This is a genomic window from Neisseria weixii (assembly GCF_002327085.1).
GTDB classification, from domain to species: Bacteria; Pseudomonadota; Gammaproteobacteria; order Burkholderiales; family Neisseriaceae; genus Neisseria; species Neisseria weixii.
The window spans coordinates 57,672-288,357 of sequence record NZ_CP023429.1 but is presented as its reverse complement, the minus strand read 5'-3'; the positions used below and the strand labels follow the sequence as shown (position 1 = coordinate 288,357).

The 230,686-nt window shown below is 48.9% G+C and carries 209 protein-coding genes, 6 tRNA genes and 43 pseudogenes (2 of these 258 only partly in view); 95 read left to right on the top strand and 163 right to left on the bottom strand.

The features are described from left to right. The 4 genes and pseudogenes from CGZ65_RS01535 to CGZ65_RS01520 form a co-directional block, all read right to left on the bottom strand. A protein-coding gene (locus CGZ65_RS01535; RefSeq protein ID WP_096294562.1) for an ABC transporter ATP-binding protein crosses the window boundary here: on the bottom strand, nucleotides 1-108 show its beginning. The gene continues 543 nt to the left of window position 1, outside the view; the window shows 108 of its 651 coding nt (coding positions 1-108); the start codon lies at nucleotides 106-108; its stop codon lies off the left edge, out of view. Then, nucleotides 105-902 carry an ABC transporter permease gene (locus CGZ65_RS01530; protein WP_096294561.1) on the bottom strand — a complete coding sequence of 266 codons (798 nt, stop codon included), beginning with the start codon at nucleotides 900-902 and terminating at the stop codon, nucleotides 105-107. The genes CGZ65_RS01535 and CGZ65_RS01530 overlap by 4 nt, the downstream gene beginning before the upstream one ends. After that, nucleotides 902-2,065 carry a capsule biosynthesis protein gene (locus CGZ65_RS01525; protein ID WP_096294560.1) on the bottom strand — a complete coding sequence of 388 codons (1,164 nt, stop codon included), beginning with the start codon at nucleotides 2,063-2,065 and terminating at the stop codon, nucleotides 902-904. The genes CGZ65_RS01530 and CGZ65_RS01525 overlap by 1 nt, the downstream gene beginning before the upstream one ends. Before the next feature lie 16 nt (nucleotides 2,066-2,081). Next, nucleotides 2,082-3,253: pseudogene (locus CGZ65_RS01520) on the bottom strand (polysaccharide biosynthesis/export family protein). A gap of 117 nt (nucleotides 3,254-3,370) precedes the next feature. On the opposite strand from CGZ65_RS01520, the gene tagD reads away from it, so the two are divergent. The 16 genes and pseudogenes from tagD (at nucleotide 3,371) to CGZ65_RS13605 (ending at nucleotide 21,276) form a co-directional block, all read left to right on the top strand. Continuing rightward, nucleotides 3,371-3,778, top strand: coding sequence for a glycerol-3-phosphate cytidylyltransferase (tagD, locus tag CGZ65_RS01515; RefSeq protein WP_096296059.1), 408 nt, complete (start codon nucleotides 3,371-3,373; stop codon nucleotides 3,776-3,778). Nucleotides 3,779-3,999: 221 nt separating this feature from the next. After that, nucleotides 4,000-5,049: a capZB protein gene (locus CGZ65_RS01510; RefSeq protein WP_198345317.1), complete on the top strand. Its 1,050-nt coding sequence runs from the start codon at nucleotides 4,000-4,002 to the stop codon at nucleotides 5,047-5,049. Nucleotides 5,050-5,056: 7 nt separating this feature from the next. Continuing rightward, nucleotides 5,057-6,655, top strand: coding sequence for a CDP-glycerol glycerophosphotransferase family protein (locus tag CGZ65_RS14520; RefSeq protein ID WP_198345316.1), 1,599 nt, complete (start codon nucleotides 5,057-5,059; stop codon nucleotides 6,653-6,655). Then, nucleotides 6,655-7,746: a CDP-glycerol glycerophosphotransferase family protein gene (locus tag CGZ65_RS14515; protein WP_198345315.1), complete on the top strand. Its 1,092-nt coding sequence runs from the start codon at nucleotides 6,655-6,657 to the stop codon at nucleotides 7,744-7,746. The genes CGZ65_RS14520 and CGZ65_RS14515 overlap by 1 nt, the downstream gene beginning before the upstream one ends. Beyond that, on the top strand, nucleotides 7,746-8,033 hold the full coding sequence (locus CGZ65_RS13100) for a glycosyltransferase (protein ID WP_198345314.1): 288 nt from the start codon (nucleotides 7,746-7,748) through the stop codon (nucleotides 8,031-8,033). Before CGZ65_RS14515 ends, CGZ65_RS13100 begins: the two co-directional genes overlap by 1 nt. 11 nt (nucleotides 8,034-8,044) lie before the next feature. Further along, a pseudogene (locus CGZ65_RS01500) lies at nucleotides 8,045-9,084 on the top strand (glycosyltransferase family 2 protein). Between the two features lie 77 nt (nucleotides 9,085-9,161). Beyond that, nucleotides 9,162-9,899 carry a hypothetical protein gene (locus CGZ65_RS01495; RefSeq protein WP_096294559.1) on the top strand — a complete coding sequence of 246 codons (738 nt, stop codon included), beginning with the start codon at nucleotides 9,162-9,164 and terminating at the stop codon, nucleotides 9,897-9,899. Between the two features lie 41 nt (nucleotides 9,900-9,940). Next, nucleotides 9,941-12,007 (top strand): tetratricopeptide repeat protein, encoded by a 2,067-nt coding sequence (locus CGZ65_RS01490; RefSeq protein ID WP_096294558.1) that lies wholly within the window; start codon nucleotides 9,941-9,943, stop codon nucleotides 12,005-12,007. Nucleotides 12,008-12,054: 47 nt separating this feature from the next. Beyond that, nucleotides 12,055-13,071 carry a UDP-glucose 4-epimerase GalE gene (gene galE / locus CGZ65_RS01485; RefSeq protein ID WP_096294557.1) on the top strand — a complete coding sequence of 339 codons (1,017 nt, stop codon included), beginning with the start codon at nucleotides 12,055-12,057 and terminating at the stop codon, nucleotides 13,069-13,071. 114 nt (nucleotides 13,072-13,185) lie between these two features. Beyond that, nucleotides 13,186-14,245, top strand: a pseudogene (gene rffG, locus CGZ65_RS01480) (dTDP-glucose 4,6-dehydratase). 214 nt (nucleotides 14,246-14,459) lie between these two features. Beyond that, nucleotides 14,460-15,334: pseudogene (gene rfbA / locus CGZ65_RS01475) on the top strand (glucose-1-phosphate thymidylyltransferase RfbA). Nucleotides 15,335-15,594: 260 nt separating this feature from the next. Next, nucleotides 15,595-16,134 carry a dTDP-4-dehydrorhamnose 3,5-epimerase gene (gene rfbC / locus CGZ65_RS01470; protein WP_096294556.1) on the top strand — a complete coding sequence of 180 codons (540 nt, stop codon included), beginning with the start codon at nucleotides 15,595-15,597 and terminating at the stop codon, nucleotides 16,132-16,134. Nucleotides 16,135-16,259: 125 nt separating this feature from the next. After that, nucleotides 16,260-18,307: pseudogene (locus CGZ65_RS01465) on the top strand (capsular polysaccharide biosynthesis protein). Between the two features lie 170 nt (nucleotides 18,308-18,477). Further along, nucleotides 18,478-19,718 (top strand): annotated as a pseudogene (locus tag CGZ65_RS01460) (capsule biosynthesis protein). A gap of 143 nt (nucleotides 19,719-19,861) precedes the next feature. Then, nucleotides 19,862-20,938 carry an SEL1-like repeat protein gene (locus CGZ65_RS01455; protein ID WP_232507478.1) on the top strand — a complete coding sequence of 359 codons (1,077 nt, stop codon included), beginning with the start codon at nucleotides 19,862-19,864 and terminating at the stop codon, nucleotides 20,936-20,938. Further along, nucleotides 20,863-21,276 carry a tetratricopeptide repeat protein gene (locus CGZ65_RS13605; RefSeq protein WP_232507477.1) on the top strand — a complete coding sequence of 138 codons (414 nt, stop codon included), beginning with the start codon at nucleotides 20,863-20,865 and terminating at the stop codon, nucleotides 21,274-21,276. The genes CGZ65_RS01455 and CGZ65_RS13605 overlap by 76 nt, the downstream gene beginning before the upstream one ends. 57 nt (nucleotides 21,277-21,333) lie before the next feature. Here the strand turns inward: CGZ65_RS13605 and CGZ65_RS01450 are convergent, their stop codons facing one another. Next, nucleotides 21,334-22,038 carry a fumarylacetoacetate hydrolase family protein gene (locus CGZ65_RS01450; protein ID WP_096294554.1) on the bottom strand — a complete coding sequence of 235 codons (705 nt, stop codon included), beginning with the start codon at nucleotides 22,036-22,038 and terminating at the stop codon, nucleotides 21,334-21,336. 205 nt (nucleotides 22,039-22,243) lie between these two features. Between CGZ65_RS01450 and CGZ65_RS01445 the strand changes: the two are divergent. Then, nucleotides 22,244-23,246, top strand: a pseudogene (locus CGZ65_RS01445) (quinone-dependent dihydroorotate dehydrogenase). A 178-nt stretch (nucleotides 23,247-23,424) separates the two neighbouring features. Here the strand turns inward: CGZ65_RS01445 and CGZ65_RS01440 are convergent. Next, nucleotides 23,425-23,971: pseudogene (locus CGZ65_RS01440) on the bottom strand (carboxymuconolactone decarboxylase family protein). 184 nt (nucleotides 23,972-24,155) lie between these two features. On the opposite strand from CGZ65_RS01440, the pseudogene CGZ65_RS15010 reads away from it, so the two are divergent. The 7 genes and pseudogenes from CGZ65_RS15010 to CGZ65_RS01415 form a co-directional block, all read left to right on the top strand. Continuing rightward, nucleotides 24,156-24,757: pseudogene (locus tag CGZ65_RS15010) on the top strand (5'-3' exonuclease); the annotation flags it as partial. A gap of 12 nt (nucleotides 24,758-24,769) precedes the next feature. After that, nucleotides 24,770-25,162: a 5'-3' exonuclease gene (locus CGZ65_RS15005; RefSeq protein WP_415906970.1), complete on the top strand. Its 393-nt coding sequence runs from the start codon at nucleotides 24,770-24,772 to the stop codon at nucleotides 25,160-25,162. A gap of 17 nt (nucleotides 25,163-25,179) precedes the next feature. Then, a pseudogene (polA, locus tag CGZ65_RS01435) lies at nucleotides 25,180-27,107 on the top strand (DNA polymerase I). Between the two features lie 71 nt (nucleotides 27,108-27,178). Beyond that, nucleotides 27,179-27,724, top strand: a complete 546-nt coding sequence (locus tag CGZ65_RS01430) for a hypothetical protein (protein ID WP_123804044.1) — start codon at nucleotides 27,179-27,181, stop codon at nucleotides 27,722-27,724. Continuing rightward, the gene (locus CGZ65_RS01425) at nucleotides 27,714-28,112 is read left to right on the top strand and encodes a hypothetical protein (protein WP_096294552.1); all 399 of its coding nucleotides are present in this window, start codon (nucleotides 27,714-27,716) and stop codon (nucleotides 28,110-28,112) included. The genes CGZ65_RS01430 and CGZ65_RS01425 overlap by 11 nt, the downstream gene beginning before the upstream one ends. A gap of 18 nt (nucleotides 28,113-28,130) precedes the next feature. Further along, on the top strand, nucleotides 28,131-28,460 hold the full coding sequence (locus tag CGZ65_RS01420) for an STAS-like domain-containing protein (protein WP_096294551.1): 330 nt from the start codon (nucleotides 28,131-28,133) through the stop codon (nucleotides 28,458-28,460). A 186-nt stretch (nucleotides 28,461-28,646) separates the two neighbouring features. Continuing rightward, nucleotides 28,647-28,883, top strand: coding sequence for a cytochrome-c oxidase (locus CGZ65_RS01415; RefSeq protein WP_095502508.1), 237 nt, complete (start codon nucleotides 28,647-28,649; stop codon nucleotides 28,881-28,883). Nucleotides 28,884-29,040: 157 nt separating this feature from the next. Here CGZ65_RS01415 and CGZ65_RS01410 read toward each other — a convergent pair whose 3' ends face one another. Both CGZ65_RS01410 and CGZ65_RS01405 read right to left on the bottom strand, forming a co-directional pair. Beyond that, complete coding sequence (locus CGZ65_RS01410) at nucleotides 29,041-30,045, bottom strand: IS5 family transposase (RefSeq protein ID WP_096294550.1); 1,005 nt, start codon at nucleotides 30,043-30,045, stop codon at nucleotides 29,041-29,043. A 157-nt stretch (nucleotides 30,046-30,202) separates the two neighbouring features. Next, nucleotides 30,203-30,592 carry an MliC family protein gene (locus CGZ65_RS01405; protein ID WP_096294549.1) on the bottom strand — a complete coding sequence of 130 codons (390 nt, stop codon included), beginning with the start codon at nucleotides 30,590-30,592 and terminating at the stop codon, nucleotides 30,203-30,205. A gap of 313 nt (nucleotides 30,593-30,905) precedes the next feature. On the opposite strand from CGZ65_RS01405, the gene CGZ65_RS01400 reads away from it, so the two are divergent. Next, on the top strand, nucleotides 30,906-31,859 hold the full coding sequence (locus CGZ65_RS01400; RefSeq protein WP_096294548.1) for a bile acid:sodium symporter family protein: 954 nt from the start codon (nucleotides 30,906-30,908) through the stop codon (nucleotides 31,857-31,859). Between the two features lie 77 nt (nucleotides 31,860-31,936). Here CGZ65_RS01400 and CGZ65_RS01395 read toward each other — a convergent pair. The 3 genes and pseudogenes from CGZ65_RS01395 to trpB form a co-directional block, all read right to left on the bottom strand. Continuing rightward, nucleotides 31,937-33,207: pseudogene (locus CGZ65_RS01395) on the bottom strand (O-acetylhomoserine aminocarboxypropyltransferase/cysteine synthase family protein). 282 nt (nucleotides 33,208-33,489) lie between these two features. Then, nucleotides 33,490-34,218: a dienelactone hydrolase family protein gene (locus CGZ65_RS01390; protein ID WP_096294547.1), complete on the bottom strand. Its 729-nt coding sequence runs from the start codon at nucleotides 34,216-34,218 to the stop codon at nucleotides 33,490-33,492. A gap of 93 nt (nucleotides 34,219-34,311) precedes the next feature. Then, the gene (trpB, locus tag CGZ65_RS01385) at nucleotides 34,312-35,517 is read right to left on the bottom strand and encodes a tryptophan synthase subunit beta (protein WP_096294546.1); all 1,206 of its coding nucleotides are present in this window, start codon (nucleotides 35,515-35,517) and stop codon (nucleotides 34,312-34,314) included. A 235-nt stretch (nucleotides 35,518-35,752) separates the two neighbouring features. On the opposite strand from trpB, the pseudogene aldA reads away from it, so the two are divergent. Further along, nucleotides 35,753-36,951: pseudogene (aldA, locus tag CGZ65_RS01380) on the top strand (aldehyde dehydrogenase). A gap of 289 nt (nucleotides 36,952-37,240) precedes the next feature. Here the strand turns inward: aldA and CGZ65_RS01375 are convergent. Further along, on the bottom strand, nucleotides 37,241-40,183 hold the full coding sequence (locus tag CGZ65_RS01375; protein WP_096294545.1) for an Rne/Rng family ribonuclease: 2,943 nt from the start codon (nucleotides 40,181-40,183) through the stop codon (nucleotides 37,241-37,243). Nucleotides 40,184-40,822: 639 nt separating this feature from the next. Between CGZ65_RS01375 and CGZ65_RS01370 the strand changes: the two genes are divergently transcribed. The 12 genes and pseudogenes from CGZ65_RS01370 to CGZ65_RS01315 all read left to right on the top strand — a co-directional run bounded on the left by CGZ65_RS01370 (nucleotide 40,823) and on the right by CGZ65_RS01315 (nucleotide 49,517). Then, entirely contained in the window at nucleotides 40,823-41,812 is a 990-nt protein-coding gene (locus tag CGZ65_RS01370; protein ID WP_096296058.1) for an RluA family pseudouridine synthase, read from the top strand. A gap of 526 nt (nucleotides 41,813-42,338) precedes the next feature. Beyond that, on the top strand, nucleotides 42,339-42,992 hold the full coding sequence (locus CGZ65_RS01365) for an HAD-IA family hydrolase (RefSeq protein WP_198345362.1): 654 nt from the start codon (nucleotides 42,339-42,341) through the stop codon (nucleotides 42,990-42,992). 441 nt (nucleotides 42,993-43,433) lie between these two features. Continuing rightward, the gene (locus CGZ65_RS01360; RefSeq protein ID WP_096294543.1) at nucleotides 43,434-44,237 is read left to right on the top strand and encodes an ABC transporter ATP-binding protein; all 804 of its coding nucleotides are present in this window, start codon (nucleotides 43,434-43,436) and stop codon (nucleotides 44,235-44,237) included. A gap of 62 nt (nucleotides 44,238-44,299) precedes the next feature. Continuing rightward, on the top strand, nucleotides 44,300-44,821 hold the full coding sequence (locus tag CGZ65_RS01355; protein ID WP_096294542.1) for an RDD family protein: 522 nt from the start codon (nucleotides 44,300-44,302) through the stop codon (nucleotides 44,819-44,821). 66 nt (nucleotides 44,822-44,887) lie between these two features. Next, nucleotides 44,888-45,664, top strand: coding sequence for a lipid asymmetry maintenance ABC transporter permease subunit MlaE (gene mlaE, locus CGZ65_RS01350; RefSeq protein WP_096294541.1), 777 nt, complete (start codon nucleotides 44,888-44,890; stop codon nucleotides 45,662-45,664). A 5-nt stretch (nucleotides 45,665-45,669) separates the two neighbouring features. Further along, nucleotides 45,670-46,178: pseudogene (mlaD, locus tag CGZ65_RS01345) on the top strand (outer membrane lipid asymmetry maintenance protein MlaD). Nucleotides 46,179-46,214: 36 nt separating this feature from the next. Continuing rightward, on the top strand, nucleotides 46,215-46,802 hold the full coding sequence (locus CGZ65_RS01340) for an MlaC/ttg2D family ABC transporter substrate-binding protein (protein WP_096294540.1): 588 nt from the start codon (nucleotides 46,215-46,217) through the stop codon (nucleotides 46,800-46,802). Nucleotides 46,803-46,863: 61 nt separating this feature from the next. Next, nucleotides 46,864-47,142 carry an STAS domain-containing protein gene (locus CGZ65_RS01335; protein WP_096294539.1) on the top strand — a complete coding sequence of 93 codons (279 nt, stop codon included), beginning with the start codon at nucleotides 46,864-46,866 and terminating at the stop codon, nucleotides 47,140-47,142. Beyond that, a pseudogene (locus tag CGZ65_RS01330) lies at nucleotides 47,139-47,974 on the top strand (MlaA family lipoprotein). The gene CGZ65_RS01335 and the pseudogene CGZ65_RS01330 overlap by 4 nt, the downstream one beginning before the upstream one ends. Nucleotides 47,975-48,215: 241 nt before the next feature. Next, on the top strand, nucleotides 48,216-48,578 hold the full coding sequence (locus CGZ65_RS01325) for a VacJ (RefSeq protein WP_096294538.1): 363 nt from the start codon (nucleotides 48,216-48,218) through the stop codon (nucleotides 48,576-48,578). A gap of 67 nt (nucleotides 48,579-48,645) precedes the next feature. Then, complete coding sequence (locus CGZ65_RS01320; protein ID WP_096294537.1) at nucleotides 48,646-49,032, top strand: acyl-CoA thioesterase; 387 nt, start codon at nucleotides 48,646-48,648, stop codon at nucleotides 49,030-49,032. Continuing rightward, nucleotides 49,029-49,517 (top strand): peroxiredoxin family protein, encoded by a 489-nt coding sequence (locus CGZ65_RS01315; RefSeq protein ID WP_096294536.1) that lies wholly within the window; start codon nucleotides 49,029-49,031, stop codon nucleotides 49,515-49,517. Before CGZ65_RS01320 ends, CGZ65_RS01315 begins: the two co-directional genes overlap by 4 nt. 208 nt (nucleotides 49,518-49,725) lie before the next feature. Here CGZ65_RS01315 and sodA read toward each other — a convergent pair whose 3' ends face one another. Further along, on the bottom strand, nucleotides 49,726-50,346 hold the full coding sequence (gene sodA, locus CGZ65_RS01310; protein ID WP_096294535.1) for a superoxide dismutase [Mn]: 621 nt from the start codon (nucleotides 50,344-50,346) through the stop codon (nucleotides 49,726-49,728). Nucleotides 50,347-50,592: 246 nt separating this feature from the next. Between sodA and obgE the strand changes: the two are divergent. From obgE to CGZ65_RS01260, 11 genes and pseudogenes are all read left to right on the top strand, one after another. After that, nucleotides 50,593-51,745, top strand: a pseudogene (gene obgE, locus CGZ65_RS01305) (GTPase ObgE). 5 nt (nucleotides 51,746-51,750) lie between these two features. Continuing rightward, on the top strand, nucleotides 51,751-52,263 hold the full coding sequence (locus CGZ65_RS13600; RefSeq protein ID WP_232507476.1) for an AAA family ATPase: 513 nt from the start codon (nucleotides 51,751-51,753) through the stop codon (nucleotides 52,261-52,263). Nucleotides 52,264-52,418: 155 nt separating this feature from the next. Next, nucleotides 52,419-52,874 (top strand): AAA family ATPase, encoded by a 456-nt coding sequence (locus tag CGZ65_RS13595; RefSeq protein ID WP_232507475.1) that lies wholly within the window; start codon nucleotides 52,419-52,421, stop codon nucleotides 52,872-52,874. A 10-nt stretch (nucleotides 52,875-52,884) separates the two neighbouring features. Then, entirely contained in the window at nucleotides 52,885-53,103 is a 219-nt protein-coding gene (locus tag CGZ65_RS13590) for a hypothetical protein (RefSeq protein ID WP_232507474.1), read from the top strand. A gap of 290 nt (nucleotides 53,104-53,393) precedes the next feature. After that, nucleotides 53,394-54,796: pseudogene (gene cysS / locus CGZ65_RS01290) on the top strand (cysteine--tRNA ligase). Nucleotides 54,797-55,302: 506 nt separating this feature from the next. Next, nucleotides 55,303-56,304, top strand: a complete 1,002-nt coding sequence (locus tag CGZ65_RS01285; protein ID WP_096294534.1) for a tripartite tricarboxylate transporter substrate binding protein — start codon at nucleotides 55,303-55,305, stop codon at nucleotides 56,302-56,304. 192 nt (nucleotides 56,305-56,496) lie between these two features. After that, entirely contained in the window at nucleotides 56,497-56,934 is a 438-nt protein-coding gene (locus CGZ65_RS01280; protein WP_096294533.1) for a tripartite tricarboxylate transporter TctB family protein, read from the top strand. Between the two features lie 9 nt (nucleotides 56,935-56,943). After that, nucleotides 56,944-58,438, top strand: a pseudogene (locus CGZ65_RS14505) (tripartite tricarboxylate transporter permease). A gap of 156 nt (nucleotides 58,439-58,594) precedes the next feature. Then, on the top strand, nucleotides 58,595-59,647 hold the full coding sequence (locus CGZ65_RS01270; RefSeq protein WP_232507473.1) for an AbrB family transcriptional regulator: 1,053 nt from the start codon (nucleotides 58,595-58,597) through the stop codon (nucleotides 59,645-59,647). A gap of 141 nt (nucleotides 59,648-59,788) precedes the next feature. Then, the gene (locus CGZ65_RS01265; protein ID WP_096294532.1) at nucleotides 59,789-60,166 is read left to right on the top strand and encodes a heme-binding protein; all 378 of its coding nucleotides are present in this window, start codon (nucleotides 59,789-59,791) and stop codon (nucleotides 60,164-60,166) included. Nucleotides 60,167-60,221: 55 nt separating this feature from the next. Further along, entirely contained in the window at nucleotides 60,222-60,749 is a 528-nt protein-coding gene (locus CGZ65_RS01260; protein WP_096294531.1) for a superoxide dismutase family protein, read from the top strand. Between the two features lie 63 nt (nucleotides 60,750-60,812). On the opposite strand, the gene CGZ65_RS01255 is transcribed toward CGZ65_RS01260, so the two are convergent. Beyond that, a complete protein-coding gene (locus CGZ65_RS01255; RefSeq protein WP_096294530.1) occupies nucleotides 60,813-61,325 on the bottom strand; it encodes an acyltransferase in 513 nt (170 codons plus the stop codon). Between the two features lie 43 nt (nucleotides 61,326-61,368). Then, complete coding sequence (locus CGZ65_RS12615) at nucleotides 61,369-61,509, bottom strand: hypothetical protein (RefSeq protein ID WP_157742679.1); 141 nt, start codon at nucleotides 61,507-61,509, stop codon at nucleotides 61,369-61,371. A gap of 40 nt (nucleotides 61,510-61,549) precedes the next feature. Between CGZ65_RS12615 and rpmE the strand changes: the two genes are divergently transcribed. The 4 genes from rpmE to CGZ65_RS14495 all read left to right on the top strand — a co-directional run bounded on the left by rpmE (nucleotide 61,550) and on the right by CGZ65_RS14495 (nucleotide 66,335). Further along, nucleotides 61,550-61,765: a 50S ribosomal protein L31 gene (gene rpmE, locus CGZ65_RS01250; RefSeq protein WP_096294529.1), complete on the top strand. Its 216-nt coding sequence runs from the start codon at nucleotides 61,550-61,552 to the stop codon at nucleotides 61,763-61,765. Nucleotides 61,766-61,962: 197 nt separating this feature from the next. Beyond that, on the top strand, nucleotides 61,963-63,618 hold the full coding sequence (locus CGZ65_RS01245; RefSeq protein ID WP_096294528.1) for a hypothetical protein: 1,656 nt from the start codon (nucleotides 61,963-61,965) through the stop codon (nucleotides 63,616-63,618). A gap of 326 nt (nucleotides 63,619-63,944) precedes the next feature. Then, nucleotides 63,945-65,831 (top strand): tRNA uridine-5-carboxymethylaminomethyl(34) synthesis enzyme MnmG, encoded by a 1,887-nt coding sequence (mnmG, locus tag CGZ65_RS01240; RefSeq protein ID WP_096294527.1) that lies wholly within the window; start codon nucleotides 63,945-63,947, stop codon nucleotides 65,829-65,831. 372 nt (nucleotides 65,832-66,203) lie between these two features. Continuing rightward, the gene (locus CGZ65_RS14495; RefSeq protein WP_255408361.1) at nucleotides 66,204-66,335 is read left to right on the top strand and encodes a hypothetical protein; all 132 of its coding nucleotides are present in this window, start codon (nucleotides 66,204-66,206) and stop codon (nucleotides 66,333-66,335) included. 64 nt (nucleotides 66,336-66,399) lie between these two features. Here CGZ65_RS14495 and CGZ65_RS13585 read toward each other — a convergent pair whose 3' ends face one another. The 3 genes from CGZ65_RS13585 to CGZ65_RS01230 form a co-directional block, all read right to left on the bottom strand. After that, nucleotides 66,400-66,885, bottom strand: coding sequence for a hypothetical protein (locus CGZ65_RS13585; RefSeq protein WP_232507472.1), 486 nt, complete (start codon nucleotides 66,883-66,885; stop codon nucleotides 66,400-66,402). After that, entirely contained in the window at nucleotides 66,864-68,195 is a 1,332-nt protein-coding gene (locus tag CGZ65_RS01235) for a Na/Pi cotransporter family protein (RefSeq protein ID WP_232507471.1), read from the bottom strand. Before CGZ65_RS01235 ends, CGZ65_RS13585 begins: the two co-directional genes overlap by 22 nt. 141 nt (nucleotides 68,196-68,336) lie before the next feature. After that, nucleotides 68,337-68,876 (bottom strand): DUF924 family protein, encoded by a 540-nt coding sequence (locus tag CGZ65_RS01230; protein WP_096294526.1) that lies wholly within the window; start codon nucleotides 68,874-68,876, stop codon nucleotides 68,337-68,339. Nucleotides 68,877-69,013: 137 nt separating this feature from the next. Between CGZ65_RS01230 and CGZ65_RS01225 the strand changes: the two genes are divergently transcribed. The 4 genes from CGZ65_RS01225 (at nucleotide 69,014) to CGZ65_RS01210 (ending at nucleotide 71,311) form a co-directional block, all read left to right on the top strand. Then, the gene (locus tag CGZ65_RS01225) at nucleotides 69,014-69,451 is read left to right on the top strand and encodes a hypothetical protein (protein WP_096294525.1); all 438 of its coding nucleotides are present in this window, start codon (nucleotides 69,014-69,016) and stop codon (nucleotides 69,449-69,451) included. An 11-nt stretch (nucleotides 69,452-69,462) separates the two neighbouring features. Then, nucleotides 69,463-69,639, top strand: a complete 177-nt coding sequence (locus CGZ65_RS01220; protein WP_157742678.1) for a hypothetical protein — start codon at nucleotides 69,463-69,465, stop codon at nucleotides 69,637-69,639. A 164-nt stretch (nucleotides 69,640-69,803) separates the two neighbouring features. Continuing rightward, nucleotides 69,804-70,427 (top strand): 16S rRNA (guanine(527)-N(7))-methyltransferase RsmG, encoded by a 624-nt coding sequence (gene rsmG / locus CGZ65_RS01215; protein WP_096296056.1) that lies wholly within the window; start codon nucleotides 69,804-69,806, stop codon nucleotides 70,425-70,427. A 113-nt stretch (nucleotides 70,428-70,540) separates the two neighbouring features. Continuing rightward, nucleotides 70,541-71,311, top strand: coding sequence for a ParA family protein (locus CGZ65_RS01210; protein WP_096294523.1), 771 nt, complete (start codon nucleotides 70,541-70,543; stop codon nucleotides 71,309-71,311). 613 nt (nucleotides 71,312-71,924) lie between these two features. On the opposite strand, the gene rnhB is transcribed toward CGZ65_RS01210, so the two are convergent. From rnhB to hrpA, 12 genes and pseudogenes are all read right to left on the bottom strand, one after another. Continuing rightward, nucleotides 71,925-72,515, bottom strand: coding sequence for a ribonuclease HII (gene rnhB / locus CGZ65_RS01205; protein ID WP_096294522.1), 591 nt, complete (start codon nucleotides 72,513-72,515; stop codon nucleotides 71,925-71,927). 95 nt (nucleotides 72,516-72,610) lie between these two features. Beyond that, on the bottom strand, nucleotides 72,611-73,405 hold the full coding sequence (locus CGZ65_RS13090; RefSeq protein WP_198345312.1) for an MFS transporter: 795 nt from the start codon (nucleotides 73,403-73,405) through the stop codon (nucleotides 72,611-72,613). A gap of 14 nt (nucleotides 73,406-73,419) precedes the next feature. Continuing rightward, nucleotides 73,420-73,947, bottom strand: coding sequence for an MFS transporter (locus CGZ65_RS13085; RefSeq protein ID WP_198345311.1), 528 nt, complete (start codon nucleotides 73,945-73,947; stop codon nucleotides 73,420-73,422). Beyond that, nucleotides 73,920-74,225, bottom strand: a complete 306-nt coding sequence (locus CGZ65_RS13080; protein WP_198345310.1) for a hypothetical protein — start codon at nucleotides 74,223-74,225, stop codon at nucleotides 73,920-73,922. The genes CGZ65_RS13085 and CGZ65_RS13080 overlap by 28 nt, the downstream gene beginning before the upstream one ends. Before the next feature lie 16 nt (nucleotides 74,226-74,241). Further along, complete coding sequence (locus CGZ65_RS01195) at nucleotides 74,242-74,598, bottom strand: MGMT family protein (protein WP_096294521.1); 357 nt, start codon at nucleotides 74,596-74,598, stop codon at nucleotides 74,242-74,244. Between the two features lie 117 nt (nucleotides 74,599-74,715). Then, entirely contained in the window at nucleotides 74,716-74,919 is a 204-nt protein-coding gene (locus CGZ65_RS12605; protein WP_157742677.1) for a hypothetical protein, read from the bottom strand. A 26-nt stretch (nucleotides 74,920-74,945) separates the two neighbouring features. After that, nucleotides 74,946-76,055: a hypothetical protein gene (locus tag CGZ65_RS01190; protein ID WP_096294520.1), complete on the bottom strand. Its 1,110-nt coding sequence runs from the start codon at nucleotides 76,053-76,055 to the stop codon at nucleotides 74,946-74,948. Nucleotides 76,056-76,072: 17 nt separating this feature from the next. Then, nucleotides 76,073-76,327 carry a hypothetical protein gene (locus CGZ65_RS01185; RefSeq protein ID WP_157742676.1) on the bottom strand — a complete coding sequence of 85 codons (255 nt, stop codon included), beginning with the start codon at nucleotides 76,325-76,327 and terminating at the stop codon, nucleotides 76,073-76,075. A gap of 138 nt (nucleotides 76,328-76,465) precedes the next feature. After that, entirely contained in the window at nucleotides 76,466-77,224 is a 759-nt protein-coding gene (locus CGZ65_RS01180) for a hypothetical protein (protein ID WP_096294518.1), read from the bottom strand. A gap of 10 nt (nucleotides 77,225-77,234) precedes the next feature. Beyond that, a pseudogene (locus CGZ65_RS01175) lies at nucleotides 77,235-80,036 on the bottom strand (DUF3418 domain-containing protein); the annotation flags it as partial. A 222-nt stretch (nucleotides 80,037-80,258) separates the two neighbouring features. Then, nucleotides 80,259-81,449: a hypothetical protein gene (locus CGZ65_RS01170; RefSeq protein WP_096294517.1), complete on the bottom strand. Its 1,191-nt coding sequence runs from the start codon at nucleotides 81,447-81,449 to the stop codon at nucleotides 80,259-80,261. Between the two features lie 42 nt (nucleotides 81,450-81,491). Further along, entirely contained in the window at nucleotides 81,492-82,898 is a 1,407-nt protein-coding gene (hrpA, locus tag CGZ65_RS01165) for an ATP-dependent RNA helicase HrpA (RefSeq protein WP_096294516.1), read from the bottom strand. A 225-nt stretch (nucleotides 82,899-83,123) separates the two neighbouring features. Here hrpA and CGZ65_RS01160 point away from each other — a divergent pair. Then, a tRNA-Met gene (locus CGZ65_RS01160) sits at nucleotides 83,124-83,200 on the top strand. 220 nt (nucleotides 83,201-83,420) lie between these two features. Here CGZ65_RS01160 and CGZ65_RS01155 read toward each other — a convergent pair. The 5 genes and pseudogenes from CGZ65_RS01155 to nadD all read right to left on the bottom strand — a co-directional run bounded on the left by CGZ65_RS01155 (nucleotide 83,421) and on the right by nadD (nucleotide 87,525). Then, nucleotides 83,421-84,467, bottom strand: a pseudogene (locus CGZ65_RS01155) (porin). Nucleotides 84,468-85,026: 559 nt separating this feature from the next. Beyond that, entirely contained in the window at nucleotides 85,027-85,536 is a 510-nt protein-coding gene (locus CGZ65_RS01150; RefSeq protein ID WP_096294515.1) for a c-type cytochrome, read from the bottom strand. 163 nt (nucleotides 85,537-85,699) lie between these two features. Beyond that, complete coding sequence (rlmH, locus tag CGZ65_RS01145) at nucleotides 85,700-86,170, bottom strand: 23S rRNA (pseudouridine(1915)-N(3))-methyltransferase RlmH (protein ID WP_096294514.1); 471 nt, start codon at nucleotides 86,168-86,170, stop codon at nucleotides 85,700-85,702. Between the two features lie 231 nt (nucleotides 86,171-86,401). Next, nucleotides 86,402-86,788 (bottom strand): ribosome silencing factor, encoded by a 387-nt coding sequence (rsfS, locus tag CGZ65_RS01140; RefSeq protein WP_096294513.1) that lies wholly within the window; start codon nucleotides 86,786-86,788, stop codon nucleotides 86,402-86,404. Nucleotides 86,789-86,916: 128 nt separating this feature from the next. Then, nucleotides 86,917-87,525: a nicotinate-nucleotide adenylyltransferase gene (gene nadD / locus CGZ65_RS01135; RefSeq protein WP_096294512.1), complete on the bottom strand. Its 609-nt coding sequence runs from the start codon at nucleotides 87,523-87,525 to the stop codon at nucleotides 86,917-86,919. Nucleotides 87,526-87,717: 192 nt separating this feature from the next. On the opposite strand from nadD, the gene CGZ65_RS01130 reads away from it, so the two are divergent. Continuing rightward, nucleotides 87,718-88,599: an NUDIX hydrolase gene (locus CGZ65_RS01130; protein ID WP_096294511.1), complete on the top strand. Its 882-nt coding sequence runs from the start codon at nucleotides 87,718-87,720 to the stop codon at nucleotides 88,597-88,599. Between the two features lie 986 nt (nucleotides 88,600-89,585). On the opposite strand, the gene rplQ is transcribed toward CGZ65_RS01130, so the two are convergent. From rplQ to def, 62 genes and pseudogenes are all read right to left on the bottom strand, one after another. After that, nucleotides 89,586-89,960 carry a 50S ribosomal protein L17 gene (gene rplQ / locus CGZ65_RS01120; protein WP_096294510.1) on the bottom strand — a complete coding sequence of 125 codons (375 nt, stop codon included), beginning with the start codon at nucleotides 89,958-89,960 and terminating at the stop codon, nucleotides 89,586-89,588. Between the two features lie 24 nt (nucleotides 89,961-89,984). Beyond that, nucleotides 89,985-90,971 carry a DNA-directed RNA polymerase subunit alpha gene (locus CGZ65_RS01115; protein ID WP_096294509.1) on the bottom strand — a complete coding sequence of 329 codons (987 nt, stop codon included), beginning with the start codon at nucleotides 90,969-90,971 and terminating at the stop codon, nucleotides 89,985-89,987. A gap of 25 nt (nucleotides 90,972-90,996) precedes the next feature. Beyond that, entirely contained in the window at nucleotides 90,997-91,617 is a 621-nt protein-coding gene (rpsD, locus tag CGZ65_RS01110; protein WP_096294508.1) for a 30S ribosomal protein S4, read from the bottom strand. Nucleotides 91,618-91,636: 19 nt separating this feature from the next. Further along, nucleotides 91,637-92,032, bottom strand: coding sequence for a 30S ribosomal protein S11 (gene rpsK, locus CGZ65_RS01105; protein ID WP_002216249.1), 396 nt, complete (start codon nucleotides 92,030-92,032; stop codon nucleotides 91,637-91,639). 29 nt (nucleotides 92,033-92,061) lie between these two features. Beyond that, nucleotides 92,062-92,424: a 30S ribosomal protein S13 gene (rpsM, locus tag CGZ65_RS01100; protein WP_096294507.1), complete on the bottom strand. Its 363-nt coding sequence runs from the start codon at nucleotides 92,422-92,424 to the stop codon at nucleotides 92,062-92,064. A 66-nt stretch (nucleotides 92,425-92,490) separates the two neighbouring features. After that, on the bottom strand, nucleotides 92,491-92,604 hold the full coding sequence (gene rpmJ / locus CGZ65_RS01095; protein WP_003697674.1) for a 50S ribosomal protein L36: 114 nt from the start codon (nucleotides 92,602-92,604) through the stop codon (nucleotides 92,491-92,493). Nucleotides 92,605-92,623: 19 nt separating this feature from the next. After that, nucleotides 92,624-92,842: a translation initiation factor IF-1 gene (gene infA / locus CGZ65_RS01090; protein ID WP_003684714.1), complete on the bottom strand. Its 219-nt coding sequence runs from the start codon at nucleotides 92,840-92,842 to the stop codon at nucleotides 92,624-92,626. A gap of 4 nt (nucleotides 92,843-92,846) precedes the next feature. Continuing rightward, the gene (gene secY / locus CGZ65_RS01085) at nucleotides 92,847-94,157 is read right to left on the bottom strand and encodes a preprotein translocase subunit SecY (protein ID WP_096294506.1); all 1,311 of its coding nucleotides are present in this window, start codon (nucleotides 94,155-94,157) and stop codon (nucleotides 92,847-92,849) included. Nucleotides 94,158-94,170: 13 nt separating this feature from the next. Next, nucleotides 94,171-94,605 (bottom strand): 50S ribosomal protein L15, encoded by a 435-nt coding sequence (gene rplO / locus CGZ65_RS01080; protein WP_096294505.1) that lies wholly within the window; start codon nucleotides 94,603-94,605, stop codon nucleotides 94,171-94,173. A 1-nt stretch (nucleotide 94,606) separates the two neighbouring features. Next, nucleotides 94,607-94,792 (bottom strand): 50S ribosomal protein L30, encoded by a 186-nt coding sequence (rpmD, locus tag CGZ65_RS01075; protein ID WP_003684808.1) that lies wholly within the window; start codon nucleotides 94,790-94,792, stop codon nucleotides 94,607-94,609. Continuing rightward, entirely contained in the window at nucleotides 94,785-95,303 is a 519-nt protein-coding gene (gene rpsE / locus CGZ65_RS01070; protein WP_095502538.1) for a 30S ribosomal protein S5, read from the bottom strand. The genes rpmD and rpsE overlap by 8 nt, the downstream gene beginning before the upstream one ends. An 18-nt stretch (nucleotides 95,304-95,321) precedes the next feature. Beyond that, nucleotides 95,322-95,675 (bottom strand): 50S ribosomal protein L18, encoded by a 354-nt coding sequence (gene rplR / locus CGZ65_RS01065; RefSeq protein ID WP_095502537.1) that lies wholly within the window; start codon nucleotides 95,673-95,675, stop codon nucleotides 95,322-95,324. Nucleotides 95,676-95,688: 13 nt separating this feature from the next. Then, nucleotides 95,689-96,222: a 50S ribosomal protein L6 gene (gene rplF / locus CGZ65_RS01060; RefSeq protein WP_096294504.1), complete on the bottom strand. Its 534-nt coding sequence runs from the start codon at nucleotides 96,220-96,222 to the stop codon at nucleotides 95,689-95,691. 16 nt (nucleotides 96,223-96,238) lie between these two features. Then, the gene (gene rpsH / locus CGZ65_RS01055; RefSeq protein WP_096294503.1) at nucleotides 96,239-96,631 is read right to left on the bottom strand and encodes a 30S ribosomal protein S8; all 393 of its coding nucleotides are present in this window, start codon (nucleotides 96,629-96,631) and stop codon (nucleotides 96,239-96,241) included. Nucleotides 96,632-96,645: 14 nt separating this feature from the next. Continuing rightward, nucleotides 96,646-96,951, bottom strand: a complete 306-nt coding sequence (rpsN, locus tag CGZ65_RS01050) for a 30S ribosomal protein S14 (protein ID WP_096294502.1) — start codon at nucleotides 96,949-96,951, stop codon at nucleotides 96,646-96,648. 2 nt (nucleotides 96,952-96,953) lie between these two features. After that, nucleotides 96,954-97,493: a 50S ribosomal protein L5 gene (gene rplE, locus CGZ65_RS01045; protein ID WP_096294501.1), complete on the bottom strand. Its 540-nt coding sequence runs from the start codon at nucleotides 97,491-97,493 to the stop codon at nucleotides 96,954-96,956. A gap of 9 nt (nucleotides 97,494-97,502) precedes the next feature. Then, nucleotides 97,503-97,826 carry a 50S ribosomal protein L24 gene (gene rplX / locus CGZ65_RS01040; RefSeq protein WP_095502533.1) on the bottom strand — a complete coding sequence of 108 codons (324 nt, stop codon included), beginning with the start codon at nucleotides 97,824-97,826 and terminating at the stop codon, nucleotides 97,503-97,505. Nucleotides 97,827-97,838: 12 nt separating this feature from the next. Beyond that, nucleotides 97,839-98,207 carry a 50S ribosomal protein L14 gene (gene rplN, locus CGZ65_RS01035; RefSeq protein ID WP_002215434.1) on the bottom strand — a complete coding sequence of 123 codons (369 nt, stop codon included), beginning with the start codon at nucleotides 98,205-98,207 and terminating at the stop codon, nucleotides 97,839-97,841. A gap of 225 nt (nucleotides 98,208-98,432) precedes the next feature. Next, nucleotides 98,433-98,696 carry a 30S ribosomal protein S17 gene (gene rpsQ, locus CGZ65_RS01030; protein ID WP_095502532.1) on the bottom strand — a complete coding sequence of 88 codons (264 nt, stop codon included), beginning with the start codon at nucleotides 98,694-98,696 and terminating at the stop codon, nucleotides 98,433-98,435. Continuing rightward, nucleotides 98,696-98,887: a 50S ribosomal protein L29 gene (gene rpmC, locus CGZ65_RS01025; RefSeq protein WP_019272314.1), complete on the bottom strand. Its 192-nt coding sequence runs from the start codon at nucleotides 98,885-98,887 to the stop codon at nucleotides 98,696-98,698. The genes rpsQ and rpmC overlap by 1 nt, the downstream gene beginning before the upstream one ends. Continuing rightward, nucleotides 98,887-99,303 (bottom strand): 50S ribosomal protein L16, encoded by a 417-nt coding sequence (gene rplP / locus CGZ65_RS01020; protein ID WP_096294500.1) that lies wholly within the window; start codon nucleotides 99,301-99,303, stop codon nucleotides 98,887-98,889. The genes rpmC and rplP overlap by 1 nt, the downstream gene beginning before the upstream one ends. Further along, the gene (gene rpsC, locus CGZ65_RS01015) at nucleotides 99,287-99,982 is read right to left on the bottom strand and encodes a 30S ribosomal protein S3 (RefSeq protein ID WP_096294499.1); all 696 of its coding nucleotides are present in this window, start codon (nucleotides 99,980-99,982) and stop codon (nucleotides 99,287-99,289) included. Before rpsC ends, rplP begins: the two co-directional genes overlap by 17 nt. A gap of 10 nt (nucleotides 99,983-99,992) precedes the next feature. After that, nucleotides 99,993-100,322 (bottom strand): 50S ribosomal protein L22, encoded by a 330-nt coding sequence (gene rplV / locus CGZ65_RS01010; RefSeq protein WP_096294498.1) that lies wholly within the window; start codon nucleotides 100,320-100,322, stop codon nucleotides 99,993-99,995. 8 nt (nucleotides 100,323-100,330) lie between these two features. Then, the gene (gene rpsS, locus CGZ65_RS01005; RefSeq protein ID WP_002215422.1) at nucleotides 100,331-100,609 is read right to left on the bottom strand and encodes a 30S ribosomal protein S19; all 279 of its coding nucleotides are present in this window, start codon (nucleotides 100,607-100,609) and stop codon (nucleotides 100,331-100,333) included. Nucleotides 100,610-100,614: 5 nt separating this feature from the next. Next, entirely contained in the window at nucleotides 100,615-101,448 is an 834-nt protein-coding gene (rplB, locus tag CGZ65_RS01000) for a 50S ribosomal protein L2 (protein WP_096294497.1), read from the bottom strand. 12 nt (nucleotides 101,449-101,460) lie between these two features. After that, nucleotides 101,461-101,769, bottom strand: coding sequence for a 50S ribosomal protein L23 (gene rplW / locus CGZ65_RS00995; RefSeq protein ID WP_198345309.1), 309 nt, complete (start codon nucleotides 101,767-101,769; stop codon nucleotides 101,461-101,463). Next, nucleotides 101,766-102,386: a 50S ribosomal protein L4 gene (gene rplD / locus CGZ65_RS00990; protein ID WP_096294495.1), complete on the bottom strand. Its 621-nt coding sequence runs from the start codon at nucleotides 102,384-102,386 to the stop codon at nucleotides 101,766-101,768. Before rplD ends, rplW begins: the two co-directional genes overlap by 4 nt. Further along, nucleotides 102,386-103,030 carry a 50S ribosomal protein L3 gene (gene rplC / locus CGZ65_RS00985; RefSeq protein WP_096294494.1) on the bottom strand — a complete coding sequence of 215 codons (645 nt, stop codon included), beginning with the start codon at nucleotides 103,028-103,030 and terminating at the stop codon, nucleotides 102,386-102,388. The genes rplD and rplC overlap by 1 nt, the downstream gene beginning before the upstream one ends. Nucleotides 103,031-103,285: 255 nt before the next feature. Further along, nucleotides 103,286-103,597, bottom strand: coding sequence for a 30S ribosomal protein S10 (rpsJ, locus tag CGZ65_RS00980; RefSeq protein ID WP_002642322.1), 312 nt, complete (start codon nucleotides 103,595-103,597; stop codon nucleotides 103,286-103,288). 16 nt (nucleotides 103,598-103,613) lie between these two features. Next, a complete protein-coding gene (gene tuf / locus CGZ65_RS00975; protein ID WP_096294484.1) occupies nucleotides 103,614-104,798 on the bottom strand; it encodes an elongation factor Tu in 1,185 nt (394 codons plus the stop codon). Between the two features lie 99 nt (nucleotides 104,799-104,897). Beyond that, the gene (gene fusA / locus CGZ65_RS00970) at nucleotides 104,898-107,003 is read right to left on the bottom strand and encodes an elongation factor G (protein WP_096294493.1); all 2,106 of its coding nucleotides are present in this window, start codon (nucleotides 107,001-107,003) and stop codon (nucleotides 104,898-104,900) included. An 18-nt stretch (nucleotides 107,004-107,021) separates the two neighbouring features. Next, nucleotides 107,022-107,492, bottom strand: coding sequence for a 30S ribosomal protein S7 (gene rpsG / locus CGZ65_RS00965; RefSeq protein ID WP_049249334.1), 471 nt, complete (start codon nucleotides 107,490-107,492; stop codon nucleotides 107,022-107,024). 116 nt (nucleotides 107,493-107,608) lie between these two features. Beyond that, a complete protein-coding gene (gene rpsL, locus CGZ65_RS00960; protein WP_002218431.1) occupies nucleotides 107,609-107,980 on the bottom strand; it encodes a 30S ribosomal protein S12 in 372 nt (123 codons plus the stop codon). A gap of 81 nt (nucleotides 107,981-108,061) precedes the next feature. Next, a pseudogene (locus CGZ65_RS00955) lies at nucleotides 108,062-109,591 on the bottom strand (surface lipoprotein assembly modifier). Nucleotides 109,592-109,667: 76 nt separating this feature from the next. Next, on the bottom strand, nucleotides 109,668-110,498 hold the full coding sequence (locus CGZ65_RS00950) for a factor H binding protein domain-containing protein (RefSeq protein WP_096294492.1): 831 nt from the start codon (nucleotides 110,496-110,498) through the stop codon (nucleotides 109,668-109,670). Nucleotides 110,499-111,155: 657 nt separating this feature from the next. Next, nucleotides 111,156-115,331: a DNA-directed RNA polymerase subunit beta' gene (gene rpoC / locus CGZ65_RS00945; protein WP_096294491.1), complete on the bottom strand. Its 4,176-nt coding sequence runs from the start codon at nucleotides 115,329-115,331 to the stop codon at nucleotides 111,156-111,158. A gap of 169 nt (nucleotides 115,332-115,500) precedes the next feature. Continuing rightward, on the bottom strand, nucleotides 115,501-119,679 hold the full coding sequence (gene rpoB, locus CGZ65_RS00940) for a DNA-directed RNA polymerase subunit beta (protein WP_096294490.1): 4,179 nt from the start codon (nucleotides 119,677-119,679) through the stop codon (nucleotides 115,501-115,503). Between the two features lie 202 nt (nucleotides 119,680-119,881). Next, on the bottom strand, nucleotides 119,882-120,253 hold the full coding sequence (gene rplL / locus CGZ65_RS00935) for a 50S ribosomal protein L7/L12 (protein ID WP_003769706.1): 372 nt from the start codon (nucleotides 120,251-120,253) through the stop codon (nucleotides 119,882-119,884). Nucleotides 120,254-120,310: 57 nt separating this feature from the next. Continuing rightward, nucleotides 120,311-120,811, bottom strand: a complete 501-nt coding sequence (gene rplJ / locus CGZ65_RS00930; RefSeq protein ID WP_096294489.1) for a 50S ribosomal protein L10 — start codon at nucleotides 120,809-120,811, stop codon at nucleotides 120,311-120,313. 223 nt (nucleotides 120,812-121,034) lie between these two features. Next, on the bottom strand, nucleotides 121,035-121,730 hold the full coding sequence (gene rplA, locus CGZ65_RS00920) for a 50S ribosomal protein L1 (protein ID WP_096294488.1): 696 nt from the start codon (nucleotides 121,728-121,730) through the stop codon (nucleotides 121,035-121,037). Further along, nucleotides 121,730-122,161, bottom strand: a complete 432-nt coding sequence (rplK, locus tag CGZ65_RS00915; protein ID WP_096294487.1) for a 50S ribosomal protein L11 — start codon at nucleotides 122,159-122,161, stop codon at nucleotides 121,730-121,732. Before rplK ends, rplA begins: the two co-directional genes overlap by 1 nt. A 107-nt stretch (nucleotides 122,162-122,268) precedes the next feature. Beyond that, a complete protein-coding gene (gene nusG / locus CGZ65_RS00910; RefSeq protein WP_096294486.1) occupies nucleotides 122,269-122,802 on the bottom strand; it encodes a transcription termination/antitermination protein NusG in 534 nt (177 codons plus the stop codon). A gap of 2 nt (nucleotides 122,803-122,804) precedes the next feature. After that, the gene (secE, locus tag CGZ65_RS00905; protein ID WP_096294485.1) at nucleotides 122,805-123,077 is read right to left on the bottom strand and encodes a preprotein translocase subunit SecE; all 273 of its coding nucleotides are present in this window, start codon (nucleotides 123,075-123,077) and stop codon (nucleotides 122,805-122,807) included. Nucleotides 123,078-123,224: 147 nt separating this feature from the next. Next, nucleotides 123,225-123,299: transfer RNA gene (locus CGZ65_RS00900), tRNA-Trp, on the bottom strand. 8 nt (nucleotides 123,300-123,307) lie between these two features. Continuing rightward, the gene (gene tuf, locus CGZ65_RS00895; protein WP_096294484.1) at nucleotides 123,308-124,492 is read right to left on the bottom strand and encodes an elongation factor Tu; all 1,185 of its coding nucleotides are present in this window, start codon (nucleotides 124,490-124,492) and stop codon (nucleotides 123,308-123,310) included. Nucleotides 124,493-124,554: 62 nt separating this feature from the next. Further along, nucleotides 124,555-124,629, bottom strand: a tRNA-Thr gene (locus CGZ65_RS00890). A 12-nt stretch (nucleotides 124,630-124,641) separates the two neighbouring features. Continuing rightward, nucleotides 124,642-124,715 (bottom strand) — tRNA-Gly (locus CGZ65_RS00885). A gap of 32 nt (nucleotides 124,716-124,747) precedes the next feature. Beyond that, a tRNA-Tyr gene (locus CGZ65_RS00880) sits at nucleotides 124,748-124,830 on the bottom strand. Nucleotides 124,831-124,929: 99 nt separating this feature from the next. Next, on the bottom strand, nucleotides 124,930-125,181 hold the full coding sequence (locus CGZ65_RS00875) for a YfhL family 4Fe-4S dicluster ferredoxin (protein ID WP_096294483.1): 252 nt from the start codon (nucleotides 125,179-125,181) through the stop codon (nucleotides 124,930-124,932). 119 nt (nucleotides 125,182-125,300) lie between these two features. Then, on the bottom strand, nucleotides 125,301-125,876 hold the full coding sequence (gene rsmD, locus CGZ65_RS00870; protein ID WP_096296055.1) for a 16S rRNA (guanine(966)-N(2))-methyltransferase RsmD: 576 nt from the start codon (nucleotides 125,874-125,876) through the stop codon (nucleotides 125,301-125,303). A 144-nt stretch (nucleotides 125,877-126,020) separates the two neighbouring features. After that, nucleotides 126,021-128,341: pseudogene (gene topA, locus CGZ65_RS00865) on the bottom strand (type I DNA topoisomerase). A 68-nt stretch (nucleotides 128,342-128,409) separates the two neighbouring features. Further along, the gene (locus CGZ65_RS00860; protein ID WP_096294482.1) at nucleotides 128,410-128,865 is read right to left on the bottom strand and encodes a DUF494 family protein; all 456 of its coding nucleotides are present in this window, start codon (nucleotides 128,863-128,865) and stop codon (nucleotides 128,410-128,412) included. Between the two features lie 16 nt (nucleotides 128,866-128,881). Beyond that, a pseudogene (locus CGZ65_RS15000) lies at nucleotides 128,882-129,028 on the bottom strand (DprA-like winged helix domain-containing protein); the annotation flags it as partial. 144 nt (nucleotides 129,029-129,172) lie between these two features. Further along, nucleotides 129,173-130,095 (bottom strand): annotated as a pseudogene (dprA, locus tag CGZ65_RS00855) (DNA-processing protein DprA); the annotation flags it as partial. Nucleotides 130,096-130,265: 170 nt separating this feature from the next. Next, on the bottom strand, nucleotides 130,266-131,546 hold the full coding sequence (locus CGZ65_RS00850; RefSeq protein ID WP_096294481.1) for a sigma-54-dependent transcriptional regulator: 1,281 nt from the start codon (nucleotides 131,544-131,546) through the stop codon (nucleotides 130,266-130,268). Next, nucleotides 131,533-133,662 (bottom strand): sensor histidine kinase, encoded by a 2,130-nt coding sequence (locus tag CGZ65_RS00845; RefSeq protein ID WP_096294480.1) that lies wholly within the window; start codon nucleotides 133,660-133,662, stop codon nucleotides 131,533-131,535. The genes CGZ65_RS00850 and CGZ65_RS00845 overlap by 14 nt, the downstream gene beginning before the upstream one ends. 3 nt (nucleotides 133,663-133,665) lie before the next feature. Then, nucleotides 133,666-134,259: a DUF4390 domain-containing protein gene (locus tag CGZ65_RS00840; protein ID WP_096294479.1), complete on the bottom strand. Its 594-nt coding sequence runs from the start codon at nucleotides 134,257-134,259 to the stop codon at nucleotides 133,666-133,668. Further along, complete coding sequence (rsmB, locus tag CGZ65_RS00835) at nucleotides 134,225-135,484, bottom strand: 16S rRNA (cytosine(967)-C(5))-methyltransferase RsmB (RefSeq protein WP_096294478.1); 1,260 nt, start codon at nucleotides 135,482-135,484, stop codon at nucleotides 134,225-134,227. Before rsmB ends, CGZ65_RS00840 begins: the two co-directional genes overlap by 35 nt. 187 nt (nucleotides 135,485-135,671) lie before the next feature. Next, nucleotides 135,672-136,016 carry a GNAT family N-acetyltransferase gene (locus CGZ65_RS13580; RefSeq protein ID WP_232507470.1) on the bottom strand — a complete coding sequence of 115 codons (345 nt, stop codon included), beginning with the start codon at nucleotides 136,014-136,016 and terminating at the stop codon, nucleotides 135,672-135,674. 37 nt (nucleotides 136,017-136,053) lie between these two features. Further along, on the bottom strand, nucleotides 136,054-136,374 hold the full coding sequence (locus tag CGZ65_RS13575; RefSeq protein ID WP_232507469.1) for a hypothetical protein: 321 nt from the start codon (nucleotides 136,372-136,374) through the stop codon (nucleotides 136,054-136,056). A gap of 422 nt (nucleotides 136,375-136,796) precedes the next feature. Further along, nucleotides 136,797-137,722 (bottom strand): annotated as a pseudogene (gene fmt / locus CGZ65_RS00820) (methionyl-tRNA formyltransferase). 232 nt (nucleotides 137,723-137,954) lie between these two features. Then, the gene (def, locus tag CGZ65_RS00815) at nucleotides 137,955-138,458 is read right to left on the bottom strand and encodes a peptide deformylase (protein WP_096294476.1); all 504 of its coding nucleotides are present in this window, start codon (nucleotides 138,456-138,458) and stop codon (nucleotides 137,955-137,957) included. Nucleotides 138,459-138,732: 274 nt separating this feature from the next. Between def and CGZ65_RS00810 the strand changes: the two genes are divergently transcribed. Continuing rightward, entirely contained in the window at nucleotides 138,733-140,004 is a 1,272-nt protein-coding gene (locus CGZ65_RS00810; RefSeq protein WP_096294475.1) for a LysM peptidoglycan-binding domain-containing protein, read from the top strand. A gap of 68 nt (nucleotides 140,005-140,072) precedes the next feature. Here CGZ65_RS00810 and CGZ65_RS00805 read toward each other — a convergent pair whose 3' ends face one another. From CGZ65_RS00805 to pyrB, 4 genes are all read right to left on the bottom strand, one after another. Beyond that, complete coding sequence (locus tag CGZ65_RS00805) at nucleotides 140,073-140,498, bottom strand: hypothetical protein (RefSeq protein ID WP_096294474.1); 426 nt, start codon at nucleotides 140,496-140,498, stop codon at nucleotides 140,073-140,075. A gap of 129 nt (nucleotides 140,499-140,627) precedes the next feature. Next, nucleotides 140,628-141,275 carry a hypothetical protein gene (locus tag CGZ65_RS00800; RefSeq protein ID WP_096294473.1) on the bottom strand — a complete coding sequence of 216 codons (648 nt, stop codon included), beginning with the start codon at nucleotides 141,273-141,275 and terminating at the stop codon, nucleotides 140,628-140,630. A 155-nt stretch (nucleotides 141,276-141,430) separates the two neighbouring features. Continuing rightward, on the bottom strand, nucleotides 141,431-141,889 hold the full coding sequence (gene pyrI, locus CGZ65_RS00795; RefSeq protein ID WP_096294472.1) for an aspartate carbamoyltransferase regulatory subunit: 459 nt from the start codon (nucleotides 141,887-141,889) through the stop codon (nucleotides 141,431-141,433). A 10-nt stretch (nucleotides 141,890-141,899) separates the two neighbouring features. Next, nucleotides 141,900-142,820 carry an aspartate carbamoyltransferase gene (gene pyrB / locus CGZ65_RS00790; protein WP_096296054.1) on the bottom strand — a complete coding sequence of 307 codons (921 nt, stop codon included), beginning with the start codon at nucleotides 142,818-142,820 and terminating at the stop codon, nucleotides 141,900-141,902. A gap of 351 nt (nucleotides 142,821-143,171) precedes the next feature. Here pyrB and CGZ65_RS00785 point away from each other — a divergent pair, with 351 nt between their 5' ends. Continuing rightward, nucleotides 143,172-143,498, top strand: a complete 327-nt coding sequence (locus CGZ65_RS00785; RefSeq protein ID WP_096294471.1) for a hypothetical protein — start codon at nucleotides 143,172-143,174, stop codon at nucleotides 143,496-143,498. 214 nt (nucleotides 143,499-143,712) lie between these two features. Here the strand turns inward: CGZ65_RS00785 and CGZ65_RS00780 are convergent. Together CGZ65_RS00780 and CGZ65_RS00775 are read right to left on the bottom strand one after the other, a co-directional pair. Beyond that, nucleotides 143,713-144,737, bottom strand: a pseudogene (locus CGZ65_RS00780) (ammonium transporter). Between the two features lie 63 nt (nucleotides 144,738-144,800). Further along, nucleotides 144,801-145,139: a P-II family nitrogen regulator gene (locus CGZ65_RS00775; RefSeq protein ID WP_096294470.1), complete on the bottom strand. Its 339-nt coding sequence runs from the start codon at nucleotides 145,137-145,139 to the stop codon at nucleotides 144,801-144,803. 379 nt (nucleotides 145,140-145,518) lie between these two features. Between CGZ65_RS00775 and CGZ65_RS00770 the strand changes: the two genes are divergently transcribed. Beyond that, on the top strand, nucleotides 145,519-146,355 hold the full coding sequence (locus CGZ65_RS00770) for a GNAT family N-acetyltransferase (protein WP_096294469.1): 837 nt from the start codon (nucleotides 145,519-145,521) through the stop codon (nucleotides 146,353-146,355). 68 nt (nucleotides 146,356-146,423) lie between these two features. Here the strand turns inward: CGZ65_RS00770 and pyrH are convergent, their stop codons facing one another. From pyrH to CGZ65_RS00750, 4 genes are all read right to left on the bottom strand, one after another. Next, a complete protein-coding gene (pyrH, locus tag CGZ65_RS00765) occupies nucleotides 146,424-147,143 on the bottom strand; it encodes a UMP kinase (RefSeq protein WP_096294468.1) in 720 nt (239 codons plus the stop codon). 466 nt (nucleotides 147,144-147,609) lie between these two features. Further along, entirely contained in the window at nucleotides 147,610-148,464 is an 855-nt protein-coding gene (gene tsf / locus CGZ65_RS00760) for a translation elongation factor Ts (RefSeq protein ID WP_096294467.1), read from the bottom strand. 126 nt (nucleotides 148,465-148,590) lie between these two features. Further along, complete coding sequence (gene rpsB / locus CGZ65_RS00755; protein WP_096294466.1) at nucleotides 148,591-149,316, bottom strand: 30S ribosomal protein S2; 726 nt, start codon at nucleotides 149,314-149,316, stop codon at nucleotides 148,591-148,593. Between the two features lie 233 nt (nucleotides 149,317-149,549). Continuing rightward, nucleotides 149,550-149,795 (bottom strand): hypothetical protein, encoded by a 246-nt coding sequence (locus tag CGZ65_RS00750; protein ID WP_096294465.1) that lies wholly within the window; start codon nucleotides 149,793-149,795, stop codon nucleotides 149,550-149,552. A gap of 73 nt (nucleotides 149,796-149,868) precedes the next feature. On the opposite strand from CGZ65_RS00750, the pseudogene CGZ65_RS00745 reads away from it, so the two are divergent. From CGZ65_RS00745 to CGZ65_RS00730, 4 genes and pseudogenes are all read left to right on the top strand, one after another. Beyond that, nucleotides 149,869-150,449: pseudogene (locus CGZ65_RS00745) on the top strand (5-formyltetrahydrofolate cyclo-ligase). A gap of 520 nt (nucleotides 150,450-150,969) precedes the next feature. Continuing rightward, nucleotides 150,970-151,209, top strand: coding sequence for a TM2 domain-containing protein (locus tag CGZ65_RS00740; protein ID WP_096294464.1), 240 nt, complete (start codon nucleotides 150,970-150,972; stop codon nucleotides 151,207-151,209). Between the two features lie 296 nt (nucleotides 151,210-151,505). After that, nucleotides 151,506-152,977, top strand: a pseudogene (locus tag CGZ65_RS00735) (malate:quinone oxidoreductase). Between the two features lie 406 nt (nucleotides 152,978-153,383). Further along, nucleotides 153,384-154,028 (top strand): Spy/CpxP family protein refolding chaperone, encoded by a 645-nt coding sequence (locus CGZ65_RS00730; protein ID WP_096294463.1) that lies wholly within the window; start codon nucleotides 153,384-153,386, stop codon nucleotides 154,026-154,028. A 102-nt stretch (nucleotides 154,029-154,130) separates the two neighbouring features. Here the strand turns inward: CGZ65_RS00730 and CGZ65_RS00725 are convergent, their stop codons facing one another. Then, nucleotides 154,131-154,697, bottom strand: coding sequence for a DUF2520 domain-containing protein (locus CGZ65_RS00725; protein WP_123804665.1), 567 nt, complete (start codon nucleotides 154,695-154,697; stop codon nucleotides 154,131-154,133). A 158-nt stretch (nucleotides 154,698-154,855) separates the two neighbouring features. On the opposite strand from CGZ65_RS00725, the pseudogene minC reads away from it, so the two are divergent. The 4 genes and pseudogenes from minC to CGZ65_RS00705 all read left to right on the top strand — a co-directional run bounded on the left by minC (nucleotide 154,856) and on the right by CGZ65_RS00705 (nucleotide 157,617). Continuing rightward, nucleotides 154,856-155,565 (top strand): annotated as a pseudogene (gene minC, locus CGZ65_RS00720) (septum site-determining protein MinC). Nucleotides 155,566-155,607: 42 nt separating this feature from the next. Then, a pseudogene (gene minD, locus CGZ65_RS00715) lies at nucleotides 155,608-156,422 on the top strand (septum site-determining protein MinD). Between the two features lie 3 nt (nucleotides 156,423-156,425). After that, the gene (gene minE, locus CGZ65_RS00710; protein ID WP_096294461.1) at nucleotides 156,426-156,701 is read left to right on the top strand and encodes a cell division topological specificity factor MinE; all 276 of its coding nucleotides are present in this window, start codon (nucleotides 156,426-156,428) and stop codon (nucleotides 156,699-156,701) included. Further along, nucleotides 156,698-157,617: pseudogene (locus CGZ65_RS00705) on the top strand (hydrogen peroxide-inducible genes activator). The gene minE and the pseudogene CGZ65_RS00705 overlap by 4 nt, the downstream one beginning before the upstream one ends. Nucleotides 157,618-157,699: 82 nt before the next feature. On the opposite strand, the gene CGZ65_RS00700 reads toward CGZ65_RS00705, so the two are convergent. From CGZ65_RS00700 to CGZ65_RS14485, 6 genes and pseudogenes are all read right to left on the bottom strand, one after another. After that, on the bottom strand, nucleotides 157,700-157,882 hold the full coding sequence (locus CGZ65_RS00700) for a hypothetical protein (RefSeq protein WP_096294460.1): 183 nt from the start codon (nucleotides 157,880-157,882) through the stop codon (nucleotides 157,700-157,702). Between the two features lie 61 nt (nucleotides 157,883-157,943). Beyond that, nucleotides 157,944-158,153, bottom strand: coding sequence for a hypothetical protein (locus tag CGZ65_RS00695; protein ID WP_096294459.1), 210 nt, complete (start codon nucleotides 158,151-158,153; stop codon nucleotides 157,944-157,946). A gap of 66 nt (nucleotides 158,154-158,219) precedes the next feature. After that, on the bottom strand, nucleotides 158,220-159,224 hold the full coding sequence (locus tag CGZ65_RS00690; protein WP_096294458.1) for an IS5 family transposase: 1,005 nt from the start codon (nucleotides 159,222-159,224) through the stop codon (nucleotides 158,220-158,222). A gap of 88 nt (nucleotides 159,225-159,312) precedes the next feature. Further along, a pseudogene (locus CGZ65_RS00685) lies at nucleotides 159,313-160,640 on the bottom strand (MFS transporter). 178 nt (nucleotides 160,641-160,818) lie between these two features. Then, nucleotides 160,819-161,328 (bottom strand): substrate-binding domain-containing protein, encoded by a 510-nt coding sequence (locus CGZ65_RS14490; RefSeq protein WP_269768636.1) that lies wholly within the window; start codon nucleotides 161,326-161,328, stop codon nucleotides 160,819-160,821. After that, on the bottom strand, nucleotides 161,283-161,846 hold the full coding sequence (locus CGZ65_RS14485; RefSeq protein WP_198345307.1) for a LacI family DNA-binding transcriptional regulator: 564 nt from the start codon (nucleotides 161,844-161,846) through the stop codon (nucleotides 161,283-161,285). Before CGZ65_RS14485 ends, CGZ65_RS14490 begins: the two co-directional genes overlap by 46 nt. A 420-nt stretch (nucleotides 161,847-162,266) precedes the next feature. Here CGZ65_RS14485 and pgi point away from each other — a divergent pair, with 420 nt between their 5' ends. Continuing rightward, on the top strand, nucleotides 162,267-163,904 hold the full coding sequence (gene pgi, locus CGZ65_RS00675) for a glucose-6-phosphate isomerase (RefSeq protein WP_096294457.1): 1,638 nt from the start codon (nucleotides 162,267-162,269) through the stop codon (nucleotides 163,902-163,904). Nucleotides 163,905-164,185: 281 nt separating this feature from the next. Here pgi and dapD read toward each other — a convergent pair whose 3' ends face one another. From dapD to fur, 3 genes and pseudogenes are all read right to left on the bottom strand, one after another. Then, complete coding sequence (gene dapD / locus CGZ65_RS00670; protein WP_096294456.1) at nucleotides 164,186-165,007, bottom strand: 2,3,4,5-tetrahydropyridine-2,6-dicarboxylate N-succinyltransferase; 822 nt, start codon at nucleotides 165,005-165,007, stop codon at nucleotides 164,186-164,188. A gap of 159 nt (nucleotides 165,008-165,166) precedes the next feature. After that, nucleotides 165,167-165,888 (bottom strand): annotated as a pseudogene (gene aat, locus CGZ65_RS00665) (leucyl/phenylalanyl-tRNA--protein transferase). Between the two features lie 71 nt (nucleotides 165,889-165,959). Continuing rightward, a complete protein-coding gene (fur, locus tag CGZ65_RS00660) occupies nucleotides 165,960-166,403 on the bottom strand; it encodes a ferric iron uptake transcriptional regulator (RefSeq protein WP_269768615.1) in 444 nt (147 codons plus the stop codon). Between the two features lie 217 nt (nucleotides 166,404-166,620). On the opposite strand from fur, the gene CGZ65_RS00655 reads away from it, so the two are divergent. The 5 genes and pseudogenes from CGZ65_RS00655 to CGZ65_RS00635 all read left to right on the top strand — a co-directional run bounded on the left by CGZ65_RS00655 (nucleotide 166,621) and on the right by CGZ65_RS00635 (nucleotide 170,166). Continuing rightward, entirely contained in the window at nucleotides 166,621-167,019 is a 399-nt protein-coding gene (locus CGZ65_RS00655) for an outer membrane protein assembly factor BamE (RefSeq protein ID WP_096294454.1), read from the top strand. A 14-nt stretch (nucleotides 167,020-167,033) separates the two neighbouring features. Further along, the gene (gene dapB / locus CGZ65_RS00650; protein WP_096294453.1) at nucleotides 167,034-167,840 is read left to right on the top strand and encodes a 4-hydroxy-tetrahydrodipicolinate reductase; all 807 of its coding nucleotides are present in this window, start codon (nucleotides 167,034-167,036) and stop codon (nucleotides 167,838-167,840) included. Between the two features lie 151 nt (nucleotides 167,841-167,991). Further along, nucleotides 167,992-169,274, top strand: a pseudogene (locus tag CGZ65_RS00645) (AmpG family muropeptide MFS transporter). A 349-nt stretch (nucleotides 169,275-169,623) separates the two neighbouring features. Further along, nucleotides 169,624-169,797 (top strand): hypothetical protein, encoded by a 174-nt coding sequence (locus CGZ65_RS00640; RefSeq protein WP_415906962.1) that lies wholly within the window; start codon nucleotides 169,624-169,626, stop codon nucleotides 169,795-169,797. Between the two features lie 42 nt (nucleotides 169,798-169,839). After that, complete coding sequence (locus tag CGZ65_RS00635) at nucleotides 169,840-170,166, top strand: NGK_0946 family protein (protein WP_096296053.1); 327 nt, start codon at nucleotides 169,840-169,842, stop codon at nucleotides 170,164-170,166. Nucleotides 170,167-170,387: 221 nt separating this feature from the next. Here the strand turns inward: CGZ65_RS00635 and CGZ65_RS00630 are convergent. Beyond that, a pseudogene (locus CGZ65_RS00630) lies at nucleotides 170,388-171,843 on the bottom strand (chloride channel protein). 257 nt (nucleotides 171,844-172,100) lie between these two features. On the opposite strand from CGZ65_RS00630, the gene CGZ65_RS00625 reads away from it, so the two are divergent. After that, complete coding sequence (locus tag CGZ65_RS00625; RefSeq protein ID WP_096294451.1) at nucleotides 172,101-172,526, top strand: MarR family winged helix-turn-helix transcriptional regulator; 426 nt, start codon at nucleotides 172,101-172,103, stop codon at nucleotides 172,524-172,526. Continuing rightward, complete coding sequence (locus CGZ65_RS00620) at nucleotides 172,478-172,846, top strand: DMT family transporter (RefSeq protein WP_096294450.1); 369 nt, start codon at nucleotides 172,478-172,480, stop codon at nucleotides 172,844-172,846. The genes CGZ65_RS00625 and CGZ65_RS00620 overlap by 49 nt, the downstream gene beginning before the upstream one ends. A 266-nt stretch (nucleotides 172,847-173,112) precedes the next feature. Here the strand turns inward: CGZ65_RS00620 and CGZ65_RS00610 are convergent, their stop codons facing one another. The 9 genes and pseudogenes from CGZ65_RS00610 to CGZ65_RS00570 all read right to left on the bottom strand — a co-directional run bounded on the left by CGZ65_RS00610 (nucleotide 173,113) and on the right by CGZ65_RS00570 (nucleotide 178,621). Further along, nucleotides 173,113-173,805 carry a hypothetical protein gene (locus tag CGZ65_RS00610; protein WP_096294448.1) on the bottom strand — a complete coding sequence of 231 codons (693 nt, stop codon included), beginning with the start codon at nucleotides 173,803-173,805 and terminating at the stop codon, nucleotides 173,113-173,115. After that, nucleotides 173,802-174,032: a hypothetical protein gene (locus CGZ65_RS00605; RefSeq protein ID WP_096294447.1), complete on the bottom strand. Its 231-nt coding sequence runs from the start codon at nucleotides 174,030-174,032 to the stop codon at nucleotides 173,802-173,804. The genes CGZ65_RS00610 and CGZ65_RS00605 overlap by 4 nt, the downstream gene beginning before the upstream one ends. A 101-nt stretch (nucleotides 174,033-174,133) precedes the next feature. Beyond that, complete coding sequence (argJ, locus tag CGZ65_RS00600; protein WP_096294446.1) at nucleotides 174,134-175,354, bottom strand: bifunctional glutamate N-acetyltransferase/amino-acid acetyltransferase ArgJ; 1,221 nt, start codon at nucleotides 175,352-175,354, stop codon at nucleotides 174,134-174,136. A gap of 125 nt (nucleotides 175,355-175,479) precedes the next feature. Then, a pseudogene (locus CGZ65_RS00595) lies at nucleotides 175,480-176,138 on the bottom strand (LrgB family protein). Between the two features lie 22 nt (nucleotides 176,139-176,160). Then, a pseudogene (locus tag CGZ65_RS00590) lies at nucleotides 176,161-176,507 on the bottom strand (CidA/LrgA family protein). Between the two features lie 120 nt (nucleotides 176,508-176,627). Further along, a complete protein-coding gene (locus tag CGZ65_RS00585; protein WP_096294445.1) occupies nucleotides 176,628-177,116 on the bottom strand; it encodes a hypothetical protein in 489 nt (162 codons plus the stop codon). After that, nucleotides 177,100-177,663 carry a hypothetical protein gene (locus tag CGZ65_RS00580; protein ID WP_096294444.1) on the bottom strand — a complete coding sequence of 188 codons (564 nt, stop codon included), beginning with the start codon at nucleotides 177,661-177,663 and terminating at the stop codon, nucleotides 177,100-177,102. The genes CGZ65_RS00585 and CGZ65_RS00580 overlap by 17 nt, the downstream gene beginning before the upstream one ends. 118 nt (nucleotides 177,664-177,781) lie before the next feature. Beyond that, a complete protein-coding gene (locus CGZ65_RS00575) occupies nucleotides 177,782-177,994 on the bottom strand; it encodes a hypothetical protein (protein WP_096294443.1) in 213 nt (70 codons plus the stop codon). Nucleotides 177,995-178,012: 18 nt separating this feature from the next. Beyond that, nucleotides 178,013-178,621: a C40 family peptidase gene (locus tag CGZ65_RS00570; RefSeq protein WP_096294442.1), complete on the bottom strand. Its 609-nt coding sequence runs from the start codon at nucleotides 178,619-178,621 to the stop codon at nucleotides 178,013-178,015. A gap of 323 nt (nucleotides 178,622-178,944) precedes the next feature. Between CGZ65_RS00570 and CGZ65_RS00565 the strand changes: the two genes are divergently transcribed. After that, nucleotides 178,945-180,591 (top strand): ABC1 kinase family protein, encoded by a 1,647-nt coding sequence (locus CGZ65_RS00565; protein ID WP_096296052.1) that lies wholly within the window; start codon nucleotides 178,945-178,947, stop codon nucleotides 180,589-180,591. Between the two features lie 189 nt (nucleotides 180,592-180,780). After that, nucleotides 180,781-181,869 carry an acyltransferase family protein gene (locus CGZ65_RS00560; protein ID WP_096294441.1) on the top strand — a complete coding sequence of 363 codons (1,089 nt, stop codon included), beginning with the start codon at nucleotides 180,781-180,783 and terminating at the stop codon, nucleotides 181,867-181,869. Here the strand turns inward: CGZ65_RS00560 and CGZ65_RS12600 are convergent. The 6 genes from CGZ65_RS12600 to CGZ65_RS14995 form a co-directional block, all read right to left on the bottom strand. Then, entirely contained in the window at nucleotides 181,839-182,030 is a 192-nt protein-coding gene (locus tag CGZ65_RS12600) for a hypothetical protein (protein ID WP_123804787.1), read from the bottom strand. The two genes, CGZ65_RS00560 and CGZ65_RS12600, sit on opposite strands and share 31 nt — an antisense overlap. Beyond that, nucleotides 182,031-182,270 carry a transposase gene (locus CGZ65_RS12595; RefSeq protein ID WP_269768614.1) on the bottom strand — a complete coding sequence of 80 codons (240 nt, stop codon included), beginning with the start codon at nucleotides 182,268-182,270 and terminating at the stop codon, nucleotides 182,031-182,033. Between the two features lie 289 nt (nucleotides 182,271-182,559). Next, a complete protein-coding gene (locus CGZ65_RS00550; protein ID WP_096294440.1) occupies nucleotides 182,560-182,868 on the bottom strand; it encodes an IS630 transposase-related protein in 309 nt (102 codons plus the stop codon). A 166-nt stretch (nucleotides 182,869-183,034) separates the two neighbouring features. Beyond that, complete coding sequence (locus CGZ65_RS00545) at nucleotides 183,035-187,834, bottom strand: YadA-like family protein (RefSeq protein ID WP_096294439.1); 4,800 nt, start codon at nucleotides 187,832-187,834, stop codon at nucleotides 183,035-183,037. Further along, entirely contained in the window at nucleotides 187,801-192,114 is a 4,314-nt protein-coding gene (locus CGZ65_RS00540; RefSeq protein ID WP_198345306.1) for a beta strand repeat-containing protein, read from the bottom strand. Before CGZ65_RS00540 ends, CGZ65_RS00545 begins: the two co-directional genes overlap by 34 nt. A gap of 556 nt (nucleotides 192,115-192,670) precedes the next feature. Further along, nucleotides 192,671-192,808 (bottom strand): ESPR-type extended signal peptide-containing protein, encoded by a 138-nt coding sequence (locus tag CGZ65_RS14995; RefSeq protein WP_198345305.1) that lies wholly within the window; start codon nucleotides 192,806-192,808, stop codon nucleotides 192,671-192,673. A gap of 796 nt (nucleotides 192,809-193,604) precedes the next feature. Between CGZ65_RS14995 and hslO the strand changes: the two are divergent. After that, nucleotides 193,605-194,515, top strand: a pseudogene (gene hslO / locus CGZ65_RS00520) (Hsp33 family molecular chaperone HslO). A gap of 320 nt (nucleotides 194,516-194,835) precedes the next feature. Here hslO and mscL read toward each other — a convergent pair. From mscL to CGZ65_RS00485, 7 genes and pseudogenes are all read right to left on the bottom strand, one after another. After that, entirely contained in the window at nucleotides 194,836-195,276 is a 441-nt protein-coding gene (gene mscL / locus CGZ65_RS00515; protein ID WP_096294434.1) for a large conductance mechanosensitive channel protein MscL, read from the bottom strand. A gap of 232 nt (nucleotides 195,277-195,508) precedes the next feature. Further along, complete coding sequence (gene fabI, locus CGZ65_RS00510) at nucleotides 195,509-196,294, bottom strand: enoyl-ACP reductase FabI (RefSeq protein WP_096294433.1); 786 nt, start codon at nucleotides 196,292-196,294, stop codon at nucleotides 195,509-195,511. 9 nt (nucleotides 196,295-196,303) lie between these two features. Beyond that, nucleotides 196,304-196,627 (bottom strand): hypothetical protein, encoded by a 324-nt coding sequence (locus tag CGZ65_RS00505; protein ID WP_123804976.1) that lies wholly within the window; start codon nucleotides 196,625-196,627, stop codon nucleotides 196,304-196,306. A 325-nt stretch (nucleotides 196,628-196,952) separates the two neighbouring features. Next, nucleotides 196,953-197,956 (bottom strand): annotated as a pseudogene (locus CGZ65_RS00500) (IS5 family transposase). 210 nt (nucleotides 197,957-198,166) lie between these two features. Continuing rightward, a pseudogene (locus CGZ65_RS00495) lies at nucleotides 198,167-199,432 on the bottom strand (alanine/glycine:cation symporter family protein). A gap of 359 nt (nucleotides 199,433-199,791) precedes the next feature. Then, the gene (gene lysS, locus CGZ65_RS00490; RefSeq protein ID WP_096296051.1) at nucleotides 199,792-201,303 is read right to left on the bottom strand and encodes a lysine--tRNA ligase; all 1,512 of its coding nucleotides are present in this window, start codon (nucleotides 201,301-201,303) and stop codon (nucleotides 199,792-199,794) included. 189 nt (nucleotides 201,304-201,492) lie between these two features. After that, nucleotides 201,493-201,568: transfer RNA gene (locus CGZ65_RS00485), tRNA-Lys, on the bottom strand. A 210-nt stretch (nucleotides 201,569-201,778) separates the two neighbouring features. On the opposite strand from CGZ65_RS00485, the gene CGZ65_RS12590 reads away from it, so the two are divergent. Then, entirely contained in the window at nucleotides 201,779-202,063 is a 285-nt protein-coding gene (locus CGZ65_RS12590; RefSeq protein WP_157742673.1) for a helix-turn-helix domain-containing protein, read from the top strand. A gap of 79 nt (nucleotides 202,064-202,142) precedes the next feature. Here the strand turns inward: CGZ65_RS12590 and CGZ65_RS13060 are convergent, their stop codons facing one another. From CGZ65_RS13060 to CGZ65_RS00450, 8 genes are all read right to left on the bottom strand, one after another. Then, nucleotides 202,143-202,301, bottom strand: a complete 159-nt coding sequence (locus CGZ65_RS13060) for a hypothetical protein (protein WP_198345304.1) — start codon at nucleotides 202,299-202,301, stop codon at nucleotides 202,143-202,145. 81 nt (nucleotides 202,302-202,382) lie between these two features. After that, nucleotides 202,383-202,919: a hypothetical protein gene (locus tag CGZ65_RS13055; RefSeq protein ID WP_198345303.1), complete on the bottom strand. Its 537-nt coding sequence runs from the start codon at nucleotides 202,917-202,919 to the stop codon at nucleotides 202,383-202,385. Nucleotides 202,920-203,088: 169 nt separating this feature from the next. Then, on the bottom strand, nucleotides 203,089-204,300 hold the full coding sequence (locus tag CGZ65_RS00470) for an NADH:flavin oxidoreductase/NADH oxidase family protein (RefSeq protein ID WP_096294431.1): 1,212 nt from the start codon (nucleotides 204,298-204,300) through the stop codon (nucleotides 203,089-203,091). A 36-nt stretch (nucleotides 204,301-204,336) separates the two neighbouring features. Next, nucleotides 204,337-204,789 (bottom strand): zinc-binding dehydrogenase, encoded by a 453-nt coding sequence (locus CGZ65_RS13050; protein ID WP_198345302.1) that lies wholly within the window; start codon nucleotides 204,787-204,789, stop codon nucleotides 204,337-204,339. Further along, complete coding sequence (locus CGZ65_RS13045; protein ID WP_198345301.1) at nucleotides 204,786-205,280, bottom strand: NADP-dependent oxidoreductase; 495 nt, start codon at nucleotides 205,278-205,280, stop codon at nucleotides 204,786-204,788. The genes CGZ65_RS13050 and CGZ65_RS13045 overlap by 4 nt, the downstream gene beginning before the upstream one ends. Before the next feature lie 110 nt (nucleotides 205,281-205,390). Next, nucleotides 205,391-205,702 (bottom strand): ArsR/SmtB family transcription factor, encoded by a 312-nt coding sequence (locus tag CGZ65_RS00460; RefSeq protein WP_096294430.1) that lies wholly within the window; start codon nucleotides 205,700-205,702, stop codon nucleotides 205,391-205,393. Nucleotides 205,703-205,887: 185 nt separating this feature from the next. Beyond that, nucleotides 205,888-206,121: an IS3 family transposase gene (locus tag CGZ65_RS00455; protein ID WP_096294429.1), complete on the bottom strand. Its 234-nt coding sequence runs from the start codon at nucleotides 206,119-206,121 to the stop codon at nucleotides 205,888-205,890. Between the two features lie 216 nt (nucleotides 206,122-206,337). Then, a complete protein-coding gene (locus CGZ65_RS00450; protein WP_096294428.1) occupies nucleotides 206,338-207,249 on the bottom strand; it encodes an AraC family transcriptional regulator in 912 nt (303 codons plus the stop codon). Between the two features lie 64 nt (nucleotides 207,250-207,313). Here CGZ65_RS00450 and trxA point away from each other — a divergent pair. The 6 genes and pseudogenes from trxA (at nucleotide 207,314) to CGZ65_RS00420 (ending at nucleotide 210,460) form a co-directional block, all read left to right on the top strand. Further along, nucleotides 207,314-207,690, top strand: a pseudogene (gene trxA, locus CGZ65_RS00445) (thioredoxin). 79 nt (nucleotides 207,691-207,769) lie between these two features. After that, complete coding sequence (locus CGZ65_RS00440) at nucleotides 207,770-207,976, top strand: thioredoxin domain-containing protein (RefSeq protein ID WP_096294427.1); 207 nt, start codon at nucleotides 207,770-207,772, stop codon at nucleotides 207,974-207,976. 145 nt (nucleotides 207,977-208,121) lie between these two features. Continuing rightward, on the top strand, nucleotides 208,122-208,907 hold the full coding sequence (locus CGZ65_RS00435; RefSeq protein WP_096294426.1) for an SDR family NAD(P)-dependent oxidoreductase: 786 nt from the start codon (nucleotides 208,122-208,124) through the stop codon (nucleotides 208,905-208,907). Continuing rightward, the gene (locus CGZ65_RS00430) at nucleotides 208,879-209,538 is read left to right on the top strand and encodes a glutathione S-transferase family protein (protein ID WP_232507465.1); all 660 of its coding nucleotides are present in this window, start codon (nucleotides 208,879-208,881) and stop codon (nucleotides 209,536-209,538) included. Before CGZ65_RS00435 ends, CGZ65_RS00430 begins: the two co-directional genes overlap by 29 nt. Before the next feature lie 44 nt (nucleotides 209,539-209,582). Continuing rightward, nucleotides 209,583-209,897: a glutathione S-transferase family protein gene (locus tag CGZ65_RS00425; protein WP_096294424.1), complete on the top strand. Its 315-nt coding sequence runs from the start codon at nucleotides 209,583-209,585 to the stop codon at nucleotides 209,895-209,897. Between the two features lie 8 nt (nucleotides 209,898-209,905). After that, nucleotides 209,906-210,460 (top strand): glutathione S-transferase C-terminal domain-containing protein, encoded by a 555-nt coding sequence (locus CGZ65_RS00420; protein WP_157742671.1) that lies wholly within the window; start codon nucleotides 209,906-209,908, stop codon nucleotides 210,458-210,460. Between the two features lie 178 nt (nucleotides 210,461-210,638). On the opposite strand, the gene CGZ65_RS00415 is transcribed toward CGZ65_RS00420, so the two are convergent. Further along, complete coding sequence (locus tag CGZ65_RS00415) at nucleotides 210,639-211,304, bottom strand: alpha/beta hydrolase (RefSeq protein ID WP_096294422.1); 666 nt, start codon at nucleotides 211,302-211,304, stop codon at nucleotides 210,639-210,641. Then, on the bottom strand, nucleotides 211,304-211,987 hold the full coding sequence (locus tag CGZ65_RS00410; RefSeq protein WP_096294421.1) for a DsbA family oxidoreductase: 684 nt from the start codon (nucleotides 211,985-211,987) through the stop codon (nucleotides 211,304-211,306). The genes CGZ65_RS00415 and CGZ65_RS00410 overlap by 1 nt, the downstream gene beginning before the upstream one ends. Nucleotides 211,988-212,100: 113 nt before the next feature. Between CGZ65_RS00410 and CGZ65_RS00405 the strand changes: the two genes are divergently transcribed. Both CGZ65_RS00405 and CGZ65_RS00395 read left to right on the top strand, forming a co-directional pair. Then, nucleotides 212,101-212,439, top strand: coding sequence for a winged helix-turn-helix transcriptional regulator (locus CGZ65_RS00405; RefSeq protein ID WP_096294420.1), 339 nt, complete (start codon nucleotides 212,101-212,103; stop codon nucleotides 212,437-212,439). A gap of 480 nt (nucleotides 212,440-212,919) precedes the next feature. Beyond that, on the top strand, nucleotides 212,920-213,573 hold the full coding sequence (locus CGZ65_RS00395; protein WP_096294418.1) for a hypothetical protein: 654 nt from the start codon (nucleotides 212,920-212,922) through the stop codon (nucleotides 213,571-213,573). 257 nt (nucleotides 213,574-213,830) lie between these two features. Here CGZ65_RS00395 and CGZ65_RS00390 read toward each other — a convergent pair whose 3' ends face one another. Both CGZ65_RS00390 and CGZ65_RS00385 read right to left on the bottom strand, forming a co-directional pair. Further along, complete coding sequence (locus CGZ65_RS00390; RefSeq protein WP_096296050.1) at nucleotides 213,831-214,193, bottom strand: cyclophilin-like fold protein; 363 nt, start codon at nucleotides 214,191-214,193, stop codon at nucleotides 213,831-213,833. 250 nt (nucleotides 214,194-214,443) lie between these two features. Further along, nucleotides 214,444-215,487: an alpha/beta hydrolase gene (locus tag CGZ65_RS00385; protein WP_232507464.1), complete on the bottom strand. Its 1,044-nt coding sequence runs from the start codon at nucleotides 215,485-215,487 to the stop codon at nucleotides 214,444-214,446. A 177-nt stretch (nucleotides 215,488-215,664) separates the two neighbouring features. Here CGZ65_RS00385 and CGZ65_RS00380 point away from each other — a divergent pair, with 177 nt between their 5' ends. Beyond that, complete coding sequence (locus CGZ65_RS00380) at nucleotides 215,665-216,546, top strand: LysR substrate-binding domain-containing protein (RefSeq protein ID WP_096294416.1); 882 nt, start codon at nucleotides 215,665-215,667, stop codon at nucleotides 216,544-216,546. 86 nt (nucleotides 216,547-216,632) lie between these two features. On the opposite strand, the gene CGZ65_RS00375 is transcribed toward CGZ65_RS00380, so the two are convergent. Continuing rightward, complete coding sequence (locus CGZ65_RS00375) at nucleotides 216,633-217,292, bottom strand: NAD(P)-dependent oxidoreductase (protein ID WP_096294415.1); 660 nt, start codon at nucleotides 217,290-217,292, stop codon at nucleotides 216,633-216,635. Between the two features lie 24 nt (nucleotides 217,293-217,316). Further along, nucleotides 217,317-217,760: a nuclear transport factor 2 family protein gene (locus CGZ65_RS00370; RefSeq protein ID WP_096294414.1), complete on the bottom strand. Its 444-nt coding sequence runs from the start codon at nucleotides 217,758-217,760 to the stop codon at nucleotides 217,317-217,319. Between the two features lie 133 nt (nucleotides 217,761-217,893). Between CGZ65_RS00370 and CGZ65_RS00365 the strand changes: the two genes are divergently transcribed. After that, nucleotides 217,894-218,247, top strand: coding sequence for a winged helix-turn-helix transcriptional regulator (locus CGZ65_RS00365; protein ID WP_096294413.1), 354 nt, complete (start codon nucleotides 217,894-217,896; stop codon nucleotides 218,245-218,247). Nucleotides 218,248-218,308: 61 nt separating this feature from the next. On the opposite strand, the gene CGZ65_RS14835 is transcribed toward CGZ65_RS00365, so the two are convergent. The 7 genes and pseudogenes from CGZ65_RS14835 to ppk2 all read right to left on the bottom strand — a co-directional run bounded on the left by CGZ65_RS14835 (nucleotide 218,309) and on the right by ppk2 (nucleotide 223,767). Further along, nucleotides 218,309-218,533 carry an NADPH-dependent FMN reductase family protein gene (locus tag CGZ65_RS14835; RefSeq protein ID WP_332457946.1) on the bottom strand — a complete coding sequence of 75 codons (225 nt, stop codon included), beginning with the start codon at nucleotides 218,531-218,533 and terminating at the stop codon, nucleotides 218,309-218,311. Between the two features lie 14 nt (nucleotides 218,534-218,547). Further along, a pseudogene (locus CGZ65_RS14990) lies at nucleotides 218,548-218,706 on the bottom strand (NAD(P)H-dependent oxidoreductase); the annotation flags it as partial. A 9-nt stretch (nucleotides 218,707-218,715) separates the two neighbouring features. Further along, nucleotides 218,716-218,889, bottom strand: coding sequence for a hypothetical protein (locus CGZ65_RS13545; protein ID WP_232507463.1), 174 nt, complete (start codon nucleotides 218,887-218,889; stop codon nucleotides 218,716-218,718). A 332-nt stretch (nucleotides 218,890-219,221) separates the two neighbouring features. Beyond that, complete coding sequence (locus tag CGZ65_RS14985) at nucleotides 219,222-219,392, bottom strand: IS630 transposase-related protein (protein ID WP_415906969.1); 171 nt, start codon at nucleotides 219,390-219,392, stop codon at nucleotides 219,222-219,224. A gap of 357 nt (nucleotides 219,393-219,749) precedes the next feature. Then, nucleotides 219,750-221,639: a bifunctional acetaldehyde-CoA/alcohol dehydrogenase gene (gene adhE / locus CGZ65_RS00350; protein WP_269768635.1), complete on the bottom strand. Its 1,890-nt coding sequence runs from the start codon at nucleotides 221,637-221,639 to the stop codon at nucleotides 219,750-219,752. Then, on the bottom strand, nucleotides 221,545-222,372 hold the full coding sequence (locus CGZ65_RS14480) for an aldehyde dehydrogenase family protein (protein WP_269768613.1): 828 nt from the start codon (nucleotides 222,370-222,372) through the stop codon (nucleotides 221,545-221,547). Before CGZ65_RS14480 ends, adhE begins: the two co-directional genes overlap by 95 nt. A 465-nt stretch (nucleotides 222,373-222,837) precedes the next feature. After that, nucleotides 222,838-223,767, bottom strand: coding sequence for a polyphosphate kinase 2 (gene ppk2 / locus CGZ65_RS00345; protein WP_096294411.1), 930 nt, complete (start codon nucleotides 223,765-223,767; stop codon nucleotides 222,838-222,840). A gap of 173 nt (nucleotides 223,768-223,940) precedes the next feature. Here ppk2 and CGZ65_RS00340 point away from each other — a divergent pair, with 173 nt between their 5' ends. Further along, the gene (locus CGZ65_RS00340) at nucleotides 223,941-225,743 is read left to right on the top strand and encodes a bifunctional chorismate-binding protein/class IV aminotransferase (protein WP_096294410.1); all 1,803 of its coding nucleotides are present in this window, start codon (nucleotides 223,941-223,943) and stop codon (nucleotides 225,741-225,743) included. A 169-nt stretch (nucleotides 225,744-225,912) separates the two neighbouring features. Here CGZ65_RS00340 and CGZ65_RS00335 read toward each other — a convergent pair. Further along, nucleotides 225,913-226,916: pseudogene (locus tag CGZ65_RS00335) on the bottom strand (IS5 family transposase). A 282-nt stretch (nucleotides 226,917-227,198) separates the two neighbouring features. On the opposite strand from CGZ65_RS00335, the gene ppk1 reads away from it, so the two are divergent. Both ppk1 and CGZ65_RS00325 read left to right on the top strand, forming a co-directional pair. Continuing rightward, nucleotides 227,199-229,259 carry a polyphosphate kinase 1 gene (ppk1, locus tag CGZ65_RS00330; protein ID WP_096294409.1) on the top strand — a complete coding sequence of 687 codons (2,061 nt, stop codon included), beginning with the start codon at nucleotides 227,199-227,201 and terminating at the stop codon, nucleotides 229,257-229,259. 222 nt (nucleotides 229,260-229,481) lie between these two features. After that, a pseudogene (locus CGZ65_RS00325) lies at nucleotides 229,482-230,127 on the top strand (IS1595 family transposase). 140 nt (nucleotides 230,128-230,267) lie between these two features. On the opposite strand, the gene CGZ65_RS00320 reads toward CGZ65_RS00325, so the two are convergent. Continuing rightward, on the bottom strand, nucleotides 230,268-230,686 hold the 3' portion of the coding sequence (locus CGZ65_RS00320) for a F0F1 ATP synthase subunit epsilon (RefSeq protein WP_096294408.1). Its footprint extends 7 nt past the window's final position; only the last 419 of its 426 coding nucleotides appear in the window; its start codon lies beyond the right edge, outside the window; its stop codon occupies nucleotides 230,268-230,270.

Sequence of the window (230,686 nt, the reverse complement as noted above, 5' to 3'; positions counted from 1 at the left end):
AATACCGATTTTCTCACCTTTTTGCAGTGAAAAGTTAATATCGTCCAATACAGTCCGCATACCACCACGCATCTGATACTGCTTGGAAACATGTTCAACCGAAATCATTGTGGCTCGACCCCTTTACTGAATTTACTGACCATGGCCAAGCCAAGCAGCAACAAGACCAAATTGCACAAAACGATATACCAGGAATTTTCATAGGTAATCACATCACTGCCAAAGTATCCCGCACGAAACATTTCTGTACCATGCATCATCGGTATCATTAATGCATATTCTTGCACTTGTTGTGGTAAATTATGGATAAAAAAGAATGCGCCCGATAACGGCATCATAACAAAGCTCAATGTTCCCCAAATTTTACCGAATGGCTCGAAATTGAAGGCAATCGAACAAATCACCAAACCCAAGCCGATGGCAAAAAACGCCATCAATAGCCAAGCCACCAGCATATAGAAAATATCAGCCGGCATTTCAATCCAACGGATAGCAATCAATACGGCCATAATCACAATTTGCGCAATGGTTGCACCGGCAATTTCCAAAATCATGCGCGCCAAGATGGTATCGAGCACCCGGACATTACGGTGATAAAGCAAGCTGGCATTTGAAGAAATAGCACCTATTGCCCGATTAGAGGCATTACGCCACATCATCATCATCGGATAGCCGGTAATCGCAAATGCCACAATATTTAAAGTCGAATATTGTTCTGCCCTTAAAAATTTCCACATCAAGACAATAAACAATGTCATCAGCAACGGTTCGACAAACAACCATAAAAAGCCGATATTGTTGCGACCGTAGCGGGTGATGATCTCCCGCATCAAAAGTGCGCCAATCACACGCCTTTGAATCGCCAAAGATTCCAAAAATGATGTTTTATGCAACGCTTTCATTAGTTTTTATGCTCACGAATGCTGGCAGTCAACAGGCTCAAAATACCATAAGCCATCAAACCGATAATCAGAGTGGCGACAATGTTGTATAAACGTTTAGGTTCATGCGCCAAATCCGGCAGACTCGGTTGCGAGATTACTTCCAAATAAAGCTGCTGTCGGTCAGCCTCAGCCTTGGCACTCTCCAAAGAGGTCATAGCAGCGGTCAATTGCTGCTCTGCCAACTGATTTTCTAAATATACACGCTGATAATCTGCGGCTTGATTTGACAATGAAGACCGCCCACCACCCGAAATTGCCCTTAATTGCTGGGCAATTTCCTTACGCAAACTTTTTTCACGGGCTTGCAAACCTGGAATTTGCGGATTTTCCGGTGTAACCGCTTTCACCTGGTCAAGCTGGGTTTGGATCACAATCAACTCATCTTGCAACTTAGACACCAAACCCATCTGCACTTCTGATTGTGCTTTCAAATCAAAAACACCATTTGAAATACGGTAATCAGTCAGATTCTGAGAAGTCTCCTTCACGCGTTCCTCAGCCGTTTTGACCACTTCTTCCGCATAGCGTACCGTATCAGAGCGCGCCCGATCATTCAGCTGATTAATTAAGGCTTCACCCTGTTTCAACAAAGCCTCATTGATTTTTTTAGACTCAAGCGCATCAAATGACGTTACATTTAACGTGGAAATACCTGAAACCGCATCAAAATTGATATTCAGCTTATTTTTATAATATTGATAAAAAGCCTCTTCCTCACCACGCAGTCCAAAGCCATTGAATCGGCTGAACACATCTCCCTTGGTTTCGTAAAATTCACGAACCGGCAAAGTTTTGCGCAGCTCGTCCAAAGACGAGCGGGAACGCATATATTCTTGCACCGTATAAATATCATCCTGAGCACGGGAAAAACCTGTGCCCTGCAAGATTGCACCCAAACCATTCAACGAAGATTGGCTTTTCGGCGAACGCACTACAAAGCTCGATTGCGAAGTAAAGCGTTCGGAAGAAAAGAAACCAAAATACACCAACGAAATCGCAGTAGGAATAATCACCGTCACCCAAAATAAAGGGCTTACTTTTTTCAACCACCCCTTTTTCTTTGGCTTCTTATTCTCGGTTTTAGTTTCAGCGACAACCGCCACAGGAAGCTGCTCAGACATCTTACTTATTCCCACATTAATTAGTTAAATTATTGATACTGTTCGCACCACTCATAACCGGCGAGAACACAAACGACAAGAATTTCTGCACTTCAGCCAAAGGTGCATTCGATACATACAATACATCTTTATTTTTCACGGGAAACGCTGCATAGAAAATAAAGAATTGGCATCAGCCATATTCACCCGGTAAACCGTCGGAATCTCCGCCTCACTGCCATAGCCTTGTGCAATCCACTTATCCTGCCGCTCAGCCGGCAACTCCACCAACGGCGTATAACGAAACACGAACACGCCACGCGCATCAGAACGCCGGTCTTGCAAACCACCCATACGGCCTACCGCCTCAGCCAAAGACAAACCCTTAACCGAGAAATTAATTTGCTGCGTACGACCTACCGCCCCCATAGACGTAAAGCTATTAGGATTCGTAATCATCGTCACCACATCACCACGGCGCAGCAAAATATTCTGTCGCGGATTGGCAACTAAATCTTCCAAGGCAACAGTCCGCACCACATTGCCGCGTGTCAGCTGTACATTGGTATCCTGCACATTTGCCGTCGAGCCGCCCACAGCAGCCACCGCATCCAACACACGCTCACCGGCTGCCGTCAACGGCATACGCACACTATTCCCCGCACGGATAACCGACACATTCGCCGCATTGTTCTGCACCAAACGCACCATCACTTGCGGCTGGTTCGCCATTTTTTTCAGACGGCCTTTGATGATTTCCTGAACTTGTCCCGGTGTTTTACCGACCACCGAAATATCTCCAACAAACGGCACAGAAACCGTACCACGCGCCGTGACCAACTGCTCCGGCAGTTTGGTCTGCTGCGCACTGCCCGAACCCATCGACGAAATACCACCGCCAAACAAAACAGCCGGCGGTGCTTCCCAAATCATAATATCCAATACATCACCAACGTTCAGCGTACCGGCCGAAGCATAGCCGTCACCAAACTGAGTGAATGACTGACTCACCTGAGCCTTATACAACGATTGTGCCACCTCATGATTGACATCAATCAACTCCACTTCAGGAATTTGAGTTTCAGACTGTTGGCCTAACGAGATAACTTTTTTTGCACTTGGGCCTGATGAAGGAATACTGCTGCATGCCGTCACCATAACAAACAACAAACCACAAATGATGAAAGAAGATATTTGTTTTACTTCCATAATATAACCTAATCAACTAGAATTATGTTTTGGCTAATTATATGTTATCTACTTGGGTTTGTAATCCATTATTATAGATACAACAACAAACTATTAATTACCGGGACAACAAAAAAAATGAAAAAAGTATTAACTTACGGCACATTCGATTTACTCCATCATGGTCATATTCGCCTTTTAGCGCGAGCAAAAGCTCTAGGCGATCACTTAACTGTCGCCATCTCTACTGATGAGTTCAATTTAGGTAAAGGCAAGGTGTGCGCTTATCCTTATACAGAGCGAGCCTTTATCGTCAATGCTATTCAATATGTCGATAAAGTCATCCCTGAAACATCTTGGGAACAAAAAATCAAAGATGTACAGGAAAACAATATTGATATTTTTGTCATGGGTGATGACTGGGCTGGAAAATTTGACTTTCTTAAAGATTACTGTGAAGTAGTATACCTACCTCGTACAGAAGGTATTTCTACCACGCAAACAAAAGAAGCTCTATCCGGCAAAATAGCTGATTCCGGCTTTTGAAATATGTCTTTATTCTACTCCTTAACTAATTATCTCCGGCAATATGCATTAATAAAAATCATATTGAATATTTTCCGACACACCAAAGGCATGCGCATACCGTGTAAGTGGTATTTATACCTTTATTTCATTCATAAAGATTTCAGCATACCTTTACATGGGAATATCCGTAAAAATGCCCAAAACTGATTGCTCAAGGAATAAATGTTGGTGATTTATATTTGGCCCAAAGCTTATTTTTACAAAATAAGCTTGATAAAGCCGAACATCATGTACTCCGGTTTTGCCAAGCGTATCCATGCCATGCAGAAGGCCTGTACCTGCTGTCAGAAATTAAATATAGAAATAATCAAAAAGAGGAAGCTTTTGATTTATTAAAAAAATTTCTTCAACAGAGTCAACGTGGCAAAACATGGCAATATTTGTCTAACCTAGTAGAAACAAAAGCTGATTTTGATCGTTTTTACGAATTATTTGTGAATGCACATAATCATTACGGCAAAAAGCCCCTTTCTTATGATTTATCCTGTCATTTATCTACTGCTGCAACACGTGCCCAACAGACAACTTTTGTTTTAAATTTTTGGCGAAAACAATATTGTCTTCTTTGCCAAAATCCTCCTACCCAACCAGCAAAGCCTCCTACTTCTCGCCAATATAGTGATAAAAAAGCAGCACAGGCGCTCAGTGATTTGAAAAATTTTTTTGATCTTCACCAGATTGATTTCTTTCTTATCAGCGGAACTTTACTCGGCTGCATCCGTGAAGGTAAATTACTAGGACATGATAAAGACATTGACATAGGTATTTGGGAAACCCATTCAGTTAGCGGATTAGCTAATAAAATTTATAGCAGTGGCTGTTTTTATGTTTTACCTATTTATAGCCCTGATATTTTAGTTATTCGCCATGTGAACGGCATTACGATCGATATTTTCATCCATTACCGTGAAGAAAATGATTATTGGCACGCAGGCGGAAAAAGCAAATGGCATAACTCGCCTTTTGAGTTAACTAGCCGGCCATTTTTAAATGGCCATTATCTAATTCCCGCTGATTACGATCTATATCTTACTGAAAATTATGGAGATTGGCGCACACCGCAATTATCATTTGATAGTGCATTAGATACACCCAACATGGAAATCATCTCACAAGATGAATTTTTGATTTATTTGTATAAAAAAATTACCTTTTCCCTACATACAGGTAAAAGGCCGCCTGAACGCTATTTAAGCGTGTTGCGCGAATACGGCGAACATTTGGATTGAATATCTTATGAAATTTTTAAAAAACTCCTACTATCACATTACCGCACCGGCCGGCTATCGCAAAGGCTTGATATTTTACCGCAAAAAAAAATGGCAACAAGCTTTGGAAATTTTTCAAAGTGTTTACGATATTGAGCCTCAACACGCCCAAAATACCTTCAAACTAGGCTTATGCCACTTAAAACTTGGCAATCTCCACGAAGCACAATTTTACCTGAGTAAAGCGATTACTCTTGCGCCTTATAACCAACAATGGCAAATCCAACTGCAGCAATGTAATCGTCAACTTAATAGCAAAACACATCATGCTTCATCAGTTTTGGCAACTACCCAACCAATTACCGTACCTCGTATTAACCAAAGTGGTGAAACCCGTTCGTTAGGTATTACACTGAAGAAAAAACTACTGCTTATTCCGTCTGATTATAATTACCGTGTTATGGCGGATATTGACTCATTCATTGAATACTACAAAAACGATTTCAACATCTACATTATCATCCGCCATTTAAGCGAGGATATTGTTTACCGCAGCACACACACGTTGGTAAAAAACGGCTCATCATTCGGTGAGTTTTTGAAATTTACTGCTGATTATGTGATTGATGCCGGCACAATGAATTACGGCTACCGCATCACCGACACCAACACTTGGATTTCGGTGTGGCACGGTATTCCCTACAAGAAAATGTTTGCCGATTTGGATATCAAACATCTGGCAACAGCCATCCGCTACAACCTCGCCTATGACTGCATGATTTCCATGTCGGATTTTTATACCGATGTGTTCTTGCGCGGCGCCATGCGTTACGACGGGAAAATCTTACAATTGGGTTGTGCCAAAACCGACAAACTGTTCCGCCAAGAAGATAATCAAGACCGCCTGAAACGATTGCGTGAACGCATCAGCCTGCCCGAACACGCCAAAATCATTCTCTATGCGCCTGAATTCCGTAAGGCTGGCGAAATGGTATTGCCATTTGACGCCGCGCGCCTGTTGGCTACCTTTGGCAGCGATTATTATTATTGCCTGCTGGTTTTATTGGCTTCCCAAACCAATACCATCCCCGGCAATCCGCCGGCCGGCGTGTATTACACCGCCGATTTAAATAACAGCGACGCTTTGTTGCTTGCCGATATTCTCATCAGCGACTACAACCCGTTGATTTACACTTTCGACCAATACAACCGCCCGGTGGCCTTGTTCCATTACGATCATGAAATATTTGCAAAAGATCACGCACAACGTTATCAAGAATTGCAGATTCTGCACCGCCGCCCGTTTACCGCTGATAACGAAGATGCTTTGTGCGCGTTGGATTGGGCACAGCTCAAGCAATACAGCCTGGATTTCGCCTTACACGAAAACATCGGCTCAACATTCTTAAAAACATCGCTGGGCATTCCGCACAACAAAAAAATCATTTTCTATGCACCGACTTTCCGCAAGGCCGGTGTCATGGCGTTGCCGTTTAACCCGCAAACCCTGCTTGAAAGCCTGAATAATGAATACGTTATCATCACAAAACTGCACTATCTGAATCATCTGAACAAAAAATACGATGATGTAATCGACTGCACCGCCTATTCGATATTGCCGACTTAATGAAAATTGCCGATATTCTGATCAGCGATTATTCATCATTGGTGCTGGACTTTGCCCTGCTTCATAAACCGATTGTTTTGTTTCAATATGATTATGAAGATTATATGAATCAGCGCGGCGTGTATTTTAACTTTAGTTACTATTTGCCTGCCAAACAAATCATCAAAAGCGAAGAGGCTCTGTATCAGCTTGATTGGCAAGGTTTAAGCGGCGATAACCACAAAATTACCGATACGTTCTATCCTTTGGAAGACGGGCAATCCACCCAACGCATTGTAGAAGCGTTGGCATTTGACCCGACGCACCGCCACAGCAAAGACATCATTTTCTTGGTAAACGAGTTAAACCAAATCGGCGGCGTGCATAGCTTTTTGCAAAACATGGCGAAACACTACAAACAAAAATACAACGCCCGTATTTTTGTTATCGCCATCCGCGAGTTTGCCGAAACCAACAGCGAATTCCATCAACTGCAAAGCCCCTACATTGATTTCAAATTATCGGCACAATATCTCAACGGGGCGTGCGCCAATATTTTGCAGAATACAGACGGCATTGTGATCTCTTTGCAATTTTCCGCCCATCTGCATTTCCAAAAATATCTGGAAAATGCAAAATCCGTATTGATGTTCCACGGCGACGTTAAAGACATTGTCTCCCGTGAAATGTACGGTCCGCACCTAGGCTGGCTCAATGAAGGCAAACTTTACAACTACCGCCGTCTGCTGTTGCTCACCCAATCGTCGGTGGATTTGCTGCGCCCGCATTTAGAGAAAGAAGTGCAAAACAAACTGGATTACATACACAACTCCATCGATGCGCAATACCGAGCGCTTGCTCCGCAAAATCCCTTGCACACCGCCGTTATCAGCCGGCTCGACGAAGACAAAAATATTTTCAGCATGATTGATTTGGGCAAAGAAATCATCAAACAAAATGCCGGTATCGTTATCAATATTTATGGCGATGGCGCATTAAAAGATGAGTTTCAGACGGCCTTAAAAAATAACGGCCTGCAAAATGTGCTCAAACTGCACGGTTTTGAAAGCAACAAAGAAAAATCTTCAGCGATAACGATTCCCTGCTCTTGATGAGCAAATCGGAAGGCTTTCCGCTTGTGGTATTGGAAGCCTATGCACACGGCCGCCCCGTGATTGCCTTTGATTCGTTTACCGCCGCCAAAGAAATTATCAAACACGGCGAAACAGGTTTTCTTACGGCTTATGGCGATTATCCCGCCGTTGTGGATGCACTCAACCAAACCGATACTTTATCAGCAAGCGCAATTCAAGCTACGTTTGAATCTTTCTCTAACGCCAGCGTATTCACCCAGTGGGACAAATTGATCAGCCAGCTTGATACCGAAACAAACACATAAGGGAAAACAACATGAGCTTTCTTGATAAATTCTTAAGAAAAACCAAAAAAACCGGCAAATCGCCCACTATTTCCATACTCGTGCCTTGCTACAACTCGCGTACCACCCTACCGGCAACACTAAAGTCTATTCAAGCGTCGCAATACACCAATCTCGACGTAATGATTGTTGATGACGGCCACACCGTAACGGTGGAAGACATCGTAAAAGAATTCAACGACCCGCGCTTCCGTTATTTTTATAAAGATAACGAAGGCTTGGGCTGACACGCAATTTCGGCATCCGCCATGCCAAAGGCGAATATATTTTCTTTTTGGATTCAGACGATCTGATCTGCCCCGACGCACTAGGAAAATTATTGGCCTATGCCGAAAAGCACCAGCTCGACTGTGTGTCGGGCGTAACCGTGCGCAAAGATTTTGAAAGCGGTATGGAAAGCGAATGGTTTCGCAGTTTGTATAAAGCCCCAAAAATCAGCACATTCGCCAACCGCCTTTCCCTGTTTGATGACACCTTGTCCACCAACAAGCTCTATAAAGTGCAAATGCTTAAAGACTTGGTTCTCTATTTTGAGCCCGGCTTATACGAAGACAAACTTTTCACCGCCAAGCTTTATTCCAAACTCGGCCGTATCGGCCTGATTGACACCCGCGTGTATGTCTGGCTGATTTACGGCAGCCAAACCACCATCACCACAACCAAATCCGTGAGTAATTTTCAAGGACGCATGGCTGCCATCAATAGCTTGTGGCAATATATTCCGGAACTACGCAAAGCCTATCAAATCGCATTTTATATGAACCATGATTTACTGATTTATCTGCGTGAATTTGTGTTTTATAACGAAGACGAAAAAGAAGAAATTTTTCAGACGGCCTTAGACTTTATTCAAAAGCACAAAAAATATATTTACACACGTTTGGTAACCAACAGCCTGATCCGGGCTTGTTTGGATGCATTAGTCGCAGGTAACAAAGAAAAATTTATGTATACCGCACAGATTTTGTCACAAACCTTTCAAGATGAACTGAAAATTAAACAACGGATTTAATGGCCGTCTGAAAAACAAGGCCTGCCAACCGACACAACCGTTTTACTCATTAAAAAATATTTAACTGAGGTTTTACTATGAATTTCCCAACCAAGCACATTCCGATCAATAAAATTGAGAAAATCTGGATAGCTAAAACTATTTTCTTTATCGAAGGACTTGCCTATTTACAAGGCTATGATGCTCCTGACTATCGCTATTTGCACAAACATATCAAATTCAGAAACTTACTCAATGACTGTGAAGCAGAATTTGAACTGGGAACAGTGCCCAAACGTGAATTGGCAAACCAACCTCACAATGGCAAAAATTACAACTATACGGCAGCCGGTACGGCAACCATAGGTTTTAAAGGCATCGATATCGGTTTCTTAAACGACGGCATTTATGAAATCCAAATTTCCGTTTCGCCCGATAAAAATGTCCGCAACTACACCGGTTTGGTAATGGCAAGCGTGAATTTGGACAAGCATACGGCGGATGATTTTTTCGAATGCCGCTTATTTGAAGAGAGCGGCAAAGTTTACCTTGCAAAAAAAGACATTTTCGGCAGCAATGCGCCGGCAAACAGCCATATCAGTATAGAAAACTCTTGGACCAAGGGTACGGTTTTTCATGTTGAAGGCGAGTTTATCGTTCCTGATGCACCATTAAGCAACTTTACACAAGGCAAGTATTATCTAATTGCCCAAAAACTAATCACCCAACGCCAATATGTGTTTGAGCTGGGACAAGTGCGCAAAAACAATCTCGGATTCAAAATCGGAAACCCGACAAGTGATTATAATGCCAGTTATTTTGCCACACTGGGCTAAAAGGCATTGAAACCTACCAGTTCGAACTAGGAATTTATGACTTGTATGTCTCGCTGGCATACGGCAACAAAATCTTTACTGAAAAGTTGGATAAACAATTAAAGGTAGAAAACCGCAATGCTTGCATACTGATAAATACCGGGAAACCAATTCAATCAATGACAGAAGATTTCTCGAAAGACTCTAGAGAAATACAACGTTTGGCAGAACTTGCCAACCAGCAAAAGAATTGGGAAAAGGCCGCTGCATATTCCATTCAATTGCAAAAAATGAAGCCCGATATGTGGCAAGGATATTGGTGGGCGGGACAAGCTTATAAAAATCTAAAACAATATGATAAAGCAGAAGCACAATTTCAATTAATGACTGAAAAGCTGCCACATCTGCACCACGGCTTGGAAGGTATGGTTAATGTCGCCCAGCAACAAGGCCGTTGGGAAGAAGTAATTTCAAGGTCCTATAAATTCAGAGAGCGTTTTCCAGATTTATGGCACAGCTATTGGTGGGCTGGTCATGCTTATAAAAACCTGTCTCTCTACGAAGAAGCAAGAAATGAATTTAAAATGCTGCAAAAATTATCCCCAAAAAGCCATCGGGGATTGGAGGGATTGGTTAATGTCTATCAATACGAGCAGGATTGGAAATCAGCAGCCATATTTGCAGAAAAACTGTTTCAGGCATTCCCAAATTTGCCGGTATCTTATGCCTTACAAATTACCAGTTTAAAGGGAGATAATCAGATAGATAAAGCTATTCAGTATGGTCATGAATTTGCCGATAAATTCCCGGATCTTGAGCTGGCACATAGATATTTGGCAGTAACGATGTGTCAAAATTTTGATTTTGATACGGCTTATCCTTATTACGAAACCTACTGCAACAGATTTGGCAAGGATAAAAACAATGAGCATCATGTTATTTATTTAAAACAAAGCTTGGGCTTATACGAAGATGTTTTGGCCTATCATAAACAGAACCTGCCCAACCCAAGCAGCAACTCACCATATGCTTCATTGGCGCAATTGGCAAAAATCAGCCAATGCCTTAATAACTATGATGAAACAATTAAGTATTGGAATTTATATAGGGAAAAATGGATTAAATCCGAAAATACCGTAACAGCAGCATTAAGAAATAGCACAACCGACAATAAACCTTTGAATATCTTAATTCATGAAAAACTGTCGCAAAATCTGAACAAAGAAGCCAAAGATCTGTTTGTGTCCGGCCGCTCAAAACTGGCAGAGATTGATGCGCTCAGATTCTCTTCTTGGTTTGATTATTTAGATAAAAAACAATTTGATACGGAAAATAGCTCACCTATCGTAAAAGACACTATCCAGTCTTTATGGATTGGCAAGGACTTGGGCATCGTCCAGCAACTGTGTTTGGCATCTTACCTGTATCACGGCCACGAAGTGCATTTATATACTTACCAGGATTTGAAAAATATCCCCAAAGGCGTGATTGTTAAAGACGGCAATGAGATCTTGCCCGAAAAAGATATTTTCTATTCACACGGTTCACCCGCCCACTTCTCAGATTGGTTCAGATGGAAAATGATTGCCATGAAGAGCGGCTACTGGGTGGATATGGATGAAATCTGCTTAAAACCGTTTGATTTTACGAAAGAAGATTATGTATTCGGCTATGAAGGCCATGCTGTAGCCAATGCGGTATTGAAATTTCCCGCCCATCATCATTTGGTGGAGTTGATGGAGTTTATGAGCCAAAACCCTAATCAGATTTTACCTTGGGATACGGTGCAGGATATTGAACGAAAACAGAAACGCATTGAAAAAGGTTTGGGCCGCGAACATACGCTTTGGGGTGAATCAAGCGGCCCCACAGGTTTAACGAAAGCCTTGCTTTATTTCAACTTGGATAAGTTTGCCAAACCTTATTATTACTTTTATGGCTTAAACGCCATACAGACGAGAAGAATGCTTCTAGATCAAAACTTCGATGAGCGTAATTTATCCAATAATATGTATGCCATGCACGTTTGGAACAATACTTTTAGAAAAACCGATTTGTATCAGCAAGGTAAAAAAGTAAATAACTCCATATTGCAACATTTAACTGATAAATACCAAGATTTTATGTAGTTAAGCAGTTCAGACGGCATAACCTAAAATTGTAACAAGGAAAAACAATGACCATTCTCATCACAGGGGGCACCGGCTTTATCGGCTCGCACACTGCCGTTTCACTAATTGAAGCAGACTACGATGTCGTGATTCTCGATAATCTGTGCAACTCCAGTGCCAAGATTCTGCCGCGCTTAAAAGAAATTACCGGTAAAGATATCACTTTTTACCAAGGCGATATCCGCGACCGTGCCATGCTGCAAAAGATTTTTGCCGAACACAAAATTGAAACGGTGATGCATTTTGCCGGCTTAAAAGCAGTGGGTGAAAGCAATGTACTGCCGATGAAATATTACGATTACAACGTATCGGGCAGCCTGATTTTGGCCGAAGAAATGGCTAAGGCAGGCGTGTTCAGCATCGTGTTCAGCTCGTCGGCTACCGTTTACGGCGACCCGGCACGTACACCGATTACGGAAGATATGTCCGTCGGCGGTACCACCAATCCTTACGGCACGTCCAAATATATGGTCGAGCGGATTTTGGCCGACATTCAAAAATCGGATCCACGCTGGAGTGTGATTTTACTGCGTTATTTTAATCCGGCTGGTGCGCACAAAAGTGGTTTGATTGGTGAATACCCTAATGGTATTCCAAATAATCTGCTGCCTTATATCTGCCAAGTGGCTTCAGGCAAGCTGCCTTATTTGTCGGTATTCGGCGATGACTATCCTACACCCGACGGCACGGGCGTACGCGATTATATCCATGTGGTTGATTTGGCCGGTGGTCATTTGAAGGCCATGCAAGCTAAAGCAAAAGAATCAGGCGTACATATTTATAATTTGGGCACGGGCAACGGTTATTCTGTTTTGGATATGGTTAAGGCTTTTGAAGCAGCTTCCGGCTTGGATATTCCTTATCAAATCAACCCGCGCCGCGATGGTGATATTGCCGTTTGCTTTGCCGATCCTGCGTTTACTGAATCGCAAATCGGCTGGAAAGCGCAATTTGGTTTAACCCAAATGATGGAAGATTCATGGCGCTGGGTGAGTAATAATCCGAATGGCTATGATGATTAAGCCATTCCATTGAGAGACTGTCTGAAGTTTCAGACGGCCTTTGTTAATTTTTGATAAAATAAGATAATCAGTATATTATTACTTATCTATCACAATATTTTAATTGTCTCGATCATGAAAAAAATCCTTGTCACCGGCGGCGCCGGTTTTATCGGTTCGGCGGTTGTGCGCCATATTATCAACGACACGCAAGATGCAGTGGTGAATGTGGACAAACTCACTTATGCGGGTAATCTGGAATCGCTGGAACCTGTGTCCCATCATCCGTGCTATGCGTTTGAGCAAGTCGATATTTGCGACCGCGCGGCGCTGAACCGTGTATTTGCCGAACATCAGCCTGATGCGGTGATGCACTTGGCGGCAGAAAGCCATGTCGACCGCAGCATTGATGGTCCTGCGGCATTTATCGAAACCAATATTGTGGGCACTTATACGCTTTTGGAAGCAGCGCGCGCGTATTGGCAGAATATGCCGTCTGAAAAAAAAGCGGCTTTCCGTTTCCATCATATTTCGACTGATGAAGTGTATGGCGATTTGCACGGCACGGATGATTTGTTCACCGAAACCACGCCCTACGCCCTTCCAGCCCTTATTCGGCTTCAAAAGCCTCCAGCGACCATTTGGTGCGCGCATGGCTGCGCACTTACGGTCTGCCAACCATCGTAACCAATTGTTCCAACAACTACGGCCCTTATCATTTCCCTGAAAAACTGATTCCGCTGATGATTCTGAATGCGCTTGATGGCAAACCGCTGCCGGTGTATGGCGACGGTATGCAGATTCGCGATTGGCTCTATGTCGAAGATCATGCGCGTGCGCTGTATCAAGTGGTCACAGAAGGTGAAATCGGCGAAACGTACAATATCGGGGGCACAATGAAAAAGCCAATATCGAAGTGGTGCGCACCATTTGCACCCTGTTGGAAGAATTGGTGCCGAACAAACCGCAAGGTGTAGCGCGTTATGAAGATTTGATTACTTATGTGAAAGACCGCCCCGGCCATGATGTGCGCTATGCGATTGATGCCGCCAAAATCGGCCGTGAGTTGGGTTGGCAGCCGAAGGAAACTTTTGAAAGCGGCATTCGCAAAACAGTGGAATGGTATTTAAACAATAAAACTTGGTGGTCGCACGTGTTAGACGGCAGCTACAACCGTGAACGCTTAGGCAATTAAATAGAAACCTTTGCAAACCCTCCATCTTTGGCGCATTTCTCCGTTAGGTGCTGCCCGAAATCTTGCCTGTCTTGATGATAGGTCTGCGCTTTCTGTGCTGTTCTAACTTCGAACCGTACTCAAATCCGGGGCTTTGCAAAGGCCTTAAATAAAAAAACACGTTCAGACGGCATTAAGGCCGTCTGAACACAAACTACATAAGGAAAGCAGGCTGATGAAAGGCATTATTCTTGCAGGCGGCAGCGGTACCCGCCTTTACCCGATTACCCGCGGCGTATCGAAGCAATTGCTGCCGGTATATAACAAACCGATGATTTATTACCCTTGTCGGTGTTGATGTTGGCCGGAATCCGTGATGTGTTGGTCATTACCACACCGGAAGACAACGATGCTTTCCGCCGTCTGCTCGGTGACGGCAGCGATTTCGGTATTCAAATTTCCTACGCCATCCAACCCAGCCCCGACGGTTTGGCACAGGCATTTTTAATTGGTGAAAAATTCATCGGCGGTGATTCGGTATGCTTGGTATTGGGCGACAATATCTTCTACGGCCAGCATTTCAGCCAATCGCTCAAGGAAGCTGCGGAATTTGTCAAAACCAAAGGCGCTGCCGTGTTCGGCTACCAAGTAAAAGATCCTGAACGTTTCGGTGTGGTTGAGTTTGACGATAATTTCAAAGCCCTGTCAATTGAAGAAAAACCCAAACAACCTAAATCTGATTGGGCGGTCACCGGCCTCTATTTCTACGATAACCGCGTGGTGGAGTTTGCCAAGCAAGTAAGGCCGTCTGAACGCGGCGAATTGGAAATCACCACCTTAAATCAAATGTATTTGGACGACGGCTCTCTCAATGTCCAACTGCTCGGCCGCGGTTTCGCTTGGCTTGACACCGGCACACACGCCAGTCTGCTGGAAGCGGCTGCATTTGTAGAAACCATTGAAAACATTCAGAACTTACAAGTAGCGTGTTTGGAAGAAATTGCTTGGCGTAATGGCTGGTTAAGCAGTGAAGAAGTCAGAACCTTAGCGATGCCAATGTGTAAAAACGAATATGGCCAATATTTATTGCGCTTGGTTGGCAAAGATTAACAAGCCGAGACCTTTGTAAAACTCATGAACAACCAATAAAAACCCTAAAGGCCGTCATTCCCGCGCAGGCGGGAATCCATTGAGACATCTAAGAAACCTATTTTTTCAACAGCTGGCTATGCTGAAAAATGGATTCCCGCCTGCGCGGGAATGACGTCGGTTTTGTATGTGCTGGCTTTGAAGGAGTTTTCAAAGGTCTCAAGCTGTTTTACCAATTTTGAGGCCGTCTGAAACGCTTTTTTAGTTTTTAGGAAAATATGATGAATATCATCGACACCCGTATCCCCGATGTCAAACTGCTCGAACCCAAAGTTTTTGGTGACGAGCGCGGTTTTTTTATGGAAACCTTCCGCGATGAATGGTTCCGCCAAAATGTGGCCGACCGCACTTTTGTGCAGGAAAACCACAGTAAATCCACCCAAGGCGTGTTACGCGGTTTACACTATCAAACCGAAAACACCCAAGGCAAACTGGTGCGTGTGGTATCGGGTGAAGTCTTTGATGTCGCCGTGGATATGCGCCGCAACAGCCCTACGTTCGGCCACTGGGCCGGCGAGATTTTATCGGCAGACAACAAACGCCAATTATGGGTGCCGGAAGGTTTTGCCCACGGCTTTTATGTGTTGAGCGATGAGGCGGAATTTGTCTATAAATGCACCGATTATTACAACCCGAATGCAGAACATTCTTTGATTTGGAATGATGCTACTGTCGGAATCGATTGGCCCTTATTGGGTGCACCAAGTTTATCGGCCAAGGATTTGGCGGGTAAGGTACTCGCCGAAGCGGTAACGTTCTAAGCAATAACACCATGAATCAAGGCGGGGATGCACCCGCCTTTGTTTTTTCGGTAGAATAGTGTTCCAACGGTTTTATGCTGATCAGGCCGTCTGAAACCTTTTCATCTCCCCAAGAAAAAATCCATATGGCAAAAAACGCTTACATCCCATCCTGCGGCATCCGTAAGATTCCCAATCTTACGGATTTTCTGCCTGAGTACACCATTCAAAAAGAAGCCAACATACGGAAACGGTTATCGGTTGGGGCCTACGCCCGACCACCCATAAAACACGTGCTTTTGCACAATCACACGGCTTACTGTTTGTGGCATTGGAAGACGGCTTTTTGCGCTCACTGGGCTTAGGCGTGGCCGGTTATCCGCCGTTTTCTCTGGTGTACGACGATATCGGCATTTATTACGACACAACCAGCCCTTCACGTTTGGAACAGTTGATTTTGGCCGCAGATACGCCGTCTGAAATGCTTGCCCAAGCGCAGCAGGCTATCGATTTGATTTTGGCGCACCGTTTGTCTAAATACAACCATGCACCGGATTTTTCAGACGGCCTTGTGCAGGCGGACAAAAATATTGTTTTGGTGATTGATCAAACCTTCGGCGATATGGCGGTTCGATATGGCGGGGCAGATAAAGCGACGTTCCATCAAATGTTTCAGACGGCCTTAGTGGAAAATCCCGATGCGGAAATTTGGGTCAAAACCCACCCCGATGTATTGACCGGTAAGAAACAGGGTTACCTTACTGATTTGGCACAGCAGCCGCGTGTGCGCCTGTTGGCCGAAGACATCAATCCGATTTCGCTGCTGCAAAAGGTAGACAAAGTGTATTGTGTGACCTCGCAAATGGGCTTTGAAGCCCTATTGTGCGGCCAGCCTTTGGTGACCTTCGGTTTGCCGTGGTATGCCGGCTGGGGTGTAAGTGACGACCGTCATCCCGATATTGCCAAACTGGCGGAACAAAAACGCCGTGCGCCACGCTCGCTGTTGCAGCTGTTTGCCGCAGCTTACCTGCAATACAGCCGCTACCTTAATCCGAATACAGGCAAGGCCGGTACGCTGTTTGATGTGATTGATTATCTGGCCGCTGCCCGCCGCTTGAATGAAAAGCTGCGGGGCGAATTGTATTGTGTGGGAATGTCGTTATGGAAACAGGCAGTGATGAAGCCTTTTTTCAATGTGCCTTCATGCCGTCTGAAATTTGTGAAATCGGTCAAAAAACTGGAAAACATCGATTTTTCCGCCGATGCGCGTCTGCTGGCTTGGGGCAACGGCAGGCAGGCGATTATTGATTTTGCCCAAAGTCGAGGTTTGCCCTTGCTGCGGATGGAAGACGGTTTTATCCGCTCGGTAGGTTTGGGATCGAACTTGGTGCCGGCATTGTCTTTGGTTACCGACGATATGGGGATTTATTTCAATGCCGAAACACCGTCACGCTTGGAATATATCTTGCAAAACCAAGCTTTCAGCGAACAGGATTTTCAGACGGCCTCCATGCTGCAACATACCCTGACTGAACACCACATCAGCAAATACAATGTCGGCAATCAGGTGTTTACCCCACCGGACACCTGCCAAACCGTGATTCTCGTACCGGGGCAGGTGGAAGATGATGCGTCTGTCCGGCATGGTTCGCCCGAAATTTACCGTAATCTGGATTTGCTCCGTACCGTGCGCGAACGCCATCCCGACGCTTATATCATTTACAAGCCGCATCCCGACGTAGTCAGTGGCAACCGCAAAGGCCACATCAGTGCGGAAGATATGGCACGCTATGCCGATCAAACCGCACCCGAAGCCGATATTCTCACCTGCCTGCAATACGCCGCTGAAGTACACACCATGACCTCGCTGACCGGATTTGAAGCTTTGTTGCGCGGCAAAAAAGTAGTGTGCTACGGGCTGCCGTTTTACGCAGGCTGGGGCTTAACCGAAGACCGCTTAACCCTCCCGCGCCGCACACGCTGTCTGAAACTCTGGGAGCTAATCGCCGGCACCTTAATCTACTATCCCGGCTATGTCCACCCGGACACACGCCGCATGATTGATGCCGCCACCGCCATCGAAGTGCTGAAAACACAAAAATCTTTGCAAAAAAACAACACCAGACTACATAAAAGTTGGTTAAGCAAGCAAATCGGTAAAATCAAACAATTATACCGTTCTCTATCGGGATAATTAACTTACCGCCCATTGTTTTATTCTTTAGTCATAATATTCAATGCCTTCAAACTTTACCTAACACTCAAACCATCGTATTCTTAGATAAACGGCTTGCTTTGATGTCAAACGGCAAGTTACTTACATAATCAATAATAATATTACGACCGATTTGATACATTACGACAATGAACTGTTTTCTTAAAAGCCATCTTCATGAATTGGTAGAGACTGCCGATCGCATTTTGCTGTTACAAGGCCCTGTCGGGGCTTTTTTTCAGCGCTTGTCCTCATGGCTGACCTCTACCCACGGAAAAACCGTTCACAAATTCAACTTTAATGCCGGCGATGAGTATTTCTATCCTGAAAGCATCGCCCATACTTCCCCCTATCTGGGCACTTACGACGACTTTCCAACCCACCTCCAACACTACATTACACTACACGACATTCAAGCTGTGGTCTGCTTTGGCGATACGCGCCCTTACCATTTTTTAGCGCGTCAAATTTGTAATCAAAACAATGTGACATTTTGGGTATTTGAAGAAGGCTATTTCCGCCCTTTTTTCATCACCTTAGAAAAATCAGGGGTCAATGCATACTCCCCACTTCCACGCACGGCGGAATTTTTTAACGCCCGATTTCCTATGCTGGAGAAACAGGAATATCACGACCCGAAACCTGTGCCCGGCGGCTTCATGCCTATGGCGAAAAATGCCACGCGTTATTACATTCGAGCCAATCTCAATCGCAAAAAATACCCGAATTATATCCATCACCGTGCCCCCAATCTCGGCCACTATTTGAATCTTTGGTCTATCTCCATTTTCAAACGACTGAATTACTGGATTGAAGATGCCAACTTTGCCAAACAAATCGAAGCAGGGAAATTCGGTAAGTTTTTTGTCGTTCCACTGCAAGTATTCAACGACAGCCAAGTGCGCATCCACTGCGATTTCTCCACAGTACGCAGCTTCTTATTGCATGTATTAACCTCATTTGCCAACCATGCGCCTGATGATGTAAACCTCATCATCAAGCATCACCCGATGGATCGCGGTTTTATCGACTACGCCCTCGACATCAAGCACTTTGTGAAAAACACCCCAAGCTCAAAGGCCGCATTACCTATGTGCATGATGTTCCTTTACCGGTTTTCCTGCGCCACGGTATCGGCATGGTGACCATCAACAGTACCAGCGGCTTATCGGCTTTGATTCACAATATGCCTGTCAAAGTGTTGGGGCGGGCGCATTACGATATTCCCGGCATGACCTGTCAAGGCAAGCTGGCCGATTTTTGGAACAATCCTACGCCGCCGGATAGCCGGCTATTCCATGCCTACCGCATGTACCACATCAACGTTACCCAAATCAACGGCAGCTTTTACAGCCAAGTGAATTTTCCCGACATTCAATCCGAAGGCTGACGATTACTCAAAGGCTGTCTGAAAATAAATTTATTTTCAGACAGCCTTTTATCCTTAAATCCTGACATTCATGCCACGGTGATGAACAAAACTTTACCAAAAACAGTATAATGTCCTACTCTTAACGCATAATTCCATCCATCATGAGCGCCGCCACCCCAGAAACCCTTTATCAGCAAGCCTGTGCGTTGTTGGCCAAAAGCCCGGACAGCATACAAGGTTTGACATTGCTGCGCCAAGCGGCGGAACAAGGGCATGCGGATGCGGCGTTTGAAATCAGTCTGATCATGATGGAAGCGCCCCAGCCGGATTATCCGGGGATTCTCTCATGGCTCGACATTGCTGCCGAACAAAAACATCCTTACGCCACCTACAATCTGCTGCGCATCCGAGAAAGCATGGGCGCCTCGTTTGACCGCCACATTCAGCAATATGCGTGGTTGGCCGAAAGCGGCCTGCTTGCTGCACAACTGAGCCTGCTCGAATATTATGCCGACCGCCATGAGACACAAGCCGTGTATTGGGCGCAGCAGGTAGCGGAACAAGGCCACCCGTTCGGCCAATATTTTTTAGCGTTGCACCATCATTTTTCTGCCGAACCTGATTTGGCCCAAGCGCGCGAACTGTACCATCAGGCAGCCGAACAAGGCCTGCACGTTGCCCATTGGCAACTGGGTAAAATCTACCGCTACGGCCTCGGCACAAACATCGACAACGCCCTGGCCGCCCACCATCTGCGCTTTGCTGCTGACAACGGCTTTATCGCCGCGCAAACCCTGTTGGCCGATGTTCTAGCCGAACAAAACCATGCCGATGCCTTGAAATGGTATCAAACCGCCGCCGATAACGGCGACCAACAAGCGCGCACCGCCTTGGCACGCCATTATCTGACCGGCCAACTGACCGAGCGCGACCCCTTGCAAGCGGCCAAACACGCCAAAATCGCAGCCGCGCATCACCCCGAAGCGCTACAATTGATGGGCGATATTTACCGCTACGGCTTGGGCATCAAAGCCGATGCACGAACCGCCGAGCATTATTACCGCGAAGCTGCTGAACACGGCAGCTTGAGTGCCTATCAAAAGCTGTTGAGCGATGCCGCACTACACCACCCGAGCAATACGGCCGCATCAAAACCGCCGCCTTGCAACACCAAGAAGCCGAGCAAGCTCATCAAACCGCACTCGCCCACCACCAAGGCCGCCGCAATCAGGCCGTGAATTATGTAGAAGCGCGCAAACTGTATGTGCAAGCCGCCTCACAAGGCCATGCCGCTGCTGCATTTGGTCTAGGCCTTATTTATTACCACGGCCAAGGCGTCAAAGCCGACAACCGCCAAGCCGCCTATTGGTTTGAACAAGCGGCCGAGCAAGGCCATGCCGAAGCGCAATACCATCTTGCCCGCCTGTATTACTACGGCCAAGGCGTGGTCGCCAACCTGCCCATCGCCTGCACTTGGCTGCAAGCCGCCATCGAGAACGGCTATGAAAACCCGCAGGTCTTTCAGTATTTGCTCGACAAATGGCAGCGCGAAGCAGGTTTGACATCTTCAAAATAAAACAGGCCGTCTGAAAAAATTATCTTTCAGACGGCCTGTTTTATTGAAACCCTATGTTTACTTAATGCACACAGTAATGCTGGTTAAGCCTTCGACTTTCGCCCGGATGGTATCGCCTTTCACGACCGCGCCCACACCTTCGGGGGTACCGGTGAAAATCAAATCGCCCGGCTGTAAGGCAAACAATTCGGATAATTTGGCAATCGTTTCCGCCACGCTCCATGTCAAGTGATTGATGTTGCTGCTTTGCTTGATTTCACCGTTGACACTCAATTCAATCGCTGCGTCGGAAAGTACACCGGTTTCGCTGATGCGGTGCAATTCCCCGATGGGCGCTGAAAAATCAAATGCTTTACCAATTTCCCACGGGCGGCCGGTTTCACGCATTTGCGCCTGCAAATCGCGGCGGGTCATGTCCAGGCCGACGGCGTAACCAAAAATATGTGCTTGGGCATCTTCCACACGGATATTCCGGCCACCCCTGCCGATGGCCGCCACCAATTCCACTTCATAATGATAGTTTGACGTTAAGCCCGGATACGGCAAATCGACGATTTCATTAGCCGCTACCGGCACGATTGATTGGCAGTCGTTTGGTTTGCAAAAGAAAAACGGCGGTTCGCGGTCAGGATCGGAACCCATCTCACGCGCATGTTCGGCATAATTGCGGCCGACGCAATACACGCGGCGCACGGAATATTTGTCGCTGCTGCCGGCTACCGGCAAAGCAGCCGTCTTAACCGGCTCGAAAACGTATGACATAATTTCTCCTTTGTTTTTCATCAAGACAATTTGGCCGACAGTTTAGCAGATTCGTCTGAGCCGATGTGCGTTTTCGCTTAAACGTTGCGTTCATCAGGCCGTCTGAAGCTTGACCGTCGTCAGCTTACAAACGGTTTCAGACGGCCTTTACATGATTTTCAGGTAAAATACCGCCATTGTTTCCACTATTGAGAAAGCCTGTCCCATGTACGCCCTTGCCCGTTCCATTCTGTTTAAAATCAATCCGAAACCACCCACAATATGACCATCAAAGGCCTGCAAATCTGCAACAAACTCGGCCTGATTCCCTTCGCCAACAACCATGGCAAAGCCACCAAACTGATGGGGCTGCATCTGCCCAATCCGGTCGGCTTGGCGGCAGGTTTGGATAAAAACGGCGAATGTATCGATGCGTTCGGCGCGCTCGGTTTCGGCTTTCTCGAAGTCGGCACCGTCACCCCCGGCCGCAACCCGGCAATCCGCAACCGCGCCTGTTCCGTGTGCCCGAGCACCAAGGCATTATCAACCGCATGGGCTTCAACAACCACGGCATCGATGCTATGATTCGCAACATCGAAGCCAGCAGCTACCAAGGCATTTTGGGCATCAATATCGGCAAAAACGCCGCCACCCCGATTGAACATGCGGCCGATGATTACCTGATTTGTTTGGAAAAAGCCTACGCCCACGCCGATTACATCGCCATTAATATTTCTTCGCCGAACACCAAAAACCTGCGTGCCTTACAAGGCGGCGACGAGTTGAGCGCCTTGCTGGAAACATTGAAAAACAAGCAGGCGCATTTACACGCAGCACACGGCAAATATGTGCCGCTGGCAGTAAAAATCGCCCCTGATTTGGACGAAGCGCAAATCGAAGACATCGCCCACGTGGTCAAAAGCGTGCAAATGGACGGCATCATCGCCACCAACACCACCATCGACAAATCATCATTGGGCAACCACGCCTTAGCGAAAGAACAAGGCGGCTTGAGCGGTTTGCCGGTGCGCGGGAAAAGTAACCAAGTGCTGAAATTGTTGGCTGAACACATCGACGGCGCGTTACCGATTATCGGTGTCGGCGGCATCATGGAAGGCCGCGACGCTGCCGAAAAAATCCGCTTGGGCGCCACCGCCGTACAAGTGTACAGCGGCTTAATCTACCAGGGTTCCGCACTGGTGAAAGATTGTGTGGCAGCGATTCGCTAAACGCAATATGCGGCAAAACAGAGGCCGTCTGAAATATTTCAGACGGCCTCTGTTTATCTGTAGCGGATTAACTTAACTTTCGCTACGGCGTTACTGCGTCTTGCCGTACTACTTGCACTGTCTGCGGCTTGCTGCCTGGTATTGAAGTAATGAAATCCGCTATAAAACCAACAATCTGTTATGCAAACTCTTGCAATTCAGGGTTGATGTCGGTTTGCGCCAAGTTGTTGACATAGTTGCACAAAGTTGCCAAAGCTACGCCCATCACCACTTCAACGGCTTGCTGCTGGTTGTAACCGGCATCGAAGAAGGCTTGCAGTTCGGCATCGGCTACCACGCCTTTTTTCGCCATCACCGCTTGGGTAAACGCCGCCAAAGCAGACAGTTTCTTATCGTCAAATGCATCCGCATCCAATGCACGTGCGGCTTGGATAGATTGCTCGGACATCAGTTTTTTCAGGGTGGCCAATTTGGTGTGGCCCGCCGCGCAGAAGCCGCATTCGTTGGTTTTGGCGGCAATGATTTGCACCACTTCCACTTCGCCTGCCGTCAGGCTGTTGGCGGCATTCATTTTGCCGGCTTCTTGATAAAACGCCAACGCCTCAGGGGCATTCGACAAAACCGATTAAGTTCGGGATAAAGCCATTGTTTTTCAAAACCACTTCCATGCGCGGTTTCGCAGCTTCAGGAACAGTATCCAAATTGTGTACGGTCAAACGTGCCATGATGATTTCCTTTTCCAACCCAATGAAAGTAAACGAGCCATGCTGCCTGATTCGCCGAAATAACAAAAGCACTCACTAAGTTTTTACCTGAAACAAAAAGCCATATCGGCAGCAGATGTATGATTTTACTTGAAATTAAATCGCTATCACCGCTAACTCATTGATTAGTAGGCCGTCTGAAACTATGTTCAGACATTTGATTCAGGTATGGCGGCTATTTTATGGATTTGCAAGTCCACGGCCGCGATATATAGAGAAAGCCGCCTTTTCCTTTATAATGCACTTTATTTTCTTAGATTTCAGACGGCCTGTCATCACGCGCTGTCTTCGCAAAGGCTTTATCATGTCACCAAACCAAACCCTGCTGTTAGTCGACGGCTCATCTTATCTCTACCGCGCCTACCACGCGATGGCACCGCTCACCGCCCCTGACGGCACGCCCACCGGCGCTGTGTACGGCGTGTTGAACATGCTGCGCCGCCTGCGCGCCGACCATATCCACGGTTATTGCGCGGTGGTATTTGATGCCAAAGGCAAGAACTTCCGCCACGACATGTTTGCCGACTACAAAGCCGCCCGCCCGCCCATGCCCGATGATTTGCGCCGCAAGCGGAAATGCTGCCGGAACTGGTGCGGCTGATGGGGTGGCCGGTGCTGGTGATTCCGGGTGTAGAAGCGGATGACGTGATTGGCACATTGGCGCAACAAGGCGGCGACGCAGGCATGAAAGTCATCGTATCCACCGGCGACAAAGACATGGCGCAGTTGGTCAACGAGCAAGTCACCTTGGTCAACACCATGAGCGGCGAAACGTTCGACAGCAAAGGCGTGATGGCCAAATTTGGCGTACGCCCCGACCAAATCCGCGATTATCTGGCGCTGATGGGCGATAAAGTCGATAACGTGCCGGGCGTGGAAAAATGCGGCCCGAAAACCGCCGTCAAATGGCTGGCGCAATACGGCTCGCTCGAAGGCGTGATGGCCAACGCGGCCGACATCAAAGGCAAAGTCGGCGAAAACCTGCAAGCCGCCCTGCCCTACCTGCCCTTGTCTTACGAATTGGTCACGATTAAAACCGATTTGGATTTGCACGGCGAGCTCTCAGAGGGTCTCGACAGTCTGCGCCGCCAAACCCGAAATGGTCGCAATTGGCAGTCGAATTCAAACGCCTTAACTTCCGCACCTGGCTGAAAGAAGCGGAAGAGCGTATGCGCGAAACAGCGCAAGGCGATGATTTGTTCGGCAACCCCGACATCGGCGAACAAGCCGCGTTGGCTGCCCAAATGCCGTCTGAACACATCATCACCCAAGCCGAAGCACCGGCCAAGCTGGATTACCAAGCCATCACCACCGAAGCGCAGTTGGCCGCCTTATTAAGCAAACTCGCCACCGCAAAAACCATCGGCCTCGACACCGAAACCACTTCACTCGATGCCATGAATGCGCAATTGGTCGGTATCAGCATGGCCTTTGCCGCCGGCGAAGCGGTGTATATTCCGGTCGGCCACACCCCGGCCGCCGCGCCCGACCAATTGGCTTTGGAAGACGTATTAGGCCGTCTGAAACCTTTTTTAGAAAGCGAAACGCTGCATAAAATCGGCCAAAACCTCAAATACGACCAACACGTGTTCGCCAATTACGACATCGCGCTCCAAGGCATCAGCGGCGATGCCATGTTGGCTTCCTACATTGTCGAAAGCCATTTGGGGCACAGCCTTGACGAATTGGCCGCGCGCTGGCTCGGCTTGGAAACCGTCACCTACGAATCCTTGTGCGGCAAAGGTGCGAAAGCGATTTCGTTTGCCGATGCCGCCTTGGAACAAGCCACCGAATACGCCTGCCAAGATGCCGATTTCGCCCTGCGCATCGAAAACCATTTGGTCAAACAAATGGACGACAAGCAGCGCGATATTTATCAAAACATGGAATTGCCCGTGGCGCAGGTGTTGTTCGAGATGGAGCGCACCGGCGTGCAAATCGACAAAGCCGAATTGGCCGCCCAAAGCCACGAGCTCGGCCGCCGCCTGCTTGAATTGGAACAGCAGGCCTACAAAGCCGCCGGTCAGCCGTTTAACCTCAATTCGCCGAAGCAGCTGCAAGAAATCCTGTTCGGCAAAATGGGCATTCCGACCAAAGGCCTGAAAAAAACCGCATCCGGCGGCGTGTCGACCAACGAAGCCGTGCTGGAACAACTGGCCGCCGATTTTCCGCTGCCGAAAATCATCTTGGAAAACCGCGGCTTGGCCAAGCTCAAATCCACCTACACCGACAAGCTGCCGGAAATGGTCAACCCGCGCACCGGCCGCGTGCACACCACCTACGCCCAAGCCGTCGCCATCACCGGCCGCTTGGCCAGCAACAACCCCAACCTGCAAAACATCCCCATCCGTACCGAAGAAGGCCGCAAAGTGCGCCGCGCCTTTAACGCACCGGCCGGCAGCGTGATTGCCTCTGCCGACTACTCGCAAATCGAATTACGGATTATGGCGCACCTCTCCGGCGACAAAACCCTGCTTGAAGCCTTCCAAAACGGCGAAGACGTACACCGCCGCACCGCCGCCGAAGTGTTCGGCGTACCCCTGAAAACGTCACCACCGACCAACGCCGCTACGCCAAAACCATCAACTTCGGCCTGATTTACGGCATGGGTCAATACGGCTTGGCCAAATCACTCGGCATCGATGCCGTGTCGGCGAAAAACTTTATCGACCGCTACTTCGCCCGCTATCCGGGTGTGGCCGATTACATGCAGCGCACCAAAGAACAAGCCGCGCAGCAAGGCTATGTCGAAACCTTGTTCGGCCGCCGCCTCTACCTGCCCGACATCCACAGCAAAAACGGCAACGCCCGCGCCGGTGCCGAACGCGCCGCCATCAACGCCCCCATGCAGGGCACCGCGTCCGACCTCATCAAACGCGCCATGAAAAATGTGCGCCAATGGCTCGTTTCAGACGGCCTGCAAAGCAAACTGATTATGCAGGTGCATGATGAATTGGTGCTGGAAGTGGTGGAATCCGAATTGGATTTGGTGAAGCGAAAACTGCCCGAGATTATGGCCAATGTCGCCAAAGGTGAATTGAACGTGCCGCTGGTGGCTGAAGTGGGCGTGGGGGAGAATTGGGACGAAGCACATTGATTGATAGATAACTAAATAATAATACATTAATATACTAACTCACAAACCCTCTACTTCTATAAAACTTTATTATGACTAAAAATATTTTTTCAGCATTACAAGAATGTAGCTCAGGATCTAATTTTCTTATTAAAAATGACGACTTTCTGACTCCATCATATATTGTGACAATTGCAGCCCATCTTAAAAAGAACCCCATTACATTAGATTGTTTTCAGGTCCAATCAGAGTCTATTCAGAGCTACTTAGCTACTATTGGATTCAATGAAGCATTATGGAACATACCTTGTACTAACTATCGTCATAACATAGGTAGCACTTACTCCGTTTTAACCTTACTCGATAATGAAGAAGCCACAGATAGCGCCAATACACAAATTATTAGCTGTATCAGCAACTTCACAACTAATTACCAAAGTGAGGGACTAAATTCATTAAAGGAAGTAATTGGAGAAGTTCATGACAATGTATGGTCCCATGGAAAATCTACCGGATTCTCCATGACTCAACTCTACAAGAAAGCTGGAAAAATCGAATTTGCACTAGCAGATTTAGGCGGTGGCTTTTTAAAAGAGCTCAATCGTGTAAATTTGCCAATTTCAACACATGACCAATAAATGGTGTATCGAAAAAGGGCACTCTTCCAAAAAGATTGAAGCCGAAAATTATGATGATTGGACACAACAACTTCCCTCCGATGTAATTGGAAACCCCATGGGGAAATCCGCTAAATACAGGAAAAGCAACAATCATGCAGGTCTGGGATTAGCAAAATTTATCGAATTAATTCAACAATATAATGGAAAATTAAATATAGTTTCTGGAAATTGTATGTTGTCAATCAATCCGAATTCGCCTAATATTGTCTACACCACTTCTGAACAATACAATTGGGATGGCGTTATTATCACATGTCAACTAAATGTAGAAGCATTAACACAACCTTGTATCGACTCAGTAGACAATTCAGAACTTAGTGATATTTTATTAGCACTAACCGATTAAACTTAAGGAGTACACATCATGGAACAAACTATTCGCTTACCTAGCGGTAGCCTTGCTTCTCGTCGCTCCGCTATTCCATTTCGAGACCAAATTATCAGTCTTATTGAAGACAAAGATTGCACGAAAATTATCCTTGATCTCAAAAATACGGAAATAATTTCTGGCTCATTTGCTGATGAATGCGTAGGTATTCTAGTTAAAATTTATGGCTGGGATACTGTTAAATCAAAAATACGTTTAATCAATGGCAATGGTCAAGCGGATAAGAGTATCGCAAAAGCTATTTTAGGCAGGAAAAAAGAGTTAGCTAATTTTAAAGTACAAAAATTAGATTTAGCGATGGCTTAAAGCTTCATACATTTATAAAAAATATAAAAAAGCTGCTTGAAATATTTTTTTCAAGCAGCTTTATCTTTGATAACGAAATATACTCATCTTTTGTCAGTTAGCCCCTTTTACCCATCCTTACTTGCCACCCCACCCCTATTTGTTTACACTCAATCCATACCCCGCAATAACGCAAAGGAGCGAGATATGAGCATTTTTAAAGGCGATGAAGTGGATTTGAGTAAAGTGAAGCCGCAGCCTTATGAGAGCTTTGAAGAGCAAGACCGCAAGCGTGAAGAAGCGCGTGAGCGTGCGGCGACGGAAGTATATGAGCCGTTGACAGATGAGCAGCGTCAAATCGTGCGTGAGCAGTCGGGTATTAATCCGGTGGAGCAGTTTGTGGAAGATGTGGTCAACGATGTGGCCGGCAATGATAAAGATTGATGGTTAAACCATACCAAAGGCCGAGACCTTTGCGAAATACCGGCCACCCCATCCAAACGGTTACCTGAACAATCAGGTAACCGTTTTTTCATTTTCAGACGTGTTTCCCGTCCGTATTTCCCCCAATCAGCCCCTTTATCGGGTGCCATTGCCCTTTTCAGGCAGCAGCAGGCACACGAAGCCTGCCGGCTGCCTTTGGCAGGTTCAGGCACACCGCTTTCAAATGGCTTTGCGCCGGTACTTTCCGTAAACCGAAATAACGCGCTCTTTTACAGCCGGATTTCCGGTGCGGCGTACCGAAGGTTTGCCCGGCCGCACAGCGCACTTCCGACAGCTGCGTATTGCGCTGTTTCTCCTGCTCCGTTAAAGGTTTGCCCCGCTGTGCCTTACGCATCATGCCGCCGGACAGCCGTTTGCTTTGCAGATGCTCCCGGTTGGCTTTACTGTCATACCCCTTATCGGCATAGACGGTTGTTCCGGGTGCGGTGCCGTCCGGCAGCGGTCCGAAATGGTTGCACTCACGGGCGTCGGCCGGGGTGGTGTGCAGTTTCCCGATACAGCCTTCCGAACCGGTGCGGGTGTGTTGTTTGCAGCCCAAGGTGAATCTGCCCTCTTTCTTCACCCGGCGCGCATCCTTGTCTTTGCCGGGCAGGGTTTCGGCAGTGATGCCGTTTTCATCGGTTTCGACAGCCTGACGCTGTTTGCCGCCGGCAGTTTGGATGATGGCGGCGTCAATCACTGCTGCCGGGGCTTTCTCTGTTTTTAAGCCTTTTTCGGTCAGCCGGCGGTTAACCGGTTCGGGAAGCCGGGCTAAGGCGTCATCCTGTGACGGCCGGTTGCGGAAACGGCAGGGGGTGCTGTGGCCGGGTAAGGCGGGTTTATCAAAGCCGCAGAAGAAGCAGAAATCCGGACGGGTAGCCAGACAGCGTTCCGATTCCGGATCGGAAAGGCTGTGCCATTGGCCGGGCAATACGGCTTTGAGCATGGGCGGCAGCGGATAGGCGGGGCGGCCGCGGTGACCGCGGATGTAACGGGTCTTTTGCCGGTTGGGCAGTTGTCCGGCGGGCTGCCAATCGGGCAGCCGGTTAATTTTGAGCAACGGGCAGCTGCCGGTATGTTTGCCCGTCATGATTCGGGCTTGTTGGTGGAAGAAGCTGCTCATAAAAAAACTCCTCTGAATTCTTTAGGGGGAATTTAGGGGAGTTTTGGGTTTTTTTTGCAAAGGTCTCAGGCCGTCTGAAAACATAAGTTTCAGACGGCCTTTTTAGCTTTTAGGCAAACGTGTTTTTATTGCGATGACACGATTTCACACACCGAAATTATTTGCCGTGATAGCAGACGGTTGCGCCTTTGGCACCGTGCAAACCGGTATATTCAAAGTAGGCTTCGCTGCCTTTTTGGTGCCATTCCGCACCCGTACCCCACAGGCCGGTGTTGCCGGTGTAAAGCTCGCCGGAAGCGGCTGAAGTTCGGGTCAACTGAGCGCTGCGGTTTGCTACGGTGAGTTTTACCTTGTCTTCGCCGATGTTTTCGACATTTACGCTCATGCCGTTTTTGCATTCGAAGGTCATGGGTTTGCTCATGCCGGCATGGTGATGATGGTGGCCATCGCCGTGATGATGGTGATGGTGGTGGCTGTTGCCGCTTTGGGCGCAGGCAGCCAGCAGGATAATCGAAGCGGCCAATGTGGCGGCAGTAATGGTTTTCATAAAACACTCCTTTTCAGTTGCAGTATGCTTATGCATTACCGATAACAATTACATTCTCTACAATTTTCTGTAAAACTTATCAGGCCGTCTGAAAAATTAGCCTGTAAACGCCAATTGCAGGGCCGTCTGAACCATTATGTTTCAGGCGGCCTCATTTTATTGGTATATTCATAAAATATTATTCCTAAAAACAGTATATTGCGCGCAACCGTCTAAGAAATTGCCGCATATTTTGGCGGCAACGCATTTGCTAAACGCAGTAAAAATCTGTTAAAAACCGCTTTACCGATTTTTCTATATAAGGGATAACAAGATGTCGATTTTTGCTGTTATCAGCCACCAACTGACGCGATTTACTGCGCCGGTGATTATTTTGGCTTCCATCACCGCCTTTATTGAACCGGCTACTTTTGCCTGGGTGAAAGGCGACACGCAGATTTTGGTATTGGGCATCATCATGCTCGGCATGGGCATGACCTTGGGCAAAGCCGACTACCGCATTTTGGCGCAGCGGCCGTTGGATATTTTGGTGGGCGCGGCGGCGCAATATACCATCATGCCGTTGGTGGCGATTGCTGTGGCCAAAGCGCTGGATTTGTCCACCGGCCTGACGTTGGGCTTGGTATTGGTCGGCACGTGTCCGGGCGGGGTTTCTTCCAACATTATGTCTTTTTTGGCTAAAGGCGATGTGGCGTTTTCGGTGGGAATGACCACGGTTTCAACCTTGCTCGCTCCGGTGATGACGCCGCTGTGGATGATGTATCTGATCGGTGAAACCGTCGATATGGACGGCTGGGGCATGTTTAAATTTATGCTGCTGGTGACGCTGCTGCCGGTGGTCATCGGCTCGGTGTGCAATATGTTCTTTAAACATAAGCCTTGGTTTGCCGATGTCCGCGCGGTGATGCCCGGCGTGGCGGTGCTGGCTTTTGCCTGTATTGTCGGCGGTGTGGCAGCGGTACACGGCCACCGCTTTATGGAATCGGCACTGGTAATGTTGGTTGCCATCGCGGCCCATAACATCATCGGCTATATTTTGGGCTACTATTCCGGCGCATTGTTCGGCATGGACACAGCCAAAAAACGGACGTTGGCCATTGAAGTTGGCGTGCAAAACGCCGGTTTGGCCACGGGCTTGAGCGCGAAATTTTTCCCAACCAACGCCGAATCCGCCGTCGCTACCGCCGTGGCCTGTGTATGGCACTCGGTATCCGGCACCGTGTTGGGCAATTTGTTTGCTTGGTGGGATAAGCGCAAAGCGCAATAAGGTCGGGGTATCAAAAGGCCGTCTGAAAGTATTGCTTTCAGACGGCCTGTTTTTATGAACGGTGTTTGTTCAACGCCTTACTTCGCGGCTTCCAAAGCTTGCGCCAAATCGGCCAGCAAATCGTCGATGTGTTCAATGCCCACGCTCAGGCGCACCATGTCGGCACCGACACCGGCGGCGGCGAGTTCTTCGTCGTTTAACTGGCGGTGGGTGGTGCTGGCCGGATGGGTGGCGAGTGATTTGGCGTCGCCAATATTCACCAACCGCAGGAAGAGTTGCAGCGCGTCGATGAATTTGGCACCGGCTTCGCGGCCGCCTTTGATGCCGAAGCTGAGCAAGCCCGATGCTTTGCCGCCGTAGTCGCGGTCGATTAAGGCTTTATACGGGCTGTCGGCCAGCGCGGGGTAGTTTACCCATTCTACTTGCGGGTGGCTTCGCAGGAACTCGGCCACTTTTACGGCGTTTTCGCAATGGCGTTCCATACGAAGGGCAAGCGTTTCCAAGCCTTGCAGCAGTAAAAACGCGCTTTGCGGCGACAAGGCCGCGCCGGTATTGCGCAGCGGCACCACGCGGGCACGGGCGATGTAGGCTGCCGCACCGAAATGCTCGGTGTAGTTGACGCCGTGGTAAGACGGATCGGGCTGGTTGAAAATTTTGTCGAAACGCGGATTGCCGGCCCATTGGAATTGGCCGCCGTCAATAATCGCGCCGCCGATGGTGGTGCCGTGGCCGCCGATGTATTTGGTCAGCGACTGCACCACAATATCGGCACCGTGTTCAATCGGGCGGAACAAAGCCGGAGACGGCACGGTATTATCTACCATCAACGGCAAACCTTGTGCGTGGGCGGCTTCGGCAAAGGCTTTGATGTCCACCACGTTAATCGCCGGATTGCCGATGGATTCGCAATACACCAGCTTGGTGCGTTCATCGGCCAGCGCGGCGATTTGCTCGGGCTTGTCGGCATCGGTAAAGCGCACTTCAATGCCTTGGCGCGGCAGGCTGTGGGCGAAGAAATTGTAGGTACCGCCGTAGAGCGTTTTGGTGGCGATGATGTTGTCGCTTCCACTAAGGTTTGCACGGCATAGGTAACCGCCGCCATGCCGCTGGCCACGGCCAATGCGGCGATGCCGCCTTCGAGCTTGGCCACCCGCTCTTCCAATACGGCGGTGGTCGGGTTCATGATGCGGGTGTAGATATTGCCCGGCACGGCCAAGTTGAACAAATCGGCGCCGTGCCGGGTGTCGTCAAAGGTATATGACGTGGTTTGGTAAATCGGCACGGCGGCGGCTTTGGTGGTCGGGTCGGAATGATAACCTGCGTGCAGGGCGATGGTTTCTCGTTTCATGTTTTCCTTTTCCTTGAAGTCGTTATTGTTGAGGCCGTCTGAAAAGCCTTGTTCAGACGGCCTGAGACCTTTGCAAAACCCCATGAACCACCAATAAAAACCCAAACAGCCGTCATTCCCGCGCAGGCGGGAATCCATCTTAAAATTTCAGAAACTTATTTTATTCAACAGTTTGCCATACTCAAAAATGGATTCCCGCCTGCGCGGGAATGACGTCGGTTCTTTGTACAGTGGCTTTTCAGGCAGTTTTGGAAAGGTCGCGGCCTATATTTTAAAACACCATCACAAAACGCGTTTGAACAAATCCAGCATATTTTGCCATGATTGCTCGGCCGCTTCTTGCTGGTAGCCTAAATCCACACCGTTGCGCTCACCGTTGTGAGTGGCTTTCGGATTGGTGAAGCCGTGTTTGGCATTGGGGAACACGTCAATATGGAAACGGGCTTCGGCGGCTTGCATTTCGGCCCGGAAAGCTTCGACGTCTTCCATGGTCACCAAGGTATCCGACTCACCGTGCTCAATCAGCAATTCGCCTTTGATGGTGCCTTTTTCGGCCGGTTTGGAAGGGGTCAGGTTGCCGTGGAAAGTGGCCACCGCTTTCAACGGCGTACCGCGGCGGGCGGCTTCCAGCACCACACGGCCGCCGAAACAGAAACCGATGGCGGCCAAGCGCCCGCCGTCGCTTTCAGCTTGTGCCGCCAGCGCGTCTAAAGCCAGCTGTGTGCGTTCGGCCAGCAATTCCGGATTATTCACCAGCTTCATCATGTTTTCACCGGCCACCGTAGCATCTTCGGTGAGCATGGCGTTGCCGTATAAATCAGCGGCCAACGCAGCATAACCTTGTTCAGCCAAACGTTCGGCGCTGCTTTTGGCGTGTTTGCTCAAGCCCCACCATTCGGGTGCAACCAACACGGCGGCGGCTTTTCCACCTTGTGCCGGATAGGCGAAATGGCTTTGCAGGGTGGTACCGCTGCTGTCGGTATAGCTGACGGTGCGCGTGAGAATGCTCATGGGATTTCCTTTCTCTAATGGTTAGACTCGGGTGGGATTTGGGTTGGATTAGGCCGTCTGAAAAAAATAATTTCAGACGGCCTATTAGTATCATTAAACCTTGATTTTACTCAACACATAATCAATGTCTTTGTCGCCACGGCCGGACAAATTCACCAGTAGGCGCTTGCTGCTGTCGAGTTCGGCAGCGCGGCGCAAGGCGTAGGCGATGGCGTGGGACGATTCCAGCGCCGGAATAATGCCCTCTTCGCGCGACAGGGTCAAAAACGCATCCAAACATTCTTGGTCGGTGGCGCATTCGTAGCGGCCGCGGCCGTTGTCTTTCAACAGGCAGTGTTGCGGGCCTACGCCGGGATAATCCAAACCGGAGGCGATAGAATGCACGGCGGCAGGTGTGCCGTCTTCTTCTTGCAGATAGTAGCAGTTAAAGCCTTGAATGTTGCCAAACCTGCCTTTGGCCATGGTCGCGGCGTGGCGGCCGGGTTTATCCAAACCTTCGCCGGCCGGTTCGACACCGACCAAATTGACCGATTCATCATCAATAAAGGCATTGAACAAGCCGATGGCATTCGAACCGCCGCCCACGCAGGCCACCACCTCATCAGGCAAACCGCCATATTGTTGGGCAAACTGCTCGCGCGCTTCATGGCCGACAATCGATTGGAAATATGCCACCATTTCCGGATAAGGCGCCGGGCCTACCACCGAACCGATGGCGAACATGGCGGTACCCAATTGCGACAAATACGATTCAAACGCCGAATCCACCGCCTCTTTCAGCGTACCCGCACCGGCAGACACCGGCACGATTTTCGCGCCCAAAATTTTCATGCGCGACACATTGGGATGCTCTTTGGCAATGTCGACCACGCCCATGTGGATTTCACATTCCAATCCGACCAAGGCCGAAGCGGTGGCCAGCGCCACGCCGTGCTGACCGGCGCCGGTTTCGGCAATGACTTTGGTTTTGCCCATTTTTTTCGCCAGTAGCGCTTCACCGATGCAGTGGTTGATTTTGTGTGCGCCGGTATGGTTTAAGTCTTCACGTTTCAGAAAAATCTGTGCGCCGCGTTGCGACAGGCTTTGGGCATGATAAATCGGACTCGGACGGCCGACATAAGCCGCCTGCAGGCGTTTCATTTCATTGATGAAATCTTCATCGCCGATGATGTTGTGAAACGCGGTGTTTAATTCTTCTAAAGCCTTGGCCAATTCGGGATGGCCGATTTTGCCGCCGTGTTTGCCGAAATTGCCGTCTGAATCCGGCAGAATCATGGGGTTTAACTGCTCTTTTGCCATGTTTGACTATCCTCTATTATCGGTTTCATTGAGGCCGTGTGAAAAGTGTGGCGACGGCGAATCTGTTTCTATTATAAACGATTTACCTGTGATTTGTTTTAGACTAATTTGTCAAATTATTTGTTTAAAATAAAAATATTATCATTTATATACAAGCCTTTGTCATTTTCTGCTTGTTTCAGGCGGCGTTATTTCCCACACTAAACTACATCCGACTACAAACCAGGAGGAACGCATGAAACAATTAGCGATGTACATCAACGGCCGCTTTGAAAACGATTTCCAAGGCCAATGGCGCGATGTATTGAACCCCTCGGCCGAAGAAGTGATCGCCAAAGAGCCGAAAGGCAGTGCGGCCGATGTTGACCGTGCGGTTGCGGCGGCACGTTTGGCGCAAACCGGATGGGAACGCACACCGGCGGTCGAGCGTGGCACGTATTTGCGAAAAATTGCCGGCGGTATTCGTGCGCGTGCTGATGAACTGACCGATGCCTCGGCAACACCATCGTGGTAAAACCGGGCAGCATTACCCGATTAACTGCCACATCTTCGCCGAAATCGCCGATTCAGTCGGTCTGCCTGCCGGTGTCTCCAACGTGATCAACGGCGCAGGTGCGGAAATCGGCAATGCCTTGCCGGCGCATCCGCAAGCCGACATGGTGAGCCTGACCGGTTCGGTTGATGCCGGCCGCCAAGTGATGGAAGCCGCATCGCAAAACATCACCAAAGTCTCACTGGAATTGGGCGGCAAAGCCCCTGCCATCGTGTTGAAAGACGCGGATTTGGACTTGGCGGTAAAATCGATTTTGGCATCACGCGTGGGCAACCGGCCAAATCTGTAACTGCGCCGAGCGCGTGTATGTGCACAACGGCGTGAAAGACGCGTTCACCGAAAAAATGATTGCCGCCATGCAGGGCGTGCGTTTCGGCAATCCGGCCGAAGCAGAAAACGGCACACTGGAAATGGGCCCGCTGATTGAAGAGCGCGCAGTGAAACCGGTGGCCGAAAAAGTCGAGCGCGCGGTGCAGCAAGGCGCAACTTTGGCTTGCGGCAAACGCGCCGAAGGCAAAGGCTTCTTCTTCGAGCCTACGGTGTTGACCAATGTCGACAACAGCATGGACATCATGAAAGAAGAAACCTTCGGCCCGGTATTGCCGATTGCAAGCTTCGAAACGCTGAACGAAGTCATCGGCTTGGCTAATGATTGCGAATTCGGCCTTACCAGCTCGGTATACGCCACCAACCTGAACGAAGCCTTCTACGTCACCCGCCGCCTTCAATTCGGTGAAACCTACATCAACCGCGAAAACTTCGAAGCCATGCAAGGCTTCCACGCCGGTTGGAAAAAATCAGGTATCGGAGGCGCCGACGGCAAACACGGTTTGGAAGAATATTTGCAAACCCAAGTGGTTTATCTGGAAACCGATATTTAAGCAGATTGAATTCATCTCATTGAAGAAAGTAATTCAATCAAAAGGCCGAGACCTGTGCAAAACTTCAGACTGGAGTACAGTTTGACGTTACAGCAGCGCAAAAAGCGAAGACAGACCATCAAGATAGGCAAGTTTTCGAGCAGCACATAATGAAGAAATGTGCCAAAGATGACGATTTTGCAAAGGCATCAGGCCGTCTGAAAACTTCAGACGGCCTGCTATTCATAATGAAAAACAAAAAAGCCCGATGTTAACCATCGGGCTTTTGCCAAGACTAATTGCTTCATGCTCAATCTTTGCGGGTTTCCACCAAAATCATCTCAACTTCAACGTTTTCAGCTTCCACTTTCGGCACATCGGCACGGCGTAAACCGTATACCTTTTCCGGTTGCGCTTGAGCCAAAGCGGCAACGGCCTCAGGGTTGGTTTCGACAAACACCAATTCGCCCAATGACGGCATCGCATCGGCAACGGCCTGCTCTTTCTCCACCACTTCTTGCACCGCTGCTTCAACTTCTTTAGAGGCTCTGGCCGCAATCAGCTCGTCTTCCATGACCGCTACGGCTTGGGCTTCTTGATCGGCCGGCACGGCGGTCATCGGCAAAAATTCATCCGCCGCCTCAATGGCAAATACGGAAGTCACAGCAGCGGCTACGTTGCCGACAGCGTTATCAATGATGACACGTTCGTCATCGGTGCTTTCTTCCACACGGATGGCTTCCGCTTCATGCGCTTCGGTTTCAATGGCGAAAGTTACGGTTTCGGCTTCAACCGGCTCCGGAATCACAACCACCAATGGTGCGTTCTCCTCCACTTCGGCCACCGGCTCGCCCGGTACGGCAACCGCCACCGGCGTTTGCTCCACGGTTTCGCCAAACACATGCGCCACGGCAAAGCGTACTTTATCCGCTGCATCGGCGATATTCAGATAATGCTCGATTTTCTCGGCAGACGGAATATTGCGTTTTTTGTTGCTGCTGCGGCGGTCACGCTGATTACGGTTGTTGTTGCGGTCGCGTTGGTTGCGGCTGTTGCGCTCGCGCGGCTGCTTTTCAGCCGCCGGTGCGCTTTCAACAGCCACCTCTGCCACGGTTTCCGCGGCAACATTTTCGACCACTACATTTTCTTCAGCAGTTTCAACGGCAACGTTTTTGTTGGCATTGCGGTTGTTGCGGCTGCGCTTGTTGGCAGCAGGTGCGGCTTGCCCGCCGGTTTCAGACGGCATATCGGTCAGAGCAGCAACCGAGGCGGCGGCTTGGTTGCGTTCTTCTTTATTTGAACGGTTGCGCTCGCAGCGGTTGCGGTTGTTTTCCTTGCCTTCCGCTTTGGCTTCGGTCTTGTTGTCGGCTTTGCTGTCAACGGCTTTCGTTTCTTTGGCTTCGGCGCTGACTTCGTGCACTTCTACCTTGCTGCCGTCGCGTTTGTTGCGGCGCGGGTTTTGGCGGCGGTTTTGCTGGCGGCGGTTGTTGTTGCCGTTACGGTTGCCGTTGGCTTGGCGTTTTTCGGCTTTCTCTTCCACCGGTTTTTCAGGCTCGGCAGAGGCCGTCGCGCCACCGAAGATTTTGCCCAGCCAGGCCTTGAAGTTGTCCCACCAAGTGGCCGGTTTTTGCTCGGCCACGGTCGGCGCCGGTTGGGTGTGCTGCACGCCTTTTACCGCAGGTTCAGGGCGGGCGGCTTTGGCGCGCTCGCTGCCGAACGGTTTGGCGTTTTCGTCTTCAGCAGGCTCGGCCACGCGTTTGTAGCTCGGCTCGCCGTCTTCTTCCACATCATCGGTGCGGATGCGGCTGATTTCGTAATGCGGATTTTCCAGGTGAATGTTCGGAATCAGCAATACGGATACGTCCAAACGCTCCTCCATACCAAACAGTTCGGCGCGTTTTTCGTTCAGCAGGAAGGTCGCCACATCCACCGGCACTTGCGCATGCACTTCGCCGGTGTTGTCTTTCATGGCTTCTTCTTGAATGATGCGCAACACGTGCAGCGCGGTCGATTCGATGCCGCGGATCACACCGGTCCCGGCACAACGCGGGCAGGCCACATGGCTGCTTTCACCCAAGGCCGGTTTCAAACGCTGCCGGCTCAACTCAAGCAGGCCGAAGCGGGAGAGCTTGCCCATTTGCACGCGCGCGCGGTCTTTCTTCAGCGCGTCACGCAACACGTTTTCGACATCGCGTTGGTGTTTCGGGTTTTCCATGTCGATGAAGTCGATGACCACCAAGCCGCCCAAGTCGCGCAAACGCATTTGGCGTGCCACTTCTTCGGCCGCTTCCATATTGGTTTTGAACGCCGTGTCTTCGATGTCGGCGCCGCGTGTGGCACGGGCGGAGTTGACGTCAATCGATACCAGCGCTTCGGTGTGGTCGATCACAATCGCACCGCCGCTGGGCAGGCTGACGCTGCGTGAGAACGCGCTTTCGATTTGATGTTCGATTTGGAAGCGTGAGAACAGAGGCGTATGGTCTTCGTAAAGCTTCAGGCGGCCTATGTTGTTCGGCATCACATAGCTCATGAATTCAGACACTTGGTCGTGCACTTCTTGATTGTCGACCAAAATCTCGCCGATATCCGGACGATAGTAATCGCGGATGGCGCGGATCAGCAGCGAGCTTTCCATAAACAGCAAATACGGATCTTTATGCGCTTCGCCCGCTTCTTCGATGGCGCGCCACAGTTTCAGCAGATAATCGAAATCCCACTGCAGTTCTTCCACGCTGCGGCCGATACCGGCGGTGCGCGCGATCAGGCTCATGCCGCGCGGCACGTCCAATTCGGCCATCGCGGCTTTCAGTTCGGCGCGCTCTTCGCCTTCGATACGGCGCGATACGCCGCCGCCGCGCGGATTATTCGGCATCAACACCAAATAGCGTCCGGCCAGGCTGATGAACGTGGTCAGGGCTGCGCCTTTGTTGCCGCGCTCGTCTTTTTCCACCTGCACAATGACTTCCATGCCCTCTTTGAGCACGTCTTGAATGCGGGCGCGGCCGCCTTCGTAATCTTGGAAATACGAACGCGACACTTCTTTAAACGGCAAAAAGCCGTGTCGGTCGGTTCCGTAATCGACGAAACACGCTTCCAACGACGGCTCGATGCGGGTAATCACACCTTTGTAGATGTTGCCCTTGCGCTGTTCTTTGCCCAGCGTTTCGATGTCCAAATCCAATAAATTTTGGCCATCGACAATCGCAACGCGCAGCTCTTCGGCTTGCGTTGCATTAAATAACATACGTTTCATGATAGTAACCTCGTTTGGCTGCACCGTCTTTTCAGACGGCCTCACGCAGCCGGCTGGCACTCACGAGGCGGGACACGCTGCTTACTTGAACATTAGGCAAGCAGGCTGGTGGTCCTGATGTAATCAGTTTTTGAGTTGAATTTCCGCAAGGTTTCATGCCGTCTGAAAAAATACGGTCATGTACGGTCGGGTTCGGATAAAGAAGGTCATAAAGAACAATTCGGTATCATGAAATGAAAGACACCGCCGCCTGTATACCATCTTTTCAGTATGTCAGGCCTAAAATTAAGCGCGGATTGAACATCATCAAGCCGCATAAATCAGGTAGCCGTCATCTTCTTCATCGTTTGCCTGTTGTTATTCTTCAGATTGCTGCGCGGCGGGCGGAACCCTGAAAATCCGTTCGTCTTATGCTCTGTGAGATGGGCAAATCAATTCAAACTTAATTACGCTCTCCCGTTTACTGGCTGTCTATAAACAGAAGGAAATGCTTTGTAGAGTGCGTTTTTAATATAAAATCTATTTTTAACAGTAAATCCGTTTTCCGGAAGGGATTTTCCCTGCGGCAGCAGCTGTAATTTTATGTTGCCGCGCGCCGTTTGCAAAACGGTGAAAACGAATGTTTGGATTATAGAGAAAATGCACCCAATACGCAAAGATTCAGTCAGCCAAATTACCCTTACCGAACACGAAGCAGGCCAACGTCTTGATAACTATCTGATAAAAATTCTCAAGGACGTGCCGAAAAGCCATATTCACCGCATTATCCGCGCCGGTGAAGTGCGGCTGGATAAAAAGCGCTGCAAGCCCGACACCCGCATCGCAGCCGGCCAAGTTTTACGCATTCCGCCCATCCGCATTGCCGAAAAACAAAGGCCGTCTGAAACCGCCCCAACGACTCCCGCGCGCGAATTTGAAATTGTCTATGAAGACGATGCCTTGTTGGTCATCAACAAACCTTCGGGCGTAGCGGTACACGGCGGCAGCGGCGTGAGTTTCGGCGTGATCGAACAAATCCGCCAAGCCCGCCCCGAAGCCAAATATCTGGAACTGGTGCACCGCCTCGACAAAGACACCAGCGGCCTGCTCATGATTGCCAAAAAACGCAGCGCCTTGGTGAAACTGCACGAAATGATCCGTAACGACCACCCGAAAAAAATCTATCTGGCATTGGGTGTAGGCCGTCTGAACAACGACCGTTTCCACGTCAAACTGCCATTGTTCAAATACACCGGCGCACAAGGCGAAAAAATGGTGCGCGTGAGTGATGAAGGCCAATCGGCGCACACCATCTTCCGCGTACTCAAACGCTATTCAGACGGCCTGCTGCACCAAGTCGGCCTGTCTGCGCTTACTTTGGTCGAAGCCGCGCTCAAAACCGGCCGCACCCACCAAATCCGCGTGCACATGCAGTCACAACACAGCCCCATTGCCGGCGACGAGCGCTACGGCGACTACCAAGCCAACAAACGCCTGCAAAAACTCGGCCTCAAGCGCATGTTTCTCCACGCTTGCGAGCTGCATTTAGACCATCCGCTCACGGGTGAAAAACTGGTTTTAAAAGCCGACTTGCCGCAGGAATTGACGCAATTTATCGTGATGTTGGACAATCAGCATCAGGCCGTCTGAAAAAGACAAATAAAACAAAGGCGACCTTTCCTGAAAAAATCCACTTTATCCAAGCCATCGGTAGCTGTATCGGCCACATTTGCCCTCTCCGGCTGCCATTTAACCAGCCGCGCGTTAGACAACATCGACGCGCTGCCTGAAACCACCATCAAGGATGAAAACATCTATTCTTTCGGCCTCGCCCAACCCGACAGCAAAAACCTGCCGCCCAACCGCTTGGTGATGCTCGCTGAAAAACGCCCCATGTGACCGACATCACGCCCGAAGCCGTCTGTGTTGAACGCGAAAGAGGTAACTACGGACTAAGCGGTGCAGGTGTTGCCTCGGCAATGATTCTGACTCCGTTTGCCATTGCCGGCGATCTGATTATGCTGCCGGTTATGCCGTTCCTTGGGCCGTTTATGCGGCCCAGAGGTACGAAAATATAAGCAGATGGGATGGGCTTTTCAGACGGCCTCGAGACTTTTGCAACATCCTTAAATATCTGAATGCCCGTGATTTCAGGCCGTCTGAAACAAAGGAACCGATTATGAAACCGAAACTCGTCATTTTCGACTGGGACGGCACGCTGGCCGACACCACCCTGCCGATTATCGCCACCGTGCAGGAAAGTTTTACCGAAAACGGTCACGCCGCACCCGAAGCCGACCAAATCCGTCCGCTTATCGGCTACAACCTGCCGACCATCGTGTGCCGCCTTGCGCCGGATTTGAACTTGCACCAACAGGAAGAAATCATCGAAACCTATGCCGCGCATTACTTAAACCCGAACAACCGCAACATGACCCTGTTCCCCGATGCCATCCCCTGCTTGGAAACGCTGAAAGCGCAAGGCTATTGGCTGGCCGTGGCCACCGGCAAAGGCCGCACGGGTTTGGACAACTCCATCGCCCAAACCGGTACTGCCGACTTTTGGCTGGCCACCACCTGCGCCAGCGAACAGCCGTCAAAACCGGCGCCGGATATGGTGTTGAAATTATGTGACGAGCTCGGTTTAATGCCGTCCGAAACCATTGTCATCGGCGACACCACACATGATTTGGACATGGCCGCCAACGCGGGGGCACCGGCGATTGCGGTCACCACCGGCGCGCATACGGAAGAAAAACTGCGCACCAGCCCGCATTTGGCGATTTTGCCGAATTTGTCTGCTTTACCGGATTTTTTGGCGGCTTTGTAAACCGGATTGCGAACAATAAACAGCTGAGACTTTTGCCAATCCCAGATTTAAGTGCAGGCCCGGTTCAAGCAGTACATAAAGCTCAGGCATATTATCAAAAAGATAGGCATGATTCCGAGCAGCGCATAATCGAAAAAATGTACCACAGACGGGGATTTTGCAAAGCACTCGGGCCGTCTGAAAAACAATGTTTCAGACGGCCTTTTTTGTATTCGCCTCATCATAAGAAAACTTTATTTTTGTCCGCAAAACCGACACCCAATTACATACACAGATGCATGCTGTTGTACGGCTACCACCCGCCGAAATCTGCCCGCACCTTGTCTTTTCACGCGTTTTAACAAACCATGAAAGGCTTTGAGGCCGTCTGAAATTGCCCTAAACCGGCAGAAGTATTAAAATATCAAGTAATTAAAATACATCCAAACCGCACGCTGTCTTATGAACCCGACGCCCTTTATCGAAATGAAAGACGTGGCTTTTGCCTATGGCGGCCGCCTGATTCTGAGCAATATCAATTTCACGATTGCACAGGGGGCGTTTGCAGCCGTAATGGGAGGCTCGGGAAGCGGTAAAACCACGCTGATGCGCCTGATTACCGGCCAGATTCACCCGCAGCAGGGGCAGGTATTGATTGAAGGTCGCGACTTGGCCGAGTTTTCCGCCGCCGAATTGCATGAGCACCGCCGCCGTATGGGCGTTTTATTCCAACACGGCGCGCTGTTTACCGATTTGACCGTGTTCGATAACGTGGCGTTTCCGATGCGCGAACTGACCAAGCTGCCTGAAGCGGTGATTCGTGATTTGGTGTTACTGAAACTTAACGCCGTCGGTTTGCGCGGCGTGGAAAAATTGATGCCGTCCGAACTTTCCGGCGGCATGGCGCGACGTGTGGCCTTGGCGCGCACCATCGCGCTCGACCCTGAAATTATGCTGTATGACGAACCGTTTACCGGTCTCGACCCGATTTCACTGGGCGTGATTGCCCACTTAATCAGCCGCGCCAATACCGCGCTGCGTTCGACCAGCGTGATGGTGTCGCACGATATTGAAAAATCACTGCAAATCGTTGATCAAGTAATTTTCTTGGCACACGGCGAAATCATGTTCAGCGGCTCACCTGCAGAAATGCGCGAACTCGATTCGCCGTGGGTACAGCAGTTTGTCGGCGGCTTGGCCGACGGCCCGGTGGCCTACCGTTATCCGGCGCAAACGACTTTGCAGCAGGATTTATTGGGCGGTTAAGAATACGCATTCAGCCGGCCTGTGTACCATAGAAGGCCGGCTGAAAAAATAAGGAGGCGCCAATGCCTTCTACCCCATATAAAACCCGCCCCGGCACCATAGCCGTTGTCATCAACGATGTCGCAGCCAAACTCGGCCTGACCTTGGCTTCACTATGGAAACGCTTGGGCGCGGTGTTGATTAACCAATGCCTGGCGATGGTGTGTTTTATCGTGATGGTGGCCGTATTCAGCCTGACCGACCAATACACGCTCGATACTGATGCGTTTTTGTTTATCAACTTGGGCACTTTTTTTCTGTTGCTGCTGGCTTATCTCGGCATGCAGCTTCATTTTATCCGCCGCCACGGCCAAACCATCGGTAAGAGGCTGATGAAGATTCGGCCGATATTGGAAGCAACAGGCGGGCAGCTGACTGCGGCACAATATGTGTTCAAGCGCGAACTGTTGATTTATGTCATCAACAGCTTGGTCGGCCTGCCCATTTTGATTAATGCTTTTTTGGTGCTTTCGCGTGGCTACAACCGCCGTTCGCTGGAAGACATGCTGGCCAAAACCATTGTCGTGAACGCACCAGACCATTAAATGAACTTTTTCTGTTTTCAGACGGACTGATGAATAGGCCGTCTGAAAGATAACCGTTTTAAAAATATGAATTTTATCCAATCCGTCGGCTCAAAAACCTTGGGCTTTATCCAATCTCTCGGCAGCGTCACCTTGTTTCTGCTGCAAATTCTGGCGAAATCGGCCACGGCTTTTACCCGCCCGCGCCTGAGCATCCGTCAGATTTATTTTGCCGGCGTGATGTCGGTCTTGATTATTGCCGTTTCAGGCTTATTTGTCGGCATGGTGATTGGTTTGCAGGGCTATACGCAATTGGCGAAATTCAAAGCCGCCGATGTGTTGGGCTATATGGTGGCCGCTTCCCTTCTGCGCGAACTGGGGCCGGTATTGGCGGCGATTTTGTTTGCCAGCAGCGCAGGCGGTGCGATGACCAGCGAAATCGGCCTGATGAAAACTACCGAGCAGCTTGAAGCGATGAATGTGATGGCGGTCGATCCCGTTGCCCGTGTGGTGGCGCCGCGCTTTTGGGCAGGCGTGTTTTCTATGCCGCTTCTGGCCTCGATTTTCAACGTGGCCGGCATTTTCGGCGGCTATCTGGTCGGCGTGCAATGGCTGGGCTTGGACAGCGGCATTTTCTGGTCACAAATGCAGAGCAACATGACCATCAGCTACGATGTCGTCAACGGCCTGATTAAATCGGTGGTGTTCGGTGTGGCTGTTACCTTGATTGCCGTGCACCAGGGCTTTCACTGCGTACCGACTTCAGAAGGGATTTTACGCGCCAGCACGCGCACGGTGGTGTCTTCCGCCCTGACTATTTTGGCGATTGATTTTGTTTTAACCGCATGGATGTTTACTGAGTAACGACAATGAAAAAAAGTATTTTAGAATTTTGGGTCGGTTTGTTTGTCTTGCTGGGCGTGGCGGCACTGGGCTTTTTGGCCTTCCGCGTAGCAGGTGGCACGGGCATGGGCAGTGCACAACAAACCTACACCGTGTATGCCGATTTCAGCGACATCGGCGGGCTGAAAACCAATGCGCCGGTTAAATCGGCCGGCGTATTGGTCGGCCGCGTTTCCGCCATCACACTCGACCCCAAAAGCTATCAAGCGCGCGTAACCTTGAATCTCGACAAACAATACGAATTCAGCACGGACGTTTCCGCCCAAATCCTCACTTCCGGCCTCTTGGGGAGCAATACATCGGCCTGTTGCAGGGCGGCGACATGGATAATTTGGCCGAGGGCGACACCATCAGCGTCACCAGCTCGGCCATGGTATTGGAAAACTTAATCGGCAAATTCATGACCAGCTTTGCCGAAAAACAATCCGGCGATTCTGATTCAGCCGCTTCGGGCAACGCAGATTCGGCCCCATAAACACAACAATATTTTTTAATTTAGGAATACACAAACATGAAAAAATCAGCTTTCTTCAGCGCCTTGGGCATCGGTTTATTGAGCATCAGCTTAGCCGCCGCTCCTGCGGATGCCATCAACCAAATCCGCCAAAACGCGACCCAGGTTCTGACCATATTGCAAAGCGGCGATGCCAACACCGCCCGCCGCAAAGCCGAAGCCTATGCCATGCCTTATTTTGATTTCCAACGCATGACCGCCTTGGCCGTGGGCAATCCTTGGCGCACCGCCACCGATGCGCAAAAACAGGCTTTGACCAAAGAATTCCAAACCCTGTTGATCCGCACCTACTCCGGCACCATGATGAAATTCAAAAATGCCAAAGTAAACGTGAAAGACAATCCGGTCGTTGCCCGCAACGGTAAAGAAATCACCGTACGTGCCGAAGTGAGCGCTGCCGGCGAAAAACCGGTCAACATGGATTTCACTACCTACCAAAGCGGCAACCGCTACCGCGTGTACAACGTGGCCGTTGAAGGTGCAAGCTTGGTGACCGTTTACCGCAACCAATTCGGCGAAACCGTTAAAACCAAAGGCATAGACGGCCTGATTGCCGACTTGAAAGCCAAAAACAGCGGCAAATAATCCTTAAGCGCACGGCTTTAGCCGTGCCTTTTTACGCCAAACTTCACAGACTCAAAACCTCATGAATTCAGAAATCCGCGACAACGTGCTGTATCTGAGCGGCGACATTACCGTCAAAACCGTGACCGATTCAGCCTACCGCCAATTCGAACAGCAATGCCGTCTGAAAGAAACCGACGCGCTGGATTTAAGCCATGTCAGCTATGCCGATTCCGCCTGTGTGTCGCTGCTGCTGACCGCATTGCGTTTAAAAAACAAAGCCGTCCAATTGCGCCACATTCCCGAATCGGTGCGTGCGCTGACTGATTTGTACGAAATTAAAGACTGGGTGACCCCATGAGAAAAACTGCTGCTTCCCTGCTGCTCATCAGCTTATTCGCTGCCCAACCGGCCTTTGCCGAACGTAATCCGGCCGACCCTTACGAGCCCTACAACCGCGCCGTATCCAAGTTTAACGATAAAGCCGACCAATATGTCATGTCGCCTGTTGCCCGCGGCTACCGTAAAGTCACGCCGCAGCCCGTGCGCACCGGCGTGAGCAACTTCTTCAACAACCTGCGCGACGTGGTCAGCTTCGGCAGCAACGTGTTGCGTCTCGACATCAAACGCGCCAGTGAAGACTTGGTGCGCGTCGGTTTGAACTCCACCTTCGGTTTGGGCGGTTTGATTGACGTAGCAGGCGCAGGCGGCGTACCCAACAACAAAAATTCCTTGGGCGACACCATGGCTTCATGGGCTGGAAAAACAGCAATTACTTTGTAGTGCCGCTGCTAGGGCCTTCTACCGTGCGCGATACCTTAGGTACTGCTGTGACCGTGGCTTATCCGGTGAAGAATGCCGTGTTTGAAACCAGCGCCGGCCGCTGGGGCACCACCGCACTCAACGCCATCAACACCCGCGAAAGCCTGCTCGATTTGACCGACAGCTTGGAAGGTGCCGCCATCGACAAATACAGCTACACCCGCGATTTGTACATGCGCATGCGCAATCAGCAGACCGGCGGCCAAACCGTGCAGAGTGCCGATGAAGACATCGACATCGATGATTTGGTCGACAGCGGCAGCACCACGCAAAACATGCCTATCGAAGCGACCGAACCCGATACCGCCGCACCGGCAGACGACTGGGAAAAACTCCAGCCGGCCGGCAGCGGTATGATCCGCTTGGATTGATTCGCCTTAAAGCTCTCAGGCCGTCTGAAAACATACATTGCTTTCAGACGGCCTGAGCATTTTATAAAACCTCGGATTTAATGCCGTTCGAAATTGACCCATCACATAATGGAGAAATGCACCGGATGGGCGTTTTGTTAAGATTTCGGCCTTTTCATGACACCACCTTTGGGCTATTATTCCGTTACGGTCTAAACAAAAAGACCGGGTCATCCGCTCTACTCAACAAAAGGAACCCATCATGTACGAAGTCAACCGCAGCGTCTTTTTACTCGTGCCGCTCGATCCGTTTTGGAACTGGCTGCAATCCCTGCCCGGCAACCATTTGGCCGATTTGACTTTGGAAAATTTACAGGCCGATGCCAATGCCTATCTCGTTCGTCCGTGCGAAACTTCCGATGAAGTATGGGACGAAATCGAATCGCGCTTTGAGGACATTTTCGCAGCCGAACTGGCCGACTGGTGCGAAGACGAAAGCGAATGGCCGGATTTGCACGCCGATATTTTCAACGAATGGTTCGATATCCAGCTCTCCACCGTCATCACCGACTTGGAAGCCGGGCCATTGGCGCGTGAAGCGTTCCAACCCTTGAATTTGAATTAACCTTTGACAGGCCGTCTGAAAACACATTTCTGCATCGCCGTAAATTTTCAGACGGCCTCATAAACCCATGAACATCCGCGTCCGCAATTACCACATCGACAGCTACGGCCACGTCAACCACGCGCGCTATCTTGAGTTTCTCGAAGAAGCGCGCTGGACGTTTTTCGACCAACGCGGTTTATTATCGCTGCCGGACAACGTGCATTTGGTCGTCGCCCGCATCGACATCCGTTACCGCCGACCCGCTGTTGACGGCAACGAATTGCGCGTACACAGCCACATCAAAGAATTAACCGCACGCCACCTGCTGATGACGCAAACCATCGAGTTGGTGCACAGCGGCAAAAACGCTGTCGAAGCCGGCATCACGCTGATGCCCGTCGATGCCGCCAGCGGCCGCAGCATCCGCTTTCCCGACAACCTGTTAACCTCACTTGAATCATTGATCGCATGAAAAAACTGATTACCCTCGCCGCCGTAGCCATTGTCGGCGCATTGCTGGCCTTTATCCTGATTCCCGACAACAAATCCGCGCCGGCATTCAGCCTGACCGATTTGCAAGGCCAAACGGTCAACAACGCGAGCCTGCAAGACAAAGTAACCTTTATCAATTTCTGGTTCCCATCCTGCCCCGGCTGCGTGAGCGAAATGCCGAAAGTCATCAAAATGGCCAAGGATTATCAGGGCAAAGATTTCCAAGTATTGGGCATTGCCGAACCGATTGACCCGATTGAAAGCGTGCATCAATACGTCAAAGAATACGGCCTACCGTTTACCGTGATGTATGATGAAGGCGGCACCGTCGGCAAAGCCTTCAGCACGCAGGTGTACCCGACTTCCACGCTCATCAACAAAAAAGGCGAAATTCTGAAAACCTTCGTCGGCGAACCGGATTTCAACAAGCTTTACCAAGAAATCGACCAAGAATTGGCGAAATAAGTAATGATGAAAGGCTGTCTGAAACGGAGAAGTTTCAGACGGCCTTTTGCATCCATCAGCGATTAATCCAAGACCTTTGCAAAGCGCCAGATTTGCGTACAGTTCGAAGCGAGGTCAGACAAAAAGCGCAGGCATTACCTAGATAGACCGGCTTTCAAGCAGGGCATAACGAAGAAATGTGCCAAAGATGAAGAATTTGCCAAAACCATTAGGCTTTTTCTTCAAAACGCTTCGCCGCTTCGTCCCAGTTCACCACATTCCAAAACGCTTTGATGTAATCCGGACGGCGGTTTTGGTATTGCAGATAATAAGCGTGTTCCCACACGTCCAAACCGATAATCGGGTAGCCTTTGCAACCGGCCACTTCTTCTCCCATCAGCGGCGAATCCTGGTTGGCGGTTGACACCACTTTCAGGCGGCCGCCGTCCCACACCAGCCATGCCCAGCCGGAACCGAAGCGGCTGGCAGCCGCTTTTTCAAATTCGGCTTTGAATTCGTCTACCGAACCAAAATCGCGCTCGATGGTTTCTTTCAGACGGCCTTGCAAGGTCGTGCCGGTTTTCAGGTTTTTCCAAAAGAAAGAATGGTTGGCATGGCCGCCGGCATTGTTGCGCAACACGGTTTGCTTGTCGCTCGGCAATTCTTTCAGGCGGGCAATCAATTCTTCCGCCGGCAAAGCGGCAAACTCAGGCAGCGATTCCAACGCCGCATTGGCATTGTTGACATAAGCCTGATGGTGCTTGGTATGGTGAATGTTCATCGTCATTTCATCGAAATGCGGCTCCAAAGCATCGTAGGCGTAGCCCAGTTCGGGTAAAGTGTAAGCCATGTGCGTTCCTTTCTCTTTGCAGTTGTGTGCAGCCAATTAAATAATATTGATATTAATTTCCATTTAAAAAATATGCAAGCCCAACCGCACGCTGAAGATAAGCACACAAGCCCTTGACTTATCCTTTATAATAACTCTCAACCCATTATTTTTTTCAGACGGCCTGCTTTTTCAGCTTTCAAAACCGAACGATATCCCATAGGCCGTCTGAAACACCAAACAACTTTTAAAAATATTGAGAATCGAATGAAATTTATTGATGAAGCAAAAATCGAAGTTGTTGCCGGTAAAGGCGGCAACGGCGCGGCCAGTTTCCGCCGTGAAAAATTCGTGCCGCGCGGCGGACCCGATGGCGGCGACGGCGGCAAAGGCGGCAGCGTATGGGCTCAAGCCGATGAAAACTTAAACACCTTGGTCGAATACCGTTTCGTTAAGCGCTATCAAGCCAAAAACGGCGAAAAAGGCTACGGTGCCGACCGCTACGGCGCCGGTGCAGACGACATCACCCTGCACATGCCCGTCGGCACGCTGATTCGCGACATCGACACCGACGAAATCGTCGCCGACCTGACCCACCACGGCCAGCGCGTTTGTTTGGCACGCGGCGGCAAAGGCGGTTTGGGCAACATCCATTTCAAATCATCGGTCAACCGCGCACCGAAGCAAGCCACGCCCGGCGAAGAAGGCGAAGCGCGTTCGCTACAATTGGAATTGAAAGTCTTAGCCGATGCCGGTCTGCTCGGTATGCCGAATGCCGGCAAATCCACGCTGATTTCCGCCGTATCCGCTGCCCGCCCAAAAGTAGCCGATTACCCGTTCACCACCTTACACCCCAATTTGGGCGTGGTGCGCATGGACGAAAACAACAGCTTTGTCATGGCCGACATCCCGGCCTGATTGAAGGCGCGGCAGAAGGTGCCGGCTTGGGTCACCGCTTCCTGAAGCATCTCTCGCGCACCGGCCTGTTGCTGCATGTGGTCGATTTGGCGCCGTTTGACGAAACCGTCAATCCCGCCGAAGAAGCCTTGGCCATCATCAACGAATTGCGCAAATACGACGAAGAACTCCACGCCAAACCGCGCTGGCTGGTGCTGAACAAATTCGACATGCTCGATGACGAAGAAGCCGAACGCCGCACCGCCAAATTCCTCGAACAAATCGGCTGGGATTACCCGCACCCGATGACCGCTTCGAATTTGACATGTCCACCCCGCGCCTGTTTAAAATCAGCGCCCTGGCACACCAAGGCACACAAGACCTAGTGCGCCAAATCAGCATGTATTTGAACGAGAAAAAACGTTTGGACGCAGAAAAAGCCGCCGCAGAAAAAGCAGCGGCCGCGTTGGAAATTGCCGAGAATCAGCCGAAAACCGATACCAGTGTGTTTCAGGCGGAATAAGTCAAATGATGGAAAGTTTTCAGACGGCCTGCGGGATAGAAAGGCCGTCTGAAAACTCGAAAAACAATCAACTTGGAGTAAGCATCGTGTCTTCAAAAGAATATGTGAAATCATTGAAAGTAGAGAATTTTACTGTTTTACCGAACGAAAATTTTGAATTCTCAAAAAATCTTAATGTAATTGTTGCAGAAAATGGCTGTGGTAAAACACATCTGCTTAAGCTTATTTACAGCCTACTAGAAGTAACCTCTAATGAAAAAAACAGATTAATTAAAACTGATTTACAGAAAAGCTTTGCTAACAAATTGGTAAATGTCTTTCGACCAGATGGTTTAGGTCGCTTAACAAAGCGAGTGCAAGGTAGAGTTAAAGCCAATATCACACTGGAATTAAATCAATATACTCATAGCCTTCTGAATTTTTCTACCACCTCTACCACGGAGGTAAAATTAGAAAAAATAGGGCTAAAAGAGACCGAATATACAAATACAGCTATTTTCCACCCAGCAGAGAACTAATCACATTATGCCCTTGGTTCAATTCATTATATTTAAATAACAGCATTCCTTTTGAAGAAACTTGGTTTGATACATGTGTCCAGCTCAGTCTACCTTTAGCGAAAGGACCGCGCCTTAACAAAATTAAAACATTATTACAACCGATTGAAGCAGCTATGGGGGGGACCGTATATGAAGAGAATGGGCGCTTCTATTTGTCACTGACAAGTAAAACTGGAAAAATTGAAGCTCCTTTAGTTGCGGAAGGCCTGCGCAAATTTGTCATGATTGCTCGTCTCATTTCAACTGGTGCACTCTTAGATAAAGGCTATCTTTTTTGGGATGAACCTGAAGCAAACTTAAATCCAAAACTGATTAGAGTAGCAGCAGAAATTATCTTTGCTCTATCCAAACAAGGCATTCAGGTTTTTATTGCAACACATTCTTTATTTTTATTACGCGAACTTGAAATCCTCAAATCAAAAGAAAAAAATTTCTCAAGCCGTTATTTTTCACTTATTGCCACTGATAATGGAGTGAAATTAGAACAAGGGAATGATATGTATGACTTAGATACAATTGTTGCACTTGATGAAAGTTTAGCTCAATCTGACAGATATTTAGATATTTGAAGGATAACGTATGACAATTACTGAAGGCTCACTAAAATTCGAATTTCCTGAAAACTATCAGGCCTCCAAATACGATGAGTGGTCACATTATCGTAATCAATTTGAAAATAAATGCTCAAAGGGCAATAAGGCCATTGACTTTATTGCATATGAAAACGATCAAGTATTATGGCTCTGTGAAATTAAAGATTTTAGAGAAGGGGAACGCAATCCCAAAAACCACCTTTAGAGGAAGAAATCGCCCAAAAAGTAAGAGATACTCTTGCAGGCATTGTTTCAGCTAAATTCCAAGCGAATAGTTCCGATGAAAAAAACTTTGCTGAAAAAGCCTTAAGATGCCAAAACATTCGTGTTGTCTTACACATAAAACAACCTAAGAGAACAAAACAAATATATGATCTGCCTGATTTACGAGATAAATTAAAGCAATTACTGAAAGCCATTGATCCTCGTGTTGCCATCACAACTATCTCAAAAAAGAATGATGTACCTTGGACGATTACAGAAAGTTCTTAATCCATGCTAACCATCTACAACACCCTAACCCGTCAAAAAGAACCTTTCGCCCCATCAACCCTGAAAACGTGCGCATATACGTGTGCGGCATGACCGTGTATGACTACTGCCATCTCGGCCATGCGCGTGTGATGGTGGTGTTCGACATGATTGCGCGCTGGCTGCGCGAGCGTGATTATCCGCTCACTTATGTGCGCAACATCACCGATATTGACGACAAAATCATTGTGCGCGCGGCGGAAAACGGCGAGACCATCGGCGAGTTGACGGCGCGTTTTATTGAAGCGATGAACGAAGATGCGGCGGCTTTAGGCGTGCTGCGTCCGGATGTCGAGCCGAAAGCCACGGAAAATATTCCGCAGATGATTGCAATGATTGAGCGCTTGATTGCCAAAGGCAAGGCGTATGCGGCGGAGAATGGCGATGTGTATTACGCCGTGCGTGAGTTTGCCGCTTACGGCCAGCTTTCAGGAAAATCGCTGGATGATTTGCGCGCAGGCGAGCGCGTGGAAGTGGGCGGTTTCAAACGCTATCCTTTGGATTTTGTGCTGTGGAAAGCGGCTAAAGCGGGCGAACCGGCTTGGGAAAGCCCGTGGGGGCAAGGTCGTCCGGGTTGGCATATCGAATGCTCGGCGATGAGTGAAAATCTCTTTGGCGACACGTTCGACATTCACGGCGGCGGCGCGGATTTGCAATTCCCTCACCATGAAAACGAAATCGCCCAAAGCGTCGGTGCGCACGGCCATTCGTGCGGCCACAACCACGGCGGCAAAGCGATTGAAAGCCATGTGAAATATTGGTTACACAACGGCTTTATCCGTGTGGACGGCGAAAAAATGTCCAAATCGCTGGGCAATTTCTTTACCATCCGCGATGTGTTGAAAGCCTATGATGCCGAAGTGGTACGCTTTTTTATTTTGCGCGCGCATTACCGCAGCCCGCTGAATTATTCCGATGCGCATTTGGACGATGCCAAAGGCTCATTGACGCGTTTGTACACCGCGCTGAAAAATACCATGCCGTCTGAAAGCTTTAATGCGGACAACGATTATGTGCGCCGCTTCCAAGCCGCGATGGATGATGATTTCGACACCGTGCAGGCCATGGCGGTTTTGTTTGAGCTGGCAAATGAAGTCAACAAAACGCAAAACGCCGACCTCGCCGCCTGCCTGAAGCATTTAGGCGGCACCATCGGCCTGTTGCAACGCGACCCGACTGAGTTTTTACAAGGCGGCAGCGTTTCAGACGGCCTGTCTAACGGAGAAATCGAAGCACTGATTGAAGCCCGCAAACAGGCGCGCGCCGATAAGAACTGGGCAGAATCCGACCGTATCCGCGATGTGTTGGCCGCGGAAAACATTATTCTGGAAGACAAATCCGGTGTGACCACTTGGCGCCGTGGCTAAAACCTGACAAACCCTGATTCAACCGTTTGAGTAAAGGCTTCGTTTGATCTGATATTTTTCAGCCCAAACGAAGCCTTTTTGATTGCGTTTTGCAATCTCTCCCGCTGAAGTCATCAAAATATTAATATTTTGTGACCGTCGAATGGTCACTGACACTGATGCCTTTATGTCATCACGATAAATCAATTACAAACAACAACATAAAATTTGGTTCTATTTCTAATTAATACTTCTGCATAATGCAAAACCACACCGGCACAGCCATCATTAAAATCATCAATTTAACCTTAACGAAATTTAAAATATCTTGATTATTTGCTGAAATTCTGACACAAACTTTCTATTTCCCTTTGAATTATATGGGTTTAATCGCTTTAAAATTTTTAATCTATTCTTGACAAGACTTGATGATTCTTTTAATTTTGCAAAGATTGTCAACAAAGAAGCCACAGCAACATGATGTTGCCGAGCTTTTACTTCAATAGTCAATAGTAAGGAGAAACTACATGTTCCGCAAATCCACTACCGCTGCAATCAGCTTGGCCGCTTTGGCTGCATTAGCCTTGAGTGGCTGTAACAAAGACACTGCCGAAGCAGGCGAACCAAAAAAACCTGAATGTATTGCCCCTGCCAAACCGGGTGGCGGTTTTGACTTGACCTGCAAGCTGGCGCAAACCGGCTTGAAAGACACCGACCAGCTGAAAAAACCGATGCGCGTGACCTACATGCCGGGCGGTGTGGGCGCGGTGGCCTACAATAAAATCGTGGCCAACGATCCGGCCAACGGCGATGCGATTGTGGCCTTTTCGACCGGCTCACTGTTGAACTTGGCACAAGGCAAATTCGGCCAATACACCGAGAAAGACGTGCGCTGGTTGGCAGCAGTCGGCACCGACTACGGCATGGTGGCGGTAAATGCCGAATCGCCTTTGAAAAATTTGAACGATTTGGCTGAAGCACTGAAAAAAGATCCTAAATCCATCAGCTTCGGTGCGGGCGGCAGCGTGGGTGGTCAAGACTGGCTGCAAACCGCAATGATGGCCAAAGCGGCCGGCGTGAACCCGAAAGACATGACTTACGTAGCCTTGGAAGGCGGTGGTGAAGCGGTTACGGCGGTATTGGGCAACCACATCAATGTCGTGAGCGCCGGTATTGCCGAAATGGGGCCGCACATTGAATCAGGCAAAATCCGCGTGTTGGCCGTATTCTCGCCGAACCGTTTGGAAGGTAAGCTGAAAGACATTCCAACGGCGAAAGAACAAGGCTTCGATGTAGAGTGGCCGGTGATCCGCGGCTACTACATGGGCCCGAAAGTGTCTGACGAATCGTTCAACTGGTGGAAAAACCACTTCGATGCGATGTTGAAAGACCCGAAATTCGCCGACATCCGTGCCGGCCGCGATTTGTTGCCGTTTGAATTGACCGGCGAAGAATTGCAGCAATACGTGGTGAAAACCACCGACGAAATGCGCGCTTTATCTAAAGAGTTTGATTTGAACACCAAATAAAATAGTTCCACTGCGCTTTCAGACGGCCTGCTGGCTTTCATCAGGCCGTCTGAAAAGCATTTGCTTATTTTGCGGACCAAATCAATTCTGGGATAAATGTTCAGCATAAAGATAAGATTAGCCATTAAAAAGGCCGTCTGAAATTCTCGCTGAACCATAAAAATGAATCCTTCACGGAGATATGGAGATATTATGAATCTCGAACGCTGTTTTTCCGGTTTGCTGCTCGCGGCAGCCGTGTTCCTGCTGTATCTGGCATGGGGCTACACTGCGCCGATCAGCTATGATCCGTTGGGTCCGCGCCCTTATCCGGTGCTGATCCTGTCACTCCTGGCCGTATCCTGTCTGTTTTTAGTCATTCGCCGCAACAGCGAAGTCATCGACTTGGGCTACACCCCCAATATGCTGAAAAAGCTCGGCATTTGCTTGGCGGCTTTGTTGCTGTATGCCGTTTTGTTTGAATTGCTCAGCTTTCCGCTGGCTACCGCGCTGATGGCGTTTACCGTCGGCACATTATTCGGCGGCAGTTTCAAGGCTTGTGCGCTTTCAGGCATTGCGCTGGGGGTAGGCTTTTATCTGCTGTTTGACCGCCTGCTGGATGTTCCACTGCCGGTCGGCTTTTTCGGTTAAGGACGGAACATGGATACTTTAAACTTTTTAATGAGCGGTTTTGCCGTGGCTTTAGAGCCGCAAAACCTGATGCTGGCCTTCTTCGGCGCATCCCTGGGCACTATTGTCGGTATGCTGCCGGGTTTGGGGCCGATTAACGGCGTGGCGATTTTGCTGCCGTTTGCTTATGCACTCGGCCTGCCTCCCGAATCGGCTTTGATTTTGTTGGCAGCCGTTTATTTGGGCTGTGAATACGGCGGTCGTATTTCGGCCATTTTGATTAACGTGCCCGGGGATGCGGCGGCGATTATGTCCACGCTCGACGGCTATCCCTTGGCCAAACAGGGTAAGGCAGGCATTGCCTTGTCGCTCTCTGCCGTCAGCTCGTTTACCGGCAGCACCATCGCCACCACCGGCGTGGTCTTGTTTGCGCCGCTGCTGGCAAACTGGGCGGTTGCGTTCGGTCCTGCCGAATATTTCGTCCTGATGGTATTCGCTATTACCTGCCTTAGCGGCCTGGTCGGCGACCAACCGCTAAAAACCGCCATCGCCTCCTTAATCGGCTTAGGCTTGGCGACCGTAGGCGTGGATGCCGTAACCGGCGTGTACCGCTTCACGTTTGATTCAGTCAACCTTTCAGACGGCATTCAGTTCACCACCATCGTAATCGGTTTCTTCAGTGTGAGTGAAATCCTGATTATGCTCGAGCACACCGAGCGCGGCCAAAAAGCGTTGGAACAAGGCAAACGCGCCCTGTTTAACGCGAAAGAATTTCTGTTTGCTTTCGGCAGTATGGTGCGCAGCGGCGTGGTCGGTTTCGTGGTGGGTATTTTGCCGGGTGCGGGTGCCACCATTGCCAGCGCGATGACCTACACCAACGAGAAGAAACTTGCCGGCGCTTCAGGTAAATTCGGTGAAGGCGACTTGCGCGGTATCGCCGCGCCTGAAGCAGCCAACAATGCTTCTGCCTGCGGTTCGTTCATTCCGATGCTGACCTTGGCGTACCCGGCTCCGGCACGACTGCCGTGATGATGGGCGCGTTGACCTTGTACAACATCACTCCCGGCCCGCAGTTGTTCAGCGAACAGCCTGATATCGTATGGGCTTGATTGCGTCGTTGTTTATCGGTAACGTGATTTTGCTGTTACTCAATATTCCGTTGGTCGGCTTTTTTGCCAAGCTGTTGAACATCCCTAACTACATCCTGATTCCGGCCATCGCCACCGTGAGCTTTGTCGGCGTGTACGCGATTCACAGCACCACGTTCGACTTGGTATTGATGGTGGGCTTGGGCATATTGGGCTACTTCCTGCGCAAACTCAATTTCCCATTGTCTGCGCTGATTTTGGGCTATGTATTGGGCGAATTGATGGAATCGAGCCTGCGCCGCGCTTTGTCGATTTCACAAGGCGATTTGGGCGTGTTGTTCCATGGCCCGATTACCAAAGTATTGTGGGCGTTGGCCTTGTTGATGGTATTGCTTCCGGTTTTCCGCTGGCTGCGCCGCCGCAAACAAACTGTATAACGCATCACGACAGCCGCCTGAATCCAGCGCGGCTGTTTTCTTGGTATCATGAAAATATTCAGGCTGAGACTTTTGTAATATCTCAAGAACCACCAATAAAAACCCTAAAGGCCGTCTGAAAATTTTCAGACGGCCTATAAACCATAACGATTTTCCATGCAAAACATGAACCGTTTTCTTTCCTATCTGCCCGGTTTTGCCGCCGCGCTCACGGGTGCGCTGCTGGCTAACCTGCTCAACCTGCCGATTCCGTGGCTGCTCGGCTCATTGCTCGCTTGCGCTACTTTGTCTATCTGCGGGGCCAACATCCGTACCCTGCCTTCCGGCCGTAAAGTGGGCTTGTGCATCATCGGTATGTCGCTGGGGCTGTATTTTACGCCGCAGATGGTCGGGATGATCGGCACTAATGCGCTGTGGCTGGGCGCGGGCATGTTGTTCGCCTTGATCTTAAGCCTGTGCGGCACGCTGCTGCTATACCGTTTTGCCGGTATCGATTTCAAAACCGCGTGGTTTGCGGCCACAGTCGGCGGCGCAAGTGAAATGGCTAATTTGGCCGAACAGCACGGCGCGCGCGTGGATAAAGTAGTGGCCGCCCACTCGCTGCGTGTGTTGATGGTAGTGACCATTGTGCCGTTTTTTTACCGATTTATGGATTATCACGGCTTGGATAATTCGATTATCGATAAAGGTGGCGTGCATTACGGCGGATTGCTGCTGCTGATTGCCTGCTGTGCCGGCACAGGTTGGCTGTTTCAAAAACGCGGCTGGGCCAACCCGTGGACATTCGGCCCCTTGGCGGCTGCGGTGTTACTGACCGTATGCGGTGTGCATTTGTCGGCCATTCCGAAAGAATTGTCATGGGCAGGCCAACTCTTAATCGGCTGGTCACTCGGCACCAAATTCCGCTCTGATTTTTTCCGCGCCGCACCGAGATTATTATCGGTTACTGCCGTTTTGGTGTGCATGAGTTTACTGTTGACCGCGGGCGTTTCCCAACTGCTGGCAACGTGGTCGGATATTCCCCTACCCACTTTAGGGCTAGGACTTGCTCCGGGCGGTGTGGCAGAAATGACCATCACCGCCAAAGTGTTGCAACTGGGTGTGCCGCTGGTAACCGCGTTTCATGTGTTGCGCATGCTGGTGGTGGTCGGTTTGGCCGGTTGGCTGTATGGCGTGCTGGATCGGCGGTTTGGTATAGGGGCGCGCTAAAGACGTTTCATCAGCAGCCCATGTGAAATGCTAGACTTATTTAGCCCATGAGAAGCAATCAGTTAAATTAGATATTTATATTTTTAGAAAGAGCGTAAAACTGAAGCAATCATCATTTTTCCCGCGATAAGGAGAAGTACCATGCGACATGCTAAAACTCTTTTCGTCATGTGTTCGATGATTGTCAGCAATACTATTTTTGCCGCAGATTTAATCAAAACACTGCCCGACGATTTGACTTTGAGTCAGGCTCAAACTGTGATTCAAGCAGCAGTCAAAAAAGCACGTACGGCCCGATACTTCAACATGAGCGCCCGCGGCTTAGGTAATGCGGCACAACCCGGAAAAGAATTATACGGTATCGAAGTCACCAATAATGGTTTGGCCATTTTTGCCGGCGGCGTTTTACTGGTCAATTCAGCAGGTATCATTGCGGGTAGCGTCGGTGTAAGCGGTGGTTCAGTAGATGAAGACAAAACAGTAGCCAAAGCAGCGGCATCTGCGTTACCTAAAAAATAAGCAAACCAGTATATTGAATCCAATATGCACGTTGACCAAGATTAAGGAGAAACTGATGAAGACATTACTGACTGCCGTTTTATTGAGTATGACCGCTGCAGCCTATGCCGCACCTACGGATATTGTGGTGCCGATGTCGCTGCTGGACGCGCAAAACGGCGATAAAGTGGCAGGGGAAGTGCGCATCAGCCAAAGCAGATACGGTGCGGTATTCACCCCGAAAATCGAAGGTTTGACGCAAGGCATTTACGGTTTCCACGTACATGAAAATCCAAGCTGCGCAGCCAAAGAGAAAGACGGCAAACCGGTAGGAGGTTTGGCAGCCGACGGCCACTGGGATCCTAAGAAAACCGGCGCCCACAAAGGCCCTTGGGACGACAGCGGCCACTTGGGTGATTTGCCTGCGTTGGCAGTAGATGCCAATGGCCATATCCAACCGGTTGCCGCACCGCGCATTAAGAAAATCAACGCCCTCAAGGGCCGCTCGCTGATGATTCATGCCGGCGGCGACTACTACAGCGACCATCCTGCCGCACTGGGCGGCGGTGGCGCACGCAAATACTGCGGCGTGATTGCCAAGTAAGCTTGAAACATGATATGCGAAGCTGTGGCCGCCTGAAAATATTGGGCTCAGACGGCCTTTTGTTTAGCCCAATAAATTCTTCTTCACTACCGCAGGATTGCCGGCAGCCAAAGAGTACGGCGGCACGCTCTTGGTGACTACTGCGCCGGCACCGATAATCGAGCCTTTACCGATGGTTACGCCGCCCATAATAATGGCCCGGCGGCCAATCCATACATCGTCTTCAATCACAATCGGCTTGGTGTCGGTATAGCCGTAAAACTGTTTGGTTGCTTGATCAAATTTATGGCTGTTGGAATAAAACAGGCATTCCGGCCCCATCATCACATTGTTGCCGATGCTCAGGCCGTAGCAGATTTCGCAATCCACACCAATGCCCGAATGGTTACCGACCACCGTGTCTTTCAACACATAAGCGCCTTTTTCGATGTTGACATTGCTGCCCAAATGCGGCGAAATTTGACGGGCAAGTACCGCGCGGATTTTTTTGGCCAATTTGCCAAACGGCTTGCTGTACGATGCAGGCAGCCATTTGCCGAGTGTTCTCAACAATATCAAAAACAGCTTTGCTTTCATTGCATTTCCTCACACTAAATCATCAATCTGAATTCAATTTCAGTTAGACACACAATACCACACAAGTTTCGCCCGTGATTCGATAATATTTGCGCCGACCTGTTGCAAAACGCCCCAATGCCGCAATATCTGCTTGACGAAACAGCAAAAAAATAGCGATAATCGCACCCTTGTCTTGAAGCATAGGTAAAACCCCTATGCCCGCTTAATCGAAAGGAAACAATATGAAACAAGGTATCCACCCTAACTACCACGAAATCACCGTGACCTGCTCTTGCGGCAGCAAATTCGTGACCAAATCTGCGATGGAAAAAGACAACTTCAACATCGAGGTTTGCTCTTTGTGCCACCCATTCTACACCGGCCAACAAAAAATCGTTGACACCACCGGTCGCGTGGACAAATTCAACAACAAATTCGGCAACTTGTTCAAACGTTGATAGCCCGATGGAAAAAAGACTGCTTTGGCAGTCTTTTTTTGTGTTCAGACGGCCTTATTCCAATCAGAAGACCAGAAGGCCGTCTGAAAAAAATATGGTCGAAGAATATCATTGGCCGCTTTTGACCCAAGCATTCCCCGATTTGGCCGTAATTTGTTACACTAGCGCATCTTTTAGATTTTTGAAACCGCTGTATCATGTTGACTTACACGCCACCGGACTCCCGCAAACCTGCTAAAACCCACGAAAAACCTTGGCTTTTATTGCTGATGGTGTTCGCTTGGTTGTGGCCGGGCGTATTTTCGCATGATTTGTGGAACCCGGACGAATCGGGCTTATTCACCGCTACCGAGGCCCTGCTCAACGGCACCACTTCCCTGCTGGTGCCGCATGTATTCGAGCAACATAATTTCCATATTTCACCGGTTTACCTGTGGGTGGCCGGTGCTTTTCAAGCGCTGCTCTCGCCTTGGGCGGCAGATGCTTATGCGGCCACACGCTTTGCCAGCGTGTTTTTTACCGCGATCGGTTTGCTGTTGTGCGGTTTTGCCGGTTTCAATTTTTTAGGCCGCCACCATGGCCGCAGCGTGGTGCTGATTTTAATCGGCAGTATCGGTTTGTTGCCGATGGCGCATTTCATCAGCGACATGTCGGCGGTGTTTGCCGCACTGGGCATGGTATTGTGCGGTTTTTCGCTGGCATACAAGCGCGTGATTACCGGTGCGCTGCTGTTGGGTGGCGGCTGGGCGCTGCTGTCACTGACGACCGGGTTTTTATTGCCGTTAGCCTTGATTATGATGGCATTTGCCTTGGTGCTGCATCCGCAATGGCAGTTCAAACGCTATTATCTGACCCTAATCGGTGCCTTTGCATTTGCCCTGCCGCTGATGGTGGTGTATCCGCTGTTGCTGCTGTATTTGCAGCCGAAAATGTTTGAAATGTGGCGCAATGCTTATATGTTCGGCACTTACGGCGGACTGCTTGATTTTAAGACGGCCTTTAACCTACCCTATTATTTGAAAAACCTACTCTGGTTTGCCCTGCCTGCGTGGCCGTTGGCGGTGTGGGCATTCATTCGTACCAAGATGAACGCGCAAGGATGGGGCGGTTTGTGTTTGGCGTGGTTGATTTTAGCGACCGCGCTCCTCACCTTCAATCCGCAACGTTTTCAAGACCATTTGGTTTGGTTGCTGCCGCCGCTGGCTTTGCTCGGCGCAGCCCAACTCGACGGCTTGCGCCGCGGCGCAGCAGCGTTTATCAACTGGTTCGGCATCATGGCCTTCGGTTTGTTGGCCGCCTTTATGTGGGTCGGTTTTGCTGCCATGAATTACGGCTGGCCGGCAAAACTGGCCGAACGCGCAGCTTATTTCAGCCCGTATTACTTGCCGGAAATTAATCCGTTTCCCATGACTGTAGCGGTATTGTTCACACCCTTATGGCTGTGGGCGATTACCCGCAAGCATATCCGTGGCCGCCAAGCCGTGACCAACTGGGCGGCCGGTGTGACGTTAACCTGGGCATTGTTGATGACGCTGTGGCTGCCCTGGCTGGATGCTGCCAAGAGTTACGCGCCGGTGGTGAAGCAGATGGAATTGTCGCTTTATCCTGAATTGCGTCATCAATTTAGCGAAGGCCACGAATGCATCAGCGTGGATTCTCACGACCACCGCAGCCGCATCGCTTGGGCACAATACAGCGAATGGCATTTGCAACCCGATAATCCAAGCTGCCGCTACCGCTTGGTGCAGCAGCCGAAAGACACCGCCGCTCCGCAAGGCTGGACGAAACTCTGGCAGGGAGCGCGACCACGCAATAAAGTAGAAGGTTTTGCCTTATTGCGCCGAGAAAGCTAAAACCCATTTCAAAGCCGAAGCCTTTGCAAAACTTCAGATTTGAGTACAGTTCGAAGTCAAAGCAGCGCAGAAAGCGCAGACATATCACAAAGATAGGCAAGCCCTCGAACAGCGCCTAACGGAGAAATGTGCCAAAGATGAAGATTTTGCAAAGATTTCAGGCCGCCTGAAATTCAATTTCAGATGGCCTTTAACCCGACTGAAAAACAGCGTACAATCACACGTTTATTTTAAATTCCATTACTTTTTCAGACGGCCTCACACACAAAACCCCAAACACACACCTTCAATCAGGCCGTCTGAAACCTCAATACACTATATCCAACATGATTTACCCTAAAACCTACGACGTGATCGTGGTCGGCGGCGGCCATGCCGGTACCGAAGCCGCGCTGGCCGCCGCACGCATGGGCGCGCAAACGCTTTTGCTCACCCACAATATCGAAACCCTCGGCCAAATGTCGTGCAACCCTTCCATCGGCGGCATCGGAAAAGGCCATTTGGTGCGCGAAGTCGATGCGCTCGGCGGCGCGATGGCGCTGGCCACCGATATGAGCGGCATCCAGTTCCGCCGCCTGAACGCCAGCAAAGGCGCGGCGGTGCGCGCCACCCGCGCACAGGCCGACCGCATTCTTTATAAGGCCGCCATCCGCGAAATGCTGGAAAATCAGAAAAATCTCGAACTCTTCCAACAGGCGGTGGAAGACATCACGTTGGCAGGCGAGCACGTGTCGGGCGTGAAAACCGCCATGGGGGTGGAATTCAAAGCCCGCGCCGTGGTGCTGACCGCCGGCACGTTTCTGGCGGGCAAAATCCACATCGGTTTGGAAAACTACGCCGGCGGCCGTGCCGGCGACCCGGCCGCGCAAGGTTTGTCGGGCCGTCTGAAAGAATTGAATCTGCCGGTGTCGCGCCTGAAAACCGGCACGCCGCCGCGCATTGACGGCCGCACCATCAACTTTTCGCAGCTCACCGAACAACCCGGCGACACGCCCGTGCCGGTGATGTCCGTACGCGGCAATGCCGCCATGCACCCGCGCCAGGTTTCCTGCTGGATTACCCACACCAATCTGCACACGCACGAGATTATCCGCTCCGGTTTCGACCGCAGCCCGATGTTTACCGGCAAAATCGAAGGCGTGGGGCCGCGCTATTGCCCGTCGATCGAAGACAAAATCAACCGCTTCGCCGATAAAGACAGCCACCAGATTTTTCTCGAGCCGGAAGGCCTGACCACCCACGAATACTACCCCAACGGTATTTCCACCAGCCTGCCGTTCGATATTCAATTGGCGCTTGTGCGCTCGATGAAAGGCTTGGAAAACGCCCATATCCTGCGCCCCGGTTATGCCATCGAATACGACTATTTCGACCCGCGCAACCTCAAAGCCAGTTTGGAAACCAAAACCATCGCCGGCCTCTTTTTCGCCGGCCAAATCAACGGCACCACCGGCTACGAAGAAGCCGCCGCACAAGGCTTGCTGGCCGGTGCCAACGCCGTGCAATATGTGCGCGAACAAGAGCCGCTTCTGTTGCGCCGCGAGCAGGCTTATCTGGGCGTGTTGGTGGACGATTTGATTACCAAAGGCGTGAACGAACCCTACCGCATGTTTACCAGCCGCGCCGAATACCGCCTGCAATTGCGGGAGGACAACGCCGATATGCGCCTCACCGAAGAGGGCCGCAAAATCGGCTTGGTCGGCGAAGCGCAATGGCGTGCGTTCAACGAAAAACGTGAGGCCATTGAGCGCGAAATCCAGCGCCTGAAAACCACTTGGTACACCCCGCAGAAACTGCCGGAGGGCGAACAAGTGCGCGTGTTCGGCCAAAAACTGTCGCGCGAAGCCAACCTGCACGACTTGCTGCGCCGCCCCAATATCGGTTACGCCGCGCTGATGACGCTGGAGGGTGCGAGGCCGTCTGAAAACCTGGCCGATGAGGTAACCGAGCAAGTAGAAATCCAAGTGAAATACCAAGGCTATATCGACCGCCAAAACGACGAAATCGAAAGCCGCCGCGACATCGAAACGTTGAATCTGCCTGCCGACATTGATTATGGCAAGGTCAAGGGTTTGTCGGCGGAGGTGCAGCAGAAACTCAACCAGCACCGCCCCGAAACCGTCGGTCAGGCCAGCCGCATTTCCGGTGTAACGCCCGCTGCGGTGGCTTTACTGATGGTGCATCTGAAACGCGGGTTTAAAGACGCAAAATAGGCTTTACCGGGGATAAAGGCCGTCTGAAAACAAATGTTTGCTTTTTCAGACGGCCTTAGGCTTTATTGGATTTAAGTTCACAATCTCTGATTGACAATCGGTTTAAAAACAGAAATTGAAACGTAAGGAGCGTCAACCCACCTTATTCCGCCACAATAGAGCATGATGATGAAACAACAACCATCACGGTGCCCCACGGCTTAAACGAAGCCAGCCGCACGCTGGTTGGCCGTTTCGGCACGCACGACAAATCGGAAGCAACCGGCATCATCGGCCATTAAGTGTAAAGGCCGTCTGAATGGCTTGATAAGCGCACCCATCGGCCTAATAATATGGCTAACTTGATTTTTAACACCCCATAAGAGACCAACCATGAGCGAACAAGATTTTGATTTGGACAACTTAGACGATTTACTCGGCGATTTCGACGGCGTAGCGGTTGAAGGCGGCGTGGATGCGGAAAGCGAAGACGACAACTGCGTCGGCGGCGCGTGTAAAATTTAAGCAGTAAACATCACAGTCCGTCTGAAAAGGATTTTCAGACGGACTGTGATATTGCGAACAGATTTTATCCAGCCACTTCTTCAGACGGCCTATCTACCACTTTCTCCGCCGTCACCTGCGTATTTTGCAGACTCAAAATCTCCAAAGCGCCGCGGCCAATGCGGCGGGCATAGTTGATGTCGTTCAGCAGCGAAGACGTTTGCCAGCCGTTGAGTTCTTCATTCTTCAGCTTCACCATCACGCGGCCGCGGAAGGTTTCCAGCGTTTCGGTATGCACGTTTAATTGCTGCATCAAATCATTGCGTTCCGCTTCGGCTTCCATGCCGCCAATACGGCGGAACAAGCGCAAGGTTTTGAAAACATGGCGGCGAAGGCGCAGGTAATCTCGTTCGGCGGCCGAGCCTCCGCCCGTCAAATACCGTTGCATGTTTTTCTGTAAATGCTTGCTTTCTTTCACCATTTCAACCATCTGCCAAGTAGCAGCGAATGCACGGTTGAGTTGTTCTTGCTGCGTCTTTTCTTCTAAATCTATTTTGCCGGCAAAATCCAAAATCGCACTGTAAAGCGGCTTGATTTGCCGCTCGTAAACCTGTGTGGCATCGAGTTCGAGCGGGGCAGTCGGCGCGGGCAGCGTCTTGCCTTCATTGGAATCATCGCGGTAAAACGCCTCATTGGCACATAAATCGCGTGACACATGGCTTCGATACTGGCGCGCCCCAAATGATAAACTTCTTTTTCTATCGCCACCAAAGCGGTATCGTCGGCACGCAGCATGTTTTCGTGCAGATAGCGCGGCGCCAGTATGGCTTGATTTTCCGGCAGCAACACTTCTTCCGCTGCTTTATCCGGCAGCCAACGTTGCAACAGCGCCGCAAAACAGCCTTGCAATTTCCAGAATACGGCAACGCCGAGCAAGTTAAACAAGGTATGGAACATCGCCAATTGCAGCAGCGGACTCATGCCCCACCATTCGCCCGGCAGCAACACCAAACGCGTGAGCGGCCACCACAGCAGCAAACATAACGCCGCCGTCACCAAATTAAACACCACATGCGCCAAGGCCAGCCGCTGGCCGTTGCGGTCGCTGCCGAGCATGCCGACCAAAGCGGTGGTGGCACTGCTGCCGACGTTGGAACCGACTGCAATCGCAAATGCCTGCATCAGGCTGACTTGTCCGCCGGCCAACGCCGCCAATGTTAAAATCAGCGTGGCATGTGACGATTGCAACACAACCGTCAGCAACAAGCCGACCACAAAGAAAATCAGCGGCTCGACCATGCCGCCGATTTGGCTTTTATCGAAATCCATGTCCGCACCGAAGGCTTGGAAGCCTTCTTTAATCGCGTCCACCCCCAGAAAAATCAACGCAATGCCGACCAGCACACGGCCGATGGCTTTGGTTTTGCTGTTGAAAAAACCGATGACAATGCCGAACACCAGCATCGGAATCGCCGCCGGACTCAAGCTCACGCTTTGACCGGCCAAGGCCAACAGCCAAATACCGCTGGTCGAGCCCAAATTAGTGCCCAAAATAATTGCGATACCACCTGCCAGCTGAATCATGCCGGTGCTTAGAAAAGCAATCGTCAGCAGCGACACCAAGGTGCTCGATTGCAGCACAAAGGTCGCACCCATACCGAACAGCGCGCCTTTCAGTGGCGTGGCAGTGGATTTCTCCATCCATTTGGCCAACTTGCCGCCGGCGACATTGTGCAAACCTTCTTCAATGCACTGCATGCCCAGCAGAAACAAAGCCAAGCCGTAACAAAGCTGCATCCACGACGGGCTATAAAGAAAACTCGCCGCCAAGCCCGACACCAGCAAGACGGCCAAAACATATTGCGATGCTTTTTTCCTCATTCATTGACTCCGAATTATTGTTATTTTTCTGCAACATAATATTTTTACAAAAAGATGACAATCAACAAAGGCCGTCTGAAACGTTTCAGACGGCCTTTGAAAGCCCTTTATTTATTTGCGTTCAGACGGCATAAACCCTTGTTAAAACGAAGAACCCGGCCGGGTTAAAAATACTTTCTCCTCCGCCGTACTGTCCCGCCCCAACATCTCATTTCGGTGCGGATAGCGGCCGAAGCGGTCGATAATCGCTTTGTGCTGCCGTTCAAAATCCAAGGTCACGGCATCGGCGTAGCGTTCGAACAGCGGCAAGGCCTGCTTATGCACCGCTTGGCTTTCGCTGTGCATAAAAGGCATCAGCATGAAATTGCGCTCGGCTTGATCCAAATCTGCAAAACCAGCGTGTTGCACCGCTTCTTGCGCCAAGACTAAAGCCATATTGTCTTGGGCAAACGCATTCGCACGGTCGCGCCACACATTACGCGAAAACTGATCCAACACGATGATTTCGGCCAAACGCCCGCGCAAAGTGTCGCGCCAAGCAGATAATTCGCCACGTGCGGCCTGCTGCCATACGCCCATAAATCGGCGGCGGATTTCGGCATCAAAATCATCGCTTTTGGCAAACCAGCAGGCTTTGTTTGCCTGATCAAACCAAAAATCCAAAACAGCTTGCGCATTCATTATTTTTTCCTTTTTCAGACGGCCTTTGAATATCTTAATCGAGTAAAACGTAAGTTTTGCATATTTCGTGTGTAATCTAACAAACAGCAGGCCTAAATACGGCCTGACATTATCCATTTACCTTTAGGACGCTTAACATGATGACGCAAACTGTCAAACGCTTCGTCGGCATGGGTGTAATCGGCATCACTGCCGCCGTCGGACTGGGCGGCTGCGTGGTTTCAGACGACCCCGCCGTGAATGCCATTGCCACCACCGCCACCGCCGGCACTGTCGCTTCTTTACTGTATTACAGTCTGGATGACGGCTACTATTACGACAACCACTACAACCGTATGCCGCGCTCGTATCGTCCGGCCTACAATACCCATGTGCGCCGCATCGACAGCATGAGTGACTACCGTCGCCGTTATCCGCTTGAAACACGTATGCATCAGCAAAACCGTGTGTTATCCGACCGCGTTTACCGCCAACGTGAGCAAAACCGCATACTGGAAAACCGCTTGGAACAACAACGCATACAAAACCGCCACATGCAACAGCGTGTAAAGATTCGCGCAACCGCAGCATTTTGATGCGTGAGCGCATGGAACAACAGCGCCGCAACCATCAAGTGCGTGAAAACATCCATCAGCAGCGCATTTACCGCAGCAACGAATCGCGTTTGCTCAATCGACAATCCAATACGCAAAACCGCCAGATGCCGGTGCGCTCGCCGCGCTCCAACAGTCTGCGCGCACCATGGGAACAATACGGCTCGTAATTCAAGCGCTTATTCCCTCACAGGCGAAAGGCAGCGCCGATACCTTCATGTATCCACGCCTGCTTTTCGCCTGTTTTTTTGTGCCGAATATGTTCAGACGGCCTCATTTTCCGTTACCATACCACCTAGGCGGATAATCCGCCATGACTAACTTGGAAACCGCCATGAACCACACCCAGCAACTGCAAAACGGCCTCGCCGAAATGGGCTTGAGCCTGACTGAAGACCAACAAAACAAGCTCATCCAATACGTCGAACTGCTTAAAAAATGGAACAAAACCTACAACCTCACCGCGCTGCGCGATGAATCGCTGATGATCAGCCACCACCTGCTCGACAGCTTAACCCTGCTGCCTTATATCGAAGGGGCACAAACCATGCTCGATGTCGGTTCCGGCGGCGGCCAGCCCGGCATCCCGACTGCGATTTGCCGCCCCGACTTGAAGATTACCCTGCTTGATGCCAACACCAAAAAAACCTCGTTTTTGCAGCAAGCCGTGATTGAACTGGGCTTGGACAACGTGCGCGTGATCAGCGGCCGCGTTGAGGCCGTGCAGGATTTTCAAGCCGATGTGATTACCAGCCGCGCCTTTGCCGAGCTGGCTGATTTCGTCAACTGGACGGCGCAGCTGCTGAAAGACGGCGGCTACTGGGCGGCTATGAAAGGCGTGTTCCCGCAAGAAGAAATCGACCGCCTGCCGGATTTTGCGACCGTGGACAAAGTGGAAGAAATACATGTGCCGCAACTGAATGCCGAGCGGCATATGGTGATTATGCGCAAGAAATAATACCGTATAAAGGCCGTCTGAAAATCTGTCGTTTTCAGACGGCCTTGTTATACCCATTTGACGCAAATAACGGTACAATTCCAGCCATCATACTCTTATTATCGACAAAGCACATGAGCGCAAAAATCATCGCCATCGCCAACCAAAAAGGCGGCGTCGGCAAAACCACCACCACCGTCAATCTGGCGGCTTCCTTGGCCAACCGCGGCCAACGCGTATTGGTCATCGACCTCGATCCACAAGGCAACGCCACGACCGGCAGCGGCATCGACAAAGCCAGCTTGGAACAAGGCGTATATCAAGTGGTGTTGGGCGATGCCGATATTCAGACGGCCGTGGTGAAAAGCGAGAGCGGCGGCTATGACGTATTGGGTGCCAACCGCACCTTAGCCGGTGCCGAAATCGAACTGGTGCAGGAAATCGGCCGCGAACTGCGCCTGAAAAACGCCCTGCAAGTGGTGGAAAACGATTATGATTTCGTGCTGATTGATTGTCCGCCATCACTCACCCTGCTCACGCTCAACGGTTTGGTGGCGGCCAACGGCGTGATTGTACCGATGTTGTGCGAATACTACGCGCTGGAAGGCATTTCAGATTTGATTGCCACCGTGCGTAAAATCCGCCAAGCCATCAATCCGCAGCTCGACATCACCGGCATCGTGCGCACCATGTACGACGGCCGCAGCCGCCTGGTGATGGAAGTGAGCGAGCAATTGCAGCAACATTTCGGCGATTTGATGTTCGATACCACTATTCCGCGCAATATTCGCTTGGCAGAAGCGCCGAGCCACGGCATGCCGGCACTGGCTTACGATGCCGCCACTAAAGGCGCACAGGCATATTTGGCGCTGGCTGACGAGCTGCTGGCGCGTCTGAAAGCATGATTGCTTGTCTACAAATTTAATATATTTAAATTTTATAGCGGATTAACTTAACTTTCGCTACGGCGTTGCTGCGCCTTGCCGTACTATTTGTACCGTCTTCGATTTGCTGCCTCGTATCGGAGTAATTAAATCCGCTATAAATCAAGAATTAAGGCCGTCTGAAAAACAACGCTTTCAGACGGCCTGAGATGTAGGAAATTGTCGGGTTGTTTACACTTTTTATGCAAAACAGCTTTTATTTTCTGCCTAAATGATTGTTTTAGGATTGTTGAGCATTATCAAGAACCATGCGGCGTTGCCGTGCCTTTCGGCATTCTTGACAACACTCAAAAATCCCAAAATGGATCTTCAAGCAAAAAAGCAAAAGTGTAAACAACGCTAGGGTTTTCTACACCTGAGACTTTTGCAAAACCTCATAAATCACCCATAAAAACCAAAACAGCCGTCATTCCCGCGCAGGCGGGAATCCATCTTAAAATTTCAGAAACTTATTTTATTCAATAGTTTTCCATGCTCAAAAATGGACTTACGCCTATGCTGAAATAACGGTTGTTTTGGTTTTTATGGGTGATTTATGAGGTTTTGCAAAGGTCTCAGCCTGATTTAAAAACCTTTATTCAAACAACCTTCCTTGCGCCAACAATGCCCTGACCGGCGCAAAGTCTTCGCGGTGTTCCGGCAACACCCCGAATTGCTGCAAGGCGGCCAAATGCTGCGCCGTGCCGTAGCCCTTGTGTTTATCGAACCCATATTGCGGATAGCGTTCGGCCAGCGCATACATTTCGGCATCGCGGGCGGTTTTCGCCAACACCGAAGCGGCGGAAACCACCATAATTTTGCTGTCGCCTTTTATCACCGCTTCCGCTTCAATGCCTAAATCTTTCGGCACACGGTTACCGTCTATCCACACTTTTCCGGGCTGCACCGCCAAGCCCTGCACCGCCCGCTTCATCGCCAACATGGCCGCGTGCAGAATATTGAATTGGTGAATCTCGCTCGGATCGGCACTCGCCACACACCACGCCACGGCCTGTGCTTTAATCATCGCCGCCAACTCATCACGCCGCTTTTCGCTGAGTTTTTTTGAGTCGGTCAATCTGGGCAAATCATAATGCTCCGGCAAAATCACCGCCGCCGCAAACACGCTGCCGACCAACGGGCCGCGCCCCGCTTCATCGACACCGGCTGATAATAATAAGGTCATGCCATACTTTCTTTTTCGGTTGTAATCGCCTAAATCTTGTGCAATCTTGTAACGAGTGCATAGGCCGTCTGAAATATCTTCAAACGGCATTTTAGTTAAAGCGGCTTCTGTGGATTAGGCTTATCTGCTTCAAGCGCTTCCAAACCGGCTGACTCAATTGGCGGCGCGGCAGGAGGTTGCCCAGATTCTTCTGCCTGAGCCACTGCTTCCGTTTCCACCACATCCGCTTCATTATCAGGCTCGTTTTCAGACGGCATATCCACATTGTCCAAATTATCCACATGCGCCTGCGCCACCACTTCATCGAAATCATCGTCTTCTTCATTGTTGCGCGGATCCAAATCTGCCGCCATCACGCCCGTGTTACCCGATACGTTGACAAACACGCTGCGTTCTTCTTCCGGCACCACATTCTGCTTCCACGCAAACGCAGCCAAACCACCGGCGGTCACTGCATACAGCGCGTAAAAGCCCAAATGCGGCGCATAATCCATCACCACACCGAGTAGCAGCGGCGCGGTCAGCGAACCCAAACCATAGCAAAACAGCAGGCTGCGGCTCACTTCTACTGTATTCATATTATTCGGCAACCGGTCGTTGGCACGCGCAATACTCAGCGCATACAAACCAAACAGGCCGCAACCGAACATAAACGCCACCGCATTATGCAGCATAGGCGTGGCCACATGCATCGCCATCGCCGCCAAGCCGCTCAAAGCCGCGGCACAAGCCAAAACCGAGCAGCACAAAATCGCATTGCGCCGGCCGAATTTGTCCGACAGCCGTGCCAACGGCAACTGCACCACAAAGCCACCCACCATCGCCGATGTTAAAAACGCCGAAATCTGTTGCAGGGTAAACGCCTGCAGCAACAAAAATACCGAAGCCATGGTAAACAGCCCGTTCACCAACACCCCGCCAAAAATGCGGTCACAAAAGCCAAGGGCGCAATCGCCAAAACGCGCGGCACATTAATCTTCTGGCGCGACGGTACCTGCGGCGCTTTCATCTTGGTCAACGATACCGGCAGCATCGCCGTCATCACCAACAGCGTGCCCAACACGAACACATTGTCGCTGGACAAATTAAAACCCAACAGCAAGATACCCAGCGTAAATGCGAAGTAATACACCAAATTATAAACCGCCAATACCCGCGCCCGCTTCTCCTGCGCGCTCTGCTCGGCAAACCAGCTCTCCGCAATCATCAGCATACTGAAATAGCAAAATCCCAGCACCATACGCAACACGCCCCATGCGGTCAGGTTTTCCGTCATCAAGTGCGTGAGCGAGGCCATCGCAAACACCGCCCCGAACACACTAAAGCTGCGGATATGCCCCACCCCCGATACAATCCTATGCCCCGCCACTGCACTCAGCGACGCACCTGCGAAAAATGCCGCATTCAATGCACCGATAACAATATTGTCCACCCCATTTCCGCCAACTTCACCCGGCTGAGTTCAAAAACAGACCGAAACCGGCAAACAGAAAAAACACCGAAGCAAAGAGCGAATAAAACCGGTTGGAAATCGCGGCAGACATGGGCAACCCCTTCAAAATTCAAGTTGGCAATTGGATAAACTTTTGAGATTTCAAATGAATACAGCATTAAAGCATAGAAACGCCGAGAACACAAAAGGCCGTCTGAAAACCTGTTCCAGCTTCGCAGAAACTTCGTTTTCAGACGGCCTGCTGCCCGTTCCGCCAATACCCGTCCTACCCGCCTAACAATCCCACAGATACCGCTTCAGGCAGACATGGTTTTCATCTTTCAATTCCACCCCCTCCGCACGCAGCAACTCGGCCTGCTCCGCCCAGCCCGGCACCAGCCTGCCCGACGCATTCACCACCCGATGGCAGGGATAACGCCCGTAGAATGCCGCATTTGCCAACACGCTCCCCACCAGACGCGCGTTTTTCTCCCGCCCGATCAAACGCGCAATCTGCCCGTAAGTCGCCACCCGCCCCGCAGGGATTTCTTCGACTACCGATAAGATTTCGAATGCAAGGCGGTCGTTTTTAGGGCGGGCGGGGGTCGGAGGTATGGGAAAATTGTAAAAATAGGATTTGGCGTTGGGCATTTCAGACGGCCTTTAGGGAGACATACAAAACCTCGAAAGGTGTTTATACTTCGGAGATTTAATGTAGATAAGATTGTAAGGAAAAGGTAGTCTGAAGAATTTTCAGACTACTTAAAATTAATTATTAAATAGTATTTTCCCTAATTCTGAATTCATATCAGATATATGAATAAACAAACCGTCCATTGCACGAGTTAGAGCCATTAAGACCCATGTCATCGCATAACGTTTGCGTCTTTCATCATCAGATAATAATAAATCATCAGATAAAAAATTGAGTGCATCCTCTTCTGATTTTTTACGTTCATAAAATTTATCCAACTCAAAGCACATAACTGACCAAGATTCTAAACCGCGACAAGATTCATAAAAGAAACTAAATATTCAGAATTTGAAATTGATTTTTTATTAAAATAATTATTACCCATGTTCGCATAATAGAAATCCAATCCTTTAGTATCTAAACATGAAGACAAATCAGGTTCTGATTTAAATTTTACTTTATTCTGAATAGCTACGCCATTTTCAGTAATAGAAGTAACTTCAGACTCATCATAATGATGTTTGAATATCTCTGATTCTGCTTCAATAATTAAATAGATACTCTCACAAGGATTAAGATAATTCACTTCCCCATTTTTATGAAATATATCAAAAGCATTCTGAATATCTTGTATATTTGAGCTGATAATTACATGACCCAATTCTTGATTATCAGTCTCCAAATCCAATTTAATTTCAAACGCTTTTGCTAATTTATTACATAAATCAGCAATCCCTTTTTTGAGACGATAACTTTTATTCCGCTTATTAATGATTATTGTATTATGTTTTTTGCCTTGATTGTCTACCGTCCAATCACATTCCAGCTGATGTCGAATCAGTTGCTCCTTACCGCCAGTTGCTACAACCATATTTTTCTTGTGAAAAATTTCAAATAAAATATCTCGTTCTAATGGGTGAAAATCTTGTCCTTCATCAATCATAGGCACATGTCTTGAATATGCACCACGAGAACGGTTAATCATTATTTGAAATTCATCAAAATTCCTGAAATCATACTCTGCCTTGTTATTTAGTATGTTATCCACAAGTTCTTTATCCAAATCACCAACTTTATAATCATCATAAAATTTTCTTGCATCAGTAAGGCAAAGATAAATATTATGAAGTACACCATAATAGTCTGAAAGAAAAACATCCTTTCCTACTAGTGAGCAAATACGATCAATTTGATTATTTTTATACTTTTCTAAAATATCATATTTAATCTTCCCAGAAGCGATAAATCTTTGAAATTCACGAAATTCAGCAATTTCATTGCGGTATTTTATTTGATATTTTGCATAAATTTCAAATAATTTGTGATTATCTACGCCTGATCGCAAACTACCCCATTCAGACGGTTCAAATTCAGATAAGATGTTATCGCGAATAAATGTAATATGCTTCTCCAAGGTATTCTTTAAAGCTTCTATACGTTTATTTCCATAATTTGCACCACACCACCCATGGTCATACCAATATCGTACATAAAACCATGTATCGTACGAGTGGATAAATTTGTTCCGCCTTCAAATTTAGCTAACTGTTTAAATTTATAAACAAATTGCAATAAAAGTTTATTATATGTGATGTAACGGACTTGCTTACTTGCCTCTAATTGTTTTTTCATTAAGAGTAATAATTCAGTTGTTTTTCCTGAACCTGCTTTACCTTGAATAATCACAAGATTATTTTGTAATTGTTTATCTGCTTGAATGCGCTTAGGCAGTTTAATAACTTTTTCTGTTGTTCCTCCAAGGTAAAGATTTCATCATCAACAAACGGAGAGTTTTGTTGTGACAAATATTTTTCATAAATTTGACTATTTATGATCTTGCAAAGCAATTCTGTCAATTTTCTTTTTTGTAAGTATGCTAATTTTTGATTCATCTTCTAAAACCTGTTTGATTTTTTCCATATTTTCAAACAGTAGCTGATAACTTTTTTCATCATTAGGCTCTGACCATTTTGCATTAGAGTTGAAAAATTTATTGTAACCAAATTTCAGAAAGGCTTCCCATTCATAAAAACCAAATTGATAAGCTCGAACAATATTATGTGTAGGAAAATAATATTTTTCACGAACATTACTTAAAATCCATATAACGGGCAAGCACTTAATTTCAACATTATCTAAGACATTTTTAAAAAATTGTTCTGTACCATATCTTAATGTTGAAATTTCAGTTGCAAAATCGGTTTCAATTTCATCATCTATACAAACACCATAATTTCTTTCTTCTTTTGTATCATAAATTTTCACAGAATTATATTTAAATTCATCAATAAACTTAATTGGCATGACGATATTATTCAGATATATTTTTCTATCGTTTCCATTAGCATCTTTATAGAATTTATCTTTTATTGGATAGTAATTTTTTTCTTTATTTTCAACCGCGACAATGAGTAATAAATCAATATTCGTATCAATAACATTATTGAGAAATGGTTGATGAATCATATAAACCACGACATCTTTTACAAATCCAAATTCTTTTATGAAATTTGATTCAAAATCATGAATATTTACATACGGACTGCAATCGTCTTTGAAAAAATGATAAAACTCGATAGCCATAATATTTTCCTTAATTTATTTTACCCAACTCTTTCAACAACCTCTTCACCGACACCGGATACGGCGTCTTCAACTCCTGCGCGAACAGCGACACACGCAGTTCCTCTATTTGCCATTTGAACGCTGCGAGGCTGTCTGAAACGGGTTGGTTTTGCCGCGTGAGGCTGTCCGTTTTTTCCTGCCACATCTGTTCCAGCTCCTGAATTTCGGCTTCGCGCGCGGCGTCTCGGGCGGGTTGCTGCTGTATTTTTCCATGCGCAGGGTCATGGCGCGGAGGTAGACGGGCAGGCGCGGCCATTGCGGCCACGGGGTGCGGACGGCGAAACCTGCGCCGAGCAGGGTTTGCACGCGTTCGCGCAGCAGGGGGGCGAGCGGGTGTTTGCCGCCGGAGAGTTTGCCGTTGAGTTCGGCGTAGGCGGCGGCGGTGTCCTGCAGGTAGCGGCTGACGGCTTCTTTGACGGCGGGCAGGCGGCTGCGGCGCGTTTGATTTGTTCTTTAAAGGCTTTTTCGCTGCGCGGCAATTCGTCGCCGCGATAAAGGCGCGGTCGCAGATGGCGGCGGTGAGGTCGTCGCGCAGGGTGTCGGCGGGAATGTGTTTGAGCAGCATGGCGGCTTGGGTAAACCCTTGAATACCTTTGTTTAAATCCTTCATGTGCTCTTTGAGCTGCAAGGCCATGAGCGCAATCACGCCCTGTCGGTGGGCTTGGGCGGCGGCTTCGGGGTGTCGAACAGGCGCAGGGCGATGCTGCCGTCTTTCTGTTTTTGCAGGCCGAGATAGCCTGTGAGCTGCTGTTTGCCGCGCGCGAACTTGATGCTTTCGGGCAGCGTACCGATGTCCCACGCGGTAACGTTGTCGCGCTCGAATTCTTGGGTGTTGTCGCGGAAGGTTACGGCGGCGGCTTGGCCTAACTCTTGTTGCAGCCCGGCCAGGTTGCGGCCTATGGCCAGCTCCTGCCCGCCGTCGTCGATGATGCGCAGGTTGAAATAGCAGTGTTCGGGCAGTTTGAAGGCTTGCCAGTCGTCGAGATTGATTTGTTCGAGCAGGCGCATATCGCCGGCGGTTTTGGCGATAAAGCGGGCAAGCTGGGGAATAACCGGCTCTTGGCGGTTCGGTTCGCTTTCGAGAAATTTCGTTACGAATTCGGGCACGGGTACGCACACGCGGCGGATTTGTTTGGGCAAAGCCTTAATCAGCAACTGGATTTTTTCGCGCACCATGCCGGGCACCAGCCATTCAAGCGCGGGCGCGTGGATGCGGTTGAGTACGGTGAGCGGCAGGGTCAGGGTTACGCCGTCAAGCGGATGGTGCGGCTCAAAGCGGTAGGCCAGTTTGAATTTGCCGTCGGTGTTTTATAAAACTTGGGAAATTGTTCTTCGGTGATGTGTGCGGCGGCGTGCTGCATCAGGTCTTCTTTGCTGAGAAACAACAGGCGCGGGTTTTCTTTTTCGGCTTGCTTTAACCAGCTTTGGAAGGTGCGGATGTCGGCGAGGGGTTTGGGGGTTCAGACGGCCTTTGACGAGGCGGGTTTGAATTTGCCGTTTCTGTCTTTTCCGCCGCGCTTTGGGACGGTGGGTTGACACCAACCCTACGCGGGTTTTCAGACGGCATAGGCGTAGGTCGGGCATTTATACCCGACGGGGGTTGTGCGCTTGCGTTGGCTAGGTCAGGCATAAATGCCCGACCTACGGTTTCAGACGGCACATACATTTCAGGCAGCCTTTGATGGTAAAAATTAAACAATGCTTCTTCGTCCACCAACACATCCTGCCGCCGCGATTTATGTTCCAACTCGCTGATTTCCTTAATCAGTTTTTTATTGTGGACGAAAAAATCGGCTTTCAAATCACATTCCTGCGCCACCAGTGCGCCGCGGATAAAGATTTCGCGCGCTTCTTCGGGCGCGATGCGGCCGTAGGCAACGGGGCGGCGCGGCAAAACCGTTAAACCGTAAAAGGTTACCCGTTCGCCGGCCACCACTTCGCCGCGTTTCTGCTCCCAATGCGGCTCAAAATAATGATATTTCACCAAATGCGGCGCTTCCTGCTCGATCCATTCGGGCTGGATGGCGGCCACGTCACGCGCGTAAATCCTTGTTGTTTCAACGAGTTCCGCCGCCATCACCCATTTCGGCTTGCTCTTGAACAGGGCGGACGCGGGGAACAGGTGGAAATGTGAACCGCGCGCGCCGGTGTAGTCGTGGCCGTCGGGCGACTTCATGCCGACGTTGGCAATCAGCCCCGTGAGCAGCGCGCGGTGGATTTGTTCGTAGCCCGCTTCTTTGGCGGCGCGGATGTGGGCGCGGTGCTGCTTTTTATCCAGTTGTTTTTGCTTGAGTTTGGCAGATAAATCTTGGTCGCCCATGCTTTCAGACGGCCTTAATTGCTCTTGAACGGGCGGCCGTCTGGACGCCTGTTCTTTGCTGGTCAAACCCATTTCAATGGCGATTTCGGCCAATTGGCGATGCAGCTCGCGCCATTCGCGCATCCGCAGGTGCGATAAGAAATATTGGTGGCACCACTGCACTAATTGCTTATTTGACAAGCCTTTATCGCGCTCGCGCTGGAAGCTATCCCAAATATTCAGATAGGCCAGAAAGTCGGACTGCTTGTCGGTAAACCGCTCATGCGCCTTGGCAGCGGCTTCGCGCGCTTCGAGCGGCCGCTCGCGCGGGTCTTGAATGGAGAGGGCGGAAGCAATCACCAAGATTTCCGCCATACAGTCGTGCTTTTTCGCCGCCAACAAAATGCGGGCGATTTTCGGATCGATGGGCAACCGCGCCATTTGTTCGCCGAGTTTGGTCAGGCGGTAGCGGGGGCGGTTTTCAGACAGGCTTGGTTTGCCTGCATGAGGTTTCAGGCTGCCTGAAAGGGTTTCAGACGGCGTGTTAATGTTGCTTTTCTTGTTTTGCATAACAGATGTGTAGGTCGGGCATTGATGCCCGACATGGTTGGTTGTTTCTTGGTTTTCGCCAGACATCAATGCCCGACCTACGCAATATCCCATCTATTTTTGGGTAGACAATGATTGCTTTCTTTATCTTACTTCGCATATTTGTCGCAATTCAGTCAATGAATGTGTAAACCCTCCATCCTTAAGCTGTAACATAAAATCAAATAACACAATACTCAATTGCGATTGAGGTAAATCACGAGTTCTATTCCAAGATTTTAGTTCCCATTTTTCCTGCTCAGCACGTTCAGTTAAACGTTCTATTGAGCCACCCAATGTGTTGGAAGCGTGTTTTTTACTGTATGTCCCTCGTGCATAATTGGCTACTGCATCGCGACAGGCTTTATCAATAAAATAATAGATTTGCGAAACCGAAAAATGGGTAAGTGCTTTGTTCAAAACAAAACGCGTTTTTTCACCTGCAGTAAAATTTAAATGATATTCTGCAATTTTTAAATCTAAATAGCCCAAACACTCTTGCAAATTGATGTGTTCAATCAATTCAAAAATATCGTTCACTTCTTCATCAGTTAAAATAACATTTTGAATATCCGATTCAATTTGTTGGATAAATTGGCTTAACGTACAGTCAGGCGGTGTAACCACAATCCAGTCTACGCCTAATGGATTGAAGTGGAATTCACTATTCTCCTGCCAAGTAAACGCAGTTTTATCGCTATTAGGACTAATTGCCAGTAATCCTACACGATATAAACCCTCAATAATCTGCCTATCCAAATCTGTGCTTGGTGTAAGTTTTCCAGCAAGTATATGAGTTATCGCTTGGATACAGGAAAAATCCTCGTTTATAGCAAAGCGCATTGCTGCTAGTAACGAAATTTTTTGTTTTAACGTAAATGCTTCATTAGGAAAATTATTCAAGCTATTTATTAGAATTTTCTCTAAATATTCATAACGTTGCTGATCTAGAAATTGTTGCTGCTCCTGGGCTATGCGTTCTGCTTCTACTTGGCATATTGGGCAAATAAAAGCTGTTTTATCAAGCATTAATAGCTGTAGTATGTCATCGTAATCTTTTCGTTGATAGATTTGCCGCTCAATATATTCTGCCCCGCATTCAAAGCACATTGCTTGAAAGATAACGCTACTATGGTTCTTGGCTATATTTAGCAATTCATTTTGTTTCAATTCATATTTTTGCCGCAAAGCAGTAACCGTATAAATAAATTCCTGTTTATCATTAACTGCCCAATAATCAGTGCAAATAGCTTGGATTTTGATATCATCAGATTGATATTGTCTTTTTATTTCCATATAAAACTCCAATCAAATTTTTAACTGTGCTTTTATTGTTTTTCAATTCTCCTCCACCGCCCCCAGTTCCAACAACACCTGATACCCGTCATTGATATACCGCTGGTCGGGGGCTTCAAGAAATGGAAACGCCGCCACATCGCCGAGTTTCAGCGCGGCCATGCGCAGGATTACTGCTGCCAGATTGCTGCGGATAATTTCGGGGTCGGTAAACGCGCTGCGTTGTTCAAAATCTTCTTCGGAATACAAGCGGATACACACGCCGGCGGAGACGCGGCCGCAACGGCCGGAACGCTGGCGGGCGGCGGCTTGGGAGATTTTTTCCACATGCAGCTGCTCCACTTTGGCGCGGGCGGAATAGCGTTTGACACGGGCGAGGCCGGTGTCGATGACGTATTTGATGCCGGGCACGGTGAGCGAGGTTTCGGCGACGTTGGTAGCCAAGACGATGCGGCGTTTGGTGCCGCCGGGGTGGAAGATTTTGTGCTGCTCGGCGTTGGACAGGCGGGCGAACAGGGGCAGGATGTCGTCGTGGCGGCGCAGAGGGGATTTGCGCAGGGCTTCGGCGGCTTCGCGGATTTCGCGTTCGCCGGGCAGGAATACTAAAATATCGCCGCTGCCCAATTGCGCCAACTCATCGGCGGCATCGGCGATGGCATCGGCGATTTCGATTTCGGCCTCGTCTTCGTCTTGCGAATGCAGCGGGCGGTAGAGGATTTCGACGGGGAAGGTGCGGCCGCTCACTTCGAGCACGGGCGCGTTGTTGAAATGGCGTGAAAACCGTTCGGCGTCGATGGTGGCGGAGGTGATGATGACTTTTAAATCGGGGCGGCGCGGCAGGAGCTGTTTCAGGTAGCCCAGCAGGAAATCGATGTTCAGGCTGCGTTCGTGCGCTTCGTCGATGATGATGGTGTCGTAGGCGGTGAGGAAGCGGTCGGTTTGCGTTTCGGCGAGCAAAATGCCGTCGGTCATCAGTTTCACATAGGCATCGCGCGAGGTGTTGTCGTTGAAGCGCACTTTGTAGCCGACGGTTTCGCCGATGTTGCTGCCCAATTCTTCGGCAATCCGCTCGGCAACGGAACGCGCGGCCAGGCGGCGCGGCTGCGTGTGCCCGATCAAACCCGCCGCGCCGCGCCCGAGTTCGAGACAGATTTTCGGCAGTTGGGTGGTTTTGCCCGATCCGGTTTCGCCGCAGATGATGGTAACTTGGTGGTTGGCGATGGCGGTTTTGATGTCGCTCAAACGCTCGTGCACCGGCAGTGTGCCGTCATACTGTAGCTTGGGCAGCGCGGCTTGGCGTTTTAAATAGATTTCGTGCGATTTGCGGTATTTTTCTTCGACTTTGGGCAAGCCGCCGAATTTTTTCGGGTTTTTGAAGGCGGTTTGCAGAAAATGGCGGTCTTTAGAAAGGGTTTGTGACAAATCAGGTTGAAACGTGGCTTGAGACATGTAGCGTTCGGCTTATATCATGGAAAATAAAGCCTGATTATAGCAAAATGCCGTCTGAAAAAGGCGGAAAAGCGCAAACAAACCAAGCAATTTACGGCCATCATTTTGCCACTTTTCAGACGGCCTGCTTGAAGAAAATCATGCTTGCCCACATGACCCCGAATATTTTTTAGCAAAATAAGGCTTGACACATCCGCCCTATTCTCGTATAGTTACATCTTCTGACGCGGGATGGAGCAGCATGGTAGCTCGTCGGGCTCATAACCCGAAGGTCGTAGGTTCGAATCCTGCTCCCGCAACCAACAACAAAAATCCCTTAGTTTACGCTAAGGGATTTTTATTATCTGGTGTAAGCTGCTTACTGTGTTTGTTGGTTGGTACCCCAGCAAAAGGCCGTCTGAAAAATCTTGGGTATAGATTTTCAAACAGCCTTTTGGATTACGTGATTGAAAACCAATCAGAATTTATGGTGCAACGCGATTTGTACGCCGCCGTGTTCGATTTTACCGGTAGTGGTCGCATTCAAGCGGGTTTTATCCCCATCACCAGGTAACCGGCTTGTCCGCGAATCGACGTGCGCTTGCTCATGTAGTAATCGCCGCCAATCACGATTTGGTCGTATTTGTCCACCAAAATATCTTTGCTGTTGACGCCTTTTGCCGCCCAGCCGTGCGCGTAAACCAATTGCGGTTGCCGGTTTCCTGTACGATAAGTTAAGGCAATGGCGGCATCGGTCACTTTCACGGCTTCAGTTTTATCGGCAAACAAGCCTTGGCCGTCAAATGTTTTTTGGTTGCCGGTCAGCAGGCTCAAATATTTATTACCGCTTTCATTGCCTTTACATGCTGCACTCCGGCACCGATTTCCAAATTACCCAAATACAGGCCACCGTCGATACGGACGATGTAGCCGTCTTTCAACTTACCGTTGCCATCGGTATAGTTGTTTTTCTTATGGCTGTAGGCCGCTTTGGTAAAAGCTTTTTTTACTCTTGTAGTTTAAACCGAGCAGCAGTTCGTCTTGTGCTGCTTGTTGGTGAGTGTAACGGTCGCCCGGATTTTTGTTGTCGCGTGGCGCATATTGCACAATGCCTTGAAAACCGTTAAATACTGGCGAGTCGTAACGTGCGGATACCAAACGTTTGCCTTCGCGGTTGTAGCTGCTCAAGCCCAAGGCGCTGCCACGGTTGAAAATCCATTTATCCAAATCAACCATTTCGTTGTATTGGTTGCTCAAATAACCGACGCGGATTTTACCGAAACCACCTTCCAAGCCGATAAACGAATCGCGCGTACCCCAGCCGTCGTGTTGGCTGACGGTCGAAACCCGTTGCTCCATCTGCCAAATCAATTTGGCATCTTCGCTCAGTTTCTCGCTGCCTTTGAAACCGATGCGGAATAAGTGGTCGTTGATGGTGGTGCCGGTGCCTTTTTCAGTCACACCATTGCTGCCTTTGATCTTGACGCTCTCTACAAATACGCTGTTGCGGATTTCGCCGTATAGGGTTACATCGGCAACGGCATGGCCGGTTAAACCCAGCAAGGCGATGGTGATAATACTTTTTTTCATGATGGTTCCTCTTAATTCATTTTTTATTTTGTTTATCCAAAGCTTGGATAATTATGGGTTATATAAAGCTAATTGATAAAATGAAACTTGTTTTTATACATTAAAATCATATAAATAAACTGTTCCAGCCATACTTTGAAATATGCCTGAGTTCTGTACCACATCAAATTTTAAATGATTATAAATGAATTTAACGCATATAAACATTAATAGATAATGAAATTTTTAACATTTAATAATGCACTTTATTCATCAACATTGAAATTAAATTTGATAAAAATCCAATTGTTTTTAGCTTCAATATGTTCAGACGGCCTTTAAAACCATTGAAAATCATTATGCTATAGATATTAGATATTCCGCATCAATTCCCTCTTAGTTTTCATCATCATGAAGCCGAGACCTTTGCCCCCAGATTCGAGCAGCGCATAACGAAGAAATGTGCCAAAGATGGCGATTTTGCGAAGGTCTCAAGCCGTAATTCTGCACATGCAGAAAGGCCGTCTGAAACAGCTTAATATTCTGTTTCAGACGGCCTTGTTGTGTGGTTTTTAAGCGATTAGTCGTCTACACGGAAAGAATCGTGACAAGATTTGCAGCTTTGACCCACATCGCCAAACGGTCTTTTTACTGCATCTAAATTACCTTCGGCAGCAGCCGTTTTCAAAGCGGCAGCAGCAGCAATGAATTTGTCTGCTTCTTGCTTGAATTGATCCGGTTTGCTCCATACTTCAGGTTTGGCATCGGATTCTTCTTTTGCGCTCTCTTGAGTATAGTGCTGCCACGGTTTATCGGCATTTTCAGCCAAAGTATCGGCAGCCGCTTGGAATGCTGCGGCATCATAAGCGGTTTCGCCCTTAATCATTTTGCCCATGATACCGGCAGATTCTTTAAAGATATCCATCAGGCGATCGCGCTCTTCGACCGCAGCTTTAGCACTGCCCGCAGGAGCTTCCGAAGTCGTTGCCGGTGCCGGTGCTGATTCAGCAGGTTTGGTTTCGTTTTGACCGCCGCACGCGCTCAACAGTAATGCTGCCAGCGTACCTATTGTTAATAAGGTCTTGGTCATGATTGTGTTCCTTTTGGTTTGTTTATTTGATTTGTAATGGAAATGTATCAGAAATATTTTCAAAATCAAGTGATTGATATAGTTTTATATTTGTTAACACAATCTTCCAGAAAGGCCGTCTGAAATACAGACGGCCTAAGTTTGTTTATCCCAAAATCAGCATTTATTCACGGTGATACGGATGATTATTTAAAATGGAAACGGCGCGGTAAAGCTGCTCGGTTAGCAGCACGCGTACCATACCGTGGGGCATGGTCAGGCTGGACAGGCGCATCATCAGCTGCGCTTGCTGCTTGAGATGGCCGGTCATGCCGTCTGCACCACCAATCACAAAACAGACATGTTCGCCGTTTTGCTGCCATGTTTTGAGATACTCAGCCAATTCGACCGAAGTCGGCGCTTTGCCGCGCTCATCCAACACCACCAGAAATGCCCCCTGTGGAATGGCTTCGAGTATGCGTTTTTCTTCCGCTGCCATACCCTGCGCGGCATTCACACCGGCACCGCGTTTCTCGGGCTTGATTTCTTTTAAGGTGTAATTCACTTCGCGACCGAAGCGTTTAGCGTATTCGTTGACAGCTTCATCGACCCATTTGGGCATTTTGGTGCCGACGGCTAAAACAGTAATGTTCATGTTCGGTATCTATCCATGAGAAAATACAGGCCGAGACCTTTGCAAAATTTCCATATTTGGCACATTCCTTCGTTATGCGCTGCCTGAAAAATTGTCTATTAGAGCAGTTGATATGTCTGCGCTTTCTGTGTTGCTTTAAGTCCGAATTGTATTCAAATCTTGTTTTGCAAAGGCTTCAGGCCGTCTGTACGTTTCAGACGGCCTGATTCACAATGAAATCCGGTCTAGAGATTAATCGGCCGCATGCCAAGGTTTTTGCATACCTGCTTCAAAAGCAGGCTTTTTACCGCCCCACAGTGTATCGATGTCGTAATAATCGCGTACAGCCGGCAACATAATGTGTACCACCAAATCGCCGGCGTCAACCAGCGTCCATTCACCGGTGTCGCCTTCTTGGCTCAAAATTTCGAAACCGGCTTCTTTCAAATCAACCGCCACATTGTTGGCCAAGGCTTTAACTTGGCGGGTGCTGTCGCCGGTAGCCACAATCATGCGCGCAAAAAGCGAGGTTTTTTCTTGGGTTTCCAACACGGAAATGTCTTTAGCTTTCACATCTTCCAAGGCGTTTACTGCGATTTCGACCATTTTTTGCAAGTCGAGTAATTCTTGTTCGTTCATTTTATTCCTAAATTACGTTTTTCAGACGGCATTATAGCTTATCTGGCTGAATTTAAGCTATTTTTTGCAGTATTTTATCAAGGAGTTTGCTCAGCCGGCCCACAGGGTAATAATAGTATTTTTACTTCTTAGCGGTATAAACCGTGCTGCTGGATATAACGCGCGACCGAGGACGGAATCAGGCCGTCTGAAAGGGATTGGTTTTCTAAAGCCGCACGGATTTGTGTGGAACTGATGTTGTATAACGGCGCCTGTAAAATCCGCACGCGGCCGCTTTGCAAGGCTTCGCCCAGCCATGCGTGCAGCTCACGCGGCGTTTGGTTCAAACTGTCGCCTTCTCGCATAGCCACAGCGATGTTAACTTGCTGCACCAAGGTTTGCCATTTTTTCCAAGTGTGCAGCTTCATCAAGCTGTCACTGCCCAACAGCCACCATAATGTGGCGGCTGGAAATTGCTGACGGAAAACCTGCACGGTATCAAAGGTATAGGTTGCCCCTTCACGTACCATATCGCAATCACTGAGTGCAAAACGTGGTTCATCGGCAATGGCCAATTCTGTCATGATAAAGCGGTGTTTAGCCGGCGTTTGCGTATTTTGTGGTTTGTGGTAAGGATCGCCTGCCGGTAAAAAAATAACCGTGTCTAAGCCGATTTCGTCAGCAAATGCTTGCCCGATGTGCAGATGGCCGTTGTGAATGGGATTAAACGTGCCTCCGAAAAGTCCAATGTTTTTCATGTATTATCAAATGAAATAAAGTTAAAAATATATGGCCGATGATTGAATAGGCCGTCTGAAATCATTTTTCACAATATTAACATGGTTTGCACCATCGCCGCGTATCAGCATAGACGGCGATTGGGAATGTGGCAGTTGCAAATCCGAATAAACCCGTTACAATCTGAAACACAAATGATAAGGTGAAACAATATGTCTGCAGCTCCTCAATTTGTTCATGTTTTAGACGATACAACCCAAGATAAATTGTGGCAATGGGCGCAGACCAATTATGGTTTGCATGGCTCATGGCAAACTTTATGGCTGAACGGCTTAGCCTTAGGCCGTCTGAATGGGCAATGGCAGGCGCAAATTGAAAAAGATTGGCAAGGCGAATGGGAAATGCGTTCAGACGGCATGCATTTATGTGCAGACAACTGGCTGAGCCTAGGCGATGCGCTTCAACACATGGCGCATGACTGGAAGCAACTGGGCATATTGCATGGATGGCGCGATGAACGTTTTGATGTTTGCTATCAAGATAGCATCTTGTTCACACTCGAACGTGCCGCATTCCGCCCGTTAGGCTTGATGAGTAAAGCGGTGCATTTAAATGGTTTCACTTTTAAAGACGGTGAATGGCAGCTGTGGATTGGCCGCAGAAGCGAGCATAAAGCCGTTGATCCGAATAAACTCGATAATTTGGTCGGTGGCGGCGTATCCTGTGGTGAAGATATTACTGCAACCATACTGCGCGAGAGCGAAGAAGAAGCAGGATTATCACCTCATCATCTGCAACATCTAAAACTGCAGAATCAATTACACAGCCTGCGTTCCGTTTCCCGCGGTTTGCATAATGAAATTCTCTATATCTTCGACACGGTATTATCCAGCGATGTCGTTCCTGAAAATCAAGACGGTGAAGTGGCCGGATTTGAATTAATGAAGATTAATCAGGTCATAGAGGCGATGTTGAGTGATGTAATGATGAACGACGCGCAACTGGTGATTTTGGATGCGTTTGAGCGCTATGGCTTAATGAACCCACAACATGATTTATCAAAATGGCTTAAATCAATCAAAGCCAATGGGTAACAGCCGTATTGAAAGCTAGAATTGGAACGGAATCGTTTTTATGCTTCTTATCTTTGGCACATTTTCCGGTATGGGCTGCCCGAAAACTCGCCTAACTGTGATGTATCTGCACTTCTCTTGACCATTCTCACCTCAAACTGTACTCAAATCCAATATTTTACAAACCTCTCTCAGGCCTAGACCTTTAAAAAACCTCCAAAACAATCTACTTGTTTTGGAGGTTTTTATTGTTTAAACAGAAAATAAAACAAAATTAATACGCATACTCTATCCAAGCAGCCACTTTTTCAAGTAGCCCACCACCTTTTCAGGCAGCAATAGACGCAACAAACTTTAGCCTGTTCGCTGCTTTCAACAAATTCAAACAAATCACTTTCAAACCCATTTGCCCTTAGGCCTTTTCCAGTCCAAAGTAACTCGCCCATTTACACCTAAAATATACGGGGGAAAATGGCAAAATTCTATTCCGCCCGATAACGGATTCTCGCGAGATCTTTATTACGCTCAATCTCTTCACGCCCCAAAGGTTTACCACGATGCGCTTTACGCATAATGCCGTCTGCTAGCTGACTTTCTCTCAAAATTCATGATTGTGCTTATGCCCGAGCAAAACCGCACGAAACATCGGCAACAACGGATCCGTAAGACGACCACCGTTGTCGCGTATATAGCGGGTTTTATGACTGACAAGTCTTTGTTCAATTGCTTGCCAATCAAGAAGTCGGAGTATTTTGAACAAAGGAAAACGGTCATATATTGGCTATAAGGGTTTATGTTGAATGATAGAAGAAACCAGACATGGTGAAAAATCCTCTCAATTCTTGCTGGAGGAATTTAGAGATTTTTCTTAGGGGGAGGTTGCAAAGGTCTCTCCTTATGAAAAATATTTCAAAGCTGATTCAAGCATCAAAATATCCCAAACAGTATTTAAAAAGAAAACACCATCTATTTAAAATAAATAGATGGTGTTTTCAATTTTGTGTGGTTTATTCAGCTGCTTCAGTTGCTTTGTCAACCAATTCCACCAACGCCAAAGGCGCATTGTCACCTTTACGAAAACCGTATTTTAGTACACGAACATAGCCGCCGTTACGGGCAGCGAAACGTGAACCCAATTCGTCAAACAATTTAACCACTACATCGCGATCACGAGTACGGTCAAATGCCAAACGACGGTTTGCTAAAGAAGGTTTTTTACCCAAAGTAATCAAGGGCTCTACCACGCGGCGCAATTCTTTTGCTTTAGGCAAAGTGGTCACGATAGTTTCGTGAGTCAACAAAGAATTTGCCATATTGCGCAGCATCGCAGCGCGATGGCTGCTGGTACGGTTTAATTTGCGGTTACCATTACGATGACGCATGTCATTATCCTTTAATCTTCAAACTTACGGCTTTTCTAAGCCTACAGGCGGCCAAGCTTCTAATTTTGAACCTAATGTTAGACCTTTAGAGGCCAACACTTCTTTGATTTCATTCAAAGATTTACGACCCAAATTCGGAGTTTTGAGAAGCTCGGTTTCAGTACGTTGAATCAAATCGCCAATATAATAAATATCTTCAGCTTTCAGACAATTAGCTGAACGTACAGTTAATTCCAAATCATCTACCGGACGTAACAGGATAGGATCGATTGGAGGGGCTTTTTCTTCAACCTCTTCAACCGGTGTACCTTGCAAATCAGCAAAGATAGACATTTGATCAATTAAAATACGTGCGGCACTGCGTACAGCCTCCTCCGGGTCAATAGAACCATCAGTTTCGATATCCAAAACCAATTTATCCAAGTCGGTACGTTGCTCTACGCGTGCAGGTTCAACTTCAAAGCTAACACGGCTGATGGGCGAAAAACTCGCATCCAACTGAATCGCACCAATCTGTTTGTTTTCATCGCGAACAACACGACGACCTGAAACAGATTGGTAACCACGGCCTTGCTCAACTTTGATTTCCATTTCCACTTGGCCATTATTGGATAAGTGGCAAATCACGTGCTCTGGATTCAAAATTTCCACATCATGCGGTAATTCGATGTCCCCAGCAATCACTGCACCGGCACCTGATTTTTTCAAAGTCAACTGAACTTGGCTACGACCGTGCAACTTAAATACGATACCTTTAATGTTTAACAAAATGTCTACAACATCTTCTTGAACACCGTCAACAGTAGAATATTCATGCAACACACCAGTAATAGCCACTTCAGTTGGTGCAAAACCATTCATGGATGACAGTAAGATACGACGCAAAGCATTACCTAAAGTGTGACCAAAACCACGTTCAAACGGCTGCATTGAAACTTTTGCACGTGTGGTAGATAAAGTATCTACATCAATTTGACGAGGTTTCAAAAATTCGGTTGTGCTATTTTGCATTTAACTGTCCCTCACTGAGCTAGCATTATTTAGAGTAGAACTCTACCACCAGCTGTTCATTAATATCGCCAGTCAATTCTGAGCGATCCGGCATATTTTTGAATACACCTTCCAATTTATCTGCATTAACTGAAACCCAACTAGGCAAACCAATTTGAGTTGCCAAACTCAAAGCTTCTTGGATGCGTACTTGTTTTTTAGCTTTCTCGCGGATAGCTACAACATCACCGGCTTCAACTTGGAAAGAAGGGATATTCACAACTTGTCCGTTAACGGTAATCGCTTTGTGAGAAACCAATTGACGGGCTTCTGCACGAGTAGAGCCGAAGCCCATGCGGTATACAACATTGTCTAAACGAGATTCCAACAATTGCAGCAACAATTCACCAGTAGAACCTTTGCGGCGTGAAGCTTCTGCAAAATAACGACGGAATTGACGTTCTAATACGCCGTAGATACGACGAATTTTTTGTTTTTCACGCAATTGCAGACCATAGTCTGACAAACGTGGTTTTTTAGCACCGTGCTGACCTGGTGCAGAATCCATTTTGCATTTTGACTCTAAAGAGCGACGTGCACTCTTCAAAAACAGATCTGTACCTTCACGGCGTGCTAATTTACATTTAGGGCCAATATAACGTGCCATGTTTCAAATCACTCCAATATTAAATACGACGTTTTTTAGGTGGACGGCAACCGTTATGAGGCAACGGGGTAACGTCGGTAATGCTGGTAATCTTGAAACCAAGAGCGTTGAGCGCACGTACAGAAGATTCACGACCTGGACCCGGGCCTTTAATGCGAACTTCTAAATTTTTAACGCCATACTCTTGGGCAACTTTACCAGCTGCTTCTGCAGCTACTTGAGCTGCAAACGGTGTACTTTTACGTGAACCTTTAAAACCAGCGCCGCCAGAGGTAGCCCAAGACAATGCATTGCCTTGACGGTCAGTGATTGTAATGATGGTATTGTTAAAAGATGCATGGACATGCACAATACCTTCGCTTACGGTTTTACGTACTTTTTTACGTACACGCGAAGCTGTGTTTGCTTTAGCCATTAATCAATTTCCTTAAAATTCCTTAAAAATTATTTCTTACCGGCAATCGCTTTGCGCGGACCTTTACGGGTACGTGCATTTGTGCGAGTGCGTTGACCGCGACAAGGTAAGCCACGACGATGACGGAAGCCGCGATAGCAACCCATATCCATCAATCGTTTGATGCTCATCGTTACCTCACGGCGCAAGTCACCTTCAACTTCATATTTAGCAACTTGTTCACGCAAAGCGTCCAATTGAGCCTCGTCCAAATCTTTTGCTTTTACGGTAGGAGCAATACTTGCAGCCTCGCAAATCAATTTAGCACGAGTCGCACCAATACCGTAAATAGCTTGCAAGCCAATAACGATATGGGCATTATTAGGGATATTCACCCCTGCAATACGAGCCATATTTTTTCCTTTTAGGGCAAAGTGTGTCACTATACCACAAAATCAAATTAAGAGAAATAAGCTCTCTTAACCTTGACGTTGTTTGTGACGTGGATCAGTACAAATCACACGAACTACGCGATTACGACGAATAATTTTGCAGTTACGGCAAATTTTCTTTACAGAAGGTTGTACACGCATTTTTTTTCCTTTATACAGTCTATCTTGCTCTGAATACGATACGAGCACGGGTTAAATCATAAGGCGTTAACTCAACGGTTACTTTATCACCCGGAGAAATTCGAATGTAGTGCATACGCATTTTTCCGGAAATATGACCTAAAACCACATGGTCGTTCTCGAGTTTAACTTTGAATGTTGCATTCGGCAAAGTTTCAAGAATTTCGCCTTGCATTTGTATGGTATCTTCTTTAGCCATAGTCTTACTTACGTGATAATGATTTCATATCGGGTCGATTCATTAGGCTTTCATATTGCTGGGTCATACGATAGGAATTAATTTGTGTACTAAAATCCATCGTTACCACAACCAAAATTAATAGCGAAGTACCGCCCAAATAGAAAGGTACATTTAATGCCGTCGTTAAGAATTCAGGAATCAAACAGATGATGGTAATGTATAAAGCACCAAAAAGGGTTAAATACAATACTACCTTCTCTAAGTATCTAGAGGTTTGATCACCTGGGCGAATACCTGGTACAAAAGCCCCACTCTTTTTCAAATTTTCCGCCATTTCCTTCGGGCTGAATACCAATGCCGTATAAAAATAACAGAAGAAAATAATCGTTGCTGCAAATATCAGAATATAAAGCGGTTGACCATGTTGGAGCATGGCAGCAACTTTATGCAACATACTATCTGTATTGTTTGAACCAAACCAACTTAACAAGGTAGAAGGGAACAGAATAATACTAGAAGCGAAAATTGGCGGAATAACTCCAGCCATATTTAATTTGAAAGGCATATGCGTATTTTGACCTTGCCCAACATGACCAAATTGTCGTTTGGCATAATGAACAGGAATTTTACGTTGCGCACTTTCAAAATAAACCACAATATAAATCAGCAAAAATGCACCGATTACAATAGACACCGCCATCAACATACTCATCGCACCTTGGCTGGTTAATGTCCAGAGCTGGAGAATCCCTGCCGGAATACCGGCAGCAATACCCGCAGTAATAATCAATGAAATACCGTTGCCGATACCTCTTTCAGTAATTTGCTCGCCCAACCACATTAAGAACATGGTACCGGTAACCAAACACACTACTGTTGAGATATAAAATTCCAACTGATTTGCAACGACAATACCTTGTTGAAAAACGAAGGTTGCTACACCAAAACTTTGCAGAATAGCCAGCAACACAGTACCATACCGCGTGTATTTCGTAATGATTTTACGCCCAGCCTCGCCTTCTTTTTTCAGCGCCTTCAAGGAAGGAAGTATTTCAGAAGCAAGCTGCACAATAATCGAAGCTGAAATATACGGCATAATACCGATTGCAAATATACTAAAGCGCTCTAACGAGCCTCCTGAGAACATATTTAACATTCCCAGAATACCGTTTCCAGCGCTTTCGTATAACTTAGCCAATGCAACAGCATCTACACCCGGCACTGGAATATGAGCACCAATACGGAAAACGACCAATGCCCCGATTAAGAACAATAGACGCTTTTTCAAGTCTCCAAATTTAGATAAACCTGAGGAAGATTGTTGACTAGCCACTGTAATTTAAGCCTTATTCTTCAACTTTACCACCGGCAGCTTCAATTGCTGCTCGTGCGCCTTTAGTTGCTTTAATGCCTTTTAAAGTAACAGCTTTTGAAACTTCACCAGAAGCAATTACTTTTACATTAGTAGCATTTGCAGGAACCAAACCTGCTTGTTTCAATACCAACAAGTCAATTTCTGATACCGCAACCAAAACCAACTCACTTAAACGTACTTCTGCATTTGCTGAAGCAGTCAAAGATTTAAAGCCACGCTTAGGTAAACGACGTTGTAAAGGCATTTGACCGCCTTCAAAACCTACTTTATGAAAGCCACCGGAACGGCTTTTTTGGCCTTTATGGCCACGACCACCGGTTTTACCTAAACCACTACCAATACCGCGACCAACACGGCGTGCTGAATGGGTTGCACCTTCAGCTGGTTGGATAGTATTCAAAAACATATTAAGACTCCACTTTCAACAAGTAGCTGATTTTATTAATCATACCACGGTTTTCAGGGGTATCCAAAACCTCAACGGTATGCTCACGACGACGTAAGCCTAAGCCACGTGCACAAGCACGGTGAGATTCAATAGTACCAATCAAACTTTTAACCAAAGTAACTTTGATTTTTTTCTGCTCAGTCATGACCAGCTCCTAAAATATCTTCTACTGTCAAACCACGTTTAGCAGCAATATCAGCAGGAGTATACAATTTTGATAAGCCGTCTAATGTAGCGCGTACAATGTTGTAAGGATTGGTAGAACCATGTACTTTAGCAGAGATGTTGTGGATGCCCATTGCATCAAATACTAAACGCATTGGACCACCAGCTTTGACACCGCTACCCTCTTTTGCAGGTTGCATAAATACACGGGTAGCACCATGACGACCAATTACTTCATGATGAATCGTACCATTTTTCAAAGGCACTTTAATCATAGAGCGACGAGCTTGGTCCATTGCTTTTTGAACGGCTACAGGCACTTCTTTAGATTTGCCTTTGCCCATACCGATGCGGCCATCGCCATCACCTACTACAGTCAGTGCAGAGAAAGCCATAATACGGCCGCCCTTAACGACTTTTGTTACACGGTTTACGGCAACCATTTTTTCGATTAAGCCGTCACCGCGTTCTTCAATTTCATGTTTTGCCATCTGAAAGTCTCCAAATATTTAGAAGCTTAAACCATTTTCACGAGCAGCTTCAGCTAATGCTTTTACACGGCCGTGATATTGGAAACCGGAACGGTCAAAAGCAACTTTCTCTACACCTGCTGCTTTTGCTTTTTCTGCAATACGTTTGCCAATCAATGCAGCTGCTTCAACATTGCTGCCTGATTTTAAGCTACTACGTACTTCAGATTCCAAGGTAGAGGCTTGAGCCAATACTTTATCACCTTCAGCACTAATTACTTGAGCATAAATATGATTATTGGTGCGGAACACGCATAATCTTACCATTTTCAAGTCCGCGATACGGGCACGGGTTTTGCGTGCACGACGGAGTCGGGTTGCATGTTTATTCATTAGTGAACCTCAATTATTTTTTCTTGGCTTCTTTCATCACCACTACTTCACCTACATAACGTACACCTTTACCTTTGTAAGGCTCAGGAGAACGGAATGCACGAATTTCAGCAGCAACTTGACCAACAGTCTGTTTATCCGCACCAGTCAGAACGATTTCAGTTTGACTAGGAGTTTGAACAGAAACACCTTCAGGCATTTCGTAAACGATTGGATGAGAAAAACCCAAAGACAAATTCAAAGTTTTGCCTTGAGCTTGAGCACGATAACCCACACCAATTAATTGAAGTTTTTTCTCAAAACCTTCAGAAACACCTTTAACCATGTTATTAACCAAAGCACGAGCGGTACCAGACATTGCATTTGCCTGTTTGGTATTGTTTGCCGCAGCAAAAGTTAACACACCGTCTTCTAATTTAATATCGACATCAGAATTCAAAGGAAATGACAATTCGCCATTTTTACCCTTAACAACCAATGTGTCTGTTCCAAATTTTACTTCTACACCAGCAGGAACAGTCACTGGATTTTTAGCTACGCGTGACATTATATATAATTCTCCACTAGGCAACGATGCACAACAACTCACCACCCACACCCTCAGAGCGTGCTTTACGATCAGTCATTACACCTTTAGAAGTACTTACGATAGCAACACCCAAGCCATTCATGACACTTGAAATCTCGCTCGAAGCTTTATAAATACGCAAACCAGGACGTGAAACACGTTTAATTTGCTCAATAACAGGGCGACCTGCATAGTATTTCAGTTGAATTTCCAATACTGGTTTTGTATCAGCAGAAACTGCAAAGTCCTCGATATAACCTTCTTCTTTCAAAACTTTTGCAATCGCGCATTTTAATTTTGAAGAAGGCATGGCAACTGATACTTTATTAGCACGTTGCGCATTGCGGATACGAGTCAACATATCGGAAATAGGATCATGCATACTCATTATTAATACTCCTATTACCAGCTAGCTTTTACAACACCCGGGATTTCGCCACGCATGGCAATTTCACGGATTTTAATACGACCCAAACCGAATTTACGGAAAGTGCCACGAGGACGGCCTGTCAGTGCGCAACGACGACGTTGGCGTACAGGAGCTGCATTGCGTGGAATTGCTTGGAATTTCAAACGAGCTTCAAAACGTTCTTCATCAGAAGCATTCGAATCATTAATAACAGCAAAAATCTCTTCACGCTTAGCTGCATATTTTTTCGCTAAAGCTTGACGTTTCAGCTCGCGATTAATAAGTGCTTTCTTAGCCATGGTTAACCTTTAAACGGAAATTTAAATAAAGATAACAAAGCTTTCGCTTCTTCATCAGTTTTGGCGGTAGTCGTAATGGTGATATTCAAACCACGCAAAGCATCAATTTTATCGTATTCAATTTCCGGGAAAATGATTTGTTCACGTACACCCATATTGTAATTGCCGCGACCATCAAAAGACTTGCCACTCACACCACGGAAGTCACGTACACGAGGCAATGCGATAGTAACCAAACGATCCAAGAATTCAAACATTTGATCGCGGCGCAAAGTTACTTTACAACCTACAGGGTAGTTATCACGAATTTTAAAGCCTGCAATAGACTTACGTGCAACAGTTACTACTGGTTTTTGACCAGCAATTTTCTCCAAATCTGATACAGCGTGTTCCATTACTTTTTTATCAGCAACAGCCTCACCAACACCCATATTCAAGGTAATTTTCTCAATGCGAGGGACTTCCATAATGGATTTGTACCCAAACTGTTTTACCAGCTCAGGCACTACCGTATCTTTATAATACTCTCTCAAACGAGCCATGACATCTCCTTATGCTCCGATGATAGAGCCATTAGATTTAAAGAAACGAACGCGTTTAACTTTACCTTCGCTCTCAATCAATTTAATACCAACACGATCAGCTTTATTGGTTTCAGGATTTAAAATCGCAACATTTGAAATTGCCAGAGGCATTTCTTTAGCAATAATGCCACCTTCAACACCACGCATAGGATTTGGTTTTTGATGGCGCTTAACTACGTTTACACCTTCAACAACAATTTTATCACCCAAGATGCGAGCTACTTGACCTTGTTTACCTTTATCTTTACCAGCAATAACGACTACTTTATCGCCTTTAATAATTTTGTTCATCGCTTATTTTCCTTATAAAACTTCAGGTGCCAATGAAACAATTTTCATGAAACGTTCAGTACGCAATTCACGAGTAACTGGACCAAAAATACGGGTACCTAGAGGCTCAAGCTTATTATTCAACAATACAGCCGCATTGTTATCAAACTTAATCAACGCGCCATCCGGACGACGAACACCTTTGGCAGTGCGAACAACTACTGCATTGTATACATCACCTTTTTTAACACGGCCACGAGGTGCAGCGTCTTTAACTGCAACTTTAATAATATCGCCAACCGAAGCATAGCGACGCTTAGATCCGCCCAATACTTTAATGCACATAACGCGACGCGCACCAGAGTTATCAGCCACATCTAAGATGGTCTGCATTTGAATCATGTTATTACCTTTAAATTAACCAACTTAATTTACCTTTTTCATCTGACTCATAACTTAGAGTTAAGTTACTATCACATGAAACCTTCTCGGTTCTAGTAAACCAGTCTTGGATCCCGACGGGAAGAAACTCTCAGAAGAAACTGAAAGATAAGAAACGAAGTTTACACGCAAATTAGATTTGCTGCAAGACTTCGTTTCTTAATAAGTGCATTACTGTATCAAAAATTAAACAGTACGCGCCTTCTCAACCAGCTCTTTAACAACCCAAGATTTGGTTTTTGACAATGGACGAGATTCTGCGATTACCACGATGTCGCCAATGCCATACTCATTGTTTTCATCATGAGCATGAACTTTGGAAGACAAACGAATAATCTTACCGTATAAAGGATGTTTCACTTTGCGCTCAACCAATACTGTTACGGTTTTATCCATTTTGTCGCTTACTACTTTGCCTTGCAAAGTACGAACATTTTTTTCTACGCTCATTACTTAGCACCTTTTTCAGTTAAAATGGTTTTGATACGAGCAATATCGCGACGCACACGTTTTAATTCGCTTGGTTTACCCAACTGACCAGTGGCATTTTGCATACGCAAACCAAATTGTGCTTTCAACAAGTCAAGCAAATCAGCATTCAATTGCTCAACAGATTTGTCTTTCAATTCATTTGCTTTCATTATTGACCTACCTGTCTTACTACAAAGGTTGTAGGAATAGGCAATTTTGCCGCAGCCAATTCAAAAGCTTCACGAGCTAATGCTTCTGGTACGCCATCCATTTCATACAAAACTTTGCCTGGTTTGATTTCAGCAACGTAATATTCAACATTACCTTTACCGCCACCCATACGAACTTGAATAGGTTTTTCAGTAATCGGTTTATCAGGGAATACACGAATCCAAATACGACCGCCACGTTTAATGTGACGAGTCATCGTACGACGTGCAGCTTCAATTTGACGAGCAGTTAAACGGCCACGACCTACTGCTTTCAAACCAAATTCGCCGAAACTTACTTTGTTACCGCGATTAGCGATACCGGTGTTACGACCTTTGTGCTGTTTACGGTATTTGAGTCTAGTTGGCTGCAGCATGACGACCACCTGCCTTTCTTTGTTTCTTCTCTTGCTCAGGTTTTGCGGCAGCTTTATCGTTGCCTTCAGTGTAAACCCAAACTTTCAGACCTAACACGCCATAAGTAGTGTTGGCTTCACTAGTCGCGTAATCAACGTTTGCACGCAAAGTATGCAAAGGCACACGGCCTTCACGATACCATTCACTACGTGCGATATCTGCACCGTTCAGACGACCAGAAGTCATGATTTTGATGCCTTTGGCACCAGCACGCATTGCGTTTTGCATAGAACGTTTCATTGCGCGGCGGAATTGAACGCGCTTTTCCAATTGCTGGGCAATACCGTCTGCAATGATTTGTGCATTCAATTCAGGCTTGCGGATTTCTTCGATATTCACGTGAACAGGCACACCCATCAAGGCTTGCAGATCACGTTTCAAAATTTCGATGCCCTCACCTTTTTTACCAATAACTACACCTGGGCGAGCCGAGTGAATGGTAATACGTGCAGATTTAGCAGGACGCTCAATGACTACGCGGCCAACAGAGGCATTCGCCAAACGGGCACGCAGATAATTACGAACATCAATATCTTGTTTTAATACAGTCGCAAATTCGTTGCTTTTAGCAAACCATTTTGAAGACCAGTCTTTAGTTACCGCCAGGCGAAATCCTGTAGGGTTAATCTTTTGTCCCATAGTCTTTTCCTTAGTTGCCCACTGTCACATTAATATGACAAGTTTGTTTTTCAATGCGGTTACCGCGACCTTTTGCACGAGCTTGAAAACGTTTCAAGCTTGGGCCTTTGTCAACGAAGATAGTTACCACTTTCAGCTCATCAATGTCCGCACCATTATTGTGTTCGGCATTAGCAATCGCTGATTCCAAAACTTTTTTAATCAACTCCGCACCTTTTTTAGGGCTGAATGTTAAGATATTCAAAGCTTGGTCAACGCCTTTACCACGAATCAAATCAGCTACCAAGCGAGCTTTTTGAGCTGAAATACGGGCATTTTTATGTTGTGCATTTACTCTCATGATTCACCTTATTTCTTTTTAGCCTTTTTATCAGCCAAATGGCCTTTAAAGGTACGGGTCAATGAGAATTCACCCAATTTGTGACCGACCATATTATCACTGATGAATACAGGTACGTGAGTACGGCCATTATGAACAGCAATAGTCAAACCGATAAAATCAGGCAAAATGGTAGAACGACGCGACCAAGTTTTAATTGGGCGCTTATCGTTGCTTGCACGAGCAGCATCTACTTTTTTCAGCAAATGCAGGTCTACATATGGGCCTTTTTTCAATGAACGAGCCATATTAATTAACCTTTATTTGAGTAACGACGACGAACAATCATATTATCCGTGCGTTTGTTATTACGAGTACGGTAACCCTTGGCAGGAGTACCCCATGGGCTAACTGGTTCGCGCGCTTCACCAGTACGGCCTTCACCACCACCATGAGGGTGATCAACAGGGTTCATCACAACACCACGGACAGTAGGACGGATACCGCGCCAACGATTGGCACCGGCTTTACCGATTTTTTTCAGGCTTTGCTCTTCGTTACCCACTTCGCCAATGGTAGCACGGCAGTCAACATGGATTTTACGCACTTCACCCGAACGCAAACGTACTTGAGCGTATACACCTTCTTTTGCCAACAAGACAGCAGAAGCACCGGCAGACCGTGCAATTTGCGCACCTTTACCTGGTTTCATTTCGATACAGTGAATAGTAGTACCAACAGGGATGTTACGGATTGGCAAAGTATTACCAACTTTAATCGCAGCTTCCGCACCAGAAACCAATACTGCACCCGCTTGAATGCCACGTGGCGCAATGATGTAACGGCGTTCGCCATCTGCATAGCACAATAAAGCGATGAAAGCAGTACGGTTAGGATCGTACTCAATACGCTCTACTTTTGCAGGGATACCATCTTTATTACGTTTAAAGTCAACTACGCGGTAGTGTTGTTTATGGCCACCACCTTTATGACGAGTGGTGATGTGACCATTGTGGTTACGACCGGCAGTAGAATGTTTCTTTTCCAATAAAGGTGCATAAGGTGCACCTTTGTGCAAGCCTTCTGCAATTACGCGAACCATGCCGCGACGACCTGCAGAAGTTGGCTTCATTTTAACGATTGCCATTTTCTATATTCCTTATTCTGCAGCTGCAGCAGCGGCTTCCAAATTCAACTCTTGACCAGCAGCCAAGCTTACATAAGCTTTTTTAACATCGCTGCGACGGCCCAAAGTACGACCAAAACGTTTAGTTTTACCTTTAATGGTAACAGTAGTCACAGAAGCAACTTCTACACCAAACAGCAATTCAACAGCTGCTTTGATTTCAGGTTTCGTTGCATTTGCCAATACTTTAAACGTCATTTGATTACGTTTTTCAGCCAATACGTTGCTTTTTTCAGAAACGATAGGTGCCAAAATCACTTGAGTCAAACGTTGTTGATTCATACCCATTGCTCCTCTAATTGTGCAACCGCATCTTTAGTCATGATTACTTTTTTGTAACGCAACAAGCTGTAAGGATCAACTTGTTGAGCTTCCAAAACCAGCACATTCGGTAAATTGCGTGAAGCCAAGTAAACATTCTCATCCAACTGTTTGGTTACAAACAGCACTTGCTCCAAACCCAAATTTTTCACTTGCTCAGCAAATTCTTTGGTTTTAGGTGTATTTGCATTCAATGCATCGATTGCAAACAAACGTTCGTCACGAGCCAATTGAGACAAAATAGTCGCCATACCGGCACGGTACATTTTACGATTCACTTTTTGAGTGAAATTTTCGTCAGATTTGTTAGGAAATGCACGACCACCTTTACGCCACAACGGAGATGAAGTCATACCTGAACGAGCACGACCAGTACCTTTTTGGCGCCATGGTTTTTTGGTTGAGTGTTTTACTTCAGCACGGGTTTTTTGTGAACGGCTACCTGAGCGGGCATTTGCCAAAAACGCATTTACCAGCTGATGCACCAATGCTTCATTGTATTCACGAGCAAACAAAACATCAGAAACAGCCAAGCTGCCTGAAATCTGTCCTTTAGCGTCAATAACTTTTAATTCCATTACGCACCTACTTTCACGCTTGGACGTACCACGACATCACTGTTAATCGAACCAGGAACCGCGCCCTTAACCAATAGCAATTGGCGTTCAGCGTCTACACGCACAACTTCCAATTTTTGAACGGTTGATTTAGTATTGCCGTATTGGCCGGCCATGCGTTTACCTTTGAATACACGACCAGGGTCTTGAGCCATACCAATAGAACCGGGAACACGGTGAGAACGAGAGTTACCGTGAGAGGTACGCTGAGAATCAAAGTTATGACGTTTGATGGTACCAGAGAAACCTTTACCTTTAGAGGTACCGGTCACATCAACCAATTGACCCGCTTCAAACATTGAAACAGTGATTTCATCACCGGCTTTTAATTCAGCCAATTTTTCTTCAGCCAAAGCAAATTCAATCAAACCGCGACCAGCCTCAACACCTGCTTTTGCAAAGTGACCGGCTTCAGTTTTATTGACACGATTCGCTTTTTTCTGACCAAAGGTAACTTGTACGGCAGTGTAACCGTCAGTATCTTTGGATTTTACTTGTGTAACGCGGTTAGCAGACATATCCAAAACGGTTACCGGAACAGAAATACCCTGTTCGTTAAACACGCGGGTCATACCAACTTTGCGTCCAACCAGACCTAAAGTCATGATTATTTTCCTTTTAGTAAAGGGACAAGCTACGATTGGCTTGTCTTCGGACAATGATAAAAAACTTGGCACAGATGTACCAAGTCCGCTATTATAAACCGCTTTTCAAAAAAATATCAATAAAAACTTAGCGTTTTCATCAAAAAGGCCGTCTGAAAATTACGACAATTCCCTTTCAGACGGCATTATTCTATAAAAACGGATATAAAAATAAAACCGAACGGTTTTATCCGTTCGGTTTTAAAAGCGCAATGATTATTGAACTTTGATTTCTACATCAACACCGGCTGGCAAGTCCAGCTTCATCAGCGCATCGGTAGTTTTGTCAGTCCAGTCCACGATGTCCATCAGGCGTAAGTGGGTGCGGATTTCCAGTTGTTCACGTGAAGTTTTGTTCACGTGTGGAGAACGCAAGATATTGAAACGCTCGATTTTAGTTGGCAAAGGAATCGGGCCTTTTACCACAGCACCAGTGCGTTTAGCAGTTTCAACGATCTCTTGAGCAGAACGGTCAATCAAGCTGTAATCATAAGCTTTCAAACGGATACGGATTTTTTGATTTGCCATTTATCGATATCCTTTATTAAGCAATGATAGAAGATACAACACCGGCACCTACGGTACGGCCACCTTCACGAATCGCAAAACGCAAGCCTTCTTCCATCGCGATTGGTGCAATCAGCTCAACCGTAATCGCTACGTTTTCGCCCGGCATTACCATTTCTACGCCTTCCTCCAAAGTTACCGCGCCGGTAACGTCAGTAGTACGGAAGTAGAATTGCGGACGGTAGTTGGCGAAGAACGGAGTATGACGGCCACCTTCTTCTTTGCTCAGTACGTATACTTCTGCTTTGAATTTGGTATGCGGAGTGATTGAGCCCGGTTTAGCCAATACTTGACCACGTTCAACTTCTTCACGTTTGGTACCGCGCAACAATACACCTACGTTGTCACCTGCTTGACCTTCGTCCAGCAATTTGCGGAACATTTCCACACCGGTACAAGTGGTTTTTGCAGTGTCTTTCAGACCAACGATTTCGATCTCGTCACCTACATGGATGATACCGCGTTCTACACGGCCGGTTACTACAGTACCACGGCCAGAAATTGAGAATACGTCTTCGATTGGCAACAGGAATGGTTTGTCAACGGCACGTTCCGGAGTTGGGATGTAGCTGTCCAATGCATCGGCCAATTCAAAGATTTTGGCTTCGTAAGCAGCATCGCCTTCCAACGCTTTCAACGCAGAACCTTGGATGATCGGGCAGTCGTCGCCTGGGAAATCGTAGCTTGACAACAAGTCACGAATTTCCATTTCAACCAATTCCAACAACTCTTCGTCGTCAACCATGTCGCATTTGTTCATGAACACCAAGATGTATGGTACACCTACTTGGCGACCCAACAAGATGTGCTCACGGGTTTGCGGCATAGGGCCGTCAGCGGCAGATACCACCAAAATCGCGCCGTCCATTTGTGCCGCGCCGGTAATCATGTTTTTCACATAGTCGGCGTGACCAGGACAGTCTACGTGTGCGTAGTGACGGGTTTCGGTTTCGTATTCTACGTGAGAGGTGTTAATGGTAATACCGCGGGCTTTTTCTTCCGGTGCATTGTCGATTTGGTCGTAAGCTTTAGCGGCACCACCGAATTTTTTAGCCAAAATCGTAGTCAATGCAGCAGTCAGAGTGGTTTTACCATGGTCAACGTGACCGATGGTGCCAACGTTTACGTGCGGTTTGCTACGTTCAAATTTTTCCTTAGCCATGAGCTAATTCCTTTTACATATAAAGATCAATTAAAGAACAATGGCCGTCTGAAAACAATATTCAGAATTTCAGACGGCCTGTTTACAAAGGCTGATTAATTAGCCTTTGCGGGCTTCAGTTACAGCAGCGGCAACATTCGAAGGTGCTTCAGCGTATTTTTTGAATTCCATCGAGTAAGTTGCACGGCCTTGAGTGGCAGAACGCAAGTCGGTAGAGTAACCGAACATTTCAGCCAATGGTACTTCAGCACGTACTTTTTTACCGCCGATACCATCATCATCCATGCCCAATACAATGCCACGGCGACGGTTCAAGTCACCCATTACGTCACCCATATAGTCTTCAGGGGTTTCCACTTCAACAGCCATGATTGGCTCCAACAATGCTGGAGAAGCGCGACGCATACCTTCTTTAAAGGCTTGAGAGGCGGCCAATTCAAACGCCAATTGAGACGAGTCGACATCGTGTGAAGAACCGAATACCAAACGTACGCGGACATCCACTACCGGGAAGCCTGCTACCACACCGTTAGGTAAAGTATCACGAATACCTTTATCAACTGAAGGGATAAATTCGCGAGGAATCACACCACCTTTAATTTCGTCGATAAATTCGTAGCCTTCACCTCCTGGTTCCATAGGTTCCAATTTGATTACAACGTGGCCATATTGACCTTTACCACCAGACTGTTTAGCGTGTTTGTATTCAGATTCCACTTCTTTACGGATGGTTTCACGGTAAGCTACTTGAGGTGCACCAATGTTGGCATCTACGCTGAATTCGCGTTTCATACGGTCAACAATAATTTCCAAGTGCAATTCACCCATACCGGAAATAATGGTTTGACCTGACTCTTCGTCTGTACGAACACGGAATGAAGGGTCTTCTTTAGCCAAACGGTTCAAAGCAATACCCATTTTTTCTTGGTCAGCTTTGGTTTTTGGCTCAACAGCAACGTGAATCACCGGCTCAGGGAACTCCATACGCTCCAAGATGATTGGTGCATTTTCAGCACACAAGGTCTCACCTGTGGTCACATCTTTCAAACCGATAGCGGCAGCGATGTCGCCGGCACGTACTTCTTCGATTTCAGTACGATCAGCAGCAGTCATTTGTACCAAACGGCCGATACGCTCACGCGTACCTTTGACAGAGTTCAATACGGTATCGCCAGATTTAACCACACCAGAGTAAACACGGATAAAGGTCAAATTACCTACGTATTTGTCGTTCAGCATTTTGAATGCCAAAGCAGAGAATGGTGCTTCATCGCTGGCTTCACGTTGATCAGCCAGATCGCTAGAAGGATTCACACCTTGTACCGGTGGAATATCGGTAGGCGCAGGCAGTAACTCAACCACAGCATCCAACATACGTTGAACACCCTTGTTTTTAAACGCTGATCCACACAACATAGGCTGAATTTCACCGGCCAAAGTACGTTGACGTAAAGCGCCAACGATTTCTTCTTCAGTCAGATCTTCACCGCCCAAGTATTTATCCATCAACTCTTCGTTGGCTTCTGCAGCAGCTTCAATCATGTTTTGACGCCATTCTTCAGCAGTGTCAACCAAATCAGCCGGGATGTCGCCGTATTCGAAAGTTACGCCTTTGTCGGCTTCATTCCAAATAATGGCTTTCATTTTCAGCAGGTCAACTACGCCTTCAAAGCCTTCTTCGGCACCAACCGGAATTACGATTGGCACTGGATTTGCGCGCAAGCGAGTTTTCATTTGCTCAACAACACGGAAGAAGTTGGCACCTTGACGGTCCATCTTGTTTACAAACGCCAAACGCGGTACTTTGTATTTGTTTGCTTGACGCCATACGGTTTCAGACTGAGGCTGTACACCACCTACCGCGCAGTAAACCATTACCGCGCCGTCCAATACGCGCATGGAACGCTCTACCTCTACGGTAAAGTCAACGTGTCCCGGAGTGTCGATGATGTTGAAACGGTGCTCTTTGAACTGTTTTGCCATACCTGACCAGTATGAAGTCACTGCAGCAGAAGTAATGGTAATACCACGCTCTTGCTCTTGTTCCATGTAGTCGGTCGTTGCCGCACCGTCATGCACTTCACCCAGTTTGTGTGTCAAACCGGTGTAGAACAAAATACGTTCGGTCGTGGTTGTTTTACCCGCGTCAATATGGGCAGAAATACCGATATTGCGGTACAGGCTGATTGGGGTCTTACGAGCCATTTGATTAGCCTTTCTAAATTAGAAACGGAAGTGAGAGAATGCTTTGTTGGCTTCGGCCATACGGTGTACTTCTTCACGTTTTTTCAACGCACCACCACGACCTTCAGATGCATCAATCAATTCACCTGCTAATCGCAGATCCATTGATTTCTCACCACGCTTACGGGCCGCATCGCGAACCCAGCGCATTGCCAAAGCCAAGCGGCGTGAAGGACGAACCTCAACAGGAACTTGGTAGTTTGCACCACCTACACGACGGCTTTTCACTTCCACGATAGGTTTGGCATTGGCAATAGCTTCATTAAATACTTCAATTGCTGTTTTGCCGGTTTTTTTCTCGATTTGCTCCAATGCACCGTACACAATGCGCTCTGCAACCGATTTCTTACCGTCAATCATCAATACGTTCATGAATTTAGTCAGCTCAACGCTGCCGAATTTAGGATCTGGCAGAACATCGCGCTTAGGGACTTCTCTACGACGTGGCATATTAATTTCCTTTAAATCTATTCAGTTGGGACCATTCCCATGAATGCCCAAAAAGACATTCACTTACTCGGCCGTTTTTTCAAACTAGGCGGCCGACGTGCCTAATGAAGTCCGAATTACTTAGGACGCTTCGCACCGTATTTAGAACGGGCTTGTTTACGGTCTTTAACACCTGCAGTGTCCAAAGAGCCACGTACGGTATGGTAACGTACACCCGGCAAGTCTTTTACACGACCGCCGCGGATAAGTACGACACTATGCTCTTGCAAGTTGTGGCCTTCACCGCCGATGTATGAAATCACTTCGAAACCGTTGGTCAGACGAACTTTACATACTTTACGCAATGCAGAGTTAGGTTTTTTAGGGGTGGTAGTGTATACACGGGTACACACGCCGCGTTTTTGCGGGCAAGCTTCCAGTGCAGGTACTTTGTTTACGTACACAGGCTTTTGACGGCCTTTGCGTACCAATTGGTTGATAGTTGGCATACTTTCTCGTCCTGTTGAGTTAAATACTTACTTGCCGACACCATGCCGACAAGGGCAGAATTATACTTTTTTTGCAAGCACTCAGTCAAGCATTATTGCAAATAAAACAGCATTTTGCGTTTTCGAATAAACATTTAGTAACATTAGGCCGTCTGAAACAGCATATTTGGCAAGATTATTTAGATTTTCAAAATTTTTTTCCACACTCATAAACCACTCTTTGCTGTTTCTCGAATAAAAAGCGGGCATATTACTATCAATATTGACATAACGGAAATTCAACTGCGGTGTAAATCCTCGCCATGAAATCTTGCGATACCATAATGCCGCACCTGCCTGATATTCGTGATCACGACGGGTAAAACGGTAGACCAATTCTAACGGCGCTTTAAACTCACGCCTCATATAACTGGCATTCGCCCGAAACCCAATGCCGTTTTCAAATTGTTTGACACCGCCTAAATTCACACCATATCGCCAAGAAGCCTGTTCACGTTCCTTCGTGTCGTCGTTTATGCCGTTCACCCCGCCAAAAATTAGCGCGGTTGGCGAAATGCGATAACTTAATCGTTGCACCTGCTGCCGTGACCCTGCTGTTGTAGCGTTCGGCAATATCCTCATCCTGATAACGCTTTTACTAAATTGGACATATTGGCTCATGCGCTATTTTTCATTTAAGCGACGATTGTAATCAAGCGTGACACCTGCATTGGATACACAACGGCTGTCGTCCAACCAGTTTTGTTCGACATATGGGGTTATGCCCCATTCTTGTCGGCTCTTTTGATGACGGTAACCGCTGCTTATACGCACGGTTTGTTCACTATAATCCTGCGCATCCCAATAATGCACGCCGCTTCCAATCACTCCGAAACGAAAAAAGTGGTTGCCGGTCAGGTTGAGATTGCGTTCTGCACCCAGCGCATAACGAATACCATGAGCGCTTTTCGGCAAACTGTCTTCGGTTTTATGCCAAGTCAAGCCTTCCCATTCAACCTGACGCACAGTCGACGCATTATTCACATTGTCTGTCTGCTCGTAATTGACATGGAACACAGGCTGCCAGCCTTGTGCTTTTTTTGCCGCTTGGGCATATTGTTTGGCAAGCTCACTCATCGCGGGCGGCAAATCTGACTGTACTTTTTGCAAATGCTGTTCGGCCTCCCGATACTGCTTATCTTCAAACAGCATCACGCCTAAATCGAAACGCGGATAAACCAAATCAGGTGCTTCTGCCATAATTTCACGATAAAGCGCAACTGCTTCGCCATGACGGGATTGTTCTCGCCGCAACGCGCCCAAGGCATAACGGTAAAGTGTCTCATCATATTGAGGCTGCGTGGCGTATTCTGCCAATAAACCAGCCAGTTTTGGCCAATCTTTGGTCAGCAAGGCTTTGTTAATCTGTTGCTCTGGCTCGTCCCCTTCAATTAATTCATGCCATTGTGGCAGGGCTTGGGATTGGTTTTCAGACGGCCATTGCTCAGACGGCAACGCAACCGGTTTGTCGAAACTGACCGGTTCCTGCGGGATATTCAGCACTTTGTTTTCATCCGCATACGCCGTTGCAGAAGCAAACAACGCGGTAATCAATAAGGTTTTCCGTATCATTTTATTCATTATCAGAAAAGGCCGTCTGAAATTTTTCAGACGGCCTATAAATTAAAGGTTGTGCCTTAAAAGAGAGTTATTGTTTTTTACCGCCGAAAGCGACATCGCCACGGTCAGAAGTTACCACACCGGCTACTTCATCTGCATTTGGACCGAAAAAGCCCAGTTTGTAGGTGCCGCTCAAGCCACTGTTAGAACGTGCTGTTGATGAAATACCGTGACCGCTGATTGATGTATTATCAGGATTGATATGGGACATCGCGCCGATTCGGCCTTCATTCAGCGTGATACCGCCGGCAATATTGCTGATGGAACCGCTACCGGTTTTCGCTGCAAAATCGACGGTGTAATTTAATCGGCCGGTTTGCTCTTGGCTCAGCGCATCGCCAACATAATTGAATTTACCGCTGGCTGGCAAGGTTTGAGTGGCATAGCCTTTGACGGTGTTAAAATCCACATCATCTGCATCTAAAACTCCCCTAAATCCGGGAGCACTTACCACACCACCTTTAACCTCAACCCCGGCTACGATTGAATAAGGTTGCTGGTAAATATGCAGCATATTATTACGGATGGCAGTAGCTTTAGCACCACCTACTGTTGCCGTGGCCGTTTCGGTAACGCCAATTCTCTGAACCCCTTGACCCAGCTTGCTCAAATCAATATTACCTGAAGAATAAGATTTACCGTTTAAGTTGACACTATAACTGTCTAACTTACGATAACCATCTTGGCCATATTCCGAAAGAAGGTCTTTATGTACATCATTACGTAAACTCAGAACAGCATATGTTTTATTGGCTTTTGCTTCGGCTAAAATTTTTTCATTATTAACAGTAGCTGGAGCTACCGTCGGCGTACTCTCGGTTTTCGGCGAATGATTGCTCCCCCCACCCCGCCGCCACATGCTGCTAAAGTGAAAGCCAAAAGCATTGCTGTGGTGATTTTGCTGACGTTTCGATTAAATGTGTTCATATTAAAATACCCTTATAGCGATGTTATCAATCATGTTAATTTATGCCAACCTTCAGCAAAAAAAGTTTACCCCCCCCCCCCGGAAAATTGAAAATATCATTTACCTATCTTTACCCTAAGTAATTACCTGAGAAACTTTTACACAACAAGGCCGTCTGAATGCAATATTCTAACCATCTGGGTTTTATTATGACTCCAGACGGCCTAAAGCCAATCACTTTAAGCAGCGGAACTATTGGGCTGAAAAACCGATGACTATGCTGAAAACTTTGTCCCTTTAAAAACCGGTGCAAAAAAACTGCGATATTCCAGTGTCGTGATAATTTATTTTCCAGCATAGTAAACTATTGAATAAAATAGGTTTCTGAAATTTTAAGATGGCTTTCCGCCTGCGCGGGAATGACGTCGGTTTTGGGTGCACTGCACTGGCGTTTGAAAGAGTTTTGCAAAAGTCTCAATCTGTGAACTTTACTTAGCAACACCTAAAAATTTTTACAGAAGATACAAAAAAAAACCGTCTGAAAACAAGTTTTATATACTTGTTTTCAGACGGCCTGAACCATCTATCTATATGGCGATTTATTTCAGCTTACTCTGCCGAGTCTTCAATCTGCAGTTGCTCGACTTCTCCGCCATGGGTTTGCTGGCGACGGCTGCGGTGGTAGGTCAAACCGGTACCGGCAGGAATCAGGCGGCCGACAATGACGTTTTCTTTCAAACCGCGCAGTTCGTCTTGTTTGCCCATAATCGCTGCTTCGGTCAAGACGCGGGTAGTCTCTTGGAAGGAAGCCGCTGAGATAAAGCTGTCGGTCGACAACGACGCTTTGGTAATACCCAATAACACGTTTTCGTAACGCGCCGGCTCTTTACCTTCGGCAATCATTTTCTCGTTTTCCAATATCACATCGCCACGCTCGACTTGCTCACCGGTAATGAAGCTGGTTTCGCCCGAGTCGGCAATATTCACACGACGCAGCATTTGGCGGATGATGACTTCGATGTGTTTATCGGAAATCTTCACACCTTGCAGGCGGTAAACTTCTTGCACTTCTTGAACAATATAGCGTGCCAATGCTTCGATACCTTGCAGACGCAGAATATCATGTGGATCAACGGCACCGTCAACGATGGTCTCACCGCGGTTCACCACTTGGCCGTCGTGCACCAAGATTTGCTTCTCTTTTGAAATCAAGGTTTCGTAAGCCACGCCGTCAACATCGGTGATGATTAAGCGTTGTTTACCCTTGGTTTCTTTGCCGAAGGAAACGGTACCGGTGATTTCAGCCAGCATACCGGCATCTTTCGGGATACGCGCTTCAAACAATTCGGCCACACGCGGCAGACCACCGGTAATGTCGCGGGTTTTAGACGATGCTTGCGGAATACGCGCCAACACGTCACCTTTACCGATTTCCTGACCTTCACGCACGGTAATCACCGCGCCTACCGGGAAGGCCATCGATACCGGAGTTGAGGTACCCGGAATGCAGATTTCCAAACCGTTTTCGTCCAACAGTTTCACCGTTGGGCGCAACAATTTAGAGGTACCGGCAGAGCGGCGTTTACCATCAATTACGACCAAGGTAGACAAACCGGTTACATCATCGGTTTGTTTGGCAACGGTCACGCCTTCTTCCACGTTTTCAAATTTCACCAAGCCGGCATGTTCGGTAATCATCGGACGGGTATGCGGATCCCATGTTGCCAAGGTTTGACCTGCTTTAATGGCCTCGCCGTCTTGTACCAGCAAAATGGCACCGTAAGGCACTTTATGACGTTCGCGCTCGCGGCCGATGTCATCGTGAATCACCACTTCGCAAGAACGGCCAATCACCACCAGTTCGCCTTTGTTGTTGGCAACATAACGCATTTGGCTGCTGAAACGTGCGGTACCGTTAGATTTGGCTTCCACTTGGCTGGCAGCAGCTGCTCGGGAAGCCGCACCACCGATGTGGAAGGTACGCATGGTCAGCTGGGTACCCGGCTCACCAATTGATTGGGCGGCAATCACACCGACCGCTTCACCTGCATTTACCAGTTTACCGCGCGCCAAGTCACGGCCGTAACATTGGGCACACAAACCGTGACGGGTTTTACAGGTAATCGGCGTGCGTACTTTCACTTCATCCACACCAGATTGGTCAATCATGTCAACCAGTTTTTCGTTCAATAAAGTACCGGCCTCTACCAAGGTTTCGCCTGTTGACGGGTCAACCACATCGGAAGCAGTCACACGGCCCAAAATACGGTCGCGCAAGGCTTCAATCACGTCACCACCTTGTACCACGGCTTTCATTACGAAGCCATCAGTTGTGCCGCAATCGTCTTCCACCACCACCAAGTCTTGGGTCACGTCCACCAAACGGCGGGTCAAGTAACCGGAGTTTGCGGTTTTCAAGGCGGTATCGGCAAGACCTTTACGCGCACCGTGGGTCGCAATAAAGTATTGCAATACGGTCAGACCTTCACGGAAGTTAGACGTAATCGGCGTTTCGATAATCGAGCCGTCCGGTTTGGCCATCAGACCACGCATACCGGAAAGCTGTTTAATCTGGGCTGCCGAACCACGGGCACCGGAATCGGCCATCATATAGATGGAGTTGAACGACTCTTGATCCACTTCGTTGCCTTCGCGGTCAATTACTTTTTGGGTAGACAGGTTGTCCATCATCGCTTTGGCAATGCGGTCACCGGCACGTCCCCAAATATCGACCACTTTGTTGTAGCGTTCGCCGTTGGTCACCAAACCTTGACGGTATTGGTCTTGGATTTCTTTCACTTCGGCTTGCGCTTCGGCCAGCAATACGGCTTTTTCTTTCGGAATTTCCATATCGTCGACCGCAATTGAGATACCGCCTTTAGCTGCATATGCAAAACCGGTGTACATCAGGTGGTCGGCAAAAATCACGGTGTCGCGCAGGCCGCACAGGCGGAATGAGGCGTTAATCAGCTTAGAAATTTCTTTTTTCTTCAGTGCCTTGTTAATGTATTCAAACGGCAGGCCTTTAGGCAGAATTTCGCTCAACAAAGCACGGCCTACGGTGGTTTCGTAGCGGTTGACTACCGGCTCTAATTCACCGTTTTCATTTTTCACCCATTCACGCAGGCGCACAGTGATTTTGGTACCCAACTCCACTTGTTTAGTGTGGTACGCGCGGTGTACTTCTTTCACGTCGGCAAACAGGCTGCCTTCGCCTTTAGCGTTGATGCGGTCGCGGGTCATGTAGTACAGACCCAATACGATGTCTTGAGACGGTACGATAATCGGTTCGCCGTTGGCCGGAGACAATACGTTGTTCGAAGCCAGCATCAAAGTGCGTGCTTCCATTTGCGCTTCCAAGCTCAATGGAACGTGAACCGCCATTTGGTCACCGTCAAAGTCGGCATTAAACGCGGCACACACCAATGGGTGTAACTGAATGGCTTTGCCTTCAATCAGAATCGGCTCAAATGCTTGAATACCCAAACGGTGCAGCGTCGGCGCACGGTTCAGCATGATTGGGTGTTCGCGGATGACTTCTTCCAAGATGTCCCATACTTCCGGTACTTCTTGCTCAACCAATTTTTTAGCCGCTTTAACGGTGGTTGCCAAGCCTTGTTTTTCCAGCTTGTGGAAAATAAACGGTTTGAACAGCTCCAAAGCCATTTTTTTGGGCAGACCACATTGGTGTAGGCGCAGGTAAGGGCCCACGGTAATCACCGAACGGCCAGAATAGTCCACACGTTTACCCAACAGATTTTGACGGAAGCGGCCGCCCTTACCTTTAATCATGTCGGCCAACGATTTCAGTGGGCGCTTGTTCGCACCGGTCATGGCTTTACCGCGACGGCCATTATCCAACAAGCTGTCGACTGCTTCTTGCAGCATACGTTTTTCGTTGCGTACAATGATGTCCGGTGCGCTCAACTCCAACAAACGTTTGAGACGGTTATTACGGTTAATCACGCGACGGTACAGATCATTCAAATCGGAAGTGGCAAAACGGCCGCCATCCAAAGGCACCAACGGACGCAAATCAGGCGGCAATACCGGCAACACGTCCATAATCATCCACTCAAGTTTCATACCTGAACGATGGAACGCTTCCAACACTTTCAAACGTTTGGCGATTTTTTTGATTTTGGTGTCAGAACCTGTTGATTCCAATTCTTGACGCAATATTTCGATTTCACCGGCCACATCTAATGTTCGCAGCAATTCGCGGATACCTTCAGCACCCATCTTGGCATCGAAATCGTCGCCGTATTCGTCCAATTTGTTGTAGTAATCGTCTTCGGTCAGCAATTGACGGCGTTGCAGCGGGGTCATACCCGGATCAGTCACCACAAAGGCTTCAAAGTACAATACGCGTTCGATGTCGCGCAGGGTCATGTCTAAAACCATACCCAAGCGTGACGGCAGTGATTTCAAAAACCAGATGTGGGCAACAGGCGCAGCCAATTCGATGTGTCCCATGCGCTCACGACGAACTTTAGACAAAGTCACTTCTACGCCACATTTTTCACAGGTTACGCCTTTAAATTTCAAGCGCTTGTATTTACCGCACAAACATTCGTAGTCTTTCACCGGGCCGAAAATTTTGGCGCAGAACAAACCGTCGCGCTCCGGTTTGAACGTACGGTAGTTGATGGTTTCCGGCTTTTTCACTTCACCGTAAGACCAAGAGCGGATGGTATCCGGAGAGGCGATGCCTATTTTAATGGCATCAAACTCTTCTTCCATGCCCGCTGTTTGTAACGGATTAAATAAGTTCAACAAATTCATTTTTGCTCCTTGAAGGAAGTATTTTTACCGCTTGGCAGATCAGGATTCAGATGGAATGACACAGCTTTTCAGACGGCCTTTAAACATTTTTGTGATGGCCGGCTTAATGCACCGTGTCCTTTCAGACGGCCTATTGCTAAAAATAGAAGAGGCCGTCTGAAAGCGTCGTTTAGTAACGTTCCAAATCAATATCCAAGCCCAATGAGCGAATCTCTTTAACCAATACGTTGAAGGATTCAGGCATACCGGCGTCGATTTTGTGCTCGCCTTTCACAATGTTTTCATACATTTTGGTACGACCTGTCACGTCATCAGACTTCACGGTCAACATTTCTTGCAGCGTGTAAGCGGCACCGTAAGCCTCCAGCGCCCAAACCTCCATCTCACCGAAACGTTGTCCACCGAACTGCGCTTTACCGCCCAGAGGCTGTTGGGTCACCAAGCTGTAAGGACCGGTCGAACGGGCGTGCATTTTCTCGTCAACCAAGTGGTGCAGTTTCAAGTAGTGCATTACGCCTACGGTTACGCGGCGGTCGAAAGCTTCGCCTGAACGGCCATCGTAAAGGGTAATTTGGGTTTTGGTATCGTTAAAGCCCAATTTTTCCACTTCAGGATCGTCACTTGGGTAAGCCAAATTCAGCATGTCACGGATTTCAGATTCTTTCGCACCGTCGAATACCGGAGAAGCGAAAGAAGCACCTTTACGCAGGTTGGAAGCCAATTCGATGATTTCATCATCGCTCAAGCTATCGAGGTCTTCTTGCTTACCGCTGTTGTTGTACAACTTATTCAAGAATTCACGCAATTCGCTGGCTTTGCGCTGCTCTTTAAGCATGCGGTCAATGCGTTCACCGATGCCTTTTGCCGCCCAGCCCAAGTGCACTTCCAAAATCTGACCGATGTTCATACGCGATGGTACGCCCAATGGGTTCAATACGATGTCAACCGGACGGCCGTCTGCCATGTAAGGCATATCTTCCACCGGCAGAATACGTGATACCACACCTTTATTACCGTGGCGGCCGGCCATTTTGTCACCGGCTTGCAGACGACGTTTGATGGCGATGAATACTTTTACCATTTTTTGTACGCCCGGCTGCAATTCGTCGCCTTGAGTCAGCTTTTTCTTCTTCACTTCATACAACTCGTCCGCTTCTTCGCGTTTTTGTTGCAGACTCAGCTTAATCAGCTCTAATTGTTTGGCCAAATCTTCATCGGCCAAACGGATGTCAAACCAATCGTGTTTGCTGGCGGCAGAAGCCAAGTATTCGGCTGTAATTTCACTGCCTTTGGCCAACTTCATCGGACCACCGTTAGCTTTTTGACCGACTATCATACGCTCGATACGATCAAAAGCATCGTTATCAAAAATACGCAATTGATCGCTCAAGTCTTGACGGTAGCGTTTCAACTCAGAGTCAATAATCGATTGGGCACGTTTGTCGCGTTGGATACCTTCGCGGGTAAACACTTGTACGTCAATCACTGTGCCGCTCATACCGGTCGGCATACGCAATGAAGTGTCTTTTACATCAGACGCTTTCTCACCGAAAATAGCACGCAACAGTTTCTCTTCAGGCGTCAATTGGGTTTCGCCTTTCGGGGTCACTTTGCCCACCAACACGTCGCCGGCTTCTACTTCAGCACCGATGTACACAATACCGGAATCGTCCAGACGGTTTTGCATGCGCTCTGACAAGTTCGGAATATCGCGGGTAATATCCTCGGCGCCCAGCTTGGTATCACGCGCCACAACGTTCAATTCTTCAATGTGAATCGAGGTATAGCGGTCATCAGCAGCCACTTTTTCAGACAATAAAATCGAGTCTTCGTAGTTGTAACCGTTCCAAGGCATAAAGGCGATGGTCATGTTTTGTCCCAGCGCCAATTCACCCAAATCGGTTGAAGCGCCGTCAGCTACCAAGTCGCCGCGCTGCAACACATCGCCTACTTTTACGGCCGGACGTTGGTTGATGTTGGTCGATTGGTTAGAGCGGGTAAACTTCACCAGATTGTAGATGTCCACGCCTACTTCACCGGCAGTTGCCTCATCGTCATGTACACGAATCACTACGCGGTTGGCATCAACATATTCCACTACGCCGCCACGACGGGCCACAATCGCAGTTGCCGAGTCCACAGCTACCGAACGTTCGATGCCAGTACCGACCATCGGTTTTTCTGGGCGCAAACAAGGCACGGCCTGACGTTGCATGTTAGCGCCCATCAAGGCACGGTTCGCGTCATCGTGTTCCAAGAACGGAATCAGGGAAGCCGCTACCGATACCACTTGACCGGTTGCTACGTCCATGTATTGCACGCGGTCAGGCGTAGACATGATGGTTTCGCCTTTTTCACGACATGTTACTAAATCACCGATCAGGTTACCTTCGGCATCCAATTCGGCATTTGCCTGTGCAATCACATAACGGCCTTCTTCGATCGCCGACAAATAATCGATTTCAGTGGTTACTTTACCGTCAATCACACGGCGGTATGGCGTTTCCAAAAAACCATAATCATTAGTACGCGCGTAAACAGACAGCGAGTTAATCAAACCAATGTTCGGGCCTTCAGGTGTTTCAATCGGACATACACGGCCATAGTGGGTCGGATGTACGTCACGTACCTCAAAGCCGGCACGCTCACGGGTCAAACCACCCGGGCCCAAGGCAGAAACACGACGTTTATGCGTTACTTCTGACAATGGGTTGGTTTGATCCATAAATTGGCTCAACTGGCTTGAACCGAAGAATTCTTTAATGGCAGCAGAAACGGGTTTGGCATTGATCAAATCATGTGGCATCAGGTTTTCAGATTCTGCTTGATTCAAACGCTCTTTCACTGCGCGTTCAACACGAGCCAAGCCGCTGCGGAATTGGTTTTCAGTCAATTCACCAACAGAACGCACACGACGGTTACCCAAGTGGTCGATATCGTCCACTTCACCGTGACCGTTACGCAACTCAACCAACGTTGCAATCGAAGCCACAATATCTTCAATGCTCAGTACGTAACCACCTTTTTCAGCCGCACCGGCAAAGGTTTCATTTAATAAACGGCCATACCAAGAACCTTGTTGCGTTTCAGACAATTTTTGCTCATAGGTGCGGGTATTGAATTTCATACGGCCTACACGCGACAAGTCATAGCTGTCTTCACTGAAGAACAAGCGGTTGAAGAGCATTTCCACAGCCTCTTCGGTAGGCGGTTCGCCCGGACGCATCATACGGTAAATCGCCACACGGGCAGCTTGTTGGTCGGCGGTTTCATCTGTACGCAACGTGCTGGAAATGTAACCGCCTTGGTCCAATTCATTGATGTACAGAGTGGTGACTTGCTCAATACCGTGGATATCCAGTTTCGCCAACAACTCTTCGGTGATTTCATCGTTGGCCACAGCCAATACTTCACCGGTATCCGGCACGATCAAATCAGCAGCCAATACTTTGCCCAATAAGGTTTCAGGGTCAACATCCAAACGGGTCAAACCGGCATTGGCAATATCGCGGATATTTTTAGCGGTAATGCGTTTGCCCTTGGTTACCAAAACGTTACCTTCGGCATCAACAATATCGGTTTTAGCGGTTTCGCCTTTCAGACGGCCTGGAATCAATTCGGTTTGCACACCGCTTTTTGACAAGAAGAAGGTTTCTTTGTCGTAGAAGGTATCCAAAATCTGCTCGTTATTGTAACCCAGTGCTTTCAACAAAATGGTTACCGGCATCTTACGGCGACGGTCAATACGGAAATACAGTTGATCTTTCGGATCAAACTCAAAATCCAACCATGAGCCACGGTAAGGAATAATGCGGGCAGAGAACAATAATTTACCCGAAGAATGAGTTTTACCGCGGTCATGCTCAAAGAATACACCTGGGGAACGGTGTAACTGAGAAACGATAACGCGCTCGGTACCATTAATGACAAAAGAGCCGCTCGGCGTCATCAATGGGATTTCACCCATGTATACTTCGTTTTCGCGCACTTCTTTTACGGTCGGTTTAGAGGCTTCTTTATCCAAAATCACCAAGCGGATGCGTGCGCGCAAAGGCGCAGCGTAAGTAATACCGCGCAATTGACATTCAGAAATATCAAACAGCGGATCACCCAAGGTGTAATGGACAAATTCCAGGCGTGCATAGCCATTGTGGCTGACGATTGGGAAAATAGAATTGAATGCTGCTTGCAGACCATCATCGGTACGTTGGTCGAAAGCATTTTCTAATTGCAGAAATTTTGCATAAGAATCAATTTGAGTTGCCAGCAAAAAGGGAACTTCCAATACGTTCTCTCGTTTGGCAAAACTCTTACGGATACGTTTTTTCTCGGTAAACGAATAGTTCATATACACTCCGAAGGGTGGCTTTGAATAGAAATGCCGTCTGAAAAACTTTGCGACGACAATTTTGTGATGCTATTTACATTTATTTATATTTATTTCAAGGCGCAAATGCAAATAAATGTAAATAATTATTTTATGCTTGATTAAAACGCAAAATAAGGCTGGCAGATATCTGCCAGCCTTTACTGAAAGTATCAAATGATGATTATTTGATTTCGACTTTAGCGCCGGCTTCTTCCAGTTGTTTTTGAATGTCTTCGGCTTCAGCTTTAGAAACACCCTCTTTAAGTGTTTTAGGTGCGCCGTCAACGATGTCTTTAGCTTCTTTCAAGCCCAAACCAGTGATGGCACGAACCACTTTAATCACACCAACTTTTTGTTCGCCGGCAGAAGCCAATACTACGTCGAATTCAGTTTTTTCTTCAGCAGCAGCGGCACCAGCACCAGCAGGACCGGCAACAGCAACGGCAGCAGCAGAAACGCCGAATTTTTCTTCAAAAGCTTTAACCAAGTCGTTCAATTCCATAACGGTCAAAGAACCAACGGCTTCCAAAATGTCTTCTTTAGTAATAGCCATGCTATTTAAACTCCAAATATTGTATTAAAAATTAATCTTCAAATGAAACAAAATCGATTAAGCAGCTTCTTCGCCAGCTTTTTTCTCAGCCAATGCAGCCAAACCGCGTGCAAAGCCGGCAACAGGTGCCTGCATAACATACAACAGTTTAGACAGCAATTCTTCACGGCTAGGAATAGAAGCCAACTCGTTTACTTGATCAGCATCCAGTACGTCGCCATTATAAGAACCAGCCTTAATAACGATTTTGTCATCTTTTTTCGCGAATTGATGCAGCACTTTTGCAGCAGCTACAGCATCTTCAGAAGCAGCATAAACCAGCGGACCCACCATGTGATCTGCCAAACCTGCAAATGAAGTACCTTCTACTGCACGACGAGCCAAAGTATTTTTCAGAACGCGCAAGTATACGCCCTCTTTACGTGCATTTGCACGCAGCTCTGTCATGCTGGCAACACTGATACCGCGATACTCGGCAACCACCAGAGTTTGTGCATTGGCAATCGCTGCACTAATCTCTTCAACGGCCACCTTCTTGGTTTCAATATTGAGACTCAAGGTCTACCTCCCACTGTTTATCAACAGAATACTTTCTCAGTATTCCACCAGCGCGGTAACCTAAAAAGACATCTTACAAGCTTTCTTGCAATTTGTTTCAGGACTACCGTCTGCGTAGGGCAATAACGATTAAATCTTACGATCCCTACGGTCTTGGACATCTACTTAATATTTTTAAGTAGCCCAAATCCAGACAGTCTTCAAGAAGACCGTCTGAAAATTCTTAGTTGTTTACGCTAGAAGTATCTACGCGAACACCTAAACCCATTGTGCTTGAAACGGCAACTTTACGTAAGTATTGGCCTTTTGCAGCAGCAGGTTTTGCTTTAACGATAGCGTCCAGCAATGCGTCAAAGTTCTCCTTCAAATCGGCTTCAGCAAATGAAGCGCGACCGATGGTAGCATGCACGATACCTGCTTTATCAGTACGGTATTGTACTTGACCGGCTTTAGCGTTTTTCACAGCTTCAGCAACATTAGGGGTCACGGTACCTACTTTAGGGTTAGGCATCAAACCACGTGGCCCCAAGATAGTACCCAACTGACCGACAATACGCATTGCATCCGGAGAAGCAATCACAACGTCAAAGTTCAAGTTACCGCCTTTAATTTCAGCAGCCAAATCATCGAAACCGACAACATCAGCACCGGCTTCTTTAGCAGCATCAGCATTAGCACCTTGAGCAAATACAGCCACGCGAGTGGTTTTACCGGTACCTTTAGGCAATACTACTGAACCACGAATTACTTGGTCAGATTTACGAGGATCTACACCCAAGTTGAATGACACATCAACTGACTCATCAAATTTAGCAGTTGCGGCATTTTTCACCAAACTAATTGCTTCATCAATTGCATACAATTTATTCGCTTCAACAGAAGAGCGCAAAGCTTTCAATCGTTTAGAAACTTTAGCCATTACACACCCTCCACATCCAAGCCCATAGAACGGGCTGAGCCAGCAATAGTACGCACCGCAGCATCCAAATCAGAAGCCGTCAAATCAGGCTCTTTGGTTTTCGCGATTTCTTCCAATTGAGCGCGAGTTACTTTACCCACTTTATTGGTTAATGGATTGGCACTACCTTTTTGCAGACTAGCAGCTTTTTTCAACAAGATAGAAGCCGGAGGCGTTTTCATCACAAATGTGAATGATTTATCTGCAAATGCAGTAATCACAACAGGAATCGGCAAACCAGGTTCCATACCTTGGGTTGCAGCATTAAATGCTTTACAGAATTCCATAATGTTCAAACCACGTTGACCCAATGCCGGACCAACTGGAGGAGATGGGTTGGCTTTACCTGCACCAATTTGCAGCTTAATGTAGCCTACAATTTTCTTTGCCACTTTAAAAAGACTCCTAAAAGACGGGTATAACGCAGAACCATTCCGCTTCCCAAAACGAATTTTTAATTATAAAACTTAATGTATTTTAATTCAAGACATTAATTCGATTAAATCTTTTCGACCTGGCCAAATTCCAACTCAACGGGTGTTTCACGACCAAAAATCTGCACAGAAACACGCAGCTTATTACGCTCGTAATTAACCTCATCTACCACGCCATTGAAATCAGCAAAAGGACCGTCATTAACACGAACCGATTGACCCACTTCAAATTCAACTTTTGGTTTTGGTTTTTCAACACCGGTGCGAACCTGTTGCATAATTACATCAGCTTCACGTTGAGAAATAGGCAATGGGCGATTGGCAGTACCACCAATAAAACCAGATACACGCGGAGTACTTTTTACCAAATGCCATGACTCATCGGTCATTTCCATTTCAACCAAGACATAGCCAGGGTAAAATTTACGCTCACTGATAGTACGGCGGCCATTTTTAATATCAACCACCTCTTCGACCGGAACCAGCACTTGGCCGAAATACTCTTCCATCCCTTCGCGCGAAATACGCTCTTTCAATGTTTTTTGGACATTTTTTTCAAAGCCGGAATAAGCCTGTACAACATACCAACGTTTTGACATTTTTATCCCCTCTTCAATAACAAATCAAAAAATAACCATGAAACCGCTGTATCGACTGCATAAATAAACGCAGCCAAAATTGCTACGAAAATCACCACAAATACAGTCATTTTGACCGCATCATCACGAGCCGGCCAAACTACTTTCTTAAATTCAATCCATGAATTTCGAAAATAAGCGAACCCTTCGCGCTGCGGTGTGGTAGGGACATTGCTATCGGATTTGACAACCCGCCCCACTTTATCCGCTCTATCTTCAGGCATACGATCAGGCATTTTGAACTCACTTTCCATAGCATGGATACAGCATGTACAGCATATATCGATATACTGCTCGCAGTCATACAATGGTTAAAACAAATCAACCAATAGAAATAAAATAGCAAAAAAATCAACCGGCACTAAGGCCGGTTAATTTTTATTTGGCAGGCCAGGAGGGTCTCGAACCCCAACCCTCGGTTTTGGAGACCGATACTCTACCAATTGAGCTACTGGCCTTCTAAAACTTAAGCAATGATAGAAGATACAACACCGGCACCTACGGTACGGCCACCTTCACGAATCGCAAAACGCAAGCCTTCTTCCATCGCGATTGGTGCAATCAGCTCAACCGTAATCGCTACGTTTTCGCCCGGCATTACCATTTCTACGCCTTCCTCCAAAGTTACCGCGCCGGTAACGTCAGTAGTACGGAAGTAGAATTGCGGACGGTAGTTGGCGAAGAACGGAGTATGACGGCCACCTTCTTCTTTGCTCAGTACGTATACTTCTGCTTTGAATTTGGTATGCGGAGTGATTGAGCCCGGTTTAGCCAATACTTGACCACGTTCAACTTCTTCACGTTTGGTACCGCGCAACAATACACCTACGTTGTCACCTGCTTGACCTTCGTCCAGCAATTTGCGGAACATTTCCACACCGGTACAAGTGGTTTTTGCAGTGTCTTTCAGACCAACGATTTCGATCTCGTCACCTACATGGATGATACCGCGTTCTACACGGCCGGTTACTACAGTACCACGGCCAGAAATTGAGAATACGTCTTCGATTGGCAACAGGAATGGTTTGTCAACGGCACGTTCCGGAGTTGGGATGTAGCTGTCCAATGCATCGGCCAATTCAAAGATTTTGGCTTCGTAAGCAGCATCGCCTTCCAACGCTTTCAACGCAGAACCTTGGATGATCGGGCAGTCGTCGCCTGGGAAATCGTAGCTTGACAACAAGTCACGAATTTCCATTTCAACCAATTCCAACAACTCTTCGTCGTCAACCATGTCGCATTTGTTCATGAACACCAAGATGTATGGTACACCTACTTGGCGACCCAACAAGATGTGCTCACGGGTTTGCGGCATAGGGCCGTCAGCGGCAGATACCACCAAAATCGCGCCGTCCATTTGTGCCGCGCCGGTAATCATGTTTTTCACATAGTCGGCGTGACCAGGACAGTCTACGTGTGCGTAGTGACGGGTTTCGGTTTCGTATTCTACGTGAGAGGTGTTAATGGTAATACCGCGGGCTTTTTCTTCCGGTGCATTGTCGATTTGGTCGTAAGCTTTAGCGGCACCACCGAATTTTTTAGCCAAAATCGTAGTCAATGCAGCAGTCAGAGTGGTTTTACCATGGTCAACGTGACCGATGGTGCCAACGTTTACGTGCGGTTTGCTACGTTCAAATTTTTCCTTAGCCATGGCAATAAATCCTATTCTAAGTGTTTAATTAAAAATATAAAAATGTGGATAAATAAATGAGATGGTGCCCATGGGCAGATTTGAACTGCCGACCTCTCCCTTACCAAGGGAGTGCTCTACCCCTGAGCTACATGGGCTAAATTGTCCATTGGAGCGGGTGAAGGGAATCGAACCCTCACCGTAAGCTTGGAAGGCTTCTGCTCTACCATTGAGCTACACCCGCATACACTTACTCTTTGCTCCAAGTAAGAATTTTGGTGGAGGGAGAAGGATTCGAACCTTCGAAGCTCACGCAACAGATTTACAGTCTGCCCCTTTGACCGCTCGGGAATCCCTCCAAAAGAGAACGCTAGTTTATTTATTTCTCTTAGTCGAGTCAAGCAATATTTTCTATATTTTTTCTAAAAATATTACAACAATCTGATTATATGAAAAAATTACTTAAACTGAATGATTTTTTCGTATTTCGCCATCAGTTCGTCGTGCGTTTCCGGATGTTCTTCATCAATCAAAATACAGTCTACCGGACACACTTGCTGACATTGAGGCTCGCCATAGTGACCGACACACTGCGTACACAAACTTGGGTTAATTTCGTAAATTTCCTCGCCTTGAGAAATGGCATCATTTGGGCATTCAGGCTCACATACGTCACAGTTAATGCACTCATCTGTAATAAAGAGCGACATTTTCGTTTCCTTTTTTATTAAATTTCAAAACCGATGGGCGCGGATTATAGCATAAACTGCTCAGGAAAATGCATATGCAGAAAATGTTTACACCTTGGTAATGATTATCAAATCCTATACTATTCAGGCACTTGCACATAATGCAGCAATTGAAAACGGCTCATTCCAGATTTACCTTCACGATATTCTGCCAACCACTCCGGTTTGAACGGCAAGCCCCCCGCTTCAATATAAACCATCGCATCACTTGTTAAACGGTTTTGCAGCAAAGCGAACAAATCATCCCATTGCCGCCACGCAAACGGCGGATCGAGAAACACCACATCAAATTGCTCGGTTTGATTTTTCAGAAAACTGAGGCCGTCTGAAAAAACGGTTTCCACTTGTGCCAAGCCCAATTCACGCGCATTTTGTTGCAAGGATTGCAGTGTCTGGCGCTGATTATCCACCATTACCACCCGCTTGGCATGGCGTGAAGCAGCTTCCAAACCCAATGCACCACTACCACTGAATAAATCCAATACTGTTTTGCCGGTCAAATCCTGCCCCAGCCAATTAAACAACTTCTCACGCACCATATCGGGCGTAGGGCGCAAACCTTCTGCCGATGCAAAAGTCAGCCTACGGCCACGGTATTGCCCACCGATAATACGAACTTGGTTACTGTGCTTCTGATTGTGTTTTGTCTTTGCCATAAAAACCATAGATTGAGGCCGTCTGAACGTTTCAAACAGCCTGATTAAACCGTAAATCTTATTATACAACAAGCTAACAGATAAAAGGCCGTCTGAAACTGTAGTTCGCAGTTTCAGACGGCCTTTTCATTTAAATAAAGGAACCTACTCTTCTTCGGCTTTGCCGCCTTTAGGTACCGGTGGCTTGATTTGTTCTTTCCAGCCGCATTCTTTTTGCGGGCAGGCTTTTTCCACGCCCCACCGTTTGGTGGTTTTGATGGTCAAGACCGGCCATTGGCATTTCGGGCATGTTTCGGTTACCGGCGGATTCCAAGTGGCGTAGTTGCAGTCAGGGTAAGTGCTGCAGCTGTAAAACAGTTTGCCGTAGCGCGATTTGCGCTCGACCAAGTACCCTTTCTTGCATTGCGGACATTCGACGCCGGTGTCTTTCGGTTTCTCTAAGGGCTCGATGTGTTTGCACTTCGGATAGTTGGCGCAACCGATAAATTTGCTGCCGGTGCGGCTGTATTTATATACCAAGCCGCCGCCACATTTCGGGCATTCACGACCTTCAAGTTCGGCTTGCTCTGCTGCTTCTTTAGCGGCACGTTCGACGGCTTCTTCGGCGGTTTCGTTCACATTGCGGGTATAGCCGCATTCGGGGTAACCGGCGCAGGCAACGAAGCGGCCATTGCGGCCGAATTTGATTTGCAGCTTATGGTTACCACATTTCGGGCAGGTTTCGTCCAATTCTTCGGTGGTAAATTTAGCTCGCTCAATGCCTTCTTTTTCTTCAACCTGCTTGCCAAAGCCCTTCCAAAATGAATCCATCACCGGCACCCAGCGGCGTTTGCCGTTGGCGATTTCGTCAAGCTGGTCTTCAAGCTTGGCGGTAAAATGGTAATCGACATATTGGGCGAAATGTTCGGTCAGGAATTTATTGACAATATCGCCGGTGTCGGTCGGCATAAAGCGTTTTTGTTCCAACGTGACGTATTCGCGGTCTTTCAGCGTGGAAATAATACTGGCATAGGTCGACGGGCGGCCAATACCGAATTCTTCCAAGGCTTTGACCAAAGTTGCTTCGTTAAAGCGGGGCGGTGGTGTGGTGAAATGCTGTTCGCCGTAGAGATTATCCACCGGCAATTTGTCGCCTTCGGCCATTTCCGGCAGCTTTTTGTTTTCTTCGCTCTCGTCGTCGGTGCTTTCTTCATACACACTCAAGAAACCGGCAAAGGTCTGCACTTGGCCGGTCACGCGGAATACGCCTTTGCCGACGCTGATGTCGACGGTGGTTTGGTCAAACTTGGCCGGCGACATCTGACAGGCAACGGTACGCTGCCAAATCATTTGGTAAAGCTTGAATTGATCGGCCGTCAGAAACGGTTTCACGCTTTCGGGTGTGCGGTACACAGAAGTCGGGCGAATCGCTTCGTGCGCTTCTTGGGCGTTTTTCGATTTGGTTTTATATTGTTTGGCGGACGGCGGCAAATATTCTTTGCCGATTTTGTTTTCGATATAGTGGCGGATTTCGACCACAGCTTCATCGGCCAAATTCAGGCTGTCGGTACGCATATAGGTAATCAGACCAATCGCGCCTTGGCCGACATCAATACCTTCGTAAAGCTGCTGGGCAGTGCGCATGGTGCGGTCGGTGGTCATGCCGAGTTTGCGCACGGCATCTTGCTGCATGGTGGACGTGGTAAACGGAGCGGCCGGATTGCGGCTGCGTTTTTTCTTTTCCACGCCGCTGACCACGGCTTCTTTGCCGGTAAGCTCGTTTAATACATCGGCTTGCGCGGCTTCATTCGGCAGTGCAAATTGGTCGAGTTTTTCGCCGTTGTATTGTGCCAATTTGGCGGTGAATTTGCTACGGCCTTTGTGGCTGTCGAGATGAACGGTCCAATATTCCTGCGCTTCAAATGCGCGGATTTCGTTTTCGCGCTCGCAAATCAGGCGCAAGGCAGGGCTTTGCACGCGGCCGGCACTTAAACCGCGGCGGATTTTTTTCCACAACAGCGGCGACAAATTGAAACCGACCAAATAATCCAAGGCACGACGCGCTTGTTGGGCATCGACCAAGTTGATTTCCAATTCACGCGGATGGGCAATGGCATCGAGCACGGCGTTTTTGGTGATTTCGTGAAACACCACACGCTGCGGTTTGATGTTTTTCAAGCCGCGTTTGGATTTGAGGATTTCCTGCAAGTGCCACGAAATCGCTTCGCCTTCCCTATCCGGGTCAGTTGCCAGATAGATGTTTTCGGCTTCTTTGGCTTCGGCCACAATGGCATCAACGTGCTTGGCATTGCGCGAAACCACTTGGTATTTCATGGCGAAGTCGTTTTCCGGATCAACCGCGCCGTTTTTAGGCACGAGGTCGCGCACATGGCCGTATGAAGCCAAAATTTCATAATCCCGCCCAAATATTTTTTTAAGGTTTTGGCCTTAGACGGAGATTCGACGATTACAAGGTTTTTAGCCATCGTTACTCTCTTTTGTTATTGTAAATTTCAGACGGCCTTTGATTTCATCAAGGCCGTCTGAAAAAAAATTAATGCATCACAGCGTTGCCGTTTAAAGCTGCCATCAAATCATCACCGATCAGCACCGGCAATTCGCTCTTGTGCGCCCACAACACCAGCAGCGTCAGCACTTTGGCAATATCGACGGTAATTTCGTCCGCCGGAATATGCATAAGGGCATGCACCACGATTTCACGCTGCTCATAAGTAATCGCACGCTCGGTAATCAAATAGTGCAGCAAACCCATCACTTTTTGCGGCAACACATCAGCTTCTTCCGCGCTGTACACACGCAAGGCCGTGCCGTCGGTCGGTTCGATGGCGAATTCGGAACTGTTGAGCAACACTTCCATCATCATCAGGGTATTGCCGATTTCCATCGCGTCAAAACCAGCATCTTCGAGCAGCTGCCCCAGATCTTCCGGTGGCGGACAGGCATCAAAATCCTGAAAATGTTCGATTAAAAAAGCAATGACTTCGGCCATGCGTATTCCTTAAATATTATGTTTTAATCCGTTGGTAGCGTCCGCCGGTCAGCGGGGCAATCACGCCGTCCAACTCGTATTCCAGCAATTGGGCGTACACATCAGCCGCAGGCCAACTCAACTGCTCGGCCAAGGTATCGGGATGAATGGCAGCGTAACCCATGGCGTTTAACAGAGTGTCATCTGCCATGTTTTGCATTTCAGACGGCCTTTGCGTTTCAGACGGCCTGGTTTTGTTTTCCGCAAGCGGTTTGGCGCTTGTTTCGTGTTTGGCTTCCAGCTCGGCGGCAAGTGTGTTTTGCGAATGCTTATATATAGAATATGATGGTAATGGGGTGTTTTGCAATAGCTGCGGACATTCTTGCACAATATCTTCCAAACTTTCCACCAGTTTGGCACCTTCTTTAATCAGTTTGTGGCAGCCTTTGCTGTGCGGATTATCAATCGAACCGGGCACTGCCATGACTTCGCGCCCAATCTCGGCGGCAAGCTTGGCAGTAATCAGCGAACCGGATTCAACTGCTGCCTCCACCACCAAGGTCAAACGCGATAACGCGGCAATCAGGCGGTTGCGTCGTGGAAAATTACCGGCATACGGGCGAGTATCCAGCGGAAACTCGCTGACAATCAAGCCACGCTCGGCGATTTCATACGCAAGCTGTTTATTCGATGGCGGGTAAATGCGGTCTATACCCGTCCCCCACACGGCGATGGTACCCCGTCTGAAAGCAGCGCTCCTTGATGAGCAGCGGTATCAATGCCCTCCGCCATACCGGAAACCACCGGAATGCCTTTTTCACTCAACGCCAAACCAAAATCACGGGCAATACGCATCGCCTGCGGTGTGGCATGACGGCTGCCGACAATCGCGGCGGAAGGCTTGTGCAGCAAATCAGTATTGCCACGCAAAAATAATAACGGCGGCGGCGTGATGCCTTCGGTCAGCATATCGGGGAAATCATCGTCCTGCAACAGCAGTAAGCGGCAATCATCCTGCTGCGCCCAGTTTAACGCGGCTTCGGCTGCAGCCTTGGCGAGGTCGCGCTTATCCTCATTTTGCCACGCAGCCACGGCTTGTTTGTGCCGCACCAGCTTAGCAATATTTTCTGAAGGTGCGGCCAATGCCGCTTCTGCGCTGCCGAAATGTTGCAGCAAAATCAAAAAACTTTCCGCACCGATATAAGGCGTCAGCGCAAGTTGTAGCCATGCAAAGCGTTCGTTGTCGTTCATGCCCGTATCCTGTTTCAGACGGCCCCAATACCCTATTGAACACCGTCAAATAGTAATTTACGTAATATTTTTAATAGCAATGATTATACAGGCATTGAACGGAATGAAAACAGAGAAAGGCCGTCTGAAATATTTTTCACGTTCAGACGGCCTTTAAAGAATCAAGTAATTCAGTCTTCGTTTTTCTCGCTATTGCGGCGGGAAACGCTGATACTGAGCTGCTTCAATTTTCGGTATAAATGCGTGCGCTCCAAGCCGACTTTTTGCGCCACACGACTCATATTTTGGCCTTCTTGCGCAATGTGGTATTCGAAATAGCGACGTTCCAATTCCTCGCGCAACTCACGCAGCGGCATATTGAAATTAAAGCCGCCAACCATTTCCGATGAAGCAGACGGCACATGCTGCCCTAAAGCTGCCGCCGCTGCCGGCTCCTGCACTTCTTCACCATCGGCTTCTAAGGCCAAGTTTTTCACCACGGTGCGCAATTGCTCGAAGTTACCCGGCCATTCGTATTGGCGCAACACAGTCAACGCACCGTTGCTGAATTTGGCCAGCGGAATTTTTTGCGTTTCGGCCAATTCAATCAAAATTTGGTTGACCAAGAACACTATGTCATCCGGCTGGCTGCGCAAAGTCGGCACACCGACAATAATTTTGGATAACAAGCTCGGCAATTTATTGTCTGAAGTAGCCGATTCGGCCAATTCTTCCGCAGAACGGCTGCTGGCGGCAATAATGCGCACGTTATAGCGCTCAGCCTTCCCCAATAAAAATACGATGCCGTTCTGAATATTTTTGCTGTATTGCGCAATGTCACCGACATACAAAATGCCGCCGCCGGCCTTTTGAAGCAATTCAAGCGGCGTATCGACAATATGCTCGATTTTACCCGGTTCCACCCAAGGTGTACCGCTTTTATGGAAATAGCGCGCCACCCATTCAAACGGCGAACCGGCCTCACCGGTCAACAATACCGGGCCGCTTTGTTTGAAAGCAGCCTCCAATTTCTGATTCAATTCCTGAATCACCGGACTATTACCCAGACGGTCTAAAGACAAGCCGGCCGCTGCCTGCATTTCGCCGTGTTTCAGGGCACGGTCAACGGTAGACAGCAGCTTTTGCAGGGCAATCGGTTTTTCCAAGAAATCCAATGCGCCGATTTTGGTGGCCTCGACTGCCGTGTCAATGCTGGCATGACCGCTCATCATCACCACCGGCATATTGAGCTGGCCGTTTTTCGCCCACTCTTTCAGCAAGGTAATCCCGTCGCAATCCGGCATCCAGATGTCCAGCAAGACCATGGCCGGACGGGTTTGGTGGCGCAATTGGCGTGCTTCTTCGGCATTTTCGGCCAAAGTCACGGTATAACCTTCGTCTTGGAGGATTTCCGACAATAAATCCCGGATACCCACCTCATCATCTACAATTAAAATATCACTGCTGCGCATAAGTTTCTACCAGTTGGGGTAACGCTATTTTGACACATGCACCGCCGTCGGCCTGATTGCTCAAGCTGATACGGCCGCCGTGCTCTTCAATAATTTTCTTCACCACAGGCAGACCCAGCCCTGTACCTGTCGGTTTGTCGGTCACATAAGGCTCAAAGGCATTATGCAACATTTCTTTGCTGAAGCTTTTACCGTTGTTGCAAACAGTCAAAATGGCCTGTCCATCGTCACTCAACGCAGTTTCGATGTTTATCTGTGGATTCAGGTCACTTTCTGCCGCTTCAGCCGCATTTTTAAATATATTGTGCAATACCTGCCGCATGGCGGTGGTATCTGCATGAATAAATAACTCTATATTACTGAATTTAGCAGTAAATGTACACGCGCTGCCTTCATACAGCACCAATACTTCTTCCACCAAAGTATTCAAATCATGTTTTTCCAAACTCAACGACGGCGCGCGGGCGTAATTGCGGAAGGCTTCCACCATTTCTTTCAGCGCGGCCACCTGCTTGACGATGGTATCGGTTGAGCGGCTCAAAATCTGGGCGTGTTGCTCATCCAATTTATCATGCAATTTCCATGCCAATCTTTCGGCAGACAACTGAATCGGCGTCAGCGGGTTGCGGATTTCGTGTGCCAACCGCTTAGCCACTTCACCCCATGCCGCTTCTTTTTGCGCGCGCATAAGCAAGGTCACATCGTCAATCACCATCACCAAACCGCTGTCGTTGTCTTCGGGCAAAAGCGTGGCTTTACCGATCAAAATACGCACATCGTCCGGGGCGGCATATTCCACCTGCACCGGCTTATTCATGTCGGCAGTGGCTTCAATCGCGGCAAACACATCGGCCAGCAACGACTGCTGCGGTGACTGCCCGCGCCAATCGTGCCAATTACTGCCCCACAGCGGCACCAGCGACACGCTTAAAATGTGTTCGGCGGATTTGTTAAATGTTTTCAGACGGCCTTCTGCATCCAAGGTAATCACGCCGGTGGTCAGGCTTTCCAGCACGCATTCCAAATAATGTCTGGCGGCCTCCTGCTGCTGGCGGCTGCGTTCGTCCACATCTTTGGCAATCGCCAACTGCTGGGTCATGTGGTTGAACAAGTGGGTCAAGCGGCCGAATTCATCATTGCGGTATACGGGACGCTGCTGGCTGAAATCGCCCTGTGCCACTGCCCGTGCCCCTTCAGCCAGTGATAAAATCGGCTCGACAAAACGGCGGGCAAAATACAAAGCCATCACCAAAGCCAAGAAAATCGCCAACAATGCCGCCACCAAAAGAGTCACCAGAAAGAAGGTTTGCAAACCTTGCTTGGCATAGCTCAATTCGGCATATTTTGCGCGCGCTGACTCAATCAGAGTCGCATCCTGCGCCACATTTTGCGGAATCGGCTGGCGGAAGAAAAAGGCATATTCCTGATTATTGTGGTTCCCAATCGATAACCAACCCTGTGCATACAACACATTGCCAATGTTTTCTAAGCTGCGCAGCGAACCTGCCTGCTGCAGTTGCTCTTGTCCGGCCTTATCGATTTTCGGCTGATTCAAGTTTTTCGGATTAATTGTTTTTTCAAAACGGTCCCGGCTCAGGTTATACAGAGCCAATTGGGTAAAATCGTTGGCATTCGAAGCAGCGGCCAGCGCGTTGCCCAAATCATTGTCTAAAGACGATGCGCTGATTAAATCAATCTGAATCGGTGTGGCATTGCTGACCGCATTGTCTACCGCCAAATCCAAAGCCGATTTACTCAAATTCAAGCTGCGCTCGAGCGCTTCTTCGGTATCGTTGCCGAACCAAGAATTAATTGTGCCGCTAATAAACTGGGCTGAAATGCCGAATAAAAACACGCTCGGCAACACTGCCACCAAGGTAAACATACCCGACAGGCGCCGGGCGATTTGCGAACCGAATACGCCGTTTTGACTGTCGCGCATGAGCAACAGCACATAGCGTACCAACACCGCAGCCAACACCAGCATCAGCAGCCCGCACAAGACGATAATCCACCAGAAATAATCGGCAATCCGACTGCTGCTGCCGGTGGCAGCCGTCAGACCGTAGAGCAGCGCCACAGCCAGCAAAACGGCGATTAAGAGAAAGCGGCGCATGATTTATTCCCGCATAACCGACAAGCTTTTCCAGCCCGAATCCAAGCTCCAGCTTCGGGAAGTCAGGGCGTTGATTTGGAAAGGCTTCGGCAGCTTGGACGTAGACAATTGCAAACGGATTTGCGCTTTAATGTCTTTCGGCTCGCTGCCGCGCAATGTGCCTTTACTCAGCACTTTCCAGTTGGCAATCGCCCCAACCGCACGCAAGGCAGCATTCAAGGTATCGTATTCGGTGGAAAACGTACCTACCGTGACACGGTAGCGGTTGGTCAAGGGATGGAACGCTAATCTATAGTTGACCGTATTGCCGTCGTTTAAAAGATGTTCCAAGCGGAAACGGTAGGCCGCAATCGTCGGCTCCGACAATTGGTAAGACAAAGAAAAATTCAACGGTACACCCTGCTGCAAGGCCTGTTTGAGCTGGTCGGGCAATTCGGTTTTGAAACGGCTGCTGACCGACAATTGGCCGTTATCCATCAAGCCGGCCTCGGCACGGGTCACACTGATGCCTTCTGCCGCCGCGTGCAACGACGCAGCCAGCAGAATCGGCATCAGCATGAGTTTACTGCTTTTGAATAAGCGCGTAATAAAAGCCATCTTGGTGTTTGTTCGGTAAAAGCACATGCGATTCCAGTAATCGGGCATCGGCATGGCGGTTAAGGAATTTTTGCAGCTGCTGATCGTTTTCCTCGATAAAAATCGAACACGTCGCCAACAGCATTCTGCCGTTTTTTGTCAAAGTTTGCCACAATGCGTCCAACAAGGTTTCCTGTTGGCGGGCGGTTTTCAGCGCATCATTGGGGCGGCGCAGCCATTTAATATCGGGATTGCGGCGTGCGACACCCGAAGCGGTGCACGGCACATCGGCCAACACCGCGTCAAATTGCTTGCCATCATACCATGCAGCCAAATCCTGCGCATCGGCGCAATGCAAAGTGGCCGTCTGAAAGCCCAAACGGCCGATATTGCTTTGCACGCGCGCCAAACGGGTTTCCTCAATATCCAAAGCAGTCACATGACAATCAGCCAACTCCAGCAAATGCCCCGTTTTCCCGCCCGGCGCGGCACACGCATCCAAAATCCGTTCGCCGTCTTTCGGGTTCAACAGATAAGCCGCCTTTTGCGCCCCGAAATCCTGCACCGACACCAGGCCGTCTGAAAAACCGGGCAAACGGCTTACCGGCACGGCTTCGGCCAACGTGACTGCATAATCGCCCAAAGCCTTCGCTTCAATACCTTGCGCCGCCAATTTTTGCAGATAATCTTCCGCATTGCCGTGGCGGCGGTTGACGCGTAAAGTCATCGGCGGATGAGATTGCAGCGCCGTGGTGATATTGTGCCAATATTTCGGATAATGGTTTTGCAGATACGCCACCCACCACTGCGGCAGATTGTGTTTGGCCGTGTCGTCGTATTTGCACGCTGCGGCCAGCTTGTCGCGTTCGCGCAGAAAACGGCGCAAAACCGCATTGGCAAACGAGCGATACTGGCCGCGGCCGATTTTGGCAATACTCTCCACCGCTTCATTCACCACCGCATGCGGTGCATTGCGCGTGTAATGCAGTTGGTACAAAGCTGCCAACAACAAACTTTCGAGCTGTACATTGTCAATCGGCTTATTCAGCATTTTGCCGAGCATAAATTTCAGACTGCCCAGATAACGCTGGCAACCGTAAGCAATGTCTTGCAGCGCACCGCCCTCTTGTGCGCTCAATTCGGGGTTGGCCACACGAATGGCCGCCAATACGTCTCGCAGGTTCTGCCCCTGCGCCACCGCCGCAATACTGTCGGCGGCCAGCTTTTGTGCCAATGCCATGCTCATAGGCAAACTTTCATTGTCTGATTCATTTTTGTCCGCTTTTCTTTTTCAGACGGCCTGACAGATTTAAAGGCCGTCTGAAAACAATTTTATCTTTTCTTTATGGCAATGCGGATTAAGGCGTGTAGCCAGAAGGCGTTGCGGCGGTATTTTTGGTTAAAACCCGCTTCACAGGCATTCTGACTACACCCTAAATTTCGCTCAGCGACAGTCGCTGCTTGCCGTTTTCATCAAAGTTATCATCCGCCAGCCACCGCTCGAAGCGCGCTTTGACTTGCGGCCATTCGCTGTCGATTATCGAAAACCATGCCGTGTCGCGGCTGCGGCCTTTATACACCGCCGCCTGGCGGAAAATGCCTTCAAATTGGAAACCCAAACGCAGAGCCGCCTTGCGCGACGGCTCGTTGAAAGAGTCGCATTTCCATTCATAACGGCGGTAACCCAGTGTGTCTAATACATATTTTGCCAACAGATACTGCGCCTCCGCCGCCACCCTTGTGCGCTTCAGTTTGTCTTGTCGGAATACACCACCCAACCCACTTCAATCACTCGGTTGGCCGTATCAATGCGCATCAAACTGACCGAACCCACCGCCCGATTGCTTGCCGTGTCGATGATGGCGAAAAATACGGATTGGCCGAAGCTTCATAACCTGCCATCAAATCATCAAACTCAGCATGATCGGCCACCGGAAAAATCCGCAAATACGTCCAATTGTTCATCGGGCTGTGTTCCGCCGCATACACTTCATACAAATCCGCACCGTGTCGGGCAGCAGAAAGCTTTTCCAAACGGCAAAATTTTCCCGGTAACAGCGTCACTTCAGGATAACTGCCGGCGGTGTAATCGGGCAAGGGTTCACCGATGGGCTGGTTGAATCCGTTGATAGGCATGGGGATTTCCTCCTCTGGCCGGCGTCTTTTTCAGACGGCCTCTTAATGAAAAAATTCTGTCTAAATCTATATCAAAGAACAACTAATCCTATTGCTGTTGACCGTACACAAAGTGATACAAACCACCAAATGCCTGAATAATTGCCGCAGTCAACGTAAACAAGGTAAAACATACAATTACCTTGGCATAAACCTCAGGTACATGCTGAATGAATTTTCGGACATTTAAAAACAAAATGAAGACTGAAAAAATAAGATTACAAATACCCAAAACCATAGCAAACAGTTATCTTTTTGAGCAGCTTGATAAAGTGTAAATAATGCAACTGAAAAAAACAAAATAATGGGCGTGAAATTTCTCACATATTCCAGTATCGCTGCACTTTCTTCTCTCTTAGGTAAATATTTGTTTAATAAATCCATCACAACACCGTACCTGCTTCAATCGTGCGCCCTGCGGCAAAAGCCTGAATGCTCATGCGCTTACTGCCGGCGGGTTGCAGCTCGGTAATCTTCAATGCATTTTCGCCGCAGGCAACAATCAGGCCGTCTGAATGACAGGCCAACACTTCGCCTGCTTTGCCTTTTTGATTCACCGTTTCGGCTGCCCAAATTTTCATCGGTTTGCCCTCCCATTCTACCCATGCGGCCGGCACGGGGTTAAAGGCGCGGATTTTGCGGGCAACCACATCGGCAGGTTCCTGCCAGTTGATTTTGGCTTCTTCTTTGGTGAGTTTTTGCGCGTAGGTCACGCTCTCTTCAGGCTGTGGTGTGCTGTTCAGACGGCCTTCTGCCTGTAAGCGTTGCAAATCGGCAACAATCGCCTGTGCCCCAGCGCCATCAGCGCATCGTGCACTTCATTGGCGGTATCGACGGGGGCAATGGCGTAGCGGTGTTCGCTGACGACATTGCCGGTGTCCAAGCCGATGTCCATCTGCATGATGCACACGCCGGTTTCGGCATCACCGGCTTCAATGGCACGCTGAATCGGGGCGGCACCGCGCCAACGCGGCAACAGCGAGGCATGAATATTCAGACAACCGTGGCGCGGCGTATCGAGCACGTCTTGCGGCAGAATCAGGCCGTAAGCAGCCACCACCATCACATCGGCGGCCACGTCTTTGAGCATTTGCAAGGCATCGGCGTTATTGCGCAGCTTTTCCGGCTGATCCACACGCAAACCCAATTCCAGCGCGGCTTGTTTCACCGGCGATGCTTGCAGCTGCATGCCGCGGCCTTTGGGGCGGTCGGGCTGGGTCAACACCAGTGGAATGTCGAAACCGGCGGCGGCAATGGCTTTGAGTGCGGCGGCGGCAAAATCGGGCGTACCGGCAAAAATCACGTTCATAGTTGTCTTTCTCCAATGGTTTCAGGCGGCCTTTGGGTGGGAAACGGTGTTGCATAAAAGGGCTGTTTGCATAACAAGCCCTCTCCCGCCGGCAGGCGAGGAAAATAGGCTGCGATGAATTTTCTGATACAGGCTTAATCTGATAATTTGACACATATTATAGCAGCCAAATAAAGCATGCCGTCTGAAAACGAGAAATGTTTTCAGACGGCATGTTGAGATTGAATCCTGATTACAGGTTGTGTTTTTGGCGTTTTTTCAGCTTGGTTTTAATGCGGTTTTGCTTCAGCTGCGACAAATGTTCGACAAACACTTTACCCATCAGGTGGTCAAGTTCGTGCTGGATACAAATTGCCAGCAGGCCATCGGCTTCAAGGGTGAATTTTTCGCCTTTTTCGTCCAACGCTTCCACTTTGACACGTTCGGCGCGGGTCACAGTGTCATAAATGCCGGGCACCGACAGGCAGCCTTCTTCGTAAGTGGTTTTGCCTTCTTTTTCAATGATGACGGGATTGATGAACACGCGCGGTTCGCTTTTGTCTTCGGTCAAGTCTATCACCACCACGCGCTCGTGCACGTCAACTTGGGTCGCGGCCAAGCCGATGCCGCGCGATTCATACATGGTTTCAAACATGTCTTTCACTAAAATTTGGATGCGCTCATCAATTTCGGCTACCGGCTGGGCGACCGTGTGCAGGCGTTCGTCTGGATATTGGAGGATGTTTAACAATGCCATTTTTTTATCTTCTCAATCGGAAACAGTAAATTTGTGTATGTACTTTGATACGCTTTATCGGGGCAATGCCATTATTTCTAGAATGACGGTAACATTCAATGATAAAATAGCGTCTTATGAATTTTGACTCGGTTTATCGCTGAATAAATATCAATAGGCAAATTCTAACACAGCCACCTGCGTCGCGCCCATTGTTATTTTTCACGCCACGATTGACGCGTTCTTGATTCAGCTAAATTGATGACAAACCGCATTATTTTCAAGGGGAACGGTTATGCAAAAACGTATTATAGCCCTGCTTTGTATGGCAGGTGTGGCAATTTCTGCCCAAGTTCATGCAGCAACATTAAAAGTCCGCCCGAACGCGCCGCAACGCTACGTGGTGAAACCGGGCGACACTTTGTGGGGCATTTCAGGCAAATATCTCTACAGCCCGTGGCAATGGAACCGCCTGTGGGGCGCCAACCGCAGCGAAATCCGCAATCCGCATCTGATTTATCCCGGTCAGGTGTTGGTATTGCGCTACGTCAACGGCCAGCCGCGCTTGGGCTTTGAAGGTTCGAGCATGGGTTCGGACGGCATTCCGACCATCAAACTCAGCCCGCGCATCCGCGAAACGTCCGGCTACGGCATTCCGACCGTGAATGTCAATTTCTACCGTTTGTTTATGAAGCATCCGCAAGTGATTGACCAATTGCAGACCCAAGATGCACCGAGATTGATTGAAGGCCCTGACAGCCGCCTGCTTTATACCAAGGGCAACCGCGTTTACGCTTACGGCATTACCGAACCCGGCCGTTATTTGGTTTACCGCGCCCGCAAAGACATTACCGACCCTGTGACGAAAAAATTCTTGGGCCAGGAAGTGGTTTTCAGCGGCATCGTCAGCACCCTGCCTTACACCAACAGCGCACTGGATGTCGCTCCCGATGAAGACTCGTTTTATCTGAAAGAAGGCGAATATTACACCCGCAATCATCCGCTGATTAAAATCCCTACCCAAACCGCCCAGCCGATGGTGGTTGAAGAGGCCATTTCAGAAATCCGCAAAGGCGATTTCCTGCTGAAACTCAATGGCGAGACCGACAGCTTCCAAATGATGCCGCACGCACCCGAGCAGCCGATTGACGGTAAAGTCGTGTCTATCTTTGAAGGCGTGAGCGAAGCCGGCCAGTTCCAAACCGTCACCGTCAACAAAGGCGAAGCCGACGGCATCGACAAGGGTACTGTGGTCAGCCTGTACAAGCGCAGCCGCCAGACCAAAGTGGATTTGGAAAGCAACCAAAAAGGCCGTAAGAGCGTGGTGAAATATGTATCCATCCCCGCCGAAGAAGTCGGCTTGGCGATGGTATACCGCACCAGCCAAAACTTGTCCTCCGCCATCATTTTGGAAAGCCTGACCAATATCAATATCGGCGATACGGTTTCCAATCCGGGACGCGATCTCGACAACATGGCCGATGATAAACCTCATGTTCGCAACGAACCGCAAGATTCGCACGCCACCGAACACAATCAATACAATATCCATACCAACATCAAATAAACCGTGATGTTCAAATAACCCAAGGCCGTCTGAAAAATGTTTCAGACGGCCTTGGGTTATATGGTACCTTAATGCACCTTAAACGGTAAAAACGACAAATCCATAATATACGCTTTCGGGTTCGACCAATCGACTTTCACCGTGACGGTATCTTGCAGATAAGGTTCGGGGTCGGTGGTCATCGGCGGGCTGACAAATTGATGCATTTTGCCGTTGTACGGATTCGGTGCCAGCGCAATAATTTCATATTTATCGCCCTGACTGTTGCGCATACCGCTGTTCCAATGCCGTACTTCCTGCACCGCCGCCTGAACTTCCACGCCTTGCGCTTGCGCTTGCCGGCCGCCTTCGTATTTCGGCCACAGCACAACATAAATCAGCGCGCCGAACACCAGTGCCATAATGCCGGTAATCGGATTGGGGGCGACCAACGTAATCACCAACAGCACCGCGGTCACTGCCACCGCGATGATAATCGTCGTCAGACTTAACATTCGACTCTCCTAAAAATGGTTCAGACGGCCTGAAACCTTTGCAGGAATCAGGCCGTCTGAAAACAAACTTGTTACCCAGCCGCAAGCTTAAATGATTTCTTTGTTAACTTGGCTGTGTAATCGGTTAAATCAATACAATAATTTTTTGCGCGGTTTGTCCTCCGTGATGCCGCCGTTGAGCAGGCTTAAGTCCAACACGGTTTCAGAAGAGCAGGCATCGCCGAAAGTGTTTTCGCAAGTCACCGTCACGCGCACCACGCCGCTGAATTCTTGGTTGGGCAAATCCGTGACCAACATGCGGCTGTCGGCAAAAATGCCGCCGTAGGTTTCACCCGATGCCAAGCGGTCAATGCCTTCCGCTACCGCCGGAAGCTGTACCATTGCTTGGGTAACGGCTTGGCTGCACGGCTGGTCGGGCATGGCTTCCACACGCACTTTGACATTTTCCGCCATGCCTTTGCCGTAATTGCGCACCGCCAACACCAGCATTTCCGGCCGGTCTTCCACGCGGTGAACCGCGGCATGCAGCACAGGATGCACACTTTCTTTCTGAATCAGGCTTTCACGGTACAGCATTTCACGCCTCTGGCCGGCACGCACGGAAACCACGGCGTAAATCAGCCAAATGAAGGCTACTGCGGCAATGGCGATTAAGGTCAGCGGCAGATTGGCCAAATAATCTTGCGGGTTGAACCACAAGCAGGCGGTAAAAAATCCGGCGAAGAAAATCAAGACATATAAAATCGGCGCAAAACGGCGTTGAAAAGATGAATTCATGGTTTTCCCGTGTGTGGTTAAAAGGCCGTCTGAACAGTCATACGATGTTTCAGACGGCCTTTATTCTAACAGACTATCTGTTTATGATTTAAGCATTTATGCCATGCGGTCATTTTTTTAGAATAATTGCCGAGTATGGCTGAAAGCCGCTTGTCTTAGGCTTCGGCCACCGATTCGCGCGAGAAGGTTTTTTCGCAATAATGACATTTCAAGCGGGTTTGCGCGTTTTTGGTGCGCACATAGAAACGGCTTTTTACCGGCTCGCCGTGGCTGGCGCAATTGGTGTTCGGGCAGCGGAACACTTCGCTGATTTCAGACGGCATGGTCAAGTGGCGTTTTGATACCACCTTAAAATCTTCAATCACATTCACCACCGCTTCGGGCGCAAACAAAGCCAAGCGGTTGGCGGCGGTGTCGTCCAGCCACACGCCGGTGATTTTGATGATGTCTTTACTGCCCTGTGTTTTACTCGGCAGATTGAAGCCCACGGTGACCGCGCTGCCGTAATGCAGCAATTTAAACTGGCGCAAAATCGCCAAGCCTTTGCCGGCGGGAATGTGGTCGATAACCGTGCCGTTTTGAATCGCTTCGACGCTGTATTGTTTCTTTTCCATTTCGCGCTCCTTACACTTCTTCGTTCAATACCAGCGACAAAATCGCCATGCGTGCATACACGCCGTTGGTGGCCTGTTCAAAATAATAGGCATGCGGCGTGGCATCGACATTCGGATGGATTTCATCAACACGCGGCAAGGGATGCAGCACGCGCAAATTGGGTTTGGCGTTGGCCAGCATCGAGGCATCCAAATTGAATTTACCTTGGATTTTGGCAAATTCCTGCTCGTCAAAGCGCTCGCGCTGTACACGGGTCATGTAGAGAATATCCGCCCATTCGGCCGCCTCTTCCAACGTGGCAAAAATCTGATGGGTACAGCCGGCTTCGTCCAATTCTTCGGTAATGTATTCCGGCATGGCCAAGCTCGGCGGCGACACAAAGGCAAACTCACAGCCCCAACGCTTCAAGGCTTGGCACAGGGAATGCACGGTGCGTCCGTATTTCAAATCGCCGCACATGGCCACTTTCAACCCGTTCAGACGGCCTTGCGTTTCAAAAATTGTCACCAAATCAAGTAAGGTTTGGCTCGGGTGTTGGTTGGTACCGTCACCCGCATTAATCACCGGCACGGCGGAAAACTCGGCCAACACGCGTGCGGCGCCGTCTTTGGGATGGCGCTGGATAATCGCATCGGTGTAATTGGAAATAATGCGCGCCGTGTCCGCCAGCGTTTCGCCTTTTTTCGCGCTGGTATTGGCGCCGTCGGCAAAACCGATGACTTTGCCGCCCAAACGCTGCACGGCAGTTTCAAACGATAAGCGCGTACGGGTGGACGGCTCGAAGAAACACGAACCGATTAATTTTCCCTCCAGCAAATCGCTGCGTGGCCCGGCTTTGAGTTTCAATGCGGTGTTGAGCAGCAATTCCAGCTGCGGCGTGGTCAAATCGGCGATGGAAATGACGTTTTGACGATAAAGGGGATTGGGCATGGGATTTCCTTTTTCCAATGTCAAGATGGCGCGGCACACGGTGATGCGCAGCCTGAAATGTCCATAAAAAAACCCGCCGTGCGGGAAAATGGAAACAATCAGGCCGCCGCACAAGCAGCAGTCGCAAAGCGGTCAACTGAAGGCCGGGGGTCATGATGCGCCGTTACATTCGGATGGTTCAGACGGCCTTATTATCGCATATCGCCGGCCTGCTGCACAGATTCACCACTGTTTTTTAAGCTGTTTTTCAGGCAGTCTGATTTAAGTCAAGCAGGCCGTCTGAAACATTTCCTTGGCAAAAATCAACGGTTTTCTTCTATAATCGGTTTTTAGTTTCACCAAGGAAAAACCATGCTGCCCCGTTTGCTGCCTTTGGCACTTGCTCTGACACTCACCGCCTGCTCGCAAGAAACGGCCAAGTCTTACACCGACAATGAAGAATTTTACACCGGCTTTCGAGAAGGTTTCATCGAAAGCAGCAAGCAATCTTGTTTAGACAGCGCGGGCGGCGACACGGCCGAAATCAAAGCCTTGTGCGAATGCGCCAGCCTGAAGCTGGCCGATTCGATTACGCGCGAAGAAATGAAAAATGCGTCCATCGGCACGCCGTTGCCGAATATTGAAGCGCGCACCCAAGCCGCGGTCAATGCGTGCCGTGAACAGAAACCTGCTCAATAACATCGGAGTACGAGGCCTTTGCCCCCGGATTTGAGTACCGTTCAAAGTTATAGCAGCACAGAAAGCGCAGACCTATCGTCAAGACAGGCAAGCTTTCGAGCCGCGCATAACGAAGCAATGTGCCAAAGATGGATTTCGCAATGGTCTCAGGATGATTTATATCAAACAAAAGGCCGTCTGAATTTCAGATGGCCTTCTATATAAGAGATCTCAATTATTCAACACGCTCACCGTGAATGGTCAAATCCAAGCCTTCACGTTCGGTGTCCCGATCAACACGCAAGCCGCCGCAGATTTTGCCGACAATTTTCAAAATCACCCAGCTCATCACACCACTATAAACAATGGTGGTCAATGCATCTTTGGTTTGAATCCACACTTGCGAACCAATACTCGCATCGCCGCCGAAGATTTGGTTGTCAAACACCAAACCGGTCAGGATCGCACCGACAATGCCGCCGAAACCGTGAATACCGAAGGCATCAAGCGAATCGTCATAATCCAGTTTGCGTTTAATCACGGCCACGGCCAGATAACACGCTACTGCCGTCACAATGCCGATGATAACCGCACCACCGGTGGCCACAAAGCCTGCTGCCGGGGTAATTCCGACCAAACCGGCCACACCGGCATTGATGTGCACACTGTGCCGCCCGCATAATCAAACACGCCGCCTTCGCTCATAAAGCCGCCGCCCCAAACCCTATTCGCTGTCGGCACATACACCAGCAGAAACCATATGCCGGAAAACAGCATCATCGCCGAATATTTCATGCGCTCGGCAAACGCACCGGTGATAATAGCAGTGGAAATGATGGCAAACGTCATTTGGAAAAACATAAACACCGTTTCCGGAATCGAGCCCGCATTCGGCGACACAGTCACCATTTCTTTCGCCGTGTCCATGCTCATGCCGTTGAGAAACAACCGGTCGAAGCCGCCGATAAAAGCATTGCCCGGCATGAACGCCAGCGAATAACCGGCCACAACCCACAAGACACTGATTAAAGCCGCGATGGAAAAACTGTGCATCATCGTGGAAAGCAGGTTTTTCTTACGCACCATGCCGCCGTAAAACAAAGCCAGACCGGGCAGCGTCATAAACAGCACCAACGCCGCCGCCGTCATCACCCAAGCCGTATCGCCCGAATCGATGACGCTGAAAGGTTGCCACCAATCCAAATCGTTCGCCATCACGCCTGCCGGTAACAAGCCCGAAATCCATGCTGATTTTTTCATATTCTCTATCCTTTTCTTCTTCTCAATGATTTGCTGCATGCCGTCTGAACCATATTGGCGGTTTCAGACGGCCTCGTTACCGGTTTCACCGGTGCGGATACGGATTACCTGCTCAACCGCTTCGACAAAAATCTTGCCGTCGCCAACTTTACCCGTGCGCGCCGTTTCCAAAATCATGTCGACGATTTGGCCGACCCGTTCGTCTTCCGCCACAATTTCCACTTTTACCTTGGGCATGAAATCCACCGCATATTCTGCTCCGCGATACACTTCCGTATGCCCTTTTTGACGACCGAAGCCTTTTACTTCACTCACCGTCATGCCATGCACATCAATGCTGCTGAGCGCTTCACGCATATCGTCCAATTTAAAGGGTTTGATTATCGCCGTAATTTTTTTCATCTCGCCCCCAATATTGTCAACAATTTAACGTAATCAAACATTACGCCTATTTGAAACAAGAATCAATAGATTGTTAGCAATTTTACAAAACAATTTGATAAAAAATCACAATAAATAATTTAACATATTGTTTTTGTTTGAAATAAAAAAATTATCTGAAAAAGATATATAAAAAACCAAAAGAAAATCATAAAAATTACATCAAAACCAGACCAACAAAATCATTCAACCCCATTTATCACCCCACTGAAGGCCGTCTGAAATTTGCTTTTTCATGCCTGAATCTTGTTGATTTTGTAAAATTTTTTACCGCAATGTTTTGAAGAAAAGCTGCTTAGTCAGTTATAATTCAGAAGAACAAATCTTTCAGGAAGACACCATGTTAGTTTGCAATCCTTACGAAGTTGTCATTCACGGCACCACCAGCTCCGGCCGCGTTTTCCGCCCGAGCGACTGGTCGGAACGTTTATGCGGTATCCTGTCTTCGTTCGACAAAGACAACCGCTTGTCTTACTCGAAATGGGTGCGCCCGATTTTGGTGGATAAAGTGCGCTGCGTAGCGGTGGATAAAGAACTGGAAACCATCAATCCACCGATGTTCCGCTTCCTGATGGATTTCGCCTCCGACAACGATTTGCGCGTCATCGACTGTAAAGCGCTGCTGGAAGAGCAAGCGGCCAACAACAAACCTGATGAAAAAGTCATGCTGGCGCAAGCGATTGAAGAAAAACACGCCACAGAATCCCAACGAGATATTGCCGCTTCCGCCGCCGAAACCAGCGTATTGCGCGAAATCATGCCGGAAGAAACGGCTACCGCCTTTGCCGCCTTGAGCATGCTGCGTTCCAGCCTGACCGACATCAACCGCTTCGTCGAGCAAATCAACCAGCAGCAGCGCCCTGCCGGTTACCGTTTGCTGGGTATTTTTGAAGAAGGTAAACACAATGCCGTTGCCGTGGTCGGTTTCCACGAAACTTACAATCTCGCCAGCGGCCACCATATCCACATCGACGACCTCGTGACCATGCCGCAAAGCCGCCGCAAAGGTTACGCTTCACGCCTGTTGGATGAAGTGCGCAGAATCGGCAGAGAAGTCGGTGCGGCCAAAATCCATCTGAATGTGCATGTCAGCCAAGACCGTATGAATGCACACCGCCTGTATTTCAAAAACGGTTTTGAAATCAGCGCCTATCATTTCCGCAGCAATACCAAATAAACACAAAGGCCGTCTGAAACATTTCAGACGGCCTATCTTCATGAAGCATTCGGCTGTTCAACAACGGCTTAACAATGCACCAATGTGCCTTCGTCCTCGCCCAAAATCACGTTTTTCAGCGCGCCTTCTTTGGCGATGCCAAACACGACGATGTTGAGTTTGCGCTCGCGGCACAAGGCAAATGCAGTGGCGTCCATCACTTTCAGGTTTTTGTTCAGCGCTTCGTCAAAGGTGATGGTTTCGTAACGGGTGGCTGACGGATCTTTCTTCGGATCGGCGGTATATACCCCATCAACGTTGGTGGCTTTCAGCATCACGTCGCAGTTCATTTCCGCGCCACGTAAAGCAGCGGCGGTATCGGTAGTGAAAAACGGGTTGCCGGTACCGGCGGCGAAAATCAACACTTTGCCTTCTTCCAAATACTGAATGGCTTTCGGGCGGGCATAGGTTTCGGCGATTTGCTGCATGCTTAATGCAGATTGCACACGGGCTTTCAAGCCCAGTGATTCGAAGGCATCTTTCAAAGCCAAGGCGTTCATCACGGTAGCCATCATACCCATGTAGTCGGCCGTGGCACGATCCATGCTGCCGGCTTTTGCAGATACGCCGCGGAAAATATTACCACCGCCGACCACTACACCGACTTGCACACCCAAATCAACGATTTCTTTGACTTGGCCGACAATTTGCATAATGGTGTCGCGGTTGATGCCGAACGCATCTTTGCCCATCAGGGCTTCGCCTGAGAGTTTCAACAATACGCGTTTGTATTTTACTTGCTGGGTCATGGGAATGCCTTTTCTTTACGGGGTTTACAGAGGCCGCCTGAACATCGGAATTAGATTTTCAGACGGCATTCAATATAAAAATAAGAGTACTTGGATGTATGTAATAATGAGTGGTCCAACAAGAATAAAAGCTTTGAATTTTCTGAAATTTTAGTATTTTTCTGTGGATAAATCAAAGCATGGTTTAATGCGTGATCAACTCATTCGGTGTTCAGACGGCCAGAGACTTCTGCAAAATCCGCACCTTTGGCACATTTCGCCGTTATGCGCTGAGCGAAAGTTTGCCTGTCTTGATGATAGGCCTGCGCTTTCTGCGCAGCTCTAACTTTGAACTGCTCTCAATTCCGGGGGCAAAGGTTCCAGCCTGTATTTCATATCAATCGATAGGCCGTTTGAATAAAATATCTCAAAAAAAAGCACCATGATTCAATAAGATGAATCCAGGTGCTTTCTTATTCATGGCTGATTACACTTTAGCAGCAGCGGCTACTTCGGCAGCGTAGTCAACTTCTTTTTTCTCGATACCGTCACCCACTTTGTAACGGACAAAGGTGATGATTTCGGTACCGTTTTCTTTAGCGAATTGAGCCACGGTTTGATCCGGGTTCATCACGAACGGTTGGCCGTTCAAAGTGATTTCTGCCAAGAATTTACGGATACGGCCTTCGACCATTTTTTCGGCGATGTCGGCAGGTTTGCCAGACTCGATGGCTTGTTGGGTGTAGATGCGGCGTTCTTTTTCAACAGTTGCGGCATCTACTTCGGCTTCTGAAACGCAAACTGGTTTAGCAGCTACGATGTGCATACCGATTTTGCGGGCAATATCTTCAGAACCCTTGAATTCAACCAATACGCCTTCAGTCGCCAATGCGCCGTGGATATAGGCGGTCAGTTGGTTTTGGGTATCGATCAATTCAAAACGGCGTACAGACATGTTTTCGCCCAATTTAGCGATGATTTCTTTACGCTCGGCTTCAACGGCTTCGCTCAAAGCTTCTACTGAGGCAGGTTTTTGAGCAACAGCGGTTTTGGCCACAGAGTTGGCAAAGGCCACAAAGCCGGCATCTTTTGCTACAAAGTCGGTTTCGCAGTTTACTTCAACCAAAGCACCCACATTGCCTTCGATGGCATAAGCCAATACGCCTTCAGCCGCAGTACGGCCCGCCAATTTACCGGCTTTCGCGCCTGATTTGATGCGCAGGATTTCTTCGGCTTTTTCCATGTTGCCTTCGGCTTCAACCAACGCTTTTTTACATTCCATCATACCCAGACCGGTAGCGGCGCGCAGGTCGGCAACCATTTTTGCAGTAATATCTGCCATGTTAAACTCCTTGAATTTTTAGGAAAATAAAGCCAATCAGCTTTATTTGGAATCGGGAAATGCAGCACTTAAGCCGCGCTTGACTATCTGAAAAAAGGGGCTAAAAGCCCCTCTTTCGTCGCTGTATTACTCAGCAGCAGCTTGGGCAGCGGCAACGGTTTCTTGCAAGGCTTGGTTTTTGCCTTCCAAAACGGCGTCGGCGATACCGCGGCAGTACAGACGGATGGCTTTTGCAGAGTCGTCGTTACCCGGAATTACGTATTTCACACCGTCAGGGCTGTTGTTGGTATCAACAACGGCGATCACAGGGATACCCAATTTTTCAGCTTCAACCAAAGTACCTTTTTGGTAACCGGTGTCAATCACGAAAATGGCGTCAGGCAAGCCTTTCATGTTTTTAATACCGCCCAAAGAGCGTTCCAGCTTCTCAACCTCGCGTTGCATTTCCAGAATTTCTTTTTTGCTGTAACCGGCTTCGGCAGCATTTTCCAAGGCAGCAGTTTTTTCTTCCAGACGTTTGATAGACTGTTTGACGGTTTTGTAGTTGGTCAACATGCCGCCCAACCAACGGTGGTCAACGAAAGGCATGTCTGCGCGGGTCGCTTCTTCACGGATGATTTCGCGTGCTTGACGTTTGGTACCGACAAACAATACGGTGCCTTTGTTGGCAACCAGACGACGAACCGCTTCTTGCGCGTCTTGGAACATCGGCAAGGTTTTTTCCAAATTGACGATGTGGATTTTGTTGCGCGCACCGAAAATGTATTGTTCCATTTTCGGGTTCCAGAAACGGGTTTGGTGGCCAAAGTGAACACCGGCTTCAATCATCTGACGCATGGTAATTTGAGACATAATATTCCTTAAATTTGAAAGGGTTAAGAGCACACATTCAATCGCATAGAACTTGGCTTCAACCAAGCACCCTTCGGCGAAAGTGGGCATAGTTTAAAAAATGGAAATTTACTTTTAAAATCAAAAGCCCGAGAATTATATAGGATAACAGGCCGTCTGAAAAGGGAAATGTCGTGCTTTATTTTACGCGTTGTCGGATTTTTCAGACGGCCTAATGAATCGCCTCAGCCGAATCATTCCGCATCAGGATTTTGCGCCTGCCCTGCCGCCTCTTTTTTCTGCTTTAAGCCTTCGGTTTCGGCGCTGCCGGCCTGTTTCATCAAACGATTGCGGCGGCGTGTGACCACCACCCATGATAAAAAAATCATCGGCAACACAGCCCAAAAAAACAAGTAAATCAAGGCACGCGCAATGCTGGGCTGGGCAGCGGAAAACATCACCGCCACAAATAAATAGCCGATAATGACGATATGCCACATAATCGTGTTCCTCATAGCAAGAGAAGCGGATTTTATCGCAAATCTGCCCCATCTGCCCAAACAGAGAAGCCCAATGAATCTCGATAAAACCGAATTACGCCGCCGCTTACGCCGTTTGCGTGCGCAAATGTCCCCGGCGAACGCGCTGCCGCTACGCAAACCATCAACCGCCTGCTGAAGCGACACATCAAAAAAGGCCGCCACATCGGTGTGTATTGGCCGATTGGTAAGGAATTGCGTTTGGACGATTTTATTCAGACGGCCTTAAAACGCGGGGCGAAGCTTTATCTGCCTTATATCGAACCTCACAGCCGCCGCTTGTGGTTTACGCCTTACTTAGCCAATCAAACACAACAACCCGAACGCAAACGCGGCCAAGCTAAATTGTTTATTCCGCAGTTTGCCGGTGAAAAACGGCGCGCGCATCGTTTGGATATATTACTGGTGCCAATTGTCGGCATTGATAAACGGGGTTACCGTTTGGGTCAGGCCGGCGGATTTTATGATGCGTCTTTGGCGCAAATGAAATACCGTTTGCGCGCTCAAACCATAGGGGTGGGCTTCGGTTGCCAATTGGTCGAAGAGTTACCCATTGAGCCGCACGATATTGCTTTAGACGGTTTTATTTCGGAACAGGGCGAATGGAGGTTTTAAGCGTTCAGACGGCCTGGAACTTTTGCAAACTCTTTTAAACCAGTGCAAACAAAACCATGCTTACCCAATTTCAGGGCAAACGCCGTTTATCATGATCCACTTTAAGTCGAAAATAATTCTTGCGGCAAAGGCTTACAGACATACAGGATAAGATGCACCGACAAATGGCGAACCGGCAGCCCGGTTCCTCCAAGATATGGAAACAAAGCTGAGAATATGCAACATTTTTCACGCCGGCCATAAATTTGTTTTGGCTTTTGATAATCGTGTCTTGCAACATCTCGCGGAAAGAAAATCGCGATTGCTGCCCCCTGATTATGCCGTTGAAAAATAAACAATCGCGCAATGTAACCGTTATTGCCGGCACACAAAAGAATTTTTATTCTTAGTTTGATTCAAATCTTTTCGTAAACACGCATAAATTCAAGTAAACCTGTTTCAGACGGCCTTGAGTCTGCCACGTTCTACCCTATATACTCATTGTCAAGAACAAGAACAATCTATTATTAAGGAGGGTATTATGCAACCGTCTTTTTCTTATGCCTCGTCTTATCCCCATACCTGCAACAAAGCGCTTTATGTCGCCATGGCCTTATTGTTTGGCTCATTTGGCGTACATAAATTCTGCGCCGGCCGTGTGTGGATGGGTTTGTTTTACGCCGTGTTTTGCTGGACCGGCATCCCGACCATCGTCGGCATCATCGAAGGCGTATTGGCGGCATTCAAACCAACCGACTCACTCGGTGCGATTATTGTGTAATTTTTAAGTGCAAACACACTTACCAATTTTGACTTTTTTTGAAAATCTAAATTTTTTTGATATTAATGATTTTTAATACATAAGTAATCAATCCCTTATCCGGTAAGGCCGTCTGAATGTTTCAGACGGCCTTTGCATCATCGAATACACTGTTTTCTTTCATAAAATCTTTGCATTTCTGCGCGAAATCTACTAAATTCTAAGGATATGCGTTGTTAACAATTGTATATGCACAGATGACGCCAATACGGAAAATCATAAAGGCAAATCATTGCCTATCCTTTAGGAGTATAACTATGACTGAAGCAACTGACGTTGTATTGGTTGGTGGAGGAATCATGAGTGCCACTTTGGGTATTCTGCTCAAAGAACTCGAACCCTCTTGGGAAATCACCATTGTCGAACGCCTTGACGATATTGCGCAAGAATCATCCAACCCTTGGAACAATGCCGGTACCGGCCACTCGGCTTTGTGCGAATTAAACTATGCCCCGTTGGGCAGCAACGGTACTGTCGACCCGAACGCTCATTGAATATTGCCGAACAATTCATGATAAGCCGACAATTCTGGGCGACTTTGGTCAGCGAAGGCAAAATGGCCGACAATTCGTTTATCAATAGCGTGCCGCACATGTCGTTTGTGATGACCGACGAACATTGCGCCTACCTGCCCAAACGTTTTGACGCGTTTAAAAAACAAAAATTGTTCGAGAAAATGGAGTTCTCGACCGACCGCAATAAAATACACGAATGGGCGCCACTGGTCATCGAAGGCCGCAATGAAAGCCAACCGGTTGCCGCCAACTACTCGGCAGAAGGCACCGACGTCGATTTCGGCAACATCACCCGCCAAATGATTGAAAACCTGACCAGTCGCGGCGTGAAATTGTTATGCAACCGCCATGTAGAAGAAATCAACCGTGAAGCCGACGGCGCTTGGGCCATCAAAACCAGCGACACGCGAGACAATACGCAAAAACTCACTCTGCGCACCCGTTTTGTCTTCTTGGGTGCGGGTGGCGGCGCATTGTCTCTGCTGCAAAAATCCGGCATCCCGGAAGGCCGCGGCTACGGCGGTTTTCCGGTATCAGGCTTGTTCCTGCGCAACAACAACGAAGCAACCGCCTCGCGCCACAACGCCAAAGTATATGGTCAGGCATCGGTCGGTGCGCCGCCGATGTCGGTACCACACTTGGATACCCGCCATGTTGACGGCAAACGTTATTTGATGTTCGGCCCGTATGCCGGTTTCAAACCCAATTTCCTGAAGCAAGGTTCGATGATGGACTTGCCGATGTCGATCCACCGCGACAACCTGCTGCCGATTTTGCGCGCCGGTTGGGACAACCTGCCGTTGACCAAATACCTGCTGGGCGAATTGCGCAAAACCAAAGAAGAACGCATTGCCTCGCTGCTGGAATACTACCCGAACGCCAATCCTGACGAATGGGAACTGATTACCGCCGGCCAACGCGTGCAGGTGATTAAGAAAGACAACAAAAAAGGCGGCGTGTTGCAATTCGGTACCGAATTGGTGATGCACGAAGACGGTTCTTTGGCCGCCCTTTTGGGTGCGTCACCGGGTGCGTCAACTGCCGTGCCGCTGATGATTCGTTTGGTCAACGAATGCTTCCCGCAACGCAAAGATGCATGGCAAGGCCGTCTGAAAGAGCTGATACCGGGCTATGGCGTAAAATTGAACGACAATCCCGAATTTGCCGAAGAAATCATCAGCCATACCGCTAAAGTGTTGGACATCCATCATTAAATGCTTAAGCATTATCCCTACAGCGCATCACTAAGCGATGCGCTGTTTTTATTTAACTTGAATACCAAAAAATTAACTTATTGATGATTTTTTCAGACGGCCTGAAACCCTGACAATTACCAACTTACATAAAGCGCAAAGTGGATATAACACAAAAAATTCAGGCATATCATTAAGATAGTTAAACTTTCAAGCGGCGTATAACATAAAAAAACCTACCCAAGATAGGCATTGTACAAAGATCCGGCTCCTTACGCTTTCGTTCACTCTTTAGACAATCCATAACCCATCTGCAAACAGTGTTTACCTAACCCGCACACTCATTAACCGCTGCGGGCGATATGATTCGTTTCATCTTGTTTCTCCCCAAAAACACTCCTCAAACACTTTTCGAAGGACAAACCTCATGATGAAAAAATATATTGCCGTTGCCGCTGCTTCTTTAATCGGTCTGGCCGGTGTCGCCAGCGCCGCTGATGCCGTATCGCAAAACAGCCGTCCGGCCAAACACGGCCACATGCACAAACACGGTCAGAAAATGTATCAAAAAGGCGAATTGCCGCGCGATTTGCAAGAATTAAACCTGAGCAGCAAACAAAAAGCGCAAATCCAAAAAATCATGGAAGCCAACCGTCCGCAGCAAGCCGACAAACGTCAAGCGCCTGATGCTGCCAAACGTGCCGAGTTCCAGCAGAAAATGCAGCAACGCCGCGCCGCTGAGCAAGCCTTGATTACCGGTAAAAATTTCGACGAAGCCGCTGCCCGCCGTTTGGTTAACGAGCGTCAGGCCGAATTTGAACAACACGCTGCCGAGCGCAAACAACGTATGGCCGATATGGAAGTGAAACGCTTGAAAGAGCGCCACGATATTTTCCAAGTGTTGACAGCCAAACAGCAAAAACAATTACTGGAAAACCAACAAAAACGCCAGCAAGAACGTGCCGCCGCAAAGCCCAAAGCAGCCAACCGGGTCAGCCGAACATGCAAGGTGAGCCACGCCCTGACATGCCACCAATGCCACAAAACTAATAGTGATGCATTTAAGCAATGAATCAAGGCCGTCTGAAACCATTTGTCAGGTTTCAGACGGCCTTGATTGCGTTTAAATTCAGCCGCGCATCAAGCCATCATGCGGCGGTACGTCCAAGCTGCCTCAAACAGATTTTATTCCCGAATTTAAGACCGCCTGAACTTTTTCCACCGATTGTTTATCCAATCTTGCTGCGGCCAAATTCAAAGTCATCTGCGCCCACACGCGGTAGGCCGCCTGCTCTTCTGCCGTCATCGCCGCATGGTAACGCGCTTTATATTCAGACGGCATCACAAACGCGGTTAAACCTAAAGCGTTGGCTAATTGTTGCAAAATCTCGACAGCCTGCGCATGCTCCGCTTCGATGGCGCACAAATTTCCGGCCAAATGCGCCACCGAGTGTTCGACATTGGCAAAGGCAAACACCGGATGCAGGCTGCCCGCCAATGCACCCTGCGCCGTAACCGCTTGTAAAACCTGTATGGTTTTGGCGCCGCTCAAGTGCAGCACCAGGGTTTGCGGGGACAATTCGACCTCACGGGCAAGGCGTTCGGCAGTAGCTTCTATGGCATTGTCCGGCGTGGCGATAATGACCACATCTACCGGCGGCAAATCGCTCATATCCGCTAAAACCGTTGCTCCAAAAGCATTCGGCGGCAGGCTGTTGCTGAGATGTGGGAAAGCTGCCAATCGGGAGGACGGCTCAATAAAGCGGCAAAAGTTTGTCCAACGCTGCCTGCGCCTACGATATGGAATATTTTTTTCATTTCAGACGGCCTAAACAGATTGAATAGCTTAGATTAACACGGTAAACTTACGTCATTAAATTTTTTTATTGTTTACTCACTATGAAACCCGCGTTTGACGTTAAGTCGGCACGATTGGATGTGTTGGCTATTCATCTGCACACCGCAGATTTGACCGAATTAGAAGAATTTTTGCGCCAGCGTACCGGCCAGTATCAAGGTTTGGAAATTGTGCCCTTTGTTTTGGATGTACAGGATTTCGAACATCCGGAATCATTAGACTTGGCAGCTGTAATTTCGCTGTTTGCCCGCTACGGCATGCAGATTTTGGGCTTGCGCCACGACAATGAAGCATGGGCGGCTTATGCTGTGCGCTATCATTTGGTGTTCAGCCGCAGTGAGAAGTCCGATACGCCACAACCGCCACAATTACAACCGGCCGGCATTAAAGCCGTATCCACCACCGTTATCAGCAACCCAACCGTATTGATCAGTACCCCTGTGCGCACGGGTCAGCAGGTTTACGCGGAAAACGGCGATTTAATCGTTACCGGTATCGTCAGCCAAGGTGCGGAACTGATTGCCGATGGCAACATCCACATTTACGCCCTATGCGCGGCCGTGCATTGGCCGGTGCCAAAGGTGATACCAACGCGCGTATTTTTATCCATTCCATGCAGGCCGAATTGGTTTCCGTGGCCGGCATTTACCGCAATTTCGAGCAGGATTTACCCGAACACCTGCACAAACGCGCGGTGCAAGTTTCATTGCAAGACAACCGCTTGGTCATCAGTGCAATCGACACCGAATAATGTTTTAAAATCTTAAATTTAATATTTGAAAAAGGAAATATCGTGGCAAAAATCATCGTAGTAACTTCAGGTAAAGGCGGCGTAGGCAAAACCACCACCAGCGCCAGTATTGCAAGCGGTTTGGCCTTGCGCGGCCACAAAACCGCCGTAATCGATTTCGACGTAGGCTTGCGTAATCTCGACTTGATTATGGGTTGCGAGCGCCGCGTCGTGTATGACTTAATCAATGTGATTCAAGGCGAAGCCACACTCAACCAAGCCCTGATTAAAGACAAAAACTGCGAAAACCTGTTCATCCTGCCTGCATCGCAAACCCGCGACAAAGACGCGCTGACCCGCGAAGGTGTGGAAAAAGTGATGGAAGAATTGGCCGGTAAAAAACTGGGCTTCGAATACATCATCTGCGACTCGCCGGCCGGTATCGAGCAAGGTGCCTTGATGGCGCTGTATTTTGCCGATGAAGCCATCATCACCACCAACCCCGAAGTATCAAGCGTGCGTGACTCCGACCGTATCTTGGGCATTTTGCAGAGCAAGTCGCGTAAGGCCGAACAAGGCGGCACCGTGAAAGAGCACCTGCTGATTACCCGCTATTCGCCGGAACGCGTGGAAAAAGGCGAGATGCTGTCGGTGCAGGACATTTGCGACATTCTGCGTATTCCGCTTTTGGCGTAATTCCTGAATCTGAAAATGTACTACAGGCATCCAACGCCGGCGAACCGGTCATCCACCAAAACAGCGCGGCAGCTGCCGAAGCCTATAAAGATGTGATTGCCCGTCTGCTTGGCGAAAACCGCGAAATGCGTTTCCTCGAAGCAGAGAAAAAAGGCTTCTTCAAACGTTTGTTCGGAGGTTAAGCCATGTCTTTGTTAGATAAGCTGTTCGGCAGAAAAGCCAAAACCGCCGAAGTTGCCCGCGACCGCCTGCAAATCATCATCGCACAAGAGCGTGCCAACGAAAACGGTACCGGCGCGCCGGATTACCTGCCGACCCTGCGCAAAGAATTGTTGGAAGTGCTGTCTAAATACGTGAATGTTTCTTTAAACGACATCCGCATTTCCCAAGAGAAACAAGACGGCTTGGACGTTCTTGAACTGAACATTACCCTGCCTGAACAGAAAAAGGCTGCTGAATGACTTTAACCGAATTGCGTTACATCGTAGCCGTTGCGCAAGAACACCATTTCGGGCGTGCCGCACGCCGCTGCTTTGTCAGCCAGCCCACCCTTTCCATTGCAATTAAAAAGCTGGAAGAAGAGCTGTCGGTTTCACTGTTTGACCGCAGCAGCAACGACATCATCACCACCGAAGCAGGCGAACGCATCGTTGCCCAAGCCCGCCGTGTGTTGGAAGAAGCTGATCTAATCAAGCACTTGGCCAATGAAGAGCAAAACGAATTGGAAGGCGCATTTAAGCTGGGGCTGATTTTTACCGTCGCACCTTATCTGCTGCCTAAATTGATTGTTTCTTTGCGCGACACCGCACCGAAAATGCCGCTGATGCTCGAAGAAAACTACACCTACACACTCACCGAATCGCTCAAACGCGGTGATTTGGATGCCGCGGTGGTGGCCGAGCCATTTCAAGAGCCAGGCATTGTGACCGAGCCTCTTTATGATGAACCGTTTTTCGTGATTGTGCCCAAAGGCCACCATTTCGAGGAATTGGATGCGATTACGCCGCAGATGCTGGCCGAAGAACAGGTTTTACTGCTGACCGAGGGCAACTGTATGCGCGACCAAGTGTTGTCGAGCTGTTCGGAATTGGCCGCCAAGCAGAAAATCCAAGGTTTGACCAACACCTTGCAAGGCAGCTCCATCAATACCATCCGCCACATGGTTGCCAGCGGCTTGGCCATCAGCGTGATGCCGGCCACCGCTTTGACGGAAAACGATCACTTATTGTTCAGCATCATTCCGTTTGAAGGCACTGCCCCACTCGTCGCGTAGTGTTGGCCTACCGTCGCAATTTCGTGCGCCCGAAAGCATTGACCGCTTTGCGCGCCGCGATTTTAAATTCGCAATTAAACGGTGTATCGTTTGTAAAAGATTAATTTGACTCATTTAGAAAAGGCCGTCTGAAATTCAGACGGCCTTTTCTTACCCTAAACAGCATTCCCGATTCAGCTTACGAAACTATGCACTGAATGCTTCGCGTGTGGTTTCAACATTCATCGTTTCTACCGGCTCGCTGCGCCCTTCTTTCACACTCACCACCTTCATCAAACGCACTTTATCCGCGTGCGGCGTACCTTTTGCCGCATAATTGACCAAATATAAAGTGGCGTTCAAATCTTGGGCGATTTTGAATAAAGACAAAAATTTGAATTTGTTTTTCTGAAAAATAACGATTCGGATGCGAGGTGTGTGGATTGACCGATTACGATTCGTGACAACGCAAATATTTGAAAATCAGATAACCTTTTTCAGGGTGAAACTGAATCCGGTCAAAATTAATGGCATAAGTCACATCGCCTTGCAGCATATCTTGTGCAAACTCGAATCCGCTGCTGTCATCTTGAGACCTTTGCAAAATACCGGCCACCCCATCCAAACGGTTACCTGAACAATCAGGTAACCGTTTTTTCATTTTCAGACGTGTTTCCCGTCCGTATTTCCCCCAATCAGCCCCTTTATCGGGTGCCCGTTGCCCTTTTCAGGCAGCAGCAGGCACACGAAGCCTGCCGGCTGCCTTTGGCAGGTTCAGGCACACCGCTTTCAAATGGCTTTGCGCCGGTACTTTCCGTAAACCGAAATAACGCGCTCTTTTACAGCCGGATTTCCGGTGCGGCGTACCGAAGGTTTGCCCGGCCGCACAGCGCACTTCCGACAGCTGCGTATTGCGCTGTTTCTCCTGCTCCGTTAAAGGTTTGCCCCGCTGTGCCTTACGCATCATGCCGCCGGACAGCCGTTTGCTTTGCAGATGCTCCCGGTTGGCTTTACTGTCATACCCCTTATCGGCATAGACGGTTGTTCCGGGTGCGGTGCCGTCCGGCAGCGGTCCGAAATGGTTGCACTCACGGGCGTCGGCCGGGGTGGTGTGCAGTTTCCCGATACAGCCTTCCGAACCGGTGCGGGTGTGTTGTTTGCAGCCCAAGGTGAATCTGCCCTCTTTCTTCACCCGGCGCGCATCCTTGTCTTTGCCGGGCAGGGTTTCGGCAGTGATGCCGTTTTCATCGGTTTCGACAGCCTGACGCTGTTTGCCGCCGGCAGTTTGGATGATGGCGGCGTCAATCACTGCTGCCGGGGCTTTCTCTGTTTTTAAGCCTTTTTCGGTCAGCCGGCGGTTAACCGGTTCGGGAAGCCGGGCTAAGGCTTCATCCTGTGCCGGCCGGTTGCGGAAACGGCAGGGGGTGCTGCGGCCGGGTAAGGCGGCTTCATCAAAGCCGCAGAAGAAGCAGAAATCCGGACGGGCGGCTGAACAGCGTTCCGATTCCGGATCGGAAAGGCTGTGCCATTGGCCGGGCAATACGGCTTTGAGCATGGGCGGCAGCGGATAGGCGGGGCGGCCGCGGTGACCGCGGATGTAACGGGTCTTTTGCCGGTTGGGCAGTTGTCCGGCGGGCTGCCAATCGGGCAGCCGGTTAATTTTGAGCAACGGGCAGCTGCCGGTATGTTTGCCCGTCATGATTCGGGCTTGTTGCTGGAAGAAGCTGCTCATAAAAAAACGCCTCTGAATTCTTTAGGGGAATTTAGGGGAGTTTTGGGTTTTTTGCAAAGGTCCTGACCTTGATGTCTGCAGCTTTTAATTAAGCCGCTCTGTTTTCTGCACCGGCAGGCTTGTTGGTGGTTTTAATCAATAAGGTCAGGAAGGCGGCAATCGCCAAGAATACGCCGGCAAAAGTCATGGCGTTGGCCGGATTCGAGCCCAAGAAGGTATCGTAAACCCAACCGAAAGTCACGGTTTCGATCAGCATTGGGATCACAATCATCATGTTCACAATACCCATATACACGCCGTAACGCTCTTTCGGAATCGAATGCACCACAATCATAAACGGCACACCCATCATCGAAGCCCAACCGATACCGAAACCAATCATCGGTACGAACATCAGATATTTGTTGCCGATGTGCGGAATAGTCAGCAACGCTAAGGCAGCCAATGTCACGGCAAACGCATGCACATATTTGGCGGCGTATTTTTTCGCCATCCACATCAGGCCGAAAGCGGAAATAAAGGTCACGATGTTGTAGAAACCGTTGACCAATCCGGTCCATGCCACGGCTTGTTCGTAAGCGGCTTTGTCGGTAGAAGTCGAGTTCCACACCGATTGCACGATACTGTGCGAAATGTATTGCCAGTAGATAAACAGCGCATACCATTGGAACAGGTACACCAAAGCCAATTGCCACAAAGCAAAAGGCATTTCTTTAATCGCAATGAAGATTTCAGCAATAGCAGATTGCTCTTTTTTCGCACGCAAGGCTGCCATCTCTTCGGCAGAAGGCTCGTGTTCAGGTGTAGATAACACAGTCACCAATACCGAACCAATCGAGCAGACGGCACCGATATAGAACGAACCGAACACCCAGTAAGGAATGCCCGCTTCTGAAGTTTGCTGCAACCAGCCGATTTGCTGAAAGATATACAGCGACACGTTGGCCAAGGTAATACCCAAACCGGTAAACACCGACTGCATCAAGAAGCCGCTGGCTTGTTGGTGTTCCGGCACAGTATCGGCGATGAAGGCGCGGAACGGTTCCATCGCGGTATTATTGGAAATGTCCAACAGCCACAACAGCAACACAGCCACCCACAGCGCAGTCACGTGCGGATAAATAAACAGACACAGGCTACAGCCGATTGCCCGATCAAGAAATACGGACGACGGCGACCCAAGCCCGGAATCCATGTACGGTCAGACAGCGCACCGATGATCGGCTGCACCAGCAAGCCGGTAATCGGACCTGCCATATTCAGAATCGGCAATTGGCCGGGATCAGCATTTAAGAAACTGAAAATCGGGTTAATCGCGGTTTGCTGCAAACCGAAGCTATACTGAATACCGAAGAAACCGAAGTTCATCAGCATAATCTGGCGAAGCGTCATCGCCACTTGTGGGGATATCTTCATGAGAAGTTTACTCCTGACTAATTAATATACTGAAACAAAAAGTTTTTCAGAAAGCAGCTGTTGGCTGAGTACTGCTTTTTATTATGCCGCCCGCTCACTCGGGTCTGATTCGTTTGCTTACCACGAATTCTGTTTCAGACGGCCTATTTCCCCTACCGTCTATTTATCTTTCCGATATTTATTTCAAAGTGGTCACCGACTGGCGCCAAATGGTTTCCCCTACGACTTTCAACATTTGGCCGCTTTGTCTTACTTCTTCGGCAAACAGCATGTCCGCAGCCAGCGCACCCATACGCAAATACGGCAGCCCGGTGCTGGTTAAAGGCGGGAACAGGGTTTCGGCAATCGCGCTGTGGTTATCGTAGCCGGCCACCGAAATTTCTTCCGGCACCCGCAAACCGCGCGTACGCAAGATGCCGTACACCCGCACTGCCATTTCATCATTGCCGCAGCAAATCACCGTCGGAGGCTGCGGCAGGGCCAACAATTTCACAACAGCCTCAACCAAAGGCGTGCTGTCGTAACCAAAATCGGGATAGCCGGTCTGCACCAAACCGGTATCAAAAGCGATGCCGGCATCGGCCAAGGCTCGGCGGTAGCCTGCCACACGCAAAGGCGTGGCCTCAATGCCCGGCTGCAAGGTCAAATACGCAATACGGCTGTGGCCGTGGCGGATAATCTGGCGCACCAAATCATATTGTCCTTGCTCATCATCGGGTAAAACTGCAGGGTACCGGTTTTATCGAAGCAGTTCACCAACACAATCGGACAGGCATGGCTGACATCAGGCAACACCACTTCCTGATGATATTGCGCCACATATAAAATGCCCTCGGCTCGGTGTTCCATAAAGGTGCGGATTAAAGGCTCGATGTCGGCTCGGTTGTCGATATCGGCGATCATCAAGGTTTTACCCTGCGCCCGTATGCTTTGCTGAATACCTTTCATCAAAAAGACATCGGGCAGACCATGAATGCGGTTGGCATCACCGACGCGCGAAATCGCACCGGTAATCAGCCCTACAATCCCCGAACGGCTGGAGCGCATTACTCTGGCCGCCGATGACGGGATATAACCCAAGGTCGCAATGGCTGTTTCCACTTTGGCACGCGTTTTGTCGCTGACCGGCGCATCACCATTAATCACCCGGCTGACCGTCTTAGGCGATACTCCCGCCCGAGCGGCAACATCGTAAATTGTAGCCATCTTACGACTTCCGAACCTGAGTTATTTCAATAATATTACGGAGAATAGCACAACAGACATCGATGTCATAACACTCTTTAACAAAACCTTGATGGGAATCAAGTAAAAACACTATTTTTCTGCATGTTATTTCAATATTTTTGCTTTTTAAAAGACTAAGTTATCCGCCTTTTAAAATTTTGTTACACTACACGTCACCACATGCGCACAATCATTGCGTTTTAAAAAGAGTTTACCTGATTTTATCAAAATGAATCTGATTATCACAATTTTGCAACAATCCCTACCTATGATTTGTTAACCTAGTATAATTTTATTTTCAGACAACAATTCAATGAGCTAAATAAATCAACTTTAAGCTGCTTGATTGAAGTTTGAGTGGATTTGTCCCTGCCGTTATTTAGAACCGAAGGATAAAATATGACGTTCTCCGAAGCGTGGCAGAAGCTTGCCGAGCATCAAAAAGCCACTGCCGACATTCACATGCGCGACCAATTTGCCGAAAATGTGCAGCGTTTTGACAACATGCACGAAACCTTACACGGTTTGTTATTTGATTACAGCAAAAACCGCATTGACGAGAAAACGCTTGTTCTTTTATGTCAATTGGCTGAAGCGGCCAAACTGCCCCAAGTCATGCAAGCCATGCAGCGTGGCGACAAAATCAACACCGGCGAACAACGCGCCGCCCTGCACACGGCTTTAAGGTCGCCTGAAAACACCGCGCCAATTGTAGTTGACGGCGAAAACATCATCCCCAAGCTCCATCACGAACTCGACCGCGCCTTGGCCTTTGCCGAGAGCATCATCAGCGGCGACCACACCGGCATCACCGGCAAACGCATCACCGATTTCGTCCACATCGGCATTGGCGGCTCGGATTTGGGTCCGCAGATGTGCGCACAATCGCTGTATGACTACCGCAAAAACGTACGCGTGCATTTCATCAGCAATTCCGACGATGCCGACATCGCGCAAAAGTTGGAAAAACTCAACCCCGAAACCACCGTATTCAGCATCGCCAGCAAATCCTTCGGCACGCCCGAAACCCTGCTCAACGCCCACGCCGCACGCGTGTGGTATAAAGATGCCGGCCTGCCCGAATCGGGCATCGCGCGCCATTTCTGCGCCATTTCCAGCGATGTCGCTGCGGCAGAAAACTTCGGCATTCCGGCCGAACGCGTGTTCGCCATGTTCGACTGGGTCGGCGGACGCTATTCGGTGTGGTCAACCATCGGCCTGCCCCTGATGGTGGCCGTGGGCGAAACGCGTTTCCGCGAATTTTTGAGCGGTGCCAACGCCATGGACGAACATTTCTTCAACGCCCCGCTGCGCCGCAATATTCCCGTATTGATGGCCTTACTGCACGTTTGGTACAACAATTTCTACGGTTCAGACGGCCACACCACCGTGCCTTACAGCCACAATATGCGCCGTTTCGCCAGCTGGCTGAACCAATTGGACATGGAAAGCTGCGGTAAAAGCCGCACCATTGACGGCAAAAAAGTCGGCCACAAAACCGGCGGTATCGTGTTCGGCGAAGAAGGTGTCAACTGCCAACACGCCTATTTCCAACTGCTGCACCAAGGCACGCGTCTGATTCCCGTTGACTTCATCGTACCGATGACCACGCCGCACCAAGTCGGCCGCCAACACCGCTTCACCGTGGCCAATGCTTTTGCCCAAGCCGAAGCGCTGATGAAAGGCAAAACGCTGGAAGAAGCGCGCGCCGAATTGGCCGACCTGCCCGAAGCCGAACGCGAAGCCCTCGCGCCGCATAAAGAATTCCCCGGCAACCGGCCGAGCAACAGCTTTTTGATTGACCGCCTGACCCCGTTTAACTTAGGCATGCTGATGGCCGCTTACGAACACCGCACCTTTGCCGAAGGCGTGATTTGGGGAATCAACCCGTTCGACCAATGGGGTGTGGAATACGGCAAAATGCTGGCAAAAAGCATCGAGCCTGAATTGAAGCAAAATGATGATTTGCCGCACGACAGTTCGACGAATGGTTTGATTCGTTTTTACCGCCAGTGCCAGCAAAGACTGATTCTTTGAGCCCTTTGCAAAACTTCATAGCCCCAAAAAAAACCAAAACTGCCGTCATTCCCGCGTAGGCGGGAATCTATCTTAGTATTTAAGAAACTTTTTTATTCAATAGGTTGCTTGGTTCAAAAATGGATTCCCGCCTACGCGGGAATGACGTCGCTTATGTGTGTTCTGGTATTCGAATGAATTTACAAAGATCTCCCTTTGTTTAAATACAAACCAGACAAAAAGGCCGTCCGAAAGAAAATCTTTCAGACGGCCTTTTCATTCATGTTTCAAACCAACACTGATTACACACCGCGCAACAATTCGTTCACGCTGGTTTTGGCTCGGGTTTGCGCATCGACTTTTTTCACAATCACAGCGCAATACAGGCTGTGGCTGCCGTCGGCAGAAGGCATGCTGCCCGATACCACCACTGAGCCGGCAGGTACGCGGCCTTGGTAGATTTCGCCGGTTTCGCGATCCAAGATTTTGGTCGATTGGCCGATGAACACGCCCATAGAAATCACGCTGCCTTCTTCCACAATCACGCCTTCCACGATTTCAGAGCGCGCGCCGATGAAGCAATTGTCTTCAATGATGGTCGGGTTGGCTTGCAACGGCTCCAATACGCCGCCGATGCCCACGCCGCCTGACAAGTGCACGTTTTTACCGATTTGCGCGCAAGAGCCGACAGTCGCCCATGTGTCCACCATCGCGCCTTCGTCGACATACGCGCCGATGTTCACATATGACGGCATCAACACCACGTTTTTGCCCACGAAGCTGCCGCGACGTGCCACGGCACCCGGCACCGCGCGGAAACCGGCGGCTTGGAATTCTTCTTCAGACCAGTCGGCGAATTTGGTCGGCACTTTGTCGAAATATTTGTTCACACCGTCGTTCAACACTTCGTTGTCTTGAATGCGGAAAGACAGCAACACGGCTTTTTTCGCCCATTCGTTGACTTTCCATTTGCCCACGCTCTCGCGCTCGGCCACGCGCAATTCGCCTGAATCCAACTGGCGCAGGGTTTCCAATACGGCTTCTTTGACTTCAGGCGTCATGCTGGTCGGGGTAATGTCGGCGCGGTTTTCAAACGCGGTTTCGATGATGTTTTGCAATGACATGTTGATTCCTTGTTAAGTAAGTTGAGGCCGTCTGAACACATAACATGATTTCAGACGGCCTGTTGCAATGTTCTGACGTATTATTTTGCCATGTAAACGCGGTTTCGTCAGCTATTACCGTGATTAGGCCGTCTGAAAAATTGGTGACGTTCTCATCATTCAAAGCGTCGTCCGCACTACTTCGCAACCAATGGGCTTCGGCAACGGCATGGCGTTTAGCCTGTGTAAGGCCGTCTGAAAATCATGAAATTCGATTTGCTCCGAACCAAAGCGCGCCAAGTGTGCGGTGTCTTGCTGGCAGTCAATCAATGCAATGCCTCGTTCCGCCAAATAAGGCACGGCACAGGCAAAGGCGATTTTGGACGCATCAGGCGCCAAGGCAAACATGGATTCGCCGTAAAACACACGCCCGATTTGCACGCCGTAAAAACCACCGGCCAGTTTCAGACGGCCTTGTTCATCAAGATACCAACATTCAAACGAATGCGCGTGTCCGATGCTCTGCAAACGCGCATAGGCCGTCTGAAACTCGGGCTCAATCCATGTACCGCTTTGCCCGGCCGCGACACAGCGGCGCAATGGCCGATTACGGCGGCAAAATCTTGGTTCACGCTCACCACATAAGGCTTGTTGCGCAAGGTTTTGGCCAATGATTTGCCGATGTGGATTTTTTCGGGGAACAACACCGTGCGCGGTGCGGTGGCAAACCAGTAAAACAGCCCGTTTTCGGAAAACCACGGAAAAATGCCGCTGCAGTAAGCCGACAGCAAACGTCCTTCATCCAAATCCGCGCTCACGCCGACCAAGCCGTCGCAATGTGCCAACGCGTAATCAGGATTCGGAAAACGGTAATCTTGTGGCGGCAAAAAAGGAATGTTCATTTTGCTTAGGCTTGAAAAATTTCAGACGGCCTCACGTCATGATGAGGCCGCCTGAATGGAGAAGATAGCGGTTAGCGTTTGCTTTTGGCTTGGCAGTCAGCACAAATGCCGTACATATACAGCGCATGATCAACAATGCGATAGCCGTTTTCTTCGGCGATTTTGTCTTGCAGGGCTTCAATTTCCGGATTGTGGAATTCGGTCACCACGCCACATTTCACGCAAACAATGTGGTCGTGGTGGTCGCCTTTGTCCAATTCGTAAACCGCTTTACCCGTTTCGAAATGGTGGCGCTGCAAAATGCCCGCTTGCTCAAACTGGGTCAGCACGCGGTAAATCGTAGCCACGCCGATTTCAATGCCTTCGTCCAACAAAATACGGTACACGTCTTCGGCACTCAAATGCTCTTCGGCATGCGTTTCAAACAAGTCTAAAATTTTCAGGCGCGGACCGGTTACTTTCAAACCGCTGTCTTTCAATTGCGCAATATTGCTGAAATTTTCCATAGTATTCAATACCCCTGTGGTCTAATAACCGTTATAATACGCACTTTTAGGCCACTTGCCCACTATGAGATTATAAAGGTTTTCAATAAACTATCTTCATTATCTCAATACGATATCGGGGCAATCTTCCTAAATTTCCATTCTGAAGATGATTATCGTTTGCTTTTTAAACTTATTCAAGCGATGATGGCATTTTCTTTTTCCGATTTCAATAGAAAGGTACACCGTGAATAAAACCTTATGTCTGGCCCTTGCCGCCCTGCTGGGTTTGGCAGCTTGTTCTGCCGAGCGCGTATCCCTTTTCCCTTCTTACAAATTACAAGTCGTGCAAGGCAACGCATTGGATCCGCGTGCCGTTGTATCTTTGCAACCGGGCATGAGCCGCGACCAAGTGCAGCTGCTGCTGGGCACGCCTTTGCTGCAAGATGCCTTCCATGCCGACCGCTGGGACTACACCTTCAACACCAGCCGAAACGGCGTGATTAAAGAGCAATCCAACCTGACCTTGTATTTTGAAAACAATGCCTTGGTGAAAGCGGAAGGCGATGCCATCCAAAAATCCATCGAAGCATTGCAGGCGGAACAAAAAGCCGCAGCCGAAGCTGCCGCCCCAGCCGCACAATAATTTTAGGAACATTCATGACTGCATTAAAAGTGGCCATCGCCGGCGTCAACGGCCGCATGGGCAAAGTATTGGTTGAAGCGGTAAACAACCACCCTGATACCGTATTATCCGGCGCCATCGAACATTCCACTTCCGAAGCCGTGGGCTTGGATGCCGGCTTTGCCAGCGGCATCCAAACCGGTGTGATCATCACCGACGACGTGGATGCCGTATTGGCACAAAGCGATGTATTAATCGATTTCACCCGCACCGAGCCAACCTTGAAACACCTGCAAAAATGCGTGGAACAAGGAGTAAACATCATCATCGGCACCACCGGTTTTGACGAGGCAGGCAAAGCGGCGATTAAAGCGGCCGGTGAAAAAATCGGCGTGGTCTTCGCCGCCAACTTCAGCGTGGGCGTGAACCTGACTTTCCACATTCTCGATACCGTCGCCCGCGTGTTGAACGAAGGCTACGACATCGAAATCATCGAAGGCCACCACCGCCACAAAGTCGATGCCCCAAGCGGCACGGCCTTGCGCATGGGTGAAGTGATTGCCGATGCCCTCGGCCGCGATTTGAAAGAATGCGCCGTTTACGGTCGTGAAGGCCATACCGGCCCGCGAGACCCATCGACTATCGGCTTTGCTACCGTACGCGCGGGCGACATTGTCGGCGACCACACCGCCCTGTTTGCCACCGACGGCGAACGCGTGGAAATCACCCATAAAGCCAGCAGCCGCATGACCTTCGCCGCCGGCGCCGTGCGCGCCGCCGTATGGGCGCGCAGCCAAAAAGGTTTGTTCGACATGCAGGACGTATTGGGCTTGAAAAACTGATTGCCGGATATACCAAGGCCGTCTGAAACACGAATCAAAGTTTCAGACGGCCTTTTGTCAGATTGGCTGCCAAAAATCTTTGTATTCAGACGGCCTGCAATGTGGCTGATTTTGTTACAATACCGCCTTAATTAAACAGTTAGAACACGTTATGACTTCATCTCAAAACAGCGCGCTCACGCAGATTTTTTCGCACCGCATGCTGATCTGTATTTTCACCGGTTTCACCTCCGGCCTGCCGCTGTATTTTCTCATCAACCTGATTCCGGCATGGCTGCGCAGCGAACACATCGATTTGAAAACCATCGGTCTGTTTGCCTTAATCGGTCTGCCGTTTACTTGGAAATTCATTTGGTCGCCGGTGATGGACGCCGTGCGTCTGCCGTTTCTCGGCCGCCGTCGCGGCTGGATGCTGGTGACACAAATCGGCCTGCTGGCAACATTAATGGCCTATGCCTTTTTGAATCCGCATCAGCACATGGCGGTTATCATGGGCTTGTCAGTGGTGGTGGCGTTTTTCTCGGCCAGTCAGGATATTGTGCTGGATGCCTTCCGCCGCGAGATTCTGCCTGACAGCGAATTGGGCTTGGGCAATGCCATCCACGTCAATGCTACCGCATCGCCGCTTTAGTTCCCGGTTCGCTCAGCCTGATTTTGGCCGACATAATGCCGTGGCACAATGTGTTCATCATCACCGCACTGTTTATGATTCCGGGCTTGTTGATGACGTTGTTTTTAGCGCAGGAGCCGCAATTGCCGCCAAGTGCACCGCGTACTTTCAAACAAACCGTGGTCGAACCTTTCAGCGAATTTTTCACGCGTAAAGGCGTGCGACAGGCGCTGCTGGTATTGGCATTTATTTTCCTTTATAAACTCGGCGACAGCATGGCCACCGCCTTGGCCACGCCGTTTTATCTTGACATGGGCTACAGCAAAACCGACATCGGCATCATCGCCAAAAACGCCGGCTTGTGGCCTGCGGTGATTTTCGGCATCATCGGCGGCATTTGGATGCTGAAGCTGGGCATCAACAAAGCCCTGTGGCTGTTTGGCTTGGTGCAGATTGTGACGATTCTGGGCTTCGTGTGGCTGGCCGGATTCGGCAAATTTGAAGTGGTCACCGCCACCGAACGCATCATGCTGGCCGGTGTGATTGGTGCAGAAGCTGTCGGCGTGGGTTTGGGCACAGCCGCATTCGTGGCCTATATGGCGCGCGAAACCAACCCTGCGTTTACCGCCACACAATTGGCGCTGTTTACCAGCTTGGCCGCCGTGCCGCGCACGTTTATCAACGCCACCGCCGGCTATCTCATCGAATGGCTGGGCTATGTGAATTTCTTCTGGCTGTGTTTTTTCCTGGCTGTCCCGGGTATGCTGCTGCTGTTTAAAGTCGCGCCTTGGAACGGGGAACACACGGAAAAACCCTCGGCTTAAATATCGAAATACCGCAGGCCGTCTGAAAATTTTTGGGGGTGCAGTTCATTTTTCAGACGGCCTTTTGTCTCCGAATCATACCGCATAAACCGCCTCTTCCCCTTAACGCAACATTACCGCTACAAAATATATAAAAAAGAAAGCACTATGCTTGAAGTAATTATGAAAATTGCCTATCTTACTACTTACCAGCTATGTTTTAGAATGAAAATTCTATAATCCCACGCAAATTTAGCCGCCCAAACGGCGGATGTCTCCCAACCCATAGAAAGAAGGTAGGTATGAAAATATAGGTTTCGCGCTGATTGCAGCCGCTTTGCTGGCAGGCTGTTCTTACGGCCATAAAACGTTGGCCATCAGCGACAGCCAACGTGCTGCCATGGTGGAAGATTCCCGCCGCGTACAAGACGTCGAACGCGCCGAACGCGCCGAACGCCGCGCTGAACGCCGTCAGGAAATGATGGATGAGGCCGATGCCATCAACCGCGCATACAAAGACCGTAAAATCTACATCCTGCACTAATCCGTTTTCCGATTTTCAAATTCAACAGAGGCTGACAACATGATGAAAAAAAGTGTAACTGCATTGACCCTGACTGCCGTATTGCTGACCGGCTGCGCTACCGGCGGCTCAGTAGGAAATTTGGCTATCGGCGACGACTCTGCCGCCATCAAAGCCGGCCGCAACCGCCAAGAAGCACAATTGTCGCGTGCCGAACTGGAACAGCACCGCCGCCAACGTGCCAATGTTTCGGAAGAACTGGCACTCGAACGTGAAAAACGCAATAACAAACGCGACCAAATCAACGGCGCCATCGGTACTGCTTCCGGTGCGGTCGGCCTGGTCGGTGGCGTTGCCGCTACAGCGGCTGCCATTAAAGCCTGGTTCTAACCTTTCTCTATATCTGCAAAGGCCGTCTGAAATTATCCAGACGGCCTTTTAGTTTATTTGGTTCGGTTGTCAACAGAATCGGAAATGCGGCGAATTGACCTGCCCTACATTTTTTCAGACGGCCTCGGATGACAAGCAACCCGCTTAACCGGTTTTGCCGTTTTTATCCGGCGGCAATTCCACATCCGCCGGCTGCGCTTCAGGCGATTGGTTGTCTACTTCTACATTTGCCGTATGCTCTTCCGCCACTTTTTCTGCCTCTCCCGAACTGCTTCGTTTGGCAAATCATCGCTTTGCTTGGTTTCTGGTTTTTCCTGCCCGGCCTTGTTCTGCTCCGCATACTCTTCCTGCACGCGCTGGCGAAAGCGCATACCGGCCAAGTGGTAAAACGGCCGCGGTGAAAATTGGCGCGAAACTTGTGAGGCGAAAATGCATACTATCAGCATCCAGAACAATAAATTCTGGCCGCCAGTCATTTCCATTACCACTACGCTTGAGGTAATCGGCGATTGGGTCGCGCCGGCCAAGAATCCGGCCATACACAGTAATACCACCACATTGATGCCGCTTTCCAATTGGCCGATGGCGGCAATATGCCCGCCCAACATCGCGCCGATGGTCAGTGACGGCGTGAAAATACCGCCCGGAATGCCCGCCCAATAAGAGAACACCGTCGCCAGCCATTTAGCTGCCGCCACACCTACCGGCGCATCGTACATCCTGCGCAATGCACCGGAAGCTTCGTGATAGCCCGTGCCGTATGTTTGGCCTTGATAGAGCGTACCCAAAGCCGCCAGCAACAAGCCCATAATGGCGGCCAGCATCAGCGGATGACGGCGAATCCAGCCACGGATTTTTTCCGGTGCATACGCCGCCGCACCTTTATACAGCATGCGTGCAAACAGGCCGCCGGTCACACCGCACAACAAACCTACCGCCAGCACCCAAGTCAGCATATTGTCCAATTCGCTACCGTGAAAGCCGGAAAAGTGCGGGTTATTGCCCTGAATGGCGACTTGAATAAAACCCGCTGCCAGCACGCCGAGCAGAATTTGTCGTTCCCAACGCAAAATCACGCCGCGCCCCAGCTCTTCAATGGCAAATACCACCCGGCCAAGGGTGCGTTAAATGCCGCCGCCAAACCGCCGGCCGCACCGGCAGCCATCAAATCGTTTTCCTGCATACCTTTAAAGGCAAGATTGTGTTTCTTACACCATGAGCCCCACGCCGTCATTACCGCCGCACCAACCTGTACCGACGGCCCTTCACGACCGATGGACGCACCGGCCAGCATACCGAGAAAAGTCAGCGGAATTTTCAGCAGGGTTTGACCGAATGAAATCAACCGTGTTTTCTGCGCACCATACGGCAGACTCAATGATGCCAACACCTGCGGAATACCGCTGCCGACAGTATAAGGGCATAACGGCGCGTCAACCATACAATCAGCGGCAAGCCGAGCGGCAAAACCACCCACGCAAACCAGGTATGTTTTTGCACCAAATGCGCATTCAGTTCCAGCGCATATTCGGCCATATGCGCAAACAGCAGCGCCGTCAGCGCCACCAGCGCGGAGCCTGCCAACAGAAACATGAACGATATGGTTTTGCGGGAAAGACGTTCGGTTTGTTTGAGTTTGTGGGCAATTCGATAGCCAAGGGATTTCTTTTTCGGCATGGTTTCGGCAATTTGAGTGGGATTGCAAACAGCATTACGTTGAGAAATAAAAGTATAGCAAGGATTGATGCCAACAGGTTTTCAGACGGCCTTTTCATTGAAAATAATGCTTTAGGCCGTCTGAAAATATCCACAGCGCTACTTTTTCAAAGAGTCTGTTGTTCAGGCAGCCTGAAAAAATTATGCCGCAAAGCATCTTGCCATTAGTCCGAATCGTTACTACAATCCTGCCAAATTAGTCATCATTCAGACCAGATATGAACCTTATCGACGATATCGGCCGCCTCATGGCAGGCTCAACCCGGCTTTACGAGCAATGGGCAAAACAATACGGCTTAAGCTACAACACGCTCGCGGTGTTATACGGCGTGGTGTGTTATCCCGACTGCACGCAAAAAACCATTTGCACGCATTGGAACCTGCCCAAGCAAACCGTTTTTTCCGCCTGCCGCCAATTGGCCGAACAGGGTTGGTTGCGCTTTTCGCCCGACCCCAACGACAAACGCGGCAAAACGCTGCATTTGACCGAACAGGGACAAACTGCCGCCCTGCCCGTCATCGAAAAACTGCAACACATCGAACAAGGCATTATTCGAGACTTCGGCGTCTCACAAGCCGAAACCTTTATCCAAGAATGGCAACGCTTTACCGAAATCGTTGCCCGACACACACAGGAACCGTAAACACGGCATGGATTTATTTGATTAGCGCAGGCTTGATGGAAATCGGCTGGCCGCCGGGTTTGAAACTCGCCCAACATCCCGGCTGGCGTTGGCAAGGTATTGCCTTGGCGGTCATTTTCATGGGCGTGAGCGGCTTTTTACTCTTTCTCGCGCAAAAAACCATTCCTATGGGCACCGCCTATGCAGTGTGGACCGGCATCGGTGCGGTCGGTGCATTTGCAGTCGGCGTAGTCTTTTTCGGCGACCCCGCTTCGTTCGGCCACCGGCTCGGCGCAGCGCTGATTATCTCGGGGGTGATTGTGATGAAACTCACGTCTTGAAGTTTTAATATTTTGAATCATAAACAAGGCCATCTGTTGTTCAGACGGCCTTTTCTTTAAATATCCTATCATTCTCATATGGCTCTATGATTCATCGTCGGCCATTAAATTGCCATGTCTCGCACAACCAAATAAGAAACAATTCCAAAAATAAATAAGATTTTCGCGTAAATCTTCTGTATCTATTGATACCGGTTTACCCTGCTTCAGTTTCTTTTCAAAATTTATCCAGCTCTTTTTGTTGATAAATAACATCTTCTGAAAAATTACGACGTTCTTCTTCTGTTTTGGCATTTTTTCAAATGAGTCTCTGCTTCATGTAGATATACTTTCGTTTGTTGAATCTCTTTTTCGAGATAATTCAACCAAACTTGTGGATATTCTGCATGAATGACAGGCCAAATTCCCTGCCAACTGTCATGCGGCGGATCATTCAAATCAATAAATTTCAACCATTGTGCTGAATCACCCAAATACGCATAGATACTGGCTAAATCTAAATCATCGGCATTGAGATGATGTTCTGCTTCGCTCAGGTATTGATAAGCTTCCGATCGGCGGCTTCTTAACAGTGCCAAATAAATTCGGTTCCGTACAATACGATATTCAACATCTTCTAAGCAAACATTAATTGCAGGCAGTTCGCAGGCAGTTGCAGTATGCTTTGCTAACTGCTCAAATAATTTTGCCGACTCTACCAACTCCCCAAGTATGGCTTTCGACACCGCTATATTGTTTTTTAAATGAATAAAATGCAGATATTGCAGCTCTTGCATATCCGCAGGCAAATGTTCTAATTTTTCCAAAGCTTTCTGACTATAAAAAATAATCTGGTGATGTGTTTCTTGGCTTAGGCGTACTGGATTATCCATATAATCCGGCTGAGTAAACAATATTTGAGCATAAGCTGCGTAGGGGTAAAATGATTGCGGATTAAGCAAAATCGCCTGTTTAATCAATTTGAGTCCTGATCTTTTTCACCGTATTCATAATACAGCCAATGCGCCAGATTGGTTGTTGATTCAATAGTATCTTTGGTTTCATAAGCTTTTCGCAAATAATATAAATCTTTGTGACCATCTACATTTTCTAAGTAATATAAAGCCAAAGCCGTCCATGCTTTCTCATCTTCAGGGTAACTGTGTACTTCATTTAACAATTTTGGCAAAAGATTGTTTTCATTCATTATTGGATTCAGCTTTCAAAAAAGATCTACTTGCATTATATACATAACAAGGCCGTCTGAAATTTCAGAAATTCAGACGACCTTGTTTATTCACACTAACATTACGAACGGTAATCCGCATTAATCGTCACATAATCATGCGAGAAGTCGCAGGTGTATACAGTGGTTTTGGCTTGGCCGCGGTTGAGGCTCACGCGCACGGTGATTTCGTCTTGATTCATCACGGCTTGGCCTTGTTCTTCGGTGTAGCTTTCGGCGCGGCCGCCTTGTTCGGCCACCAAGACATCGCCGAGCCACATTTTGATTTTATCGGTGTCCAAATTTTCGACACCGGCATAGCCGATGGCGGCAAGCAGGCGGCCAAGGTTGGGGTCGCTGGCAAAGAAGGCGGTTTTCACCAATGGCGAATGGGCGATGGCATAGGCCACTTTGCGCGCTTCGTCGCGATCGGCGGCGTTGTCCACTTCGATGGTGATGAATTTGGTTGCACCTTCGCCGTCGCGCACGATGGCTTGCGCCAATTCCAAGGCCAGCCCGCTGAGCAGGGCTTTGAGCTGTTCATAGCGCGGGTCGGCGATATTGTCGATTTGGCTTTGGCCGTTTTTGGCGGTGGCGATGATGACGAAGCTGTCGTTGGTGCTGGTGTCGCCGTCAACGGTGATGGCGTTGAACGACACATCGGCGATTTCTTTGGTCATCAGTTGCAAAACCGGTTGCGACACGTTGGCATCGCAGACGATAAAGCTGAGCATGGTGGCCATGTTGGGGTGAATCATGCCGCTGCCTTTGGCGATGCCGGTGGCGCGCACGGTGTGGTTTTCGCCGACTTTGCCTTCGCGGCTGGCAGCTTTGGGAATGGTGTCGGTGGTCATGATGGCACGGGCGGCCTCGCTCCAATGCACCGGTTTCACGCGCGGCAGGGCTTCGATGATTTTATCGGCAGGCAACGGCTCTAAAATCACGCCGGTGGAAAACGGCAGCACTTGGGTGGTTTTACAACCGATTTGGCGGGCGACGGCGGCGCAGACTTCCACCGCATCGGCGCGGCCTTGCCCACCGGTGCCGGCATTGGCATTGCCGGTATTGATGACCAGCGCACGCACGCCGTCCTCATCAAACAAATGTGATTTGGCGATGTACACCGGTGCGGCGCAGAAGCGGTTTTGCGTGAACACGGCACCGACGGCATTTTTGCCGGTGAGCACCATCAACGTCAAATCGTCGTGATTCGGTTTCTTCACACCGGCCTGACCGACAAATACCTGTACACCGTCGATATGCAACAATTCTCCTTCGTGTCGTTCGGAAAGATTCACTGCCATTTTCTTACTCCTTGTAGAAAATATTTTGGAACCGTTAACCAATGGCGCGATATGTCCATCTGCGCCTATTATTTTTCAGACGGCCTATTTGACGCAGAGGCCGTCTGAACCATCATCTATTGCATTCAAATGCCCATGAGCACCGGCACAATCAGCGCGGTCAGCACGCCATTAAGCGTCAAACCCAAACCGGCATACGCGGCCATGCGGCGGCTGTGTTCCATCGATACGGTAATCCCATGGCGTGCGAAGCGGTACCCAGCGACATGCCGACAGAAGAAGGTTTGTGTACCGTGCCGACATGCAGCATTTTGTAGCCGGCCATCTGCCCGAACAAACCGGCAATAATCACGGTGGCTGCGGTAATCGCCGGAATACCGACGATGGATTTGGTGATTTCAATCGCAATCGGGTTGGTGACCGATTTGGCCGCCAAGGATAAGGTGACTTCCCCATTCGCGCCGAACCATTTGGCCAGATACACGCCGGTCACAATGCCGGTGACGCTGCCGGCCAGTTGCGACAACAAAATCGGCAACCACTGATTGCGGATTTTTTTCCAGTTCAAAAACAGTGGCACGGCCAATACCACCACCGTAGGCTTGAGCCAAAAATCGATATACTGTGCGGCTTCGTGATAAGCTTCGTAATCGATGCGGAACAGCTTCAAATACGCAATCATTACCACAGTGCTGATAAGTACCGGATTACACAACATATTGCCGGTGCGCACGCGGATGATGTTGGCCAAGCCGAACACCGCCAGCGTCAGAAACAGCAGCAAGCTCGGTGTATGGAAATTTCCATTACATCCACCTCCGCGTCCATTCGTGTACTTTACCTGTTGCCAGCAACACACACAAGGTGCTCAGCACCGCCGCCGTCAAAATCGGAAACCAGTCGTCGGCAATCAAATCTAAATAGCTGATGATGGCCACGCAAGGAGGCACGAGGAACAGAGTCAGATTCGCCATCAGGGTATCCGAAAGCTGCTTCACCCATGAGACCTTGACCCAGCCCAGTTTCAGCAGGCCGAACAAAACGCCCATGCCGACAATACTGCCCGGCAGCTTGATGCCGCAGGACAATACCCACAGCCCTCACCTACGGCCAAACAACCTAAAACGATGAGCAACGCACCGATGAAGTTCATGATAATCCTTATCCTATCCGCCGAATGTTTTGAGGCGGCCTTTGCATGAAGCTGCGACACGGAAGCCGCCTGCAATCCGCCATGTCATTCTTGTTCAAAGCAATGTTATTCCGGCTATCGTCATTGCTGCTGTTCTACCGGTGTGCCCCTGTCCCGCATACATTTATCATATAAGGCGGAATTAAATTTGCCGTATTTATATTTGCCGTCAAAGATCCGGTTCTCGGGCAGCAGAGCCAGATAGGAGCAATATTGGTCATTTCTCCACTTGAGATCCGGCGGTTCATATTGCGGAGAGCCGCTATCCTTCATACATTGATGAAAAAAATGATCATTACTCATTCCATTTTTACGATACTCATTATATATTCTATTTTCAGGCAGAAATCCCAATTCATTGCAATATACCGCATTTATTTTCCTATTTTCCTTCTGTGCCTCCGTTTCCTGCGCATAATAGGCCTTTTCCTCTTTATCGTAAGGCCTAGTGGCAGAGCCGTTATTCCACCAATAGACAAACCTTTTATCAAGAGTTTCAATCACAGAACAGGATGCTAGAAATACGGCAGCCGCCGTAGTAACGGTCAATTTTTTAAAACGGGTCTGCATGGTATTTTCTCCCTTCAAATTCAAAATAGCGCGTGCCTTTGGGCGTGGTCAAAATCTCGAAATCTTTGCCGCTTTGTGTGACTTGATTGGTTCTTGTATCCACAATCCTGGCTTTACCGTCGCGCCCTACGAAGTAAATATCGCCGTTTGCACCTTTGACCGTGGCCACAGGCAGCGAGGCATTGCTGTCATTTTCCTTAGTAGGCTCCGGCCAGATTTTGATATATTCATCATAGAGCGGATTTTCTATTTCCTTACCTTTGAATAAGATTTTGTTTCCTGCCGCATCCTGAATAAATTCCGTCGGCGCCTTTTCATCTCCGGTATAGCCACTGTGGGAATAGCCTTTGCCTAAGAGAAAACCTTTGCCCAAGCCGCCGGTGCTGGGATTGGCACCGACCAGGAAATGCACAAAGTCGGTAACGTTGCCGCCGGTAAGGAGCGTGGGGCTGATGCCTTCGCTGTCAACATAGTTGTTAGCTGTTAAGGAAAAATCATAACGCGGGATAAGGCCGTCTGAAAAGGGAGAAGCGCCATTGCGCTGCATTTTTAGGAATCCCGTTTGAAAACGGCCTTACCGTTTCAGATGGCCTGAAAGCCGAAAGAAACCGTCTGAAATACCAAACGGCATTCTTTACGAATGCCGTTTTGCACCTGCACTAAAATCAGCGATATGGGTTTTCCAAACCTTCGATCAAGGTCTTCAGATAATCGCGCAGCTGCTCTTCGCCGCAACCCATCAACAGTGCATCTTCAAACGCATCTTGTGCCATTTGATACAGCTCGCTCATGTTTTCGTCCATCACCTTCACTTTTTCGGTGCATGACACAATCTGACCGTCGTCGCCGTACCATTTCGGCATTTCGGGCATACCCATACTGCAATATTTCCTTGTTTAATTTAAAAAACGCGACGGATCGCTTTTCTTCACACGCCGGCCGAAAGCGTATTTCGAATTCCAGTATTTATTGCCCAGGCTGCTGATTTCGATCCTCTTTCCCGTTCGCGGCGCATGGATGAAACGGTTGCCGCCGATATAGAGCCCGACGTGGGAAATACGGCCGGGACCCATAGTCCGGAAAAACACCATATCGCCCGGCTGTAATTCGCTGCGGCTGACATGCACGCCTATTTTGGCCTGTTCGGCCGAGGTTCGCGGCAGACCCAAGCCCATGGCACGGCGGAAGATATGCTGCATAAAACCGCTGCAGTCAAAGCCGGTATTTGCAGAACTGCCGCCGTAGCGGTAGGCCACACCGAGCAGGCCCATGGCACTTTTAATCAATTCATCGGAGCTGCCCGATGATTGCTCGGCCGCAGGCGGATTCACGCGGACGGGAATAAGCGGTGTGCCGGTGTTGCTGTTGTCTTGATTAAATTGATTGAGAATCTGCTGCCGGTTGTTCAGCATATTTTCCAAATCATCGGCATGCGCTATGCTCATAGCGGAAAACAGCATACAGGCCGAAGCCAATAGCGCCGTTAATTTTGCAAAAAGGTTCATTCCTTACTTCCAAGTGTTCAGACGGCCTCTTTCAACCTGCTGATGCTCGGCCTGCTTGAAAAATTATCGACATACAGTAAAAATAACGGCAAGCTTAAAAGCTTGCAGTCATATGCAGCAGAAAGTCGGTATTTTCCAGATGAAGCGTGCGGCATCAACAAGCCCTATATGCCGTCTGTTTTATTATGTTATGCTGTATTTTAAATGTTATCTGTTTGATTGTATTAAAAAATCGCCCGCTTGGCAAAAAAGTAACAGTTATATTTCGTTAATATATTGTTTATAAACAAATTTTACAAAGCTGAAAAATAATCTGAAAAATGATGATGATTCCCACCCTGCTGGCGATGCGCGACCTTTCGCGTATGCGCGAAATTATTACCATTCTGACCAAACACGGTTTGGGCGGCTTTGTACAGCGCATTAAGCTCGCGCATCAGAGCGACCGCAAAAAAGCCGATCCCGACAGCCATTACTTGAGTACGCCGCGCCGGTTCCGCATGGCATTTGAAGAACTGGGTCCGACGTTTATCAAGCTCGGCCAAGTGTTGTCCACGCGTGTAGATATTTTCAGCGTGGAATGGATTGAAGAATTCGAACGGCTGCAAAGCAATGTGGCACCGATTCCGGTTACCAATATCCACAAGCTGATCGAATCGCAGCTGGGTCGGCCTACAAGGGAAATTTTCAAATCCATCCAGCCCCATCCCATCGGCAGCGCATCGATTGCACAAGTGCATCAGGCGGTGTTGCTCAACGGCGAAACCGTAGCAGTGAAAATCAAGCGCCCCGACATCGACCCCGTGATTCAGGCCGATTTGCGCATTTTCAACCACATCGCCAGCCTGATTGAATCGGAGATTCCCGAAATGCGCCGCTACCAACCGGTGCAGATGGTGCAGTATTTCGCCCGCAGCTTGGCCAAAGAAACAGATTTATCGGTCGAACTGCGCTATATGCAGCGTTTCGGCAAAACCTTCGAACTGAATGGGGCGGTACACATTCCCAAGGTTTATCCCGAATTATCCAACCGTCTGATTTTGGTGCAGGAACACATCAGCGATACCTTGCTGAAAAACATCGACATCAATACCCTTGAGCCGGAAGTGCGCAGCCGCTTGGCCACGCAAATCACCGATACCTTGTTTACCATGATACTGCAGCAAGGTTTCTTTCACGCCGACCCTCATCCCGGCAATATCTTCATCAATTCAGACGGCCGCATCACCTTTATCGATTTCGGTTTGGTCGGCCACTTAAGCAGCACGCGCCGTCGCGAAATCATCGATTTGATCAACGCGCTCGCCCACAAAGACCAATTCACCATGCAATATGTATTGAGCAACTGGGCGGAAGGAGAGTTGCCTGATGAAAACCTGCTCGGTGCCGATGTGCTGGAAATGCTGCTCAACTACGAACACACGCCGGTGCGCGATTTGCGCATCAGCCAAGTCATCAACGATATCACTCAAATCATGCGCCGCCACGCTCTGACGCTGCCGGGCGATTTGGTGATGCTTTTTAAAACGCTGATTACACTCGAAGGCGTGGTCAAACGGCTCGACGGCCAAATCGAGCTACTCGAGCGTGCCAAACCCATCGTCACCGATGCTTTTAAAGAACGCGCCTCACCCGAGCACATCCTGCGTAAAAGCAAAATCCATATGCAGACCCTGTTGCAAGCTGCTGACGACTTGCCGCAAAACCTGTTCCGTCTCAGCCGCCGCCTACAAAAAGGCCAAATGGGCGTGACGCTCGATTTCAAACGCTTCGATCAGCTCAGCCAACAAATCGATCGTGCCACCAACCGCCTGACCATGGGCATCGTCACCGCCGCGTTGATTATCGGTTCGTCCATCGTCATGAGCATAGACACCGGCCCCAAATTTATCGGCTTCTTCGGCTACCTGCTGGCCTTCGCCAACAGCTTGTGGATTATGTGGTCGATTTGGCGCTCTGGGCGTCACTGAGATGTATGGTGATTATGAGGCCGTCTGAACGTCATTTGCATCCAGACGGCCTTTTAAATAAACAACTATGAAAAAATTACGCTTCATAATTTATATTACCCAAGGGAATCTTTTGCAGAAATCTTTATCTAATCTCTATTTTAGCCTTCGTCTCCGATCGGCTTTATCCAATAAGAATAGAACCATTTCATGCAGAAAAAAGAATACTATTACGGTTTAGATCAATTGCGCTCCGGCCTCATGCTGATTGGGGTATTGATTCATACTGCGGCCTTAATCAACCCCTTTTACCAATGGAACTACGTCAGCCAATACCGCAATGAATTTATTCATGATTTGGTCTACATAACACATTTTTTCAGGATGGAAGCATTCTTTGTCATCGCCGGTTTTTTCTCTGCCATGGTGTTGATTAAAAAAGGGGCGGCTTATTTTATGGAAGGCCGTTACAAACGGGTATTGATACCTTTAATTTCTTCCATTTTATTGATTAATACATTTGAAGTTTGGTTTATCGTTCACCATGGCATCAAACCTTGGCAGGAAATCGGCATATCGGATTTCATCGTGCATTCGTGGTTTTTGTTGACGCTGATGATTTTGTCGATAAGTGCCTTATTACCGATCGACAAAATTTTAGACTGGTTTAACCGACGTAACATTTGGATACAAATATCCGCCATCATCATTTATATGCTTTGCCCTTATAGCATTAAATTTTTATTGTACTTTATCTTCCCTGAGCAAGAATTTCCGCTGGTTTATACACTATTTGATTATTTTATTGAACGAACGCTGCATTACAGCATCTATTTCTTCTTGGGCTATCAAATTTACCGCAGCGAATATCTGAAAAATTTATTACGCGACCAAACGGTTTTTAAAATTGTCAGCATGATGGCTTTGGTTTGTTTAATGTACCAATACAGCACGATTGGTGCCGTAGCAGAAACCAAGCCTTCCATTGTGATTCAATCAGCCAATCTGATTTTGAAACACATTACCGCATTGACGACTTCATGGGTTTTATTCAGCTTCTTTTTTAAAGCCCATTTCCGCCCTTCTAAAGCTTCTGCGTTTTTGGTGCGTTCGGCCATTATTATTTATCTCTTTCACCATCCTTTGGTGATCGTGATCGGCTACTATTCCGATATTGCCGGATTGACTTCAGCAGGCTATTTTTTCCTGGTGGCGATTTGCGTCTATCTATGGTCGTTTTTCATCTATTTCATTATCGACAGTAACCGCTATACACGCTGGTTGTTTGGCATTAAATAATCTTTTAGGCCAACACCTTTGCAAAAAAACCAAAACTCCTCTAAATTCCCTAAAGAATTCAGAGGAATTTTTTTATGAGCAGCTTCTTCCACCAACAAGCCCGAATCATGATGAGCAAACATATCGACAGCTACCCGTTGCTCAAAAGTATAGTCAAACACTTAATTTTCGACACCCAACACCCGTCCAAACAACACATCCGCATCATCCAACCGCCATTTCCGCCGCAACGACTTGACCGCCGCCCAGCAACGCTCAATCGGATTCAAATCAGGGCTGTACGGCGGCAGCCGCAATACCGTATGGCCTTTCTCTTCCGGCAACTGTTGTGCCTCACCCTTATGGAAAGCCGCATTATCCATAACCACCATACTGCCTTCAGGCAAATTCGGAATCAGCATCTGCTCAGTTCAAGCGTCAAATACCGCTCCGTTGACCGTACAGTCAAATAGCCCGACGGCAAATAAATTCCCTTCATACAACGCACCGATGCATTGGTTTGGTTGTGTCCGTGCCGGTCAAACAGCCCGTAACAGAGCCGTCCTTTGGCCGCATAGCCGTAAGGACGGCAGCTGCTGCGTTTGAAACCGCTTTCGTCCAGATAAATAATGGGATGTCGTTGGCTTTATACGCTTGCAGCTGAGTTTTGAATTGTTAACGTACTTCTTCTTTGGCTTTGGCTTTGGGTGTTTAAAGGTCTTTTTTTCGGCTGATGTTCCATTTTTTTAATGCCGCACCAATGGATTTGGCGGAGCAGCCGAAGCGTTGTGCACGTTCGTATTGGAAGTCGTCGGGATATTGCTCAACGTCTTGCATGGGTGCTTCACGATTGATTTTTCGGCATTTTCTGTCTTTAGGATAGGGGTTGGGTTCGGGATCTTGTATCCATGCGGACAAGGTGGCGCGGCCAATGCCCATTTCTTTGGCAACTTTGTAGATGGAGCGGTCTTGTTTGATTTTGCTTAAGGCCGGTTGGCGGAAGTCTGTTGAGTAGGTCATGGTAGGAATTATGACGGAAATTAAGGTGTTTGACTATAAGAAGGGGATTTACATAAATGAAAGGAATGCACTCCGACGGAGCGCAATATATAAGGCCGTCTGAAAACTTTCTTTTCAGACGGCCTTTATCCAACGCAAAGCGTCAGTTCAAACCATAATTAAATTATTACCATTGGTACAAGCCGCCGATACCCACGCCCATGTGGCCGCCGGTATTGGTCGAGAAATTACCTTTGATAATCCAGTTGCCGCCGTCGCTCATCGAAGATATGCCGATGGCCATGGCAGACTCGCCACCGTAATAACCGCTGCCGATACCGATACCGGTCGCTCCCGGACGGGTAACTTGCGGAATCGAGCTTTGGGCAATCGAACCGGCCACGCCTGCGTAGGCTTTCTTACCGACATTATCGATGTTTTGCTGTAACTGATTGCCCATACCGACCAACTGATTCACGTTCACCGCATCGGTACCGTTTTTACCCGGCGCAACATTGGTGATGGTGTTGCCGCCGTTGTTCAGACCGATAGGACTGAGGCTGACCGTATTTTGCGGATTGGCTTGGGTTGGCACCGCGATGCTTACACCATTGGTGTCAAGCACAGTACTGCCTGCATTTATACTGGTTACGGCCAAATCATCTTTAGTCGCCACGGTGTAAACAGTCTGGCCGTTTGCGCCTTTATGCTCAGTGACGGTCATGTTTTTGCCTTCAGCCACTTCGGTTTTCACCGCAGCCGCCGCTTTATTCAACTGGTTCACGTTTACCGCATCGGTATCCGCCTCACCCGCTTTCACACCGGTGATTTTGACCGGGCTGCCGCCGTTACCCTCAACATTAAGGTTCCCGCCGTTGCCGGTAATTTTCGGACCGTCGCTGCCAAGTTGCACCGTTGATGCGGTAACACTGTCAAACTTCACGTTATCAGCCGTCGCGATGGTGAAATCGCTGCCGCTGCGGGTGACTTTGATGTTGTTGCTGTCTTTGAAGTTGACTTCGTCGCCCGGGGTCACCAATTCGCCTGCGTCTCCGTTGGCTTTGGCGGTAAAACCTGCATTGTTGATTGCGGCGGCCACATCGCCTGCGGTTACCAGCTTATTGCCGTCTTCAACGCCCGGTTCGCCGACTTTGCCGTCGGTGCTGTTCAACGCTGCGGTATTGGCGGTCAGGTTGCCGCTGCCGTCCACTTTGATGGTGGTGCCGTCGGTTTTCGCCGCTACGGTGTACGTTTTGCTTCCGTCGGGATTCTTAGACGGCGTAACGCTGACGCCCCGGCCGCCTTCGACTTTGGCCGTTGCCGCCGCCTGCGCCTCTTTCAGCTGGCCCACGTTTACCGCATCACTGTCCGCTTCGCCTTTACCCACATTGGCAACCTTATTGCCCCCGTTGTCCAAACCGTCTTTGGTCAGGCTTACCGGATTGCCGTTTGCCGGCGTGATGACCGTGCCTGTGCCGTTTGTCACGGTGGTATTGCCCGCGCCGTCTTTAAACTCGGCAGAAGCAAGTTCTTTCAGCTCTTTGGAGAGTTTCACGTCCAACGTGTCGGTACCGTTGCCCACTACGCCGATATTGCCGTCTGAAAGTTTGGCTTCGTCCGCGCCGCCTTTCACATTTATTTTGCTGCCCAGCTTGCGGGTAAATTCCGTACCGCTGTCGCCTGCAAAAGTCAGCGGGCTGTTGACTGCATCGTTCAATGCAGTGACGGCATCGCCGACATTATTGACGGCCTTGCTGCTGCCGTCGGCAGGATTGGCCACGTTGTAAGTCGGTGCGCCGACCGTACCGTCGGATTTGACGGCCGAACCGCCGCCCAAGCTGTCGGCAATGCTTCGGGCATTGTTGAACAGCTGGCTGCCGTTGACGGCATCGGTACTTGCGGCATTAATGTCGCCTGCGGCAACATTGACAACCTTATTGCCTCCGTTGTCCAAACCGTCTTTGGTCAGGGTTACGGGTTTGCCTGCCGTGCCGTTGCTGACAGTAATGCCTTTGTCTTCTACTTTGGTATCGCCTGCGGTCAGGCTGCCAACCGTGATGTCTTTAGCCAGGTTAAACGTGACTTCGTCTTTGCCGGCTTCTTTGCTGACAACGATGTTGCCGTCGGTATTGTTCAAATCAACTGTTTCCGAAGCTGCAACATTGCTGCTGTTCGCACCTTGGGCGGTCAGGTTCCAGCCGGCGTTAGCCACGGCAGACACTTGTTTCAACTGGTCTTCCGTCGCCGCCTGGCCGCTGACGATGTTGTCGGGATTCCACGTTTTGTTGGTCAGGCCGCCGACGGTACCCGTGGTACCGTCGATGGTTACGGGGGATGCCGCGGTTTTGCCTACGGTCACTTTATCGGCCAAATCAAAGTCGATGCTGTTGTCGCCGACAGTGGTCACGATGTTGCCTCCCGCACTGCGGTAGGTTACGGTTTCTCCCAACTTCACGGTGTCTTCACTGCCTTGGCCGTCAGCAATCTTAAAGCCTTTTTCGATGATGCCGTGCAGTTGGCCGCCGTTGACGGCATCGGTACTTGCGGCATTAATGTCGCCTGCGGCAACATTGGCAATCTTATTGCCGCCGTTGTCCAAACCGCCTTTGCCCAGCTTCACAGGGTTGCCGGCCGCTCCGTTGCTGACGGTGATGCCGTCTGAATTGAAGACGCTGTCGCCTGCGGTCAAATTACCGTCCAATGTGATGTTGTTGAAAGACACATCGTCTTGCGTCTCAAACGTGAACACTTTGCCGGTGCGTTTCACTTTCAGGTTTTTGCCCGCTGCAAACTCGACTTCTCCACCCGCTTTCACCAACTCGCTTTCAGCTTCGTCGCCGTCGGCTTTGTTGCCGCCCGACTTGGCTTTCCAGCCCGAGTTGTTGATTGCGGCGGCCACATCGCCTGCGGTTACCAGCTTATTGCCGTCTTCAACGCCCGGTTCGCCGACTTTGCCGTCGGTGCTGTTCAACGCTGCGGTATTGGCGGTCAGGTTGCCGCTGCCGTCCACTTTGATGGTGGTGCCGTCGGTTTTCGCCGCTACGGTGTACGTTTTGCTTCCGTCGGGATTCTCAGACGGCGTAACGCTGACGCCCCGGCCGCCTTCGACTTTGGCCGTTGCCGCCGCCTGCGCCTCTTTCAGCTGGCCCACGTTTACCGCATCACTGTCCGCTTCGCCTTTACCCACATTGGCAACCTTATTGCCCCCGTTGTCCAAACCGTCTTTGGTCAGGCTTACCGGATTGCCGTTTGCCGGCGTGATGACCGTGCCTGTGCCGTTTGTCACGGTGGTATTGCCCGCGCCGTCTTTAAACTCGGCAGAAGCAAGTTCTTTCAGCTCTTTGGAGAGTTTCACGTCCAACGTGTCGGTACCGTTGCCCACTACGCCGATATTGCCGTCTGAAAGTTTGGCTTCGTCCGCGCCGCCTTTCACATTTATTTTGCTGCCCAGCTTGCGGGTAAATTCCGTACCGCTGTCGCCTGCAAAAGTCAGCGGGCTGTTGACTGCATCGTTCAATGCAGTGACGGCATCGCCGACATTATTGACGGCCTTGCTGCTGCCGTCGGCAGGATTGGCCACGTTGTAAGTCGGTGCGCCGACCGTACCGTCGGATTTGACGGCCGAACCGCCGCCCAAGCTGTCGGCAATGCTTCGGGCATTGTTGAACAGCTGGCTGCCGTTGACGGCATCGGTACTTGCGGCATTAATGTCGCCTGCGGCAACATTGACAACCTTATTGCCTCCGTTGTCCAAACCGTCTTTGGTCAGGGTTACGGGTTTGCCTGCCGTGCCGTTGCTGACAGTAATGCCTTTGTCTTCTACTTTGGTATCGCCTGCGGTCAGGCTGCCAACCGTGATGTCTTTAGCCAGGTTAAACGTGACTTCGTCTTTGCCGGCTTCTTTGCTGACAACGATGTTGCCGTCGGTATTGTTCAAATCAACTGTTTCCGAAGCTGCAACATTGCTGCTGTTCGCACCTTGGGCGGTCAGGTTCCAGCCGGCGTTAGCCACGGCAGACACTTGTTTCAACTGGTCTTCCGTCGCCGCCTGGCCGCTGACGATGTTGTCGGGATTCCACGTTTTGTTGGTCAGGCCGCCGACGGTACCCGTGGTACCGTCGATGGTTACGGGGGATGCCGCGGTTTTGCCTACGGTCACTTTATCGGCCAAATCAAAGTCGATGCTGTTGTCGCCGACAGTGGTCACGATGTTGCCTCCCGCACTGCGGTAGGTTACGGTTTCTCCCAACTTCACGGTGTCTTCACTGCCTTGGCCGTCAGCAATCTTAAAGCCTTTTTCGATGATGCCGTGCAGTTGGCCGCCGTTGACGGCATCGGTACTTGCGGCATTAATGTCGCCTGCGGCAACATTGGCAATCTTATTGCCGCCGTTGTCCAAACCGCCTTTGCCCAGCTTCACAGGGTTGCCGGCCGCTCCGTTGCTGACGGTGATGCCGTCTGAATTGAAGACGCTGTCGCCTGCGGTCAAATTACCGTCCAATGTGATGTTGTTGAAAGACACATCGTCTTGCGTCTCAAACGTGAACACTTTGCCGGTGCGTTTCACTTTCAGGTTTTTGCCCGCTGCAAACTCGACTTCTCCACCCGCTTTCACCAACTCGCTTTCAGCTTCGTCGCCGTCGGCTTTGTTGCCGCCCGACTTGGCTTTCCAGCCCGAGTTGTTGATTGCGGCGGCCACATCGCCTGCGGTTACCAGCTTATTGCCGTCTTCAACGCCCGGTTCGCCGACTTTGCCGTCGGTGCTGTTCAACGCTGCGGTATTGGCGGTCAGGTTGCCGCTGCCGTCCACTTTGATGGTGGTGCCGTCGGTTTTCGCCGCTACGGTGTACGTTTTGCTTCCGTCGGGATTCTCAGACGGCGTAACGCTGACGCCCCGGCCGCCTTCGACTTTGGCCGTTGCCGCCGCCTGCGCCTCTTTCAGCTGGCCCACGTTTACCGCATCACTGTCCGCTTCGCCTTTACCCACATTGGCAACCTTATTGCCCCGTTGTCCAAACCGTCTTTGGTCAGGCTTACCGGATTGCCGTTTGCCGGCGTGATGACCGTGCCTGTGCCGTTTGTCACGGTGGTATTGCCCGCGCCGTCTTTAAACTCGGCAGAAGCAAGTTCTTTCAGCTCTTTGGAGAGTTTCACGTCCAACGTGTCGGTACCGTTGCCCACTACGCCGATATTGCCGTCTGAAAGTTTGGCTTCGTCCGCGCCGCCTTTCACATTTATTTTGCTGCCCAGCTTGCGGGTAAATTCCGTACCGCTGTCGCCTGCAAAAGTCAGTGGATTGAACGCCTGCTCGGCAGTTTTACTGATGGCTTCGTTGACATTGGCTACCGTGTTGCCGCCCACCGTAATGGGCGCGTTGGTCAGGGTATTGCCGCCGACTTTGATGCCGTCCGAAGTCAGGGCGGTATCGCCGTTTCTTATGCCGTTCTGATCCAGAACGGTATTGCCTGCGGTAACGCTGTCAAGCGTGATGTCTTTGTTCAGCTTAATGGCAACCGTATCGCCCGCCGCTTCGGTGGTGATGTTGTCGCCGCCTTCAAATGCAACGGTAGCACCCAGTTTTTCGATATTGGTACTGCCACTGTTACCGGTAAAGGTCAGGCCTTTGTTGTCAACGGTTTCTTTTGCATCCACGCCTTTTTTAATGTCGTCTTTGGTGGTTTGCGACAGGTCAAGGGCATAGTCGGTGGTTACCGCTTCATTGGCATCGGCTGCCGTGCTTTCGGTTTTGACCAGCGCACTGCTCACCGATACCGTCGTTTTATCCGCACTGACGGCATATTCGGTGTTGTTGCCGTTTACTGTTCCCCGAACGTGTGTATTGCTGCCTTTTACCACGGTAGTGGTTTTTTCGGTACGTTCCGCTGCTTGGTTGATAACGTTGGCCACGTCTTCGGCGGTGGCAAAGTTATCGCCTGCAGTACCGGCGGTCACATTACCCGCCGCATCGGCCGCCAACCCGGTTTTGTTCACGGAATAACGGATGCCGTCCGTACCGTAGGCCGCAGTCGTTCCCGTACCGTTCACAAACTTCACACTACCGCCGTCGGAAACGGTTTGAACCTGACCGCCGTTTACTGCAATATTGAAGTTCTGCACCGCGCTGTCGGCTTTGCCCAAACTGTCTTTAGCCGCCTGAGTCAGCCCGAATCGGTAGTCGGTAACGTTGCCGCCTTTGTCGGATTGCGCAACTTCCAGATATGGGTCGCCCTGTGCTACAGAAGCCGTCGTCCCTTTAGCGTTGACGGTATAGGTCACCGCTCCGGTACCCGCATCTTCCGCCTTGCCTACCGAAACGATATTTGTGCCTGCTTCCACTTTTTCTTTCGCAGAGGCAACCGCGCTGTTGATTGTAGCCGCCAGATTTCCTGCGGTCACGTAGGAATCCGGAGCGGCCGGCGTGCCGACCTGCCCCTTGGTAGTGTCCAAAGCGGTTGTCGCCACAGAAAGATCATAAGTATTCTGCAAACCGCTTGCGGTTTTGGTGACCTTAACGCTGTTGTTGGCGGAGGTAACCACTGTCGCCGCATTCTTCACATCGGCGATATTGGCCGCATTGGTTTCAGTCGTTCCGCCGCTCTGCAGGTTGGTGATCGGTTTGTTTCCGGCATCAATACCCGTTTTGGTTACGCCCGGGCCGCCGCTGATGGTCAGGCCGTCTGAATTGAGCGTACTGTCACCGGCCTTTACGGTAGTTGCCGTTATGCTGCCGACGGTAATATCGTCTTTCAGTTTGATGCTTATCTTATCGCCGGCCGCTTCGGTGGCGATGTTTTTATCGCCGTTGACCGCAACGGCAGAACCCAGTTTTTCGATATTGGTGCGGCCGCTGTCGCCGGTAAACGTGAGACCGTCAGAATCCACTTTGTTTTTTGCGGCCACACCTTGGCTGATGTCGGCTTTGGCGTTATCGGACAGATCCAGCGCATAGTCGGTAACAAGCGTGGTGTTGTCCTTGGCTCCCGCCGTTACTTTGACCATTCCGCCTGCCGCCGCGCTGACGGTGGTTTTGTCGGCATCCACGGTGTATTCGGTGTTATTGCCCTTAACCGCAGGTGCCTGTACGCGGGTATTTCTGCCCGCCGCCACGGTAGTGGTCTTTTCCGAAGCATTGATAGCCTTCGCCACTTCGGCTGCCGTAGCGAAAGCGTTTCCCTGAGTACCGGCGGTGACTTGTCCGTTGTTGACGGTAAGCGCGGAGGTATTGACATCAAAAGTGATGTTACCGCCGGCGGTGCGGGCGGTGGTGCCGTTGCCGTTGACAAAATTGATGTCGCTGTTGGTACTGTTCAATGTTTCTGCAGTCGTGCCGTTGACCGATGTCGTCAGGCTTTGCACTGCGCTGTCGGCTTTGGCCAAAGAAGCCTTGCCCGCGGCGGAGAGGTCGACGGCGTAATCGGTGATATTGGTTGTCGTGTTCTTACTGCCGCGGGTAACCGTTACCGCACCCGTTCCGCTGACGCTGGTGCCGTCGGCATTGACGGTATAGATATTCTGCCCGTTAACGCCTACACTTGTCTGAACGCTGCTGATATTGGTGCCTTTTAGCACTTCCTCTTGTGAAGCCAGAATAGCATTGTGCACGGTGCTGCCGAAACTACCCTGTTTGCCGCCGATATCGCTCATCGTCAGGTTGCCGTCCTGCAGCAGCCGGGCATTGCCACCCAATCTGTTTTTAATACTGTTGGCCAGATTGCCCAGCGCGGCGTTGGTGGCGTAAAGCTGACTGCCGTTGATGCCGTCGGTGCTGGTAGCGGATATGCGGCCGGCCGCCAGATTGGTCAATGTCCTCTCTGCACCGGAACTGCCTATGCTGACGGTGGATTGGGCAGAGTTTCCGGCGAACGTGCCGTACTTCAATCCGTTGATGGTTGCAAAGCCGGTAGCTACCGGATCTGCGGTTACCGAACCGCTGCCCAGCGCCACCGCATTATCATGCGCGGCATTCGCGCCGGAACCGAGTGCCAGCGTATCATTTTGCGAAGCGGAGGCTCTCTCACCCAATGCAGCGGCCCGTTCGCCGGCGGCATTCGACTGCATACCTGCCGCCACCGCGCCGTATCCGCCGGCAATAGCACCCGCACCGGCGGCAAAAGCACCGGTCTGGGTGGCTTGGGCCTGAGTACCGACTGCCGTGGCGTTGCTCTCAACAGCCTGCGCATAATATCCGACGGAGACCGCCGAATTTTTAGTCGCGCGCGCCTGATAACCGACGTTGACCGCGCCCACACCTGTGGCCGTACCGCCTACCGCGATAGCCGAATTACCTTCGCTTACCGCATTGGTACCGATACCGACGGCATTATAACCGTCGGCCATGGCCTGGCTGCCGAAGGCGACGGCACCGACGGCACCGGACAGGTTTTTACTGTTGGCTTTGGCCAAACGGCCCACTGCCACGTCGCTTTCCAACGTTGCCGCAGCCGAAGTGCCGACGGCAACGCCGTCCTGCCCGGCCGCACTGCTCTGATAACCGAAGGCAAGGCTTCCCTCACCTGCCGCGCTTGCCGACGTGCCCAGCGCCGCCGCATTGACGGCTAATGCCGCCGCCTCTTTACCGATGGCGCTGCCGCCGTCGGCGGAAACGGCCGCCGCCTTACCCATGGCAATGGCATTGGCTGCCGTCGCGCCGGCAGCCGGGCTGACGGCCGCATCGGTACCGACGGCGATGGAATTTTCCGTCAATACGCCGACTCGGTCGGCTTCAGCACTAATTTCGGCATTCCATGCCTTCAGTTCGTCCGCAGTCGGCCTGTTGACCCGTGTCGGCATTACGAAGCTGTTGCCGACGCGCGCTTTGGAACCCAAGGCAATTGAGTTGTGCCCTTCGCTTCTGGCGTTGTTATCCGCATCATATTTTTCATTGGAAGCGGAACCGCCGATGGCGATCGAACGCTCCCCTACGGAAGTGGCCGAATGGCCGATGGCAACCGAACGGTCGCCGACCGAGGCCGCAGCAACACCGATCACCTGCGACGCACTGCCTTTTGCCACAGCCTGGCGGCCAATGACTACGGCATTGATTTGTTCGCTTGTGGCCGACGAACCGATGACCACGCCGCCGCCCTGCGACCAGGCATTCGCACCGATCGCTACGCCCAAACCGCGGTTTGCCGTACCGCTGGTCTCAACCCGTGATACACGCGCATTGTCTCCGATCGCCACACCTGATGACGTGGAATACGCATTTCTACCAATAACGGTAGAAGCAGTAGAAAGTGATGATTTTGTGTTATCCGAATTGCTCAACAGAGTCGTTCCGTCATCATTTTCACTAAGGGGCGTAAACGGATTTTTGTAGGAAGCGTGTGTCGACCCCGTTCTCGTCTTCGTATCCCCCGGTTTCATCTCATCGACTTGTGCATTTCCACCAATCGCAATTGCCCCTATTCCGCTTAGCACAGCTGCTTCATTGCCGATGGCAATGGCAGAATTTGTTTTTGATTGGCTATTCAAACCAAGCGAGACCGCTCCTATGCTTGGTGTAGAGCCAAGGCCTCCTCCGCCAGCCTTTGCATTCCCACCAATCGCAATTGCACCTTTGTTGTCCCCTGCATTTGCATTGGTACCGATGGCAATCTGATTGGCAGGAACCTTATCGTCGATCCACCTGCAGCCGTCGCATTTTTACCGATGGCGATATCCGAATCCGACCATGTGGCCGTTGTTGCGGTCGTACCGGCAGTCGTGCCGGTACCGATGGCAATACCCGTTCCGACCTGCCCGGTAGTAGTAGCCTCAGCATATGCACCGCCCGACGCCAACATCAACACCGCCGGCAGCAAGACCGTACCGACGGCTTTCATTACACCCGTACGGCGGTTGCGTCTGCGGCAGCCGCAACCGATGATTTGGAAGACTTGCCCCTTGCTGCGGCAATTTCGGCCACGGCGGTATAGGTATTGGTGGTTTCATTGTAAACGACCCGGTAGGTTTTATTCATTTTTGCCTCTTCAAATGTTTCAACACAGGACTGCACATAAAAGTACAGCCCTATAAAAAATAAAAATTTTGGATTTTCCGGCCATCCGCGGCACTTGTACGGCACTGTTTTGCCGCTTTTCCAACCTGCCGTTAATTGTCACATTGCGACAAATTACGAAGGTTGATGTTTCGTATTACGATAGTTTCCGTACGGATTTAAATCTTCGGTTATCTTGATTTTATACCGTTTGTTTTGGGTATCCCGTTCATTCCGCTGCGGCTTTCAGGTACAATCCGATGTTTTTCTCTTGCAATTTTTATGCCATTTTTTTACGCCATACCGATATTTTTACCGATACCGTACCGGAAACGGTTTGGCCGAAACGGAGGCGCAGTCAAAAACCCGATCGGCGACATTTTCATTTCCGACCCGGTTTTTTATAAACATATATTTATGATTCAACCGTATTTGTTTTTCCGGAAGGGCCGCTTTTCCGATATGTTTTTTGATATGATTGTTCCGATATTATCCGTGATGCCGTTTCAAAAGGCCTTGGGCAGATACTGCGGCCTGTTTTCCCTTATCGGCAACTGCGTGCATATCGGGCGGGTATGCCGCGTACGGCGCTGTATTTTTCAGACGGTCTTGATTTATGCCGTTGTGCAACCATATCGGCCATATTCTTTATCAAAATTTCCTTAATGGTTGGAACCCCGCCGTTCAGGGCGGTAGAATCAGGGGGCACACAGGGCTGCGCTTTATGTGCAGTCCTGTGTGCCGGAACATTATCCGAACCATTGGAGCCGAATATATGATGACACGACAGGTTCTTTCCCCAAGCAGTGACGACTGCCGCACGCGCTTTATTTTTGACGGTATGCCGGTGCGCGGCCTGCATGTCCGCTTGGAAAACGTTTGGCAGCACATTACCCGGCAGAAACACTACCCTGCCGCCATCCGCCGCGCCTTGGCGAACTCGTGGCCGCCGGCGCATTGTTATCGGGCAATTTGAAAACCGGCGGCACGCTGATTATGCAGGTGCAAGGGCAAGGCCGCCTGAAAATGCTGGTGGCGGAAGCGTCTTCGGAGCAAACCGTGCGCGCTACCGCCCGTTGGGACGAACACGCCGACATCGCCGACGATGAGGGCCTGACTGATTTATTGGGTGACAGCAGCGTATTTGTACTGACCCTCCAACCGAAAGATGCCGAGCCATGGCAAGGTGTGGTGCCGTTGGAAGGCGGCAGCATTGCACAAATGCTGATGAACTACATGACGCGTTCGGAGCAGCTCGACACACATATCGTGCTGGCCGCTTGCGACACCGGCGCCGGCGGTTTGCTGATACAGCGCCTGCCGGAAGAAGAAACCGATACCGACGCATGGAACCGCATCAGTACTTTGGTGCAAACCGTAACCGACGGCGAGCTTTCGACGTTGGACGCGCAGCATGTGCTGTACCGCCTGTTCCACGAAACGCCGCCGCGTGTGTTCGAACCTGAAAGCATTGAATTCGCCTGCACCTGCTCGCGCGGAAAAGTTAGCGACATGCTGCTGATGCTGGGCGGTGAAGAAGTCGGCGGCGTGGTGGCAGAGCAGGGCAGTATTGCTGTCGACTGCGATTTCTGTCATGAAACATATGTGTTCGACGAAACTGATGTCAATGCATTGTTCGGCGCAAACGTCGTCTCCGCTGTCCGCCAGGAAGCGCAGCGGATTCAGTAAATCCAACCCCACGCAAAACAGCAGGCCGTCTGAAGTTTCAGACGGCCTGCTGTTTTGCAAAATGTTTTTAAGCGGCTGACCGCATGGTCATGCAAACGTATGCGGCACAACATCCTGAACCAAAGCCTTTTATGGTTCACTGGCTTATTAATCCAATGATCGGATTGCCGGCACATGAAGGACGGTACGGATTGTTTTCAGGCTTCAACCGTTCCATAAAATATCGGCCTGCTTCGGCACACGGTGTTATCCGTATATTTCCCAATTGAAAGGCCGTCTGAAAATCTTTCAGACGGCCTTCGCATCATTCGGACGAGTGATTATTTGTTCAAAGAATCACGGATTTCGCGCAACAACAATACTTCTTCAGATGGCTCAGCCGGTGCCTCTTCAGCAGGAGCTTCGGCTTTTTTCATTGAATTCAACAATTTCACTACGCAGAAAATAGCCGCAGCGACAATCAGGAAACTGATGATGGTGTTGATGAACAGGCCGAGATTCAGAGTTACCGCACCGGCGGCCTTGGCCGCTTCCAAAGTGGCGTAACCGGCTTCACCTGCCGGCGGAACACCGTCTTTCAAAGTAATGAACAGGTTCGAGAAATCCACACCGCCGATCAGAATACCGATAGGCGGCATGATTACATCGTCAACCAATGATTTCACGATACCGCTGAACGCCGTGCCGACAACCATACCGACAGCCAGATCCACGACGTTACCGCGCATGATGAATTCTTTAAATTCTGATGCAATAGACATAACAAACTCCTAAATATAAGTGTAAAAAAATTTTAACATTGTATCGGACAGGCAGCGATGATAGCGGCTTATGTGTTAAATTTGTTTTATATAGGTTAAATTTTGTATAATCCGCAAAAAAAGCAGACAGCCATACCGTTCATTTGGAATAAAGGCCGTCTGAAAAAAAACAGTGTACCTTTTTTACACCATTTTTCAGACGGCCTTCCCATCATCATCCGATGCGGATTGGTTATTCTCCGACGCTCAAGGCATTGATGCTGTAACCGCCGTCGACATAAGTGATTTCACCGGTGATGCCCGAAGCCAAGTCCGACAGCAAGAATGCGGCAGCGTTGCCCACTTCTTCGATGGTCACGTTGCGGCCCAGCGGATTTTGCGAGGCCACATGGCTCAGCAATTTGCTGAAATCGGCAATTCCGGAAGCGGCCAGGGTTTTGATTGGACCGGCAGAAATACCGTTACAACGGATGCCTTCGCGGCCGACAGCCGAAGCGGTAAAGCGGATAGCGGCTTCCAAGCTGGCTTTAGCCAAACCCATGACGTTGTAGTTCGGAATCGCGCGCACGGCACCCAAATAGCTTAATGCCAAAATTGCAGAATTGCGGCCTTTCATCATCGGGCGGGCCGCTTTTGCCAAGGCCGGCAAGCTGTAGGCAGAAGTTTCGTGCGCAATATTGAAGGCTTCGCGGTTGATGCTGTCAAGGAAGTCGCCGTTCAACGCTTCTTTCGGTGCAAAGGCGATGGCGTGTACCAAGCCGTCTAATCCTTCCCAGCTTTTACCTAAATCGGCGAATACCTGTTCTACTTCGGCATCGTTGTTGACGTCGCAACGGAAGACCAAATCAGAGCCTAATTCAGCGGCCATTTTTCGCACACGCTCTTCCAATTTATCCACAACATAAGTAAATGCCAATTCCGCACCTTGATCGTGACACGCTTTGGCAATACCGTAAGCAATCGAACGCTCGGAAATCATACCGGTAATCAGAATTTTTTTACCTTGCAAAAAACCCATTTTTATCCTTTAAAGTGTGGTGTTGCACTGTTCACCGCTTTCACCCAACCGGAAAGCGAAGATGTTAAACGAAGCATTATAGCAAAAAGCCGTTGTTTTGAAATAAAAAACAATCCAATGACTTTCAGACTGCCTACGAATGCCGCTGCATTTGCGACAGCGTTTTCGGATAGCGGCAAACCAAGCCGGCAGGCACTCTATTGCCATCAAGTCAGTCAGAATATCCATTGATACCGACCACCAACCGAATACGTCATACAACACGCCCATACCTAAAGGCCGGCCAATTGCAATCAGATAGCCCACTGCCTGCGCCATGCCCTCCATCATCAATACGATGAACCCATTAACGCGTCTTCAATGCCAAAACAAGGCGCCAACTTGCAGTCAAAGGCGAACACAGTGAAAATACCGGCAACGGCAAGAAGGCCGCTATGCCCATAAACGAACCGGATAAGCCGGGTTCATTGCGGATAAAACCGAGCACCGGCTCCAAAGCCGCTAAAAGTGCGCGCAAACAGCCCGAGACCTTTGCGAAATACCGGCCATCCCATCCAAACGGTTACCTGAACAATCAGGTAACCGTTTTTTCATTTTCAGACGTGTTTCCCGTCCGTATTTCCCCAATCAGCCCCTTTATCGGGTGCCATTGCCCTTTTCAGGCAGCAGCAGGCACACGAAGCCTGCCGGCTGCCTTTGGCAGGTTCAGGCACACCGCTTTCAAATGGCTTTGCGCCGGCACTTTCCGCAAACCGAAATAACGCGCTCTTTTACAGCCGGATTTCCGGTGCGGCGTACCGAAGGTTTGCCCGGCCGCACAGCGCACTTCCGACAGCTGCGTATTGCGCTGTTTCTCCTGCTCCGTTAAAGGTTTGCCCCGCTGTGCCTTACGCATCATGCCGCCGGACAGCCGTTTGCTTTGCAGATGCTCCCGGTTGGCTTTACTGTCATACCCTTATCGGCATAGACGGTTGTTCCGGGTGCGGTGCCTTCCGGCAGCGGTCCGAAATGGTTGCACTCACGGGCGTTGGCCGGGTGATGTGCTGTTTCCCGATACAGCCTTCCGAACCGGTGCGGGTGTGTTGTTTGCAGCCCAAGGTGAATCTGCCCTCTTTCTTCACCCGGCGCGCATCCTTGTCTTTGCCGGGCAGGGTTTCGGCAGTGATGCCGTTTTCATCGGTTTCGACAGCCTGACGCTGTTTGCCGCCGGCAGTTTGGATGATGGCGGCATCAATCACTGCTGCCGGGGCTTTCTCTGTTTTTAAGCCTTTTATCGGTCAGCCGGCGGTTAACCGGTTCGGGAAGCCGGGCTAAGGTGTCATCCTGTGCCGGCCGGTTGCGGAAACGGCAGGGGGTGCTGCGGCCGGGTAAGGCGGCTTCATCAAAGCCGCAGAAGAAGCAGAAATCCGGACGGGCGGCTGAACAGCGTTCCGATTCCGGATCGGAAAGGCTGTGCCATTGGCCGGGCAATACGGCTTTGAGCACGGGCGGCAGCGGATAGGCGGGGCGGCCGCGGTGGCCGCGGATGTAACGGGTCTTTTGCCGGTTGGGCAGTTGTCCGGCGGGCTGCCAATCGGGCAGCCGGTTAATTTTGAGCAACGGGCAGCTGCCGGTATGTTTGCCCGTCATGATTCGGGCTTGTTGCTGGAAGAAGCTGCTCATAAAAAAACGCCTCTGAATTCTTTAGGGGAATTTAGGGGAGTTTTGGGGTTTTTGCAAAGGTCTCATCTTGTGTCAACGGTTTGCTGCGCGTGGGTGACGGCATGACATTCTCCTAACCAAACAATATAACTATATTGTGATTCTCCGATCATTTCCGCAAGCAGACAAACAAAGGCCGTCTGAAATTCAGACGGCCTTTGTTGATTGCACTTACCAGATATCCGATTTGACTTTACGTTTCAAACCCGGATGCTCCGACAATTTGAACTCAGGCTCTTTGCCCATTTTCAATTTGGCGGTGTAGTCTTTCAACAGCAGAAACACCAACGGCGACAACAACAAAATCGCAATTAGGTTAATCCATGCCATCGTACCCATTGCCATATCGGCCATGTCCCACACCAGCGGCACGCTCTGCACTGCGCCGAAATACACCATGCCCAGCACACCCATGCGGAACAGAGCCATAATCAGCCAGTTGCTCTTGATAAACTGCACGTTCGATTCCGCATACGCATAGTTGCCGATAATAGTCGAAAACGCGAATAAGAATAAAACAATTGCCAAAAAATCCGCCCCCAGCCGCCGACCTGCTGCACAATCGCCACCTGAGTCAACTGCACACCGCTTAACCCATCACCGTGTATGCCCGATACCAGCACGATAAATGCCGTACACGAGCATACGATAATGGTATCAACAAACACGCCCAGCATCTGAATCATGCCTTGCGACACCGGGTGTTTCACCTCCGCCGCCGCGGCTGCATTCGGAGCCGAACCTTGGCCGGCTTCGTTGGAATACAGGCCGCGCTTGATGCCCATCATCATGGTTTGCGAAATCAGGCCGCCGAGCAAACCGCCACCCGCCGCATCGACTTTAAATGCATCAGCAAAAATCATACCGAATACTTGTGGAATCATGTTCAGGTTACTGAACACGATATACAGCGCCAACAGCAAATACAACACCGCCATCAGCGGCACAATCGCTTCAGCCAGCTTCGCCACGCGTCGGATGCCGCCGAAAATCACCGGCGCAGTGAGAATCACCAATGCCACGCCGGTGGCGTGTTTGTTCCAGCCCCAAGCTGCTTCGGTGGCCGCCACGATGGTATTGGATTGCACCGCTTCATACACGAAGCCGAAACAGAAAATCAAGCTCAAGGCAAACAACACCCCAACCAGCGCTGACCCAAACCCTGCGTGATGTAATACGCCGGGCCGCCACGGAAATGATGATTGTCATAGTCGCGGATTTTAAACAGCTGTGCCAGCGACGATTCGGCAAAGGCCGAACTCATACCAATTAAAGCCACCAGCCACATCCAAAACACTGCACCCGCCCCCCGACACTGATAGCAATCGCCACACCGGCAATATTGCCCACGCCCACACGGCTGGCCAAGCCGGTTACAAACGCTTGAAACGGGGTAATTCCGTGCGGATCGCTGCCTTGCTTGCGTCCGCCCAACATTTCTTTCACGCTGCGGCCAAACAACCTGAATTGCACGAAACCGGTCGCAACGGTAAAAAACAAACCCGCACCCAGCAATAAGAAAATCAAACCGTTCCACAGCGGGCCGTTGATAGCATTCACCCATTGGTGTAAAGATTCGGTCATAATCACCTTTCAAAATCAAAAAACGTTTCAGACGGCCTTTTGAATCAGGCTGCCTGAATTGCAGACAATTGTATCAGATTGTTGACATTTGTGTAAGCGACTGTTTAAACGGTTGTATTTACAGAAATGCCAACGTCTTTAATACTGCCGTATATCATCATTCACAAGAAAAGGCCGTCTGAAACGTTTCAGACGGCCTTGAAAACAATATTTTATTCCGGGCGCATTTGCGGGAACAAAATCACATCGCGGATGGTTTGTGCATCGGTTAGCAGCATCACCAAACGGTCGATGCCGATACCGCAACCGCCGGTCGGCGGCAAACCATATTCCATCGCGCGGATGTAGTCGGCATCATAATGCATAGCTTCGTCGTCACCGGCATCTTTTTGCGCCACTTGAGATTTGAAGCGGTTGGCTTGGTCTTCCGGATCGTTCAACTCGGAATAACCGTTGGCCAACTCACGGCCGACCACGAACAGCTCAAAACGCTCGGTCAAACCCGGTTTGCTGTCGGATGCGCGCGCCAATGGCGACACTTCTACCGGATAATCCACGATAAAGGTCGGGTTCCACAACTTGCTCTCGGCGCAACCTTCAAACAACGCCAATTGCAGGCTACCGATGCCCGGTGACGGCGGCAGGCTCTCGCCGTGTTTGACGATTTCTTTTTTCAGCCATTCGGCATCGTTCAACTGCTCGTCGGTGTAGTGCGGGTTGTATTTTTTAATTGCACCTAAAATCGTCAGACGCTCAAACGGGCTTTCCAAATCGACTTCTTTGCCGTTGTAGCTGATTTTGGCCGTACCGTTAACAGTAATCGATGCGCTGCGGATAATGTCTTCCGCCATCTGCATCATGCGCTCGTAATCGCAAAAAGCTTCGTAGAATTCAATCATGGTAAATTCGGGGTTGTGGCGCACCGACATACCTTCGTTGCGGAAGCTGCGGTTAATCTCAAACACGCGCTCCAAACCGCCGACCACCAAGCGTTTCAAATATAGTTCCGGTGCGATACGCAGATACAGCGGGATATCCAAGGCATTGTGGTGGGTGACAAACGGTTTGGCCGTGGCGCCGCCCGGAATAGGGTGCATCATCGGTGTTTCCACTTCCAAATATTGCTCGCCCACCATGAAATTACGGACCGCCTGGATAATTTGGCTGCGTTTAATGAAGGTTTGACGCGATTCTTCGTTGGCAATCAAATCGACATAACGCTGGCGGTATTTGGTTTCTTGGTCAGACAAGCCTTTGTGTTTGTCCGGCAGCGGGCGCAGCGATTTGCTCAGCAAGTGAATCGCCGATACGCGCACGGTCAATTCGCCGTGGTTGGTTTTGAACAAGATGCCTTCCGCGCCGACGATGTCGCCCATGTCCCAATGTTTGAAATCATCGTGCACTGCTTCGCCTACGCCTTGATTATTGATGTAAAGCTGGATTTGGCCGCTGGTATCTTGAATGGTGGCGAAGCTGGCTTTCCCCATCGCGCGCTTGAGCATCATGCGTCCGGCGATTTTTACCGGCACGGCTTGCGGATCAAGCTCTTCTTTGCTTAAGGCATCGTATTGATTGTGCAAATCGGCGGCAAAGCTGTCGCGTTTGAAGTTGTTGGGATAGGCATTGCGTACTTTGCGGATATCGTTGAGTTTTTCGCGGCGCAAGGCCATGATTTGGTTTTCGTCAAGTTGCTGCTCGACAGACGGATTGTGCTGTTCGCTCATGGTGTTTTCCAAAAATAAAGACAGGCCGCGGATTCAGACGGCCTTTTGAGAAGATCAATAAAAATTGCGCATATTTTACGCCAAACGGCTTGTTTTATCTAGTAAAGGCCGTCTGAAAATCAAATCTCTTACGGCCTATCCAACAGGCGTAAAAAAACCTGCTTATTGCTAAGCAGGTTTTTTTGTATCTGGTGGGTCGTGAAGGATTCGAACCTTCGACCAACGGATTAAAAGTCCGCTGCTCTACCGACTGAGCTAACGACCCGACAAGCTGTGTATTATAGTAGCGCGATTTATATCTGTCAAGCCTTTCTGGCCATTTTCTTATCATTATTCATAATTAAAAAAGGCCGAGACTTTTGCAAAACCCTTGTTAAATCTCATACAAAGTAACCATACTTACCAAGTATTCTAATACTGAACTGCACCCCAAAAGTCGGACACCCCCGCCAACTTTAAAAGATGCAGTTTTCTTATGTTCAAATATAACCTACACTTCAAATACCGGGCCGTACTCCATTACCACCAGGTGCACAGCCAACAGCGCACCGCAGAGCACTTCAACGTCTCACGCACCCACCTGCGCCGTTGGACAGCCGCTATGCTGCGGTTCGCGCTCATTTTAAAGAAAGATGAATTGGCTGCCTTAACTTTTGTTATCGGTGCCGTCAAAGCGTGGAATCGTATCTGTGTGGCGTTTCAATCTGACGCAGGCAGTACCGATAAATTGATGGGGTTGAACAAAGCAGATTTGGCTTAAATCATAAAAAAAACCGTCTGAAAACAAGCAATTTCAAACGGTTTTTTGATAATGAATAGAATTTAAATTTAGGAAAAAACTACGGATTAACTTGTCGACCATTATCAATAAAAACTAGCGTTTTCTCAACATCATATGCATGAATGGCTGAACTAAATACCGCCATTCTTCTAGAAAGTTTTTTTAATTCATCGCTTTGAAAAAATGCACTCATCGCTTGACGGTCGGTAAAGCCCAAATCAACGCCCCGTGAAACTGCACTTCCGGTGCATTATCATGTTCCACATTAGGTGAATTCCATTGACTTTGCTGCCATGGACTATATGCTGCGGTACGCAATTCTTTCAATTTCCCCATATTCGCCAAACTTGGTGCTAATTCTTGTGATAAATTGTTGAAATTCATGTTCGCTGATATTGGGCCGTTTGCGAATAAAGACCATACTTCGAGCGTTTACAGCATCATTGCGGTTTGCCACACGATACCATTTGGAATTTTCAGGAGCTGCCGCATACAAAATGGTGCGTTTAAATAAATTCACTTCGTTAGCCTGCGCCAACTGACTTTGCTTTTCGCCTTGAACAGAAAAATGACCTTTTAAAGTAACATCTGCTATCCCATCAATTTTTCTTTCATCGGGGATATGGGTTTCCACGCCATCAATGGCTTGCCACATACCTGTATTGCGTTCTGTAAAATGAATTTGACGATACTCTTTCAAATCTGGATTGGCAGAAATAATTCGAGCATGCTGCCCTTGCCAACGCTGCATACTATCTTGACGCGGTTTATCGGTACGCATCCACAATAAAACGGATGATGATAAATTTTTTTCAACCGGCACAGCAGTTTGCACAGGTATTACAGACACCGTTTAAGCTTGACTATTTATGTTTAATGTCAAACCCAACAACAATGCGGCTAATTTTGTTATGGTATTTTTATTCATCGTATTTTAAATTCAAAAAATAAATTGTTAATTAAGTGTTGATTTGTATTTTCAGGCAGCCTGAAACAAATTGAACTCAACTCCGACCCGTGCTCAGCCCAGCCTTGCCATTCGCCCAAACCGCTTTCAGCAACACTTTCCACGGCGACAATTCAGGATCAGGCTGTTTCCCTTGCCCGATTAACGCCATTTGCTCCATATACCAATCCATTTCCAACACCGCACCGACTTTATTATCAACCACTTTGCAACCCGTTTTAATGCGTTCCGTGGTAATGGTGCGATACGTTCCGTTTTGAATTTGTTTCGGCAAATCAGGCATTAACGCCAACGGACGCGCCACACCCACCAAATCCAAATGTCCGCTATTCAACGCCTCATTCATAGCAGATTCCGAACGGAAACCGCCCGTAATAATCAGCGGCACTTGGCTGACGGCACGCGCTTTTTCGGCATAATCCAAGAAAAACGCCTCGCGTTTTTGTGTGCTGGCTTTGGCGGTTAGCATTTCGGGGCTTTCATAATTTCCACCTGAAATTTCAATAAAATCAATACCTAATTCCGACATTTTTTGCACGACTTGAATACTGTCGCTTTCATCAAAACCGCCTTTTTGGAAATCGGCAGAATTTAATTTCAAACCCACCAAAAATTCAGGCTGAACCACCGCCCGAATGGCATGGTAAATCTCCACCAAAAAACACATACGGTTTTCCAAACTGCCGCCCCATTTATCCGTACGGCGATTGTGGTGTGGCGACAAAAATTGGCTAATCAAATAACCGTGCGCCCCATGAATTTGCACGCCTGAAAACCCTGCTTTTTCAGCTATTTGCGCGGTGTGGGCAAATTGGCGAATTAACATCTCAATTTCATTGTCCGCCAATTTGCGTGGCGGATTGATAAAGCCGTCCATGCCTTGCAATGCCACCGCACTCGGCGCGACAGGCTTGGCATTCACCACTTTGGGCGATTGCTTGCCCGCGTGATTGATTTGCATAATGAGCAAAGTGTCGTTTTGCGTGCCTGCTTTTGCCCATGCTTTGAGCGTGTCCATGCTACGCTCGTCCGACAACACCACGTCATTGATAGAACCTTTGCCGTTGTCGGCCACCATCACATTGCCCGTAACCAATACGCCCGCGCCGCCTTTGGCCCATTTGTCGTACAGGCGAACCAGTTGCGCAGTGGGCTGATTGTGTTTGGCAAGCTGCTCTTCCATGGCGGATTTAAAGAAACGGTTTTTGGCGGTTTTGCCGTTTTTAAAAGTAAAATGTTGAAATAACATAAAAATATCCTAAATTAAATTTGATAAAACTACCGTTTATTGCATGGTAACCACAATTTTTCCGCGTGTGCGTCCGCGTTCCAATTCATCAAATGCTTGATTGATTTGTTCAAACGGATAAACGGATTGTGTATAAGGTTTGATGTGTCCCTGTTCAATCAACCGGGCAATTTGGGCAAGCTGTTTGCCATTGGCTTGCATAAACAAAAATTGATAATCCACTTTTTTTCTGCAACTCGCGCAACGAACGCCACGGCTCAAAAAATACATCGCCAGTTGCAAAAATACATTTAAGCCTGCTTTTTTCGCATAAGCTGGCGTGGGTGGCCCTGAAATAGAAATCAAACGACCGCCTTTTTTCATAACTTTCAATGAATTAAGCAATGTTTTCTTATCCAAACTATTGAGCACCACATCATAATCTTTTAATTCATCAGTAAAATTTTGTTTTTTATAATCAATAACAACATCTGCGCCCAAATTTTTCACAAAATCCGCATTTGCCGTGCTGGCCGTGGTTGCCACAAATGCCCCAAATATTTGGCAAGCTGAATAGCGATTGTGCCGACACCGCCCGCCCCCGCATGAATAAAGGCTTTTTGACCTGCTTTCACTTGCGCGATTTCCACCAACGCTTGCCAAGCCGTTAAAGCCACAAGCGGTAAACCTGCCGCGTCTGCCATCGGCAAATTACTGGGCTTTTTCGCCACATCATCTTGATGAATGGAGATTTTTTCGGCAAACGCGCCAATTCTGCCATCGCGCGGGCGGGCAAACACTTCATCGCCCACTGCCAATTGACGCACATTTTTGCCCACCGCAATCACTTTGCCTGCCACATCATGCCCCAAAATCAAGGGGAATGAATACGGCACAAGCATTTTAAATTCGCCACTTTTAATGCGTAAATCCAAGTGGTTCAATCCTGCGGCGCACACCTCCACCAATACATCGTCATCATTCATAACAGGTTCGGACATTTCGCCTAAAATCGCAGGGGCTTTCTGATATTGCTTAATAAAATAGGATTTCATGAAGATTAGGCTCTCAAGTTCATAAGTTTAAAAATTTAAATGAAAAATGTAAAAACTTAAGGTTCAATGCAACCGTCTGCCACAAAAGATGCCATCAAGCGTTGAAAGCGTTCGCCGGCTTGTTGCAGAGTGGCGGCGTAATAGCGTTCTTTGCCGTGTTGCTCCACCGCCACCAAACCCGCGTCCAACATAATTTTCAGATGATGCGACACCGCAGGGCGCGACAAATGCAGGCGTTCGGTCAAATCATTAACATTCAGGCTGCCGTGTTCAAACAGAATATGCAAAATCATCAAGCGGTTTTCATCGCTGAGCACGGTGAATGTGGGGATACATTCCCGCAAAATATCAACGGTTTTTTGGCTCATTTCGATCCATGCGTTTAAGAATTTAAACTTTATTATAAGTTGATGTTGATGGGAAAGCCAAGGCTGATATAAACGGCAAAAACGGCTTGAAGCATGCTTCAGGCCGCCCGAAAAAAAATGAACTGTCCCCCAATACTTGAACAAGTTAAAAAACTTTCTCAAACAGCCTTTTCAAGCCGGGTTCTTTAAGCCGCAGGACTCAGCTTTTTTGAGTTTAAACCAATCCGTTCATGATTATAATAACGTATATAATCATCCATCACTCCAGCCAATTCTGCCACCGATAACGCACCTTTCTGATAGAAGCTCTCTTCTTTTAATGTACCGAAGAAACCCTCCATCGGTGCATTGTCCCGGCGTGCCTTTGCGCGACATGCTTTGCACCATCCCTTTCCCAGCCGGTTTCGCCCGATAAGCATTAGTGCGGTAAAGCACACCCCGATCGGAATGCGGCAGCGGCGTTTGCCCTTTCAGACGGCCTTTGTGGATTAGTGGTGAATGGAAGTTACCGGCTGCCATAGTGATGGGAGCCTCAAGAATTTGTTTCAATGCTTGTGATTTAATAATCGCCTCAAGCCAATGCGGAATCTCCGCAATTTGACTGCTCGCATTATCGTACCGCTTTTTGCTACTTTCTACACAATCCTGCCATAGTGCATTTCATTTTCTTTCAAACGTTGAATATCCCGCAACGGCGGTTCGCCAAAAAAGCGGGCATATTCCCGGTTAAATTGGGTTGGGCTTTCATAGCCCACTGCAAGGCTTGCGGTGGTGGCGTCCATATTTTCTTTGAACATCAAACGGCGGGCGTGTTGTAGCCGAATTTGTTTTTGATATTGCAACGGGCTTGTGCCTGTGATTTTGCGAAAATGCTGGCGAAACACCGATCCGCTCATAAAAACCTGTTTGGCTAACTCGTCCATATTCAACTTTTCTGCATAATGCTCGTTAAAATAGGCAATAATTTTGGCGATACTTTGCTCTACCGTGCCGTTGGTAAACAGTTTTCTCAACATTGCCTTATGCGGGCTTGCCAGCAAACGCAGGGCAATTTCTCGCTGAATAAGCGGAGCTAAATGCGGTTGTAATTTGGGCTGTTCGAGCAATTTTACCAAGCGAAAAATCGCATCAAGCAGATCGTCATCAGCCGAAAACACCGATAAGCTATCAGAAAGGGCGGAAAGGTTGGTTTGCCACTGCGTTTGCTCATCTAGCTCTCGCAACATCATCACATCTAACTCAATTCGCAAGCTAAGATAAGGCTTGGCGCTTGTAGCATTCAATACATTTGAGACTACTGGCAATTCCACTGTAGTTAACGCTGTTTGCCCTTGATGAAGTTCCATCACCGTATTGCCAAAATTCAAATGTTGCGCACCTTGCACCACTAAAAACAGGCTTAGCGGATAAATGCACGGCATCGGATTTGTACTGTGATTTCGGCGGCATAAATTAAGCGTTGGAATGCTCGTTGGCGAAAAACTGCCATCAGGCTGGGTAAATTTCTTAATCAATTCGGCAAGTTTTTGATATTTTTCATTATTCATCGTTTTTTCTCACAAAAATCATTTTAGGCAATAATTTACCCTATTTAGGCAAATAATCAAGCGAATGGCTTTCTATAATGTCGCAACAAAACACAAACGAGGAACAAAAATGAGTAACAACATTATTTATTCAAGCGACACCGCTTTTGCACAAGATGTCTTGCAATCTGAATTGCCTGTTTTAGTGGATTTTTATGCGGACTGGTGTCCGCCGTGCCAGATGATCGCCCGTCACTTGATGCTCTCGCGGAGGAATTTCACGGCAAGGCGAAAATCGTCAAAATCAATGTCGATAAAAACCCACAACTGGCAATGCAATATGATGTGCGTTCGATCCCAACCTTGATGACGTTCAAACAAGGTAAAAACATTCAACGTATGGCAGGGGCAATGCCGAAATCACAACTTGCGGGTTTAATCAACCAAATACTGGTTGAGTAAGTACGACAAGCGGTCGGTTTTGCGATTTTTTTTGCTCAACCGACCGCTTGCAATGCCTTATTTTCCTGAAAAGTAAAAAATGAAAACCTTAAAAAATCTCAACGAAGTCAATGGGTTTATCAAGCAAAATCCACTTGCGGTTTTATATATTTCCGCCCCGAACTGCGGCGTTTGCACCGTGATGAAAGCCAAAATTGCGGACATTACCGCACAATTTGAGCCAGTAAACGTTGGCACGGTAAGCATTGCAGATGCCCCGATCTTGCCAGTGCCTACCACATTTTAACCGCCCCAGCCGTGCTGATTTTTGCCAATGGTAAAGAAATTTGGCGGGGGCGAGGTTTATCGATATGCAAACAATGGGGCAAATGCTTACGCAATATGCCGATCAATATCAACAATTTATCAACGAAAACGAATAGGAAAGACCAATGAAAAAATTTACCAATCACAAATTATTAGTTGTCGGCGGCACAAGTGGGATCGGTTTTGAAATCGCCAAATTAGTGCTGGAACAAGGCGGAAAAGCGGTTATCGTGGGCAATCGTCCAGAAAAAGCCGAAAAAGCCCGCTTGCAACTTGCCGAACGGTTTGGAGCAGAAAATATCGCCGCTTTAACCGCCAATTTATTGGATATGGCAAGCGTGAATGCCTTGATTGAGCAACTTAATACGCACCATTCTGATATTGATTTAATGGTCAATTCGGCGGGCGTTTATTTTCCAAATAGTTTTTTAGACACGGACGAAAAATCCTATGACGGCTATTTGAATTTGAACAAAGCGATTTTCTTCATCACCCAAGCGGTAACAAAATCGATGATCGCACAGAAAACAGCAGGCTCGATTGTCAATATCACGGCAGCCCTTTCCCATTTGCCGTTAAAATCCACGCCAATGACTGCCTATTCAATGGCAAAATTAGGCTTAGAAGCAATGACGAAAAACCTTGCGGCGGAACTCGCGGAATATGGCATTCGGGTAAATGCGTTGCCGATAGGTTTGGTTGAAACCAACATTTTTGAGCGTTTTGCAAGCAAAGAGCAAGTTGAATCCACCTTAGCCAATATGGCAAAACTGCACGCTCTCGGCCGCAATGGCTTACCGCACGAAGTGGCAGAAACCGCCACATTTTTGCTTTCTGAGCAAGCCTCGTGGGTAACAGGGGCGATCTGGACGGTGGACGGTGGTGCAACAGCTCGCCGTGATGATGCTTAATTATAAGGAAGAAACAATGATCACACTCTACTCTCTCAAACAATCCCGTTCGCAACGCATTGTTTGGCTTTTGGCTGAATTAGGCGTGCCTTTTGAGGTAAAAAGTTTCGAGCGAGAACCCGTTACTCGCCTTGCCCCGCCTATTTTTAAAACGCTTCACCCACTCGGCAAAGCGCCGGTTTTGGCTGATAATGATTTCGTGCTGGCAGAAAGTGCGGCGATCGTGGAATATCTGATCGCAAAATATGGCAACGGGCAATTAACGCCAAGCAAAGATACGCCCGATTATTACCGCTACTTGCAATGGCTGCACTATGCTGAAGGCTCAATAATGCCTGCGATTGTGCAAAAAATGTTGGCGACTGATGGCGCAAAATTAGATCATTTCAACAGCCAAGTGGCGTTGCATTTAGACTATGTAGAACAACATTTGCGTGATCGAAAATGGTTCTGCGGTGAGCAACTCACTGGGGCGGATATTATGATGAGTTTCCCACTTCAAGTGGCAATGTTTTTGTTGCCAGAGGAAACCTACCCAAACATCGCGCGTTTTGTAGAGCAGGTGGAACATCACCCAAGTTACCGAAAAGCGATTGAAAAAGTCGGTCATCTCGATCTTCATCTTCTCTAATCACAAGCGGTCAATTTCGACCGCTTTTTTACAAAGGAATAACAATGCCACTTCTTGAAAAAGGTCAATGGCGGGCCGACCTCAATTCGCTTGCCGAAATGGATAATTTCCCTACCCAAATCACGGCAGAATCGCACCGCTATCATTTTTACTACGCCTACGGCTGCCCCTTTGCTCACCGTGCAAATTTGGTGATCCATTATTTGGATTTACATCACGAGATTTCATCATCAAGCACCGCCCCAGAAATGCTCGATCAAGGCTGGACGTTTAACAAACAGTATCCCGATTCGCTCTTTCACAGCGCTTTTTTGCGGGATATTTATCTCAAAGCCAAGCCCGATTATTCGGGCGGGTGAGCCTGCCCGTGTTATGGGATAAACACGCCCAAACCATCGCTTGCAATGATTCAGCGGAAATGGCATTGCACTTAGCCACAGAATGGCAAGATTTCGTCAAAAATCCCGCAACCCTTGTGCCAGAAGCGTTGAAAGAAGAGATTTCGCGTTTGAATGAATGGCTAAATCAGCAAATCACGTTGAAAGTGTACCAAGTCGGGCTGGCAAATTCGCAACAAAAATATGAAAAACAGCTCGCTAAATTGTTTGAAAATCTTGAAACATTAGATGATCGCCTTGCTCAAACACGCTATTTATTTGGCGAAACGATCACGCTTTCTGATTTTTTCTTGTTTCCCACCCTAATCCGTTTTGAAAGCGTGTATGCGGATTTATATAAATGCAATTTGAAGCCGTTGAGCGAATTTAAGCATTTATACCGTTATATGATCGATCTCTATCAACAGCCTGCTATTCAAGCCACCGTGGATATTCCCTACACCAAGCGGTTCTATTATTTTTCACAACCGCATCTCAATCCAACCCGCCTTGTGCCTGTTGGCCCAAACCTTAAATGGCGATAAAACAGCCGGCCGTCTGAAGCTTCAGACGGCCTTTGTGGATTAGTGATGAATGGAAGTTACCGGCTGCCGTATTGATGGAAGCCTCAAATGTGTTTTAATGGCTCGACAACCCCCTCAAGCCAATGTGGGAAATTTCTCCGTAATCTGACCGCTTGCAGTGCCGCAAGCGGCGGTGTTCCTACCTGCTTTGCAACCACTGCGCCACATCGGCGAGTTCTTTTTCATCAAGCGTATGCCCAATCGGATAGGTGTAAAAATCCACGTCAAAGCCGTGGGTTTTTAAAAGATTGACCGCAGATTCCGCTAAATCGGGCGGAATGGGGACATCTTGCCTGCCGTGGGCGAAGAGCAGCGGTAATTTTTTATCAAAACAGTTTGTTAAGGTATCGGCAATCGGCAGGTAGCCCGACAGACACACTGCTGCGCCCAATGTATCGGGGTAAGTCAATGCGGACAACACCGCCAATGCGCCGCCCTGTGAGAATCCGCCGATAAAAATATTTTCAGCTCCGATGCCTTGGCTGATTTGTTCCTCAACCAGACTGTGGATATAGGTTTTGGCTTGCAGCAGCCCTGCTTCGTCCTGATTCCGAACAAAGCTGCCTTTGGGCAGATCAAACCAGGCGGTGGTGGTCCGGCCGTCTGCCCAAGTGACTTTTTGCTTGGGCGCGGTGGGCAGGATAATCCGCCAATTATCCCCCAGGCTGTTCAGCAGGAAATGTCCGGCCGGGGCGAACTGCCTGCCTGAAAGTGTCAGTCCGTGGATGAGAATCAGGCATTTGCCGGCGTTGTTTTTGCCCAGCGCAACCGGTGGTTCAGACGGCATAAAGCGTGCGGCGGCCATTATCCGCACCCGTCAATGCCGCAGGCGGCACCGGTTAGGTTTCCGCTTTGCTGTTCTTGATAAACTTGGTTTAAAAGCTTAAGCAGGCTGTCCGCCGGCATTGCGCCGGAAGCGGTGGTTTTGCCGTCGAATACGAAAAACGGTACGCCCTGCACACCGGCGGCTGCCGCTTCGTTTTCATCTTTTTTGACCGCTTGCACAAAATCACCACAAGCGAGCATTTGCTTGGCTTCATCACCGTTTAAGCCGACATCTGCGGCAAATTCCGCCAAATTGTCCCGGTCTGCCAATTCCGCATTATCGGTAAAATAGGCCCGCATCAGTCGCTCGTGCATTTCCTGCCCTTTGCCCAGGCTGTCCGCCCATTTTGCCAAGCGGTGCGCATCGAAAGTATTGGTGTTTTTCACCGCCCGATAATTCATCTCAAGCCCCGCCCGCGCTGCCGTCTTTTCAATATGGGCAATCATTTCCAACGCACCTTGCGGCGGTTTGCCGTATTTTTTCTCAATGCGCTGCTGAGTAGTGTTGACCGCCGTTTTGCCGGCGTGGGGGTAAAGCTCGAATGCCTTGAATTCAACCTGCACTTCATCAGCGCGGGCAAATTGTGCCAGCGCGTGTTCCAGATGGCGTTTGCCGATGTAGCAGTAAGGGCAGGCATAGTCCGACCAGATTTGTATTTTCATTAAAACACTCCGATTTAAGGTTTAAAAAAGACAGTGCCGGTATTATAATTGGGTATGTTTTAAAAAAACAGTACGCAACTTACCGTAACATACCCACCCAAAGGAAAGTGTAAATGCTCAACGCCCCCGATTACAAAGCAATTGAAACGCTGGAAGAAACCGGTTTCGGCTATGCTTTATCGCTGATCAGCGGTAAATACAAGATGGTGATTTTATTCTGGCTGCACCGCAATCCGCCCAATATGCGGTTTAACGAATTGCAGCGCAGAATCGGCAAAATCTCGGTGAAAACATTAAGCCAGTCTTTAAAAGAACTGGAAACCGACGGATTGATTGTCCGCACCGAATATCCGCAGATTCCGCCCAAAGTGGAATACAGCCTGTCGGACAAAGGCCTGTCACTCATTCCGGTTTTAGACAGCCTGTGCGAATGGGGAGAGGCAAACCGCTAGGCAGGCCGTCTGAAACCCTTTGCCGATTTTTAATAAAAAAACACCGCTTGAACTTCAAGCCGAACGGTGTTTTTTTTAATTCTTTACCCACGCCAAAAATTCATCATCAATCCGCCGCCAAACAGTCGGAATTTTATTCAGCCTCGCTTTCACTGACTGATTGTCAGACAAACCAAAGGCGTGGCCGATTTCGGTTAATGAAACAAGCGGTCGTTTTTCAAGGAAATTCTGCAATACGGTTTCATTTGAAACGGGGCGGCGGGGCATAATCAGGCCGTCTGAAATCTGATTGGTTTTTCAGGCAAAAACACATCACGCGTATTTGGGGGATTTTGCAAAAACATATCCAAAATATTTAAAAAACAAAAAATTAAATCCAAAGTTGGTAAAATAGTTTATAAGTATATTTATACGGGCTATAGGGCAGTGAAATTCTGTCAAAACAATATGCAAAGGGTATATTTAAGAGGGTAAGGAATTATGGAATCGGCAATAGATAAACATACGGGTAAAATTATTGATGCAGAGCAGTTGTGGGAACTGGATTTTGTGGACTCATATGGCTATTTGTGCAGAGGATGCCATATTCAGGTTACCCCTTGTTCTTTTCGGGCGGAAAACAAAAAGCGTCCATATTTCAGTGCAAAATTAGGGCATAAACCCGATTGTGATGTAGAAGGTGATGCCGAAATCGTGAAAAAAGCAAAAAAACAGCGTATTTCTACTGATAGAGGTTTTCCGGCAAGCTTCCCTAACAGGCTTTTATTGAAAGACACACGTGAAGTAACCTCCTCAACTGAGGCCCCTGCGGCAATTTCTGCCTACCGGACGCGGGCAGGCCGTACGGAGGGAACGGATACGGTGAAAAGAACCCGTACTTGGGCGGCACAGACTATCCGTTCTATTTGCCGTGTGTTTTTAAATTATCCTTATGATCGGGATTTGCCTTTGAGCATACCTGACATTAACGGAAAGACGTATCAGGAAATTTTTTGGCGTTTGAGTAATAAAGGCATTGTACAGTATAAGGAACCGCACATTTTTTATGCCCCATCAGTTGGCACAAACTCAATCAGACAGAGGCTTACCTTGAAATTCAAACCGGTTGCGGCAGATGGGAAAACAGCAAACTGATTGAATCTTATCAAATAAGGGTGAATTGGAAAGATTGGCGTGCTAAAAAGCGCAGTGTTGTTCTACAGGAAATAGAGGCTGCACGTTTGGAATGTATTCAAGCTCGGGCAGTAAGAGAAAAGGTTGGTTGTTTTTTATCGGTACACAGGATAAAGGGAATCCGGGGGTATTTTATGTAACCGATCACCGGCTTATCTGCTGCATTGTAGATGAGATGATTTATCCGCCCGGACAGTGATGATAAAAAATTTCAGTTTTTATTCTATTGTCAACTTTACCTGAACATCTTTTCGTCCAAGTGCTTGTTTCAGCTGGTCGGGATTATTGATTTTGCCGATGCGGGTATAACGGTAGGAACTTGTAAAACACTCATAAAACACTACCAGTGTGCCGCCTTGGTAGAGCATTATATCTCCGGTTTGAATATACCCTGCTGTTTGGTCTTGGCGTGGCAATGCGTTGGGTAAGGCAGCGAATTTTTCATTATTTAAATGATCCCTCATTGTCAAATCAAGTGGCAGCAATTCTGCAAAGGCTTGGGCGGTAGGGTTGTTTTCAAGCTGTATATCAAAGGTTTGCCCGTTTGCGGTAAAGTAGGCGGTTTGATGAGCATCATTCATTTCTGACTCCTGTATATGGGGTTTTTGTGTGCTTTGAACTTGTGGTTTTAACGGTGTATTTCCTACCGGAAAAGTTACCGCTGGAAATAGCAGCAACGGCAATAGCAGGTGTTTTATCATTTTGCCTGTCAATTTACATTTTAATTACTTTGATGGTTACACCGGCGGCATTTCAGTATCCTTAACCGGATTTACCGAATTGGCATCATAAATGCCGCCTGAAGTTTTTTAACGTCTTTTTTAGACAGCGTTATTGCAATTTTGCTTTAAAAAACTGCTCAAACTTATCGTAAGGAATTTTACCTGCTTTGTTGTCGTACAAATCAGTGTGGCTCGCGTCCGGCACGATATAAAGCTCTTTGTCGGGGCTACCCGATGACAGATACGCATCTTCACTGAAATAGCGGCTGTGGGCGCGTTCGCCGTGTACGATTAAGGCCGGCGTGCGCATTTCTGCAGCGTATTGCAGGATCGGCATATTGATAAGTCCGAGCATTGCCGTGGTTGCCCACGAACCGTCAGGGTTGGAATTGACCGCCCGTGGGTGAAAGCCTCTTTCGGTGGTGTAAAAATCAGAATATTCCTTGATAAACTGTGGGGTATCCGCTTTAAAATCTTTGGCGCGCAGGTTATTGGCAGGCGACAGTTCGGCATAACTTGTTTGTGATGCGGGGGTACGGGCGTTGTTCATTGCCTGTTTCATAGCATAGCGTGCATCGGCGTCGTTGCTATCATTGTAGCCATAGGCAATTACACGGGTCATATCATACATAGTACTGGTTGCCACTGCTTTTATACGCGGATCCGCAATGGCGGCGTTTAAGGCAAATCCGCCCCAGCCGCAAATCCCCAAAATCCCGATGTTATTTTTATCCACATTGTCCAAATTACTCAGAAAATCCACCGCGGCGCTAAAATCCTCGGTATAAATTTCAGGGCTTGCCATATTACGCGGAAGGCCGGAACTTTCCCCTGTGTAGGATCCGTCAAACGCCAGTGTTACAAAGCCCCGCTCCGCCAAAGTCTGCGCATACAGGCCGGCGGACTGCTCTTTGACCGCTCCGAACGGCCCTGATACGGCAATGGCAGGCAGTTTGCCCGAACCAGTTTTCAAGGCCTTTTGGGGCAGATACAAATCGCCTGCCAGCACAATGCCGAAGCGGTTTTTAAAGGTAACTTTGCGATGCTCCGCCTTATCCGATTTCGGAAAAACCTTATCCCATTCTTGGGTCAGTTTTATGGTTTGGGCAGGCACACTGATTTCTTGAGCGGATTGGGGAATAGGTTTTGCCATAGTAGTTGCTCCTAAAAAGATTGTGGGTAACAGTAAAACGGTGATTAAGTTTTTCATTTTCATCGTGGTTTACCTTAAATCAAATTATCAATGGCGACATTATACAAAATCAACTTTAAGATGATAATCACGCATTTTTTTGTTAGACTATCAATTTTAAATTGATAATAATCACCAATGCCTAAAATCAATTACAACAGTTTGTTTGCCTTTTTGGTGGTCGCCCAAGAGAAAAATTTTGCCCAAGCCTCTGCCAAATTAGGCGTATCGCCTCAAGCCTTATCCCAAACCATCAAAGTGTTGGAACAGCAGTTGGAGTTGCAACTGCTTAACCGTACTACACGTACCGTTTCACTCACCCAAGCCGGCAATGTGTTATTTAGTGAACTTCAAAACGGCTTTGAACACATTCAAGACGGCATCGGAAAACTTGCTCACTTGAAAGATACACCGTCTGGTAAAGTGCGTATCAATGCCAGTTTACAGGCCATAGATAAGATTTTTTTGCCCAAACTCAAACAAATCCGCCATCAATATCCGCAAATTGAGTTCGAACTGATTAACGACAACCGTTTTGTGGATATTGTGACCGAAGGATTTGATGCAGGAGTGCGGTTAGGGAGTGATGTCGGTGATGAGATGATTGCGGTGAAAATCAGCCAAGAACTGCAAATGGCATTGGTCGCCTCGCCTGACTATGTTGACAAACACGGTTTTGTGCAACATCTTGATGAACTTCGTCAGCATTGGTGTATTGGCTATCAAATGAAAAACGGTAAGGTTTATGCGTGGCAGTTTGATAACAACGGCGTACCGTTTTACCACACACCGGATGCCCGTTTGCAAGTGTGTGACAGCTATGCCGAAACTAGCGCAGCTAAAGAAGGATTAGGTTTAGCTTATGTGCCGCTTGATTTGGTGGCGGACGATTTAACCAATGGCAGACTTATCCGTATGCTTATCACCCAAAGCCAAACTTTGCCTGCATTGTATCTGTATTACCCCCACCGCAATATCTCACCCGCATTAAGGGCGGTGGTGGAAGTATTGAAGGTTTAATATCAGGCCATCTGAAAAAACCTTGCAAATTTTTGACAAAAAAACACCGCTTGTATTGTTGCAAGCGGTGTTTTTTCGGGAAAGTTTTACAATGCCGCTACGGTAAAACGCCGGTGCAGATGGGCTTTTTGTTCCACATCATCAGCGATGGCAATTGCCAAATCCGCTACGCTGATACCGGCGGGCGTGTCGCCGTCCATCAGTAATTCTTCGCCGCCCAAACGGTAAGAGCCGGTGCGTTCTTCGCTAAAGCCGGCCTCTGCGCCGAGCATTGCCGGCGGGGAAATAAATGCCCAGTTCAGATCTCGGCGATCACGCAGATCATTCAGCAGATTGCGGGCAGCGTTTGCGCCGTCATAAATTTCTTTCGGGAAATCCGGTGTGTCGATCACTTGCAGATTTGGGGCAACATACAAGCTGCCTGCACCACCGACCACCAGCAAATATGGCACTTCAGCGGCTTTTGCCGCTTCTACAATAGCTTTCGCCCCACGAGTGAAATCTGCACCGATATTCGGATTATTCCAGCCCGGGTTGAATGCACTTACTACTGCGTCAAAGCTTTGCAACTGTTCGGCAAATTTTGCATTTTCCACATCAAAAGCGACCGCTTGTACATTGTCTGCTTGTTGCACTTTGCCTGCATTGCGGGCAAATGCGGTTACTTGGCAGCCACGGTTTGCCAATTCTTTAACAACGGCAGAGCCGACATAGCCGGTTGCGCCAATTACGGCAAATTTTTTCATTTTGTGCTCCTTAAAAAGTGAAAATTAAAACATCGAACGGCCGCTTTCGGTTTTTTCCGGTATGGCTTGAATAACGTCCCAATGCTCAACAATTTTGCCGTTATCATCGAAGCGGAAAATATCCACTACCGCTTCGCCGCGATCGTTCTCATCAATGGTACTGTGGACGTGCAACATCACCAAATCACCTTCCGCTACCACCCGTTTGATTTCTGCTTTTGATTTCGGGTGTGTTTTTAAAAACGGCTCGAACGCCTCAATAAATGCCTGCCCGCCGTCTTTAACGCTTGGATTGTGTTGCAAATACTCAGCGCCAATATATTTTGCAGTCGCTTCTTTTACTTTGTGCTGGTTAAATGCCATTTCGTAAAATTCTAGGGCATTTTGTTTATTTTGCTCCGGCGTGGTTGATGCCATTGCTGAAAGAGTAGTAAATAGTGCTGTTGTTGCTAAAAGTAATTTTTTCATTGGATTTCCTTAAATATTGAATATTTAGTTGATGTGGCGTAGTATAGTTTTATAAATTACTTTTTGTAAGTACTTACAAAATAGTAAGTTTGAAAATAATTTTTAACTAATTGATTTTTAAGGATTTAAATTTATGGAAGATTTCAATAGAGGTTATGTGCTTTCTAAAAACTGTCCAAGCCGGGCAGTTTTAAACCACTTGACCAGCCGTTGGGGAACATTGGTGATGATTGTGTTGCGGCAAGGAACCAAACGCTTTTCGGAAATCCGACGGGAAATTGAGGGTGTGAGCGAGCGGATGCTGACCGAAACGTTGAAACAGTTGGAGCAGGACGGAATGCTGGTCCGTAAATCGTTCGATACCGTACCGCCTCACGTAGAATATACACTCACCGATTACGGTATGCAGGCTGCCGAGAAAATCCATCATTTGGTTGATTGGCTAGAAGAAAATTTAGACGGAATTTTGGCACAAAAGGCCGTCTGAAAAATTTTTGCAAAAATTGGGAGAAAAACCACCGCCTGTATTGCTGCAAGCGGTGGTTTTTTTAGAAATATCTGCGGATATGTTCTTCGAAATCCTTTAAGTCCCGTCCGATTTGCGGATTTTTAACCACGTCGAAACAGGCGAAGGTCGGCAGTTTCTCCATCGCAAAAAAGCGGAAATTGCAATGGACGGGGAAAAACAGATCGTCCAACCCTTTGCCTTGGAACAAGTATTCGTCAGGGTTGCCGAAAGCGTTTTCCGGCGCATTAAAGGTGGCGGACAGCATATATTTTTGCCGTGCATTTTCCCGCCCGTGCCGTAGCCGGCGGCAGGATTGTCGCGGTGTCTGCCGTCGGTATCGCACAAAATGCCGCCCATACCTGCGGTGAAGACATCGTCCATATATTTTTTGGCAGACCACGGAATCATCATCCAGTTGGACGGGAACTGGAAAATCACCGCATCCGCCTATTGCCATTTGGCCAACTCGTCTTCCACGCTGTAACCGTTTACCCGGCTGCGGCGGACGGCGCAGCCTTTACCGGTCAAAACTTTTTCGGCGATGTCAATCAAAGTTCCGGTTAATTCGCCTTTGGAAAAATCATAAGGCTGGTGGCCGTTGATAATCAAAATATTCGGCATGATATGCTCCTGTTTCCGGTAATTGAATTTTAACTTTTACTGATTACCATCGGGTATGCGGCATAATGCCTCCCTGTTTCGGTCATTGCATTCTGATCGGCGGAGGTTATTCTGTCCGACGTTTCAACACGGAGGCCGCATAACAACGCCGGCTTTTTGGCGCATAAGCGTAAGGCCGGTAACAGGATTTTCCGAATCAGCTCCCGTCTGAACAAACAACCGGACGGTTACGGAGGATGTAGCGGTGCAGTAACTTCAGGAAGTTTTTTCTGAGCCTTCTGCCGGCTTTCGGGTGGCGGCCGGTCTTTTTTTGCAGCTGATGCCGTATCGCTTTAATGCTTTGTGTATGGCGTATGGGAACAGCCAAAGCGTTGCGCTCTTTCACAGCAATAGGCATCAGGATAACGCCCGACATCTTCGAGCAGTGCTTGGGCGCTGATTTTGCGGGTTTTGCGTTGCCTTGGAGGGACTTGGGGAGCCGGAGGGCGTCTCCAAAGCGTGATGGTGGAGAATGGCGGTGCCGGATTCTTTTGCGGCTCTGCGAACCGTCCTTGACGGAGTTTTTTGAGTACGGGTTGTTTGAAGTCTTCTGAACAGGCTATGGCGGGATTTATCGGATAATATGTTTAAAAATAAAAAGAATGCACAATGAACCGAATCACGGATCATAGCGATTCTGTCTTTATGACTCCCCCATTAAAGTTTGTTTGTTTTGTTAAATATATTAAAACCCATTATCACTATAAATATGCCGTAAATTTAAGATACAGAATTCAAAAGCCGATTTTTCAAGGTCGGCAAACACAGAGGCCGCCTGAAAAGATTTTTTCAGACGGCCTGCTGTTTAATGCTATAACGCATTATTCGCCGTAATAAGCCTTGGTGAGGATTTCTTCCATATCGGCCACCATCGGCAGGCGCGGGTTGGCGGGCGAGCATTGGTCTTCGTAGGCCATCAGCGCCAGCTCTTTGCGGGCGGCGATAAAGGCTTTTTCGTCGATGCCTTGCTCTTTGAACGACATTTTGATGCCCACTTTGCGTGCCAGCCCGTCGCAGGCTTTGGCAAACGATTCCACGCCTTCGGCCGGTGTGCTGCACGGCAGGCCGAGGGTGCGGGCGATTTCCTGGTATTTCACGTCGGCTTTGTAGTAGTTGTATTTCGGCCATGTGGCGGTTTTCTGCGGGCGCGTGCCGTTGTAGCGGATAACGTGCGGCAGGAAAATCGCGTTGGTGCGGCCGTGGGTGGTGTGGAATTTGCCGCCCACTTTGTGCGACAGCGAGTGGTTGATGCCCAAAAACGAGTTGGCAAAAGCCATGCCGGCGATGGTGGAGGCGTTGTGCATACGTTCGCGGGCTTCGGGGTCGTCGGCACCGTATTTGTAGGAGCGTTCCAAAAATTCAAACACAAGCTTGATGGCTTGCAGCGCCAAACCGTCGGTGAAGTCGTTGGCAAGCACCGAAACATAGGCTTCCACCGCGTGGGTGAGCACGTCCATACCGGTGTCGGCGGTAACGCTGGCGGGCACGGTCATGGTGAACGAAGGATCGACGATGGCGATGGTGGGCGTGAGCGAGTAGTCGGCAATCGGGTATTTTTTTTCGCCGTCGCTAATCACGGTGAACGGCGTTACTTCGGAGCCGGTGCCCGAGGTGGTTGGAATGCCGATAAATTTGGCTTTACGGCCCAATTCGGGGAAGCGGAACGCGCGTTTGCGGATATCCATAAACTTCTGAACCAAATCTTCGAAATCAACCTGCGGTTGTTCGTAGAAGAGCCACATGGCTTTGGCCGCATCCATCGGCGAGCCGCCGCCCAGCGCGATAATGGTGTCGGGCTGGAAACTGCGCATCAGGTCGGTGCCTTTATATACGGTTTGCACGCTGGGGTCGGCTTCCACGTCGGTAAACAGCTGCACGGTCACTTTGTTTTTGCGCAGGTTGAGCTGGCGGGTGATTTTATCGACAAAACCCAAATCCACCATGGAGCGGTCGGTAACGATCATCACTTTTTCGCAATCTTTCATGTCTTGCAGATATTGGATGGAATCACGTTCGAAATAGATTTTGGCGGGCACTTTAAACCATTGCATGTTGTTTCTCCGACGACCTACTTTTTTGATATTTAACAGATTCACGGCGTTAACGTTGCCGCCCACGGAGTTTTTGCCGTAAGAGCCGCAGCCTAAGGTCAGAGAGGGCAGAAACGCGTTATACACATCGCCGATGCCGCCGAACGAAGAGGGCGAGTTCCAAATCACGCGCAGGGCTTTCACGCGCTCGCCGAAGGTTTTCACCAGCTCTTTGTCGGCGGTGTGGATGGCGGCCGAGTGGCCGAGGCCGTCGAATTCCACCATTTGCCCGGAAAATTTCAAACCTGCTTCGGCGCTCTCGGCTTTGAGCATGGCTAATACGGGCGAAAGTTTTTCGCGGGTTAACGGCTCTTTTTTGCCGACTTCGCGACATTCCACCATGATAATGTTGGTTTTTTCGGGCACTTTGAAGCCGGCCTGTTCGGCAATCCAGGCGGCCGATTTGCCCACCACGGCCGCATTGAGTTTGGCACCGGCACAATTTTCACTGTTGGCTTTCACGCCGAAAATAAATTCTTCAAGCAGCGCTTTTTCTTTGGAATTGGCGAAATACACACCGTAGGATTTAAATTCCTCCACCAGTGTTTGATAAATTTCTTTGTCGGCAATCACCGCCTGCTCGCTGGCGCAGATCATGCCGTTGTCGAACGCTTTCGACATCACGATATCGTGGGCGGCCTGTTTGATGTTGGCGGATTTTTCCACATAGGCCGGAAGGCCGGAACGTTGCCCGCCCCACGCCGAGCGCGGGTTTGCCGCAGGAATAGGCTGCTTCCACCATCGCATTGCCGCCGGTGGCCAAAATGGTGGCCACACCGGGGTGTTTCATCAGCGAAGACGTGCCTTCCATCGAGGGTTTTTCAATCCATTGGATACAGTTTTCCGGCGCGCCTGCGGCGATGGCGGCATCGCGCACGATTTGCGCGGCGTGGGCGGAACATTGCTGGGCGGAAGGGTGGAAAGAGAAAATAATCGGATTGCGGGTTTTCAGCGCAATCAGGGCTTTGAAAATCGTGGTGGAAGTGGGGTTGGTGGTGGGGATGATGCCGCAGATAACGCCCACCGGGTCGGCGATTTCGGTGATGCCGGTTACGTCGTCTTCGCTAATCACGCCCACGGTTTTCAAATCGCGCAGGCGGCGCACCACGTTTTCGCAGGCAAACAGGTTTTTGGTGGCTTTGTCTTCAAACACGCCGCGGCCGGTTTCTTCCACCGCGTGCATGGCCAGCACGCCGTGTTTGTCGAGCGCGGCAATCGAGGCTTTGGCCACGATATAGTCGATTTGTTCTTGATTGAGCGTGCGGAATTGATCCAGCGCAACCAACCCTTTCTCAACCAAACGGTTGACCTCCGTAACGGCAGGGTTCACGGTAGTATCGGCAGACGCATTCATGATTTTCTCCTGAAAAATTAGTAGGTAATAAAATTTCACTTAAAAGCAGTATAAGTAATATTTTTACCAACATCCTTGATTTACATCATGAAACAGTTTGCTTCATTCAAAAAATAGTGCTTTGTTAAGTGTTTGACATAACAATACTTTTATTTAATTTCGCATGTAGGTTTTGTTTGAAGGAAATATCGCTACAGAACATCTTGAACCATTACTCCAAAATATAAGTTTGAAACGAGCCAATTTCTGTTGTTTTTTTAAACGATGACTCCGCTTGAGATCTTTGTTCTAGAGTTTGAATGCAGTCAGAAGTAAGCAAACGCATAAGCGCAGACATACAGATAAGCAAGTTTTCGAGCAGCGTACAACAAAGAAATGTGCCAAAGATGGCGGTTTTCCAAAGGTATCAGGCCGTCTGAACCCAATCAGGTTTCAGACGGCCTTGAACATTCACTTCAGCGCAGATTAATCGTGACCGATTTCAACGTGCTGTTGTTGGTAACGCACATTAGGCGACAAGATGATTTTGTCGTCGACTTTACCGATGGCTTTTTCATCTTTGCCCGGGTAATCCAAGCTGTGCAGGAAATGGCGGATACAATTCAGACGCGCGCGTTTTTTGTCGTCGGATCGGATAATCGTCCACGGCGCATCACCGGTGTGCGTGTGGAAGAACATGGCATCTTTAGCTTCGGTATAGTCATCCCAACGGTCGAGTGATTGAATATCCACCGGCGAGAGTTTCCAGTGTTTCAACGGGTCGTCGCGACGGGAAATGAAGCGGCGCAGCTGTTCTTCGCGGCTCACCGAAAACCAGAACTTGAACAAATGAATACCGCTGGCCACCAGCATACGTTCGAATTCAGGTGCTTGGCGCATAAACAGCAAATATTCGTTTGGTTCACAGAAACCCATCACCCGCTCGACACCGGCACGGTTGTACCATGAACGGTCGAAAAAAACCATTTCGCCGGCGGTCGGCAGATTGGTGATATAGCGTTGGAAATACCATTGGCCGCGTTCGGTGGTGGTTGGTTTTTCCAAGGCCACCACGCGTGCGCCGCGCGGATTTAAATGCTCCATAAAGCGCTTGATGGTACCGCCCTTACCTGCGGCATCACGGCCTTCAAACAGGCAGACAATGCGCTGGCCGGTTTCTTTGACCCAGCTTTGCACTTTTAATAATTCGATTTGCAGCTTTTTCTTTTCGCGCTCATACACGGCGCGGCGCATACGCTGGCGGTAAGGATAGCTTTCCGGCAATGGCGCGGAATTGGAATCTTCCGAAGTGACCTGACCTTCGTATTCCAACACGGTTTTTTCAAACACTTCCAATTTGTTTTCCGCTACATCGGTTTTCACTTCTTCAAAAGGTTGCAATTGTGTTTCTGTCATCTTAACTCCTATCATGGAAAAGGTTTTTTAGTGGTATGATTTCCTTTCATGCTTATTTTAACGCTTTTCTGCGCCTTCGGCCTACATAATCTTACACATTTATAATGCGTCGGCTTTTTCCTGCTGATTTATGTAAATTTATTGTATAATCAATCTACTTATCTATTGTCATCATGTTTTTTTTCGCACTTCTCGACGACGCGGTTACCGGTCGGGCAAAACTCTATCAAAATCATCAACAAAGCTGTTTTTTACACGCGCACGAGCTCGATACGCTGGATGACCTTTTGCAACAGGGTTGGCAAAACGGCTGGTTTGCGCTGTTGTGTACAGACTACGCTTTCGGCTTGCCGTTATTGAACCTTCCTACCGAACAAAGCGGCTGCTTGGCCGTGCATTGGTTTGCAAGCTGCGAGGCAGTAGCTGCGCCGATATGGCTCGACACGCATTCAGACGGCCTGTTTTGCGGCATCAGCACACCGCAAAACCATGTTTCCCAAGCGGATTACCTGCACGCCGTCACTGAGATTCACGAAGCCATCCGCCGCGGCGACACTTATCAAATCAACTACACCACCCGCCTGCATTTCGATACCTACGGCAATCCGATCGATTTATACCGCCGCTTGCGCCAGCCCGTGCCTTATGCCGCCTTGTGCCACCTGCCCGATTCAGACGGCCTCGATACATGGACTTTGTGTTTTTCGCCCGAGCTTTTCCTCAACATTGCTTCAGACGGCCTCATCACCACCGAACCGATGAAAGGCACGGCACCGATTTTAAACGACGGCGGTGATGCGCAACGCGCTGCCGATTTGCGCAACGACCCCAAAAACCGCGCGGAAAACATCATGATTGTCGATTTGTTGCGCAATGATTTGGGCAAAATCGCGCAAACCGGCTCCGTGCGCGTACCCGAGCCGTTTAAGGTATCGCAGTTCGGCAGCGTGTGGCAGATGACCAGTGCGATCGAAGCACAAGCCCGACCGGGCACCCGCACCGCCGATATTTTCCACGCTGCCTTTCCCTGCGGCTCGATTACCGGTGCGCCCAAACGCATGAGCATGAGCCTGATCGGGCAGCTCGAAACCTCTCCGCGTGGCTTATACACAGGCAGCATCGGTTTTCTCAACCCTTGTACAAGCGGTTTGGGCTTTGAAGGCGTGTTAAACGTGGTGATCCGCACGCTGATACTCAGGCCGTCTGAAAATAGACAATCCGCCGCTGATTTTCACGCTGAATATGGTGTCGGCTCCGGCATTGTCATCGACAGCCAAGCTGAAGCGGAATGGGCGGAATGCGGCTGGAAAGCGCGTTTTCTCACTGATTTGCGACCGGATTTCGGTATTTTTGAAACGCTGCGCGTCGAGCAAAAGCAATGCTCTTTATTGGCGCGGCATTTAGACCGTCTGAACACGTCGGCGCAAGCCTTGAACCTGCCTTTGAATGCGGACTTTGCCGCGCAAATCAATGATTATTTGATGAAAATGCCGTCTGAAACACAACGCTTGAAAATCGCGCTGTTGCCTGAGCATGATGGCGGACTGGTCTTTGCCCACGCGCCATTGGCCGGATTGGTAGGCAAACAGTACGTTATCATCAGCAATCATGCCTTGCCGAATCAGGATATCCTCCGCCGCTTTAAAACCACCCGTCGTGCGCATTTTGACCAGGCGTGGCAACACGTCGCCGAACAAGGGGCATTCGATACCCTGTTCTTCAATTCAGACGGCCTGTTGCTCGAAGGCGGCCGCAGCAATGTGTTCGTTAAAATTGATGGCGCATGGCACACTCCTACTCTGGATTTGGCTATTCTCAACGGTGTAATGCGGCAGGAAGTGTTGGATAATCCGCAGCACCATCTGGACACGGATAAGGTATTCGAAAGCCGCATCACGCGCGATATGCTGCAACGCGCCGAAAAAATTTGCTTAAGCAATGCTTTGCGCGGCTTGTTTGACGTGGATTTAAAATAACACAAGGCCGTCTGAAATATTTCAGACGGCCTGAGACCTTTGCAAAATACCGGCCGTCCCATCCAAACGGTTACCTGAACAATCAGGTAACCGTTTTTTCATTTTCAGACGTGTTTCCCGTCCGTATTTCCCCCAATCAGCCCCTTTATCGGGGTGCCCGTTGCCCTTTTCAGGCAGCAGCAGGCACACGAAGCCTGCCGGCTGCCTTTGGCAGGTTCAGGCACACCGCTTTCAAATGGCTTTGCGCCGGTACTTTCCGTAAACCGAAATAACGCGCTCTTTTACAGCCGGATTTCCGGTGCGGCGTACCGAAGGTTTGCCCGGCCGCACAGCGCACTTCCGACAGCTGCGTATTGCGCTGTTTCTCCTGCTCCGTTAAAGGTTTGCCCCGCTGTGCCTTACGCATCATGCCGCCGGACAGCCGTTTGCTTTGCAGATGCTCCCGGTTGGCTTTACTGTCATACCCCTTATCGGCATAGACGGTTGTTCCGGGTGCGGTGCCGTCCGGCAGCGGTCCGAAATGGTTGCACTCACGGGCGTCGGCCGGGGTGGTGTGCAGTTTCCCGATACAGCCTTCCGAACCGGTGCGGGTGTGTTGTTTGCAGCCCAAGGTGAATCTGCCCTCTTTCTTCACCCGGCGCGCATCCTTGTCTTTGCCGGGCAGGGTTTCGGCAGTGATGCCGTTTTCATCGGTTTCGACAGCCTGACGCTGTTTGCCGCCGGCAGTTTGGATGATGGCGGCGTCAATCACTGCTGCCGGGGCTTTCTCTGTTTTTAAGCCTTTTTCGGTCAGCCGGCGGTTAACCGGTTCGGGAAGCCGGGCTAAGGCTTCATCCTGTGCCGGCCGGTTGCGGAAACGGCAGGGGTGCTGCGGCCGGGTAAGGCGGCTTCATCAAAGCCGCAGAAGAAGCAGAAATCCGGACGGGCGGCTGAACAGCGTTCCGATTCCGGATCGGAAAGGCTGTGCCATTGGCCGGGCAATACGGCTTTGAGCACGGGCGGCAGCGGATAGGCGGGGCGGCCGCGGTGACCGCGGATGTAACGGGTCTTTTGCCGGTTGGGCAGTTGTCCGGCGGGCTGCCAATCGGGCAGCCGGTTAATTTTGAGCAACGGGCAGCTGCCGGTATGTTTGCCCGTCATGATTCGGGCTTGTTGGTGGAAGAAGCTGCTCATAAAAAAAACTCCTCTGAATTCTTTAGGGGGAATTTAGGGGAGTTTTGGTTTTTTTGCAAAGGTCTCGGCCTATTCATAACCGTCAGGCCATCTGAAAACATCCATTTCAGACGGCCTGTCATCAAACATTCACAGAGCTTGGGTATGCTTGCCCGTTGCCTTTTAGCGCCCATCCCAACCCAACCGGCCACGGTTACACCGCCCTGAAAACGCGCTATACTGAATATATGATTGATGACTTTAATTTTAACAAGATACCTATGTCTGAATAGGGGGAAAATTATGCCTGACCAAAACCGAATTCTCTGTCGCGAGCTGAGCCTGCTCGAATTCAACCGCCGCGTGTTGGCACAAGCGCAAGACCCGAGCGTGCCACTATTGGAACGTTTGCGTTTTTTGTGCATCGTTTCTTCTAACTTAGATGAATTTTTTGAAGTCCGTGTCGCTTCGTTGAAACGCGACCAAAAGCTCTGTCCGCATATTGTGCTGGACAACGGCAAAACACCGTCTGAAACACTTGAAGATGTTTCTGCGCAGGCACACGCTTTGATTGAAGAACAATATGCGCTGTTTAATGAAGTGTTACAGCCGGAATTAGCCAAGCAAGGTATTCATTTCTACCGTCGCCATACTTGGACTTCCGAGCAGCAAAAATGGATTAACGAATATTTCGACAACGAATTAATGCCGATTTTGACGCCCATCGGCCTTGACCCCTCGCACCCCTTTCCACGCGTATTGAATAAGTCCCTCAATTTCGCAGTGGAACTGGAAGGCACAGATGCCTTCGGGCGCCCGTCCAGCATGGCGATTGTGCAAGCGCCGCGTATTTTGCCGCGTGTGGTGAAAATGCCGTCTGAAATTTGCGATGGTAATGAAGGCTTTGTATTCCTGTCGTCTATTTTGCACGCGCATGTGCATAAGTTGTTTTTGGGCATGGAAGTCAAAGGCTGCCACCAGTTCCGTTTAACGCGCGACAGCGATTTGACCGTTGACGATGATGATTTGGAAAACCTGCGCACCGCCATTCAGAGCGAATTACGCGATCGCGAATACGGCGACGGCGTGCGCTTGGAATTGGCAGACACCTGCCCGCAGCATATCTGCCAATTCCTGCTCGACCAATTCAAATTGAAGCCTTCCGAGGTCTATCAAGTAAAGGGGCCGGTCAATCTGGTGCGCTTGAATGCCGTCCCGGATTTGGTGGACCGCCCCGATTTGAAATTTACACCGCCAGCAAGCGTTGGCCGTCTGAAAAAATTGGGTAAAAACGGCTCTGTTTTGGATTTAGCCAGGCAAGGTCCGATATTACTGCACCATCCTTACCAGTCGTTTGACCCGGTGGTTCAAATGATTCGCGAGGCGGCCAGCGACCCAGATGTATTGGCTGTCAAAATGACGATTTACCGCACCGGCAGCAATTCCGAATTGGTCAAAGCGCTGATGCGCGCCGCGCTGGCGGGCAAACAAGTGACCGTGGTGGTCGAATTGATGGCGCGCTTCGATGAAGCCAACAACGTCAGCTGGGCGCAAAAATTAGAAAACGTTGGTGCGCACGTGGTGTACGGTGTATTCGGTTATAAAGTGCACGCCAAAATGGCCTTGGTCATCCGCCGTGAAGAAGGCCGTCTGAAAAGCTATGCACACTTAGGCACAGGCAACTACCATCAAGGGACATCGCGTATCTACACCGACTTTGGCTTAATTACGGATGATTCCGACATTACCGCCGATGTAAATACTTTATTTATGGAAATCACCGGCTTAGGCAAACCGGGCCGCTTGAATAAGCTTTATCAAAGCCCGTTTACGCTGTACCCGATGATTATCAGCCGTATCCAGCGGGAAGCCGAGAACGCCCGTGCAGGCAAACCGGCCAAAATCATCGCCAAGATGAATTCTTTGATTGAGCCGAGCGTAATCGAAGCTTTGTATGCAGCCAGCGCTGCCGGCGTACAAATCGAACTAATTGTGCGTGGCATGTGTACCCTGCGCCCGGGAGTAAAAGGCCTGTCGGATAACATCCGCGTGCGTTCCATCATTGGCCGCCAACTCGAACATTCACGTATTTTCTATTTCTACAACAGCGGCAAAGAAGATACCTATATTTCCAGCGCTGACTGGATGGGGCGTAACTTCTTCCGCCGTATCGAAGTGGCCACACCGATTCTGCATCCGGCTCTCAAAACGCGTGTGATTCACGAAGGTTTAACCATGGCGCTGGAAGACAATACCAAAGCATGGGAAATGCAGCCCGACGGCTCATATCTCCGCATTCAAGCCGCAGAAGGCGAAGCATTGGTAAATTTGCAAGAAGATTTATGGGTGATGTACAGTAAATAATCTTTCTTGGATTGATTATTGATGACAAGGCCGTCTGAAACATTGTTTGTGATAACCATGTTTTTCAGACGGCCTGAATCTTTAAAACTCCATTTAAAACATAAAAAGCTATGTCCTACGTTTTCTTACTTGCCTATTGATAGGAGCGCTTTATACCAAATATAAAATAAGGGGCTGTACTAGATAACTAGGGAAATCTAATTTCAGGTTAGAATAATCCCTATGAGAAGAAGCCGTTTAAGTCAGTACAAGCAAAACAAACTGATTGAACTGTTTATTGCGGGTGTTACTGCCCGTACTGCAGCTCAATTAGCCGGTGTTAATAAAAACACGGCAGCCTGTTACTTTCATCGTTTGCGCGTACTGATTTTCCATAACAGCCCGCATCCGGAAATGTCTGATGGCGGAGTAGAAGTTGATGAAAGCTGTTTTGGCGGACAGCGCAAAGGCAAACGTGGTCGCGGTGCAGCCGGCAAAGTCGCTGTATTCGGGCTTCTGAAGCGCAACGGCAAGGTTTACACCGTTGCTGTGCCCAATACACAAACTGCCACTTTATTGCCGGTAATACGTGAGCAAGTAAAGCCTGACAGTATTGTTTACACTGATTGTTACAAAAGCTATGACGTACTTGATGTGAGTTTAGCCACTTTCGCATCAATTACAATACACACTTTGCTGATCGGCAAAATCACATCAACGGGATTGAGAACTTTTGGAATCAGGCAAAACGCCGCTTACGTAAGTTTAACGGCATTCCCAAAGAGCATTTTGAGCTGTATTTGAAGGAATGTGAATGGCGTTTTAACCACAGTGAGATAAAGTCTCTTGTTCTATTTTAAAACAATTAGTAAAGCAGAATTTATTCTAGTTATCTAGTACAGCCCAAAAATAAACCGATTTCACTGTTTACCTTATCTGTATTAAAACAATCAGCCAACATTCCGACCTGAATTCAGGCAATAACAATAAAAAAGCACGGTTTCCACCGTGCTTTTAAAGCAAAAATGCTTATTTGTTTTTTTGCGAACGAAGATAATCCAAGGTTTTGAGCTGGGCGATGGCTGCGGCCAAAGCAGCATGTGCTTTTGCCAAAGATTCATCGTCTTGCGCCTTAGAAATACGGTCTTCTGCTGCTTTCTTGGCTTGCTCGGCGCGCTCCTGATCCATCTCCGCACTGCGAACGGCAACGTCCGCCAATACGGTAATTTTCTCAGGCTGCACTTCCAACAAACCGCCGGAAACAGCAACCAACACTTCTTCAGCCTGACCCGGTATGGTCAAACGCAATGCACCGGGACGTACCAAACTCATTATCGGCTCGTGTCGCGGGTAAATACCGAGCTCACCTTGCACAGTCGGAACCACCACAAAACTGGCTTCGCCTGAGTAGATGTTTTGTTCGCTACTGACCACTTCAACTTGCATGA

Coding starts and splice junctions, on each gene's coding strand:
- CGZ65_RS01530 (WP_096294561.1), bottom strand. CDS start 902: ATGAAAGCGTTGCATAAAACATCATTTTTGGAATCTTTGGCGATTCAA.
- CGZ65_RS01525 (WP_096294560.1), bottom strand. CDS start 2,065: ATGTCTGAGCAGCTTCCTGTGGCGGTTGTCGCTGAAACTAAAACCGAG.
- tagD (WP_096296059.1), top strand. CDS start 3,371: ATGAAAAAAGTATTAACTTACGGCACATTCGATTTACTCCATCATGGT.
- CGZ65_RS14520 (WP_198345316.1), top strand. CDS start 5,057: ATGAAATTTTTAAAAAACTCCTACTATCACATTACCGCACCGGCCGGC.
- CGZ65_RS14515 (WP_198345315.1), top strand. CDS start 6,655: ATGAAAATTGCCGATATTCTGATCAGCGATTATTCATCATTGGTGCTG.
- CGZ65_RS13100 (WP_198345314.1), top strand. CDS start 7,746: ATGAGCAAATCGGAAGGCTTTCCGCTTGTGGTATTGGAAGCCTATGCA.
- CGZ65_RS01495 (WP_096294559.1), top strand. CDS start 9,162: ATGAATTTCCCAACCAAGCACATTCCGATCAATAAAATTGAGAAAATC.
- galE (WP_096294557.1), top strand. CDS start 12,055: ATGACCATTCTCATCACAGGGGGCACCGGCTTTATCGGCTCGCACACT.
- rfbC (WP_096294556.1), top strand. CDS start 15,595: ATGAATATCATCGACACCCGTATCCCCGATGTCAAACTGCTCGAACCC.
- CGZ65_RS01455 (WP_232507478.1), top strand. CDS start 19,862: ATGAGCGCCGCCACCCCAGAAACCCTTTATCAGCAAGCCTGTGCGTTG.
- CGZ65_RS01450 (WP_096294554.1), bottom strand. CDS start 22,038: ATGTCATACGTTTTCGAGCCGGTTAAGACGGCTGCTTTGCCGGTAGCC.
- CGZ65_RS15005 (WP_415906970.1), top strand. CDS start 24,770: ATGAGCGGCGAAACGTTCGACAGCAAAGGCGTGATGGCCAAATTTGGC.
- CGZ65_RS01430 (WP_123804044.1), top strand. CDS start 27,179: ATGACTAAAAATATTTTTTCAGCATTACAAGAATGTAGCTCAGGATCT.
- CGZ65_RS01425 (WP_096294552.1), top strand. CDS start 27,714: ATGACCAATAAATGGTGTATCGAAAAAGGGCACTCTTCCAAAAAGATT.
- CGZ65_RS01420 (WP_096294551.1), top strand. CDS start 28,131: ATGGAACAAACTATTCGCTTACCTAGCGGTAGCCTTGCTTCTCGTCGC.
- CGZ65_RS01415 (WP_095502508.1), top strand. CDS start 28,647: ATGAGCATTTTTAAAGGCGATGAAGTGGATTTGAGTAAAGTGAAGCCG.
- CGZ65_RS01410 (WP_096294550.1), bottom strand. CDS start 30,045: ATGAGCAGCTTCTTCCACCAACAAGCCCGAATCATGACGGGCAAACAT.
- CGZ65_RS01405 (WP_096294549.1), bottom strand. CDS start 30,592: ATGAAAACCATTACTGCCGCCACATTGGCCGCTTCGATTATCCTGCTG.
- CGZ65_RS01400 (WP_096294548.1), top strand. CDS start 30,906: ATGTCGATTTTTGCTGTTATCAGCCACCAACTGACGCGATTTACTGCG.
- CGZ65_RS01390 (WP_096294547.1), bottom strand. CDS start 34,218: ATGAGCATTCTCACGCGCACCGTCAGCTATACCGACAGCAGCGGTACC.
- trpB (WP_096294546.1), bottom strand. CDS start 35,517: ATGGCAAAAGAGCAGTTAAACCCCATGATTCTGCCGGATTCAGACGGC.
- CGZ65_RS01375 (WP_096294545.1), bottom strand. CDS start 40,183: ATGAAACGTATGTTATTTAATGCAACGCAAGCCGAAGAGCTGCGCGTT.
- CGZ65_RS01370 (WP_096296058.1), top strand. CDS start 40,823: ATGCACCCAATACGCAAAGATTCAGTCAGCCAAATTACCCTTACCGAA.
- CGZ65_RS01360 (WP_096294543.1), top strand. CDS start 43,434: ATGAACCCGACGCCCTTTATCGAAATGAAAGACGTGGCTTTTGCCTAT.
- CGZ65_RS01355 (WP_096294542.1), top strand. CDS start 44,300: ATGCCTTCTACCCCATATAAAACCCGCCCCGGCACCATAGCCGTTGTC.
- mlaE (WP_096294541.1), top strand. CDS start 44,888: ATGAATTTTATCCAATCCGTCGGCTCAAAAACCTTGGGCTTTATCCAA.
- CGZ65_RS01340 (WP_096294540.1), top strand. CDS start 46,215: ATGAAAAAATCAGCTTTCTTCAGCGCCTTGGGCATCGGTTTATTGAGC.
- CGZ65_RS01335 (WP_096294539.1), top strand. CDS start 46,864: ATGAATTCAGAAATCCGCGACAACGTGCTGTATCTGAGCGGCGACATT.
- CGZ65_RS01325 (WP_096294538.1), top strand. CDS start 48,216: ATGTACGAAGTCAACCGCAGCGTCTTTTTACTCGTGCCGCTCGATCCG.
- CGZ65_RS01320 (WP_096294537.1), top strand. CDS start 48,646: ATGAACATCCGCGTCCGCAATTACCACATCGACAGCTACGGCCACGTC.
- CGZ65_RS01315 (WP_096294536.1), top strand. CDS start 49,029: ATGAAAAAACTGATTACCCTCGCCGCCGTAGCCATTGTCGGCGCATTG.
- sodA (WP_096294535.1), bottom strand. CDS start 50,346: ATGGCTTACACTTTACCCGAACTGGGCTACGCCTACGATGCTTTGGAG.
- CGZ65_RS13600 (WP_232507476.1), top strand. CDS start 51,751: ATGATGGAAAGTTTTCAGACGGCCTGCGGGATAGAAAGGCCGTCTGAA.
- CGZ65_RS13595 (WP_232507475.1), top strand. CDS start 52,419: ATGGGGGGGACCGTATATGAAGAGAATGGGCGCTTCTATTTGTCACTG.
- CGZ65_RS13590 (WP_232507474.1), top strand. CDS start 52,885: ATGACAATTACTGAAGGCTCACTAAAATTCGAATTTCCTGAAAACTAT.
- CGZ65_RS01285 (WP_096294534.1), top strand. CDS start 55,303: ATGTTCCGCAAATCCACTACCGCTGCAATCAGCTTGGCCGCTTTGGCT.
- CGZ65_RS01280 (WP_096294533.1), top strand. CDS start 56,497: ATGAATCTCGAACGCTGTTTTTCCGGTTTGCTGCTCGCGGCAGCCGTG.
- CGZ65_RS01270 (WP_232507473.1), top strand. CDS start 58,595: ATGCAAAACATGAACCGTTTTCTTTCCTATCTGCCCGGTTTTGCCGCC.
- CGZ65_RS01265 (WP_096294532.1), top strand. CDS start 59,789: ATGCGACATGCTAAAACTCTTTTCGTCATGTGTTCGATGATTGTCAGC.
- CGZ65_RS01260 (WP_096294531.1), top strand. CDS start 60,222: ATGAAGACATTACTGACTGCCGTTTTATTGAGTATGACCGCTGCAGCC.
- CGZ65_RS01255 (WP_096294530.1), bottom strand. CDS start 61,325: ATGAAAGCAAAGCTGTTTTTGATATTGTTGAGAACACTCGGCAAATGG.
- CGZ65_RS12615 (WP_157742679.1), bottom strand. CDS start 61,509: ATGCTTCAAGACAAGGGTGCGATTATCGCTATTTTTTTGCTGTTTCGT.
- rpmE (WP_096294529.1), top strand. CDS start 61,550: ATGAAACAAGGTATCCACCCTAACTACCACGAAATCACCGTGACCTGC.
- CGZ65_RS01245 (WP_096294528.1), top strand. CDS start 61,963: ATGTTGACTTACACGCCACCGGACTCCCGCAAACCTGCTAAAACCCAC.
- mnmG (WP_096294527.1), top strand. CDS start 63,945: ATGATTTACCCTAAAACCTACGACGTGATCGTGGTCGGCGGCGGCCAT.
- CGZ65_RS14495 (WP_255408361.1), top strand. CDS start 66,204: ATGAGCGAACAAGATTTTGATTTGGACAACTTAGACGATTTACTCGGC.
- CGZ65_RS01235 (WP_232507471.1), bottom strand. CDS start 68,195: ATGAGGAAAAAAGCATCGCAATATGTTTTGGCCGTCTTGCTGGTGTCG.
- CGZ65_RS01230 (WP_096294526.1), bottom strand. CDS start 68,876: ATGAATGCGCAAGCTGTTTTGGATTTTTGGTTTGATCAGGCAAACAAA.
- CGZ65_RS01225 (WP_096294525.1), top strand. CDS start 69,014: ATGATGACGCAAACTGTCAAACGCTTCGTCGGCATGGGTGTAATCGGC.
- CGZ65_RS01220 (WP_157742678.1), top strand. CDS start 69,463: ATGGAACAACAGCGCCGCAACCATCAAGTGCGTGAAAACATCCATCAG.
- rsmG (WP_096296056.1), top strand. CDS start 69,804: ATGAACCACACCCAGCAACTGCAAAACGGCCTCGCCGAAATGGGCTTG.
- CGZ65_RS01210 (WP_096294523.1), top strand. CDS start 70,541: ATGAGCGCAAAAATCATCGCCATCGCCAACCAAAAAGGCGGCGTCGGC.
- rnhB (WP_096294522.1), bottom strand. CDS start 72,515: ATGACCTTATTATTATCAGCCGGTGTCGATGAAGCGGGGCGCGGCCCG.
- CGZ65_RS13090 (WP_198345312.1), bottom strand. CDS start 73,405: ATGGCTTCGGTATTTTTGTTGCTGCAGGCGTTTACCCTGCAACAGATT.
- CGZ65_RS01195 (WP_096294521.1), bottom strand. CDS start 74,598: ATGCCCAACGCCAAATCCTATTTTTACAATTTTCCCATACCTCCGACC.
- CGZ65_RS01180 (WP_096294518.1), bottom strand. CDS start 77,224: ATGGCTATCGAGTTTTATCATTTTTTCAAAGACGATTGCAGTCCGTAT.
- CGZ65_RS01170 (WP_096294517.1), bottom strand. CDS start 81,449: ATGGAAATAAAAAGACAATATCAATCTGATGATATCAAAATCCAAGCT.
- hrpA (WP_096294516.1), bottom strand. CDS start 82,898: ATGTCTCAAGCCACGTTTCAACCTGATTTGTCACAAACCCTTTCTAAA.
- CGZ65_RS01150 (WP_096294515.1), bottom strand. CDS start 85,536: ATGACCAAGACCTTATTAACAATAGGTACGCTGGCAGCATTACTGTTG.
- rlmH (WP_096294514.1), bottom strand. CDS start 86,170: ATGAACATTACTGTTTTAGCCGTCGGCACCAAAATGCCCAAATGGGTC.
- rsfS (WP_096294513.1), bottom strand. CDS start 86,788: ATGAACGAACAAGAATTACTCGACTTGCAAAAAATGGTCGAAATCGCA.
- nadD (WP_096294512.1), bottom strand. CDS start 87,525: ATGAAAAACATTGGACTTTTCGGAGGCACGTTTAATCCCATTCACAAC.
- CGZ65_RS01130 (WP_096294511.1), top strand. CDS start 87,718: ATGTCTGCAGCTCCTCAATTTGTTCATGTTTTAGACGATACAACCCAA.
- rplQ (WP_096294510.1), bottom strand. CDS start 89,960: ATGCGTCATCGTAATGGTAACCGCAAATTAAACCGTACCAGCAGCCAT.
- CGZ65_RS01115 (WP_096294509.1), bottom strand. CDS start 90,971: ATGCAAAATAGCACAACCGAATTTTTGAAACCTCGTCAAATTGATGTA.
- rpsD (WP_096294508.1), bottom strand. CDS start 91,617: ATGGCACGTTATATTGGCCCTAAATGTAAATTAGCACGCCGTGAAGGT.
- rpsK (WP_002216249.1), bottom strand. CDS start 92,032: ATGGCTAAAGCAAACACAGCTTCGCGTGTACGTAAAAAAGTACGTAAA.
- rpsM (WP_096294507.1), bottom strand. CDS start 92,424: ATGGCTCGTATTGCAGGGGTGAATATCCCTAATAATGCCCATATCGTT.
- rpmJ (WP_003697674.1), bottom strand. CDS start 92,604: ATGCGTGTACAACCTTCTGTAAAGAAAATTTGCCGTAACTGCAAAATT.
- infA (WP_003684714.1), bottom strand. CDS start 92,842: ATGGCTAAAGAAGATACCATACAAATGCAAGGCGAAATTCTTGAAACT.
- rplO (WP_096294505.1), bottom strand. CDS start 94,605: ATGTTTTTGAATACTATCCAACCAGCTGAAGGTGCAACCCATTCAGCA.
- rpmD (WP_003684808.1), bottom strand. CDS start 94,792: ATGACTGAGCAGAAAAAAATCAAAGTTACTTTGGTTAAAAGTTTGATT.
- rpsE (WP_095502538.1), bottom strand. CDS start 95,303: ATGGCAAAACATGAAATTGAAGAACGCGGTGACGGCTTAATCGAAAAA.
- rplR (WP_095502537.1), bottom strand. CDS start 95,675: ATGAATAAACATGCAACCCGACTCCGTCGTGCACGCAAAACCCGTGCC.
- rplF (WP_096294504.1), bottom strand. CDS start 96,222: ATGTCACGCGTAGCTAAAAATCCAGTGACTGTTCCTGCTGGTGTAGAA.
- rpsH (WP_096294503.1), bottom strand. CDS start 96,631: ATGAGTATGCATGATCCTATTTCCGATATGTTGACTCGTATCCGCAAT.
- rpsN (WP_096294502.1), bottom strand. CDS start 96,951: ATGGCTAAGAAAGCACTTATTAATCGCGAGCTGAAACGTCAAGCTTTA.
- rplE (WP_096294501.1), bottom strand. CDS start 97,493: ATGGCTCGTTTGAGAGAGTATTATAAAGATACGGTAGTGCCTGAGCTG.
- rplX (WP_095502533.1), bottom strand. CDS start 97,826: ATGAACAAAATTATTAAAGGCGATAAAGTAGTCGTTATTGCTGGTAAA.
- rplN (WP_002215434.1), bottom strand. CDS start 98,207: ATGATTCAAATGCAGACCATCTTAGATGTGGCTGATAACTCTGGTGCG.
- rpsQ (WP_095502532.1), bottom strand. CDS start 98,696: ATGAGCGTAGAAAAAAATGTTCGTACTTTGCAAGGCAAAGTAGTAAGC.
- rpmC (WP_019272314.1), bottom strand. CDS start 98,887: ATGAAAGCAAATGAATTGAAAGACAAATCTGTTGAGCAATTGAATGCT.
- rplP (WP_096294500.1), bottom strand. CDS start 99,303: ATGCTGCAGCCAACTAGACTCAAATACCGTAAACAGCACAAAGGTCGT.
- rpsC (WP_096294499.1), bottom strand. CDS start 99,982: ATGGGACAAAAGATTAACCCTACAGGATTTCGCCTGGCGGTAACTAAA.
- rplV (WP_096294498.1), bottom strand. CDS start 100,322: ATGAGAGTAAATGCACAACATAAAAATGCCCGTATTTCAGCTCAAAAA.
- rpsS (WP_002215422.1), bottom strand. CDS start 100,609: ATGGCTCGTTCATTGAAAAAAGGCCCATATGTAGACCTGCATTTGCTG.
- rplB (WP_096294497.1), bottom strand. CDS start 101,448: ATGGCAATCGTTAAAATGAAGCCAACTTCTGCAGGTCGTCGCGGCATG.
- rplW (WP_198345309.1), bottom strand. CDS start 101,769: ATGAATCAACAACGTTTGACTCAAGTGATTTTGGCACCTATCGTTTCT.
- rplD (WP_096294495.1), bottom strand. CDS start 102,386: ATGGAATTAAAAGTTATTGACGCTAAAGGACAGATTTCAGGCAGCTTG.
- rplC (WP_096294494.1), bottom strand. CDS start 103,030: ATGACTTTAGGTCTGGTTGGACGCAAAGTTGGTATGACCCGCGTGTTT.
- rpsJ (WP_002642322.1), bottom strand. CDS start 103,597: ATGGCAAATCAAAAAATCCGTATCCGTTTGAAAGCTTATGATTACAGC.
- tuf (WP_096294484.1), bottom strand. CDS start 104,798: ATGGCTAAGGAAAAATTTGAACGTAGCAAACCGCACGTAAACGTTGGC.
- fusA (WP_096294493.1), bottom strand. CDS start 107,003: ATGGCTCGTAAGACCCCAATCAGCCTGTACCGCAATATCGGTATTTCT.
- rpsG (WP_049249334.1), bottom strand. CDS start 107,492: ATGCCACGTCGTAGAGAAGTCCCTAAGCGCGATGTTCTGCCAGATCCT.
- rpsL (WP_002218431.1), bottom strand. CDS start 107,980: ATGCCAACTATCAACCAATTGGTACGCAAAGGCCGTCAAAAGCCTGTG.
- CGZ65_RS00950 (WP_096294492.1), bottom strand. CDS start 110,498: ATGTGGCGGCGGGGTGGGGGGAGCAATCATTCGCCGAAAACCGAGAGT.
- rpoC (WP_096294491.1), bottom strand. CDS start 115,331: ATGAATTTGTTGAACTTATTTAATCCGTTACAAACAGCGGGCATGGAA.
- rpoB (WP_096294490.1), bottom strand. CDS start 119,679: ATGAACTATTCGTTTACCGAGAAAAAACGTATCCGTAAGAGTTTTGCC.
- rplL (WP_003769706.1), bottom strand. CDS start 120,253: ATGGCTATTACTAAAGAAGACATTTTGGAAGCCGTTGGTTCTTTGACC.
- rplA (WP_096294488.1), bottom strand. CDS start 121,730: ATGGCTAAAGTTTCTAAACGATTGAAAGCTTTGCGCTCTTCTGTTGAA.
- nusG (WP_096294486.1), bottom strand. CDS start 122,802: ATGTCAAAACGTTGGTATGTTGTACAGGCTTATTCCGGCTTTGAAAAA.
- secE (WP_096294485.1), bottom strand. CDS start 123,077: ATGCCTGATCGTATGCCTGAAGATAGAGCGGATAAAGTGGGGCGGGTT.
- tuf (WP_096294484.1), bottom strand. CDS start 124,492: ATGGCTAAGGAAAAATTTGAACGTAGCAAACCGCACGTAAACGTTGGC.
- CGZ65_RS00875 (WP_096294483.1), bottom strand. CDS start 125,181: ATGTCGCTCTTTATTACAGATGAGTGCATTAACTGTGACGTATGTGAG.
- rsmD (WP_096296055.1), bottom strand. CDS start 125,876: ATGGCAAAGACAAAACACAATCAGAAGCACAGTAACCAAGTTCGTATT.
- CGZ65_RS00860 (WP_096294482.1), bottom strand. CDS start 128,865: ATGGCCGAAGTCATTGCTTTTTTAATCGAACATTTTCAGGATTTTGAT.
- CGZ65_RS00850 (WP_096294481.1), bottom strand. CDS start 131,546: ATGCGCAGCAGTGATATTTTAATTGTAGATGATGAGGTGGGTATCCGG.
- CGZ65_RS00845 (WP_096294480.1), bottom strand. CDS start 133,662: ATGCGCCGCTTTCTCTTAATCGCCGTTTTGCTGGCTGTGGCGCTGCTC.
- CGZ65_RS00840 (WP_096294479.1), bottom strand. CDS start 134,259: ATGGCTTTTATTACGCGCTTATTCAAAAGCAGTAAACTCATGCTGATG.
- rsmB (WP_096294478.1), bottom strand. CDS start 135,484: ATGAGCATGGCATTGGCACAAAAGCTGGCCGCCGACAGTATTGCGGCG.
- CGZ65_RS13575 (WP_232507469.1), bottom strand. CDS start 136,374: ATGCCTATCAACGGATTCAACCAGCCCATCGGTGAACCCTTGCCCGAT.
- def (WP_096294476.1), bottom strand. CDS start 138,458: ATGGCATTGTTAAACATCCTCCAATATCCAGACGAACGCCTGCACACG.
- CGZ65_RS00810 (WP_096294475.1), top strand. CDS start 138,733: ATGCAAAAACGTATTATAGCCCTGCTTTGTATGGCAGGTGTGGCAATT.
- CGZ65_RS00805 (WP_096294474.1), bottom strand. CDS start 140,498: ATGTTAAGTCTGACGACGATTATCATCGCGGTGGCAGTGACCGCGGTG.
- CGZ65_RS00800 (WP_096294473.1), bottom strand. CDS start 141,275: ATGAATTCATCTTTTCAACGCCGTTTTGCGCCGATTTTATATGTCTTG.
- pyrI (WP_096294472.1), bottom strand. CDS start 141,889: ATGGAAAAGAAACAATACAGCGTCGAAGCGATTCAAAACGGCACGGTT.
- pyrB (WP_096296054.1), bottom strand. CDS start 142,820: ATGCCCAATCCCCTTTATCGTCAAAACGTCATTTCCATCGCCGATTTG.
- CGZ65_RS00785 (WP_096294471.1), top strand. CDS start 143,172: ATGCTGCCCCGTTTGCTGCCTTTGGCACTTGCTCTGACACTCACCGCC.
- CGZ65_RS00775 (WP_096294470.1), bottom strand. CDS start 145,139: ATGAAAAAAATTACGGCGATAATCAAACCCTTTAAATTGGACGATATG.
- CGZ65_RS00770 (WP_096294469.1), top strand. CDS start 145,519: ATGTTAGTTTGCAATCCTTACGAAGTTGTCATTCACGGCACCACCAGC.
- pyrH (WP_096294468.1), bottom strand. CDS start 147,143: ATGACCCAGCAAGTAAAATACAAACGCGTATTGTTGAAACTCTCAGGC.
- tsf (WP_096294467.1), bottom strand. CDS start 148,464: ATGGCAGATATTACTGCAAAAATGGTTGCCGACCTGCGCGCCGCTACC.
- rpsB (WP_096294466.1), bottom strand. CDS start 149,316: ATGTCTCAAATTACCATGCGTCAGATGATTGAAGCCGGTGTTCACTTT.
- CGZ65_RS00750 (WP_096294465.1), bottom strand. CDS start 149,795: ATGTGGCATATCGTCATTATCGGCTATTTATTTGTGGCGGTGATGTTT.
- CGZ65_RS00740 (WP_096294464.1), top strand. CDS start 150,970: ATGCAACCGTCTTTTTCTTATGCCTCGTCTTATCCCCATACCTGCAAC.
- CGZ65_RS00730 (WP_096294463.1), top strand. CDS start 153,384: ATGATGAAAAAATATATTGCCGTTGCCGCTGCTTCTTTAATCGGTCTG.
- minE (WP_096294461.1), top strand. CDS start 156,426: ATGTCTTTGTTAGATAAGCTGTTCGGCAGAAAAGCCAAAACCGCCGAA.
- CGZ65_RS00695 (WP_096294459.1), bottom strand. CDS start 158,153: ATGAAAAAACGGTTACCTGATTGTTCAGGTAACCGTTTGGATGGGGTG.
- CGZ65_RS00690 (WP_096294458.1), bottom strand. CDS start 159,224: ATGAGCAGCTTCTTCCAGCAACAAGCCCGAATCATGACGGGCAAACAT.
- CGZ65_RS14485 (WP_198345307.1), bottom strand. CDS start 161,846: ATGGCTACAATTTACGATGTTGCCGCTCGGGCGGGAGTATCGCCTAAG.
- pgi (WP_096294457.1), top strand. CDS start 162,267: ATGACGTTCTCCGAAGCGTGGCAGAAGCTTGCCGAGCATCAAAAAGCC.
- dapD (WP_096294456.1), bottom strand. CDS start 165,007: ATGTCATTGCAAAACATCATCGAAACCGCGTTTGAAAACCGCGCCGAC.
- dapB (WP_096294453.1), top strand. CDS start 167,034: ATGACTGCATTAAAAGTGGCCATCGCCGGCGTCAACGGCCGCATGGGC.
- CGZ65_RS00635 (WP_096296053.1), top strand. CDS start 169,840: ATGAAAAAAAGTGTAACTGCATTGACCCTGACTGCCGTATTGCTGACC.
- CGZ65_RS00625 (WP_096294451.1), top strand. CDS start 172,101: ATGAACCTTATCGACGATATCGGCCGCCTCATGGCAGGCTCAACCCGG.
- CGZ65_RS00620 (WP_096294450.1), top strand. CDS start 172,478: ATGGCAACGCTTTACCGAAATCGTTGCCCGACACACACAGGAACCGTA.
- CGZ65_RS00605 (WP_096294447.1), bottom strand. CDS start 174,032: ATGAATGAAAACAATCTTTTGCCAAAATTGTTAAATGAAGTACACAGT.
- argJ (WP_096294446.1), bottom strand. CDS start 175,354: ATGGCAGTGAATCTTTCCGAACGACACGAAGGAGAATTGTTGCATATC.
- CGZ65_RS00585 (WP_096294445.1), bottom strand. CDS start 177,116: ATGCAGACCCGTTTTAAAAAATTGACCGTTACTACGGCGGCTGCCGTA.
- CGZ65_RS00580 (WP_096294444.1), bottom strand. CDS start 177,663: ATGCAGCGCAATGGCGCTTCTCCCTTTTCAGACGGCCTTATCCCGCGT.
- CGZ65_RS00575 (WP_096294443.1), bottom strand. CDS start 177,994: ATGGGTATGCCCGAAATGCCGAAATGGTACGGCGACGACGGTCAGATT.
- CGZ65_RS00570 (WP_096294442.1), bottom strand. CDS start 178,621: ATGAACCTTTTTGCAAAATTAACGGCGCTATTGGCTTCGGCCTGTATG.
- CGZ65_RS00565 (WP_096296052.1), top strand. CDS start 178,945: ATGATGATTCCCACCCTGCTGGCGATGCGCGACCTTTCGCGTATGCGC.
- CGZ65_RS00560 (WP_096294441.1), top strand. CDS start 180,781: ATGCAGAAAAAAGAATACTATTACGGTTTAGATCAATTGCGCTCCGGC.
- CGZ65_RS12595 (WP_269768614.1), bottom strand. CDS start 182,270: ATGCTGATTCCGAATTTGCCTGAAGGCAGTATGGTGGTTATGGATAAT.
- CGZ65_RS00550 (WP_096294440.1), bottom strand. CDS start 182,868: ATGACCTACTCAACAGACTTCCGCCAACCGGCCTTAAGCAAAATCAAA.
- CGZ65_RS14995 (WP_198345305.1), bottom strand. CDS start 192,808: ATGAATAAAACCTACCGGGTCGTTTACAATGAAACCACCAATACCTAT.
- mscL (WP_096294434.1), bottom strand. CDS start 195,276: ATGTCTATTGCATCAGAATTTAAAGAATTCATCATGCGCGGTAACGTC.
- fabI (WP_096294433.1), bottom strand. CDS start 196,294: ATGGGTTTTTTGCAAGGTAAAAAAATTCTGATTACCGGTATGATTTCC.
- lysS (WP_096296051.1), bottom strand. CDS start 201,303: ATGAGCGAACAGCACAATCCGTCTGTCGAGCAGCAACTTGACGAAAAC.
- CGZ65_RS12590 (WP_157742673.1), top strand. CDS start 201,779: ATGTTCAAATATAACCTACACTTCAAATACCGGGCCGTACTCCATTAC.
- CGZ65_RS00470 (WP_096294431.1), bottom strand. CDS start 204,300: ATGTTATTTCAACATTTTACTTTTAAAAACGGCAAAACCGCCAAAAAC.
- CGZ65_RS13045 (WP_198345301.1), bottom strand. CDS start 205,280: ATGTCCGAACCTGTTATGAATGATGACGATGTATTGGTGGAGGTGTGC.
- CGZ65_RS00460 (WP_096294430.1), bottom strand. CDS start 205,702: ATGAGCCAAAAAACCGTTGATATTTTGCGGGAATGTATCCCCACATTC.
- CGZ65_RS00455 (WP_096294429.1), bottom strand. CDS start 206,121: ATGCTTATCGGGCGAAACCGGCTGGGAAAGGGATGGTGCAAAGCATGT.
- CGZ65_RS00450 (WP_096294428.1), bottom strand. CDS start 207,249: ATGAATAATGAAAAATATCAAAAACTTGCCGAATTGATTAAGAAATTT.
- CGZ65_RS00440 (WP_096294427.1), top strand. CDS start 207,770: ATGAAAACCTTAAAAAATCTCAACGAAGTCAATGGGTTTATCAAGCAA.
- CGZ65_RS00435 (WP_096294426.1), top strand. CDS start 208,122: ATGAAAAAATTTACCAATCACAAATTATTAGTTGTCGGCGGCACAAGT.
- CGZ65_RS00425 (WP_096294424.1), top strand. CDS start 209,583: ATGCCACTTCTTGAAAAAGGTCAATGGCGGGCCGACCTCAATTCGCTT.
- CGZ65_RS00415 (WP_096294422.1), bottom strand. CDS start 211,304: ATGGCCGCCGCACGCTTTATGCCGTCTGAACCACCGGTTGCGCTGGGC.
- CGZ65_RS00410 (WP_096294421.1), bottom strand. CDS start 211,987: ATGAAAATACAAATCTGGTCGGACTATGCCTGCCCTTACTGCTACATC.
- CGZ65_RS00405 (WP_096294420.1), top strand. CDS start 212,101: ATGCTCAACGCCCCCGATTACAAAGCAATTGAAACGCTGGAAGAAACC.
- CGZ65_RS00395 (WP_096294418.1), top strand. CDS start 212,920: ATGGAATCGGCAATAGATAAACATACGGGTAAAATTATTGATGCAGAG.
- CGZ65_RS00390 (WP_096296050.1), bottom strand. CDS start 214,193: ATGAATGATGCTCATCAAACCGCCTACTTTACCGCAAACGGGCAAACC.
- CGZ65_RS00385 (WP_232507464.1), bottom strand. CDS start 215,487: ATGGCAAAACCTATTCCCCAATCCGCTCAAGAAATCAGTGTGCCTGCC.
- CGZ65_RS00380 (WP_096294416.1), top strand. CDS start 215,665: ATGCCTAAAATCAATTACAACAGTTTGTTTGCCTTTTTGGTGGTCGCC.
- CGZ65_RS00375 (WP_096294415.1), bottom strand. CDS start 217,292: ATGAAAAAATTTGCCGTAATTGGCGCAACCGGCTATGTCGGCTCTGCC.
- CGZ65_RS00370 (WP_096294414.1), bottom strand. CDS start 217,760: ATGAAAAAATTACTTTTAGCAACAACAGCACTATTTACTACTCTTTCA.
- CGZ65_RS00365 (WP_096294413.1), top strand. CDS start 217,894: ATGGAAGATTTCAATAGAGGTTATGTGCTTTCTAAAAACTGTCCAAGC.
- CGZ65_RS14835 (WP_332457946.1), bottom strand. CDS start 218,533: ATGCTGTCCGCCACCTTTAATGCGCCGGAAAACGCTTTCGGCAACCCT.
- CGZ65_RS13545 (WP_232507463.1), bottom strand. CDS start 218,889: ATGCCGAATATTTTGATTATCAACGGCCACCAGCCTTATGATTTTTCC.
- adhE (WP_269768635.1), bottom strand. CDS start 221,639: ATGTCGAAAGCGTTCGACAACGGCATGATCTGCGCCAGCGAGCAGGCG.
- CGZ65_RS14480 (WP_269768613.1), bottom strand. CDS start 222,372: ATGAATGCGTCTGCCGATACTACCGTGAACCCTGCCGTTACGGAGGTC.
- ppk2 (WP_096294411.1), bottom strand. CDS start 223,767: ATGACAGAAACACAATTGCAACCTTTTGAAGAAGTGAAAACCGATGTA.
- CGZ65_RS00340 (WP_096294410.1), top strand. CDS start 223,941: ATGTTTTTTTTCGCACTTCTCGACGACGCGGTTACCGGTCGGGCAAAA.
- ppk1 (WP_096294409.1), top strand. CDS start 227,199: ATGCCTGACCAAAACCGAATTCTCTGTCGCGAGCTGAGCCTGCTCGAA.